Source organism: Streptomyces sp. NBC_00647 (genome assembly GCF_045207245.1).
Lineage (GTDB): Bacteria > Actinomycetota > Actinomycetes > Streptomycetales > Streptomycetaceae > Streptomyces.
Genome location: NZ_CP109040.1, coordinates 6,130,836 through 6,360,310, shown reverse-complemented (window position 1 = coordinate 6,360,310; position 229,475 = coordinate 6,130,836). Strand labels below are relative to the sequence as shown.

209 protein-coding genes, 1 pseudogene and 1 riboswitch (2 of these 211 cut by a window edge) are annotated in these 229,475 nt (G+C 71.0%); of the genes and pseudogenes, 66 read left to right on the top strand and 144 right to left on the bottom strand.

What is annotated here, in order from left to right:
* From OG788_RS28040 to OG788_RS27985, 12 genes are all read right to left on the bottom strand, one after another.
* On the bottom strand, window positions 1-461 hold the beginning of the coding sequence (locus OG788_RS28040) for a thymidine phosphorylase (protein WP_351550873.1). Its footprint begins 823 nt before the window's first position; 461 of the gene's 1,284 nt are visible here — the first part of the coding sequence; the start codon lies at window positions 459-461; its stop codon lies off the left edge, out of view.
* 67 nt (window positions 462-528) lie between these two features.
* Window positions 529-939, bottom strand: coding sequence for a cytidine deaminase (locus OG788_RS28035; RefSeq protein WP_406374224.1), 411 nt, complete (start codon window positions 937-939; stop codon window positions 529-531).
* Complete coding sequence (locus OG788_RS28030; protein WP_351550867.1) at window positions 936-2,201, bottom strand: ABC transporter permease; 1,266 nt, start codon at window positions 2,199-2,201, stop codon at window positions 936-938. Before OG788_RS28030 ends, OG788_RS28035 begins: the two co-directional genes overlap by 4 nt.
* Window positions 2,198-3,322 (bottom strand): ABC transporter permease, encoded by a 1,125-nt coding sequence (locus tag OG788_RS28025; protein ID WP_351550864.1) that lies wholly within the window; start codon window positions 3,320-3,322, stop codon window positions 2,198-2,200. The genes OG788_RS28030 and OG788_RS28025 overlap by 4 nt, the downstream gene beginning before the upstream one ends.
* Window positions 3,322-5,013, bottom strand: a complete 1,692-nt coding sequence (locus OG788_RS28020) for an ABC transporter ATP-binding protein (RefSeq protein WP_406376869.1) — start codon at window positions 5,011-5,013, stop codon at window positions 3,322-3,324. Before OG788_RS28020 ends, OG788_RS28025 begins: the two co-directional genes overlap by 1 nt.
* A 243-nt stretch (window positions 5,014-5,256) precedes the next feature.
* Window positions 5,257-6,309 carry a BMP family ABC transporter substrate-binding protein gene (locus OG788_RS28015; RefSeq protein ID WP_351550859.1) on the bottom strand — a complete coding sequence of 351 codons (1,053 nt, stop codon included), beginning with the start codon at window positions 6,307-6,309 and terminating at the stop codon, window positions 5,257-5,259.
* 323 nt (window positions 6,310-6,632) lie between these two features.
* A complete protein-coding gene (locus OG788_RS28010) occupies window positions 6,633-7,691 on the bottom strand; it encodes a BMP family ABC transporter substrate-binding protein (protein ID WP_351551279.1) in 1,059 nt (352 codons plus the stop codon).
* Between the two features lie 330 nt (window positions 7,692-8,021).
* Window positions 8,022-9,242 (bottom strand): amidohydrolase, encoded by a 1,221-nt coding sequence (locus OG788_RS28005; RefSeq protein ID WP_406376868.1) that lies wholly within the window; start codon window positions 9,240-9,242, stop codon window positions 8,022-8,024.
* A 415-nt stretch (window positions 9,243-9,657) separates the two neighbouring features.
* Complete coding sequence (locus OG788_RS28000) at window positions 9,658-10,740, bottom strand: hypothetical protein (protein ID WP_406374221.1); 1,083 nt, start codon at window positions 10,738-10,740, stop codon at window positions 9,658-9,660.
* 38 nt (window positions 10,741-10,778) lie between these two features.
* Window positions 10,779-11,714, bottom strand: coding sequence for an N-acetylneuraminate synthase family protein (locus OG788_RS27995; RefSeq protein ID WP_266762012.1), 936 nt, complete (start codon window positions 11,712-11,714; stop codon window positions 10,779-10,781).
* Between the two features lie 13 nt (window positions 11,715-11,727).
* Complete coding sequence (locus OG788_RS27990; RefSeq protein ID WP_406374219.1) at window positions 11,728-13,035, bottom strand: cytidylyltransferase domain-containing protein; 1,308 nt, start codon at window positions 13,033-13,035, stop codon at window positions 11,728-11,730.
* A 76-nt stretch (window positions 13,036-13,111) separates the two neighbouring features.
* Window positions 13,112-14,449 carry a DUF6716 putative glycosyltransferase gene (locus OG788_RS27985; RefSeq protein WP_406374217.1) on the bottom strand — a complete coding sequence of 446 codons (1,338 nt, stop codon included), beginning with the start codon at window positions 14,447-14,449 and terminating at the stop codon, window positions 13,112-13,114.
* A 198-nt stretch (window positions 14,450-14,647) separates the two neighbouring features.
* Between OG788_RS27985 and OG788_RS27980 the strand changes: the two genes are divergently transcribed.
* The 4 genes from OG788_RS27980 (at window position 14,648) to OG788_RS27965 (ending at window position 20,058) form a co-directional block, all read left to right on the top strand.
* The gene (locus OG788_RS27980; RefSeq protein ID WP_406374215.1) at window positions 14,648-15,628 is read left to right on the top strand and encodes a glycosyltransferase family 2 protein; all 981 of its coding nucleotides are present in this window, start codon (window positions 14,648-14,650) and stop codon (window positions 15,626-15,628) included.
* Window positions 15,625-16,959, top strand: a complete 1,335-nt coding sequence (locus tag OG788_RS27975) for an alpha-2,8-polysialyltransferase family protein (protein WP_406374213.1) — start codon at window positions 15,625-15,627, stop codon at window positions 16,957-16,959. The genes OG788_RS27980 and OG788_RS27975 overlap by 4 nt, the downstream gene beginning before the upstream one ends.
* A gap of 558 nt (window positions 16,960-17,517) precedes the next feature.
* On the top strand, window positions 17,518-18,696 hold the full coding sequence (locus OG788_RS27970) for an acyltransferase family protein (protein ID WP_406374211.1): 1,179 nt from the start codon (window positions 17,518-17,520) through the stop codon (window positions 18,694-18,696).
* 405 nt (window positions 18,697-19,101) lie between these two features.
* Window positions 19,102-20,058: a class I SAM-dependent methyltransferase gene (locus OG788_RS27965; RefSeq protein WP_406374209.1), complete on the top strand. Its 957-nt coding sequence runs from the start codon at window positions 19,102-19,104 to the stop codon at window positions 20,056-20,058.
* A gap of 27 nt (window positions 20,059-20,085) precedes the next feature.
* Here the strand turns inward: OG788_RS27965 and OG788_RS27960 are convergent, their stop codons facing one another.
* Window positions 20,086-20,745 (bottom strand): TetR/AcrR family transcriptional regulator C-terminal domain-containing protein, encoded by a 660-nt coding sequence (locus tag OG788_RS27960; RefSeq protein WP_406374208.1) that lies wholly within the window; start codon window positions 20,743-20,745, stop codon window positions 20,086-20,088.
* A 38-nt stretch (window positions 20,746-20,783) separates the two neighbouring features.
* Between OG788_RS27960 and OG788_RS27955 the strand changes: the two genes are divergently transcribed.
* Window positions 20,784-22,289, top strand: a complete 1,506-nt coding sequence (locus OG788_RS27955) for an FAD-dependent oxidoreductase (protein ID WP_406374206.1) — start codon at window positions 20,784-20,786, stop codon at window positions 22,287-22,289.
* 21 nt (window positions 22,290-22,310) lie between these two features.
* Here the strand turns inward: OG788_RS27955 and leuE are convergent, their stop codons facing one another.
* The 3 genes from leuE to OG788_RS27940 all read right to left on the bottom strand — a co-directional run bounded on the left by leuE (window position 22,311) and on the right by OG788_RS27940 (window position 25,264).
* Entirely contained in the window at window positions 22,311-22,961 is a 651-nt protein-coding gene (leuE, locus tag OG788_RS27950; protein WP_406374205.1) for a leucine efflux protein LeuE, read from the bottom strand.
* A gap of 51 nt (window positions 22,962-23,012) precedes the next feature.
* Window positions 23,013-23,591, bottom strand: coding sequence for a Uma2 family endonuclease (locus OG788_RS27945; RefSeq protein WP_406374203.1), 579 nt, complete (start codon window positions 23,589-23,591; stop codon window positions 23,013-23,015).
* Window positions 23,592-23,683: 92 nt separating this feature from the next.
* Window positions 23,684-25,264, bottom strand: coding sequence for a methylmalonyl-CoA mutase (locus OG788_RS27940; protein WP_406374202.1), 1,581 nt, complete (start codon window positions 25,262-25,264; stop codon window positions 23,684-23,686).
* 249 nt (window positions 25,265-25,513) lie between these two features.
* Between OG788_RS27940 and OG788_RS27935 the strand changes: the two genes are divergently transcribed.
* Entirely contained in the window at window positions 25,514-26,392 is an 879-nt protein-coding gene (locus tag OG788_RS27935) for a L,D-transpeptidase family protein (RefSeq protein ID WP_406374200.1), read from the top strand.
* Window positions 26,393-26,989: 597 nt separating this feature from the next.
* Here OG788_RS27935 and OG788_RS27930 read toward each other — a convergent pair.
* The 9 genes from OG788_RS27930 to OG788_RS27890 form a co-directional block, all read right to left on the bottom strand.
* The gene (locus tag OG788_RS27930) at window positions 26,990-28,096 is read right to left on the bottom strand and encodes a hypothetical protein (RefSeq protein WP_406374198.1); all 1,107 of its coding nucleotides are present in this window, start codon (window positions 28,094-28,096) and stop codon (window positions 26,990-26,992) included.
* The gene (locus OG788_RS27925; protein ID WP_356465206.1) at window positions 28,096-28,758 is read right to left on the bottom strand and encodes an RNA polymerase sigma factor; all 663 of its coding nucleotides are present in this window, start codon (window positions 28,756-28,758) and stop codon (window positions 28,096-28,098) included. Before OG788_RS27925 ends, OG788_RS27930 begins: the two co-directional genes overlap by 1 nt.
* Before the next feature lie 592 nt (window positions 28,759-29,350).
* A complete protein-coding gene (locus OG788_RS27920) occupies window positions 29,351-30,124 on the bottom strand; it encodes a hypothetical protein (protein ID WP_406374197.1) in 774 nt (257 codons plus the stop codon).
* A 219-nt stretch (window positions 30,125-30,343) separates the two neighbouring features.
* Window positions 30,344-30,961, bottom strand: a complete 618-nt coding sequence (locus tag OG788_RS27915; protein ID WP_406374195.1) for an RNA polymerase sigma factor — start codon at window positions 30,959-30,961, stop codon at window positions 30,344-30,346.
* 418 nt (window positions 30,962-31,379) lie between these two features.
* Entirely contained in the window at window positions 31,380-31,760 is a 381-nt protein-coding gene (locus OG788_RS27910; protein ID WP_266761988.1) for a hypothetical protein, read from the bottom strand.
* 168 nt (window positions 31,761-31,928) lie between these two features.
* Window positions 31,929-32,501, bottom strand: coding sequence for a hypothetical protein (locus OG788_RS27905; protein WP_351551333.1), 573 nt, complete (start codon window positions 32,499-32,501; stop codon window positions 31,929-31,931).
* 86 nt (window positions 32,502-32,587) lie between these two features.
* Entirely contained in the window at window positions 32,588-33,091 is a 504-nt protein-coding gene (locus tag OG788_RS27900; RefSeq protein ID WP_351551336.1) for a hypothetical protein, read from the bottom strand.
* Between the two features lie 95 nt (window positions 33,092-33,186).
* Window positions 33,187-33,951, bottom strand: coding sequence for a DUF4328 domain-containing protein (locus OG788_RS27895; protein WP_406374194.1), 765 nt, complete (start codon window positions 33,949-33,951; stop codon window positions 33,187-33,189).
* 154 nt (window positions 33,952-34,105) lie between these two features.
* On the bottom strand, window positions 34,106-35,761 hold the full coding sequence (locus OG788_RS27890) for a family 20 glycosylhydrolase (protein ID WP_406374192.1): 1,656 nt from the start codon (window positions 35,759-35,761) through the stop codon (window positions 34,106-34,108).
* A 393-nt stretch (window positions 35,762-36,154) separates the two neighbouring features.
* Here OG788_RS27890 and OG788_RS27885 point away from each other — a divergent pair, with 393 nt between their 5' ends.
* From OG788_RS27885 to OG788_RS27860, 6 genes are all read left to right on the top strand, one after another.
* Entirely contained in the window at window positions 36,155-36,727 is a 573-nt protein-coding gene (locus OG788_RS27885; protein WP_406376867.1) for a 2-oxo-4-hydroxy-4-carboxy-5-ureidoimidazoline decarboxylase, read from the top strand.
* A gap of 167 nt (window positions 36,728-36,894) precedes the next feature.
* Window positions 36,895-37,275: a succinate dehydrogenase, cytochrome b556 subunit gene (gene sdhC, locus OG788_RS27880; protein ID WP_351551342.1), complete on the top strand. Its 381-nt coding sequence runs from the start codon at window positions 36,895-36,897 to the stop codon at window positions 37,273-37,275.
* Between the two features lie 5 nt (window positions 37,276-37,280).
* Complete coding sequence (locus OG788_RS27875; RefSeq protein WP_351551345.1) at window positions 37,281-37,772, top strand: succinate dehydrogenase hydrophobic membrane anchor subunit; 492 nt, start codon at window positions 37,281-37,283, stop codon at window positions 37,770-37,772.
* Window positions 37,773-37,795: 23 nt separating this feature from the next.
* Window positions 37,796-39,550 (top strand): succinate dehydrogenase flavoprotein subunit, encoded by a 1,755-nt coding sequence (gene sdhA, locus OG788_RS27870; protein WP_406374189.1) that lies wholly within the window; start codon window positions 37,796-37,798, stop codon window positions 39,548-39,550.
* Window positions 39,550-40,329, top strand: coding sequence for a succinate dehydrogenase iron-sulfur subunit (locus tag OG788_RS27865; RefSeq protein ID WP_406374188.1), 780 nt, complete (start codon window positions 39,550-39,552; stop codon window positions 40,327-40,329). The genes sdhA and OG788_RS27865 overlap by 1 nt, the downstream gene beginning before the upstream one ends.
* A 563-nt stretch (window positions 40,330-40,892) precedes the next feature.
* Window positions 40,893-41,915: a hypothetical protein gene (locus OG788_RS27860; RefSeq protein ID WP_406374187.1), complete on the top strand. Its 1,023-nt coding sequence runs from the start codon at window positions 40,893-40,895 to the stop codon at window positions 41,913-41,915.
* A 7-nt stretch (window positions 41,916-41,922) separates the two neighbouring features.
* On the opposite strand, the gene OG788_RS27855 is transcribed toward OG788_RS27860, so the two are convergent.
* From OG788_RS27855 to OG788_RS27845, 3 genes are all read right to left on the bottom strand, one after another.
* Window positions 41,923-42,630 (bottom strand): hypothetical protein, encoded by a 708-nt coding sequence (locus tag OG788_RS27855; protein WP_406374185.1) that lies wholly within the window; start codon window positions 42,628-42,630, stop codon window positions 41,923-41,925.
* 118 nt (window positions 42,631-42,748) lie between these two features.
* On the bottom strand, window positions 42,749-45,208 hold the full coding sequence (locus tag OG788_RS27850; protein WP_406374183.1) for a DUF4132 domain-containing protein: 2,460 nt from the start codon (window positions 45,206-45,208) through the stop codon (window positions 42,749-42,751).
* A 2-nt stretch (window positions 45,209-45,210) separates the two neighbouring features.
* Entirely contained in the window at window positions 45,211-45,603 is a 393-nt protein-coding gene (locus tag OG788_RS27845; RefSeq protein ID WP_406374182.1) for a hypothetical protein, read from the bottom strand.
* A gap of 197 nt (window positions 45,604-45,800) precedes the next feature.
* Between OG788_RS27845 and OG788_RS27840 the strand changes: the two genes are divergently transcribed.
* The 4 genes from OG788_RS27840 to OG788_RS27825 all read left to right on the top strand — a co-directional run bounded on the left by OG788_RS27840 (window position 45,801) and on the right by OG788_RS27825 (window position 48,107).
* Window positions 45,801-46,217, top strand: a complete 417-nt coding sequence (locus tag OG788_RS27840) for a VOC family protein (RefSeq protein ID WP_351551371.1) — start codon at window positions 45,801-45,803, stop codon at window positions 46,215-46,217.
* A 148-nt stretch (window positions 46,218-46,365) separates the two neighbouring features.
* Window positions 46,366-46,773, top strand: a complete 408-nt coding sequence (locus tag OG788_RS27835; protein WP_406374180.1) for a hypothetical protein — start codon at window positions 46,366-46,368, stop codon at window positions 46,771-46,773.
* Window positions 46,774-46,778: 5 nt separating this feature from the next.
* Entirely contained in the window at window positions 46,779-47,294 is a 516-nt protein-coding gene (locus OG788_RS27830; protein ID WP_406374179.1) for a thiol-disulfide oxidoreductase DCC family protein, read from the top strand.
* A gap of 162 nt (window positions 47,295-47,456) precedes the next feature.
* On the top strand, window positions 47,457-48,107 hold the full coding sequence (locus OG788_RS27825; RefSeq protein WP_406376866.1) for a TetR/AcrR family transcriptional regulator: 651 nt from the start codon (window positions 47,457-47,459) through the stop codon (window positions 48,105-48,107).
* A 74-nt stretch (window positions 48,108-48,181) separates the two neighbouring features.
* Here OG788_RS27825 and OG788_RS27820 read toward each other — a convergent pair whose 3' ends face one another.
* On the bottom strand, window positions 48,182-50,596 hold the full coding sequence (locus OG788_RS27820; protein WP_406376865.1) for an MMPL family transporter: 2,415 nt from the start codon (window positions 50,594-50,596) through the stop codon (window positions 48,182-48,184).
* Between the two features lie 163 nt (window positions 50,597-50,759).
* On the opposite strand from OG788_RS27820, the gene OG788_RS27815 reads away from it, so the two are divergent.
* From OG788_RS27815 to OG788_RS27805, 3 genes are all read left to right on the top strand, one after another.
* Window positions 50,760-51,449, top strand: coding sequence for a response regulator transcription factor (locus OG788_RS27815; protein WP_406374175.1), 690 nt, complete (start codon window positions 50,760-50,762; stop codon window positions 51,447-51,449).
* Window positions 51,446-52,900: an ATP-binding protein gene (locus OG788_RS27810; protein WP_406374174.1), complete on the top strand. Its 1,455-nt coding sequence runs from the start codon at window positions 51,446-51,448 to the stop codon at window positions 52,898-52,900. Before OG788_RS27815 ends, OG788_RS27810 begins: the two co-directional genes overlap by 4 nt.
* 406 nt (window positions 52,901-53,306) lie before the next feature.
* Window positions 53,307-55,490 carry a sulfatase-like hydrolase/transferase gene (locus tag OG788_RS27805; RefSeq protein ID WP_406374173.1) on the top strand — a complete coding sequence of 728 codons (2,184 nt, stop codon included), beginning with the start codon at window positions 53,307-53,309 and terminating at the stop codon, window positions 55,488-55,490.
* A gap of 118 nt (window positions 55,491-55,608) precedes the next feature.
* Here the strand turns inward: OG788_RS27805 and OG788_RS27800 are convergent, their stop codons facing one another.
* Window positions 55,609-57,093 (bottom strand): metallophosphoesterase, encoded by a 1,485-nt coding sequence (locus OG788_RS27800; protein ID WP_406374171.1) that lies wholly within the window; start codon window positions 57,091-57,093, stop codon window positions 55,609-55,611.
* Between the two features lie 16 nt (window positions 57,094-57,109).
* Window positions 57,110-57,352, bottom strand: coding sequence for an SCO4848 family membrane protein (locus OG788_RS27795; protein ID WP_266761959.1), 243 nt, complete (start codon window positions 57,350-57,352; stop codon window positions 57,110-57,112).
* Between the two features lie 112 nt (window positions 57,353-57,464).
* Between OG788_RS27795 and OG788_RS27790 the strand changes: the two genes are divergently transcribed.
* Window positions 57,465-58,754, top strand: a complete 1,290-nt coding sequence (locus tag OG788_RS27790) for a D-alanyl-D-alanine carboxypeptidase family protein (RefSeq protein ID WP_406374169.1) — start codon at window positions 57,465-57,467, stop codon at window positions 58,752-58,754.
* On the opposite strand, the gene OG788_RS27785 is transcribed toward OG788_RS27790, so the two are convergent.
* From OG788_RS27785 to OG788_RS27770, 4 genes are all read right to left on the bottom strand, one after another.
* Window positions 58,708-59,784: a YihY/virulence factor BrkB family protein gene (locus OG788_RS27785; RefSeq protein WP_406374167.1), complete on the bottom strand. Its 1,077-nt coding sequence runs from the start codon at window positions 59,782-59,784 to the stop codon at window positions 58,708-58,710. The genes OG788_RS27790 and OG788_RS27785 overlap by 47 nt on opposite strands.
* On the bottom strand, window positions 59,772-60,263 hold the full coding sequence (locus tag OG788_RS27780) for a GtrA family protein (protein ID WP_406376864.1): 492 nt from the start codon (window positions 60,261-60,263) through the stop codon (window positions 59,772-59,774). Before OG788_RS27780 ends, OG788_RS27785 begins: the two co-directional genes overlap by 13 nt.
* Window positions 60,264-60,379: 116 nt before the next feature.
* Window positions 60,380-61,324 carry a decaprenyl-phosphate phosphoribosyltransferase gene (locus OG788_RS27775; RefSeq protein WP_406374165.1) on the bottom strand — a complete coding sequence of 315 codons (945 nt, stop codon included), beginning with the start codon at window positions 61,322-61,324 and terminating at the stop codon, window positions 60,380-60,382.
* Window positions 61,317-61,847, bottom strand: a complete 531-nt coding sequence (locus tag OG788_RS27770; protein ID WP_406376863.1) for a phosphatase PAP2 family protein — start codon at window positions 61,845-61,847, stop codon at window positions 61,317-61,319. Before OG788_RS27770 ends, OG788_RS27775 begins: the two co-directional genes overlap by 8 nt.
* Between OG788_RS27770 and OG788_RS27765 the strand changes: the two genes are divergently transcribed.
* The 3 genes from OG788_RS27765 to OG788_RS27755 all read left to right on the top strand — a co-directional run bounded on the left by OG788_RS27765 (window position 61,776) and on the right by OG788_RS27755 (window position 64,331).
* Window positions 61,776-62,051, top strand: coding sequence for a hypothetical protein (locus OG788_RS27765; protein WP_406377039.1), 276 nt, complete (start codon window positions 61,776-61,778; stop codon window positions 62,049-62,051). The two genes, OG788_RS27770 and OG788_RS27765, sit on opposite strands and share 72 nt — an antisense overlap.
* 124 nt (window positions 62,052-62,175) lie before the next feature.
* Window positions 62,176-63,525, top strand: coding sequence for an FAD-binding protein (locus OG788_RS27760; protein WP_406374163.1), 1,350 nt, complete (start codon window positions 62,176-62,178; stop codon window positions 63,523-63,525).
* Between the two features lie 50 nt (window positions 63,526-63,575).
* Window positions 63,576-64,331, top strand: coding sequence for a decaprenylphospho-beta-D-erythro-pentofuranosid-2-ulose 2-reductase (locus tag OG788_RS27755; RefSeq protein WP_351553032.1), 756 nt, complete (start codon window positions 63,576-63,578; stop codon window positions 64,329-64,331).
* Between the two features lie 75 nt (window positions 64,332-64,406).
* Here OG788_RS27755 and OG788_RS27750 read toward each other — a convergent pair whose 3' ends face one another.
* Together OG788_RS27750 and trpS are read right to left on the bottom strand one after the other, a co-directional pair.
* On the bottom strand, window positions 64,407-64,988 hold the full coding sequence (locus tag OG788_RS27750; RefSeq protein WP_351553029.1) for a 2'-5' RNA ligase family protein: 582 nt from the start codon (window positions 64,986-64,988) through the stop codon (window positions 64,407-64,409).
* 229 nt (window positions 64,989-65,217) lie between these two features.
* Complete coding sequence (gene trpS, locus OG788_RS27745; RefSeq protein WP_351553026.1) at window positions 65,218-66,231, bottom strand: tryptophan--tRNA ligase; 1,014 nt, start codon at window positions 66,229-66,231, stop codon at window positions 65,218-65,220.
* Window positions 66,232-66,376: 145 nt separating this feature from the next.
* Here trpS and OG788_RS27740 point away from each other — a divergent pair, with 145 nt between their 5' ends.
* The 4 genes from OG788_RS27740 to OG788_RS27725 all read left to right on the top strand — a co-directional run bounded on the left by OG788_RS27740 (window position 66,377) and on the right by OG788_RS27725 (window position 69,418).
* Entirely contained in the window at window positions 66,377-66,946 is a 570-nt protein-coding gene (locus OG788_RS27740; protein WP_351553073.1) for an RNA polymerase sigma factor, read from the top strand.
* Window positions 66,939-67,850, top strand: a complete 912-nt coding sequence (locus OG788_RS27735) for a hypothetical protein (RefSeq protein ID WP_406374160.1) — start codon at window positions 66,939-66,941, stop codon at window positions 67,848-67,850. Before OG788_RS27740 ends, OG788_RS27735 begins: the two co-directional genes overlap by 8 nt.
* 139 nt (window positions 67,851-67,989) lie before the next feature.
* Window positions 67,990-68,682, top strand: a complete 693-nt coding sequence (locus OG788_RS27730) for a hypothetical protein (RefSeq protein ID WP_406374158.1) — start codon at window positions 67,990-67,992, stop codon at window positions 68,680-68,682.
* Window positions 68,683-68,764: 82 nt separating this feature from the next.
* Window positions 68,765-69,418 (top strand): hypothetical protein, encoded by a 654-nt coding sequence (locus OG788_RS27725; RefSeq protein WP_406374156.1) that lies wholly within the window; start codon window positions 68,765-68,767, stop codon window positions 69,416-69,418.
* Between the two features lie 92 nt (window positions 69,419-69,510).
* Here OG788_RS27725 and OG788_RS27720 read toward each other — a convergent pair whose 3' ends face one another.
* Window positions 69,511-70,956 (bottom strand): glycine hydroxymethyltransferase, encoded by a 1,446-nt coding sequence (locus OG788_RS27720; RefSeq protein WP_406374154.1) that lies wholly within the window; start codon window positions 70,954-70,956, stop codon window positions 69,511-69,513.
* A 403-nt stretch (window positions 70,957-71,359) separates the two neighbouring features.
* Here OG788_RS27720 and rocD point away from each other — a divergent pair, with 403 nt between their 5' ends.
* Window positions 71,360-72,574: an ornithine--oxo-acid transaminase gene (gene rocD / locus OG788_RS27715; protein WP_406376862.1), complete on the top strand. Its 1,215-nt coding sequence runs from the start codon at window positions 71,360-71,362 to the stop codon at window positions 72,572-72,574.
* Between the two features lie 28 nt (window positions 72,575-72,602).
* Here the strand turns inward: rocD and OG788_RS27710 are convergent, their stop codons facing one another.
* The gene (locus tag OG788_RS27710; RefSeq protein WP_351553011.1) at window positions 72,603-73,787 is read right to left on the bottom strand and encodes a glutathionylspermidine synthase family protein; all 1,185 of its coding nucleotides are present in this window, start codon (window positions 73,785-73,787) and stop codon (window positions 72,603-72,605) included.
* Window positions 73,788-73,951: 164 nt separating this feature from the next.
* Complete coding sequence (locus OG788_RS27705; protein ID WP_406374152.1) at window positions 73,952-74,284, bottom strand: hypothetical protein; 333 nt, start codon at window positions 74,282-74,284, stop codon at window positions 73,952-73,954.
* A gap of 131 nt (window positions 74,285-74,415) precedes the next feature.
* Between OG788_RS27705 and OG788_RS27700 the strand changes: the two genes are divergently transcribed.
* Window positions 74,416-75,294, top strand: coding sequence for a hypothetical protein (locus tag OG788_RS27700; protein ID WP_351553067.1), 879 nt, complete (start codon window positions 74,416-74,418; stop codon window positions 75,292-75,294).
* A 261-nt stretch (window positions 75,295-75,555) separates the two neighbouring features.
* Here OG788_RS27700 and OG788_RS27695 read toward each other — a convergent pair whose 3' ends face one another.
* The gene (locus OG788_RS27695) at window positions 75,556-76,947 is read right to left on the bottom strand and encodes a PLP-dependent aminotransferase family protein (RefSeq protein WP_406374150.1); all 1,392 of its coding nucleotides are present in this window, start codon (window positions 76,945-76,947) and stop codon (window positions 75,556-75,558) included.
* Window positions 76,948-77,009: 62 nt separating this feature from the next.
* Between OG788_RS27695 and OG788_RS27690 the strand changes: the two genes are divergently transcribed.
* A complete protein-coding gene (locus OG788_RS27690) occupies window positions 77,010-77,552 on the top strand; it encodes a carboxymuconolactone decarboxylase family protein (protein ID WP_406376860.1) in 543 nt (180 codons plus the stop codon).
* A gap of 34 nt (window positions 77,553-77,586) precedes the next feature.
* A complete protein-coding gene (locus OG788_RS27685; protein ID WP_406374148.1) occupies window positions 77,587-78,300 on the top strand; it encodes an isocitrate lyase/phosphoenolpyruvate mutase family protein in 714 nt (237 codons plus the stop codon).
* A gap of 100 nt (window positions 78,301-78,400) precedes the next feature.
* On the opposite strand, the gene OG788_RS27680 is transcribed toward OG788_RS27685, so the two are convergent.
* From OG788_RS27680 to OG788_RS27660, 5 genes are all read right to left on the bottom strand, one after another.
* The gene (locus tag OG788_RS27680; protein WP_406374146.1) at window positions 78,401-79,363 is read right to left on the bottom strand and encodes an ABC transporter substrate-binding protein; all 963 of its coding nucleotides are present in this window, start codon (window positions 79,361-79,363) and stop codon (window positions 78,401-78,403) included.
* Between the two features lies 1 nt (window position 79,364).
* The gene (locus tag OG788_RS27675) at window positions 79,365-81,305 is read right to left on the bottom strand and encodes an ABC transporter permease (RefSeq protein WP_406374144.1); all 1,941 of its coding nucleotides are present in this window, start codon (window positions 81,303-81,305) and stop codon (window positions 79,365-79,367) included.
* Entirely contained in the window at window positions 81,305-82,477 is a 1,173-nt protein-coding gene (locus OG788_RS27670) for a glycine betaine/L-proline ABC transporter ATP-binding protein (RefSeq protein ID WP_406376859.1), read from the bottom strand. The genes OG788_RS27675 and OG788_RS27670 overlap by 1 nt, the downstream gene beginning before the upstream one ends.
* Window positions 82,478-82,617: 140 nt before the next feature.
* Complete coding sequence (locus OG788_RS27665) at window positions 82,618-84,147, bottom strand: GMC family oxidoreductase (protein ID WP_406374142.1); 1,530 nt, start codon at window positions 84,145-84,147, stop codon at window positions 82,618-82,620.
* 196 nt (window positions 84,148-84,343) lie between these two features.
* Complete coding sequence (locus OG788_RS27660; protein ID WP_406374140.1) at window positions 84,344-85,855, bottom strand: aldehyde dehydrogenase family protein; 1,512 nt, start codon at window positions 85,853-85,855, stop codon at window positions 84,344-84,346.
* A 212-nt stretch (window positions 85,856-86,067) separates the two neighbouring features.
* On the opposite strand from OG788_RS27660, the gene OG788_RS27655 reads away from it, so the two are divergent.
* On the top strand, window positions 86,068-86,985 hold the full coding sequence (locus OG788_RS27655; protein WP_406374138.1) for a GNAT family N-acetyltransferase: 918 nt from the start codon (window positions 86,068-86,070) through the stop codon (window positions 86,983-86,985).
* Here the strand turns inward: OG788_RS27655 and OG788_RS27650 are convergent.
* The 5 genes from OG788_RS27650 to OG788_RS27630 form a co-directional block, all read right to left on the bottom strand.
* Entirely contained in the window at window positions 86,982-87,995 is a 1,014-nt protein-coding gene (locus OG788_RS27650; RefSeq protein ID WP_406374136.1) for a hypothetical protein, read from the bottom strand. The genes OG788_RS27655 and OG788_RS27650 overlap by 4 nt on opposite strands.
* Window positions 87,996-88,290: 295 nt before the next feature.
* The gene (locus OG788_RS27645; protein WP_351552980.1) at window positions 88,291-89,280 is read right to left on the bottom strand and encodes a malate dehydrogenase; all 990 of its coding nucleotides are present in this window, start codon (window positions 89,278-89,280) and stop codon (window positions 88,291-88,293) included.
* 713 nt (window positions 89,281-89,993) lie between these two features.
* Complete coding sequence (locus OG788_RS27640; protein ID WP_406374134.1) at window positions 89,994-91,250, bottom strand: XRE family transcriptional regulator; 1,257 nt, start codon at window positions 91,248-91,250, stop codon at window positions 89,994-89,996.
* 834 nt (window positions 91,251-92,084) lie between these two features.
* Complete coding sequence (locus OG788_RS27635; RefSeq protein WP_406374132.1) at window positions 92,085-92,729, bottom strand: DUF3017 domain-containing protein; 645 nt, start codon at window positions 92,727-92,729, stop codon at window positions 92,085-92,087.
* 88 nt (window positions 92,730-92,817) lie between these two features.
* Window positions 92,818-93,672: a bifunctional methylenetetrahydrofolate dehydrogenase/methenyltetrahydrofolate cyclohydrolase gene (locus OG788_RS27630; protein ID WP_168531814.1), complete on the bottom strand. Its 855-nt coding sequence runs from the start codon at window positions 93,670-93,672 to the stop codon at window positions 92,818-92,820.
* A gap of 265 nt (window positions 93,673-93,937) precedes the next feature.
* Here OG788_RS27630 and OG788_RS27625 point away from each other — a divergent pair, with 265 nt between their 5' ends.
* Entirely contained in the window at window positions 93,938-94,594 is a 657-nt protein-coding gene (locus tag OG788_RS27625) for a hypothetical protein (protein ID WP_351552682.1), read from the top strand.
* Between the two features lie 69 nt (window positions 94,595-94,663).
* On the opposite strand, the gene purH is transcribed toward OG788_RS27625, so the two are convergent.
* Both purH and purN read right to left on the bottom strand, forming a co-directional pair.
* Window positions 94,664-96,253 (bottom strand): bifunctional phosphoribosylaminoimidazolecarboxamide formyltransferase/IMP cyclohydrolase, encoded by a 1,590-nt coding sequence (gene purH / locus OG788_RS27620; protein WP_406374130.1) that lies wholly within the window; start codon window positions 96,251-96,253, stop codon window positions 94,664-94,666.
* Entirely contained in the window at window positions 96,250-96,870 is a 621-nt protein-coding gene (gene purN / locus OG788_RS27615) for a phosphoribosylglycinamide formyltransferase (RefSeq protein ID WP_406374128.1), read from the bottom strand. Before purN ends, purH begins: the two co-directional genes overlap by 4 nt.
* Before the next feature lie 472 nt (window positions 96,871-97,342).
* Here purN and OG788_RS27610 point away from each other — a divergent pair, with 472 nt between their 5' ends.
* Window positions 97,343-98,224, top strand: a complete 882-nt coding sequence (locus OG788_RS27610) for a hypothetical protein (protein ID WP_406374127.1) — start codon at window positions 97,343-97,345, stop codon at window positions 98,222-98,224.
* Between the two features lie 61 nt (window positions 98,225-98,285).
* On the opposite strand, the gene OG788_RS27605 is transcribed toward OG788_RS27610, so the two are convergent.
* Window positions 98,286-100,109 carry a DUF6350 family protein gene (locus OG788_RS27605; protein ID WP_406374125.1) on the bottom strand — a complete coding sequence of 608 codons (1,824 nt, stop codon included), beginning with the start codon at window positions 100,107-100,109 and terminating at the stop codon, window positions 98,286-98,288.
* Window positions 100,110-100,217: 108 nt separating this feature from the next.
* Between OG788_RS27605 and OG788_RS27600 the strand changes: the two genes are divergently transcribed.
* On the top strand, window positions 100,218-101,573 hold the full coding sequence (locus OG788_RS27600; protein WP_406374123.1) for a helix-turn-helix domain-containing protein: 1,356 nt from the start codon (window positions 100,218-100,220) through the stop codon (window positions 101,571-101,573).
* Window positions 101,574-101,649: 76 nt separating this feature from the next.
* Here OG788_RS27600 and sucD read toward each other — a convergent pair whose 3' ends face one another.
* The 6 genes from sucD to OG788_RS27570 form a co-directional block, all read right to left on the bottom strand.
* Window positions 101,650-102,534 carry a succinate--CoA ligase subunit alpha gene (sucD, locus tag OG788_RS27595; protein ID WP_261705930.1) on the bottom strand — a complete coding sequence of 295 codons (885 nt, stop codon included), beginning with the start codon at window positions 102,532-102,534 and terminating at the stop codon, window positions 101,650-101,652.
* 21 nt (window positions 102,535-102,555) lie between these two features.
* Complete coding sequence (gene sucC / locus OG788_RS27590; protein ID WP_328449091.1) at window positions 102,556-103,734, bottom strand: ADP-forming succinate--CoA ligase subunit beta; 1,179 nt, start codon at window positions 103,732-103,734, stop codon at window positions 102,556-102,558.
* Between the two features lie 692 nt (window positions 103,735-104,426).
* Complete coding sequence (locus OG788_RS27585; protein WP_406374121.1) at window positions 104,427-104,858, bottom strand: hypothetical protein; 432 nt, start codon at window positions 104,856-104,858, stop codon at window positions 104,427-104,429.
* A 972-nt stretch (window positions 104,859-105,830) separates the two neighbouring features.
* The gene (locus OG788_RS27580; protein ID WP_406374119.1) at window positions 105,831-106,994 is read right to left on the bottom strand and encodes a VWA domain-containing protein; all 1,164 of its coding nucleotides are present in this window, start codon (window positions 106,992-106,994) and stop codon (window positions 105,831-105,833) included.
* Window positions 106,991-109,612: a DUF5682 family protein gene (locus OG788_RS27575; RefSeq protein WP_406374117.1), complete on the bottom strand. Its 2,622-nt coding sequence runs from the start codon at window positions 109,610-109,612 to the stop codon at window positions 106,991-106,993. The genes OG788_RS27580 and OG788_RS27575 overlap by 4 nt, the downstream gene beginning before the upstream one ends.
* Window positions 109,609-110,754, bottom strand: coding sequence for an AAA family ATPase (locus tag OG788_RS27570; protein ID WP_406374116.1), 1,146 nt, complete (start codon window positions 110,752-110,754; stop codon window positions 109,609-109,611). The genes OG788_RS27575 and OG788_RS27570 overlap by 4 nt, the downstream gene beginning before the upstream one ends.
* A 133-nt stretch (window positions 110,755-110,887) precedes the next feature.
* Between OG788_RS27570 and OG788_RS27565 the strand changes: the two genes are divergently transcribed.
* Window positions 110,888-112,243, top strand: coding sequence for an SWIM zinc finger family protein (locus OG788_RS27565; protein ID WP_406374114.1), 1,356 nt, complete (start codon window positions 110,888-110,890; stop codon window positions 112,241-112,243).
* Window positions 112,244-112,322: 79 nt separating this feature from the next.
* A complete protein-coding gene (locus OG788_RS27560; protein ID WP_406374113.1) occupies window positions 112,323-113,945 on the top strand; it encodes a DUF5691 domain-containing protein in 1,623 nt (540 codons plus the stop codon).
* 821 nt (window positions 113,946-114,766) lie between these two features.
* Here the strand turns inward: OG788_RS27560 and OG788_RS27555 are convergent.
* Window positions 114,767-115,183, bottom strand: a complete 417-nt coding sequence (locus OG788_RS27555) for a cobalamin B12-binding domain-containing protein (RefSeq protein WP_266761887.1) — start codon at window positions 115,181-115,183, stop codon at window positions 114,767-114,769.
* 595 nt (window positions 115,184-115,778) lie between these two features.
* On the opposite strand from OG788_RS27555, the gene OG788_RS27550 reads away from it, so the two are divergent.
* The 3 genes from OG788_RS27550 (at window position 115,779) to OG788_RS27540 (ending at window position 118,737) form a co-directional block, all read left to right on the top strand.
* A complete protein-coding gene (locus OG788_RS27550) occupies window positions 115,779-115,934 on the top strand; it encodes a hypothetical protein (RefSeq protein WP_406374111.1) in 156 nt (51 codons plus the stop codon).
* Between the two features lie 50 nt (window positions 115,935-115,984).
* Window positions 115,985-116,848: an alpha/beta fold hydrolase gene (locus OG788_RS27545; protein WP_351552644.1), complete on the top strand. Its 864-nt coding sequence runs from the start codon at window positions 115,985-115,987 to the stop codon at window positions 116,846-116,848.
* A 95-nt stretch (window positions 116,849-116,943) separates the two neighbouring features.
* Entirely contained in the window at window positions 116,944-118,737 is a 1,794-nt protein-coding gene (locus OG788_RS27540; RefSeq protein ID WP_406374109.1) for a M23 family metallopeptidase, read from the top strand.
* 144 nt (window positions 118,738-118,881) lie between these two features.
* On the opposite strand, the gene pcrA is transcribed toward OG788_RS27540, so the two are convergent.
* Complete coding sequence (gene pcrA / locus OG788_RS27535; RefSeq protein WP_406374107.1) at window positions 118,882-121,368, bottom strand: DNA helicase PcrA; 2,487 nt, start codon at window positions 121,366-121,368, stop codon at window positions 118,882-118,884.
* Between the two features lie 447 nt (window positions 121,369-121,815).
* Window positions 121,816-121,987: riboswitch (cyclic di-AMP (ydaO/yuaA leader) on the top strand.
* 7 nt (window positions 121,988-121,994) lie between these two features.
* Between pcrA and OG788_RS27530 the strand changes: the two genes are divergently transcribed.
* Window positions 121,995-123,155, top strand: a complete 1,161-nt coding sequence (locus OG788_RS27530; protein WP_406374105.1) for an NlpC/P60 family protein — start codon at window positions 121,995-121,997, stop codon at window positions 123,153-123,155.
* Window positions 123,156-123,296: 141 nt separating this feature from the next.
* On the top strand, window positions 123,297-124,277 hold the full coding sequence (locus tag OG788_RS27525; RefSeq protein ID WP_406374103.1) for a tellurite resistance/C4-dicarboxylate transporter family protein: 981 nt from the start codon (window positions 123,297-123,299) through the stop codon (window positions 124,275-124,277).
* A 42-nt stretch (window positions 124,278-124,319) separates the two neighbouring features.
* Here OG788_RS27525 and OG788_RS27520 read toward each other — a convergent pair whose 3' ends face one another.
* Entirely contained in the window at window positions 124,320-124,673 is a 354-nt protein-coding gene (locus tag OG788_RS27520; RefSeq protein WP_356753707.1) for a hypothetical protein, read from the bottom strand.
* A gap of 458 nt (window positions 124,674-125,131) precedes the next feature.
* Here OG788_RS27520 and OG788_RS27515 point away from each other — a divergent pair, with 458 nt between their 5' ends.
* Window positions 125,132-126,205 (top strand): NlpC/P60 family protein, encoded by a 1,074-nt coding sequence (locus OG788_RS27515; RefSeq protein WP_406374101.1) that lies wholly within the window; start codon window positions 125,132-125,134, stop codon window positions 126,203-126,205.
* Window positions 126,206-126,219: 14 nt separating this feature from the next.
* Here OG788_RS27515 and OG788_RS27510 read toward each other — a convergent pair whose 3' ends face one another.
* Together OG788_RS27510 and OG788_RS27505 are read right to left on the bottom strand one after the other, a co-directional pair.
* Entirely contained in the window at window positions 126,220-126,972 is a 753-nt protein-coding gene (locus tag OG788_RS27510) for a LuxR C-terminal-related transcriptional regulator (protein ID WP_406374099.1), read from the bottom strand.
* Window positions 126,969-128,258, bottom strand: coding sequence for a PspC domain-containing protein (locus tag OG788_RS27505; RefSeq protein ID WP_351552620.1), 1,290 nt, complete (start codon window positions 128,256-128,258; stop codon window positions 126,969-126,971). Before OG788_RS27505 ends, OG788_RS27510 begins: the two co-directional genes overlap by 4 nt.
* 178 nt (window positions 128,259-128,436) lie before the next feature.
* On the opposite strand from OG788_RS27505, the gene OG788_RS27500 reads away from it, so the two are divergent.
* A complete protein-coding gene (locus OG788_RS27500; protein ID WP_406374097.1) occupies window positions 128,437-129,789 on the top strand; it encodes a PspC domain-containing protein in 1,353 nt (450 codons plus the stop codon).
* A complete protein-coding gene (locus OG788_RS27495; protein ID WP_351552614.1) occupies window positions 129,776-130,000 on the top strand; it encodes a hypothetical protein in 225 nt (74 codons plus the stop codon). Before OG788_RS27500 ends, OG788_RS27495 begins: the two co-directional genes overlap by 14 nt.
* A gap of 10 nt (window positions 130,001-130,010) precedes the next feature.
* Here the strand turns inward: OG788_RS27495 and OG788_RS27490 are convergent, their stop codons facing one another.
* Both OG788_RS27490 and OG788_RS27485 read right to left on the bottom strand, forming a co-directional pair.
* The gene (locus tag OG788_RS27490) at window positions 130,011-130,541 is read right to left on the bottom strand and encodes a DoxX family protein (RefSeq protein ID WP_351552611.1); all 531 of its coding nucleotides are present in this window, start codon (window positions 130,539-130,541) and stop codon (window positions 130,011-130,013) included.
* 464 nt (window positions 130,542-131,005) lie between these two features.
* On the bottom strand, window positions 131,006-132,286 hold the full coding sequence (locus OG788_RS27485) for a hypothetical protein (RefSeq protein ID WP_406376858.1): 1,281 nt from the start codon (window positions 132,284-132,286) through the stop codon (window positions 131,006-131,008).
* 376 nt (window positions 132,287-132,662) lie between these two features.
* Between OG788_RS27485 and OG788_RS27480 the strand changes: the two genes are divergently transcribed.
* The gene (locus tag OG788_RS27480) at window positions 132,663-133,544 is read left to right on the top strand and encodes a DUF4429 domain-containing protein (protein ID WP_406374095.1); all 882 of its coding nucleotides are present in this window, start codon (window positions 132,663-132,665) and stop codon (window positions 133,542-133,544) included.
* Window positions 133,545-133,717: 173 nt separating this feature from the next.
* On the opposite strand, the gene OG788_RS27475 is transcribed toward OG788_RS27480, so the two are convergent.
* Window positions 133,718-134,512, bottom strand: a complete 795-nt coding sequence (locus OG788_RS27475; protein WP_356755780.1) for a class II aldolase/adducin family protein — start codon at window positions 134,510-134,512, stop codon at window positions 133,718-133,720.
* Window positions 134,513-134,668: 156 nt separating this feature from the next.
* Here OG788_RS27475 and OG788_RS27470 point away from each other — a divergent pair, with 156 nt between their 5' ends.
* Entirely contained in the window at window positions 134,669-135,139 is a 471-nt protein-coding gene (locus OG788_RS27470; protein WP_356755778.1) for a pyridoxamine 5'-phosphate oxidase family protein, read from the top strand.
* A gap of 42 nt (window positions 135,140-135,181) precedes the next feature.
* Here OG788_RS27470 and guaA read toward each other — a convergent pair whose 3' ends face one another.
* Complete coding sequence (guaA, locus tag OG788_RS27465) at window positions 135,182-136,762, bottom strand: glutamine-hydrolyzing GMP synthase (RefSeq protein ID WP_351537734.1); 1,581 nt, start codon at window positions 136,760-136,762, stop codon at window positions 135,182-135,184.
* A 329-nt stretch (window positions 136,763-137,091) separates the two neighbouring features.
* On the opposite strand from guaA, the gene OG788_RS27460 reads away from it, so the two are divergent.
* Entirely contained in the window at window positions 137,092-137,376 is a 285-nt protein-coding gene (locus tag OG788_RS27460; protein ID WP_351537737.1) for a chorismate mutase, read from the top strand.
* 737 nt (window positions 137,377-138,113) lie between these two features.
* On the opposite strand, the gene OG788_RS27455 is transcribed toward OG788_RS27460, so the two are convergent.
* Window positions 138,114-139,313, bottom strand: a complete 1,200-nt coding sequence (locus OG788_RS27455; protein ID WP_406374092.1) for a hypothetical protein — start codon at window positions 139,311-139,313, stop codon at window positions 138,114-138,116.
* Window positions 139,314-139,544: 231 nt separating this feature from the next.
* Between OG788_RS27455 and OG788_RS27450 the strand changes: the two genes are divergently transcribed.
* The gene (locus tag OG788_RS27450) at window positions 139,545-140,513 is read left to right on the top strand and encodes an LAETG motif-containing sortase-dependent surface protein (RefSeq protein ID WP_406374091.1); all 969 of its coding nucleotides are present in this window, start codon (window positions 139,545-139,547) and stop codon (window positions 140,511-140,513) included.
* A 110-nt stretch (window positions 140,514-140,623) separates the two neighbouring features.
* Here the strand turns inward: OG788_RS27450 and OG788_RS27445 are convergent, their stop codons facing one another.
* The 4 genes from OG788_RS27445 to OG788_RS27430 all read right to left on the bottom strand — a co-directional run bounded on the left by OG788_RS27445 (window position 140,624) and on the right by OG788_RS27430 (window position 147,894).
* Window positions 140,624-142,432: a GMC oxidoreductase gene (locus OG788_RS27445; RefSeq protein ID WP_406374089.1), complete on the bottom strand. Its 1,809-nt coding sequence runs from the start codon at window positions 142,430-142,432 to the stop codon at window positions 140,624-140,626.
* Window positions 142,433-142,502: 70 nt separating this feature from the next.
* Entirely contained in the window at window positions 142,503-144,179 is a 1,677-nt protein-coding gene (locus tag OG788_RS27440) for a succinic semialdehyde dehydrogenase (protein WP_406374087.1), read from the bottom strand.
* Window positions 144,180-144,410: 231 nt separating this feature from the next.
* Window positions 144,411-146,138 carry a serine/threonine-protein kinase gene (locus OG788_RS27435; protein WP_406374086.1) on the bottom strand — a complete coding sequence of 576 codons (1,728 nt, stop codon included), beginning with the start codon at window positions 146,136-146,138 and terminating at the stop codon, window positions 144,411-144,413.
* Between the two features lie 115 nt (window positions 146,139-146,253).
* On the bottom strand, window positions 146,254-147,894 hold the full coding sequence (locus OG788_RS27430; protein WP_406374084.1) for a serine/threonine-protein kinase: 1,641 nt from the start codon (window positions 147,892-147,894) through the stop codon (window positions 146,254-146,256).
* A 298-nt stretch (window positions 147,895-148,192) separates the two neighbouring features.
* On the opposite strand from OG788_RS27430, the gene OG788_RS27425 reads away from it, so the two are divergent.
* Window positions 148,193-148,606, top strand: a complete 414-nt coding sequence (locus OG788_RS27425; protein ID WP_406374083.1) for a hypothetical protein — start codon at window positions 148,193-148,195, stop codon at window positions 148,604-148,606.
* 86 nt (window positions 148,607-148,692) lie between these two features.
* Here the strand turns inward: OG788_RS27425 and OG788_RS27420 are convergent, their stop codons facing one another.
* The 3 genes from OG788_RS27420 to OG788_RS27410 all read right to left on the bottom strand — a co-directional run bounded on the left by OG788_RS27420 (window position 148,693) and on the right by OG788_RS27410 (window position 155,901).
* Window positions 148,693-150,297, bottom strand: coding sequence for a serine/threonine-protein kinase (locus OG788_RS27420; protein WP_406376857.1), 1,605 nt, complete (start codon window positions 150,295-150,297; stop codon window positions 148,693-148,695).
* A gap of 188 nt (window positions 150,298-150,485) precedes the next feature.
* Window positions 150,486-153,563, bottom strand: a complete 3,078-nt coding sequence (locus OG788_RS27415) for a protein kinase (RefSeq protein WP_406374081.1) — start codon at window positions 153,561-153,563, stop codon at window positions 150,486-150,488.
* A 169-nt stretch (window positions 153,564-153,732) separates the two neighbouring features.
* Window positions 153,733-155,901 (bottom strand): serine/threonine-protein kinase, encoded by a 2,169-nt coding sequence (locus tag OG788_RS27410; protein ID WP_406376856.1) that lies wholly within the window; start codon window positions 155,899-155,901, stop codon window positions 153,733-153,735.
* Between the two features lie 263 nt (window positions 155,902-156,164).
* Here OG788_RS27410 and OG788_RS27405 point away from each other — a divergent pair, with 263 nt between their 5' ends.
* Window positions 156,165-157,241 carry a serine hydrolase domain-containing protein gene (locus OG788_RS27405; RefSeq protein ID WP_406374080.1) on the top strand — a complete coding sequence of 359 codons (1,077 nt, stop codon included), beginning with the start codon at window positions 156,165-156,167 and terminating at the stop codon, window positions 157,239-157,241.
* Window positions 157,242-157,311: 70 nt separating this feature from the next.
* Here OG788_RS27405 and OG788_RS27400 read toward each other — a convergent pair whose 3' ends face one another.
* A complete protein-coding gene (locus tag OG788_RS27400; protein WP_351537769.1) occupies window positions 157,312-159,018 on the bottom strand; it encodes a glycerol-3-phosphate dehydrogenase/oxidase in 1,707 nt (568 codons plus the stop codon).
* Window positions 159,019-159,287: 269 nt separating this feature from the next.
* On the opposite strand from OG788_RS27400, the gene OG788_RS27395 reads away from it, so the two are divergent.
* Both OG788_RS27395 and OG788_RS27390 read left to right on the top strand, forming a co-directional pair.
* A complete protein-coding gene (locus OG788_RS27395; RefSeq protein ID WP_406374078.1) occupies window positions 159,288-160,493 on the top strand; it encodes a nucleotide sugar dehydrogenase in 1,206 nt (401 codons plus the stop codon).
* 151 nt (window positions 160,494-160,644) lie between these two features.
* Entirely contained in the window at window positions 160,645-161,211 is a 567-nt protein-coding gene (locus tag OG788_RS27390; RefSeq protein WP_406374077.1) for a hypothetical protein, read from the top strand.
* Between the two features lie 122 nt (window positions 161,212-161,333).
* Here OG788_RS27390 and OG788_RS27385 read toward each other — a convergent pair whose 3' ends face one another.
* From OG788_RS27385 to OG788_RS27370, 4 genes are all read right to left on the bottom strand, one after another.
* Window positions 161,334-162,458 (bottom strand): GuaB3 family IMP dehydrogenase-related protein, encoded by a 1,125-nt coding sequence (locus tag OG788_RS27385; protein ID WP_351537778.1) that lies wholly within the window; start codon window positions 162,456-162,458, stop codon window positions 161,334-161,336.
* Window positions 162,459-162,593: 135 nt separating this feature from the next.
* A complete protein-coding gene (gene guaB / locus OG788_RS27380) occupies window positions 162,594-164,102 on the bottom strand; it encodes an IMP dehydrogenase (protein WP_266761831.1) in 1,509 nt (502 codons plus the stop codon).
* Window positions 164,103-164,583: 481 nt separating this feature from the next.
* The gene (locus OG788_RS27375) at window positions 164,584-165,159 is read right to left on the bottom strand and encodes a sigma-70 family RNA polymerase sigma factor (protein WP_315903658.1); all 576 of its coding nucleotides are present in this window, start codon (window positions 165,157-165,159) and stop codon (window positions 164,584-164,586) included.
* 268 nt (window positions 165,160-165,427) lie between these two features.
* Complete coding sequence (locus tag OG788_RS27370) at window positions 165,428-166,039, bottom strand: response regulator transcription factor (RefSeq protein ID WP_003948568.1); 612 nt, start codon at window positions 166,037-166,039, stop codon at window positions 165,428-165,430.
* 389 nt (window positions 166,040-166,428) lie between these two features.
* On the opposite strand from OG788_RS27370, the gene OG788_RS27365 reads away from it, so the two are divergent.
* Complete coding sequence (locus OG788_RS27365; protein ID WP_351537783.1) at window positions 166,429-166,758, top strand: WhiB family transcriptional regulator; 330 nt, start codon at window positions 166,429-166,431, stop codon at window positions 166,756-166,758.
* 234 nt (window positions 166,759-166,992) lie between these two features.
* Here the strand turns inward: OG788_RS27365 and OG788_RS27360 are convergent, their stop codons facing one another.
* On the bottom strand, window positions 166,993-167,889 hold the full coding sequence (locus tag OG788_RS27360) for a LysR family transcriptional regulator (RefSeq protein ID WP_385697273.1): 897 nt from the start codon (window positions 167,887-167,889) through the stop codon (window positions 166,993-166,995).
* Between the two features lie 79 nt (window positions 167,890-167,968).
* Here OG788_RS27360 and OG788_RS27355 point away from each other — a divergent pair, with 79 nt between their 5' ends.
* The 3 genes from OG788_RS27355 to OG788_RS27345 all read left to right on the top strand — a co-directional run bounded on the left by OG788_RS27355 (window position 167,969) and on the right by OG788_RS27345 (window position 170,354).
* The gene (locus OG788_RS27355) at window positions 167,969-168,637 is read left to right on the top strand and encodes an MOSC domain-containing protein (RefSeq protein WP_406374074.1); all 669 of its coding nucleotides are present in this window, start codon (window positions 167,969-167,971) and stop codon (window positions 168,635-168,637) included.
* A 108-nt stretch (window positions 168,638-168,745) separates the two neighbouring features.
* Window positions 168,746-169,519, top strand: coding sequence for an SDR family NAD(P)-dependent oxidoreductase (locus OG788_RS27350; RefSeq protein WP_406374072.1), 774 nt, complete (start codon window positions 168,746-168,748; stop codon window positions 169,517-169,519).
* A gap of 127 nt (window positions 169,520-169,646) precedes the next feature.
* Complete coding sequence (locus OG788_RS27345) at window positions 169,647-170,354, top strand: ester cyclase (protein WP_406374071.1); 708 nt, start codon at window positions 169,647-169,649, stop codon at window positions 170,352-170,354.
* A 136-nt stretch (window positions 170,355-170,490) separates the two neighbouring features.
* Here OG788_RS27345 and groL read toward each other — a convergent pair whose 3' ends face one another.
* The 4 genes from groL to OG788_RS27325 all read right to left on the bottom strand — a co-directional run bounded on the left by groL (window position 170,491) and on the right by OG788_RS27325 (window position 174,520).
* Window positions 170,491-172,116, bottom strand: a complete 1,626-nt coding sequence (gene groL, locus OG788_RS27340) for a chaperonin GroEL (protein ID WP_351537794.1) — start codon at window positions 172,114-172,116, stop codon at window positions 170,491-170,493.
* 155 nt (window positions 172,117-172,271) lie between these two features.
* The gene (groES, locus tag OG788_RS27335) at window positions 172,272-172,580 is read right to left on the bottom strand and encodes a co-chaperone GroES (RefSeq protein ID WP_266761820.1); all 309 of its coding nucleotides are present in this window, start codon (window positions 172,578-172,580) and stop codon (window positions 172,272-172,274) included.
* Window positions 172,581-172,805: 225 nt separating this feature from the next.
* Window positions 172,806-173,558, bottom strand: a complete 753-nt coding sequence (locus tag OG788_RS27330) for a polysaccharide deacetylase family protein (RefSeq protein ID WP_406374069.1) — start codon at window positions 173,556-173,558, stop codon at window positions 172,806-172,808.
* Window positions 173,555-174,520 (bottom strand): polysaccharide deacetylase family protein, encoded by a 966-nt coding sequence (locus OG788_RS27325; RefSeq protein WP_406374067.1) that lies wholly within the window; start codon window positions 174,518-174,520, stop codon window positions 173,555-173,557. The genes OG788_RS27330 and OG788_RS27325 overlap by 4 nt, the downstream gene beginning before the upstream one ends.
* A gap of 91 nt (window positions 174,521-174,611) precedes the next feature.
* Here OG788_RS27325 and OG788_RS27320 point away from each other — a divergent pair, with 91 nt between their 5' ends.
* Window positions 174,612-175,805, top strand: a complete 1,194-nt coding sequence (locus tag OG788_RS27320; protein WP_351537806.1) for a THUMP-like domain-containing protein — start codon at window positions 174,612-174,614, stop codon at window positions 175,803-175,805.
* Here the strand turns inward: OG788_RS27320 and OG788_RS27315 are convergent.
* The 8 genes and pseudogenes from OG788_RS27315 to OG788_RS27280 form a co-directional block, all read right to left on the bottom strand.
* Complete coding sequence (locus OG788_RS27315) at window positions 175,783-177,825, bottom strand: cell wall-binding repeat-containing protein (protein WP_406374065.1); 2,043 nt, start codon at window positions 177,823-177,825, stop codon at window positions 175,783-175,785. The genes OG788_RS27320 and OG788_RS27315 overlap by 23 nt on opposite strands.
* A 175-nt stretch (window positions 177,826-178,000) precedes the next feature.
* Window positions 178,001-179,278, bottom strand: coding sequence for an RNA polymerase sigma factor (locus tag OG788_RS27310; protein ID WP_406374063.1), 1,278 nt, complete (start codon window positions 179,276-179,278; stop codon window positions 178,001-178,003).
* A 63-nt stretch (window positions 179,279-179,341) separates the two neighbouring features.
* On the bottom strand, window positions 179,342-179,698 hold the full coding sequence (locus tag OG788_RS27305; RefSeq protein ID WP_351537814.1) for a YciI family protein: 357 nt from the start codon (window positions 179,696-179,698) through the stop codon (window positions 179,342-179,344).
* Between the two features lie 162 nt (window positions 179,699-179,860).
* A pseudogene (locus tag OG788_RS27300) lies at window positions 179,861-180,438 on the bottom strand (Uma2 family endonuclease).
* A 58-nt stretch (window positions 180,439-180,496) separates the two neighbouring features.
* Window positions 180,497-180,973, bottom strand: coding sequence for a hypothetical protein (locus OG788_RS27295; RefSeq protein WP_406374061.1), 477 nt, complete (start codon window positions 180,971-180,973; stop codon window positions 180,497-180,499).
* A 695-nt stretch (window positions 180,974-181,668) separates the two neighbouring features.
* Window positions 181,669-182,736 (bottom strand): LCP family protein, encoded by a 1,068-nt coding sequence (locus tag OG788_RS27290; protein WP_406374059.1) that lies wholly within the window; start codon window positions 182,734-182,736, stop codon window positions 181,669-181,671.
* 116 nt (window positions 182,737-182,852) lie between these two features.
* A complete protein-coding gene (locus tag OG788_RS27285; RefSeq protein WP_406374057.1) occupies window positions 182,853-184,235 on the bottom strand; it encodes an endo-1,4-beta-xylanase in 1,383 nt (460 codons plus the stop codon).
* A 175-nt stretch (window positions 184,236-184,410) separates the two neighbouring features.
* A complete protein-coding gene (locus tag OG788_RS27280) occupies window positions 184,411-185,439 on the bottom strand; it encodes a LacI family DNA-binding transcriptional regulator (RefSeq protein WP_356468868.1) in 1,029 nt (342 codons plus the stop codon).
* Between the two features lie 138 nt (window positions 185,440-185,577).
* On the opposite strand from OG788_RS27280, the gene OG788_RS27275 reads away from it, so the two are divergent.
* Genes OG788_RS27275 through OG788_RS27260 form a run of 4 tightly spaced genes read left to right on the top strand, consistent with a single transcriptional unit; the run spans window position 185,578 to window position 191,069 of the window.
* Window positions 185,578-186,885, top strand: a complete 1,308-nt coding sequence (locus OG788_RS27275) for an extracellular solute-binding protein (protein ID WP_351537832.1) — start codon at window positions 185,578-185,580, stop codon at window positions 186,883-186,885.
* A gap of 2 nt (window positions 186,886-186,887) precedes the next feature.
* Window positions 186,888-187,796 carry a sugar ABC transporter permease gene (locus OG788_RS27270; protein WP_351537919.1) on the top strand — a complete coding sequence of 303 codons (909 nt, stop codon included), beginning with the start codon at window positions 186,888-186,890 and terminating at the stop codon, window positions 187,794-187,796.
* A gap of 4 nt (window positions 187,797-187,800) precedes the next feature.
* Window positions 187,801-188,700, top strand: a complete 900-nt coding sequence (locus tag OG788_RS27265; protein WP_406374055.1) for a carbohydrate ABC transporter permease — start codon at window positions 187,801-187,803, stop codon at window positions 188,698-188,700.
* 50 nt (window positions 188,701-188,750) lie between these two features.
* Complete coding sequence (locus OG788_RS27260; RefSeq protein ID WP_406374053.1) at window positions 188,751-191,069, top strand: glycoside hydrolase family 3 N-terminal domain-containing protein; 2,319 nt, start codon at window positions 188,751-188,753, stop codon at window positions 191,067-191,069.
* Between the two features lie 143 nt (window positions 191,070-191,212).
* Here the strand turns inward: OG788_RS27260 and OG788_RS27255 are convergent, their stop codons facing one another.
* Genes OG788_RS27255 through tsaB form a run of 4 tightly spaced genes read right to left on the bottom strand, consistent with a single transcriptional unit; the run spans window position 191,213 to window position 193,707 of the window.
* The gene (locus tag OG788_RS27255; RefSeq protein ID WP_351537841.1) at window positions 191,213-191,470 is read right to left on the bottom strand and encodes a hypothetical protein; all 258 of its coding nucleotides are present in this window, start codon (window positions 191,468-191,470) and stop codon (window positions 191,213-191,215) included.
* Window positions 191,467-192,570 carry a tRNA (adenosine(37)-N6)-threonylcarbamoyltransferase complex transferase subunit TsaD gene (gene tsaD, locus OG788_RS27250; protein WP_406374051.1) on the bottom strand — a complete coding sequence of 368 codons (1,104 nt, stop codon included), beginning with the start codon at window positions 192,568-192,570 and terminating at the stop codon, window positions 191,467-191,469. Before tsaD ends, OG788_RS27255 begins: the two co-directional genes overlap by 4 nt.
* Entirely contained in the window at window positions 192,563-193,036 is a 474-nt protein-coding gene (rimI, locus tag OG788_RS27245; RefSeq protein WP_351537922.1) for a ribosomal protein S18-alanine N-acetyltransferase, read from the bottom strand. The genes tsaD and rimI overlap by 8 nt, the downstream gene beginning before the upstream one ends.
* A gap of 17 nt (window positions 193,037-193,053) precedes the next feature.
* Window positions 193,054-193,707: a tRNA (adenosine(37)-N6)-threonylcarbamoyltransferase complex dimerization subunit type 1 TsaB gene (tsaB, locus tag OG788_RS27240; RefSeq protein ID WP_351537846.1), complete on the bottom strand. Its 654-nt coding sequence runs from the start codon at window positions 193,705-193,707 to the stop codon at window positions 193,054-193,056.
* A gap of 110 nt (window positions 193,708-193,817) precedes the next feature.
* Here tsaB and OG788_RS27235 point away from each other — a divergent pair, with 110 nt between their 5' ends.
* Window positions 193,818-194,372 (top strand): hypothetical protein, encoded by a 555-nt coding sequence (locus tag OG788_RS27235; protein WP_406374049.1) that lies wholly within the window; start codon window positions 193,818-193,820, stop codon window positions 194,370-194,372.
* A gap of 20 nt (window positions 194,373-194,392) precedes the next feature.
* Here the strand turns inward: OG788_RS27235 and OG788_RS27230 are convergent, their stop codons facing one another.
* The 9 genes from OG788_RS27230 to glmS all read right to left on the bottom strand — a co-directional run bounded on the left by OG788_RS27230 (window position 194,393) and on the right by glmS (window position 203,740).
* Window positions 194,393-194,581 (bottom strand): hypothetical protein, encoded by a 189-nt coding sequence (locus OG788_RS27230; protein WP_406374047.1) that lies wholly within the window; start codon window positions 194,579-194,581, stop codon window positions 194,393-194,395.
* Window positions 194,582-194,747: 166 nt separating this feature from the next.
* The gene (tsaE, locus tag OG788_RS27225) at window positions 194,748-195,272 is read right to left on the bottom strand and encodes a tRNA (adenosine(37)-N6)-threonylcarbamoyltransferase complex ATPase subunit type 1 TsaE (protein ID WP_406376855.1); all 525 of its coding nucleotides are present in this window, start codon (window positions 195,270-195,272) and stop codon (window positions 194,748-194,750) included.
* 88 nt (window positions 195,273-195,360) lie between these two features.
* A complete protein-coding gene (locus OG788_RS27220; protein ID WP_406374046.1) occupies window positions 195,361-196,581 on the bottom strand; it encodes an alpha/beta fold hydrolase in 1,221 nt (406 codons plus the stop codon).
* A 127-nt stretch (window positions 196,582-196,708) separates the two neighbouring features.
* Window positions 196,709-197,881, bottom strand: a complete 1,173-nt coding sequence (gene alr, locus OG788_RS27215) for an alanine racemase (RefSeq protein ID WP_406374045.1) — start codon at window positions 197,879-197,881, stop codon at window positions 196,709-196,711.
* A gap of 136 nt (window positions 197,882-198,017) precedes the next feature.
* Window positions 198,018-198,914 carry a L,D-transpeptidase family protein gene (locus OG788_RS27210; protein ID WP_406374043.1) on the bottom strand — a complete coding sequence of 299 codons (897 nt, stop codon included), beginning with the start codon at window positions 198,912-198,914 and terminating at the stop codon, window positions 198,018-198,020.
* 305 nt (window positions 198,915-199,219) lie between these two features.
* A complete protein-coding gene (locus OG788_RS27205) occupies window positions 199,220-200,650 on the bottom strand; it encodes an NAD(P)H-hydrate dehydratase (RefSeq protein WP_406374041.1) in 1,431 nt (476 codons plus the stop codon).
* Between the two features lie 132 nt (window positions 200,651-200,782).
* Window positions 200,783-201,154: a holo-ACP synthase gene (locus tag OG788_RS27200; RefSeq protein WP_351537869.1), complete on the bottom strand. Its 372-nt coding sequence runs from the start codon at window positions 201,152-201,154 to the stop codon at window positions 200,783-200,785.
* Window positions 201,155-201,283: 129 nt separating this feature from the next.
* Window positions 201,284-201,793, bottom strand: a complete 510-nt coding sequence (locus OG788_RS27195; protein WP_406374039.1) for a hypothetical protein — start codon at window positions 201,791-201,793, stop codon at window positions 201,284-201,286.
* A 99-nt stretch (window positions 201,794-201,892) separates the two neighbouring features.
* A complete protein-coding gene (gene glmS, locus OG788_RS27190) occupies window positions 201,893-203,740 on the bottom strand; it encodes a glutamine--fructose-6-phosphate transaminase (isomerizing) (RefSeq protein WP_406374038.1) in 1,848 nt (615 codons plus the stop codon).
* Window positions 203,741-203,908: 168 nt separating this feature from the next.
* On the opposite strand from glmS, the gene coaA reads away from it, so the two are divergent.
* Both coaA and OG788_RS27180 read left to right on the top strand, forming a co-directional pair.
* Window positions 203,909-204,898, top strand: coding sequence for a type I pantothenate kinase (gene coaA, locus OG788_RS27185; RefSeq protein WP_266761778.1), 990 nt, complete (start codon window positions 203,909-203,911; stop codon window positions 204,896-204,898).
* Between the two features lie 94 nt (window positions 204,899-204,992).
* Window positions 204,993-205,946, top strand: coding sequence for a DUF389 domain-containing protein (locus OG788_RS27180; RefSeq protein ID WP_406374036.1), 954 nt, complete (start codon window positions 204,993-204,995; stop codon window positions 205,944-205,946).
* 88 nt (window positions 205,947-206,034) lie between these two features.
* Here OG788_RS27180 and glmM read toward each other — a convergent pair whose 3' ends face one another.
* The 3 genes from glmM to rplM all read right to left on the bottom strand — a co-directional run bounded on the left by glmM (window position 206,035) and on the right by rplM (window position 208,596).
* Window positions 206,035-207,393: a phosphoglucosamine mutase gene (gene glmM / locus OG788_RS27175; protein ID WP_351537885.1), complete on the bottom strand. Its 1,359-nt coding sequence runs from the start codon at window positions 207,391-207,393 to the stop codon at window positions 206,035-206,037.
* A 195-nt stretch (window positions 207,394-207,588) separates the two neighbouring features.
* Complete coding sequence (rpsI, locus tag OG788_RS27170) at window positions 207,589-208,110, bottom strand: 30S ribosomal protein S9 (RefSeq protein WP_037626952.1); 522 nt, start codon at window positions 208,108-208,110, stop codon at window positions 207,589-207,591.
* A gap of 42 nt (window positions 208,111-208,152) precedes the next feature.
* Window positions 208,153-208,596, bottom strand: coding sequence for a 50S ribosomal protein L13 (gene rplM, locus OG788_RS27165; protein WP_168529673.1), 444 nt, complete (start codon window positions 208,594-208,596; stop codon window positions 208,153-208,155).
* Between the two features lie 813 nt (window positions 208,597-209,409).
* Here rplM and OG788_RS27160 point away from each other — a divergent pair.
* Window positions 209,410-210,297: a hypothetical protein gene (locus OG788_RS27160; RefSeq protein ID WP_406374034.1), complete on the top strand. Its 888-nt coding sequence runs from the start codon at window positions 209,410-209,412 to the stop codon at window positions 210,295-210,297.
* 181 nt (window positions 210,298-210,478) lie between these two features.
* On the opposite strand, the gene truA is transcribed toward OG788_RS27160, so the two are convergent.
* The 33 genes from truA to OG788_RS26995 all read right to left on the bottom strand — a co-directional run.
* On the bottom strand, window positions 210,479-211,345 hold the full coding sequence (gene truA / locus OG788_RS27155) for a tRNA pseudouridine(38-40) synthase TruA (protein ID WP_356755686.1): 867 nt from the start codon (window positions 211,343-211,345) through the stop codon (window positions 210,479-210,481).
* 92 nt (window positions 211,346-211,437) lie between these two features.
* Window positions 211,438-211,935 carry a 50S ribosomal protein L17 gene (gene rplQ / locus OG788_RS27150; RefSeq protein ID WP_356755684.1) on the bottom strand — a complete coding sequence of 166 codons (498 nt, stop codon included), beginning with the start codon at window positions 211,933-211,935 and terminating at the stop codon, window positions 211,438-211,440.
* A gap of 125 nt (window positions 211,936-212,060) precedes the next feature.
* Window positions 212,061-213,083: a DNA-directed RNA polymerase subunit alpha gene (locus OG788_RS27145; protein ID WP_053661878.1), complete on the bottom strand. Its 1,023-nt coding sequence runs from the start codon at window positions 213,081-213,083 to the stop codon at window positions 212,061-212,063.
* Window positions 213,084-213,261: 178 nt separating this feature from the next.
* Window positions 213,262-213,666: a 30S ribosomal protein S11 gene (gene rpsK / locus OG788_RS27140; RefSeq protein WP_003956432.1), complete on the bottom strand. Its 405-nt coding sequence runs from the start codon at window positions 213,664-213,666 to the stop codon at window positions 213,262-213,264.
* A gap of 69 nt (window positions 213,667-213,735) precedes the next feature.
* Window positions 213,736-214,116 carry a 30S ribosomal protein S13 gene (gene rpsM, locus OG788_RS27135; protein ID WP_081218901.1) on the bottom strand — a complete coding sequence of 127 codons (381 nt, stop codon included), beginning with the start codon at window positions 214,114-214,116 and terminating at the stop codon, window positions 213,736-213,738.
* A gap of 218 nt (window positions 214,117-214,334) precedes the next feature.
* Window positions 214,335-214,448 carry a 50S ribosomal protein L36 gene (rpmJ, locus tag OG788_RS27130; RefSeq protein ID WP_003998809.1) on the bottom strand — a complete coding sequence of 38 codons (114 nt, stop codon included), beginning with the start codon at window positions 214,446-214,448 and terminating at the stop codon, window positions 214,335-214,337.
* Between the two features lie 68 nt (window positions 214,449-214,516).
* Complete coding sequence (infA, locus tag OG788_RS27125; RefSeq protein WP_003948620.1) at window positions 214,517-214,738, bottom strand: translation initiation factor IF-1; 222 nt, start codon at window positions 214,736-214,738, stop codon at window positions 214,517-214,519.
* A 346-nt stretch (window positions 214,739-215,084) separates the two neighbouring features.
* A complete protein-coding gene (gene map / locus OG788_RS27120; RefSeq protein ID WP_406374031.1) occupies window positions 215,085-215,924 on the bottom strand; it encodes a type I methionyl aminopeptidase in 840 nt (279 codons plus the stop codon).
* A gap of 195 nt (window positions 215,925-216,119) precedes the next feature.
* Window positions 216,120-216,776 carry an adenylate kinase gene (locus OG788_RS27115; protein ID WP_326786057.1) on the bottom strand — a complete coding sequence of 219 codons (657 nt, stop codon included), beginning with the start codon at window positions 216,774-216,776 and terminating at the stop codon, window positions 216,120-216,122.
* The gene (secY, locus tag OG788_RS27110; protein WP_356755680.1) at window positions 216,776-218,089 is read right to left on the bottom strand and encodes a preprotein translocase subunit SecY; all 1,314 of its coding nucleotides are present in this window, start codon (window positions 218,087-218,089) and stop codon (window positions 216,776-216,778) included. Before secY ends, OG788_RS27115 begins: the two co-directional genes overlap by 1 nt.
* Before the next feature lie 245 nt (window positions 218,090-218,334).
* Window positions 218,335-218,790: a 50S ribosomal protein L15 gene (gene rplO / locus OG788_RS27105; RefSeq protein WP_189190330.1), complete on the bottom strand. Its 456-nt coding sequence runs from the start codon at window positions 218,788-218,790 to the stop codon at window positions 218,335-218,337.
* A gap of 2 nt (window positions 218,791-218,792) precedes the next feature.
* A complete protein-coding gene (gene rpmD, locus OG788_RS27100) occupies window positions 218,793-218,975 on the bottom strand; it encodes a 50S ribosomal protein L30 (protein ID WP_055553514.1) in 183 nt (60 codons plus the stop codon).
* On the bottom strand, window positions 218,975-219,580 hold the full coding sequence (gene rpsE / locus OG788_RS27095; protein WP_037694140.1) for a 30S ribosomal protein S5: 606 nt from the start codon (window positions 219,578-219,580) through the stop codon (window positions 218,975-218,977). Before rpsE ends, rpmD begins: the two co-directional genes overlap by 1 nt.
* A 41-nt stretch (window positions 219,581-219,621) precedes the next feature.
* Window positions 219,622-220,005 carry a 50S ribosomal protein L18 gene (gene rplR / locus OG788_RS27090; protein WP_010986354.1) on the bottom strand — a complete coding sequence of 128 codons (384 nt, stop codon included), beginning with the start codon at window positions 220,003-220,005 and terminating at the stop codon, window positions 219,622-219,624.
* Between the two features lie 3 nt (window positions 220,006-220,008).
* Window positions 220,009-220,548, bottom strand: a complete 540-nt coding sequence (gene rplF / locus OG788_RS27085) for a 50S ribosomal protein L6 (RefSeq protein WP_266761757.1) — start codon at window positions 220,546-220,548, stop codon at window positions 220,009-220,011.
* A gap of 24 nt (window positions 220,549-220,572) precedes the next feature.
* The gene (gene rpsH, locus OG788_RS27080; RefSeq protein WP_010986352.1) at window positions 220,573-220,971 is read right to left on the bottom strand and encodes a 30S ribosomal protein S8; all 399 of its coding nucleotides are present in this window, start codon (window positions 220,969-220,971) and stop codon (window positions 220,573-220,575) included.
* Between the two features lie 210 nt (window positions 220,972-221,181).
* Window positions 221,182-221,367: a type Z 30S ribosomal protein S14 gene (locus OG788_RS27075; RefSeq protein WP_003948630.1), complete on the bottom strand. Its 186-nt coding sequence runs from the start codon at window positions 221,365-221,367 to the stop codon at window positions 221,182-221,184.
* A 5-nt stretch (window positions 221,368-221,372) separates the two neighbouring features.
* On the bottom strand, window positions 221,373-221,930 hold the full coding sequence (gene rplE, locus OG788_RS27070) for a 50S ribosomal protein L5 (protein WP_153289112.1): 558 nt from the start codon (window positions 221,928-221,930) through the stop codon (window positions 221,373-221,375).
* Window positions 221,930-222,253 (bottom strand): 50S ribosomal protein L24, encoded by a 324-nt coding sequence (rplX, locus tag OG788_RS27065; protein WP_007494760.1) that lies wholly within the window; start codon window positions 222,251-222,253, stop codon window positions 221,930-221,932. Before rplX ends, rplE begins: the two co-directional genes overlap by 1 nt.
* Before the next feature lie 2 nt (window positions 222,254-222,255).
* The gene (rplN, locus tag OG788_RS27060; protein ID WP_003998823.1) at window positions 222,256-222,624 is read right to left on the bottom strand and encodes a 50S ribosomal protein L14; all 369 of its coding nucleotides are present in this window, start codon (window positions 222,622-222,624) and stop codon (window positions 222,256-222,258) included.
* Between the two features lie 100 nt (window positions 222,625-222,724).
* On the bottom strand, window positions 222,725-223,009 hold the full coding sequence (rpsQ, locus tag OG788_RS27055) for a 30S ribosomal protein S17 (protein ID WP_266761752.1): 285 nt from the start codon (window positions 223,007-223,009) through the stop codon (window positions 222,725-222,727).
* A complete protein-coding gene (gene rpmC, locus OG788_RS27050) occupies window positions 223,009-223,233 on the bottom strand; it encodes a 50S ribosomal protein L29 (protein WP_003998824.1) in 225 nt (74 codons plus the stop codon). Before rpmC ends, rpsQ begins: the two co-directional genes overlap by 1 nt.
* Window positions 223,233-223,652 (bottom strand): 50S ribosomal protein L16, encoded by a 420-nt coding sequence (rplP, locus tag OG788_RS27045; RefSeq protein WP_099500627.1) that lies wholly within the window; start codon window positions 223,650-223,652, stop codon window positions 223,233-223,235. Before rplP ends, rpmC begins: the two co-directional genes overlap by 1 nt.
* A 5-nt stretch (window positions 223,653-223,657) precedes the next feature.
* Complete coding sequence (rpsC, locus tag OG788_RS27040) at window positions 223,658-224,488, bottom strand: 30S ribosomal protein S3 (protein ID WP_266761750.1); 831 nt, start codon at window positions 224,486-224,488, stop codon at window positions 223,658-223,660.
* Window positions 224,488-224,835 carry a 50S ribosomal protein L22 gene (gene rplV / locus OG788_RS27035; protein WP_003974262.1) on the bottom strand — a complete coding sequence of 116 codons (348 nt, stop codon included), beginning with the start codon at window positions 224,833-224,835 and terminating at the stop codon, window positions 224,488-224,490. Before rplV ends, rpsC begins: the two co-directional genes overlap by 1 nt.
* 42 nt (window positions 224,836-224,877) lie before the next feature.
* Window positions 224,878-225,159: a 30S ribosomal protein S19 gene (gene rpsS / locus OG788_RS27030; protein ID WP_024755409.1), complete on the bottom strand. Its 282-nt coding sequence runs from the start codon at window positions 225,157-225,159 to the stop codon at window positions 224,878-224,880.
* A 12-nt stretch (window positions 225,160-225,171) separates the two neighbouring features.
* Entirely contained in the window at window positions 225,172-226,008 is an 837-nt protein-coding gene (gene rplB / locus OG788_RS27025) for a 50S ribosomal protein L2 (protein WP_153289116.1), read from the bottom strand.
* Between the two features lie 39 nt (window positions 226,009-226,047).
* Entirely contained in the window at window positions 226,048-226,464 is a 417-nt protein-coding gene (rplW, locus tag OG788_RS27020) for a 50S ribosomal protein L23 (protein WP_037626998.1), read from the bottom strand.
* Window positions 226,464-227,120, bottom strand: a complete 657-nt coding sequence (rplD, locus tag OG788_RS27015; RefSeq protein WP_037627000.1) for a 50S ribosomal protein L4 — start codon at window positions 227,118-227,120, stop codon at window positions 226,464-226,466. Before rplD ends, rplW begins: the two co-directional genes overlap by 1 nt.
* 4 nt (window positions 227,121-227,124) lie before the next feature.
* Window positions 227,125-227,769 carry a 50S ribosomal protein L3 gene (gene rplC / locus OG788_RS27010; protein WP_261705325.1) on the bottom strand — a complete coding sequence of 215 codons (645 nt, stop codon included), beginning with the start codon at window positions 227,767-227,769 and terminating at the stop codon, window positions 227,125-227,127.
* Window positions 227,770-227,786: 17 nt separating this feature from the next.
* On the bottom strand, window positions 227,787-228,095 hold the full coding sequence (rpsJ, locus tag OG788_RS27005) for a 30S ribosomal protein S10 (protein WP_003948644.1): 309 nt from the start codon (window positions 228,093-228,095) through the stop codon (window positions 227,787-227,789).
* A 501-nt stretch (window positions 228,096-228,596) separates the two neighbouring features.
* A complete protein-coding gene (locus OG788_RS27000; protein ID WP_406374029.1) occupies window positions 228,597-229,316 on the bottom strand; it encodes a hypothetical protein in 720 nt (239 codons plus the stop codon).
* 54 nt (window positions 229,317-229,370) lie between these two features.
* Window positions 229,371-229,475 carry the final stretch of a hypothetical protein gene (locus OG788_RS26995; RefSeq protein WP_356755675.1) on the bottom strand. Its footprint extends 195 nt past the window's final position, so the window shows 105 of its 300 coding nt (coding positions 196-300); its start codon lies off the right edge, out of view; the stop codon is at window positions 229,371-229,373.

Below are 229,475 nucleotides of genomic sequence, written 5' to 3'. Positions count from 1 at the left end.
GCGCAGATGACCGCGCCCGTGGTGTCGAGGACGTGCAGCATCTCCTCGTTGGACAGCAGCGCGCGCCAGCCGGGGATCGACTCCAGCTTGTCCAGGGTGCCGCCGGTGTGGCCGAGGCCGCGCCCGGACAGCTGCGGCACCGCGGCACCACACGCGGCGACCAGCGGGGCCAGCGGGAGGGTGATCTTGTCGCCGACGCCGCCCGTGGAGTGCTTGTCCGCGGTCGGGCGGGACAGGGACGAGAACTCCATGCGCTCGCCCGAGGCGATCATCGCGGCCGTCCAGCGGGCGATCTCACGGCGGTTCATGCCGTTGAGCAGGATCGCCATGTTGAGGGCGGCCATCTGGTAGTCGGCGACCTCGCCACGGGTGTACGCGTCGATGACCCAGTCGATCTGCGGATCGCTGAGTTCGGCGCGGTCCCGCTTGGTGCGGATGACGGAGACGGCGTCCATGGCCATGGCGTTCCTTCCGAAAAGATGAGCGGCCCCTCCCTGGGATCAGTCGATCAGGAGGGGCCGCGGGGCATTACTTGGTGAGATGACCGGGGCCGAAGGCCTGCGGGAGCATCTCGGAGAGCGGCACGATTCCGGCCGGGGTCTCCAGGAGCAGTTCGGGCCCGCCGAACTCGAAGAGCAGCTGCCGGCAGCGACCGCACGGGACGAGGATCTCGCCCCGCCCGTCGACGCAGGTGAAGTGCGTCAGCCGGCCGCCGCCGGTGGTGTGCAGCTCGGCGACCAGACCGCACTCGGCGCACAGGCCGAGGCCGTAGGAGGCGTTCTCGACATTGCAGCCGGAGATGATGCGGCCGTCGTCGACGCGGGCGGCGGCGCCGACCGGGTAGCCCGAGTAGGGGGCGTACGCGCGGGACATCGCCGTACAGGCCACCTCCCGCAGCTCTTCCCAGTCGACGCCCGCGGGCTCCGCGCCGGATGTCACTTGCCCTGTCCCTTCCGGTACGGCAGACCGTCCGCCTTCGGCATGCGCAGGCGCTGTGCCGAGAGCGAGAGGACGAGCAGGGTGATGACGTACGGCGTGGCGGAGACGATCTGGCTGGGCACCTCGTCGGTCATGGCGTACCAGAGGAACACGAGGACGCCGATGACCAGGGTGATGACGGCGGACACGTACTTCTTCTTGACCACGAGCCAGATCGCGCCGATGGCGAGCAGGATGGCGCCGAGCAGCAGCAGGGCGTGGACGTTCTCCGAGCCGCCGCGCAGGTTGAGGCTGTCGGTGTAGCCGAACAGGACCGCGCCGAGGGCGAGCCCGCCGGGCATCCAGTTGCCGAAGATCATCGCGGCGAGACCGATGTAGCCGCGGCCGGCGGTCTGGCCCTCCAGGTAGAAGGGGTTGGCGACGATGGAGAGGAAGACACCGCCGAGACCGGCCAGACCACCGGAGATGATCACGGCGATGTACTTGTACTTGTAGACGTTCACGCCGAGCGACTCGGCCGCGATCGGGTTCTCGCCGCAGGACCGCAGGCGCAGACCGAACGAGGTGCGCCACAGGATCCACCAGGTGGCGGGGATCAGCGCGATGGCGATCAGGGTCAGCCAGGAGACGTCGGTGACCAGGCCGCCGAGCAGACCCGCGATGTCCGAGACGAAGAACCAGCCCTTGGAGTTCAGGGTGGTGAGCCAGTCGGAGAGCCCTGGCACGGTGAACTGGCCGAGCGACTCGACCGGCGGGGACTGCTTGGCCGAGCCGCCCGGGACGCCCTCGAAGGCGAGCGGGGAGAGATAGCGGGTGGCACCGAGCGCCAGGATGTTGATGGCCACACCGGAGACGATGTGGTTGACGTTGAAGGTGACCGTCATGACCGCGTGCAGCAGACCGCCGACGGCGCCGCCGATGACGCCGATCAGGATGCCGGTCCACGGGCCCCACTGGTAACCGGCCCAGGCGCCGAACCAGGTGCCGAGGATCATCATGCCTTCGAGGCCGATGTTGACGACGCCCGAGCGCTCGGCCCACAGACCACCCAGACCGGCGAGGCCGATCGGGACGGCCAGTTCCAGCGCGGTGGACATCTGGCTGACGTTGGTGATGCCGTCGGCGCCGGTGATCATGCGGACGATCGAGGTCAGCGCCAGGCCGCCCGCGATCACCAGCAGGAGGACGGGAAGCGACATCCGGCGGCTGCGGGGAGCCGGGGGCTGCAGCGTGGGCTGGTTGACGTCGGTTGCGGTGGTCATCGGCCAGCCACCTCCTTCTTGGTGTTGTCGGTGGCGCCGAGGACGTGGCCCGCGGCGAGTTCCGCGCCGACGCGGCGCTGCTGGCGGCGCAGACCCCACTCGCGGACGGCCTCGTACGAGACGACGACCGCGATCACGATCAGGCCCTGCATGATGACCGCGATCTCCTTGTCGTACCCGTGGAAGTCGAGCTCGGGCGAGGCCTTGTCCAGCCAGGCCCACAGCAGGGCCGCGAAGGCGATGCCCACGGGGCTGTTGCGGCCGAGCAGGGCGATACCGATACCGAGGAAGCCGATGCCGGTCGGGAAGTTCAGGCTGTAGGTGTGGGTGTCGCCGAGCAGGATCGGCAGACCCGCGAGACCGGCGATGCCACCGGAGAGCAGCATCGCGGTGAGCACCATGCGCTTGGGGTCGACACCGCTGGCCGAGGCGGCGGACTCGGAGGCGCCGGAGGCGCGCAGGTCGAAGCCGAAGCGGGTGCGGTTGAGGACGATCCAGTAACCGATGCCGAGGACCACCGCGAGGATGACCAGACCGTAGATCTCGCCCGAATCGCCCATGTCGAAGCCGGGAACCCAGCCGGACTTGTGCATCTCGCCGGTGGTGTTGTTGTTGCCGAGCTTGACGCCGAAGACGTCGGGCAGCCACAGGTAGGAGATGACGGAGACCGCGATCGCGTTGAGCATGATCGTCGCGACGACCTCGCTGACCCCGCGGGTGACCTTGAGGACACCGGCGATACCGGCCCAGAGGGCGCCGGTGCAGATGGCGGTCACCATGAGCAGCGGGACCTGGAGCGCGGCCGGCAGCGCGACGTGCGCGCCGACGATCGCGGCCATCATGGCGGCGAGCTGGTACTGGCCGTCCACACCGATGTTGAACAGGTTCATCCGGAAGCCGATGGCCACCGCCAGCGCCGCGATGTAGTACAGCGAGGCCTGGTTGATGATCAGGACCTGGATGTCGGAGTACGTCGCCTGCTGGAACATCAGCGTGTACGGCTCGAACGGGTTCTGGCCCGAGGCGAGCAGCACGACCGAGGTCAGCGCCACGGCGACGACGAGCGCGATGACCGGTCCGGCCACCCCGAGGAGCAGGCGCTCCTTGTCGAACTTCTTCATCAGCGGGCCTCGTCTTCCGGGGCGTCTGCCGGGTTCTCGGCGGGCTCTTCGAGCTCGGCCTGTTCGGCGAGCTCCTCGTTCTCCAGGTGTCCGGAGGCGGCGCCGGTCATGGCCGAGCCGAGTTCCTCCGGGGTGATGGTGGCCGGGTCCGCGTCCGCGACCAGCTTGCCGTTGTAGATCACCCGGAGCGTGTCGGACAGGCCGATCAGCTCGTCCAGGTCCGCGGAGATCAGCAGGACGGCGAGTCCTTCGCGGCGCGCCGCCCGGATCTGGTCCCAGATCTGCGCCTGCGCGCCGACGTCCACACCACGGGTGGGGTGGGCGGCGATCAGGAACTTCGGCTTGTGGCTCATCTCGCGGCCGACGATCAGCTTCTGCTGGTTGCCGCCGGACAGGGAGGCCGCGGTGACGTCGATGCCGGGGGTGCGCACGTCGTACTCCTCGACGATGCGGCGGGTGTCCTGCTGGGCGCCCTTGATGTCGATCCAGATGCCCTTGGCGTTGGGCGTCTCGGTGACATGGCCGAGGATGCGGTTCTCCCAGAGGGGGGCTTCCAGGAGGAGGCCGTGGCGGTGCCGGTCCTCGGGGATGTAGCCGATGCCGCCCTCGCGGCGCTTGCGCGTGGACAGGCCGGTGATGTCCTCGCCCGCGAAGCGGATGACACCGGAGTCGGCGCCCTTGAGGCCGATCAGCGCGTCGATGAGTTCGGTCTGGCCGTTGCCCTCGACACCGGCGATACCCATCACCTCACCGGCGTGGATGGTGAAGGAGACATGGTCGAGCACGAGCCGGACGGCACCGCGCGCCACCTCGTCCATGAGCAGGCTCGCCGAGCTCTTGCCCATCGACACCGAGCCCTTGGCGAAGACCGTCAGGTCCTCGACCTCGATCACGGCCCGGTCGGTGACCGTCGATTCGGACGTCTCCGGCGTCGGCAGTTCGCTGCCGACCATCAGCTCGGCGAGCTGGCGCGGGGTCGTCTCGGACGGAACGGCGGTACCGACCGTCGTGCCGCGCCGGATGACCGTGATGTCGTCGGCGACCGAGAGGACCTCGCCCAGCTTGTGCGAGATGAAGATGACCGACAGGCCCTCGGCCTTGAGTTCGCGCAGGTTGTCGAAGAGCGAGTCGACCTCCTGCGGCACGAGGACGGCGGTGGGCTCGTCCAGGATCAGGATGCGGGCGCCGCGGTAGAGGACCTTGAGGATCTCCACGCGCTGCCGGTCGGCGACGCCGAGCTCCTCGACCAGGACGTCGGGACGGACCCCGAGGCCGTAGCGCTCGGAGAGCTCCACGATCTTGCGCCGGGCCTTCGCGCCGATGCCGTACAGCTTCTCGCTGCCCAGGACGACGTTCTCCAGGACGGTGAGGTTGTCGGCCAGCATGAAGTGCTGGTGGACCATGCCGATGCCGCGGGCGATGGCGTCGGCGGGGGACGAGAAGGTGGCCTGCTCGCCGTCGACGGCGATGGTGCCCTCGTCCGGCTTCTGCATGCCGTAGAGGATCTTCATCAGCGTCGACTTGCCGGCGCCGTTCTCGCCGACGAGGGCGTGCACGGTGCCCTTGCGGACGCTGAGGTGGATGTCGTGGTTGGCCACGACGCCAGGGAATCGCTTCGTGATCCCGGCGAGTTCGACAGCGGTCGCCTGACCGTTGACCGCGCCGGCCGGAGGGCTGCTGGACGCGTTGATGGCGCACTCTCCTGAGGGAAAGGGGGTCGTCTACGCGCGTAGCGCCCCTACGGCAACGAAAGGGGCCACGCGCCGCGAGAACGGGATACGGGGAGCCAGACTCCTCGTATCCCGTTGAGCGGACGTAACCCCGCGGTTACCAAGCGACTCCGGGGCAGAACAGGCACCCCTCCGTGCCGGACGGCACAGAGACGTACCCGAACTTCCCCGGGACCGCATTGGCTGCTCCTGAGGTACTGCTCGTCAGCTGGTCTTGACCTTGATCGCACCGCTGATGATCTTCTCCTGGGCGGCCTTGACGGCGTCCTGGATCGCGGTGTTGTTCTTGAACTCCGGGTTGGAGTCGGCCAGGCCGACCTCACCGGACTTCAGATCGCCCCGAACGATACCGGTCGCGGGCTTGCCGTCCTCGACCGACTTCGCCAGGTTGTAGACCGCCTTGGCGACATCCTTGGTGGCGGAGGTCAGGATCGAGTCCTTGTACTTCGCCAGCGCCTCCTGCTGGTACTGGTCGGAGTCGACACCGATGGCCAGCACGTTCTTGGCGGCGGCGGCCTCGATGACACCCTGACCGGACAGACCGGCCGCGGCGTAGACGACGTCGGCCTTCTTCTCGATCTGGCCCTCGGCGGCCGTCTTGCCCTTGTCGGGGCTGGAGAAGCCACCCTCCTGGGCGGTCTGCGTCAGGTACTGCGAAAGGACCTTGACGCCGGGCTTGGTGTCCTTGACGCCCTGCTCGAAGCCCGCCTCGAACTTGTGGATCAGCGGAACGTCCACGCCGCCCACGAAGCCGACGACGTTGCTCTTGGTGGCCTTGGCGGCGGTGACGCCGGCGAGGTAGGAGGCCTCCTGCTCGGAGAAGACCAGGTCCGCGACGTTCTTCGCCTCGACGGTGGAGTCGTCGACGATGCCGAAGGTGGTCTTCGGGAACTTCGCCGCAGCGGCCTTGACGGCCGGGCCGTAGGCGTAACCGATGCCGATGACCGGGTTGAAGCCCTGCTTGGCCAGCGAGACCAGGCGCTGCTCCTTGTCCGCGTCCGTCTCACCGTCGGTGGGCTCGACGTCGGCGGTGTCGTACTTGAACTCGCCCTTGGCCTTCTTCAGGCCCTCGAACGCCGCGTCGTTGAACGACTGGTCGCCCTTGCCGCCGACGTCGTACGCGATGGCGAGGCCCTTGTCACCCTTCGCGTCCGACGAGGACGAGCTGGAGGTCGAGGTGCCGCCGCAGGCGGACAGAGCGAGGGCGAGAGAGGCGGTCGCAGTGCCTGCGAGCGCGATGCGGGTAACCCGGCGCATGTGTTGTTGCTCCTGTCGTACAGCGCCTGACGGTTCAGCTTCGGCGCTGGCTTCGCCGCAGATTAACGCGCGTAGACCAACTAGAAAACCCCTTCTGTCCACCTTGTTATCCGGCTGTGCCCGACGCCACTCGCCGTCGGGCCCGGCAGGTGCCGATCGCAAAGGAACCGTGGCGGTGGGTGACCCCGGAAACGGACAGCGGAACGGGCGGGCACCTGGGGCGCCCGCCCGTTCCGCTGTACTTCGACCGTGTTCGTCCGATCGCCCGGTCGACGGGGGTGGCGGCGGATCGGCCCGCCGCGGTCACCCGCCGCTCACGGCGACTACTCGGTCTTGACCTTGATGGTGCCGTCGGTGATGCCCGCCTTGGCCTTGGCCACGGCGTCGGTCAGACCGGCGATCTCCGCCATCTTCGGGTTGCTGTCGGCGAGGCCGACACCGTCCACCTTGAGGTCGAAGGTCTGCGTGCCGGTCAGCGGCTTGCCGTCGTGGACCGACTTGGACAGCGTGTAGACGGCACCGCCGACGTCCTTGAGCGCGGAGGTCAGGATGTGGTCCTTGTACGCCGCCAGCGCTTCCTGCTTGTACTGGTCGGAGTCGACGCCGATCGCCCAGACGTTCGCCTTGGCGGCGGCCTCGATGACACCCTGGCCGGACAGACCGGCCGCGGCGTAGAGGACGTCGGCGCCCTTCTCGATCTGGCCCTCGGCGGCGGCCTTGCCCTTGTCGGGGCTGGAGAAGCCACCCTCCGCCGCGGTCTGGGTCAGGTACTGCGAGAGGACCTTCACGCTGGGCTTGGTGTCCTTGACGCCCTGCGTGTAGCCGGCCTCGAACTTGTGGATCAGCGGAACGTCCACACCGCCGATGAAGCCGACGGTGTTGCTCTTGGTGGCCTTGGCGGCCGCGACACCGGCGAGGTACGAGGACTCCTGCTCGGCGAAGACCAGGGAGGCCACGTTCTTGCCCGGCACGACCGAGTCCACGATGCCGAAGCTGGTCTTCGGGAACTTCGCGGCGGCCTTCTCCAGCGCGGGACCGTAGGCGAACCCGATGCCGATGACCGGGTTGTAGCCCTGCTTGGCCAGCGACTCCAGACGCTGCTGCTTGTCAGCGTCCGTCTCGTTGTCGGTGGGCTCGATGTCGGCCGTCTTGTAGCCGAACTCCTTCTGCGCCTTCTCCAGGCCGGAGAACGCCGCGTCGTTGAAGGACTGGTCGCCCTTGCCGCCGACGTCGTACGCGATGGCGAGGCCCTTGGCTCCGCTGCTGTCGCTGCTGTTGCTGCTGCTGCCGCTGTCGTTGCTGGTGCCGCCGCAGGCCGTGGCGGCGAGTGCGAGCGACGCGACCCCCACCGCGACGCGGGTCAGGCTGGCTATCCGACGCATCTGAAGTTCCCCATTCTCCAAAGCCCCGCAGTGGGTGCTGAGTTCGGCGCACATTAACGCGCGTAGACCGTCCAGGGAACGGGATTCCGCCTGGCCGTTATCCATTCGTGCCGATGGCCGGTTACGTCCTTGTGAACCATGGGACCGAAAGGTGCGTTCGGGGATGCAGCACCCACCACGACCATCACACGCTGTGTCCGACCGGTGGAGCTCGCGTGACGGAGCGGGTGGTTCCTGCTCCACGGAGTGACTGTTGACGAATGACTCGGCACCACGCTACTGCGAGGCATCAGGGGACGCGACCTGAGTCACCGGCCGCGCCCCGAGCCGTCAGTCCCGCTCGTCCAGGAGGGCCGCCGCGGTGAACATCTCGACGCCGACCGTGATCGCGTACTCGTCCGCGTCGAAGTCGCCCCGGTGCAGGTCACGGATGGTGCGGTCACCCGGCGGGCGTACGCCCAGGCGGGCCATCGCGCCGGGCACGTGCTCCAGGTACCAGGAGAAGTCCTCGCCGCCGAGGCTCTGCTCGGTGTCCTCGATGGAGTGCGCGCCGCGCCGGGCGGTCATCGCGTCGCGGAGCAGCTCGGTGACGGCCCCGTCGTTGACGACCGGCGGGACGCCCCGGATGTAGTTGATCTCGGACTTGGCGCGGTAGAGGTTGGCGATCTCGTCGATCGCCGCGTGGACCAGGTCGGGCGCGGCCCGCCAGGCGTCGAGGTCCAGGCAGCGGATGGTCCCGGACAGCTCGGCGTGCTGCGGGATCACATTGCAGGCATGCCCCGACTCGATGCGTCCCCAGGTCACCGCGAGCCCGCTGCGGGCGTCCACGCGCCGGGCGACGAGCGCCGGCACGTCGGTCACCACCCGCGCGGCGGCGGTGACGAGGTCGGTGGTCAGATGGGGGCGCGCGGTGTGGCCGCCCGCGCCGTCGAGTGATACTTCCAGCCGGTCGCACGCCGAGGTGATGGCGCCGTGCCGCAGTCCGATGCGCCCCGCGTCGACCCTCGGGTCGCAGTGCACGCCCACGATCCGCCCGACGCCTTCGAGGACACCGGACTCGATCGCGTCCGGTGCGCCGCCGGGCAGCACCTCCTCCGCGGGCTGGAAGATCAGCCGCACGCGCCGGGGCAGCAGCCCCTGGGCGTGCAGGTCCGCGAGGACGAGACCGGCGCCGAGGACGACCGCCGTGTGGATGTCGTGTCCGCAGGCGTGGGCCCGGTCGGGCACGGTCGAGCGGTACGCGCAGTCGCTCTTCGTGTCCGGGATGGGCAGCGCGTCGATGTCGGCGCGCAGGGCCAGCACGGGGCGTACGTCGTCCGGGTCTCCGATGTCACAGATGAGGCCGGTTCCGATGGAGAGGACGCGCGGCTCCAGGCCCGCCCGCTCCAGGCGCGCCTTGATCGCCGCGGTGGTGCGGAACTCCTGATTGCCGAGCTCCGGGTGCATGTGCAAGTCGCGACGGAACGCCACGAGTTCGGCGCGCAGTGCCTCGGGCAGCGCGCCGGGGAGCAGCGGCTCCCCGGGGAGATCGGCCTCGGACTCTCGGGACATCAGTTGGTTCACCCTTTGAAGGGTAGGACGATCGGGCGGCCAACTGACCCACGATCAACAAAAGTTCAGCCCGTTAGGGGAAGAAAATCTGGCCGCGTGGCGCATGACCGGCTTCGAGGATGGGTAAACTCGCCCGGCTCTTCGGGCGTTTGGATCTTGAACAGGCCTGGGTGACCGGCTGCGATCCCACTCGGCCGGGGTTCGCCCGCCGATGTGCACAGGACAACGCCCGACGAACCCGGGCCCATTCCCGTACGTGGTCTCCACGGTCTCACAACACCGCGACCGGGTTCCGGAACTGTCACCGTCGCGCCACGAGATCGTCACGTTCCGTGACCCGCGGGAGCCGGGCGAGGAACCCGAAGGGCCCGGCACTGCGTGGCGGGCCCTTCGCGACGGGGATGTGCGGCCGGTTCTAGACGGCGGAGACCGCCGAGAGGCGGTGGACGTCCCGGGCCGTCCCCGTGACCCCGGACAGGAAGCCCTGGGCCCGCGGCGAGGCGTTCTCCGTCAGCCAGCTGGGGTCGATGTCGCAGACGGCGACGCGCACATCGGTGCCGACCAGGGCCAGCGGCAGCGTGTGCACGACCGTGGACGGGAAGCTCAGGACCGTCCGGCCTATGGGGCCGCGCCGGGCGATCAGTTCGAGCGGCAGGTCGGGGCGGACGATCTCCAGGCCCGTCTCGACGGCCAGCCGGTGCAGCTTGTCGACGCTCTCGCGGCGGTGCGCGAAGTAGCGGGTCGCGCCGTGCGTCCTGGCGAGCGCGCGGACCGCCTCCAGATAGCGGTCCGGGTCGACCACGCCCGTCTCGACGAGCGAGGTGCCGACCAGGTCGGCGCCCTTGGTGATGCGGGGCGGGCCGAACCGGGCCCGGGTCCAGGAGAAGTCGTTGGCGGTGATCAGGACGCCGTCCGGTGCCGATTCGATCGGCATCGAGGAGAAGACCTCGACCTTGCGGCGGTCGGAGGGCGTCAGCCGGCGGCGGGCCGAGGCGGACACGGGAGCGAAGAGCACGTCCCGCGGCCCGGGGCGGCCACCGCGCCGGTGCCAGCGCACCAGGCGCTCACCGCGGGCGAGCTGGGCGACGAACTCCATCGTCGCCGTGCCGTCGTCGACCACGACCAGGTCCTGTGCCCGGGTGATGGTCAGCAACAGCTGCACATAGCGGGAGAACGGGTCCCCCATGACGATCCGCCGGGCCCGGCGCAGCAGCGGAGCCAGTCCCCCGATGGTGTGGAAGGGGGCCGTGGTGCCACCGCGCGCCTCCTCCCAGCGGACCGTGTGCCCCTCGTCGCGGGCGAGCTCCGCCATCCGGCGCAGCTGACCGCGGGTCATCGGGTCGTTGGGCGAGAGGACGACGAGGGTGAGCTCCGCGCCGGGTGCCGCGGCGGCACCGTGGGCGTGTGTGTGCGCCCACTCCAGCACGTTCAGGAGCTGTACCGGACTCTCGACGAAGGCGAGAGTGTGGGAGCCGGCGGAACCGGCGCGGGGGCTCATCGACGTACGACCGTCCCGTCGTAAGGAATTCAGGGTGTTCAGACCGAGACGGGTTCGCCCGCGGCCGCGGCGATCTCGGCCTCGGCGACGACGCCTGTGACGCGGCGCAGCTTCTTCATCGGGCCGAGCTCGGACTCGTAGACCTTCTTGACACCGTCGCCGAGGGAGGCCTCGATGGTGCGGATGTCACGGACGAGGCGGGTCAGGCCCTGCGGCTCGACGGAGGCGGCCTGGTCGGAGCCCCACATCGCGCGGTCCAGGGTGATGTGACGCTCGACGAAGGCGGCGCCGAGAGCGACCGCGGCGAGCGTGGTCTGCAGGCCCGTCTCGTGGCCGGAGTAGCCGATCGGAACGTTCGGGTACTCGGCCTGGAGGGTGTTGATGACGCGGAGGTTGAGCTCCTCGGCCTGCGCCGGGTAGGTCGACGTGGCGTGGCACATCAGGATGTTGTCGCTGCCGAGGACCTCGACCGCGTGGCGGATCTGCTTCGGGGTGGACATGCCGGTGGAGAGGATGACCGTGCGGCCGGTGCCGCGCAGGGCGCGCAGCAGCTCGTCGTCGGTCAGGGAGGCGGAGGCGACCTTGTGGGCCGGGACGTCGAACTTCTCCAGGAAGGCGACGGCCTCGGTGTCCCACGGGGAGGCGAACCAGTCGATGTTCTTGCTCTTGGCGTACTCGTCGATCTGGCGGTACTCGTCCTCACCGAACTCCACGCGGTGGCGGTAGTCGATGTAGGTCATGCGGCCCCAGGGGGTGTCCCGCTCGATGTCCCACTGGTCGCGCGGGGTGCAGATCTCCGGGGTGCGCTTCTGGAACTTGACGGCGTCGCAGCCGGCCTCGGCGGCGGCGTCGATCAGCTTGAAGGCGTTCTCGAGCTCACCGTTGTGGTTGATGCCGATCTCGCCGACGACGTACACGGGGTGGCCCGGGCCGGCGGTCTTGGAACCGAAGGTGCGCAGACGGGAGTTGCTCATGGTGAGACGTTCCTTACTTGTCGAGGGAGTCGAGAGAAGGGCCGAGGATCCAGCTGGCGATCTCTCGGATCGCGCCGTCGCCGCCGGGGACGGTGGTGACCGCGCGTGCGGCGCCGCGCACGACGTCGTGGGCGCTCGCGACCGCCACCGGCCAGCCCACGAGGGCGAAGCACGGGAGGTCGTTGACGTCGTTGCCGACGTAGAGCACGCGCTCAGGCGCGATGCCCTGCTCCTCGCACCACTGCTTCAGTGCGAGGTCTTTCCGGTCGATGCCGTGCAGGACCGGAATCTTGAGCTTCCGGGCCCGGGCGGCGACGACCGGGTTCTGTTCCGTGGACAGGATCAGCATCGTCAGCCCGCTCTTGCGCAGGGCCGCGATACCGAGGCCGTCCCCGCGGTGCACGGAGACGAACTCCCGTCCGTCGGAGTCGATCAGCACCCTGTCGTCGGTCTGGGTGCCGTCGAAGTCGAGGACGACCGCGTCGATGTCGGCGGCGGTCGGGAGCGAGCCCGGCCTGTTCGCGTCGAAGAGCGGCGCGAGGGCCCGGGCGCGGGCGAGGTCGTGCGGGTCGTCGATCTCCAGCACGCGGGCCGGGTCGGTGCGTACGAGTTCGGTGCGGCCGAAGAACCGGTGCTTCGCCACGCGGAAGCCGTTCGCCTCCATGGCGTAGACGGCACCCGTCTCCAGGAGGTCCTGGGGACGGTCCTGGCGGCGCGGGCGGAAGGACTTGTCGTGGTTGATGCCGTAGCCGCCGCTGGTGACGGTGTCCGCGAGCAGGGTGTCGGAGCCGCCGTCGACGGCCGCGCGCTCGGTCTCGACGGCGACCGCGGCCGTGGCCTCGTCGTCGCCGTCGCGCCACACGAAGCCGTGGAAGGGGGCCACGGTCAGCGCCGTGTCCGCGCCGTTCGCGACGATCGCGCCGACGACGCCGTCCACGTCCTCGCGGGTGATGAACGGGCTGGTGCACTGGACCAGCAGCACCACGTCGACCGGGGAGCCGTGCAGCGCCTCGTGGGTGTCCATGGCGTGCAGGACGGCGGCCTCGGAGGTGGCGGTGTCCCCGGCGATGGCGGCGGGTCGCAGGACGACCTCGGCGCCGGCCTGGCGGGCGGCCGCCGCGATGGCCTGGTCGTCGGTGGAGACGACGACGTCCGTCACGAGGCGGGTGGCGCGGCACTCCCGCACCGCGCGGGCCACCAGCGGCACGCCGCCGACCGGGAGGAGGTTCTTCGCGGGCACGCCCTTGGAGCCGCCGCGTGCGGGGATCACCGCGAGCACGCGGCGCACCGGCGCGGCTCGGCCCGCTTCTGAGTTGGTCATGCGCTGTGCTCCTTGACGAGGGAGGCGAGAGAGGCGTGGGGGGCGGGGCGGTGGGCGATGCCCGCTGTCGGGGCGCTCACAGCTCGCCCATCCGCCGGATCACCGGTGCCACGCGCTGGACGCCGTGGCGGTAGGCGCCGCGGGCGGCCCGGCGCACGATCTGCCGTACGGGGCTGGGTTCCCGGTCCGCCGCGGGGGCTCCGGGCAGCGGGCTGCCGTCCGGGCCGAGGTGGTGGCGGGCGAGGATGCCGGGCAGATAGCCGGGCGCGGTGACGGGCGTGTAGTAGGGAGCGAGGGGCGCAAGCCCGTCCGCCGCCAGCAGCTCGTTGATGCGCGCCCGGGCGGTGTCGAAGGCGGTCTCGTACGATCCGTCGGCGGCGACGCCCTGCCGGGCCACCCAGGCCGCGTCGGGCGCCGGCCGGTGCCCCGCGTCGAGCTGGTCCCAGGAGGCGAGGCAGCCGGAGCCCACGAAGTGGTGGTTGCCGAGCGCCTCGCGCACCCCGAGGTCGCTGAGGACGACGGTGGGGACCCGCCGGTGCAGGGACTCCAGGGCGGCGGTGGAGCTGATCGTGACCAGCAGGTCGGTGCGGTCGAGGACCTCGCCCATGTGCCCGTACACGAGGCGGAAGTTGGCCGGCGGGTCCGCTTTCTGCACCAGCTTCTGGTAGGGCAACTCCTCGATGTGCGTGGTGTGTTCGCCCGGCTTGGAGCGCAGCTTGAGCAGGACCTCGCGGTCCGGGTGCAGCCGTGCGTGCCGGATCAGCCGGTCCAGCAGGTACGTACGGTCCTTGCGGCTCTCCGGTACGGAGGGCTGGGCGGCGAAGACGACCGTGTAGGGCCTGCCCGCTTGCTTCGTGGACGGGTCGTTCTCCGTGTACGTGGCCCCGCCGAGGAAGGGCAGCGCGACCTCGGTCACCGACCCGGCGTCGGCGCCGACCCCTTCGTACACGGCCCGGAAACGGTCCGCGTCCTGGCGGGAGTTGGCGAGGACGAGATCCGCGCCGTGCCGCAGGAGCAGCCCGTCCGCGAGCTTCTCGTAGACGACGCCGACGTAGCCGGTGACGACCAGGGGCCGCTTCGTCCGCCCGTCCCAGGCGCGGGCCAGGCCGTGCAGCACCGCTTGGACGGCACCGCCGACCAGGGCGAGGACGACCACGTCGTAGGCGCAGTCCTCCTTGCCCAGCTCGCGCAGGAACTCGACGGCGGTGACCTCGCGGAGCGAGTCCGCGCGGACGCCGACCTCTTCGAGCTGGCGGGCGGTCGGGGTGGCCCGGCCACGCAGGAGGAATCCGTCGAGGCGGAGGTCCGAGTCGGCCGGGGAGACGCGGTTCGCGGTGAGCGAGCCCCATTTCCACCTGGTGTCGGAATCCGCGAGGACGGCCACTCGCAGGGACTTCGTGGTACTTGCTGGCACGTCCTAGACGCTAGGAAGCCTTTTCGAGGTGCGGCCCAACCTGAATACAACAAACGGTTAACAGCGCGTCGACGAATGGCGAATCAGTCAGGGATCGGTCGAGAAAACGGCTTGGTTCACGGTTCCGCCACGCGTCGTTCACCTGGCATCTCACCAACGGTAAAGACGAATGCCGGGCCGCCCCCTAACGTCACAGGGGTGGTCAAGCTCTCCGTCATCGTGCCGTTCTACAACGTGCAGCAATATGCGCCCGACACCCTGAAGAGCCTGCGTGCGAACGCACGGCAGGACTTCGAATTCATTCTCGTCGACGACTGCTCGCGCGACGAGACACCGGACATCCTCGCGCGCGCGGAGCGCGAGCTCCCGGGTGCGGTGTATGTCAGACACGAGAAGAACGGAGGACTGGCCACCGCACGCAACACCGGGATCGACACGGCGCGTGGCGAGTACCTCACGTTTCTCGACGGGGACGACTGGCTCGCCCCCGGATATTACGAACAACTCCTCTCCTCCATCGAGGACCTGGGCTGCGACTTCGTCCGTACGGACCATGTCCAGTGCACCGCGCGGGCGCGCTCCGTCCACCGTGTTCCGCACGGCCGCCGCGGAGTCGTCCTCGATCCCCGCGACGCCATTCTGCCCTCCGACCGGTCCACCTCCGTCGACTACGCCTACGCCTGGGCGGGCATCTACCACCGCCGGCTGGTCGACCGCGGACTGCTCCACTTCACCGACGGACTGCGCACGGCCGAGGACCGGCCGTGGATCTGGAAGCTCCACCGAGAGGCCGAATCCTTCGCCACGGTGGGACTTCTCGGCGTGTTCTACCGGCGTGGCGTCGCCTCTTCCCTCACTCAGATCGGGGACGTGCGCCAACTCGATTTCATTCGCGCGTTCGACCAGGTCGTCGCGGAAACCGCCGAGGACCGGGACGCGGAAAAACTCCTGCCCAAAGCCGTGCGCACCTATTGCGCGATTATTTCCCATCACCTGGGATCCATCGAAAGGTTCGAGCCAGCGGTGGCACGGAAACTGAAGTCCATGAGTGCCGTCGCACTGCGCCGCATGCCACAGGGCGTGCTCGACGAGGCACTCGACTCGATGGACGTCCAGCGCGCCACCCGGCTGCGCCGGCTGCGCCGACGGCCCGCGCCCGCCGCGGGGGTGGCCGCGTGACCACCCAGATCTTCATGGCGTCCACGCTGTACGGCACGGCCACGCTCGCCGCGGCCCTCGACACCGACAGCTTCGGACCGGCCGACCGGCGCATCCTGCTCGTCTCCAACAACGCGGCGACGCCCGAGACGACGCCCGGCGTGGACGAGATGCCCGGCTTCGAGCAGCTGCGCGGCCGCTTCGACGACGTCATCTCGTGGAACGAGACCATCTCCCCCTTCCACCCGGGCGGCTGGGCCCCGCGGCCGGACGACGTACCCCTGTGGGAGCGGCATCTGCGGCTCGCCTGGAACCTCGGCGACGACGACATCGAACTGGCCGTCGAGTCCATCCAGGTCAACCCGGCGCTCGGCATCTCCCAGATCTTCATGGGCGCACCCGTCACCGTGTACGCCGACGGCCTGATGAGCTACGGCCCCACCCGTAACAAGATCGACCCGCTGGTCGGCACCCGCGTGACCCGGCTGCTCCATCTGGACCTGGTCCCCGGCCTCGAGCCGCTGCTGCTCACCGAGTTCGACGTCGAACCGGAGATCGTGCCCACCGACGCGTTCGTGAAGGTGCTCGCCCAGCTCGTGGACACCGGCGACGCCCTGCCGGCCATCGACGAACCGGCACTGCTGCTCGGCCAGTACCTCTCCGCGCTCGGCATCCTCACCGCCGAGGAGGAAGAGGACCTCCACGTACGGATGCTGAAGGGCGTGATCACCCTCGGCCACACCCGTGTGGTGTTCAAGCCGCACCCGACCGCACCCGCCCGCTGGTCGCGCGTCCTGGAACGGGAGGCCGAGAAGCTGGGCGCGGACCTCACCGTGCTCGACACCCCGGTCCTCGCCGAGGTGCTCTACCAGCGGATGCGTCCCGCGCTGGTCGTCGGCTGCTTCTCCACGGCGCTGCTCACGGCGTCCGCGCTGTACGGCCTGCCGGTCGCGCGCGTCGGCACCGGCTCGCTGCTGGACCGTCTGACCCCGTACGAGAACAGCAACCGCGTCCCGGTGACCATCGTCGACGCGCTGCTGCCCGACCTGTCGGACCGCGCGGCGGTCACCGGACAGGGCCCCGGCATGGAGGTGGCGGCCCTGACGAAGCTCCTGAAGGCCGTGGGCTTCGCGATGCAGCCGAAGATCTACCCGGACCTGCGCCCGGCGGCCGAGAACTACCTGACGAACCATCTGTCCGAGCACACCTGGCGCTACTTCAAGCGCAAGCGCCTCACCTCACTGGCCCTGCCCGGAGCGGTCCCGGCCCAACTCGCCTTCATCCCGCGCAACGCGACCGTTCGGCGGGTCGCCCGGAGGGCGCGCTCCCTGAAGCGGGCCGTGGGGCGCTGAGCCGAGCACACTCACCGCAGCGGCGCGCCGCCGGCCGCGAGGCGGGCTGGAGCAGCCCTGGCAGCGGGCCCGCGAGCCTGCGGGCGATGGCGACTTGACGGGCGGGAGCGTCCGGAGAGGCGACCACGAGCCGCAGAGGCCGGACCGCTGAGACGGTGGCGACCGGGACGGGTGCGCGGGGCCGATCGGATGCGTCCCGGCCCCGCTTCCCGCGCTGTCGCGGCGCCCCGCTCCCGGGGACGCCGGGCGGCCCGACGGCGCAGATCGACTTGGCAGGCGCTCCGCGTACGCCCTTCGATCGCGCCCCCGTACCCCCCTTCGCGCGCCCTGTGCGCGCCGCGAGCGCCCCTGTGCCCCCCCTTCTCGTGCGACACCCGTTCGGCCGCACTTCGGGACCGAGGGCGATTTGTGACGATTCGGAAGAGTCCTCAACGTGGGGGCATCACGAAGATGAACTCCCGTGGGCGATACGACGAACCGGCCTCGCCAGGACGCAAGCATCCCCGACTATCGGACTAACGTGCTGTGGGCCAGCTGAGTCCCATTGAGGGGAACCCTGTGATCGACACGCCCGAGGAGGCCCGCGGGACGTCAACCGGCACCGTGGTCCGTACCGTCCTGCCTCCTGCCGAGACCTCTCCCGCGCCCAAGCCCGTGGCACGCCGGGAGAACCGGCTGCGCGCTCTGGACGGGCTGCGGCTGGTCGCGGCCCTGATGGTGGCGGGTTATCACTACGGCGGCCGGGACGGCGAAGTGGTGCGGGCCTGGGGCAGCTCTCCGAAGCATCAGTTCCCCACTCTGCACCAGCTGTTCGCCTACGGCTGCCTGGGCGTGCAGGTCTTCTTCGTGATCAGCGGCTTCGTCATCTGCATGAGCGGCTGGGGCCGTCCGCTGCGCTCCTTCTTCGCCTCCCGCGCCTCCCGCCTGCTGCCCGCGTACTGGGCGGCGATCATCATCGTGACGGCGGTGTTCGCCCTGCCCGCCGTCGCGTACAAGGCGGTCTCGCCGAGCGACGCGCTGCTCAACCTCACCATGCTCCAGCAGCCGCTGGGCGTCGACCGGGTGCTGGGCGTGTGCTGGACCCTGTGGGCGGAGGTCCGCTTCTACGCCCTCTTCGCGCTGTGCATCGTGCTGCCGGGGGCGAACCGGCGGCGCGTCATCCTGTTCTGCGCGGGCTGGACCCTGGCCGCTGCCATCGCGCAGGGCGTGAACGAGCCGCTCCTGAACATGGTCCTGATGCCGGAGTACGCCCCGTACTTCATCGGCGGCGTCGGCCTCTACCTCGTCCACCGAGACCGGCGTGACGCCTACGCCTGGGGCATCGTCGGAGTGAGCTGGCTGATCGGCCAGCACTACGCGGTCCAGCGCCTGTGGCACGCCCCGAACCCGGAGTTCTTCTCCGACCGCTCGGCCCTCGGCATCATGCTCGTCGTCACCTTCGGCTATGTCGCCGTGGCCGCCATCGCGCTGGGCTGGCTGAACTGGGCGAACTGGCGCTGGCTGACGGTCGCGGGCGCGCTGACGTACCCGTTCTACCTGGTCCACGAACACCTCGGCTGGGTCGCCGTCAAGGCCTACCACCAGACCCTGCACATCCCCTCGTACGGCACGCTCCCGGCCACGGTCGCCACCATGCTGCTCCTGGCCTGGCTGCTCAACCGATACGTGGAGAACCTGCTCACTCCGAAGCTGCGCAGGGCACTGGCGAAGCCACGCCCGCAGCCGACCCTCCGGTAGCCGCCCCCCCCTGTGCCCGTCGTCGTCGCCGGCCCCGACTGAACACCGCCGGCCACCGTCCGAACGCTCCCGCCCCCGGTCGCCCGTGACCGGGGGCGGCCGTCGTCCGGCAGGCAGGCAGGCAGGCAGGCAGCGGAGAGGAGGGGGCGGCGGAACCGGACGTGCGGCGAAACCGGAAGAGGGACCGCCCGCCGGTTCGGTGCGGGATCGGCGGCCTTCGGGAGGGGGACGACTTGCTCCCGCGGCGGGCTCCGCTCAACCTGAATTTGTCCCGCAGTTCATCTCGGGCCGCGTTCGCTCATCGCGCTTCGGGGCAGCCGCCGAACAGTTGATGACCGAACCACAGACGCCCCACAGGATGGGGGCGTCTGTTCGCCCGTCCGCGCAAGGGAGCCCTCTCTCCTCATGACTGCCGCACAGGACACGATCCGATCACCCCGTCGACTCGACGACGTCCCCGGGTGGTTCCCCGTTCTCGATCAGACACTGTTCACCTGGCACCTGGAACGACAGCGATCCGCCGGCCTGAGGGGCGACCTCGTCGAGGTCGGCGTGTACATGGGCAAGAGCGCGATCCTCCTCGGGCACCATCGGCAGCCCGGTGAGCGGTACACCGTGTGCGACCTCTTCGAGGGCGACGCGCCCGACGGTGCCAACCGCGCGGAGTCGACGAAGTCGTACAGCGCGCTCACCCAGCGGGCCTTCGAGGAGAACTACCTCTCCTTCCACGACGAGTTGCCCCGCGTCCTCGCGGGGCCCAGCTCGCGGGTGCGGGAAGAGGTCGAGCCGGGCACCTGCCGGTTCGTCCACATCGACGCCTCGCACCTGTACGAGCACGTCCACGGGGACATCGGCGCCGCCCACGACCTCCTCATGCCCGACGGCATCGTCGTCCTGGACGACTTCCGCTCGGAGCACACTCCCGGCGTCTCCGTGGCCGCGTGGGAGGCCGTCCTCAACCGGGGGCTGCGCCCCATCTGCCTGAGCACCCAGAAGCTGTACGGGACCTGGGGCGACGCCTCGGCCGTCCAGAAGGAGCTGCTGAGCATGGTGCGCGGGCGGGAGGACTGCCACCTGAGCGTCCAGGAAGCGGCGGGGCACCCGATCGTCCGGCTCAAGAGCAAGGGCATGCAGGCTCCGCCGTTCCCGTTCTCCCGGCACCACACCGGGGACGCCGACATCGACGTCGAGCGCGACGGGCCGGACGCCGTGACTCCGTCGGCAGCTCCCCCTCCGGCCCCGTGGCGACGGCGCGGCCGGCGGATCGCCGCCGACCTGCTGCCGCCGGTGCTCACGCGCGCGGTACGCAACGCCCGCGCCTCCCGGCGCGCGACGGCGCAGCTGCCGGGCGGGCCCCGGTGACAGCGACTCAGCCGAGGCCGTAACGCGTCAGCCGATGCCGTAACACGCCTCGATGCCCGCGACGACCAGGTGCAGGCCCTCCTCGAAGTGCCGTTCGTAGTCCTCGAAGATCTCCGCGCCCGCCGCGGCCGACAGGGGGAAGTCGGCCATGCGGCGGGCGCGTTCGTCCAGGTCGTAACCCTCGCGCCGCTCGCCCGGAAGGGGCTGGACGCCCTGCTCCTCGGTGACGAAGCCGATCGTGTAGACGTACGTGGTGGACGTCGCGCGGACCGCCTGGGTGAGGGTGAATCCCGACTCGGTGAAGAGCCGCAGCGTCCGCTCCATCTCGACCGCGTGCAGGGTGCCGGTGAAGCGTGAACCGCTGAAGACCTTCGCGCCGTCGCGGTAGCTCAGCAGGGCGGCGCGCAGTCCGCGGTTGGCGGCGACCAGCCGCTCCCGCCAGCCGGTGCCCGGCGCCGCCCCGGCGTCCTCGACCATCCGGCGGTACATCTCCGTGGCCATCTCGTCGAGCAGTTCCTGCTTGTTCTTGAAATGCCAGTAGAGCGCGGGCGCCTGGACGTTCAGCTCCTTGGCGATGGCCCGCAGGGTGAGGCCGTCGAGGCCCGTCTCATTGAGGAGCCGCAGGGCTGTCTCGACGACCTGCTTCTTGTCCAGCTTGGGGGATCGCTGGGGTCTCTGGGTAACCACGCTTGACAGTTTAACGCCGTTAAGGGCATGCTCGGGGCATGGAACTTAACAGCGTTAAGGAGATGACCGTGAACGCGAACGTGGACGTGGACGTACTCGTCGTCGGCGCGGGCCCGACCGGCCTCGCCCTCGGCGCCGATCTCGCCCGGCGCGGGGTGGACGCCCTCGTGGTGGAGCGGGCCGACGCGCTGTTCCCCGGCTCACGCGGCAAGGGCATCCAGCCGCGCACGATGGAGGTCTTCGACGACCTCGGCGTCCTCGACGCGATCCGCGCGGCGGGCGGCGACTATCCGGTCGGGATGATCTGGCAGGACGGCGAGCGGATGGGCGAGCACCAGATGTTCGACCCGGCCGAGCCGACGGACCACTCGCCGTACAACGCCCCGTGGATGGTGCCGCAGTGGCGTACGCAGGAGATCCTCTTCGCGCGGCTGGAGGAGCTCGGGGGCAAGGTCGCCTTCGGCCGCGAGGTCGTCGCGGTCACCCAGGACGGGGACGGGAAGGGGAACAGGGACGGGAACGGGGACGAGGACAGGGACGGAAACGGGGTGACCGTGGAGTTCGCCTCCGGCGCACCGGTCCGCGCGCGGTACGTCGTCGCCGCCGACGGTGGCCGCTCCGCGGTGCGGCGCGCGCTCGGGATCGGCATGACCGGAGAGACCGTCGATCCGGACTCGATGCTGGTGGCGGACGTACGGATCAGCGGGCTGGACCGTGACAACTGGCACGTCTTCCCGCCACGCGAGGACACCGGCGGCTTCCTGGCGATCTGCCCGCTGGCCGGTACGGAGGACTTCCAGGTCGTGGCGCAGTTCCCGGAGGGCACGGACGTCGACCTGTCCCTCGACGGCATCCGCGGGACCGTCGCCGCGCGCTCCCACCTCTCGCCCGAGGCCGTGACCGAGGTGCGCTGGGCCTCGGACTTCCGGCCGCGCGCGGCGCTGGCGGACCGCTTCCGCGCCGGGCGGGTCTTCCTCGCCGGGGACGCGGCGCACATCCACTCCCCGGCCGGCGGCCAGGGGCTCAACACCAGCGTCCAGGACGCCTACAACCTGGGCTGGAAGCTCGGCGCGGTACTGCGCGGCGAGGCTCCCGAGTCCCTGCTCGACACCTACGAGGAGGAACGGCTCCCCGTCGCCGCCGACATGCTCGGCCTGTCCACCCGCGTCCACCGCGGCGAGGCCCGCCGCGGCGGGGCGACCCGCCAGCTCGGACTCGGCTACCGCGACTCCTCGCTCGCCGTGGAGACCCGTACGGACCTGCCGGACGGGTCCCTGCGCGCGGGCGACCGCGCCCCCGACGGAACCGTGGAGGGCGTACGCCTCTTCGACGCGTTCCGGGGACCGCACTGGACGCTGGTCACGGTCGGCGCGGACGCGGAAGCACCGGTGCTCCCCGGCGTCCGCACGGTGCGGATCGGGTCGTACGAGAGGTACGGAACCGGGGTCTTCCTCGTCCGCCCCGACGGCTATGTGGGATGGGCGGGCACCGGCACGCGGGATCTGCCGGAGTACGCGAGCCGGGCGGGTCTGACCGTCGGCTGACCCGGATCCGCCCCGGAGGCCTCAGGCGCTGGCGAGCGTGAGCTTGACCGCGAAGCCGAGGAAGAGGGCGCCGGCGGCGGTCGTGGCGCCCGCGGAAAGGCGCTTGCGCCGGCGGAAGGCCGCGGCCAGCCGCGTACCGCTGAAGATCAGCGCGGTCAGATAGAGGAAGCTCGCGAGCTGGGCGAAGGCACCGAGCACGACGAAGGAGAGGGCCGGGTAGGCATACCCGGGGTCGACGAACTGCACGAAGAAGGCGACGAAGAACAGGATCGCCTTCGGGTTGAACAGGCTGATCACCAGCGCCCGTCGGAAGGGCCGCTCCCCGGCCTCCGCCTCGGTCTCCGCGCTCCGCACGGCCGGCTCCCGCCGGGCCCGCCACATCGCCCACGCGGCCCGCAGCATCCCGACCGCCAGCCACGTCAGATATCCGGCACCGGCGTACTTCACGATGCTGAACAGCACCGCGTTCGCCTGGAGCAGCGACGCCACACCGGCCGCCGACAGTGTCATCAGCACGGTGTCCCCGCACCACACACCCGCGGCGGCGGTATATCCCGTACGGACGCCCTTGCGGGCGGCGACGGACAGCACGTACAGCGAGTTCGGCCCCGGCAACAGGACAATCAGGACAAGACCCGCGAGATAGGTGGGGAGATCGATGACACCAAGCATGAGAGCGAGTGTCGCACGCGGCTACGACAGCGGGCAGAGGCGTCTCGCGGGTCAGTCACCGTCGAGCAGGGTGTCCACGGAGAGGTCGAGCACGACACCGACCGACTCGGGCACGGGGACGTTCCGGCCGCGCTTGTAGCGCTCGGGGGACGGGTACTTGCCCTCGACCGGGTCCCGGTACAGCAGGACCTCGTCGTGCTTGCGGTCGGCCACGACGTAGACCGGGATGCCGGCCTCGGCGTAGCACTCGACCTTGGGACCGAGGCCGTCGGACCAGTTCGACGAGGTCACCTCGGCGACCAGGCGGAAGACGTTCGGGGCGTAGCAGTTCTTCTGGACGAGGGCGTCCCGGAAGTCCTCGTCGACGATGGAGAAGTCGGGGATCGCGTAGTCGTCGGGCAACGTGGGCAGCCAGAGGCCGACGCCCTGGACGTATTCATGCCCCGCCTCGACGATCCCGGCTCGATCGAAGGCCCTGCCCAGTTTCGTCAACGACAGCGCATGCGAGCCGTCGGGCGGTGGTGTCACAGTGAGCCTCCCCTGCAGAATCTCCACGCGGTGCCCAGGCAGTGCACGGGAGAGCAGGTCGGCGGCTTCGCTCAACGTCAGCTCGTGTTGCAGTACGGCCACGGCATCCTCCTTTTCAGGGGTCACTCTTCGTGAGCGTAACCGGGGGCGCGCGGCTTCCGCTTCCGTTCACCCGGACGGAGGAATCGCCCAGGTCAGAAGGCATCCGCCGGCACATACGTGCCCCAGATCTCGCGGAGGGCGTTGCAGACCTCGCCGACCGTCGCGCGGGCGCGCAGGGCGTCCTTCATCGGGTGGAGGACGTTGTCCGTGCCCTCGGCGGCCTTCTTCAGGGCGGCGAGGGCGGCGTCGACGGCGGGCTGATCGCGCTCGGCGCGGAGCCGGGCGAGGCGTTCGGCCTGCCGGGCCTCGATGGCCGGGTCGACGCGGAGCGGCTCGTAGGGCTCCTCCGCGTCCAGCTGGAAGCGGTTGACGCCGACGACGACGCGCTCGCCGGAGTCGGTCTCCTGGGCGACGCGGTAGGCGGAGCGCTCGATCTCGCCCTTCTGGAAGCCGTGCTCGATGGCTCCGACCGCGCCGCCCAGGTCCTCGACCCGTGTCATGAGACCGACGGCGGCCGCCTCGACGTCGTCGGTCATCCTCTCGATGACGTACGAGCCCGCGAACGGGTCGACCGTCGCCGTCACGTCCGTCTCGTAGGCCAGCACCTGCTGGGTGCGCAGGGCCAGCCGCGCGGACTTGTCGGTGGGCAGCGCGATGGCCTCGTCGAAGGAGTTGGTGTGCAGCGACTGCGTGCCGCCGAGGACGGCGCCGAGGCCCTGGACCGCGACGCGGACGAGGTTCACCTCCGGCTGCTGCGCCGTCAGCTGGACTCCCGCCGTCTGGGTGTGGAACCGCAGCATCAGCGACTTGGGGTCCTTCGCGCCGAACTCGTCCCGCATCACCCGGGCCCAGATCCGGCGCGCGGCACGGAACTTGGCGACCTCCTCCAGGATCGTCGTACGGGCGACGAAGAAGAAGGAGAGGCGGGGAGCGAAGTCGTCGACGTCCATGCCGGCCGCGACCGCCGTACGGACGTACTCGATGCCGTCGGCGAGCGTGAACGCGATCTCCTGCGCGGGCGAGGCCCCCGCCTCGGCCATGTGATACCCCGAGATCGAGATCGTGTTCCACTTCGGGATCTCGGTCCGGCAGTACTTGAAGATGTCCGCGATCAGCCGCAGCGACGGCTTGGGCGGGAAGATGTACGTCCCGCGCGCGATGTACTCCTTGAGCACGTCGTTCTGGACTGTGCCCGTCAACCGGTCCGCCGGGACGCCCTGTTCCTCGGCGACGAGCTGGTACATCAGCAGCAGCAGCGCGGCGGGCGCGTTGATCGTCATCGAGGTGGAGACCTTGTCCAGCGGGATCCCGCCGAACAGGACGCGCATGTCGTCGACCGAGTCGATCGCCACGCCGACCTTGCCGACCTCGCCGTGCGCGAGGGGGGCGTCCGAGTCGTGGCCCATCTGGGTGGGCAGGTCGAAAGCGACCGACAGGCCCATCGTGCCGTTCGCGATCAGCTGCTTGTAGCGGGCGTTGGACTCGGTGGCCGTGCCGAAACCGGCGTACTGCCGCATCGTCCAGGGTCGTCCCGTGTACATCGACGGGTAGACACCGCGGGTGTAGGGGTACGCGCCCGGCGCGCCCAGCTTCTCGGCCGGGTCCCAGCCGTCCAGAGCCTCGGGGCCGTAGACCGGTTCGATGGGCAGTCCGGACTCGGATTCGCGCGTCATTGCTGTGCCTCCTGTGAAGCTGCCCGATGACAGGAACCGACCTGGGCGGACTGTAGCGGCCGAGGTGCACCCGGTGGAGGGACCCGCGCCGGGACCTTGCACAGGGACCTGTTCACGGGCCCGTTTCATGGTTCCCTTCCACCATGCCGCCTGGTTCGCAACCGGTCACCCGCGGGGAGCATCTCAGGTGACACGACGGCGGGACGGGGAGCCGATGTGCACGACAGGACGGGTGGAACAGGGGTCCGGATGCGTACGAGTGGCATGAAGAGATCGCTGGCCGCGCTCGCGGCGCTCGCCGCGGTGAGCGGCTGCACGGCGCAGGCCGTGGACGCGCAGGGAAAGACGGCGCCGCCGGTACGGATCGACGGTTCGCTCGGCCCGGCCCCCACCACGACCGGAAAGGACGACAAACCGGCCGCTCCCTCGAAGGGCAAGGACGACGGGCCCGCCGCCACCCCGACGGGGAAGGCCGACACGCCGGCTCCCGTCCCCGCCAAGGTCCTCTGGTCCCGCGGCGACCGGGGCGACGACGTTCGCAAGGCGCAGGCCCGGCTGCACCAGGTCGCCTGGCTGATCACCCCGCCGACGGGGACGTACGACGCCCGGACGGTCGCGGCCGTGAAGGGGTTCCAGGGCAAGCGGGGACTGCCGCGCACCGGTGAACTGGACGCCGTCACCTGGCAGCGGCTGCGGAGGATGACGCACGAACCGGCCGCCTGGGAGCTGTACCCGTACGGCGGGCAGCCGGCCGCGAAGCCCGACCCGCGCTGTCTGACGGGCCGGGTCCTGTGCGTCAGCAAGACGAGTCGCACGCTGCGTTGGATGATCGACGGGAAGACGGTCTCGGAGATGGACGTGCGGTTCGGCTCGCAGTACACGCCGACCCGCGAAGGTGTGTTCAGCGTCTACTTCAAGTCGCGCCACCATGTGTCGACGATCTACGACACGTCGATGCCGTACGCGATGTTCTTCAGCGGCGGCCAAGCGGTCCACTACTCCCCGGACTTCGCGGCCCGCGGCTACTACGGCGCGTCGCACGGCTGCGTCAACGTGCGGGACGAGGGGAAGGTCTCGGCACTGTTCGCGCAGGTCCGGACGGGCGACAAGGTCGTCGTCTACTGGTGACGGACCCCTGCGCGGAGGCGGGGCGGGGAAGAGTGGGGCGCGGGCGGGACCGGGGGAACGTGTCCCACCCGCGCCAGTTGCACAGAGCCGTGGGTACGGGGGGAACCCCGGCTCCGTGCGACGGCCGATGACCAGTCGGCTCACCCCTTACTGCGTCACCGGTGCCGAAAACGTCACACCCGGACCGAAGAAAGTTGAAAGAAGTACGAAACCGCTGGTCAGCGGGGTGCCCCGGGGTTCTCCGGCCGAGGGGTCACAGGACTGAGCCCCCCTGGGGCGCGGTCGGCCGGAGCACGTGAGCACACCGTGCGCGAGGGCGACCGTCACGAGAGCGCGCTGGTCGGAGAGCTGACGGCACGACAACACGCGAGTCGAGGGGCCGACGGCACACCGCTCGGGGAACGACCGCACGACGGCGGGGGAACGGGCGGCACACCGGAGCGTGCCGGAGAGCTGACGGCGCGACACGCGGCGAACGAACGTACGGCGGTGCGGCGGCCGCGGAGCCGTCGCACGACGGCAGGGCGGCGCGAGGGCAGGGACGGCGACGGCGACGGCGACGGCGACGGCGCGATCAGCGCCTGGACGAACGGCGGTTCACGAGAGGGCGCCGTCGAGCGGGCTCGGCGTCGGACTCTGCGAACTCGGCGTCGAGGCCGACGCGGAGCTCATCGGCCTGACCGGGAGGAGCGGTGTCAGCCTCGGGTTCAGGGAGGAGGGGAGGGTGATGCCGCCGTCGCTCCGGGGGTCGTTGCCGCGCGGCCCTATGTGGTGGCCGTCGCCGTCACCACCGCCCTGATCCCCTTGGTCGCCCTGGCCGGAGTCCTCTCCGCCCGACCCCGTCTCGCCACCGTCACCTTCTCCGCCGTCCCGGCCGTCGTCCGAGCCGCCCAGTTGGCGGCCGAGAACGCCCGAGCAGTACAGCCTCACCCGGGCGCCGCCGCCCGCCACATGCTCCAGGGCGCGCCGGCGGTCCGCGTCGAGGTCCTTGCCGTCGAGGACGTCACGGCAGTAGGCGCGGGTACGGGCCCACCACTCGCGGGTGCGGTCGGAGCTCCCGGTGGAGTCGGGACCCGGCCGGTCGGTCGTCTCGTCGGCGCCGGGTACGGCGGTCGAGGAGGAGCCGTCGGACGGGTCGCCGGAGGGACCGTCGGGCGTCGGCACCACGGTTCCCGTGCCGCCGGTGATCCCGGGCGAGGGCGAGGGCGAGTCCAGCGGCCGGTCAGGGGTCCGTACCGCCGAGACCGATGCTGCGGGGCCCGGGTGCTCACGGGTGAACGGCGTCGGCAGCACTCCGGTTCCGGCCGCGACGGCCACCCCGCCGACCATCCCGACGGCGAGGACCGCGGCGAGCCCGAATCGGGTGGGGCGCCCCCAGCGCGTCCGGCGTCCGTGCGCGGCGGGGCGCCCAAGACGTACGAGACCGGCGTCAGCGGCATGCGCACCGGGGCGCGCGCGACGGTGGCCGACCTGCGCCGCGGCTCCGTCCCCGCCTGCGCGCGCCTTGCGGAACGCGGCCAACGCGGCTGCCTCGCCCGGGAGTTCATCGCTGCTCAGCCGGGGTTCGGCGGCCAGCGCGCCGAGGGCCTCGGCGAGTCGGTCCACCTGGTCGCGGGTACCGGCGTCGACGGCTTCCAGCGGCTCTCCCCGCAGCAGACGCTCCGAGGCATCGCGGTCCAGCCACCTGTACTGCTCGTCGGCCATCACATGTCCTTCTGCGTCCGCGAACGCGTATGCGTCACACCGGCGGACGTCACCGCGCGGGTGCGCGAACCTCGTTGCGGGGGTACGGCGTCGAGTGCGCCGGCGGATTCCGGATCGGCGCCGAGCAGCTCCGCGAGCCGTTTCAGGCCGCGGTGCGCCGCCGTGCGGACGGCTCCGGGGCGCTTGCCGAGGGTCTCGGCGGCGGTCTTGGCGTCGAGGCCGACGACGACGCGCAGCACGACGGCCTCGGCCTGGTCCTGCGGGAGCTGGGCGATGAGGGAGAGGGTGCTGTCGGTCGCCAGCGCCTCGATCGCCTCGGTCGCGGTGTCGGACTCGGCGGCCTGGCCGGTCAGCTCGGTCTCGTCGCCGCCGATCGCGGGGCGGCGTCCACGCATGCGTATGTGGTCCAGGGCGCGGTTGCGGGCGATCCTCGCCGCCCAGCCGCGGAACCGGTCCGCGTCCCCGCTGAACCGCTCCAGGTCACGGGCGATCTGGAGCCAGGACTCGGACGTGACGTCCTCCGCGTCCGGCTCACCCACCAGCGTCCGCACGTACCCGAGCAGGCGTGGGTGCACCGCTCGGTACACAGTCCGGAACGCGGTCTCGTCCCCGGCCTGTGCAGCAAGTACCGCGGCGGTCAGCTCCGCGTCGTCCCCCAGCACCCCCGCGCCCCTCTTTGCGCCTCAACCGGCACCGCTCGCGCGGACCGGGTTCTCGCCGTTGTCGTTCCTCGATGGACGGTCGTGGTCTCAGGTCCACGTGGCACTGGTCTCAGGTCCCACGTGGTCGCGGTCCCCGGACCCACACAGTCGTGGTCCCGGATCCCTCGTGGTTGCCGTCGTCCGTTCTCCGCACCCGGCGCGAAAGGAACGTTACGGCCTGAAACAGCTCCCCGTCCATGTTCGTACAACACGCAACTACATGGTGACGGAGAGAGGTGTGACACAAAACGCAGTCACGGCGCTGTAGAGAATACGGGTCGCCGCGCGGCCCGTGCCGCGCGACGGTCGGGGCCTCTCCTGTGGGGGGTGGCGGCCCCGGCCGTTGCCATCGGCAGGGACGGACGCCGTCGTCGTCCGCAGGACGCGCGCCGTCGTGATCGGCGCTGATGCCCGCCGCCGGACCGGCGATGACACGCACCGCGCGCCCACCGGACTCCCGGACTCCCGCCCGACAACGGGCTCGCCCACTTCCCGGTCACGCTCTTTGCGCCGCCAGGACCGGTGGACGCCGCGCCCGCCGGCCCCGGCCCGTCTACCGTCCGCCCTTGGCCTTCGTCGGCTTCGGCGTGGCCACCGAGGCTCCCGGAGCCGGCGTCCCGCCCGTGGTCCCGCCGTTCCCGCCGTTCCCGTCGTTCGCGTCGTTCCCGGTCCGCTGCGCGTCCTTGGTCCCGGTGTCCTCGGCCAACCGCTCGGCGCAGTACGCCTCGACCTTGTCCTCGCCGCCCGCGGCCGTGACGAGCCGCTGCCAGGCCGTCGCGTTCAGGGCGTTGCCCCGGCCGCGGACCGACGCGTACGCACGGCATTGGGCCTCGGTGTCCTGGGCCTGCGGCGGACGGCCCGCGAGGCCGGGCGCCACGGAGCCGCCCGGGGTGGGGACACCGGAAGCCCCCGGACCGGCGGACGGCGCGGCCGCGGCGGGACGGTCCTGGACGCCGTTCGACGGCCGGTCCCCGGCCCGGTCCCGGTCGTCGTCGGCGTGCGAGGACGATCCGATCGCCGCGACGGCGACTCCGCCGAGGGTCAGACCGGCCAGCATCACGGCGAACGTGACCCGCACCGAACGACTCGGCCGCCACCGTTCCCTGGGGCGCCAGTCGTCCCGCCGCCGGGTGCGCGCGCCGTGCTCGCCGCCGTCCCGCGCGGCCCGGAACGCGGCCACGGCATGCGCCTCCGCCTCGGCGCCGGCCACCCGGCCGCGTAGCGCCGCGGCGAGGCGCGTCTCCAGCGGTGCCTGTTCGCTCCCGGGGTTCACCGGATGCGCGACCCGACGGTCGGGGGTCCCGCCGTCACCATGCCGTTCACCCATGTCCGGTTCCATCTCCGCCTGCCGCTCCGCCCGACAACTCCTCGCCGTACGACGACCTACCGCCGAACGACGACGTCCCGCCCTTCGGCACCCCGGCTCCGCCCGGCAACAGCCCGCCGAAAAAGGGCTGTTCGGTGTCCGGCCGTCCCCTGTCACCCAACGTCCGTACGCCGTACGACGGTTCCGTTCCGGGCGAGGACGGCCTGCCGGAGGTCGCGCTCATCCCGACTCCCCCAGCGTCCGGGGCTTCTCATCCGTCACACCCGTGACGCCGAGCTGGCGCGCGAGCCTCTTCAGGCCCCGGTGGGCGGAGGTGCGCACCGCACCGGGACGTTTGCCGAGCACACGCGCCGCAGCCGGTCCGTCGAGGCCGACGACCACCCGCAGGAGCACGGCCTCGGCCTGGTCGCGCGGCAGTCCCGCGACCAGTTCCAGGGCGTACTCCGTGGACAGGCTCTCCAACGCCTCGTCGTGCGTACTGTGCCTGCCGGGCAGGTCCAGCACGTCCTGCTCGAGGGTGGTTCCCCGGGGCCGTACCTTCAGCCGGCGCAGATGGTCCAGCGCCCGGTGCCGGGCGATGGTCGCGGTCCAGCCGCGGAACCCGGCGCCGTCGCCACGGAACCGTCCCAGATCCCGGGCGATCTCCAGCCAGGCGTCGGAGGCCACGTCCTCCGCGTCGTCGCCGACGATCCCGCGCAGATAGCCGAGCAGCCCGGGCTGCACGATCCGGTACGCGACCGCGAAGGCGGCCTCGTCCCCGTCCTGCGCCCGCGCCACGGCCCCGCCCAGTTCCGCGTCGTACGGCTGCACGCGGCGTGGTTCCCCTCCCTGGCCCAACACTGTCCTCGTTCGCACCGAGTTCGCCCGAATATGTCCTGCCGACGCGGTCGGCCGCGTCGACACCCCCATGGTCATCAGCGTCGGGCCCCAAGGAAATGTCACAGTGCGTCAGAGGACCCACCCGGCTCAGGCGGATCACTGACCCCGGGCGGCGGGTGGGCACGGGGCCGTAACCCCCTTGCCCGCGCCCCTGGTTCACCTCACTCGACGTCGAACCGGGGCTTCCCGGCAGCCCCGTGCGCGGCCCAGCCGGCGAAGCCGGGCTCGGTGGTGGTGTTCCCGAACTCGGCGCCGAACGCGGGCCCCGACGATCAGGGAACAGGCGGGTGCAGCCGCCTCGGACAACGGCCCGGGGCGCGCACGGCGCCCGTGCGGGCCAGGCGTCGCGGGGCGGGCGAGGCTTCACGGCCACGCCCTAACGCGTGGCCTCCCGGCACAGGAGCCGCAGGGAGCCGTCGCCCGCGTAGCAGCGGCGGGCCTCCTCGATCGGGTCCCAGAGCCGCCCGTCGGGCGTGCGCAGCCAGTGTTCGCCGCCGGTCTCCCACCACTCGGCGCCGGTCTGACGGGCGACGACCTCTCCGGCGTACGCCCCGAATCCGCGCAGCACGCTCTCGACGGCGGCGTACGGCGCGCCGTCGCGGCGTATCTCCTCGATCATGCGGTCGACCCGCCACAGACTCTGCCCCGAGTAGTCGAGGCGCAGCCGGGCGCCCTCGCGCATGGTCGCGACCGTGTCGGCCGCCCAGCGAACGGGCTTCGTCGCAGCTGAGGGCCTGGTTGCTTGAGTTGCGTTCACACTCGGTAGAGCGTGAAGGCGGCCGGATTCGTCACCCACTCGGACGAGGGTTCGCGACACCGGCCCAGGACCGCCATCTCCGCCCCAGGACCGTCACACGAACCCCGCAGGAACCAGGTTTGGGCGCGCCGGGGCCGCACCCCGCCTCCGGCGCACCCACGTCCCGGTCTACGCCCGTCCGCGCGCCCTGCGCGACACCACCGCCCGCAGCACACGTCGCCCCTCCGTCGACGCGTCCAGCGCGAGCCGCAGTCCGCCCGTGCCGTGTTCCGCGAGCAGTTCCAGGATGGCGACCTGACGGCGCAGCTCGGCGGCCACGAGCGGGGACATGCCCTCCGTACGCCCCTCGCGGCGGGCCGTCACGCAGGCCTCGGCGTCGTCGGCGTGGTCGAGGAACCGGTGCACCTGAAGCGCCGCCACCGAGCAGGCGTCCGCCCAGGCACGGAGTTCGTCCCCGGAGGGCTCCGCGGGGACGGCGTCGAGCATGCGGCGGGCGAGTACGGCGGCCTGGTCCTCGTCGGTCACGGCCGGCTCGGGGTCCTCCGCGTCCAGCTTGGCGCGCGCCTGCTCCAGACGCGTTCCCCACTCGGCCCAGGTGTCCGCCTCCGCGAGGCTCGCCCACAGGGGCCGCAGGACATCGTCGTCTCCGCCCAGCAGCGGTACGCACCGATCCAAACAAGCCAGACCGCTCGCCGCCAGACCTCGCTCGTCCGCCTGAGCGATCAGTTCCACCAGACTCATCACGACTCCCTCGAAATGCCTCGACAGGGCGCCCTTGCCTCACGGAGCCCGCACTTCCCCTTACTGCGTGCAACGGTCCAGGAGTGTCACAGTGGGACCACCCCGAGCCGGTCGAGGAACTGGAAGAACAGGTTTTCGGCCAACGGATCGGGCTCGGCTCCCAGCACGTCGAGGAGCGGCCCGACCGCCACGGAGCGCCCCGCCTCGGCGGCCCAGGCGACCGCGCGCTCGGCCGCGTCGGCCGGCTCCAGGAAGTAGTCGTCGACGCCCAGTCCGTCCTCGGCGCCCTCGAGGTAACCGGCCATCACGGCCCGTGCGAGACAGGTGGTCCACGCGCCGCCCGACGGCGCCGCCGCCTCGACGGCCACACAGGCGCTGTCCATGACGTATCCGAAGAGGGCGGGCGCGCCGGTCTCCCGGGCGAGCGCGTTCATGTTCCCGATCCCGCCGTCGCCGCTCGCGTACTCCCACACCTGCCAGCCGCCGGGCGCCGTGGTCCGCGCCACCAGGCCCGGCGCCCCGGCCAGCGCGATCGTCTCCGCGAGCGGTGCCTCGCTTCTGCCCACGACGTAGTAGCCCCAGTAGCCCATACCGGTTCCCCCCGGGTGTGTCGGTTCGGCGGCTGGGGCCGAATACACCACAGGGGTGCGGGGGTTGGCCAGCGAAACGGACGAATCGGCGCGCGTCAGGCGCCGTGCGCGCCCGGGCCCTCGTGCGCCTTCAGGTCCTGCATGCGGGTCAGCTTCAGCACGACGAGGATCGCGAAGCCGGCGGCCACGATGTCGAAGAGGTCGGCGAAGATGACCTGGCCGACGGCGTCCTGGATCTCCTGGGCGGTCTCGGCCTTGCGGTACGCGGTGAAGCCGGCCCGGTCGGCGATCAGGCCGATGATCCAGAAGGTCCACCAGGTGTTGACGAGCCCGTGTCCGCTCCGGGCGCCGGCGGCGCCGCTCGCGTCCCAGATGTCCAGCATGATCCGGCGGGGGAACCACAGGTTCACCACCGGGACGAACCAGCCCCAGCCCGCCCAGTTTCGGGACTTGGTGTGCCCGAACGGGTTGAAGACCTCGGCGTTGACGCGGACCCGCAGGAACCAGATCAGATAGACGACGACGGCCGCCACGAGCGTCGCCGTCTGCGCGTACCCGGCGGCGGCGTAGAGCGAGTCCGCGTGACCGGCCCGCCGCTGAACGGCGTCACCGACCTCGCCGTCCGCGAGGGCGCCCGTCACCTCGAACATCGTGTTGTCCGCCCAGAGCGCGAAGAGGTCGGCGGCGATCACCAGGCCGAGCAGCGCGGCGGTGGCCTTTCCGAGGGCGACCGGCGAGCGCAGCCAGGCAGCGCCGTGCGGCGACGCGAGCGGCGGCAGTGGCGCCTTGAGGTGGGGCGCGACGGGCCCCTGCGGCATGGGCTGCGGCGGGACGGGTCCCTGCGGTGGCGGCATGGTCATGAAAACCCCCCAGACGCGCCGTCACCGAGGTGACGACACGGGAAACCGAGCGCACCCCTCTTCAGGGGTCACGCCCGGCATACGAACAAGTATCCGGAAGATACGGTTCGGCGCGCCGCCGCGTCCAGCCCGTTCCCGACGCGCCGGCCCCGGCTCAGCCGAGCCGGTTCGCGAGCGTCCTGAACTCCGTCCAGGACAGGGCCGGCTTGCGCGGATCCCACAGCTTCTGGGTCAGGGCGCGCAGCGGCATGCGGATGCCGGCCGCGACCTGGTCCTGGGTCTGCGAGCCCGCGAGGTCGCACCAGACGGCGAAGGACGCGCCGAGGATCTGGGGGTCGTACTTCACGGGGACCGGTGTCGTGCCGCGCAGGACGAGGGGGGTCCACTGCTCGTAGATGCGCTGACCGGTCGGGTAGACGAAGGTCTGGGGCTCGCCGAGGACGTAGTAGAGGAACTCGTCGTTGTAGTTGATGACCTTGCGGCCCGTGCTCAGGTACGCGACCGGCGGCCGGGCCCCGATCTCCTTGCCGGTCCAGTACGCCACCTGGAGATCGCTGTTCGCCTGGACCGTGCCCCCGCTGAAGATGCCGTCGTTCCAGACCCGCGCCGTCCGGTCGTGCCCGTGGATCACCTTGGCGCGGTCGTTCAGCCAGCCGGTCGCGAGGTCGGCGACGCTCGCGCCCGCCCCGTACGTGTTCCGGGCCGCGGTGGCCAGCTGCGGGAAGGACGCCGCCGGGTTCGCCACCGTCAGGGCCTGGTACTCGTCGCCGCCGAGGTGCCAGTAGGCGCCGGGGAAGAGGTCCGCGTACTCGTCGAGCAGCTCGTCGACGATGTTCGCCGCGGCCGGCTTGGAGATGTCGACGGCGCCGCGCGTGGGGACCCCCGACACATTGCGCAGCTGGAGGTCGGGGTGCGCCGCGATGACCGCGCCGAGGTGTCCCGGCGAGTCGATCTCGGGCACGACGGTGATGTGCCGGCTCGCCGCGAGGGCGAGGATCCTGCGCACCTCCGCCTTCGTCAGATGCTGCTGCGACACGATCTCGGGGTGCGTGTCGGACTGGATGCGGAAACCCTGGTCGTCGGAGAAGTGCAGGCCGAGCTGGTTGTACTTCAGGTCCCCGAGCTCGCGCACCCGGTCCTCGATCCAGGCCGCCGTGAAGTGCTTGCGCGCGATGTCCAGCATGAACCCGCGGATCGGCTTCGCGGGCCGGTCGCGTACGACGCCCTCCGGCGCCGTACCGCCGCCGTGCACCTCTTGTTTGAGGGTGCGTGTGCCGTAGAAGACACCGGTCTCGGCGGGCCCGGTGATGGTGGCCCGGCCGTTCTTGACGGTGAGGGTGTACGACTCCGGGCCCGCGCTTCCCTTGTCGAGGCCCAGCGCGACATCGCCGGCCTTGGCGGCCGTCTTCCCCGCGTACTTCAGCTTGAGCTCACCGGCGAGCAGCTTGCCCTCGTCGGCGAGGCCGTCGTTGTTCACGACCACCCGGGCACCGGCGGCCGGCCGCCAGCCGGGGCCGCGGGCCGCGGTGTGCTCCCGTACGGCGGGGATGGTCGAAGGGGCCCGGGAGAGGGCGTAGCTCCGGCTCGGTGAGGGACTGGCGGCGGGCGACACGCCGGCGGTCACGGCCTTCGACCGGTCACCGGCAGGCACCCGCGCCCCGGCCGGCTGCCCGTCGCCGCCGGGCCAGACCGCCACGGCCACCGCGACGACGCCGGCGACCGCCAGACCGCCCGCGGCGAGCCCGGCCCGGCCGGGCCGCCCGGTCTGCCATGTGCGCCGCCGCGGCGCCCGCCGCCTGCCACCACTCACTCCGCAACCCTCATTTCGCCGCGCTCATCCCGCCACACTCATGACGCCGCGCTCATGGCGCCACACTCATCCGCCGCGCTCAAGGCGCCGCACTCATGTCGCCAACCGGGGGTCCGTTCCCCCATCCAGGTGTACTCCTCCATCGCGAAGTCCACCTCTCCACCCCTCCGCACCACCGCGAACTCTGCCCCGACCGTCACCGCGACCGTCCACCGCACGCTCCGAAACTCTCCCGTGCGGGTGAAATCCGGGCATCCGTCGGACAGCTCTCGACCCACCTCGATAGCGTGAGCGGCACACCTTTCACTTCTCCCCCTGCCGAAACACACGTACCGCGCGCACGTCACGCTCACGAGACGTCGCGCGTTTCCATCCCACCGCCGAGGACCCACGCTGACGTCGCACCGTCTCCCACGCCTCCCCGGCCAGGTCGCCCTCCCCGAGCAGAAGAGCGCTGCGCCGTCCCCGGCCCGCCTCGACGGATTCAACTCCGCACCCGTCGATGTGGTCACCCGCTCCCTGCTCACCTGCTGCCGCAGCCTGCGCTGGGCCCATCGCCTGGCCGACCACCGCCCCTACCCAGACCTCGGCTCCCTGCTGGCCGCGGCCGACGAGGCGGCGTACGACCTGACCTCGGCCGACGTGGCCGAAGCCCTGGCCGGCGAGTCGCTCACGCCACTCCCGGACGGCGCGTACTCCGCCGCCCACACCGCGCTGAGCGCCGCGCACGCCGCGTACGAGAGTCGATTCGGGCATGTGTTCGTCATCTGTCTGGACGGATTCGCCGCCGGCGAAGCCCTCGACCAGGTGCTCGCCGGCATACGGTCGCGGCTGACGCACGACCCCGAGGAAGAACGGGTCATCACCGCCGACGAACTGCGCAGACTGGCGCGCGGCCGGCTGGCCCGACTCGTTCGCCAGTTCGCCGACGAACCGCGACCCGCCGACATCAGGCGCCCGCAATAGCCCGAACGTGCCTGATTGATTGCCAGTTTGATCACATTGATAGGGCCGCTGTAAGCGTTCCGACAACACGTCGCTACGATGGCCGGGGCCGGTGGACCGTACCCGGCCGGGCCCGTCCGACAGAGAAGCCGGCGCGGCCCCAATCCCCGCTCCCGGAGGGTTCTTCCGTGCCGGCTGGAACGCTGTACCGCGGCCGGGAAGGAATGTGGTCCTGGGTGGCTCATCGAGTCACCGGCGTCCTCATCTTCTTCTTCCTGTTCGTACACGTCCTGGACACCGCTCTCGTCCGTGTCTCCCCTGAGCAATACGACAAGGTCGTGTCCACGTACAAGACGCCGATCGTCGCGCTGCTGGAATACGGCCTCGTCGCCGCCATCCTCTTCCACGCGCTCAACGGCCTGCGTGTCATCGCCGTCGATTTCTGGTCCAAGGGCCCGCGCTACCAGAAGCAGATGCTCTGGTCCGTCGTCGGTATCTGGGTCGTGCTGATGGCCGGGGCCCTGTACCCCGTCCTCGGTCACGCATTCCGCGAAGTGTTCGGGAGCTGACGCAGATGTCCACTACTGACACCGCCGCTTCCGGCATCGGCCCCGTCGAGGGCGCCGGAAAGTTCTCGGCGTACAGCGTCGACAACCCGGCCCCGTTCATCGAGGCCCCCCGCAAGCGCACCAAGAAGACCCCGAAGTCCACCCGTGGCAACTTCGAGATGTACGGCTGGCTCTTCATGCGCCTGTCCGGCATCGTCCTGGTCGTCCTGGTCATCGGCCACCTGCTCATCCAGCTCGTCCTCGACGGCGGCGTGTCCAAGATCGGCTTCGCCTTCGTGGCCGGCCGGTGGGCGAACCCGTGGTGGCAGGTCTGGGACCTCGCGATGCTGTGGCTCGCCATGCTGCACGGCGCCAACGGCCTGCGTACCGTCATCAACGACTACGCGGAGCGCGCGGGCACGCGCCTCTGGCTGAAGGGCCTGCTGTACACCGCCACGGTGTTCACGATTCTGCTGGGCACGCTGGTGATCTTCACCTTCGACCCGAACATCCGCTAGGCACGGGGCTGAGGCAACCACTCATGAAGATCCACAAGTACGACACCGTCATCGTCGGCGCCGGCGGCGCCGGCATGCGCGCCGCCATCGAGGCGACGAAGCGCAGCCGCACCGCCGTGCTGACGAAGCTCTACCCCACCCGTTCCCACACGGGCGCCGCGCAGGGCGGCATGGCCGCCGCACTCGCCAACGTGGAAGAGGACAACTGGGAGTGGCACACCTTCGACACGGTCAAGGGCGGTGACTACCTGGTCGACCAGGACGCCGCCGAGATCCTGGCGAAGGAGGCCATCGACTCGGTCCTCGACCTGGAGAAGATGGGCCTGCCGTTCAACCGGACGCCCGACGGGACGATCGACCAGCGACGCTTCGGCGGTCACTCCCGCAACCACGGCGAGGCCCCGGTCCGCCGGTCCTGCTACGCCGCGGACCGCACCGGTCACATGATCCTCCAGACGCTGTACCAGAACTGCGTCAAGGAGGGCGTGGAGTTCTTCAACGAGTTCTACGTCCTGGACCAGCTCATCACCGAGGTCGACGGGGTCAAGCACTCGGCGGGCGTCGTCGCCTACGAGCTCGCGACCGGCGAGATCCACGTCTTCCAGGCGAAGGCCGTGATCTACGCGTCCGGCGGCACCGGCAAGTTCTTCAAGGTGACCTCCAACGCGCACACCCTGACGGGTGACGGCCAGGCGGCGGTCTACCGTCGCGGGCTGCCGCTGGAGGACATGGAGTTCTTCCAGTTCCACCCGACCGGCATCTGGCGCATGGGCATCCTGCTGACGGAGGGCGCCCGCGGTGAGGGCGGCATCCTCCGCAACAAGGACGGCGAGCGCTTCATGGAGAAGTACGCGCCGGTCATGAAGGACCTCGCGTCCCGTGACGTCGTGTCCCGCTCCATCTACACGGAGATCCGCGAGGGCCGCGGCTGCGGTCCCGAGGGCGACCACGTCTACCTCGACCTCACGCACCTCCCGCCGGAGCAGCTGGACGCCAAGCTGCCCGACATCACGGAGTTCGCGCGCACCTACCTCGGCATCGAGCCCTACACGGACCCGATCCCGATCCAGCCCACCGCGCACTACGCCATGGGCGGCATCCCGACGAACGTCCAGGGTGAGGTCCTCTCGGACAACACCACGGTCGTTCCGGGCCTGTACGCCGCCGGCGAGGTCGCCTGTGTGTCGGTGCACGGCGCCAACCGTCTCGGCACCAACTCGCTGCTCGACATCAACGTCTTCGGACGCCGGGCCGGCATCGCGGCCGCGGAGTACTCGGCGAAGGCCGGTTACGTCGAGCTTCCCGAGGAGCCGGCCTCCCAGGTCGTCGCCCAGGTCGAGCGCCTGCGCAACTCCACGGGCACCGAGCGGGTCGCCGCGATCCGCCTGGAGCTGCAGGAGTGCATGGACGCCAACGTGATGGTGTTCCGCACCGAGCAGACGATCAAGACGGCGGTCGAGAAGATCGCGGAGCTGCGTGAGCGCTACCTGAACGTCTCGATCCAGGACAAGGGCCGGCGGTTCAACACGGACCTCCTCGAGGCCATCGAGCTGGGGAACCTGCTCGACCTGGCCGAGGTCATGGCCGTCTCCGCGCTCGCCCGCAAGGAGTCCCGCGGCGGTCACTACCGCGAGGACTACCCGAACCGCGACGACGTCAACTTCATGCGCCACACCATGGCGTACCGCGAGGTCGGCGACGACGGCGCCGAGTCGATCCGTCTCGACTACAAGCCGGTCGTCCAGACCCGCTACCAGCCGATGGAGCGTAAGTACTGATGGCTACTCCCACCCTGGACAAGGCGGACGCGGCCGGCACACCCGAGCCCGGTTTCGCCGACTCCCCGTACATCACCGCCACATTCCGCATCCGCCGGTTCAACCCGGAGATCTCGGCCGAGGCGGTCTGGGAAGACTTCCAGCTGGAGATCGACCCCAAGGAGCGTGTCCTCGACGCGCTGCACAAGATCAAGTGGGACCAGGACGGCACGCTCACGTTCCGCCGCTCCTGCGCGCACGGCATCTGCGGCTCGGACGCCATGCGGATCAACGGCAAGAACCGTCTCGCATGCAAGACGCTGATCAAGGACCTCAACCCTGAGAAGCCGATCACGGTCGAGGCGATCAAGGGTCTGACGGTCCTGAAGGACCTCGTGGTCGACATGGACCCGTTCTTCCAGGCGTACCGCGACGTGATGCCCTTCCTCATCACGAAGGACACCAACGAGCCGACGCGCGAGCGTCTGCAGTCGGCCGAGGACCGCGAGCGGTTCGACGACACGACGAAGTGCATCCTGTGCGCGGCGTGCACGTCGTCCTGCCCGGTGTTCTGGAACGACGGCCAGTACTTCGGCCCGGCGGCCATCGTGAACGCCCACCGCTTCATCTTCGACTCGCGTGACGAGGCGGGCGAGCAGCGCCTGGAGATCCTGAACGACAAGGACGGCGTGTGGCGCTGCCGCACGACGTTCAACTGCACGGACGCCTGCCCCCGAGGCATCGAGGTCACGAAGGCGATCCAGGAAGTCAAGAGGGCGCTGATCACTCGGCGGTTCTGACCCCGTTCCAGTACATCAGCGATGGCCCCGTTCCCCGGTGGGAGCGGGGTCATTGCCGTGTACATGCTGTGCAGCGGGGGAGGTTGGCGGCATACTCGACCCACACGTGCGGCTTGGGGGGGCGCGATGAGTGGGCTGAGGGGGCGGCTTGTCGTTCTCAGCCGCATCCTGGTGGCGCATCCGACCGGCAGACGAAGAACCGACAGCACCGCCAAGGGTGTGCCCGACCCCGAACAGGGCAGTGGCGAATGGGTCTTTCTTTGTCTGGTCGACCCGTGCCAGGAAGACCTCGCACGACGTGCGCGGCTGCAACCCGCACCACGGCCATGTCCCCGGCACGGGAAACTCCACCCGGTGTACCTGCCCGGTCCGCCCGCTCCTCTCGAGCCGGAGCCCGTCTCCGCCGGGCTCTATATCTACGTCTGCAGGGACCGCGGCTGCCTGCGACGGCCTCGGCGGTCGCGCGTACTCCTCCCGAGGGAGCCGGGATGCGACAGCCCCAGGCACTCGGGTGGCTCCGTGAAGACCGTACTTGCCGTGAAGCCGAAGCAGCAGGGGGCGTAATGCTCGGTGGACTCGCCCAGGCGGGGACGAAAGCGCTCGGCGGCGACCGCTTCAGCCTCCTGAGCGTGCTACCGGGCGCCATCGTCGTCACGACGGTCAGCGTTCTCGTGGGAGCACACGCCTACGACCCCGGTAGGGAGATGGACCTGGGGGATGCCCTCCCCGCCGACCACAAACTCGTCACGCTCGGGTTCGCGGCGGTGGGGATCTTCCTGGGCGGGGTGCTGCTGCGGCCGTTCGAAATGGCCCTGATCCAGCTCTTGGAGGGCTACTGGCCTGAGGGTTCCCTGCGCGGGCGGGTCCGCCCACTCGCCGTGGAACGGCACCGGCGCCTCCGCGACCGGGCGGCGGCCCTCGAAGAAACCAGGGCCGTCCTCCCGCCGGAACCCTCGTCCCTCACCCAACTTGCCCGCTTCCACCGGGCGTTGGCCCGAGAAGGCCGAATCGTGGAACGGGCCCGGCGCAGAGGTGCCAAATACTCCCGGGACAACAGCGAGCTCATGCCCACAGCCCTCGGCAACACCCTCAAGAGCATGGAGGAGCGGACCGGGCGCCGTCACGGCATCGACGTGCTGAGCGCCTACCGCCGTATCTACCCCTCCGTGGCACCGGAGTTCCGTCAGGCCGTCGAGGAACAGCTCGACCTCATCTCCGTCACCTCGTCGCTGTGCCTGGCGTTCGGAGCCGTATCGCTCGCGGCCTCGCCACTGATCCTGCGCTTGAGCTGGTGGACTCTCGTGGTGCCCGCCGCCATGATGGCTTCGGCGCTCGCCTACCGGGGTGCGCAGAAGGCGGCCCAGGATCACGAGGAGCTGCTCAAGGCGGTGTTCGACGTGCACCGTTTCGATCTGGCCGCCGCCCTCCACTACGAGTTGCGGACGACCGCGGCCGAGGAGCGGGAGCTGAACAGCCGCATCACGGCCTTCCTGATCGGCAACGAGCCCCTCGCCGATCACGACAGCCTCAAAGACGAGCCTCTCACGCACCCGGAAAACACACCGCCCCGGCCGACACCCCCCTGACGGACCGTCACGCCGGATCCAGCAGGACCGCTCCGCCGGCACCGACCAGGCTGATTTCCACACGTCGGTCGAGCGCCGAGGAGGTCCGCATCTCGTACGCGGGAAGGTTGGCGAACACGGGAACCCGTTCGGCCAACGACGTGCCGAACGTGTGGATGTGCCCGGCCAGAACCACCGCGCACTCCGGCCCCAGCACGAACTCGACCCGGCCGAACAGCACCGTCACGTCCGCGTACAGCACACAGAGCTCCCCGGCGTCGGAGTCCTGCGGGAACACCGCCTCCGAAAGGTCCACACGCAGCGTCCCGAAGACCGATCGAGCCACGATTCGCCGTACGTTGGCCTCTGTCGGCAACAGCTTCGCGTCCGCCGGGATGAACAGACTCCCATAGCGTCGAACCGGGATCAGGACCTCGTCGGCGGTCACGGTCGAGCGGCTCAGCGCGATCAGCGCACCAAGCACGATCACCGCGAGAGGCACCACCCTGCCCTGCCACATGCTGCCGAACCGGTCCTGCCCCGCGAGGGCCCACCCGCCGCCGGCCAGAAGCAGGACGAAGGGGCCCAGCGCGGTGCCCTTGGGAAGGGCAGTACGGACGATGAGCCACACCGCGAAAGCCATCAGCAGGTACGGCGCGGCCACCAACGTCAGCCGCGCCCCGGATCGCACGGCCTCGGGCCCTCCGAGCAGCCATGCCGTGCCGACCACCACCATCAGCAAACCAAAGGCTGTTCGTACGCGGCCCACCGGCTCCCCTCCCCACCATCAGCCCGCAGCGTACTGAAGCTTCATGAAGGGTCAGTCGGTGGGCAGCCCACGAAGCGCTTGCAGGTCACAACTGACTGAGGATCGCGGGATCCGTGATCCGCAGATCGTCCGCCAGCAGCATCGCCTTGCTGAGGATCACCGCCAGCATCCGGTCCCCCTCGAAGGGGAGATAGCCGGTCTGGGGGCTTCCCGTGCCGGACTTCGGGACGATGCACAGGTACTGGTCGTTCGGGCTCATCAGGATGTTGCCCGAGCCCAGGTGGATCCGGTACGTGTGGCGTTCGCCCTTCACGTGCAGGAAGCGGCCCTCCAGTGAGCAGCGGTCGGCTATCGCCAGGCGGGGGATCAGACGGTCGAGGAGGGTGCGACGGGTCTGTGCGGTCTCGGTCAGTTCGCCGAAGCCGTACGAGGTCCAGTAGTCCTGGAAGCGACCGCCGGGGCCGCCGTCCTGCCAGGCCGGGTCGTTGCCGACACTGGCGACTCCGACGAACAGGTCGACGTCGCGCAGGACTTCGGAGAGGACGAGGGGCGGGATCGCGGTGAGGGGCAGGGGGTCCACCGGGTCCTCGCCGTCGCGCAGTCGCATGCGGTACTCACCGCCGTAGCAGTGCGCCGAGTTCTCGGGGGCGTCCAGCGGATAGAAGCGCACCTGGTCGGTGCGCAGCCGCAGATAGCTGCCGGACTCGGTGGTGTCGTCGCCGTACTCGCCGTCGCCCTCGATCCAGTACTCGGCGCGCAGGCCCCACCGGGGCAGTTCCCGGGTGGCCGGGGGCGCCTCGTCGTCGACGCAGAGGCGCAGCTTGTTGCGCCAACCCCTGATGGCGGCGAGGGAGTTGAACTGGTGCTGGCGCACGAAGTGTGCGGCGAAGCGGTTCGAGTACGTGCCCGTCGCGCGCTCGGCGTCGGTGAGGAGGTACACCTCGCGGTGGGCCTGCTTGAAGGGCTGGGTGATCTCGTGCCGCTCCAGCCAGTCCCGCCAGGCGACGACCTCGGCGGGCTCACGCTCGACGGGGTGCCAGAGGGCGACCTCCTCGCCTCCCTTCACCGGGTCGTCGGTGAGGGTGGACAGCTCGCCGTTCGCGAACCCCACCGGTGTGCCGTCGACGGTCCACAGGAGCCGGCGGGCGAGGGTGCCGACGAGCGGGTGGTCGAGGCAGCGCTCGCGCCAGGTGTCGTACGCCCAGGTGCGCCGGGCGAGGAACTGCCGGTCCAGGCGCTCGGCCTGCGCCGACAGCATCCTGTCGATGTCCTTGACCGCGGCTTTCAGATTCTTGAGCTCCTCGGCATGGTCGCGGCGCACGGCGGCGGGCACGCTCTTGACGGCCTTGCCGGTCGCGTTGCGCCAGCTCAGCACGGCGCGTGACCCCTGGACCTCGACGAGGGCGGTCACCTCTCCGAGGTCGTGACGGGCTCGCCCCACCTCGCCGAGTCCGTACGCCGGGACGGCCAGTTCCTCGATCTCCTCCCGGCTCAGCCCGAGGGCGGTGGCCCGCGCCTGAAGCGCGCCGTCGAGGAGCTTCGCCGTGTTCTTGTACGTCACCCGGGTGGCGAGTCTGGCCAGTTCGGCGAGGGCGGACTCGCCGCCGAGTCGGGACAGCGCGAACACGGCGGCGTTGGCGACCTTGGGGTTGCGCGGGCCGAGTCCCGCGACCTTCTTCAGGGAGGTCTCGACGAGCGCGCCGAGGGCCCGGGCGGTGGCGGGGTGGGGCGGCAGGAGGGAGACCAGCCAGGCCAGGCCGCGCAGGGCGTTGGCGTTGTAGGGGTCGTAGACGGTGTTGACGTCCGCCCCGTACCCCGGTCCCTCCAGCGGGAGGGTCCGGGGGCGGCCGACGAGGGCGAGCCAGGACACCGCGGCGGCGCGGACGCTGTCGTCGCCGAGGGGTCCGACAAGGGTGCGGGCCCGCTTGTCCCACCTGGCGGAGGGCTTGGAGGCCGTGGCGGCCGTCAGGTGGGCCAGCAGGGCCTGCCAGTCGGGGGCGGAGCCGTCCTGCATGGCCTGCTCGGCCCATTCCTCACCGACGTTGAGGACGGGTTCCGTGACCTTCTTCATCAACTCCACGACGTACTCGGGGTGGTAGGCGTCCACGCCCGCGCGGCGGAACGCCGCGACGACGGCGGGAGCCAACGGACGGCCGGCCGCCAGCTCGGCCTCGGCCAGTACGTCCATCCGCGCCCCGTACCCGTAGCCGTACTGCCGGCCGAGGCCGTCGAGGTACTGCCGCCGCTCGGCGGCGAGCGGGTCCTCGGGAAGACCGCGGGAGACGACACCGAGCAGGGTCAGCACGTTGAGCCGGGCGACCGATGCGCTGCCGACCGAGTGATAGCGCTCCACCAGAGCGCCGGCCAGCCTCGTCCGCTGCTCGGCGGACAGCGTCCCCAGCGCGTCGAGAACCTCGTCCCAACCCCCGCCCCAGTGGTTTCTGTTGGCCACGGCGATCTTGAGGAGCTCGGTGGCGAGCTCTCCCATGGTGCCCTCGGCCACCCGATCACGGATCCGCTGCCCCCACCGCCCGGTGCCGCCCATCGTCATCCCCCGACCAGCGGGACGAGCTTGAGGAAGGTGACCTCGGTGCCCAGGGCCGGCTCGATCTCCTCGTCGAGGCCGGTCACCTGGCGCTCCCCGACGAGCACCAGAAAGCCGTTCCCCGCGAAGGCCTTGAGCGCCAGCTCGCTCTGCGCCTCGGGGTCTATCCGGCGGGGCGTGCGCAGCGCGTAGCCGTTCAGCACCCGCTCGGTGTCCTCCGGCTGCACGAGTCCCTGGAACACCCCCGGCGTCCGCGCGTTGTACTCGGCGACCTCTTGGAAGACCCGGCGCCGGATCAGCTCGCGCAACGCGAGCCGCTCCTCGGCGATCTCGATCCCCCAGCCCGCGCCCCGGTCCCCACTGGTCGTCTCGTCGACGAACATCACCATTCCCATGCCCACGACAGTACGAGCCACCACTGACAACAGGTCATCGAGCTCCGTCCCCTCGCACCCGACGTGCCGGGCACCGAGCCCGCGCCGGTCCGGCGCGGGCTCGGTGCCCGGGCTCGACTCCCCTCAACGGGTGATCACATGTTCGGCCCGCGGTCGGGCCCGCCCCACCCGTCCCCGGCAGTCCCTAATCTGATGGCATGTCAGATGACGTGTCATACGAGCTTCTCGGACTCGACAACGTGCTGCTGCCCGTCGGGAACCTCGGCGAGGCCGTGGGCTTCTACGAGCGTGCGGGGTTCCCGCCGGCCTTCCGCCTCGACGAGGCCGGCATCGCGGTGCTGAAGGTCGGCAAGGAGACGCCGGGCGTGCTGCTGCGACTGGACGACGAGCTGAGCCACCGGCCGCCGCCGTGGGCGTCGCCACGGCTGTGGCTGGAGGTGGCGGACGCCCGGGCCGCGGCCCGCTCGCTGGCCGCCGCCGGCATCACGCCCCTCGACGAGCCGTTCTCCGGCGCCACCGGCTGGACCGTCGAGATCGCCGACCCCTGGGGCAACGTCATCGGCCTGACGGACTACTCCAAGCGCCCCGAACTGGCCCGCAGGGCCCAGCGGTAGCCCCGGCGGCCCCCACGCGCCCGCCTCTGGACGGCATGCGGCGCGAGCGCCGGGGGCTCCCTCGCGAGATCCGACTTGAACATGTTCAAAAGGAGGTCTACATTCATCCCAGACAGCGTTTTGAACGCGTTCAAGAAGGGGTGGGGACATGGACCTCACGGTCGTCGCGTACGTCATCTATCTGCTGGTCAGCATCGCGCTGACGGTCTGGGTGGCACGCACGCTGAGCCACAACGGGCGGATCTTCCTGGCGGACGTACTGCACGGGAACGAGAAGCTCGCCGACGCGGTGAACCATCTGCTGGTGGTGGGCTTCTACCTCGTCAACCTGGGCTTCGTCGCGCTCTATCTGCACCAGAGCGACGAGATCTCCAACGCCCGCGAGATCTTCGAAGCCCTGTCGACCAAGCTGGGCGTCGTCCTGCTGGTGCTCGGGGTCATGCACCTGGGGAACGTGTACGTGCTCAACAAGATCCGGCGGCGGGGTGTCATGGAGCGGGAGCAGATGCCGCCGGTGCAGCCGACGGACTGGATCGCCCCCGTGGCCGGGGCGTGAGACCGATGGCCGGCATCTCAGCCACCCGGGACCGGGGCGCCGCGCGCGTCCCGGTCCTCGGGCTCACCGTCCTCTACGACGCGCGCTGCTCGCTGTGCGCCTTCCTGAAGCACTGGCTCGCCCGGCAGGCGCAGCTCGTCCCGCTCCGGTTCGTCCCCGTGGGTTCCGAAGAGGCCCGGCGGCGCTTCCCGCGCCTCGATCACCGCGCCACCCAGAGCGAGATCACCGTGGTGGGGGACGGCGGACAGGTGTACCAGGGAGCCGCCGCCTGGGTCGTCACCCTGTGGGCGCTGCGCGAGTACCGGGCGCTGGCCCATCGGCTCAGCACCCCCACGGGTGCCAGGCTGGCGAGGGGCGCGGCCCTCGCCGCCGCCAAGTGGCGCGAGGCCCAGGCGTCCGAACGATGGGGCGGTGGCGCTTACCACTGGGGCGACGGGTGGAGCTACGACCCGACCGCCGGGTGGACGTTCGTACCCCCCGCCTGCGACAGCGGCGAATGTTCCACCGCTCCCACTCGTTAGGCTCGTCCCGTGCCAGCACCGACAGACAGCCCCGGCCCCATCGGGTCCTCCGAGTCCTCCCGTGCCTCCGAGCCCTCCGCGCCTTCCGTCCCGGCGGACAAGGAGGCGGCGAAGAGCCCCGCCAAGAGCGAGCAGACCCGGGCCCTGATCCTGGAGACGGCGATGCGCCTCTTCCAGGAGCGGGGGTACGACAAGACGACAATGCGGGCCATCGCCAAGGAGGCCGGGGTCTCCGTCGGGAACGCGTACTACTACTTCGCCGGCAAGGAGCACCTGATCCAGGGCTTCTACGACCGGATCGCCGGCGAGCACCAGGAGGCGGTCCGCGAGGTGCTGGACCGCGAGACTGACCTGGAGGCCCGGCTGGGCGGCGTCCTGAAGGCGTGGCTGGACATCGCCACGCCGTACCACGAGTTCGCGGTGCAGTTCTTCAAGAACGCCGCCGACCCGGACAGTCCGCTCAGCCCCTTCTCCCCCGAGTCGGAGCACGCGCGTATGGAGGCCATCAGCGTCCACCGGGAGGTGCTGGCCGGGGCGAAGACCAAGGTGCCGGAAGAACTGCGCGACGTGCTGCCCGAGTTGATGTGGCTCTCCCAGATGGGGCTCGTCCTGTACTGGGTCTTCGACCGTACGGAGGGCCGCGAGCGCAGCTACCGGCTCGCCGAGCGCGGCGCGCGCCTCACCGCGCGCGGCGTCTCCCTCTCCCGGTTCCGTCTCCTGCGGCCCCTCGTCCACGAAGTGCACGAACTGTTCACGGACTTCCTGCCCGGGATGACGAAGGCACTGCCCGACCCGGCCAAGAAGAAGGGGTGAGGGGTGCCCGCCGGGCGAACACCCCTTGCCCGGCGGGCACCCCTCACCCCGGACGGTTCTCGCGTCCGGCGGCCTCAGTTGACCGCGTCGGCGTCCACCTCGCCCTCCGCCAGCTCCACGTCGTGCACCAGCGGTTCGTCCGTGACGACCACGTGCCGGGCCCGCGCCCCGTACGAACGGGCCGTCGCCGACAGCAGATACGTCCCCGGAGCCGGCACCGAGACGATGTACGAACCGTCGGCCAGCGAGGTCACACGGTCCAGTTGACGGCCGCCCTTGGACAGCAGCGTGAGGACGGCTCCGTCGACGGGCACACCCTCCGCGTCGCGGACAAGGCCGTGGACGACCGACGCGCCGCCCTCGACGGGAGCGGCGTCCTCGGACGGCTCCTCGGCCGGCTCCACCGCGAGATGCGGCAGCCGCTTCTCCAGGCCCGCCGGCAGCCACCAGTTGGAGTCGCCCAGCAGGTGCATCGCGGCCGGCACCAGGGCCGTGCGGAGGATGAACGCGTCCAGGGCCACCGCGGCCGCGAGGCCGACGCCCGCCATCGCCGCTCCCGAGTCGCCGCTCAGGACGAACGCGAGGAAGACGCACACCATGATCAGGGCGGCGGAGTTGATGACCCGGCCGGTCTCGGCCAGACCGACCCGCACCGCGCGCGCGTTGTCCTTCGTGTGCACCCATTCCTCGTGCATGCGGCTCACCAGGAACACCTGGTAGTCCATGGAGAGGCCGAACAGGAGCGACAGCATGATGACGGGCAGGAAGGCGTTGATCGGGCCCTCCTTGCCCAGGCCGAGCAGCTCCAGGCCCCAGCCCCACTGGAAGACCGCGACGAGGACGCCGAAGGACGCGGCGGCGGCGATCAGGTTCATCAGCGCGGCCGTCAGCGGGACCACCAGGGAGCGGAACGCGATCAGCAGGAGCAGGAAGCCGAGCCCGATGATCGTGGCGACGAAGTACGGCAGCCGGTCACCGGTGATCGTGGCGAAGTCCTTCGACACGGCGGTGACGCCACCGACGTGGGCCTGAGCCCCCGCGTCCGGGATCACCCGGTCCCGCAGCGTGTCGATCAGCCGGTCGGTCTCCTCCGACTGCGGTGACGTCTTCGGCACCACCTGGATCACCGTCACGCCGTGCGCGGGCGGCAGCGCGGCGGCCTGGGCAACTCCGGCGGTGCCGCCGATGCTCTTCACCAGGGCGTCCGTGTCGCCGCCGGTCACGACCACCTGCAAGGGGCCGTTGAAACCGGGCCCGAAGCCCTCGGCGAGCAGGTCGTACGCCTGCCGGGTCGTCGTGGTGGCGTCGTCGTTGCCCTGGTCGGTGGCGCCGAGGCGCAGCGACAGGACCGGGATCGCGAGGATCGCCATCACGGCCAGCGCGACGGCGGCGATCGTACGGGGGCGGCGCTGCACACTCATCGACCAGCGTGCCGCGGCACCGCTCGCCCGCTCCGGTTCGGGCCCCCGCGCCGCCAGTTTGCGCCGCTGGCGACGGCTGAGCACCCGGGTGCCGAGAAGGCCGAGGAGCGCCGGCAGCAGGGTGGTGGCCGCGAGCACGCTGAACACGACGGTGAGGGAGGTGCCGATGACCACGCCGTCCAGGAAGCGGAGGTTCGTCACGAGCATGCCCGCGAGCGCGATGCACACCGTGCCACCGGCGAACAGCACCGCGCGGCCCGAGGTGTTGAGGGCGACGACGGCCGACTCCTCGGGCGCCATGCCGCGCAGGATGCCGCGCCGGTGACGGGTGACGATGAACAACGCGTAGTCGATGCCGACGCCCAGGCCGATCAGGGTGGCCAGCAGCGGGGCCAGGTCCGGGATGTCCGTGGCGTGGCTGAGCAGCTGCGTGGAGAACAGTCCCGTACCCACGCCGAAGATCGCGATGCCGATCGGCAGCAGCATGGCGAAGAGCGAACCGAAGGCGAGGAAGAGGACGACGGCCGCCGCCAGGATGCCGACCATCTCGGCGAGCCCGGTGGGCGGTTCCTGGACACGCTGGATCGCCTGGCCGCCCAACTCGACCTGGAGTCCGCCGCGTTCTGCGTCCCGCGCGAGATCGACGACGTCCTGCACCAGCTCCTTGGGTATGGCGTTCGCCTGTTCCGTGAAGGTGATCTGCGCGTACGCGATCGTGCCGTCATGGCTGATCTGCGCGGCGCCTCCCTTTCCCTCGTACGGCCCCGCGACCTGGCCCACGCCCTTCATGCCGGCGATCTCGTCCAGCACGGGCTGGATCCGGGAACGCACGGACGCGTCCCTGACCGTGCCCTCGTCGACCTTCCAGACCACCGTGTCGGTGTCCCCCGCGCTGTTCGGGAAGGCCTTCTCCATCTGGTCGTACGCGCGCTTGGAGTCCGTGTTCGGGAGGGAGAAGACGTTCGCGTAGTCCGTGCCCGCGGTGGTCGCCGCGAAGCCCAGACCGAACAGTGCGCCCACCCACAGCAACAGGACCACCAGCCGGTGCCGATAGCACCACCGTGCCAATACCGCCACGTTCAACGCTCCTTAGTCGGTCGGTCGGTCCCCCAGGTCCTGGCAACAGGATTGGCGGCGGCGCGCGTGCGGGGACACGACCCGCCCATGACTCTCAAGGAACTCCAAGGCGCGAACCGCCCCGACCGTCGGCTGCCCCGCCGATACTGGGGGCATGACCGCTCACGAGGGAGCCACCGTCCTCGTCGTCGAGGACGAGCCGAGCATCGCGGACGTCCTGACCATCGCGCTGCGCTACCACCGCTTCGAGGTGATGGCGGCGGGCACCGTCCGTGAGGCACTCGCGCTCGCCGAGCGCACCCGTCCCGACGCGGCGCTTCTCGACGTGATGCTCCCGGACGGCGACGGCCGGGCTCTCGGTCGCGAACTGCGCCTGCGACAGCCCGAGTTGGCGGTCGTCTTCCTGACCGCGCGGGACGCGCCCGCCGAGATCGTCGGCGCGCTCGGCTTCGGCGACGACTACATCACCAAGCCGTTCAACATCGACGAGGTCATAGCCCGGATCACCGCCGTCCTGCGCCGCACGCGGCCCGACGACGTCCTGCCGCAGCGCCCGCCCCTGCGCTACGGCGATCTGGAGCTGGACGAGACGACGTACAGCGTCCACCGCGCGGGCACCACGGTCGAGCTCACCCCCACCGAGTACGCCCTGCTGCGCTTCCTCGTCCGCAACGGCGGGCGGATCGTGCCCAAGGAGCAACTCCTGCGCCACGTATGGCAGTACGAGCACTCGGCCGAATCGACCGTGGTGGAGACGTACATCAGCTATCTGCGGCGCAAGCTCGACCCGCTGGGGCCACCGGTGATCCAGACCCGCCGGGGCGTCGGGTACGGCCTCGCATGAGTCTGCTCCTCCGGCCCGGGGTCCGCTTCCCGCGCTTCAAGCACGGTGTCCACTCGCTGCGCGGCCAGCTGACCCTGGCGAACGTGGGGCTGCTGGCCCTGGGCATCGTGGTGGCGACCGCCGTGAGCCTGATGGGGATGCGGCACTATCTGCTCGACCAGGTGGACGCGCAGCTCGCCAAGACCCGGGAGTCGCTGGGTGTTTCGCAGCTCACCATGAGCCAGATCGACTCGCTGAGCGCCCTCGCGTTCGTGCGGGACCGGATCGGGCCCGCGGTGGACGAGTCACCGAAGCCGGACTCGCTCTTCGTGGCCGTCGACCGGCGGGGCGAGGCGATCGAGGTGGCCGGCTTCGAACCCACCGCCACACAGCGCGCGTTCGCGGCCGCCGTCGACGACCCGGGCGCGCTCGCCCGCGACAGCGAGCCGCGCGACATCACCGTGCGCGGCGCCGACTACCGGGCGACCGGGGGACGGCTCGCCGACGGGACGTACGTCCTGTTCGCCGCCTCGACCGACGGACTTCACAAGGGCATCGCGAAGGCGCTCAAGCTCGATCTGACCGTGGGAACCGGGCTGTTGGCCCTGCTCGCGTGCCTCACGATGTTCAGCGTGCGCCGCCGGATGCGGCCGCTGGAGGCCATGGTGGAGACCTCGTCGGCGATCGCCGAAGGCGATCTGACCCGGCGCGTGCCCTCCAGCCATCATCCGACCCAGGAGGTCGAACAGCTGCGGCTCGCGCTCAACTCCATGCTGCACCAGGTCGAGTCGGCCTACCGGACGCGTGAACACAGCGCGGCTCAGCTGCGCCGGTTCGTCGGGGACGCCTCGCACGAGCTGCGCACCCCGCTGGCGGCGATACGCGGCTACCTCCAGCTGTACGAGAAGGGGATGCTGACCGATCCCGTCGAGCGCAGGCGGGCCTGGGACCGGATGAACGGGGAGGCCGACCGCATGGGCCGGCTCGTCGACGAGCTGCTCACCCTGGCCCGCCTCGACCAGCGGCCCGAACTGCGCTTCAGGAACGTCGACCTGAGCCGGCTCGTGCGGGACGCGGCCGCGGACCTGCGCGCCCAGCAGCCGGGCCGCCCGGTGACCGTGGGCGCCGACGGCACGCTGCTCGTGCAGGCCGACGAGTCGGGGCTGCGGCAGGTGCTGGGCAATCTCGTGGGCAACGTACGCACCCACACGCCCGACGACGTGCCGGTGCGGCTCGTTCTGGAGCGCGCGGACGGTGCCGTACGGCTGTGTGTCGCGGACAAGGGTCCCGGGCTCCCGGAAGAGGACGCGGCGCGCATCTTCGACCGCTTCTTCCGGGCGGGCGGCTGCGCGGGCAGCGGTCTCGGCATGGCGATCGTGCAGGGCGTGGTGCGGGCGCACGGCGGCACGGTCGCGGTACGGACGGCACCCGGCGAGGGCCTGGCGGTGACGGTGACGCTGCCGGTGCGGTGACGCGGGGGACGCGGGTGGGGTGCCGGCGGCGGACGCCGGTGGCGTGACGGCGGGGGACGCCGGTGCGGTGACGCGGGGGACGCCGGTGGCGTGCCGGCGGCGGACGCCCGTGCGGTGACGCGGGGGACGCCGGTGCCGTGAGGCAGGGGACGCCCGTGGGGTGACAGTGGTGCTCAGGGCCGGTGACGCCGCCGAGCCTGCCGTGCGGGCCGGGGCGGCCGCGTTCGCACCGCTGTGACCTGCTGGAACGGACTTTGTGACCTGCTGGTACGGACTTGGGGAGAAGCTGACCGAGCCGGTTGAACACGGGCCGCTGCGGCGCCGTACACCACGACGAGGGCGGAATCGGTCTCATCCGGTCGGACCGCCACGCCACCACCGCGCTTCGCACGGAAGGACCGCCGGGTTGTCGTTCAACACGAGCTCTCGACAGCTGCCGAACACGGACGGGGCACCACCGCGCGACGAGCCGGCACCGGAGCCGCTCGCGGACGGCGACGCGGCCCCGGCGGAGGGCGCCGCCGCCTCGGGCGAGGGGGAGGCGGCGGCCGACCCCGAGATACCCGCGTCCCACGCCACGACCCCGGCCGCACCGACCGACGGAACCCCCTCGCTCCCGGCCGAGGCCGCCCCGGCCGGAACCTCACCGGAAACAGCCCCCACCGAACCGAAGCCCCCTTCCGGGACCGGTGCCGACACCACTCCTGCCGATGCCGAGGACCCGGCCGGGGCTCCCGCCGAGGCCTCCGCCGAAGCGGCCCCGGCCGAGAGCAGGTCCGAGACCGAGGAGCCCGTCGAGGTCGGCGCGGAGGCGGAGGATGTCCCGGCCGGAGCCGAAGGCCGCGCGGAGAAGGGCACCGGCTCCCCGGACGCGGCCGTCGAAGGCGGGGACGGGGGCGGGGGCGGAGAGGAGCCTCCGTCAGGAGCGACGCGCGGGCGATGGCGCGGATGGCGGGGCCGGCATCCCGCGGCCGCCCGCACCCTGGCGTCGGTCACGACCGTCCTCGCCGCCGCGCTCGTCCTGTTCGCGCTGCTCATGCCCAGCCAGTCGGACCGGTTCCGGCCCGCCGAGTTCCTGCGTCTCCCGGTGGAGGCGATCTTCGGCGCCGCCCTGCTGATCGTCCTGCCCCGCAGGCCGCGCACGGCCGTGGCGGCACTCTCCGGGCTCGGCCTGGGCGTCCTGACCGTCCTGAACGTCCTAGACGTCGGCTTCCACGAGTACCTCGGGCGGGGCTTCAACGTCGTCCTCGACTGGTCGCTCCTCGGCGATGCCCAGGGCTACCTCCAGGACACGTTCGGCAAGGGCGGCGCGCTCGGCATCGCGGTCCTGGCGGTGGCGCTCGTGATCGCCGTACTGGCCCTCATGACGGCGTCGGTCGTCCGGCTGGGCAACCTGGTGGCCCGGAACTCCGGGACGGCGACGCGCACGACGCTCGTGCTGGCCGTCGCCTGGGTCGTCTGCGCGTCGCTGGGCGTGCAGTTCACCGGGGTGCCCATCGCCGCCGAGCACACCGCGCTGGTCGTCCAGGACCGGGCGAAGCGCGTACGCAACACGCTGCGGGACGAGGCGGAGTTCGGCAGGATCGCGAAGAAGGACACCTTCGCGAACACGCCGCCCAGCCAGTTGCTCACCGATCTGCGCGGCAAGGACATGATGATCACGTTCATCGAGAGCTACGGCCGCAGCGCCATCGAGGATCCGGTCATCGCACCGGGCGTCGACGCGACGCTCACCTCGGAGAACGAGAAGCTGACCCGGGCCGGCTTCGCGGCGAGGAGCGGCTGGCTCACCTCGGCGACGTACGGCGGCAGCAGCTGGCTCGGCCACTCGACGTTCCTGTCGGGCCTGTGGGTCAGCAACCAGCAGCGCTATCGCACGGTGACCGCGGGCGATCATCTGACCCTGCCCGGCGCTTTCAAGAAGACGGGCGACTGGGACACCGTGGGCATCATGCCGGGCGTCCAGAAGGCCTGGCCCGAGCAGAAGTTCTACGGCATCGACAAGCTCTACGACTCCCGCGATCTCGGTTACCAGGGACCGAAGTTCAGCTGGTCGACCATGCCCGACCAGTACGCCCTGGCCGCCTTCGAGCGCCTGGAGCACGGCAGGAAGCACGACAAGCCGCTGATGTCGACGATCATCCTGACCTCCAGCCACCAGCCCTGGGCGCCGATCCCCAGGACGGTGCCCCAGGACCAGGTCGGTGACGGCTCGGTCTACGACGCCATCGAGAAGGCGGGCAAGAGGCCCGGGGACATCATCACCAGCTCGCAGAAGTCGAAGGAGGAGTACGGCAAGTCGATCCAGTACTCGGTGACCAGCCTCATCGACTACCTGGTGCGGTACGGCGACAAGGACACCGTGCTGATCTTCCTCGGCGACCACCAGCCGATGGCCCGGGTCAGCGGCGACCACGCCAGCCGTGACGTGCCGGTCTCGATCGTCGCCAAGGACCCGAAGGTGCTCGACCGGATCGCCGACTGGGGCTGGACGGACGGCCTCCGGCCCGAGCACGACGCCCCGGTGTGGAAGATGAGCGCGTTCCGCGACCGCTTCCTGACGGCGTACGGGTCCACACCCCACCCGTAGGGCACCACCGGCTCGCCCGTGGGCGGCGGTCACGGCGCGAGCCGTGACCGCCGCCCACGGACCCGCCCCCCTCGAACCGGCCCGGACGGTCACCGCCGGCCCGTTGCGCGACGGGCTCTCAGGCCTCTCGCGAGGCCAGCTCCACGACCGTGATGTCCGAGGGCGCGCCGACCCGGGTCGGCGGCCCCCAGGCCCCCGCACCCCGGGAGACGTACAACTGCGTGTCGCCGTAGCGCTCCAGGCCCGCGACCGTCGGATTGGCGGCGGCCGCGATGAGGTTCCCCGGCCACAGCTGCCCGCCATGCGTGTGTCCGGACAACTGGAGGTCGACCCCGTGCCGCACCGCATCATGGATCTGCACCGGCTGATGGGCGAGCAGCACACAGGCCCGCGTCGTGTCCCGGTCCCCGAGCGCCTTGCCGAAGTCGGGCCCCTGCCCCTCGCTCTCGCCCTGTACGTCGTTCACGCCGGCGAGGTCGAATCCGGCCAGTTCGGTCCGCACGTTCTCCAGGGGGTGGATCCCCAGCTCCCGCACCTCCCGGACCCACTGCTCGGCTCCGGAGAAGTACTCGTGGTTCCCGGTGACGAAGTAGGCCCCGTGCCGGGCCCGCAGCCCGGCGAGAGGGGCGGCCGCCGGTCCGAGATCCTTCACGCTGCCGTCGACGAGGTCACCGACGACGGCGATCAGATCGGGCTGCGTGGAGTTGATGGTGTCGACGACCTTCTGGGCGAACCCGCGCCCGAGCACCGGCCCCAGGTGGATGTCGCTCACGACGGCGATCCGGAAGCCGTGGGCGGACCGGGGCAGTTTGGCGAGCGGCACGGTGACCCGCTTCACCGACGGCCCGCGCAGTACTCCGTACGTCCCGTATCCCACGGTCCCCACCGCGACGGCCGCGGCGGCACCACCCACGACACGGGAGACGAACAGGCGACGCGACGGCAGGCGGACCGCCCCGGTCGTCTCGGCCGGCTCTGTCGGCTCCGTGGGACCGGCCGGCTCCGTGGGACCGGCCGATTCCGCCGGCTCCCCCGAGCCCACATGCCCGACGGGTCCCGGCTGTTCTGCGGGTTCCGCCGGTTCCGGCCGTTGCGGCTGTTCCACCGGCCGCGTCGAGGACGCCGTGCCGGAGAGGCCGGTCGTCGCGGTCCGTGCCCCGGCCCGGCCGTCGCCTCTCCCCGTCGCCGCCGCGCCGGACCGGGCACGTACGCTCTCGCGCGGACCCGCCTCCCCGACCGCGGCGGGGGACGCCGCTCCGTCGGTCTCCTGCCGTCCGCCTGCCCGGCGTTCCCCGAGCCTGCGCAGAACCGGCCGGACGAACTCCCCCGCCAGCAGCGCCAGCACGAGGTAGAGCAGCAGCGCCATCCACAGGAACCCGGGCCAGGCCAGCGTCCGCTGGAGCCAGAACGGAGCCCCGGCGCGCTCGCTCGCGACGGCGCCGAACATCAGCAGCGGCCCGGCGGCGAAGACCACCGCCCCCACCCGGCGGAGCGCTCCGGGACCGGCCGTGGTGTCCCGCACCAGCCGTCTCCAGGCGTACCAGTGCGACCCACCGAGCACGGCCAGGACGGCCACACCCACCAGCACGAACACGATGACCATGACGCCGTATCCCCCGTTATGACGTCTGGCGCAAAGCGCGTACGCCGCGCAACCCGATGACCCCGACGACCGTCCCCAAGACAAAGGAAACGACGGCGAGCGTCAGATGCACCCAGAAGTACGCCGTCGGATCGCCCGCGTCGTCGAACGCGAGCCCGCTGCCGTCCTTGTACAGGTTCTTTACGAAAGTGACCCAAATGACCCAACTCCACACCCCGAAGGCGAGCAGGAACCAGGACACGGGGCGGCTGAGCTTCATGCGTTCAGTATCGCCGTCACCGACCGTGACCCGGCGCCGGGGTGGAGGGGGCGAGGAGGCTTCCCCGAGCGGTGATGGGACTTCCCGTCGCGAGCCCTGTACTTTCTCGACCGTGCCTGCCTCGAAAAAGACCGCCAAGCGATCCTTGTTGGTCACTTCCGCCACGTTGTTGGCCCTCTCGCTCACGGCGCCCGCGTTCGCCGACACCGCGGACGAAACGAGCCCGGCGAAGAGCCCGACGGCCTCGCCGTCGGCCACTCCCCCGGCGAACATGTCGACCGTCGGCGGTGAGCAGCTCGGCCGGCCGGGGAACCAGGTGAACCTCGGCAGCGGCGTCCCCGTCCTGCCCAAGGACATCACCGCCCGCTCCTGGATCGTCGCCGACGCGGAGTCGGGCGACGTCCTGGCCGCTCACAACGCGCACTGGCGGCTGCCCCCGGCGAGCACCCTGAAGATGCTCTTCGCCGACACGGTGCTGCCCAAGTTCCCGAAGACCACCCCGCACAAGGTGGCCTCCTCCGACCTGGCGGGCATCGGCTCGGGCTCCAGCATGGTGGGCATAAAGGAGAACGAGACGTACACCGTCCACGACCTGTGGCTCGGTGTGTTCCTGCGCTCCGGCAACGACGCCGTGCACGTGCTGTCCGCGATGAACGGCGGCGTCGACGAGACGGTCAAGGACATGCAGGCGCACGCCGAGGACCTCCAGGCCCTCGACACGAACGTGGTGAGCCCGGACGGCTACGACGCCGGGCGTCAGGTGTCGTCGGCGTACGACCTGACGCTGTTCGCCCGTTCGGGGCTCCAGAAGAAGGACTTCCGGGAGTACTGCTCGACGGTGCGGGCGAAGTTCCCCGGCGCGACGGCCAAGAACAAGAAGGGCAAGACCACCCGGGAGTCCTTCGAGATCCAGAACACCAACCGGCTGCTGACCGGCGACAGCGACGTCACCACGTACCAGGGCATCGCCGGCGTGAAGAACGGCAACACCACCAACGCGGGCGCCACCTTCACGGGTGTCGCCGAGCGCGACGGCAAAGTGCTGCTCGTCACGGTCATGAACCCGGAGAAGGACGAGCACAACGAGGTCTACAAGGAAGCCGCGCGGCTCCTCGACTGGGGATTCAAGGCCTCGGGCACGGTCCAGCCGGTGGGCGAGCTGGTCCCGCCCAAGGGCGTCGACACCACCGCTCAGCCAGGTGCGAAGGCCTCGGACGGAGCGAGCTCCGAGAGCGCCTCCACCAAGCCGGTGGCCGCCGCCACCGCCACGAAGGAGGGCGGTTCGAGCGGGATCGGCGTCGCGCTCGGGCTCGCGGGCGGCTTCCTCGTCCTTCTCGCGGCGGGCGTCTTCCTGGTCAACCGCCGCTGGCCGCTGCCGGACCTGATGCGCCGCCGCCGCTGATCCCCCGGGGCTCCGGAGCCCTCGCGTTCTTCGGAGCCCCCGAGGCCCTCCGGCCCTCCGCGCCGGACGGTTCGCCCCCGTCCGCCGGTTCGCCCCGGTCCGCCACGTCGTCCGGGTCCGCCGCTCCTAGCGCCGCCTCCGTCCGCACCCCCGCGTCGGCCTCCTCCTCGGTCCGCGCCGGCTCCTCGCTCCCCGTCGCCGTCCAGGCGGCGCAGTACAGGAGCAGTTTCGAGGTGAAGTTGATCCACAGGAGCAGCGCGATCGGCACCCCGAAGGCGCCGTACATGCTCTTCGACGCCACGCCCCGCATATAGCCGCTGAGCAGCAGCTTGAGCAGTTCGAACCCGGCGGCGCCGATCAGTGCCCCGACGATCAGCCGACGGCGGGGCGGCTCCACACCGGGGAGCAGGGTCAGGACGTACAGCAGGACGAGGAAGTCGGCGAGCACGGCCACCGCGAAGGCGACGGCCTGCAGCAGCACGCTCCCCCAGCCGTTCTCGTCGATGCCGAGGTGCCGCGCCGACCAGCCCACCGCGGTGGACGCGAGTGTCGAGACGACGATGGTGAGGAGCACGGCGCCGCCCAGTCCGACGAGTACGCCGCCGTCCTTGAGCTTGCGCAGGAGAGGGTTCTCCTCGCTGTCGGGCAGCTCCCAGACCGCGCGCAGGCACTCCCGCATCGAGCCCACCCAGCCGATGCCGGTGACCAGCAGCAGGGCGCCCGCGATGAGCCCGATCGTGCCGGCGTTCTGCACGAGGCTGTTGATGTCCAGCTGGTCGGAGATGCCCGGCACCTGCTCGGCGAGCTTGTCCTGGAGGTCCTTCTGCTGCTGGCTGCTCAGCGTGGCGGCGCCGATCGCCGCGGCCACGGTCAGCAGCGGGAAAAGCGCCACGAAGCTGATGAAGGTCATCGCGGCGGCGAGCCGCGTCCACTTCACCCGGTCCAGCCGCTCGTACGACCGCCACGCGTGCGTGGCCATCAGGCGCACGACCAGGGGCCCCACGCCGGGAATCTTTTTCAGCCAGTCCATGATCCGACTCTGCCCTCGCCTCGGAAAACCAAAGACCGGGTACCCCAAAAACGCAGGACAGTGGCGAGCGCCATGCCGATTCCCGCGCCCGAGACGGTGTCCGCGCGCTGCGAGGTGAACCCGAGTCCGTAGTGGCTGACCGCGAGGCACAGCAGTTGCACGAGGGCGCCCGCGATGTTCACCGCGAAGAAGATCGCGTACTGGCGCGGGCCACGGGCCGCCGCGTGCCGGTAGGTGCCGAGCGCGTTCCCGGCGTACGCGACCGAGCAACCCGCCAGGAAGGACAGCGCCTTGGCGGTCAGCGGGTCCAGACCCACCGGGCCTCGCAGCCAGACGAAGAGACCCAGGTCGGCGGCGTAGGCGAGGACTCCGACCGAGGCGAACCCGAGGAGTTCGCGCAGGAACGGCTTCCGCGGTCCGATCGCCCCGGGGGCCGCCGCCTGCTCCCTGACGGCGGTCCCCGGGGCGGCCGGCGCCATGTCGGGGGTCCCCGGGGCGATCGGCTCCGAAGCGGTGGCCCGCGGGCCGGCCGGCTCCGCGACTGCCGCCCCGCGGACGACAGGGAGCCCGGAGCCGGGCCGGTCCTCGGTGACGCTCACCAGTTCGCCACCGCGAGTCCGTACATCGCCAGCCACACCAGTCCGATGAGGGCGAGCGCACGGTCGCGCAGGACCACGTCCTCCGGCTCGCCCGCCGTACCCCGGTCCGCGAAGACGGCGTAGCGCAGGACGGCCAGGATGAAGGCGACCATCGACAGCTGGCGCCACGGCAGCACTCCGGCGCTCGGTACTCCGCCCTCCTCCAGGGCCCACAGGCAGTAGCCGAGGACGGAGACTCCGGCGGCCAGCTGCCAGACGAAGCGCAGGTAGCCGGTCGTGTACTCGGTGAGCAGCGCGCGGGTGGCACCCGCCTTCCCCGCCATCTGCACGGCTTCGGAGTACCGCTTGGCCGAGACCATGAAGAGCGCCCCGAAGCCGGTGGTGATCAGGAACCAGCGCGAGAGCGGGATGCCGAGTGCCAGTCCGCCGATCATCGCCCGCATCAGGAACCCGGTCGTGACGACGACGAGGTCCACGACGAGCACATGCTTCAGGCTGACGCAGTAGGCCAGCTGCATGCCGATGTACGCGGTCAACAGCGCGCAGACGGCGGGCGAGCAGAACCAGGCGGCTACGGCGACGGCGAGGACCGCGAGGGTGCCCCCGACGGCGTACGCGACCGGGACGGGGACCTGGCCAGCGGCGACCGGGCGGTGGCGCTTCACCGGGTGGGCCCGGTCGGCGACGGCGTCCCGGGCGTCGTTGATCAGGTACACCGAGGCGGCGCAGGCCGTGAACAGGGAGAAGACGAGCGCCAGTTGGCCGAGAGCGTGCCGGGAGAAGAGCTGGCCCGCCGCGGCCGGGGCGGCCACGACGAGCACGTTCTTCACCCACTGCCGGGGACGCGCGGTCCTGACGAGGCCCCGGACGACGCCGGTCAGGCTCCTCGGCGGCGGGGCGGCGGCCGGGATGCGCTCCAGGAGCGCCGTGCGCTCAGCCATGGCCGGCCCCGATCCAACGGGCGCCCAGTCCGGCCGCCGCGGCGCCCAGGGCCGCGCCGGCGACGACATCAGTGGGGTAGTGGACGCCGACGACGAGCCGCGAGACGCACATCGCGGCGGCGAGCGGCGGAACGACGTACGCGCCGAGCGCGCCGTAGGCGACCGCCGCGGCGGTCGCGGACGTGGCGTGCGAGCTGGGGAAGGAGTGCCGCCCGGCCGTGCGCACCAGCGGCGTGACGTGCGGGGGACGCGGGCGGCGCACGATCCGTTTCACGCCCATGCTCGCGAGGTGCGCGGTGGCGGTGAGCGCCGTCGCACGCAACCACGCGCCGCGTCGCTCCCGGTCGACGGCCGCCCCCGCGAGCCCCGCGGCGAGCCAGAGAGCTCCGTGCTCCCCGCTCCAGGACAGGGCGCGCGCGACGGCCGCGACGCGTGGGTCCCCGCCGTACGCGTGGAACGCGGACAGCAGCCGACGGTCCACGTCATCGAGTCCGCGGTCCATGTCATCGAGTCGGCGGTCCATGTCATCGAGTCGGCGGTCCATGTCGCCGGGCTGCCGGTCCATGTCGTCGCGATCGTCATGGTCGTCGAGCCGCCGATCCATGCCGCCATGGTGGTCACGTTCGTCTGGCCGTCGGTCCATGTCACCGCGGTGGCCATGGTCGTCAAGCCGCCGATCCACGTCGTCACGGTCGTCAAGGTCGTCCATGTGGTCCCACTCTTCTAGGGAGCGGTCACAGAACTACGGCAATCTAGGACGACATCCCATTAATCACCCATTTCGGTGAGGACCCGTGAGGGCCGGTTAGATTGCCCCGTTGTGCACCCTTACCGACGCTACGGTCACGGTCATGCCTGCCGACACCGTCTCCGTCACGGGTTGGGGCCGCACCGCCCCGACCGCCGCCCGTCTGGTCCGCCCACGCACCTACGAGGAGGCGGCGTCCGCCGTCCGGGAGTGCGGGGCACGCGGAGGGATCGCCCGCGGGCTCGGGCGGGCGTACGGCGACGCCGCGCAGAACGCGGGCGGGGCGGTGCTCGACATGACGGGCCTGGACCGGATCCACGCCATCGACGCGGGCGGCGGCACGGTCCTGTGCGACGCGGGGGTGTCCCTGCACCGGCTCATGGAAGTCCTGCTCCCCCTCGGCTGGTTCGTGCCCGTGACGCCGGGGACCCGCTATGTGACCGTGGGCGGCGCGATCGGCGCGGACATCCACGGCAAGAACCACCATGTGTCGGGCTCCTTCGCCCGGCACGTCCTCTCCTTCGAGCTGCTGACCGCGGACGGCGAGATCCGGACGGTCGGGCGCGGCACCCCCCTCTTCGACGCCACGGCGGGGGGCATGGGCCTGACCGGCGTGATCCTCACGGCGACCGTCCGCCTCCAGCCGGTGGAGACCGCCCTGATGTCCGTCGACACCGAACGCGCGGTGGATCTGGACGACCTGATGGCGCGCCTCACCGCCACCGACCACCGGTACCGCTACTCGGTCGCCTGGATCGATCTGCTCGCGCGCGGGGCGCGGATGGGGCGCTCGGTGCTGACCCGCGGCGATCACGCGCCGCTGGACTCGCTGCCCCCACGCGCGCGCAGACACCCGCTGGCGTTCCGCCCCTCGCAACTGCCGGCCGCCCCCGCCTTCGTACCGGAAGGGCTCCTCGGACGGACGACGGTGGGCCTCTTCAACGAGCTCTGGTACCGGAAGGCGCCCCGCGCGCGGACCGGTGAGCTCCAGCGGATCCCGGCGTTCTTCCATCCCCTCGACGGGGTGCCCCACTGGAACCGCGTCTACGGGCGCGGCGGCTTCGTCCAGTACCAGTTCGTCGTCGGACACGGACGGGAGGAGACCCTGCGCCGGATCGTGCGGCGCATCTCCGAACGCCGCTGCCCCTCCTTCCTCGCCGTCCTGAAGCGCTTCGGAGAGGGCGATCCGGGCTGGCTGTCCTTCCCCGTGCCCGGCTGGACCCTCGCCCTGGACATCCCGGCGAACCTGCCCGGCCTGGGCGCCTTCCTCGACGAGCTGGACGAGGAGGTGGCGGGTGCCGGAGGGCGCGTGTACCTCGCCAAGGACGCGCGGCTGCGGCCCGAGCTGCTGGCCGTGATGTATCCGCGGCTCGGCGCGTTCCGGGCCCTGCGGCAGGAGTTGGACCCCCGAGGAGTCTTCACCTCCGACCTGTCCCGCCGCCTGGGCCTGTAGCCCGGCGTTCCCGGCCGCCCGTCTTCGTTCCCCCGTCTCAAGGAGCTGTCATGAAGGACGCTTTCGGTACCCCCCAGTCCCTGCTGATCCTCGGCGGCACGTCGGAGATCGCGCTGGCCACCGCGCGCCGGCTCATCACCCGGCGCACCCGCACGGTGTGGCTCGCCGGACGGCCGACGCCCGCCCTGGAGGAGGCCGCCGAGCAGCTGCGCCGACTCGGCGCGGACGCCCGTACCGTCGCCTTCGACGCCCTCGATCCCGAGTCCCACGAGGCCGTGCTCGGCAAGGTCTTCACCGAGGGCGACATCGACATGGTGCTGATGGCCTTCGGGGTGCTCGGCGACCAAGCGGTGGACGAGAAGGAGCCGGTCGCGGCGGTGCGGGTCGCGCAGACCAACTACACGGGCGCGGTGTCGTCCGGCCTGGTGTGCGCGCGGGCGCTGCAGGCGCAGGGGCACGGCTCCCTGGTGGTGCTGTCCTCGGTCGCCGGCGAACGCGCCCGCCGCTCGAACTTCATCTACGGCTCCAGCAAGGCGGGCCTGGACGCCTTCGCGCAGGGTCTGGGCGACGCCCTGTACGGCACGGGCGTGCATGTCATGGTCGTACGCCCCGGGTTCGTCCGTACGCGGATGACGGCCCATCTGGCGGAGGTGCCGCTGTCGACCACTCCGGAGGCGGTGGCCGCGGCGATCGAGCTGGGGCTGAGGCGGCGTTCCGAGACGGTGTGGGTGCCGGGGGCGCTGCGGATGGTCATGTCGGCGCTGCGGCACGCGCCGCGAGCGGTGTTCCGGCGGCTCCCGATCTGAGTCCCGCGGACAGGCGTGAGCACGGAGGCGGGGCCGGGGCGTACGGGTCCGGTCCGGGGCGTACGGCCGGTCGTCCTAGAGGGCCGGGAGTGTGGTGTCCCGCTCGGGGGCGCATGCCTGCGGGGGTACGACGGCGCCGCCGAAGACGAACTCGCGGAGCTTGCGCCACACGCCGTCGGCGCCCTGCTCGTAGAGGGCGAATCCGGTGCAGGGCCACTGGGCCTCGTATCCGGAGAGCGCCTCGAAGGCGCGGTCCATCGCCTCGTCCTCGATGCCGTGCGCCACGGTGACGTGCGGGTGGTACGGGAACTGCAGCTCGCGGGCGACGGGTCCCGAGGCGTCCCGGACCTGCTTCTGCAGCCAGGTGCAGGCCTCCGCGCCGTCGGCCACCCGTACGTACACGACGGGCGACAGGGGGCGGAAGGTGCCCGTGCCGGCCAGCCGCATCGGGAAGGGGCGCCCGGCGGCCGCGACCTCGACGAGGTGCGCCTCGATCGCGGGCAGCGCCGTGTCGTCCACCTCGGTCGGCGGCAGCAGGGTGACGTGCGTGGGGATGCCGGAAGCCGCGGGGTCACCGAAGCCCGCGCGCCGCTCCTGGAGCAGGCTGCCGTGAGGCTCCGGGACCGCGATCGACACGCCGATCGTTACGGTCCCCACGTCGTCTCCTGTCGTTGTTCGATGGTCCGGGCTGTGCGGTGGTACTGCGCGGGCAGGGGCCGTTGTTCGGCCTGCCCGGCTATCGACTGTACGGCGGTATCGCCCACAATCGGCGGCCGTACGAGTGTCGCGCTCGTCTCGTACAGACTGCCGAGGAGGCTGTGGTAGGGGGCCGTACCGGCACCGCGGGGCGGCCGGACGGCCGCGGATACGGTGACGGTCCCGGCCGTCAGTGCTTGGCGGGCAGGAATCCGACCTTGTCGTAGGCCTGGGAGAGCGTCTCCGCGGCGACGGCACGGGCCTTCTCGGCGCCCTTGGCCAGGATCGCGTCGAGGGTCTCCGGGTCGTCCAGATACTGCTGGGTGCGCTCCCGGAACGGCGTCACGAAGTCGGTCATGACCTCGGCGAGGTCCGTTTTCAGCGCACCGTAGCCCTTGCCGGTGTACTTCTGTTCCAGTTCCCCGATTCCGGTCCCGGTGAGGGTCGAGTAGATGGTCAGCAGATTGCTGATACCCGGTTTCCCCTGCGTGTCATACCTGATGACCGTGTCCGTGTCGGTGACCGCGCTCTTGACCTTCTTGGCGGTCGCCTTCGGCTCGTCCAGCAGATTGATGAGCCCCTTCGGCGTCGAGGCCGACTTGCTCATCTTGATCGACGGGTCCTGGAGATCGAAGATCTTCGCCGTCTCCTTGAGGATGTACGGCTTGGGGATCGTGAACGTCTCGCCGAAGCGGCCGTTGAAACGCTCGGCCAGGTCCCGCGTGAGCTCGATGTGCTGACGCTGGTCCTCACCGACCGGGACCTCGTTGGCCTGGTACAGCAGGATGTCCGCGACCTGGAGGATCGGGTACGTGAAGAGGCCGACGCTCGCGCGGTCGGCGCCCTGCTTGGCCGACTTGTCCTTGAACTGGGTCATGCGGGAGGCCTCGCCGAATCCGGTGAGGCAGTTCATGATCCAGGCGAGCTGCGCGTGCTCGGGGACATGGCTCTGGACGAAGAGCGTGCACCGCTCCGGGTCGAGACCGGCGGCGAGCAGCTGCGCGGCGGCGAGCCGGGTGTTGGCACGCAGGTCCGCGGGGTCCTGCGGAATCGTGATCGCGTGCAGGTCGACGACCATGTAGAACGCGTCGTGGGACTCCTGGAGGGCCACCCACTGGCGGACGGCGCCGAGGTAGTTGCCGAGGTGGAACGAGCCTGCCGTGGGCTGGATTCCGGAGAGCACGCGAGGACTGTCAGAGGCCATGCTCACCATTCTCTCAGGTACGGGGGCCCGCTCCGGAACTGGCCGGAAACAGATGCGCCGCGGGTGGGAACCGATGGGCCGCGGGCGGTGTAGCAAGAGTGTGAGGACGCGGGAGGGGGGCCGCATCGTCGTCGACGAGGCCGTGGTGATCGCACGTGTACGCGCCGGGGAGCCGGAGGCGTACGCGGAGCTGGTCCGTGCCCACACGGGCATCGCGATCAGGGCGGCCAGGGCGCTCGGAGCGGGCGCGGACGCGGAGGACGTGGTGCAGCAGGCCTTCATCAAGGCGTACTGCTCGCTGGAGCGCTTCCGGGACGGCTCGGCGTTCAAGCCCTGGTTGTTGTCGATCGTCGCCAATGAGACCAGGAACACAGTGCGGACGGCGGTGCGTCAGCGGACGCTGGCCGGCCGGGAGGCGGCGCTCGCGGAGGCCGCGCCGCCGATACCGGAATCGGCGGACCCGGCGGTCGCGGCGCTGGAGTCGGAGCGGCGCTCCGCGCTGCTGGCGGCTCTGGAGCAGCTGAGCGAGGACCACCGCCTCGTCGTCACCTACCGCTATCTCCTGGAGATGGACGAACCGGAGACGGCCCAGGCCCTGGGCTGGCCGCGCGGCACGGTGAAGTCCCGGCTCAACCGCGCCCTGCGCAAGCTGGGCCGGCTGCTGCCCGCCTTCGAACCTCGGGAGCCTCGGGAAGGGGGTGACGAGCATGAGTGAGTCGTACGACGACGGAGGCGCCGGCGGCGCGGAGTCCGGCCGCGAGCGGGCCCGGCGAGCCCGTGCGGACGTCTCCCGGCTGCCGGACGAGCTGCGGGCGCTCGGGCGGTCGCTGGACGGCCCGGGGGCCGACGGCGACGAGTCGATGGTCGAGCGGGTGCTGGAGGACATTCTCGCGATGGGGGTTCCGTCCACGCCTTCCGGACGGCGGGAGGGGATCCCGCTCCCGGAGCACGGGACTCAGGGGCCCCGCGCGCGGCTGCTCGCGGTGCGCCGCTGGGCGCGGGCCCGCCGGCGGGCGCTCACCGCGGGCCTGTGCGGAGTGCTGGCGGTTCTCGTGCTCACGCCACCGGTGCGGGCGGCGGTCGTCGACTGGTTCGGCTTCGGCGGGGTCGAGGTGCGCTACGACCCGTCGGCGGTGCCCTCGGCCGGGGCACGGGTGCCGGGCTGCCCCGGGCCCTCACTGACCCTGGCGCAGGCCGGACGGCGGGCCGGGTTCGAGCCTCTCGTGCCCGACGCCCTCGGCGCGCCGGACTCGGTGACCGTGACGCCCGAGCCGGGAGGACGGCTGCTGATGAGCCTGTGCTGGCGCGAGCACGGGCACCAGGTCCGGATCGACGCGTATCCGGCGCGGCTGGACATCGGCTTCACCAAGACGGTCCGGGAGCCGCCGGAGTGGCTGCGCCTGCACGAAGACGAGGAGTTCGGCGATCCGGCGCTGTGGTTCCCGAGGCCGCATCTCCTGAGCTTCTGGCTCGTCGACGCGGACGGCGACCGCTTCACCCGCTCCGAGCGGACCGCCGGGCCCACGCTCCTGTGGATGCACGAAGGCGAGGTGACGCTCCGGCTGGAGGGGGTGTCCTCGAGGACCCGGGCACTGGAGATCGCCAGGTCGCTGAAGTAGCCGGGTTCGCCGTCGCCGGGCACGGCTCGGAATTCGCGGGCGTCGGATGGGAACCCCGGCCGGTCGGGCGGTGTACCAGAAGTGACAGACGACGTGCGGGCGGACCGCACGTCGATCGGCCGGCCGGTTCGGGGGTTCCATGCGCAGACTTCGTGAACTGCTCACTGCTACAGGGGTGTTGGTATCGGCTCTGGCGGTCGTGATGCTGGCGGCACCGTCCGCCCTGGCCGGCGGACCGACGAGTGTGCTGTTGGTCTCGCCGGAGAGCGCGGAGAGCGCCGCGCTGTACCACTCGGACGAGGAGTACGGCGAGTTGATGCGGCTTCTGGGCGGGGCGGACTCGGACAGCCGCGAGGTGGAGCTGCCGGGGCTCGGCGCGGCCGACGGACACCAGCTCAACGTGACGTGGATGGCCCATGACGTGTCGCCCTGGCGGGTGGACCGCGTCTATCCGCATGCTTCGTGGAGCAAGGACGTCTGGATCCACACCACGACCGACGTGACGACCATGGAAGGCTACTGGCACAAGGCCCGGCAGCCGGCCGAGGTGCGGACGCTGCTCAAGAAGCTGGGAATCCTGGGCAGGCCGAGGGCGCAGGGCGCCGGAGGAATCCGCCCCGGTCCCCGGCAGACACCTGAGGGCACGAATGCCGGTCCGTCTCCCACGCCCACGTCCACGTCCACCGCTCGGTCCCGCACGAGGACCGCCGCCGCGACCGGCGACGGCACCGACTGGTGGTGGGCGATACCCGGGGCGGCGGCCGGGGCCGTGCTGGCCCGGATACGACGGCCTCACAAGGGGGAGCCTCGACAGGAGCTGCGGGACGTGTAGGTGCCGGCCGGATCGAGGGGGACATATGAGGTGCCGGGTCGGACGGATCAGGAACGGGGTGCGGGTCCTGTTACTCGTGTCCATGGCGTTGGCCACGCTCGGCGCAGCACGGGCCCCTGCGTCGGCGGGCGCCCGGGGGCTCGGGAAGGGCGACAGCCCGGACATGGCCCTGGTGATCGCCGGTGACACGGGCCGGACGACCACGCTGCACGCCGAGGAGCGGGACTTCGGACGGCTGTGGCGGCTGCTGTCGCCCCGGTACACGGGGACCGAGAGGGTGCCCGAAGCGTGGACACTCGGCCGATTTCCGGAGGTGCGGGTGACCGTGATCTGGGGGCTGACCGGTGTCGGGGGCTGGCCGCAGACCAGTCGGGCGCCCGGCGGCGACGTCGCCGTCGAGCGCCAGGACCAGGTGTTCCTCGCGCCGGACGGTACGCCGTGGGTGCGTTCGGATCCCTCGCCCGACGTGGTGGACGACGACATCCGCTGGCATCGGGCGCCGAGCTCGGTGTTCGGGCAATTGGCGGAGGAGGGGAGGCTGTTCGGTTCCCGGCCCACGGTGGTGGCCGCCGTGGCGGAGCCGGATGCGGTGGAGCGGGCACGGTGGGTGCTGCCCGGACTCGCGGTGGGTCTGGCTCTCGGCGGCGGCGTTCCGTGGTTCGTACGCCGCGCGGCGGCCCGGCGTGAGGACGCGGAGCCGCCGCGGGAGCCACGACAGGAGCTGATCGACTTGTAGGGACCGGACGGCGCAATAGCTCGGGCCGGTCGGACCGGGGCCGGTCCGGCCTCGGTCCGGGCCCCCGGATCGGTCAGCCCCGGTCCGGAGGGTCAGCCGAGGTCGATCTCCGGGTAGAGCGGGAAGCCGGTGAGCAGGTCGGTGGCCCGGTGGGAGATCTCGTCGGAGATCTTCGCGTCCAGGACGTGCTGGGCCTTGGAGGGGGCGCCCTTGGCGGTGGTGCCGGCCTCGGTCGCGGTGAGGACGCGGTCGATCAGACCGGCGATCTCGTCCATCTCGGTCAGGCCGAGGCCACGGGTGGTCAGCGCGGGGGTGCCGATGCGGATGCCGGAGGTGTACCACGCGCCGTTGGGGTCGGCCGGGATGGCGTTGCGGTTGGTGACGATGCCCGAGTCGAGCAGGGCTGACTCGGCCTGGCGGCCGGTCAGACCGTAGGAGGAGGCGACGTCGATGAGGTTGAGGTGGTTGTCGGTACCGCCGGTGACCAGGGTGGCGCCGCGGCGCATCAGGCCCTCGGCGAGGGCGCGGGAGTTGTCGACGACGGCCTGGGCGTAGTCGCGGAACTCGGGGCGGCGGGCCTCGGCGAGCGCGACGGCCTTGGCGGCCATGACGTGGGGAAGGGGCCCACCGAGCACCATCGGGCAGCCGCGGTCGACCTGCTCGGCGAGGGTCTCGTCGCACAGGACCATGCCGCCGCGCGGGCCGCGGAGCGACTTGTGCGTGGTGGTGGTGACGATCTGGGCGTGCGGGACCGGGTCGAAGTCGCCGGTGAGGACCTTGCCCGCGACCAGGCCGGCGAAGTGGGCCATGTCGACCATGAGGGTGGCACCGACCTCGTCGGCGATCTCCCGCATGATGCGGAAGTTCACCAGACGGGGGTAGGCGGAGTAACCGGCGACGATGATCAGCGGCTTGAACTCGCGGGCGGAGATGCGCAGGGCCTCGTAGTCGATGAGGCCGGTGGCGGGGTCGGTGCCGTAGGAGCGCTGGTCGAACATCTTTCCTGAGATGTTCGGGCGGAAGCCGTGGGTGAGGTGGCCGCCCGCGTCCAGGGACATGCCGAGCATGCGCTGGTTGCCGAAGGCCTGGCGCAGTTCGGCCCAGTCGGCCTCGGAGAGGTCGTTGACGTTGCGGACGCCGGCCTTGGCGAGTGCCGGGGCCTCGACGCGGGCGGCGAGAACGGCCCAGAAGGCGACGAGGTTGGCGTCGATCCCGGAGTGCGGCTGGGCGTAGGCGTGCTCGGCGCCGAACAGTTCGCGGGCGTGCTCCGAGGCGAGGGCCTCGACGGTGTCCACGTTGCGGCAGCCGGCGTAGAAGCGGCGGCCGATGGTGCCCTCGGCGTACTTGTCGCTGAACCAGTTGCCCATGGCCAGGAGGGTGGCCGGGGAGGCGTAGTTCTCGGAGGCGATCAGTTTGAGCATGTCGCGCTGGTCGGCGATTTCCTGGCCGATGGCGTCGGCGACGCGGGGCTCCACGGCCCGGATCACGTCGAGGGCGCTGCGGAAGGCGGTGGACTCGGTGGAAAGGGGCTCTGGCATGACGGCCTCCGGACGTGGCGTTCAGCGTTCACGGGTCGGCCCAGGCGCACGGCACTCGGTTGCCACGACTCCTCGCCCGGACACTCCGGGTCCCTCAGGACGGACTGTTTCTCCGTTCCGAGGTCCGGGGTCGCCCCCGGGAAGTCACAGCGTGGGTGCCGCTCCCCGATGGTCGGTCCCATCCCAGCGCGCCAGTCACGGCCCCGCCGGTCAGCCTACCGGGCGCGCCGGATCACCGGGGTCCCCGGTCCACCATGCGAGCGACGATAGGAAAGGGCCACAAGCCCGTCCCCGAGCGGGCGTCACGTGCCCGCGCCCGGGGAGAACGCGCCGTGCGGCGTGCCGGGGAAGACCGCGCCACTCCCCGCGCCGCTCGTCAGAGAACGGAGATCCCGTGACCGCCATGGATGCCAAGGAGACGACGGAGGCACTCATCGCCTCGGCCGACGCGCACAGCGCGCACAACTACCACCCGCTGCCGGTCGTCGTGGCGACGGCGGACGGGGCCTGGATGACGGATGTCGAGGGGCGCCGCTTCCTCGACATGCTGGCCGGATACTCGGCACTGAATTTCGGCCATGGCAACCGGCGGCTGATCGAGGCGGCGAAGGCCCAGATGGATCGGGTGACGTTGACGTCGCGGGCGTTCCATCACGACCGGTTCGCGGACTTCTGCCGGGAGCTGGCGTCGCTGTGCGGCATGGAGATGGTGCTGCCGATGAACACCGGCGCGGAGGCGGTGGAGACGGCGGTGAAGACGGCCCGCAAGTGGGGGTACCGGGTCAAGGGCGTCCCCGCGGAGATGGCGAAGATCGTGGTCGCGGGCAACAACTTCCACGGGCGCACGACGACGGTGATCAGCTTCTCGACGGACCCGGAGGCGCGGGCGGACTTCGGCCCGTACACACCGGGATTCGAGATCGTGCCGTACGGGGACCTGACGGCGCTGCGGGCGGCGGTCACGGAGAACACGGTGGCCGTACTGCTCGAACCGATCCAGGGGGAGGCGGGCGTGCTCGTGCCGCCGGCCGGTTATCTGCCGGCCGTGCGGGAGCTGACGCTGGAGCGCGATGTGCTGTTCGTCGCGGACGAGATCCAGTCGGGGCTGGGGCGGACCGGACGGACGTTCGCGTGCGAGCACGAGGGTGTGGTGCCGGACATGTACGTCCTCGGGAAGGCGCTCGGCGGCGGGGTGGTGCCCGTGTCGGCGGTGGTGTCGAGCGCGGAGGTGCTCGGGGTGTTCCGGCCAGGGGAGCACGGATCGACGTTCGGGGGGAATCCGCTGGCCTGCGCGGTGGCGCTGGAGGTGATCGCGATGCTGAGGTCGGGCGAGTACCAGCGGCGGGCCACCGAGCTGGGTGAGCATCTGCACCATGAGCTGGGCGTGTTGAAGGGCTCGGGTCATGTCACCGCGGTGCGCGGGCGCGGCCTGTGGGCGGGTATCGACATCGCCCCGGAGCGCGGCACGGGCCGGGAGATCTCGGAGAAGCTGATGGACCGGGGTGTCCTCGTCAAGGACACCCACGGCGTCACCGTCCGGATCGCCCCGCCCCTGGTCATCTCCAAGGAGGACCTGGACTGGGGACTCGCCCAGCTGCGGGCCGTGCTGGGGGCGTAGGGACGGGGCCCGTCGCACGGGCCGGGGGCTAGAGGATCACGTGGGGCAGGAAGCGGGCGTACTCGTCCGTGATCGGGCCGGACGACTCCCGGATGCCGAGGCCCGCCGACTCGTCCTCGACGACCCAGGCGCCGAGGACGACACGGTTGCCGTCGAAGGACGGGAGCGGTGCCAGCTCCTGGTAGCAGCAGGCCTCTTCGCGTACGACGGGGGCGGCGCCGGGTTCGTGGATCGTCACACCGGCGCCCTCGCGGCCCAGGAGGGGCTTGGCGACGTACCCGTTCGTCCGGGCCAGCTCGCGGGGGCCGTCGAGGTAGGCGGGGAGGAGGTTCGGGTGGTCCGGGTAGAGCTCCCAGAGGATGGCGAGGAGGGCCTTGTTGGAGAGGAGCATCTTCCAGGCGGGCTCGATCCACAGGGTCGTGCCGGTGCCTCCGCCGTTGTCGAGGGTGTCCAGGACGTGGCCGGCGAAGTCGTCGGAGGTGAGCCACTCCCAGGGGTAGAGCTTGAAGCAGCTGCGGATGAAGCCGAGCCGGTTGTCGACGAAGCGCCCGGAGAGGGGGTCCCAGCCGATCTCCTCCATGGAGATCCAGTCCGTGTCGAGGCCGGCCTGTTCCGCGGTCTCCTTCAGGTAGGCGACCGTCATCAGGTCCTCGCCGAGCTCGTCGGCGGCGGAGTGCGCGAAGTAGAGGGGGCTGCCCGGCGGAAGGAGGGCACCCTGCTTCTTCCAGGCGGCGACGAGGCGTTCGTGCAGGGAGTTCCACTGGTCGGCGCCGGGGAAGCGGTCCTCCATCCAGAACCACTGCGGGCTCGCGGCCTCGACCAGCGAGGTCGGCGTGTCGGCGTTGTACTCGAGGAGTTTCGCCGGGCCCGTGCCGTCGTAGCGCAGGTCGAAACGGCCGTAGACGGACGGGAGTTCGGCGCGCCGGTGCCAGGCCTCGGCGACCGCCGCCGCGACCCGCGGATCGTCGATGCCGAGGTCGGCGAAGCGTCCTCGCTCGACGATGTGGCCGGCCGCCGCGAGGCACATGCCGTGCAGTTCCTCGACGACCTCCTCCAGCGCCTCCACCTCGGCAAGGGAGAAGGCGTAGTAGGCGCTCTCGTCCCAGTAGGGGCGCAGGGAGTCGTCGGGGTGGCGGGTCAGCGGGTAGACGAGTCCCTGCTCCTCGACGGTCTGCTGCCAGCCGGGGCGGGGGGCGATGGTGCGGCGTTCCATGGGTGCGTCGGTTCTCTGTTCGGCGGGTGGGGCGGGCGTGTCGTGCGTGGTTCAACGGGGAACACCTGGCGCCGTGTCGCTTCTCGCACACGGCGGACGTGCCGCGTACACGGCGGGTGTGCCGCGGGCGGGCCCCGTGGGGCGGGGGGCGACACGCCCGCCGGTCAGCCGCCGGAGCCGCCCTTGCCGCCGCCGAAGCCGCCGCGGTGGACGCCGCCGCCCGAACCGCCGGAGCCACTGGACTTGGTGAAGGAGCCGCTGTCGATCCAGCCGCTCTTCTTGTTGCCGCCGTAGTACCAGGCGCCGTGGGACGAGGTGTTGGTGGACTTGCAGTTCTCGTCGGCGACGACCTTGTAGCCCTTGCCGAGGTTGTAGCTGTCGCGGTCGACGCAGCGCTTGTCGGGGTCGGAGGAACAGGCGGTGAGCGCGGCCGCGAGGAGGCCCATACCGCCCAGGACGACCGTGCCCGAGCGCAGTTGGCGTCGTACGTCTGCCATGTCGGTTCCCCCGTTTGTTCTGTGCAGATCATGTTTTGGTTGAAGAGGAACAGATTAGAGATCGCGTACGGCGCGTCAGCGACGACCCCCCGAGAAGCACCGTCCCCTACAGTCACTTCGTGCTCTTTGGAATGATCTGCGCCCTCGGCGCCTCGGTCTGCTTCGGTACGGCGACGGTTCTGCAGGCGATGGCCGCACGGGCGGCGGGCGAAGACGGGACGGGCGGCGGGGCCGGCGGCGCGGCGGCACTGCTGCTGCGGGCGCTGCGGCAGTGGCGCTATCTGGCGGGACTGGGCCTCGACGGCGTCGGGTTCCTGCTGCAGATCATCGCGCTGCGGTCGCTTCCGATCTACGCCGTCGGCGCGGCCCTCGCCGCGAGCCTGGCCGTGACCGCGGTGGTGGCCTCGCGGCTGCTGCATGTGCGGCTGAGCCGGGTCGAGTGGGGCGCGGTGGCGGTGGTGTGCGCCGGGCTCGCGATGCTCGGACTGGCGTCCGGGACGGAGGGGGACCGAACGGGGTCCCTGACGTTGAAGTACGCGGTGCTGGGGACGTCCGTGGCCGTCCTGGTGCTGGGGCTCCTCGGCGGGCGGCTGCCCGACCGGGGGCGGGCGCTCGCGCTGGGACTCGGGGCCGGGTTCGGCTTCGGCGTGGTCGAGGTGGCCGTGCGGCTGATCGAGGACCTCGATCCGGGAACGCTGCTGGCCAATCCGGCGACGTACGCGCTGCTGATCGGTGGCGGGGCGGCGTTCCTGCTGCTCACCACGGCCCTGCAACGGGGTTCGGTGACGACGGCCACCGCCGGGCTGGTCATCGGGGAGACCATCGGGCCCGCGCTGGTGGGGGTGGTGTGGCTGGGCGACCGTACCCGCGAGGGGCTGACCTGGCTGGCGGTTCTCGGTTTCGCGGTGGCCGTGGCGGGGGCCTTGGCCCTGGCGCGGTTCGGCGAGGCGCCGGAGACGTCGGCGGAGGCGTCGGCAGAGCCGGACACGGAGGAAGCGCGGGAGGTGTGAGACGGCCGCGCGGGTGCGCTTCCGGTGGCGAGAGCGACCGGAGCGCATCCCGGGATCAGGAGTCCCGGAGGGGCGGATCGTGCTCGCCGAAAACGCTGCGACGCTACGCCCGGGCCGTCCGTCTCGCCGAGGACTCGGCGGGACTGAAGCCCGGCCGTCCTCCTCACCGAGGACTCGGCGGGACTGAAGCCCGGCCCTCCGCCTCACCGAGGACTCCGCGGGACAGGACACAGGACCCCGCGTCGAGATCGGGTCCCCGTTTCAGGGAAGCGCGCGGCACAGCGCGTCCAGTGCGCCGGACCACGCGTGGTCCGGCGGTGTGCCGTAGCCGACGACGAGGGCGTCCTGGGGCGGGGCGGAGGCGTCCGGGTGGCGGTGGCGGGAGAGGCCGTGGACCGCGAGTCCCTGCCAGACGGCGGCCTGGACGACCGACTGCTCGGTGCCGGGCGGAAGTCTCAGCACGGCGTGCAGCCCCGCCGCGATACCGGTGGCGTGCACGGCGGGGGCACGGACGGCGAGCGCGGCGACGAGTGCGTCCCGGCGGCGCCGGTAGCGCAGCCGGGCGGCGCGCACATGGCGGTCGTAGGCGCCCGAGGTGATGAACTCCGCCAGGGTGAGCTGGTCCAGCGCGCCGGTGGACCAACCGCCCTCCCCCTTCAACGAGACGACCTCGTCCGCGAGGGACGGCGGCAGGACCAGCCAGCCCAGGCGCAGCGCGGGCGCCAGGGACTTGCTCGCGGTGCCCAGATAGACCACGTGCTCGGGGTCCAGGCCCTGCAACGCGCCGACGGGCTGACGGTCGTAGCGGAACTCGCCGTCGTAGTCGTCCTCCAGGACGAGCCCCCCGGTGCGGCGGGCCCAGCCGACGACGGCGGCCCTGCGGTCCGGATGCAGCGGCACGCCCATCGGGAACTGGTGGGCGGGCGTGAGCAGAACGGCTCGTACGCCCGTCAAGCGACTTGTGTCGGTGCCGAGTTCGTCGAACGGCAGGGGGGTCGTGCGCAGGCCCGATCGGTGCAGGAGGTTCCAGTGCACGTCCAGGCCGTACGACTCCACGGCGATGGAACGCAGACCCCGCTGCCGCAGGACCGCGCCGAGCAGCGTCAGGCCGTCCGAGAAGCCGGAGCAGATCACGATGTGGTCCGGGTCGGCGCGTACGCCCCGGGCGCGGGAGAGATAACCCGCGAGGGCGGTGCGCAGTTCGGGGCGGCCGCGTGGATCGCCGTAGCCGAGGGCGTCGTGCGGTGCGGCGGTCAGGGCGCGGCGGGCCGCCTTGAGCCAGGCGGTGCGCGGGAAGGACGCGAGGTCGGGGTGGCCGGGGACGAGGTCGTAGGCCGGACCGCCCTGTTCGCGGCGGCGTGGGGCGGCCTCCCGCGCCGGTCGTACGACGGTCCGCTCGGCGACCCGGGTGCCCGAGCCCTGGCGCGCGGTGAGCCAGCCCTCGGCGACGAGGTCGGCGTAGGCGTCGGCGACCGTGTTGCGGGCGATGCCCAGGTCGGTGGCGAGCGAGCGTGAGGACGGCAGCCGGGTTCCGGGGGCCAGCCGGCCGCTGCGAACCGCCTCGCGCAGTGCCTCCGTCAGCCCCTTGCGGACGCCGGGTCCGGTCGGCTCGACATGAAGGTCGACGCCCAGAGTGGCCCATGTTTTCGCCATGGAAATGGACCATACTCCTGGGCTACTCCCCTCGTAGGGTCGATCTCATGACGACGCAGGACATGACCACGCAGAACACCACGACGACCGACACGACCGCGACCGGCGCGACCGAAGCCGGGACCGCGCGGTACGCGCCCGAGCACGCCCCGCGGCTGGAGTGGGCCAAGCTCGCCCCCGACGTCTACAAGGCGATGGTCAGGCTCGACGCGGCGGCCCGGCGCGGGGTGGACCCCGTGCTCCTGGAGCTCGTGAAGATCCGTGCCTCGCAGCTCAACCACTGCGCGTTCTGCCTCGACATGCACACCAAGGACGCGCTCGCGGCGGGTGAGAGCGTGGAGCGGATCGTGCAGCTCGGCGCCTGGGAGGAGTCGCGGCACTTCTACACGGAGAAGGAGATCGCGGCGATCGAGCTGACCGAGGCCGTCACCGTGCTCACGGAAGGGTTCGTGCCGGACGACGTGTACGAGCGCGCGGCCCGGCAATTCGAGGAGACCGACCTCGCCCAGCTGATCGCCGCGATCACCGTGATCAACGCCTGGAACCGGTTCGGCGTGACCTGCCGCATGGTGCCCGGCCACTACCAGGCGGGCCAGTACAAGTGACGGCCCGGCGCGTCCCGGAGGGGAGTACGCGGTGGTGAGCAAGGCCGAGACGTTCCGGGCGCTGCACCACGGGCGCGTGCCGGGTGATCCGCTGGTGCTGCCCGGGCCCTGGGACGCCGCGAGCGCCCGGGTGCTCGTGGACGCCGGATTCCCCGCGCTCGCCACCCCGAGTGCCGGGGTCGCCGCCTCGCTCGGGTACGCGGACGGGGAGACGCCGGCCGACGAGATGTTCGCCGCCGTCGCGCGGATCGTCCGGGCGGTCGACGTACCGGTGTCGGCGGATGTCGAGGACGGCTACGGGCTGACGCCGGGCGAGCTGGTGGAACGGTTGCTGGAGGCGGGCGCCGTCGGATGCAACCTCGAGGACTCCGCGGGCGGGGTCCTCAAGGACGCGGCCCGGCACGCCGACCGGCTGGCCGAGGTGCGGAGCGCGGCGGCGGACCTGCTCTTCGTCAACGCCCGTGTCGACGTCTTCGTGCACGGGGACGGAGACCCCGATCAGGTCATCGAGCGGGCCGCGCTCTACGTCGCCGCGGGGGCGGACTGCGTGTATCCGATCGGGGCACCGACCGACGTGCTCCCGCTGCTGCGGTCCGGCATCCGCGGGCCGGTGAACGTGTTCGCCGGGCTCGACGGGATGCCGGCCGCCGAATTGGGTGAACTCGGGGCCACGCGGGTCACGTTCGGACCCGGGCTGCAGCGCCGGGCGGCCGAGGCGCTGGGGGACATCGCGGCGAAGCTGAGGTAGGCCGCGGGGCGGGTGCCGCTGTTGCCGGCACCCGCCCCGCCGCCCCGTACGTCGGCCAGGACGGCCAGGACGGCTACGACGGCTACGACGGCTACGACGGCTACGACGGCAGCCACGCCCGCCAGGTCGACGCGTGGCGGTCGACCCACTTCTTCGCCGCCTCCTGAGCCGTCAGCCTGTCGTTGGCGATCATCAAGGAGACCTCGTTCTGGTCCTCGGTGGTCCACTTGAAGTTCTTCAGGAAGGCGGCCGCCCTGCCGCCGGTCTTCGCGAAGTCGGCGTTGAGGTACTTCTGCAGCGGAGTGTGCGGGTAGGCGCAGGCGACCTTCGCCGCGTCGGCGTCACAGCCCTCCTTGTAGGCGGGCAGCTTCACCTCGGTCATGGGGACCTTCTCGAAGAGCCACTGCGGGGAGTACCAGTACGTGAGGAAGGGCTTCTTCTCCTTCGCGAACTGCTTCATCTGCGTGATCTGCGCGGCTTCCGAACCGGCGAACACCACCTGGTAGTCGAGCTTCAGGTTGTTCACCAGGGCCTTGTCGTTGGTGACGTACGACGGGGAGCCGTCGAGGAGCTGGCCCTTGCCGCCGCTCTCGGGCGTACGCATCCGGTCGGCGTACTTGTCGAGGTTCTTCCAGTCCGTGACGTCGGGGTGCTGCTCGGCGAAGTACGTCGGGACGTACCAGCCGATGTGCCCGGTCACTCCCAGGTCGCCGCCGGGCGCGATCGTCTTCTTGTCGTCGACGTAGCGCTTCTCCTGGTCGGGATGGCCCCAGTCCTCCAGGATCGCGTCGACGCGGCCCTGGCTGAGCGCGTCCCAGGCGGGCACCTCGTCGACCTGGACGGTGTCGACGCGGTAGCCCAGCTCGTGTTCGAGCAGGTACTGCGCGACGCCCACGTTGGCCTGGGCGCCGACCCAGGACTGCACGGACAGGGTCACGGTCTTCGCGCCCTGGGCGTTCGCGAAGGGCGAGGCCTGCTTGGTCATGTCGGCGGCGCCGCAGCCGGTGAGCAGCAGCAGGGCCGATGTACCGGCCACGGCCGCGGATGTCGTACGGAGTCGCATGTCAGGCTCCCTTCCTCACGCGGCGTTCGGTCGGCTGGGTCACCCGGTCGAGCATCAGGCCGAGGCAGACGATCGCGGCGCCCGCCACCAGACCGGTGGCCAGGTCGCCCTGGGCGAGGCCGAACACCACGTCGTAGCCGAGCGCGCCACCGCCGACCAGGCCGCCGATGATGACGACGGCGAGGACCAGAACGACTCCCTGGTTGACGGCGAGTTGCAGCGCCGGGCGGGCCAGCGGCAGCTGGACCTGGCGCAGTTGCTGCGCGGGGGTCGCGCCGAGGGAGCGGGCGGCCTCCATGGCCGCCGGGTCGACGGCGCGCAGGCCCTGGGTGGTGATGCGGACGACGGCGGGCAGCGCGTACACCACGGCGGCGGCGACGGCGGGTGCGCGGCCGACGCCGAACAGTGCGACCACCGGGATGAGGTACACGAACTGCGGCATGGTCTGGAACACGTCGAGAACGGGCCTGAGCAGTCGCTCGAACCGCTCGCTGCGCGCGGCCGCGATCCCGACGGCGAAACCGAGCACCAGGGTCACGGCGACCGCCGCGAGCACCTGGGAGAGCGTGTCGAGGGACGGCTTCCACACGCCCAGCACGCCGATCGTGGCCATCGCGAGAACGGCGGTGAGCGCGGTGCGCCAGGTGCCGATCAGCCAGGCCAGGGCGGCGACGATCAGCAGTACCGACCACCAGGGCAGCCACTGCAGGCCGCCCCGGACGGGGTCCAGGACCCAGGTGGTGAAGTGGCCCGCCCAGTCGGCGGTGCCGCCGATGTAGGGGACGCCCGAGTACAGGTGGTCGGTCATCCAGTCGACGGCGTTGTTCACCGGTCCGGCGATGTCGACGGCCCACGCGTCGGGCCAGTCCAGCCGGCCGACGAGACGTCCGGCGACCGCGACAGCCACCGCGGCGGCCGCCCCGTACAGCCAGGGGGTGCTCGTACGGGCCTCGCCGAGGCGTTCGCCCGCCGCGCCAGTGACGCGGTCGAGGACGACGGCGAGGAGCACGATCGGGATGCCCGCGGAGAGGGCGGCGCCCACGTCGACGGAGGCGAGGGCCTGGTACACGCGGTCGCCGAGACCGCCGGCGCCGATGACGGAGGCGATGACGGCCATGGACAGCGCCATCATGATCGTCTGGTTGAGGCCGAGGAGGAGTTCCTTGCGGGCCAGCGGGAGGCGGGCGGTGAGCAGGCGCTGGCGGGCCGTGGCGCCGAGGGAGGCGACCGCCTCCATCACGCCTTCGTCCGCGTCACGCAGCCCGAGCGCGGTGAGGCGGGCCATCGGCGGGGCGGCGTAGACGACGGTGGCGAGCACGGCCGCCGGGACGCCGATGCCGAAGACCAGCACGACCGGCAGCAGGTACGCGAAGGCCGGGAGCACCTGCATGGTGTCGAGGACGGGGCGCAACGCGCGGTGGGTGCGGTCGGAGAGCCCGGCGGCGAGGCCGAGCAGGGCGCCGAGGACGACGGAGGCGAGAACGGCGACCACCATGACCGCGAGGGTCTGCATGGTGGGCACCCACATGCCGAGCAGTCCGCAGGCGAGGAACGCGGCGCCGGTGCCGAGGGCGAGACGCACGCCTGCCGCGCGCCAGGCCACGAGGGCGGCCACGGCGGTCACTCCGGCCCAGCCTGCCGCGAGCAGCAGCAGATAGACGCCGCGCACGGAGAGGACGACGGCGTTGCTGACGTAGCCGAAGAAGTACAGGAACAGCGGATGGCTGTCGCGGTTGTCGATGATCCAGTCGCTGGCTCTGCCGAGCGGTTCGGTCAGATCGACGGTGAGGGCGTGCGGCCAACTGCCGCTGGACCAGCGGGCGTCGGCGAGCGGCACGAGCACCGCGGCGACGACGGCGAGCAGCAGGAGCTTGCCGACGGCGGGGTGCCGGAGGCGGGCGGGCAGGACGGCACGGGGAACGGATGCGGTGACTGCGGCCATCACACCGCCTCCTTCCGCTGGTCCGCCCCGGCGCGTGGGTCCGCGCCGCCCCGTGCGTCCGAGCCGGTCCGTGCGTCCGAGCCGGTCCGTACGTCCTGGCCGGCGGTCAGGTCCGATCCGGCGACGACGGCGAGCAGCCGCTCGTGGTCGACGACGCCGAGACAGTGGCCGTCCCGGACCACGCAGGCGGCCCGCCCGCTGCCGGAGACGGTCTTGATGGCGTCGGCGACCACGGTGTCGGGGGCGAGCGCGCCGGGGTGGCCCGGTCCTCCGCAGTCCCCGGCCCGCATGGCCGTGCGCACGGTCATGACCTGCTCACGGGGCACGTCGCGGACGAACTCGCGGACGTAGTCGTCGGCCGGGGAGCCGACGATCTCCTCGGGGGTGCCGAGCTGGACGATCCGGCCGTCGCGCATCAGGGCGATACGGTCACCGAGGCGCAGTGCCTCGGTCAGGTCGTGGGTGATGAAGACCATCGTGCGGCCCTCCTCGCGGTGCAGCCGCACGACCTCCTCCTGCATGTCGCGCCGGATCATCGGGTCGAGCGCGCTGAACGGCTCGTCGAAGAGCAGGACCTCGGGGTCGACGGCGAGCGCGCGGGCCAGCCCGACCCGCTGCTGCTGACCGCCGGACAGCTGTCCGGGCCTGCGCTGCTCCATGCCCTCCAGGCCGACCTTGGCGACGACCTCGGCGGCCTTCGCCCGGCGTTCCTCACGCGAGACGCCCTGGATCTCCAGGCCGTAGGCGACGTTGTCGAGCACCGAGCGGTGCGGCAGCAGACCGAAGTGCTGGAAGACCATGGCGGCGCGGTGGCGGCGCAGTTCGCGCAGCCGGACCTTGTCCATCGCGATGACGTCCTCGCCGTCGATCGCGAGCCGGCCCGAGGTGGGCTCGATCAGCCGGGTGAGACAGCGCACCAGCGTGGACTTGCCGGAGCCGGACAGGCCCATGACGACGAAGACCTCGCCCTTGCGCACGTCGAAGCTGACGTCGCGGACGGCGGCGGTGCAGCCGGTGGCGGCACGGAGTTCGGCGGCGTCGAGCCCGGCGAGTTCCGGGTCGCCGGGGACCCGGTCGGCCTTCGGACCGAAGACCTTCCACAGGTTGCGCACGGAGAAGACAGGCTCGGTCTCCATGCCGGACTCGGTTCCGCTGCCGGACTCGGTCTCCATGCCTGACTCTTTTCCGTTGCCGGGCGCCATGGTTGTCGTACCGGCGGCAGTACGGGCGCCGGTCACCGTGCCGTCGGGCGTGGCGGCCGTCGTGCCGTCGGGCGTGGCGGAGGTGTCGTTCCCGTCGGTGGTCGTACTCATCACGCACCACCCCCGATCAGGTCAGCGGCCCTCTCGCCGACCATGAGCACCCCGATCATGGGGTTCACGGCGGGCATGGTCGGGAAGACGGAGGCGTCGGCGATCCGGATGCCGTCGAGGCCGCGGACGCGCAGTTCGGGGTCCACCACAGCGAGTTCGTCCGAGAGCCCGCCCATCCGGCAGGTGCCCGCCGGGTGGTACACGGTGTGCGCGACCTGCCGTGCGTACGCGCTGAGTTCCTCGTCGTCCGTGATGCCGGGGCCGGGGCACACCTCGCGCTTGAGCCAGCCGGCGAGCGGCTCGGCCTGGGCTATCTCGCGGGCGATCTTGATGCCGTCGACGAGGGTACGGCCGTCGTAGTCGTCCTCGTCCGTGAAGTACCGGAAGTCGAGGGCGGGTTTGACGGCCGGGTCGGAGCTGGTCAGGTAGAGCCGGCCGCGGCTGCGGGGCTTGGGGATGTTGGGCGTCATCGAGACGCCGTGCGCGGGGCGTTCGTAGCCGAGGCGCTCCGGGTTGTCCGTGAAGGGGATCTGGTAGAAGTGGAACATCAGGTCGGGGCCCTGGTGTTCGGGGTCGCGGCGTACGAACAGACCCGCGTCGGAGTCCATCGCGGAGTTCTCCGGGATCGGCCCGTTCGTCTCCCAGACGATCACCGACTCGGGGTGGTCGAGCAGGTTCTCGCCGACGCCCGGCAGATCGTGCACGACGGGGATGTCCAGCTCCTCCAGGTCACCGGCGGGTCCGATGCCGGAGTGCAGCAGAAGGCGCGGCGAGTCGACGGCGCCCGCGCAGAGCAGGACCTCGTTCTTCGCGCTCACGAGGACCTCGTCGCCGTCCTTCGTGCGGACGTGCACACCCGTGACCCGGGTCCCGTCGAGTTCCAGCTTGTACGCCCAGGTCTCCAGCAGGAGCGTCAGGTTGGGGCGCTCGTCCATCACCGGGTGCAGGTACGCCACCGAGGCGCTCGACCGCTTGTTGTTCTCCGGGTGGTACGCGAGGTCGAAGAAGCCGACGCCCTCGGTGAACGGCTGCCGGTTGAAGCCCTCGACGCGCGGCACGTCGAGCGCGGACCGCGCGGCGTCCACGAAGTCGCGGGCGATGGCGTTCCGGTCCTTCTCGTCGACCGGGACGATGTTGTTGAGGAGCCGTGCGTAGTACGCCTCCATCGGCACCGCGCCCCAGCCCTTGGCACCGGCCGCCTCCCACTCGTCCCAGTCGGACGGCAGCGGCTTGAACGCGATCAGCGTGTTGTGCGACGAGCAGCCGCCGAGCACCCGGGCGCGGCTGTGCCGGATGTGCGAGTTGCCGCGCGGCTGCTCGGTGGTCGGGTAGTCGTAGTCGAGTTCCCCGCCGAGCAGGCCCATCCAGCGGCGCAGGGTGAGGACGTCGTCGCGGCCGACGTCGCTGGGCCCGCCCTCGATGACGGCGACCGTGACGTCGGGGTTCTCGGTGAGGCGGGACGCGATCACGGAGCCCGCCGTGCCGCCGCCGATGACGACGTAGTCGTACGTGTTCTCGTGCTGGGACATGAAGTGGTACTCCAAGGTGCCTTGTGCGGTGAGGGGTTGGAGGAAGGGCGATGCAGGGACGGGGGACGGAGAGGAGTGCGGTGTACGGCCCGCGCCGGGCGGCGGCTCGGGTCGTCACCCCGTGCGGGGCGGCCGACCGGCTTCCGGCGTAAGGCCGTTGACCCGCGGGCCGACCGGCGGGACCGGCCGGCCGGTCTCAGCCGGCGAACCAGCGCACGGGCTTCGGCGCGAGGTTCTGGTAGACGTGCTTGGTCTCGCGGTACTCGGCGAGTCCGGCCGGGCCGAGTTCGCGTCCGACGCCGCTCCTGCCGAAGCCGCCCCACTCCGCCTGTGGGAGGTAGGGGTGGAAGTCGTTGATCCAGACGGTGCCGTGGCGCAGCCGGCCGGCGACGCGGCGGGCGCGGCCGGCGTCGGCGGTCCAGACGGCGCCCGCGAGGCCGTACTCGGTGTCGTTGGCGAGGGCGACGGCCTCGTCCTCGGTGGAGAAGGTCTCCACGGTCAGGACGGGTCCGAAGACCTCCTCGCGGACGACACGCATGCCGCGGTGGCACTGGTCGAGGACGGTCGGCTCGTAGAAGTAGCCGGTGGCGGGCCGGGTGGCGGACGGCTCGGGCCGCTTGCCGCCGGCACGCAGCACGGCGCCCTCGGCCAGCGCGGAGGCGACATACGCCTCGGTCTTGTCGCGCTGCTGTTCGGAGACGAGCGGGCCGCACTCGACGCCGTCCTCGGTGCCGCGGCCGAGCCTGATCGCGCTTGCCCTGCGGGCGAGTTCGGCGACGAAGCGCTCGCGCACGGACTCCTCGACGATGAGCCGTGAACCGGCCGAGCACACCTGGCCGCTGTGGATGAAGGCGGCGTTGAGGGCCTGGTCGACGGCGGTGTCGAAGCCTTCCTCGGTGGCGCAGGCGTCAGCGAAGACGACGTTGGGGTTCTTGCCGCCGAGTTCGAGCGCGACCTTCTTGACCGTGTCGGCGGCGGCGCGCGCCACCTTCGTACCGCTGGTGAGTCCGCCGGTGAAGGACACGAGGTCGACGTCGGGGTGTTCGGCGAGGCGGGCGCCGACGGTGTGGCCGGGGCCCGTGACGAGGCCCGCGACACCGGCGGGCAGCCCGGCCTCGGCCAGCAGACCGAGCAGCGCGACGGTGGTCAGCGGGGTGATCTCGCTCGGCTTGACCACGAAGGTGTTGCCGGCGGCGAGGGCCGGAGCGATCTTCCAACTGGCCTGCAGGAGCGGATAGTTCCAGGGCGTGATCAGCGCGCACACGCCGACGGGTTCGTGCACGACGACGCTGTGGACGTCGGAGGACCCGGCGTCCACCACGCGCCCGCCGCCCTCCCCCACCACGAGGTCGGCGAAGTAGCGGAAGGCGTCGGCGACGCAGTCGATGTCGACGCGCCCCTCTTCCAGGGTCTTGCCCGCGTCCCGGCTCTCCAGCAGGCCGAGTTCCTCGCGGTCGCGGACGAGGAGGTCGGCGACGCGGCGCAGCAGGGCGGCGCGGTCGGCGACGGGGGTGTGCGGCCAGGGGCCCTCGTCGAAGGCGCGGCGGGCGGCCGCGACGGCGAGGTCCGTGTCCTTCTCGTCACCCTCCGCGACCACGGCGAACGGCTCGGCATCGGCGGGGTCGAGGATCTCGCGCGTCGCGCCGGAGAGCGCCGCGCGCCACTCGCCGCCCACGTGGATGGTCTGTTCTGCCTGGTGTCCAGCCATGATCGGTGTTGCCTTCCGTTCCTGTTCGATGTCCCTGTGTCACGCGTGTGTCACTCCCGGGAGCCGTGAGCACCTGCCCCCCGACCCCGGTTGCATGCACAATCCGTCACCAAAAGTGCGCCGGGTCACTGACAAATCACCCGCAACACGACCAGACCGGTCGATGGACACCGATGGACAGTCGTGTTTCCTTTGACTAAAGTCAAAGGAATATGAAGCCAGTGTCAGCGGACCAGGTGACGGCGCTGCGGCGGTTCAACCGCTACTTCACCCGGCGCATCGGCGTTCTCGACGACCACTACCTCGGCCAGGACCGCCCCCTGGGCGAGGCCCGGCTGCTGTTCGAGATCGGTGGCGCGGGAGCCTCCCTGCGGGAACTCCGGGCCCGACTCGGCCTGGACGCCGGGTACTTGAGCCGGATGGTGCGGGCCCTGGAGAGGCAGGACCTCGTCCGGGTGAGCGTTCATCCCGGCGACAGCAGACTGCGCGTCGCGGAGCTCACGGCCGCCGGCCAGGTGGAGGTCAAGGAGCAGAACCGACGGGCCAACGGGCTGGCCGAGGGCCTGCTCGGCGGCCTCGCCGCTCCCCAGCGCGCGGAACTGACCGCGGCCCTCGACACGGCCCACCGTCTGCTCCGGCTCGCCGCCATCAGCGTCGAGACCGTCGACGGCGCCTCCCCCGACGCCCGCGCCTGTCTCGCCGCGTACGCGGCCGACATCGACGAACGCTTCCCCGAGGGCTTCGACCCGGGCACCCTCGTCCGGCCCGCCGACGTGTCGGGCGACGCGGGCGCCTTCCTCGTCGCCTACGAGGAGGGCCGCCCCGTGGGCTGCGGCGCGCTGCGTCGGCTCGCCCCCCGGGCGGGCGAGATCCGTCATGTCTGGGTGCACCCCGGGGCCCGCCGGCTCGGCCTCGGACGCCGCATCCTCGACGGCCTCGAACAACGGGCCGCCGAGCGGGACTTCACCGTCGTACGGCTGGACACGCACGCCGTGCTCACCGAGGCCCGGGCGATGTACCGGGCGTGCGGATACATGGAGATCCCGCGGTACGACGACAACGTCTACGCGGCGCACTGGTTCGAGAAGCGGCTGCCCCGCGCCGGGGCGAGGAAGCCGCCCGGACGCTAGGGGCTCGTGCAGTCGAACCCGGTCGGGCAGAAGGAGTTCACGGCCGTCGTGAGCTGCTCGGTCAGGTCCGTGCCCGTCGGACCGCTCGCGATGACGGCGTACGGCGTGCCGTCGGCGGCCTGGAAGCGGTGGTCGACGGTCTGGGTGGCTCCGTACTGCCTGCTGTCGTAGCGGTAGCTGAACTCCGTCCAGTCGGCGCCGGTCCGCCGGTCGAGGTACTGGTACCCCTTGAACCCCTCCGCGATCTCCTGCGCCTGGGCGGAGGACTCCGTCACGGAGATCTCCTTGACCTCGAACACCATGAGCCGACGGTCGCCGCCGGGGGCCGTGTAGGTGACGACGGGTGCCAGCTTGCCCTGCGTCTCGTCACGCGCCCAGCCGTCCGGCACGTCCACGGTGTAGCCGAGCGGATCCGTCGCCCGGCTGTACCCGGGCGACGGCTCGGGGGCGGTGGTCTCGGCCGGGTCGGCGTAGGCGCCCTCGCTGCCGGAGGTGTTCAGGGTGTCCGGAGTCCCCCCGGGCTGCGACGCGGTGACGGTCACCGCGGGACCGGTCGGGCCGGCGTCCGGGTGCCCCGCCGGGTCGTCCCTGGTCAGCGCCCACAGCCCGCCGCCGACACCCCCCGCCAGAACGGCCACGGCCACGATCACCAGAAGCAGCCGCCGCGAGTCACCGGCCCGCTGCGGCCCGCCGCCGCCGGGCATCGCGCCGCCCCCGGGCCACGGCTGGGACTGCGGGGCCGACTGCGGGTGCGACCAGGACTGGGACTGCTGCTGCGGCCATGGATGCTGGGGCGGCTGCTGCGGCGTCGGCTGCGGCGGGAGGGGAGCCGCGAGCGGATAGTGATCGGGCCGCGGCGAACCCGCCTGCGTGGCAGCCGCCCACCACTGCTGCTCCCCGTCCGGCGGCGCCCCGCCGGCACCGTCACCGTCCTGGACTCCGCCGCCCTCGGGCCGCCCCGTACCGTCGTCCACCCATTGCCGACGGTCCGCGTCCCATCTCTGCGCCATCCCGTCACCCCCCGCTCCCCGTCGGCCGCACCCGGCGGCACCGATCTCGACGCTCTCGCCGCCGAACCTCTGCCGCGCCCTTGCCCCCCGGCGGACCGTACGTAACGACGATAGTGAGGATTCCGCCCGCCGCACCCCTCTTTATGAGGACAAAGCACACACGTTCGATACGTACTTTCCGTACGCCTCACCCACCCCGCCGGACCCGGAACACGGCGATGCCCGGGTGGTGATCACCACCCGGGCATCGCGCGTACCGCGACGGACCCGACTCAGCCGAGCCGAACCTGTCGGATCAGATCAGGCCGAGACCGCGAACCGCCTCGCGCTCCTCCTCGAGCTCCTTCACGGAGGCGTCGATGCGGGTGCGCGAGAACTCGTTGATGTCCAGGCCCTGGACGATCTCGTACCGGCCGTCCTTCGTGGTGACGGGGAAGGAGGAGATGAGACCCTCCGGCACGCCGTACGAACCGTCGGACGGGATACCCATGGAGGTCCAGTCGCCGTCCGCCGTGCCGTTGACCCACGTGTACACGTGGTCGATGGCGGCGTTGGCGGCCGAGGCGGCCGAGGACGCGCCACGGGCCTCGATGATCGCGGCACCGCGCTTGGCGACGGTCGGGATGAAGTCCTCGGCCAGCCACTTCTCGTCGTTGACGACCTCGGCGGCGTTCTTGCCGGCGACCGACGCGTGGAAGATGTCGGGGTACTGGGTGGCCGAGTGGTTGCCCCAGATGGTCAGACGCTTGATGTCGGCGACCGTGGTGCCCGTCTTCTTCGCGAGCTGGGTCAGCGCGCGGTTGTGGTCCAGACGGGTCATCGCGGTGAAGCGCTCGGCGGGTACGTCCGGCGCGGCGGCCTGGGCGATCAGCGCGTTGGTGTTCGCCGGGTTGCCGACGACCAGGATCTTGACGTCGTCCGCGGCGTTGTCGTTGATGGCCTTGCCCTGCGGCTTGAAGATGCCGCCGTTGGCCGACAGGAGGTCGCCGCGCTCCATGCCCTTGGTACGGGGGCGGGCGCCGACGAGCAGGCCGACGTTGGTGCCGTCGAAGGCGACGTTCGGGTCGTCCGTGATGTCGATGCCCTGGAGGAGCGGGAAGGCGCAGTCGTCGAGCTCCATGGCGGTGCCCTCGGCGGCCTTCAGCGCCGGCGTGATCTCCAGGAGGCGCAGCTTGACCGGCACGTCCGCGCCGAGCAACTGGCCGGAGGCGATGCGGAAGAGCAGGGCGTAACCGATCTGGCCGGCAGCGCCGGTGACGGTGACGTTCACGGGAGTGCGGGTCATGGCGTTCTCCGTATGACAGCTGGCGGTGGGGCGTCCCTGCCCCGGGTGCAGGATCGTCCCCTGCAACCACCGCAATGATCGATCAAAGGTTCCGATGATCGATCTCTCGGCGTCAAGAGAGATCCGCCGTCAGGCTATCGCGCATCCGGGACCCCGGACGTCCGGGTCCGTGTGGCCCACCCCACAGATCCCCCAAGTAGGCGGCCGCCGGGCCCGGGAGAGGGTGAGCTCGACGACCGCCAAAGGGGGTACCAGGGCCACGGGAAGGGATCTCCCCCCTCCCCGAGCACACCGGATCCCGTGGGGGTAGGGCTCGCCTGCCCCCTCCTCGCGAACTCAATCCCCCCGACCCGAGGATTTTTCCGCCCGGGCCAACAACCTTCTCTCGCCCCCTCCGCCCCTACCCGACCCACCTTGGGGCCCCGCCCCAGCCCCCGCTCCTCAAACGCCGGAGGGGCCGAATCATCACCACGTACGACCCGCACCCGTCCACGCACGGGAGGGGCCGTGCCGGTACATCCCTGATGTCCGTCGCTTACGCCCGGATCGAGCAGCGGCTCCGTCCAGAACTCACGTCTGATCCAACGGCGACGGACCGGGATGTACCGGCACGGCCCCGACCCACCCACCGGACCCACACCGGAAACCACAGAGGCACCCGCACCCGGAACGCCGGTTCCGGAACCAGAACCGGAACCGGAACCGGCGTTGCGCTACTTCGTGCAGCCCTTCTGACCGGACTTCAGCGTCGCGCAAGCCGTCGCGTCCCCCGCGTCCTTCACCGCGACCATCGGCGTGTACGCGTCCGCGTCCGCGTCCACCAGACCCGTCTGCTTCGCCGCCGCCCCCGACGACACCTCGACCCGGTCACCCGCGGCCGCCTGCGTGACACGGGCCCAGGCAGCCCCGCAGGTCTTGCTGTACCGCACCTCCACCAGCGCCGTCCCCACCGTCACGCTGTTGGTGGTCTTGGCGAGTTCACCGCCGCAGCCCATGTTCTCGGGGTCCTTACCGGTGCACGAGGCCCCGCTGCACTTCACCCCGGGCGGCAGATCGGGCTGAACACTGGCGGACGCGGCGGGCGTCTTCGGCGTGCCGCCCGCGTCCTTCTCGTCCCCGCCCTGCGTGAGGTAGACGGCGGCCGCGACCACGACCAGCGCACCCACGACCCCGGCGAGGAACATCGTCAGCCGCCGCCTGCGCCGCGCACTGTCCGCCCCCGAACCGGCACCGGCACCGACGGGCCGCGCGTCCTGCGGCGGCGGCCCCCCGGCCGCACGAGCCGGCCCCACCGGCGCCACCGGACCGAACTGCCCGCCTCGGTCGGCCGGCGACCCGACAGCCCCCCAGCTGACGCCGGCACGCCCTGCCCCACCGGCCGAGGAGCCGGAGGCCCCACCGGAACCGGACGACGACGCCCCGGACGACCCTCCGGACGAAGAAACCCCGGACGACGAGCCGCCGTACGACGGCTCACCCCCGTCCCGCCCGGACGGCTGCACCGGCACCGAAGGCACCGCCGGGGGAACCGTCGGCGCCTTCGGTGCCGCGACACCGGGCGCGGCGGTCGCGCTGCCGCTCCTGCGGGCCGACTGCTGCGGCCCGCCGCTCCCCTTCGCCGAAGACGGCCCGAACTCACCCAGCGCGGCGCGCGCCTGGGATATCCGTATCGCCTCCATCGTCATGTCGTGGCGCATCTCCGAACGGCTCCAGGCACGCTCGGCCAGCTCCCACATGGTCGTCAGATGCACGGGACTGGTCCCGGTCACCTCGGCCAGCGCGACGATCGCGCCCTTGGGCGCGAGCAGCCGGCCGTTCAGGTACCGCTCCCAGGATGTCTTGCTGTAGCCCGTGCGGTCGGCCACCGCGGCGATGCTCAGCCCGCTCCGGTCGACGAGCCGTCGCAGCTGACTGGCGAACTCCCTGACCTGCGGATCGAGTTCATCCGGCAAGGCCTTCCAACGAGGCATTCTTTCCCCCCTCTTCCCCCCGTACGTGCACAACTGTCTTCCCCGCGCATGGCTCCCCGAGCTCTCGGCAACGCGCGGAGACGGGGGCATCCCCCGTCTCCGCCGAGTCCCCGTTCTGGCTACCCACAGGGATGCGCTCGGTCCGGATCTCAGTTCCCGGGATGGGGGCGCACGGGAGCATTCGAGCCGGGGCATGCACCGTTGCACGCCCGCCGGGTCACGGTCCAGTGTTCCACCGGCATCGTGTACGACCGGTCGAACCCCCGCTCTTCGCACGGGACGTCCCGTACCGTCCCGATTGGCCACGTTAGCCCGACTGTCGTGACAGATCGGTGTACATCCCTGAACTTGTCAAGACATCGACACAACGAGAACACAGATGCACCCCCAGGCGCCCCAGAAACGGTCAGCGCCCTCGCACGAGACCCGCGGGCCGGAACGGGGGCCCGACGGCCGGAACGGCCGCTCCGGGGACCAGAGTCGGGCGGTTCCTGCCGGACGGCGCGCAGACCGTACCGGAATGGTCACTTCCGTGCCACAGCGGTCCGCCGGCTGTTGAACCGGCCCGTTCCCGTGCACAAGGGTTGACCCCGGGCGGAACACTCGCCCGATCGCGGCCCGTCCTTGACTCGGGGGAGAGGACGGGCCGCCGTCACGCCAGGACCCGGGACGGAGCCTGCGCGCCGACCGCCGGGACGGGACGCAGGCGGCGGGCGGCGGCACACGAAGAGACCGGCACACCGAGAGACAGAACGGCCCGCCCCCTCCCGAAGGAGAGGACGGGCCGCCGGTACGCCCGGACAGGCGGGCGCGGACGCGCGAGCCGGTCCGCGGTCAGCGCACCGTGAAGTGCAACGTGTCGTCGAGGAACGGGATCTCGAGCCACGGTCGGGGCTGGGCCATCATCGCGAGCAGGACGATGGCCGCGCCCAGGACGCCGTACGTGAGCATGTCCGTGAAGCGGGAGCGGACCGCGAGCATCCCCACGCTGGGCAGCATCCAGCGCATCACGGCGCCCGCGAGCAGCGCGGCGCCGATCAGGATCGTGCCGACCCGGAACACGTCGAGCGCGGTGAGCAGCAGGCCGAGCGCGACGGCCGACAGCACGGTGAGGATGGGCCACTGGCGCGCGGGCGCCGGGGCGTCCCCGGACGCCGCCCGGCCGCCGCCCTCGGGCCGTGCCGTGTCCCGGGTGAACAGCGGGAAGCGCCGCGTGGTGCGCCGTGGCTTCCCCTCGGCGTCGGGCGCGCTGATGGCGTCCCGCACGGTCTCCTCGGCCGGTTCCTCGGTCCCGGCCGGTTCCTCGGCCCCGTCCCGCTTGCCGGCCACGGCTTCGGCTTCCGCTTCGACTGCCACTTCGGCTTCGGCTTCCGCTTCGGAGACGGAGACGGCCCCGGACGACGACTCGACGTCGGTCCCGGCCTCGGCCTGGGTCCGCGCGGCCGCCTCGCCGCGCGCCCCGGTGACGGCATCACGCACAGCGCCCTCCGCATCCCGTACGGCCGAATCGGTACCGGCGGTCCGCGCGCCGCGCGCCGCGCCGTCCCCGGTCTGATGGGTGGTGCCGTCAGCCGACACTGCGCTCAGCCGCTTCCACCACGTTGACGAGCAGCTGGGCGCGGGTCATCGGGCCGACACCGCCCGGGTTCGGGGAGATCCAGGCGGCGACCTCGGCGACGTCCGGGTGGACGTCTCCGACGATCTTGCCCTCGGCGCTGCGCGAGACACCGACGTCGAGGACGGCGGCACCCGGCTTCACGTCCTCCGCCCGGACGAGATGCGCGGACCCCGCGGCGGCGACGATGATGTCGGCGCGCTTGAGGTGCGCGGAGAGGTCACGGGTACCGGTGTGGCACTGGGTCACCGTGGCGTTCTCGCTGCGCCGCGTCAGCAGCAGCGGCATCGGGCGTCCGATGGTCACACCGCGGCCGACGACCACGACCTCGGCGCCCTTGATCTCCACGCCGTAGCGGCGCAGGAGGGTGAGGACACCGTTCGGGGTGCAGGGCAGCGGGGCGGGCTCGTTGAGGACGAGACGCCCGAGGTTCATCGGGTGCAGGCCGTCCGCGTCCTTGTCCGGGTCCATGAGTTCCAGGATGCGGTTCTCGTCGATGCCCTTGGGGAGCGGCAGCTGGACGATGTAGCCGGTGCAGGCGGGGTCCTCGTTCAGCTCGCGGACCACCGCCTCGATCTCTTCCTGCGTGGCGGTCGCGGGCAGTTCGCGCTGGATGGAGGCGATACCCACCTGGGCGCAGTCGCGGTGCTTGCCCGCGACGTACTTCTGGCTTCCGGGGTCGTCCCCCACCAGGACCGTCCCGAGGCCGGGCGTGACGCCCTTCTCCTTCAGGGCCGCCACGCGGACGGTCAGGTCGGACTTGATCGCGGCTGCGGTGGCCTTGCCATCGAGAATCTGGGCGGTCATGGCCCCCATCCTCCCGGATGACCCGGTCCCGGTTCCAATCCGGGGCCGCGACGGCCGCCGAGCGCCCGATTCGCCCGTATCCCGCCATGATCACCGATGTTGCACTTGCACAACACATAGGGAATGCCGCTGGACAAGTAAGAGTCCGCTAAAGAACGATGAGCACACAGTGTGTCGCGGGCAGTGCCGGGGGGACGGACCGCTCTGTAGAAATTCCTCCGAACCGTGCCACGCGTCGTCCCCAGGCAACGGAGGAAAACCCGCCATGAGTTTCGGCGACCCGAACAACCCTTACGGGCAGCCGCCCCAGCAGCCCCCCGCCCCTCCGCAGGCCCCGCCCGGCTACGGCTATCCGCAGGCGCCTCCCGGCGTGCCCCCGCAGGGCTACGGCTACCCGCAGCAGCCGGCGTATCCCGGCTACCCGGGCGGCAACCCGATGTTCCCGCAGACGATGCCGGGTCTGCTGACCACGGCGCGCGTCTTCCTGTTCATCATCTCCGCGGTGCAGATCCTGGCGGCGCTCGGCTGGTTCTACCTCGCCGCCATCGCCAACGACGTCTCGGACGCGGCGGACCGCTACAGCACGTCGTCGTCGGACGACCCGTTCGGCGCGTTCAGTGACGGTGCCGACATCGCGTCGGGCGTCATCGTGGTGATCGCCCTGATCGCGGCGGGCCTGGCGGCCCTGTCGATCACCCTGGGCGTGAAGTTCAGCAAGGGAGGTCAGGGCGTCCGCATCACCACCGTCGTCTACGGTGCGCTGGGCGGGATCGTCGGCCTGATCATGCTCTTCGTGGGCCTGGACTCCGGCATGGCCTCCGCCGTCATCTTCCCGTTGATCTGGGTCGCCTTCGCGGCTGTCATCACGGCGGCTCCGGTGGTGTCGAGCGGCACCGCCTGGTTCGCCCGCCCGCGCTACTGACGGTTCGCACCGAGGGCCGTGTCCCACCCCGCTACCAGGGGGGACACGGCCCTCGCGTTTCCTGCCGGATCAGTGGAAGAAGTGCCGTGTCCCGGTGAAGTACATCGTGACACCGGCCTTCTTCGCGGCCTCCACGACCAGCTCGTCGCGGACCGAGCCGCCGGGCTGGACCACGGCCTTGACGCCCGCGTCGGCGAGGATCTCCAGGCCGTCGGGGAACGGGAAGAACGCGTCCGAGGCGGCGTATGAACCGCGGGCGCGCTCGGCGCCGGCCCGCTCGACCGCGAGCTTCGCGGAGTCGACGCGGTTGACCTGGCCCATGCCGACGCCGACGGAGGCGCCGTCCTTGGCGAGCAGGATCGCGTTGGACTTCACCGCGCGGCAGGCGCGCCAGGCGAAGGCCAGCTCGTCGAGCTCGCCCTCGCTCAGGGCGTCACCGGTCGCCAGCGTCCAGCTCGCCGGGTTGTCGCCGGCGGCCTGGAGCCGGTCGGTGACCTGGAGCAGCGCGCCGCCGTCGACGGGCTTGATCTCGACGGGGGCGGCCGGGGCCTGGTGGGCCCGCAGCACGCGGATGTTCTTCTTCTTCGTGAGGGCCTCGAGGGCGCCGTCCTCGTACTCGGGCGCGACGATGACCTCGGTGAAGATCTCCGCGACCTGCTCGGCCATCTCCTTGGTGACCGGCCGGTTGACCGCGATCACACCGCCGAACGCGGACAGCGGGTCGCAGGCGTGCGCCTTGCGGTGCGCCTCGGCGACGCTCGACGCGACCGCGATCCCGCACGGGTTGGCGTGCTTGATGATCGCGACGCAGGGGTCCTCGTGGTCGTACGCGGCACGGCGCGCGGCATCCGTGTCCGTGTAGTTGTTGTACGACATCTCCTTGCCGTGCAGCTGCTCGGCCTCGGCGAGACCGCCGGTGCCGGAGGTGTAGAGCGCGGCCGGCTGGTGCGGGTTCTCGCCGTAGCGCAGCGTGTGCGCGCGCTCCCAGGTGGCGCCGAGGAAGTCGGGAAACTGCGAGTCGTCGACCGGGGCGTACGAGGAGGCGAACCAGGAGGCGACGGCGACGTCGTACGCGGCCGTGTGCTGGAAGGCCTCGGCGGCGAGCCGCTTGCGGGTGCGCAGGTCGAAGCCGCCGCTCCGGACGGCGTTGAGGACGTCGTCGTAGCGGCCGGGGCTGGTGACGACGGCGACGGAGGGGTGGTTCTTGGCCGCCGCGCGCACCATCGACGGACCGCCGATGTCGATCTGCTCGACGCACTCGTCGGGGGTCGCCCCGGACGCCACCGTCTCCTTGAACGGGTAGAGGTTGACGACGACGAGGTCGAAGGGCTCGACGCCGAGCTCGGCGAGCTGCTGCCGGTGGCTCTCCAGGCGCAGATCGGCGAGGATCCCGGCGTGGACCTTGGGGTGCAGGGTCTTGACGCGGCCGTCCAGGCACTCGGGGAAGCCGGTCAGCTCCTCCACCTTGGTGACGGGCACACCGGCCGCGGCGATCTTCGCGGCGGTGGACCCGGTGGAGACGAGCTCGACACCGGCCGCGTGCAGGCCGCGGGCCAGCTCCTCGAGACCGGTCTTGTCGTACACGCTGACGAGCGCGCGCCGGATGACCCGCTTGGTGCCCTCGGTGCTCTCGGCCGTGACTGTGCTGTCGGCGGTCACTGGATAACTACCTTTCGTCCCTCAATGCGATAGCCGTTGCGGGCGAGCCGCCCCACGACATCGACGAGCAGCCTTCGCTCGACTTCCTTGATGCGCTCGTGCAGAGCGCTCTCGTCGTCCTCGTTGCGGACCTCGACCACGCCCTGGGCGATGATCGGTCCGGTGTCGACGCCGTCGTCGACGAAGTGGACGGTGCAGCCGGTGACCCGGGCTCCGTACGCGAGCGCGTCGCGGACGCCGTGGGCGCCGGGAAAACTGGGGAGCAGCGCGGGATGGGTGTTGACGAACCGTCCGCCGAACCGGGCGAGGAATTCCTTGCCCACGATCTTCATGAACCCGGCGGACACGACGAGATCGGGCTCGTACGCGGCGGTCGCCTCGGCGAGCGCGAGATCCCACTCGTCCCGGCTGCCGTGGTCCTTGACCTTGCACACGAAGGTCGGGAGCCCGGCACGCGCGGCCCGCGCGAGCCCCTCGATGCCGTCCCGGTCGGCGCCGACGGCCACGATCTCGGCACCGTAGGCCGCTGAGCCCGCCTCCGCGATGGCGTCGAGCAGAGCCTGCAGATTCGTACCTGATCCGGAGACCAGCACGACGAGGCGCTTGGCCTTGGCCACGACGGGGCCCTTTCTCGGGGGAGCACTTGTACGGTCGTACGAATGCTTCGCGCCCCGGGATACGGGGAAGTCTACGAAGCGGCCGACCGGCAGCAACGATACCGGCACACCGGGCGGCCCCCACGGGACGGGGGCGAGGCCGGAAGGTAGCGTCTGGGGAGGATCCACCCGGAACACCGTCCGGCGCGGGGGAACGCCCTGCGCACCCGGGACGTTGACCTGGGACGGGAACGAACGGCCGGGGCACGGGCCCCGGCACCACCTGCGGCACGGCCACGGAGACATCCGGAGCGCGTGTCCGGGGGTACGAAGCTCGGGGCGCGAGTCCGGAGTGCGAAGCTCGGGGCGTCAGTCCGGGGCGGACCGACCCGAGGCGTCAGCCGGGGAGGACCGGCTCGGGGCGCGCGTCGCGAGCGCGAAGCTGTGTGGACACGCCGCCCGCCAGAACCACCAAGGGGAAGACGCTCACCTGATGCCGGACCGCAGTCTCCGACTCCCTCCGCTCCTGCTGCGCGAGCGGCGCCCTTCGTCCACCCCGCCGAGGTCGGGCGGGGACGGCTCCACAGCCGGGCCCGGCTCCGCGGACGGGAACGGCGGCTCGGCAGGTGGGAGCGGCGGCGGCCCCTCGGGCGAGCGCGGACCCGACGCGCCCGACACTCCCCCGTCCGGACCGTCCGCTCCCCCGAACACCGACGACAATCCGTTCGCGCCGCCGCCGGAGGGGACACCCGACCGGCCGTGGCAGCCGCGCGGACACGGACAGGGGAACGGCCAGGACTCGGGCGAGGACGGCGAGGGCGGACAGTCCGGCCCCCGGTACACCCCCTGGGGCAGCCAGTGGAGCGACCGGCAGCCCGGCCCCTCCGACGGTGGCGGTTTCGGCGACCGGCCGGGTGCGCCGAAGGGTGAGGGCGGTCCCGAGGGGCCCGGGGGCGGACCCGGTGCGGGCATGCGCTGGGACCCCACGGACCCCGCTCAGCGCCGCGCCCGTTTCGCGCTGCTCTCCGGCATGTGGGCGTTCTTCTTCGCCCTCTTCAGCTGGCCGTACGTGGCGCTGCTGCTCGGCGCGCTCGCTCTGTACTGGGGCATCAGCGCGCTCCGCGCCAAGGCGCGCACGCCGGACCCGGACGCTCCGGCGCCCGATCCGAACGCCCGCCCCCAGAGAACCGCCGCGGTGAGCGGCATCGTCACCGCGTCGCTGGCCATCGTGATGGTCGCCGCGACCTTCACCGCCCAGCTCGTCTACAGCGACTACTACTCCTGCACGAACGACGCCCTCACGCACGCCGCGAAGCAGTCCTGCGACGACCTACTGCCGTCGGAGCTGCGCGACTGGCTGGGCACCGGCAAGTGACGCCGCGCCTCCTGCCGGGAACCACCACCCGGCAGGAGGCCTCCGCATCTCCGGACCGCCCTCAGCGCGAGTCCTCCGCTCCTCCGGACCACCCTCGGTCCGGGTGTGCCGGATCGTCCGGGCTCTCCGGGTCCCCTGAGCCCTCCGGGTTCTCCGAGTCCTCGAGGTTTTCCGCACCCTCCGGGTCGGCCGGGTCGGCCGGCAGGGCGGCCCCTTTCAGTGCCTCCCAGCGGTTCTCCCTCGACGCCTCCTCGTGCCAGGCGGCCGCCGCGGCCTCCCCCGGCAGAGGGTCGTACGGGTCGTAGGGGTCGTACGGTTCGAAGTCCTCTAGGACGGACTCCAGCACCGCGGGGTCGACCCGAGTCGCAGCCGCCGCCCGGGCAGGGGGCGCCGGCATCGACGGCGACGTCGGCCTGGGCAGCGGCGCCGGCGCCGGCGGCGCGGGAGTGTCCCCCGTCCGGCGCGGCATCCAGGCGGGCATCCGCAGCCGGCGCTTCCACCCGGATCCGCGCGCGCCCCGGCGGGCAACCGCGCGCTTCGGCACCCTGTGTCCCCGGCCCCGCCACTCCCCCACGCCCACCGCGACGGGAATGCCGACGATCGCCGTCCACAGCGCCGCGGCGGGCCCCACCTGCCACCACACGGGTCCGAAGTGGGTCAGGGCGGCGACCCCCAGCGGTCCTCCCGCCAGCCCGGCGAGCACGCCGAGGGCGATACCGCACCCTGCGGCGGCGAGTGAGACGACGGCCACCGTCCGCCCGGGCGACCACGGCTCCTCCCGGCCCGCCGGCCCCCGCACGGCCCCCGCCTTCACCGCGAACCACGCCACCGTCAGCCCGGCGGCCACCGGCACCAGCGCGCCCGCCCAGTTCGGCGGCGCCCCGGACCCCGCCCCCGGCACCGCCGCGAGCAGCGGGAACGCCGGGAGCAGATCGGTCGGCGCGCGCGTTCCCGCAGCGGCCGCGGACAACGGACCCACGACATGACCGGCGCTCAGGACGACACCCGGCCCGAGCCCGTACGCCGCTCCCCACACCGCCGCGTTCGGCACCAGGACCAGACACAGCAGCAGAACCGCGAACCGCCCCGACCACCCGCCGGTGAGCTGAACGAACGAGGCGCGGGCCGTGTCCCCGTGCCAGACCAGCGACGCCGCCACGAGCAGGGCCCCGCCTCCGACGAGGACCGCGACCCCGGCGGCGGCGGCGCGCGCCGCACCCCCGAGCACCCGGTCGTCGGCGGCGGCGAGCCGGCGTACGGCGGACACCGGGCGCACTCCGGCGAGCGGGAGGGCGTCCACGGCCCGCGTCCCCCAGAGCGGCACCGGTCCCCACGGACGCCCGTACGCCGTCCAGACCCCCGCTCCCGCGGCGATCGCGGCGAGGAGTGGCAGGCAGATCACGGCCCAGGCCCAGGAGGGACGCAACGCTCCGCCCGAGGCGTACAGCGCGGCGGCCCAGGCGACGGACAGATAGCCGGCCGTGACGCCGGCCCACGCGGTACGCGGCGACGCCCCCGAGGTGACATCGGCCGCCTCCCGCGCCGCCCGGTGCAGCAGCCACACCGGGAGCACGAGCAGCAGGAGCGGCGTCACCCCCACCGGCATCGGCAGACCGGACAGCGTGTCGGTACGGATCAACTCCACGCCGTGCGCGAGCAGCCAGAGCGCGGCGGCGACATGCAACGCCCCGTCCGGCCCGCTGTCCGGGTACGGCGAACTGATCCACAGCACCATGACGAGGACGGCGAACGAGCCGAGTCCGAGCCCCGCGGCGAGGGCGCCGCCAAGGAAGCCGGCCGCCAACCCTGGTGATCGGTCGCGCATCCGGGTGAGCAGGGGGGACAACGAGAGCCTGCGGTCGGTGATTTGGGTCACGGCCGCCATGCTCCCAACGACACGCTCTTTCTCGTCGTAACAGGCGAACCTTGGATGTGTCGCTCAATATGCAGTTATGTACTTTTTCGTACGAAGGGGCGACCTGTGGGACCCGACATGACACAGAGCCCCGCCACCCCGCTGCCGGCGCCCAAGGAGCGCCGCCGTCTGCGCGAGGACCGGTCCCTGACCCAGACCGAGATGGCCGCCCGGCTCGGTGTCAGCCGGGCGACGGTGCGCTCGTGGGAGACCGGCCGCACGACGCCGCGCGGCCGCAAGCGGGAAGCGTACGTCAGGCTGCTCACCGCCGATTCGGCCCACTCCCCCGCCGAGGTGAACGCCCGTCAGGAGGAGACCTCGCCCGAACTGGTGGGAGCGGGGGCGACGGCGACACCGGCGCACGAGGCCCGCTCCACAGACGGCGAGACCCGGTCCGCCGACAGCGAGACCCGGTCCGCCGACAGCGGGGAGCGGGCCGGAGACAGCGGGGAGCGGGCCGGCGGGGGCGACGAACGGGCCGGCGGAAGCGGGAAGCGTTCTGCCCAGGAAAGGAAGCGTCCCGAAGGGAGAGGCGGGTCCGCCACGGACAGGGAACGGGTCGCGGCGGCGAGGGAGCGGCTTGCCGAGAGCAGGGAGCGGCCTGCCGCGGACGAGGGCTCCACTCTCCCGGAGCCGTCACTGACGCCCGCTCAGGCCTTCGACGCGCTGTACGCGTTCTGCGCCCCCGCCCTCGTACGGCAGACCTATCTGCTGACCGGGCGGCGCGAGCTGGCCCGCGAGTCCGTGGAACGCGCGTTCCAACTCGCCTGGCACCGCTGGCCCGAGGTGGCCGTGGACCGGGACCCGGCCGGATGGGTGCGTGCGACGGCCTACGAGTACGCGCTCTCCCCCTGGCATCGGCTGCGTCCGCGCTACCGGCACCCGGAGGCGCCGCCCGCCGGCGCCGCCGACCGCGCGCTGCTCGACGTACTCCTCGATCTGCCGCCCGTGTACCGGCGCACCCTGCTGCTCTACGACGGTGTCGGGCTCGGGCTGCCGGAGACCGCGGCCGAGACGGAGGCGAGCACGCCCGCGGCGGCCAATCGGGTGCTGCACGCGCGCGAGGCCGTCGCCGCCCGGCTGCCGGAGCTGGCCGTGCCGGAGGAGCTGCACTGGCGGCTCGCCGAGCTCGCGAGCTCGGAGCGGCTGCGCGCGGCGAAGCCCCGCACGGTCCGCTGGTACAGCGAGCGCCGCGCCCAGCAGTGGACCCGGGCGGCCATCGCCTTCACGGTCGCGCTCGTCGGGGTGACCGCCCTGACGATGCGCACGGCCCCGGACCACTACGAGGCCCCCCTCGCCCCGCCGGAGACCATCCACGGCCTGCCGCCCCGGGCCGCCCCCGGACCGCTCTCCGCGGCGGAGCTGAAGCTCCGGGCCAAGCTGAAGGCCGAGACGGTGAGGGGCCCCGAGCGGATGGTCCCGGAGGTCCGCTGAGATCCGCACGCCTGAACGCCGGTGGGCCCGCACCCTCAAGGGGTGCGGGCCCACCGGCGTTCAGGCGAGTGGCAGCTCAGCCCGCGAGGATCTCGCGCGCGAGCTTCGCCGTCTCGGTCGGCGTCTTGCCCACCTTGACGCCCGCGGCCTCGAGGGCCTCCTTCTTCGCGGCGGCCGTGCCGGAGGAGCCGGAGACGATGGCGCCGGCGTGGCCCATGGTCTTGCCCTCGGGCGCGGTGAAGCCGGCGACGTAGCCGACGACCGGCTTCGTCACGTTCTTCGCGATGAAGTCCGCCGCACGCTCCTCGGCGTCGCCGCCGATCTCGCCGATCATGACGATCAGGTCGGTGTCGGGGTCGGCCTCGAACGCGGCGAGCGCGTCGATGTGCGTCGTACCGATGACCGGGTCGCCACCGATGCCGACGGCGGACGAGAAGCCGATGTCACGGAGCTCGTACATCATCTGGTACGTCAGCGTGCCGGACTTCGAGACCAGGCCGATGCGGCCCGGCTTCGTGATGTCGCCCGGGATGATGCCGGCGTTGGACTGGCCCGGGGTGATGAGACCGGGGCAGTTCGGGCCGATGATGCGGGTCTTGTTGCCCTTCGACTTCGCGTACGCCCAGAAGGCGGCGGAGTCGTGGACGGCGATGCCCTCGGTGATGACGACCGCGAGGGGGATCTCCGCGTCGATCGCCTCGACGACGGCCGCCTTGGCGAAGGCCGGCGGCACGAAGAGGACGGACACGTTGGCGCCGGTCTTCTCCATGGCCTCGGCGACCGTGCCGAAGACGGGGATCTCGTTGCCGTCGATGTCGACGGACGTGCCCGCCTTGCGCGGGTTCACGCCACCGACGATGTTCGTCCCGTCCGCGAGCATGAGCTTGGTGTGCTTCATACCCGTGGCACCGGTCATGCCCTGGACGATGACCTTGCTGTCCTTGTTGAGGAAGATAGCCATGGCTGTTTAGTCCCTCGTCCCTTACTTCGCAGCCGCGAGCTCGGCGGCCTTGTCGGCCGCGCCGTCCATGGTGTCCACGCGCTGGACCAGCGGGTGGTTGGCGTCCGACAGGATCTGGCGACCCAGCTCGGCGTTGTTGCCGTCGAGACGCACGACCAGCGGCTTGGTGACTTCCTCGCCCTTGTCGGCGAGGAGCTGGAGCGCCTGGACGATGCCGTTGGCGACCTCGTCACAGGCGGTGATGCCGCCGAAGACGTTGACGAAGACGGACTTGACGTCCGGGTCGCCGAGGATGATCTCCAGGCCGTTCGCCATGACCGCGGCGGAGGCGCCGCCGCCGATGTCGAGGAAGTTGGCGGGCTTGACGCCACCGTGGTTCTCACCGGCGTACGCGACGACGTCGAGGGTGCTCATGACGAGACCCGCGCCGTTGCCGATGATGCCGACCTCACCGTCGAGCTTGACGTAGTTGAGGTTCTTGGCCTTGGCGGCGGCCTCGAGCGGGTTGGCCGACTCCTTGTCCTCGAGCGCGGCGTGGTCCGGCTGACGGAACTCGGCGTTCTCGTCCAGCGACACCTTGCCGTCGAGGGCGATGACCTTGCCGGAGGCGACCTTGGCGAGCGGGTTCACCTCGACGAGGAGGGCGTCCTCCTTGATGAAGGTGTCCCACAGCGTCACCAGGATCTCGGCGACCTGCTCGGCCACCTCGGCCGGGAACTTCGCCTGGGCGACGATCTCGCGGGCCTTCTCGATCGACACGCCTTCGTTGGCGTCGACCGGCACCTTCGCGAGGGCGTCGGGGTTCTCCTCCGCGACGACCTCGATCTCCACGCCGCCCTGAACGGACGCCATGGCGAGGAAGGTGCGGTTCGTGCGGTCGAGGAGGTACGAGACGTAGTACTCCTCGACGATCTCGGGCGCGGTCTCGGCGATCATCACCTTGTGGACCGTGTGGCCCTTGATGTCCATGCCGAGGATGTCCGTCGCGCGGGCGACGGCCTCGTCCGGGGTGGCGGCGAGCTTGACGCCGCCGGCCTTGCCGCGGCCACCGACCTTCACCTGGGCCTTGACGACGGACTTGCCGCCAAGACGCTCGGTCGCCTCGCGGGCTGCCTCAGGCGTGTCAATGACTTCACCGGCCAGCACCGGTACACCGTGCTTGGCGAAGAGGTCCCTCGCCTGGTACTCGAACAGGTCCACGCGCGTCCGTCCCTATCAGTGATCTCGCGGTTCGTTGGATGCGTGGGCGTGCCGCGAAGGGCAACGTGACGTCCGCTGTCACAAGGGTGGCGCACACGATGTCCGAGCGCGCGGCATGTCCGTCTCGCAGGTTATCGCCGCTGGACGCGGGTCCCTAAATCGCAGGTCACACCTCAGCGGTGATACCTGTCACAGATCGTGCCCGGACGGGGCCTCACCAGGCCGGGGTTTGCCTGGTGAGGCCCCTCGAACGGCCCCGAAGGGCCCAGGGCGGGTGGTCCCCACCCCAATGGGGACCACCCGGCCCTCCCGCAGGGGTCCGGCCGGACGGATCCGACGGCTTTCGGCCGTTCGGGCCATGACCCTGCGGAAGTCGATCATCTGCGGCACCCCGTTCCCCCGCCGGGCGTGTCGCACGACGGCGCGTGACACGCCCGTCCCCGCGTGACATCCGATGTCCTGCGCGCCGCGCACGCCGTACGTCGATGACAGACGGTGCATTCGGTACGAGGTGTACGGGCCGTACGCGCCGAACGAACCGGGCGGTGCACGTGCTGTGCGGAGCGGGGGCGTGCTCGGTGTGCTCGGCGCCCGGGTGCGCCCGACGCTCTCCACCGGAGCCGTGCCCCGACAGCGCGCCGGGCCGGCCGGAAAAGGGAGACCTCGCCGGGCCGGGCAGCGGGGAGCCCGCCCTAGCCGGGGAAAACGGGAATGGCCCGGTGCCGGTCCCGGGTCCCGGCCGGGGTCACCTCCGCCGAAGCGCCGGGCGCGAGCCGGAGCGGCACCGGGTGGTTCGGAGCGACGGCCTGCGCGTCGCCGTGCCTCGGCGCGGCGCTGTCGACGGCGGACTGCCCGCCCAGCACGCCGCTCGGATCACCGGGAGGCGCCTGCCGGGCCGGGGCCCGCCCCACCTGTCCGACGTCCTGGACGCGGCGCTCCACAACAACCGCGCCGCCCGCCCCGAAGCTGCCCGGTCGGTACGCGGGGACGGTGTAGGCGGGAGTGTCCGACCGCCGCCCCGTCCTGCCCCCGCCCTTCGTGGCGCTCGGCCGCTCGGCGACGCCCCTCACCGACTGCCGCGCACCCGGGACGGACGAGGGCCGCGCACCCGTGCCGGGAAGCACGCACGGAATCGCGCGGTCGGGTCGGCCCGACGGAAGGAGAAGCCCCGGCGGAGCGGGCAGCCCCGGCACGGACGGCATCGCGCCCTGCGACCTCGACAACCCCCTGCTCACCGCCTCGACCAGGTCCCCGACCGGCCGTACGGCAGCGCCGGTAACCGGCCGAACAAGTCCGCCGGCCGGCCGCGCGACGTCCCCCAGGACGCGGCCCACGCCATCGGTGACCCCGTCGCCGACACGCGGGACCCGAGCGGAGAGCCTGCCGAGAGGGCCGGGCTCGGCGTGAGCGCGGGGGACGGCGTGCGTGACCGGTGCGACGGGAGCAACAAGTGCGGTGGGCTCATTCTGGGCGGCCGGGGCGCCCCGCTGAACCTGCGTGGCCTGCGTAGCCCGACCGGCGTGTGCGACCCGGTCAGATCCGCTGGGGGGCTCGGCCCGTACGGCCGGCTCCGCGCGTGGGGCGGGCTCGGGGTCCGATTCGAGGTGGCCCACGACGGAAGCGGTGGCGCTCTCGGCGTGCCTGGTGGGCGAAGCCGGCTTCAGCAGCCGGTCCACCGAAGTCCGGGCCGCCGAAGTCCGGGCCGCTTCGAGGACCCGGACGGAAGACGGGTGCGTCGCCCCGTCGGCCGCCTGCGCCGGCCCTCCGCACACGAACCCGAGTGCGCAGAACCCGCCCACCAGCAGGACCACCCGCAGCGCACGCCGCCCGGCCGTGCCGCGCGCCAAGCGCGGAACAGAACCCGACGACGCGGATTGCTGGGTCAAGACGGGGAGGGTCCTCCCGTACGAAGGGACGCGAGGGCACACAAGGGAACGGAAGGAACGCGAACGCCTCGGAAATGCCCGGGTCGGCACGGGCCGCCAAGGAATCGCAAGGCAGGGCCCGTTGGCCGCGTCGATCCTCGCACGGGACCGACGAGGGTGCGCAAGTCCCCTGTTACCGATGGATATCCATGTCCCGGTTCCTGCCCCTTCTCAGCTGTTGTCCGGTATCGGAAGCGGCCGCTTCTCGATCGCCGCCGCCATGACCTCGGGAAACAGATCCGGCGTACAGGCGAACGCCGGTGCGTCGAGCGCCGCGAGCGCCGCCGCGTGCTCGCGGTCGTACGCGGGCGCCCCCTCGTCGGACAGCGCGAGCAGCGTCACGAACTGCACCCCCGACGCCTTCATCGCCGCGACCCGCTTCAGCATCTCGTCGCGGATCCCGCCTTCGTAGAGGTCGCTGATGAGGACGACGACCGTGTCGGCGGGCTTGGTGATCTGCGACTGGCAGTACGCGAGTGCCCTGTTGATGTCCGTGCCGCCGCCGAGCTGGGTGCCGAAGAGGACGTCGACCGGGTCGTCGAGCTGGTCGGTGAGGTCGACGACGGCCGTGTCGAAGACCACGAGCCGGGTGGCGATGGACCGCATGGACGCGAGCACGGCACCGAACACGGAGGCGTAGACGACCGACGCGGCCATCGACCCCGACTGGTCGATGCAGAGGATGACCTCCTTCTTCACGGACTGCGAGGCACGCCCGTAACCGATCAGCCGCTCGGGCACGATCGTGCGGTACTCGGGCAGGTAGTGCTTCAGGTTGGCCGCGATCGTGCGGTTCCAGTCGATGTCGTGGTGGCGGGGTCTGCTGATCCGGGCACTGCGGTCGAGGGCGCCGGTGAGCGTGGCCCGGGTGCGGGTGGCGAGCCGCTTCTCCAAGTCCTGGACGACCTTGCGCACGACGGCCCGCGCGGTCTCCTTCGTCGTCTCCGGCATGGCTTTGTTGAGGGAGAGGAGGGTGCCCACCAGGTGCACGTCGGCCTCCACCGCCTCCAGCATCTCGGGTTCCAGGAGCAGGGCGGAGAGCCCGAGCCGGTCGATGGCGTCGCGCTGCATCACCTGCACCACGGACGAGGGGAAGTAGGTCCGGATGTCGCCGAGCCAGCGCGCGACCGACGGCGCCGAAGCGCCGAGCCCCGCCGAACGGTCCCGCCCCGACTGTCCCTTGCTCCCTTTCCCGTACAACGCGCCCAGCGCCCCGTCCATGGCGGCGTCCTGCCCGGTGAGCACGCACCCGGTGCCGTCCGCCTCGTCGCCGCCGAGCACCAGCCGCCATCGCCGCAGCCGCTCGCCGTCGGCGCCCACCGCTGCCTCGGTCATGGAGCCACCCTCACAAGGTCGTTGTCGTGATGAGTCCGGTCGGCACCGTCGCCGCCGTCACCTCCGCTGTCACCTCTGCCGTCTCCGCCGTCGGCCCGGCCGTCCACGCCGTCGGCGGCCTCGCCCGGCTCGCCGAGCCCCAGCAGCAGGCTCAGCATCGGCAGCACGGCCTCCGCGCGCTCGGTGTCGAGGTCGGCGGCGAACCCGGGTATTCCGGAGCCGGTGGCCTCGGCGCTCGTCCGTACTCCCGGGCCGCGCCGCACCAGTTCGCCCAGCGTCCTGCGCACCCCCGTCTCGTAGGCCGAGAAGGTCCGGCGCAGCAGCGGCAGCACATCGGTGAACGCCTCCGTCGGCACCCCGGTCAGCCACGCGTCCACCAGCCCGAGCAGCCGCTCGTCGTGCACGAGCAGCATGCCGCCCCCGGAGCCGCCCCCGACGAATCCCTCGATCCACGCGGCCGCGTCGGCGGGCTCCGTCCCCGGCGACAGCACGAGGCCCATGAGCCGCGCCGCCTCCTCCTGCGCCAACTCCCCTTCGTCGAGGAGAAGTCGAACCGCCCGCCCTCTGACCACCCCCGGGACGGTGTCCCGCGCGGCGAGCACCCGCAGCACGGAGTGCCAGCGCCCGCGGATGCCACCGGCCGAAGCGGTACCACCGGCCGAAGCGGTACCACCGGCAGGAGCGGTGCCACCGTCCGGAGCGGGCTCGGCCAGCAGCCCCACCGCTCCGTGCACGGCGTCGATGTGGCGGCGCATCTCCTCGGCGGCGTCGCCGTCCAGGGCGGCGCAGGCCGGGGGGAGGCCGACGAAGACACGCTCGGCCAGCCCGGCCGCGACATCCGCGAGGGCGTGGGTGTCCGTGCCGCGCACGTCGCCGTAGCGCAGGGAGCGGACGAGCGCGGGCAGGGCCTGCGCGAGGTGGCCCACGTCCGCGTCGAGGGCGGCCCGGTCGGCGAGCACCCGCATCACCACGGGGAGCGCGTCCGGGAGTTCGGCGAGGAGGCAGCGCTCGGCGAGCGCCGTGACGTCGGCCAGCGAAGGCGCGCCGACGGCGTCCGCCTCGGCCTTGGCCGTCGCGGCGGCCAAAACCGTCGTGCCCCACACGCCGGCCTCGGCGACCCGCACCGACAACTCCGGCTCCCAGCGCAGCCGCCAGGTCTCTCTGAAGGTGCCCGTGCTGCCGCGGGACGTCGTGGGCTCGCCCCAGGCGACACCCAGGAGCCGCAGCCGGTGCAGCAAAGTGCTGCGCCCCGCGTCGGTCTCCTTGCGCAGGTCGAGCTCCACCTCCCTTTCCAGTGCCTCGGGTTTGAGCCGCAGCCGCCGCTGCGACCGCGCGAGATCCCGCTGCAACGGCACCGCCGGGGCGGACTCCGGCACCTCGCCCAGCACATCCCCGACCACGAGCCGGTCGCGGACCAGCGCCAGGGGGACGTCCGAGCCCTCGCACATCACGGCCCGGACGGCGTCCGTGGTCTCGGTCAGCCCGGGCAGCGGGCGGCCTCGCATCGCGGCGAGTGTGTCGGCCAACCGCACGGCCTCGATGACGTGGGCGGACGACACCCCCCGGTCCTCGTCGCGCAGCAGCCGGGCCACCTTGGTCATCCACCGTACGACCGGGCGGTCGGGGGCGCTGAACAGATGTCCGTACCAGCCCGGCGAGTCGATACCCGCCCCGTACCCGCTGACCCGGGAGAGCCGACGGTGTGTCCAGGGCACCCACGTCAGGTCGACCTTGGCCTTCGGCAGGCCCTTGAGCAGGGCCCGGTCGGCGCCGACCGTGGTCCTCCGCCGCAGCGCGGGCACGTGCCAGGCACCGCACACCACGGCCACGTCGTCCCCGAACTCCCGCTGCGCCGCCCGGATCTGGAGCCGCATGTACGCCTCCCGCACCAGGTCCCGGTCGTGGCCCCCGACCCCGTACGCCTCCCGCAGCGCCTGCATGGCCTCCTCCAGCACGGTGAACGGCACGAACGGATCGCCCGCGGTCCCGGCCCGGTGTTCGACGACGTCCTCCCACCAGCGCTCCGGGTCGTCGTAACCCGCTGTCTCGGCGAGCACCGCGAGGGGGTCGATCCGCACGGACGCGTCGAGGGGCCGGTCCGTGGCGCCGCCCTCGTCCGGCCGGCCGGGATCCGCCGCCGGGCCGAGCACGTCGGGGTTCCCGGCCGCCACGGGGTCGGCGGGGTGGGCGGGAGGCGCGCTCCCCGGCTCGTCCCGGTCCGGGTCCGCCCCGTCCCTCCCCCAGGCCAGGGTGTGGGCCGCCGGGAGGTCGATGAAACGGGCCGGCACTCCGTGCTCCAGAGCCCACCTGATCGCGACCCACTCCGGCGAGAACTCGGCGAGCGGCCAGAAGGCCGAGTTGCCGGGCTCGTCCACGACATGGGCGAGGAGCGCCACCGGGGGCCGCATGTCCTTCTCGGCGGCCAGTGGGACGAGTGCGTCCGCCTCGGGCGGCCCCTCGATCAGGACGACCCGCGGAGCCGCCGCCTCCAGCGCGGCCATCACGGCCCGCGCCGACCCCGGCCCGTGATGGCGCACACCGAGCAGCAGCGGCCCGGCACCCCGGGCGGTCACCCCGCCCTGCGGCGCGGGCGGCTCGGTGTCCCGTACTCCGCTCATGCGCTCACCTCGCGGCAGGCCCGGTAGAAGTCCTTCCATCCGTCCCGCTCGCGGACGACCGCTTCCAGGTACTCCTGCCAGATGACGCGGTCGGCCGCCGGGTCGCGGACGACGGCACCGAGGATGCCCGCGGCGACATCGCTCGCCCGCAGGACGCCGTCGCCGAAATGGGCTGCCAGAGCCAGGCCGTTGGTGACGACGGAGATCGCCTCGGCCGTGGACAGCGTGCCGCTGGGCGACTTCAGTTTCGTCCGTCCGTCGGCCGTGATCCCGTCGCGCAGCTCCCGGAAGACGGTGACGACGCGGCGGATCTCGTCGATGCCCTCGGGCACGGCGGGCAGGTCGAGGGAGCGGCCGATCTGGTCGACCCGGCGCGAGACGATGTCGACCTCGGCGTCGGCGCTCTCCGGCAGCGGCAGGACGACCGTGTTGAAGCGGCGGCGCAGCGCGCTCGACAGTTCGTTGACCCCGCGGTCGCGGTCGTTGGCCGTGGCGATCACGTTGAAGCCGCGGACGGCCTGCACTTCCTGGCCCAACTCCGGGATCGGCAAGGTCTTTTCGGAGAGGATCGTGATCAGGCTGTCCTGTACGTCCGCGGGCACGCGGGTCAGTTCCTCGACGCGGGCCGTCATGCCCTCGGCCATGGCCCGCATGACGGGACTCGGCACGAGCGCGTCCCGGCTGGGCCCGTGCGCGAGCAACTGCGCGTAGTTCCAGCCGTACCGGATGGCCTCCTCCGGCGTACCGGCCGTGCCCTGCACGAGCAGCGTCGAGTCACCGCTGACCGCGGCGGCCAGATGCTCGGACACCCAGGTCTTCGCGGTGCCGGGCACGCCGAGCAGGAGCAGCGCCCGGTCGGTGGCGAGGGTGGTGACGGCGACCTCGACGATGCGGCGCGGCCCCACGTACTTGGGGGTGATGACGGTGCCGTCCGGCAGTGTGCCGCCCAGCAGATAGGTGGCCACGGCCCAGGGTGACAGGAGCCAGCGTGCGGGGCGGGGCCGGTCGTCCTGCGCGGCGAGCGCGGCGAGTTCGGCGGCGAAGGCGTGCTCGGCGTGCGGCCGCAGCGCCTCGCTCTGCCGGCTCGCCTCCCTGTCTCCCGCGGGTGTGTGAACGGACGTCGGTTCAACGGACACGGACATGGCTCGGTCCCCCTCCAGCTCGGCCGGCTCGGATCTGGTTCCACCGTGCACCACGCCACTGACAATCCACTCCGACCTGCGCAAACGCGGCCGTGAGGATCGATTGTCAGTGGGGGGACCTACCTTCGATGGCATGACACAGCAGGCGGTGCGCTGGACGGCGGATCAGGTGCTGGCACTGGCGCCTGACGCCGCGTCACGCAAGGCGGGGAGCAAGCTCGGCGCGGCCGGTCCGTGGTCGGAGGCGGGCAATTCCGAGGAGGGGACGGTATGGGGTCTGTGCAGGGGAAGCGGCAGCAAGCCGTATCAGACGGCCATCGACATCGCGGACTCGACGGGTCCCGCCTACACGTGCAGTTGTCCGAGCCGGAAGTTCCCCTGCAAGCACGCGCTGGGGCTGCTGCTGCTCTGGGCGGGCGCGGACGGCGCGGTGCCGTCCGGGCAGGAGCCGGACTGGGCCGCGCAGTGGATCGAGGGAAGACGCAAGCGCGCGGAGGACAAGAAGACGGCGGGCGGGGGATCTGGAGCGTCCTCGCCGGGTGATCCCGAGGCGGCGCGGCGCAGGGCGGAGCGCCGGGCCGAGCGGATCACCGCGGGGGCGGCCGAGTTGGAGCAGCGGCTGGCGGACCTGCTGCGCGGCGGTCTGGCCTCCGCAGAGCGGGAGGGGTACGGGCTGTGGGAGGAGACCGCGGCCCGGATGGTCGACGCGCAGGCACCCGGTCTGGCGGCGCGCGTGCGGGAGTTGGGCGCGATCCCGTCGTCGGGACCGGGCTGGCCGGTGCGTCTGCTGGAGGAGTGCGCGCTGCTCCACCTCCTCGACCAGGGCTGGCTGCGGCGCGAGCGGCTGCCGGACGACCTTGCCGCGACGGTCCGTTCCCGCGTCGGGCTGTCCGGCTCGGCGGACGGCCCGCCGGTGCGCGACCGCTGGCTGGTCCTCTCGCAGTACGACACCGCGGACGCACGGCTCACGACCCGCAGGATCTGGCTGTATGGCGCGGAGTCCGGCCGCACGGCGCTGCTCCTCTCCTACGGCGCGGCCGGCCGGGCTCCTGAGCAGGCGCTTCCAGTGGGACTGGCCTTCGAGGCGGAGGTGTCCGCGTACCCCGGCGCCGGGCAGTTGCGGGCGGCGCTGGGCGAGCGGTTCACTCCTCCGGCGCCCACGGCGATACGGCCGGCGGGCCTGACCACGTCCGAGGCGGCCGCCTGTTACGGGGAGGCCCTGCGCGCCGACCCCTGGCTGGACTCCTACCCGGTCACCCTGGGCCGGGTCGTCCCGATCCCGGACGGCGATTCATGGCAACTCGCTGATGCGGACGGAGAGTTGGCTCTCCCGCTCACCCTTTCTTCACGGTCCCGTCCCGATCTGTGGCGACTGGTCGCACTGTCCGGCGGTGCCCCGGTCACGGTCTTCGGCGAGTGCGGCCACCGCGGCTTCACTCCGCTGACGGCATGGCCGCAGGGCGAGGGCGAGGCGGTCCCGTTGTGCTGACCGCCGTCACCACGTCCGGCACCCCGGCCCCCGCCGTCGGCCGGCCGCCGCTGATGCCCTCCGTTCGGAAAGGACGCTCATGAACACGACCTCGGCTTCGGCGGGCACGCCCGTCGGCGGCTCCTGGGAGGAGCTCGTCACCGTGGCGCTGCTCGGGACCGAGCGACGTACACCTCCGGGGCGGCACCCAGGGCAGCAGGCTCCGGCGGCGCTGCTGGACGCGGCGGCCGTGGAGACCGTGCGACGGCGGGCCGGAGTGCGGCCCGCGCGGGCGGCGGCCCGTCCGGAGCCCGCGGCGCCGGACCCCCGGAGCCCGCTGCCGCCCGCCGCGGCCCGCAGACTGGCGACGCTGCTGGCGGACCGCCCCGGCACGGGTGGCGGTGGCCGCAGGGGGTCGGCGCCCGACCTGATGGAGCTGCTGCCCCAGTGGCTGACCCTGGCGAACGCGCGGGGATTCGCGGCGCCCCCGGGGGTTCTCCCGGCACTCCTCGACGCGGCCCGGGGGCGCACGGACCTGCGTCCCGCGGCGCTGGAGTTCGCCGGGCCGCGGGCCCTGTGGCTGGCCCGGCTGAACCCGGAGTGGCGGTTCGCGCTGCGCTCCTCGCCCGGCGGCGGCGCGAGGCTGCCGGAGCCGGACGAGGCCGACCGCGTACAACAGCTGTGGCAGGAGGGACTGTTCGCCGAGCGGGTCGCCCTGCTGTCGTCGGTCCGGGCCAAGGATGCTTCCGCCGCACGCGAGTTGCTCGTCACGACCTGGGCGACGGAGCGGGCCGAGGACCGGCTGATGTTCCTCGACTCGCTGCGGTCCGGGCTGTGCGCCGAGGACGAACCGTTCCTCGAACGGGCCCTGGCCGACCGCAGCCGCAATGTACGGGCGACGGCGGCCGAGTTGCTGTCCGCGCTGCCGGGTTCGGCGCTCGCCGCGCGGATGGCGGACAGGGCAGGTTCGTGCGTGGCCGTCGACCGTACGCGAGGCACGCCCGTGATCGTGGTCGAGGCACCCCACGAGTGCGACGCGGGGATGGAGCGGGACGGGGTGGTGCCGAAACCCCCGGTCGGCCGGGGCGAACGGTCCTGGTGGCTGGGCCAGTTGGTCGAGGCGGCGCCGCTCGGGACCTGGCGGGAGCGGTTCGGCGGGCGGTCACCGGAAGAGACCGTGGCCCTGCCCGTGGCGGACGACTGGCAGGGGGAGCTGCATGCGGCGTGGTGCCGGGCGGCGGTGCGGCAGCGTGATCCCGGGTGGTCGAGGGCGCTCCTCGGGGCACCCTCCGCGCCCGAGGCCGGGGGGCCTGGCGCGGTGTCCCTGGCCGAGCGGTCCAAGCTGCTCGCCACCCTGGGCGCGGAGGAGCGGGCCGAGTGGGTGGCGGGGTTCATCGGTACGCATGGACTGTCCGAGGCGTTCCAGCTGCTCGGGGTGTGCGCGGTGCCCTGGTCGGGGAGCCTCGGGCGGGCGGTCGTCGACGCGCTCGACATCGCGCGGGACGCGGGGAGTTTCCCCTGGAGCTTCAGCGGGGTGATGGGGCTGGCCGAGCGCTGCCTCGACCCTGCGGAGGCGGGTCGGCTCGACGCCCTCACCTCCGTGCCCGACGAGTCGGAACACGCGGTACCGGGAGCCGGCGGCTACTGGGCCGAGGCGTTCCAGCGACTCGTGACGACGTTGCGACTGAGGGCGGCGATGGCCGCCGAGCTGTCGCCGCCGTGAGGTTCCCGGCCGCCGGCTGCACCCCCCACGACGCGACTCGGCCGACGTGGCGCCTCAGCCGACCCGCCCCGTGGGGACGGGCCCGGCGCCTCAGCTCACCCACCCCAGGGGGACGGGCCGGCGTCGGCGCCTCGGCCGGGCACCCGCAGCTCACCCAGCACGCCGGCACGGCGGGACGGGCGCGGCTCGCGTTCGCGGTCCGGACGCTGCCACCATCGGCTCACCGCGGTCCCAGGTCTGCCTTCCAGCCCATGCCCGTCGCCCGGCGCTCCGGCCTACTCGTGCCTCAGCCCAGCGCACCTCAGCCCGTGGTGCCGCGCACGACCCGGCACCACGGCACGACCCGGCACCATGGACGGCCCGGCGCCTCGGCACGACCCCGGCACCATGGACGGCCCGGCGCCTCGGCTCACCCGGCACCGCGGGACGGCGGCACCGCGGGACGGCGGCACGGCGGGACGGCGGCACCGCGGGACGGCGGGACGGCGGGACGGCGGGACGGCGGGACGGCGGGACGGCGGCACCCCGGGACGGCGGGACGGCGGGACGGCGGCACCCCGGGACGGCGGCACCCCGGCACGGCGGCACCGCGGGACGGCGGCACCGCGGGACGGCGGGACGGCGGCACCGCGGCACCGCGGCACGGCGGCACCCCGGGACAGCCGGACGGCGGGACGGGCCCGGTCCGCCCGGCACCCGCAGACGGCCCGGCACTGCGATGCGCCCGGCACCCCACCATCCGTTCACCCGGACCAGCCGGTCGGCGGCGGTGGGGACACCCGGCGGTCACGCCGACGGGACGGTCACGCCGACGGGGGCGGTTACGCTCCGGCCGGCTGCCGGACGTTCGCTCGTACCCAGTCCACGATCGACGTGGTCGTCGCGCCCGGGGTGAAGATCTCCGCGACGCCCTTCTCCTTGAGGGGAGCGATGTCCGCCTCGGGGATGATGCCGCCGCCGAAGACCTTGATGTCCTCGGCCTCGCGCTCCTTGAGGAGAGCGATGACGGCCGCGAAGAGCGTGTTGTGGGCACCGGAGAGGATGGACAGGCCGATCGCGTCGGCGTCCTCCTGGATCGCGGTGTCGACGATCTGCTCGGGGGTCTGATGGAGCCCGGTGTAGATGACCTCCATACCGGCGTCGCGCAGCGCCCGCGCGATCACCTTGGCCCCGCGATCGTGGCCGTCGAGCCCCGGCTTGGCCACCACCACGCGGATCGGACCGGCTGCCACACCCATCACTGCCTCCATGAACCGACTACATCAACCTGTACCGACGAGGACTGCCGACACATGCCTACGACTACCGACTGACGACCACCGTCGGCTACCACCGACCGGTGAAGACCGGCGGCGACTACCGAGCGGCACTTGTCGACCACCCACTGTTATCTGCGGGCATCTGTCGACCGCCAACTACTGGCCATCGACACATATCGCACATTTTTTCCGCTCGCCGCACCGGACGGCCCCGGATCACCGGATGAGCCAAGCGGCACAGGCGCCCCGAGCCCTGTCGGCCCGGGTAAGTGAACGAACGTTATCGCCAGCATCCCGTAACCGGCAGTTTCGCGGTGGAGACCGAGGGGGAAATCACACACTGGGACAAGTTCGCCGCGCACGGTTCCGTATCGCGGCACTGGCGCCGCAAGGAATGTGCGGCGTACGGGCCAGGCCGGAGCCGGCGCAAGAAGAGCCGCGATCAGGTGGCCGCAGCACCGCGTCGTCAGCGGGACAGCGTGGTGACGGGGCACATCGGCGACGGCACGACAGCGGGGAGCAACGCCGGAAAGAGGACCGCGGGACGACGAGGACGACTCCACGCCACGACACGATGCCGGCGCACCCAGCCCGGCGGACGGTCGCGGAGCCGGGGTCGGCGTCGTATCCCACACCCCTCGGCGGGGCACTCCACAGCGTCATCGGCGTCTCGGGCGCCGCGGACGCGCCGTCGGCCACCGCCGTCACCGACCTCACGGCTTTCCACTAGGGCACACGGGGGACGGAGCGGTCCTGCCGCGTGCCGACAGGAGGTCGGCCATGAAGGTCACCGGGGCCGCGTCGCCCTTTCTCCCCCTCTGTCAGCGCCTGTTTCCGACGAAGCTCGCAGGGCTCTCGGTGGCCCTCCTGAAGGCAACAGCCCTGGAGATCGCGATTCTCGCCGGGCACCTCCTCCTCTATCCCTCAGGCATCACCCAGGAACGCCGCACCGCACCCCCGCTCCCCTCACCCGACGCCGCCGCCAAGCTGCCCACCGAGGAAAAGCCCCCGGTCGTCCTGCTGCACGGCTTCATCGACAATCGCTCCGTCTTCCTCCTGCTGCGCCGCAATCTCGCCCAGCACGGCAGGCAGCACATCGAGTCCCTCAACTACTCGCCGCTGACGTGCGACATCCGCACCGCGGCGGAGCTGCTGGGCCGGCACATCGAGGAGATCTGCGAGCGCACGGGCCATGAGCGGGTGGACATCGTCGGGCACAGCCTCGGCGGACTGATCGCTCGTTATTACGTGCAGTGCCTCGGTGGTGACACCCACGTCCGCACCCTCGTCACGCTCGGCACCCCGCACTCGGGCACCCGCGTCGCCCCCGTGATGAACGCGCACCCGATCGTCCGCCAGATGCGCCCCGGTTCCGCGGTGATCGAGGAACTGACCGGGCCGGCCCCGGGTTGCCGCACGCAGTTCGTCAGCTTCTGGAGCGATCTCGACCACTTGATGGACCCGCTGGAGACGGCCTGCGTCGAGCATCCCGACCTGCTCGCACAGAACGTCCGTGTCAGCGGAGTCGGCCATCTCGCGCTGCCCGTGCATCCGGCCGTCGCGACGGGGATTCGGCAGGCGCTCGACCTCGAGGAGCCGGGAGCCCGCACCACCGCCCGGACCGGTGGCCTCACGGTGGCCTGACGGCCGCCCGAAGGCCTTCCCAGGGCACCCACACTTCGAACGCTTATCGAACGCCAGGCCAAGGCCTTGCCCACCCTCCCCCGAAACACGGCCGAATGCCCGTTTCCTGCGAGAGGGAAACCTGCCGAAGATTGTCGCGCCCGCATACCGCCGGGTACAGTCGCCGCACTGCTCTGCCAGCCCCTGTTGTCGAGGCGAAAGAGAAGTTGGTGAACGACCGTCACCCGTCGGGGATCGTGACTCCCCCGGCCCCGGCTTCCGATGCCGCCTCGGCGCTCTACGCGCCGTATGGCGCGCAAGAAGCCCAGTACGGCGACTTCACCGCGTACGGCGACTACTCCGCCACGGCCTTCGACTCCGGCGTGAACGCGGCCGCCACCGGCGCCTACGCCACCACGAACTTCGACACCGATCCACTCTTCGGCAACATGCCGGGCGGGGACGGCGGCAGCGGTTCGTACGACGCCACGCAGTGGAACTCCGGCGCCCAACAGACGCTGAACTACGACCCGTACGCGGCACAGCATCAAGCCGCCTACGACACCGGCGCCTACGAGACGACGGCCTGGGCGGCCGGCTATCAGCAGCTCGCCGACATCCCCGCGCAGCACCCGGGCCCCGACGCCTCGGGCCAGTGGGACGCGAACGTCTGGATCCAGCCCGGGCAGTCGCCCGAGGGGACCCAGCAGTGGATCGCGCCGACGCAGGAGACGGGCGCGTACGACGCCACCCAGTGGAACAACGCCGGGGGCCAGGACGCGTACCAGGCGTACGAGCACCCGCAGCCCGAGTCGTACGAACAGCATCACCCGCAGCACGAGTACGAACAGCAGCACCCGCAGCACGAGTCGTACGAGCAGCACGCGGAGCCCGAGTCGTACAACCACGAGCTCACGCAGCTCGACATGACGTACGAGCAGCAGTCCGACGCGGGCGCTCCGGTTCCCTTCGATCAGCAGGCGACCTCCACCTTCGATCAGGCCGCCCATGATCAACTCGCCTCCGACGAGGACGAGTTCGACGACGCGGCGGACTCCGTCGACCCGGACGACTCCTACGAGGCGTACGACCCGTACGACGAGGGGCGCGAGACGCCGCTGCTCGACGACATGGAAGAGATCACCCCGCGCCCCGCGTCGCGGACAGCTTCCCGTTCCCGGCGCCGCAGCCCCGCGAAACGTTCCGCTCTCCTGACTGTCGCGGTGCCGTCCGCCTGCGTGATGGGGGTCGCGGGAATCGCGGCCGCCTCCGTCGGCGGGATGGGCGGGGACGACACGAAGGACACGACGGCCAGCGCCCCCGACGCGACCTCGGTGAAGCCGTCGGCCGCCAACAACAAACTGGACACCCAGCTCCAGAGTCTCTCCGCGGGCGCGGACGACTTCGCCGACCGGGCGAGCCGCACGCAGGAACGTATCGACCTCAAGGCCCAGCAGGCGACGGAGAAGAAGAAGGCGGCGGAGGCGGCGGCCCGCAAGGAGCGGCTGCGTCCGAAGTTCGCTCTTCCGGTCGCACAGCAGGGCCTCAGCGCCTACTTCGGCCAGGCCGGCGTCAACTGGATGTCCGTGCACACGGGCATCGACTTCCCCGTCTCCTACGGGACGCCGGTGATGTCCGCGACCGACGGCACCGTCCGGACGCAGTGGAACAGCGCCTACGGCAACATGATGATCGTGACCGCGATGGACGGCACCGAGACGTGGTACTGCCACCTCTCCACGTACAAAGTCCCCTCCGGCACCACCGTGAAGGCCGGTGACCAGATCGCCTTCTCCGGGAACTCCGGCAACTCGACCGGCCCGCACCTGCACTTCGAGGTCCGTCCGGCCGGCGGTTCGGCGATCGACCCGCTGCCCTGGCTGCGCAGCCACGGACTGGACCCCACGTAGCGCGTGACGCGCGACGCGTGGCGGCGACTGTCGCGACGAGAGAGCCGACGGCCGACTCCGGGACCCCCGGGCCGTCTTCGGACGGCCGAGGGTCCCCGCGATCCGGGCCTGTGATGGACCCGGTGCTGCGACCGGTCCCGTGACCTACAACTTCTCCACCGGCGCGTAGCGCAGGAGCAGCCGCTTCGGCTTGGGCTCTCCGAAGTCGACCGTCGCCTCCGCGTTCGCGCCCGTCCCCTTCACTCCGACGACCGTGCCGAGGCCGAACTGGTCGTGCGTGACCCGGTCGCCGACGGCCAGCGAGACCACCGGCTTCTCGGAGACACCGCGGCGTGTGGCGAACCCGGAGGCACCCGAGGCCGCGGACCGCGAGCGCGACGAGGACAGGGACGCGGCGACACCGGAGACCGGGCCGGCCGACACGGGCGCCATCGCTCCCGTGCGCTTCCAGTCCAGATGGGTCGCCGGGATCTCCTCCAGGAAGCGGGAGGGCGGGTTGTACGAGGGCTGCCCCCAGGCACTGCGCATCGACGACCGGGTGAGGTAGAGCCGCTCCCGCGCGCGGGTGATGCCGACGTACGCCAGGCGCCGCTCCTCCTCCAGCTCCTTGACCTGTCCGAGGGCGCGCATGTGCGGGAAGACGCCGTCCTCCATGCCGGTCAGGAAAACCACGGGGAATTCGAGGCCCTTGGCGGTGTGCAGGGTCATCAGGGTGATGACGCCGTTGCCGTCCTCCTCGTCCGGGATCTGGTCGGAGTCGGCGACGAGCGCGACCCGCTCCAGGAACGCGGAGAGCCCGCCGGTGGTCTCGCCCTCACCGGTCTCCTGCTCGAACTCCAGGGCCACGGAGGCGAGTTCCTGGAGGTTCTCGATCCGGGTCTCGTCCTGCGGGTCGGTCGAGGCCTGCAACTCGGCGAGATAGCCGGTGCGTTCGAGGACCGCCTCCAGGATGGTGGCCGGGCCCGCGCCGGACTCGACGATGGTGCGCAGGTCCTCCATGAGCGTGTTGAACCGCTTGACCGCGTTGGTGGAGCGCGCGGCCATGCCGTAGGCCTCGTCGACGCGGCGCAGCGCCTGCGGGAAGCTGATCTTCTCGCGCTGCGACAGCGCGTCGATCATCGCCTCGGCACGGTCGCCGATACCGCGCTTGGGCACGTTCAGGATGCGGCGCATCGGGACGGAGTCCTCGGGGTTGGACAGCACCCTGAGGTACGCAAGGACGTCCCGGACCTCCTTGCGCTCGTAGAAGCGGACGCCGCCGACGACCTTGTAGGGCAGGCCGACGCGGATGAAGATCTCCTCGAAGACACGGGACTGCGCGTTCGTGCGGTAGAAGACCGCGACGTCGCCGGCCTTGGCCTCGCCCGCGTCGGTGAGACGGTCTATCTCGTCGGCGACGAACTGGGCCTCGTCGTGCTCGGTGTCCGCGACGTAACCCGTGATGTTCGAGCCCGCGCCCGCGTTGGTCCACAGGTTCTTGGGGCGGCGGGACTCGTTGCGCTCGATGACCGCGTTGGCGGCGGTCAGGATCGTCTGGGTGGAGCGGTAGTTCTGCTCGAGGAGGATCGTCGTCGCGTTCGGGTAGTCCTCCTCGAACTGGAGGATGTTGCGGATGGTCGCGCCGCGGAAGGCGTAGATCGACTGGTCGGCGTCACCCACGACGCAGAGCTCGGCGGGCGCCAGGTCGAACTCGCTGGGCGGCACGTCCACGGGGTGCTCGGAGGTGCCGACGAGCTCCCGCACGAGTGCGTACTGCGCGTGGTTCGTGTCCTGGTACTCGTCGACCAGGACGTGCCGGAAGCGGCGGCGGTAGTGCTCGGCGACGTCCGGGAAGGCGCGCAGCAGATTGACCGTGGTCATGATCAGGTCGTCGAAGTCGAGCGCGTTGGCCTCGCGCAGCCGCGACTGGTACATCGCGTACGCCTGGGCGAGGGTCTTCTCGAAACCGTCGGTGGCCTGGGCGGCGAAGTCCTCTTCGTCGATCAGCTCGTTCTTCAGGTTCGAGATCTTGGCGCTGAACGACTTCGGCGGGAAACGCTTGGGGTCGAGGTCGAGATCACGGCAGACGAGTGCCATCAGACGCTTGGAGTCGGCGGCGTCGTAGATCGAGAACGACGAGGTGAATCCGAGCTGCTTGCTCTCGCGGCGCAGGATGCGGACGCAGGCGCTGTGGAAGGTCATCACCCACATCGCGTTGGCGCGCGGGCCCACGAGCGCCTCGACGCGTTCCTTCATCTCGCCCGCGGCCTTGTTCGTGAAGGTGATCGCGAGGATCTGGCCGGGGTGGACGTTGCGCTCGCCGAGCAGATGGGCGATCCGGTGGGTGAGCACACGGGTCTTGCCGGAGCCGGCGCCTGCCACGATGAGCAGCGGGGAGCCGGAGTGGACCACGGCCGCGCGCTGGTTCTCGTTCAGTCCGTCCAGCAGGGCCGCCGGGTCCACGACGGGCCTGGGCGCGCCGTCGCGGTAGTACGCGTCCCGGCTCGGCGGCGCGTCGAACTTCCCGCCGAACAGATCGTCCGGAACCGACTCCGGTCCGTGATCGTCCTCGGGCGGCGGCGGGTGCTCGTCCTCGTGGGCCGCGGAGGGCTTGAGGTCCGCCAGGAAGCTGTCATCAAAGAGGCTGCTCATCGCTCTCCGAGTCTAGGCCGCCCCACTGACAGCCCGCCGCCACCCCGGGAACTCGACCGGAAGTCGTGACGCGGTGCCGGGGCGGACGTGCTCGCGGTCATGGCGCCCGGGAGCCCGTGACCGCGCATGACCGGCCGATCACCCCAGGTGAGGGACCGGCGGGGGCGGAGTCGGCATCCGCCCGGTCTCCGAAAGCGCGACGCCGCGGCGACGGTGAGTGCTCCCGAGGGAGTGCTCCCTCGGGAGCACTCCCCCCATGACGTGCGCAGGCGGCCAATGCGCCCACATGTGAACGGATCGCCGCGAATACGTCGCTGACGGCGGGACACATGGTCAAGGTCACGAAAATGTATCGGGCATATCGCACATCAACCTTCACACGGGCCACACCCGTTGGCTAGCGTGCGGAAAGGCCACTCGACCGCAACCGGCGAACGTCGCCGGGCCGAGCGGCCTCCGCCGAGTTCGGCACGCCCACGAGGCCGCCGGAGCCGGGGACCCACCGACCTTGGGGTGAATCGGTCCAACCGCCTTGTGGGGCACGGACCGTAGGGCAACCTTCCGGAACCACCCGCCCGAACCCGACAGCTAACTCGGTAGGCGGATGACGGAAGGAGTCGCCTCTCTTGGCGTCGCACCGCAAATGGCGTCCTTCGGGTACGCGTATCGCAGGCATACGGACCCCGGCCCTCGCGACGGCCGCCCTCACCTCCGTGGCCCTGCTCTCCCAGACGGCGAACGCCGCCCCCTCGGCGAACCCCAGGCCCAGCCTCGAAGAAGTCGAGAAGAAGGTCAACGACCTCTACCACCAGGCCGAGACGGCCACCGAGAAGTACAACGCGACCCGGGAGAAGACCGCCAAGCAGAAGGAGCGCGTCGACACCCTGCTCGACGACGTCGCCGAGCGCACCGAGAAGCTCAACACCGCGCGCGAGGAGCTGGGTTCGTTCGCCGCCGCGCAGTACCGCACCGGGGCCTCGACGCCCGGCACCGCGACCCTGCTGCTCGCGGACGACCCGCAGGACTACTTCGACCAGACCCAGCTGATGAGCCGTCTGACGACCCGCCAGAAGGCGTCCGTCGACGACTACGTCGCGGAGCAGGCCGCCACCACCAAGAAGCGCGCGGAGGCCACCGAGAGCCTCCAGTCGCTGACGGCCTCGCAGAAGGCGCTCAAGACCTCCAAGGCCACGGTGCAGCGCAAGCTCACCGAGGCGCGCGGCCTGCTCTCGACGCTGAACGCCGAGGAAAAGGCGCGGCTGGCGGCGATCGAGAAGAAGAAGCAGGAGCAGGCGGCGGCCAAGGCGGCGGAGCTGGCACGGCAGCAGGCCGCCGCCGAGAAGGCCGCCCAGCAGCAGTCGTCGGGCACCACGACCGGCTCGACGACCGGCTCGACGACCGGCTCGACGGCCACCGACTCCTCGTACGCGACGAAGGCGGCCAAGGCGCTCACCTTCGCCCGCACGCAGATCGGCAAGCCGTACGTCTGGGGCGCCACCGGCCCGGACTCCTACGACTGCTCGGGCCTGACCCAGGCCGCGTGGAAGGCCGCCGGTGTCAGCCTGCCGCGCGTCACCTACGACCAGGTGAACGCCGGCACGACGGTCTCCCTCGCCGATGCCCAGCCCGGTGACCTGGTCTTCTTCTACGACGACATCAGTCACGTGGGCCTCTACATCGGCAACGGCATGATGATCCACGCGCCGAAGCCGGGGGCGTACGTCCGCGAGGAGTCGATCTACTACGACGGCACCTCGGCGATCCACAGCGTGGTGCGCCCGGCGTAGACCGGAGCAAGAGCGAGGCCTCCCGCGGGGCACGCGCGCGTGAAAGCCGAGAGGCCCCACGCGCGCGTGCCCCGCGTTTTCGTGCCCCGCACGCGCGTGCCCCCACCGGGAACGGGCCCGTGGATCCCTAGCATCGAGCGCATGCCAGATACACCGGACATGCCGGACACTCCCTCGTTCCGCGCCTGGTGGGCGGAGCGGCCGCCCGCCGCCGGCGCCGCCGTCATGGCGACCGGCATCATCTCGGTCGGGCTGCAACTGACGGGCTACGAGACCCTCTCCCGGATCATGCTGGTCCTCGCGTCCCTCGCCTGGCTCGGGCTCGCCGCGGACTTCGCCGCCCGGCTGGTACGCGACCGGGAGCGATGGACGCGGCAGGCCGGCACACCGGCCGGGCTCACCGCCGTCGCGGCGACCACCTTGCTCGGCACCCGGTTCTCCGCACTGGGGTGGCAGGGACTCGCCGAGGCCCTGCTCGCACTGTCGGGCGCGCTCTGGCCGGTGCTGCTCCTGGCGGTCGTACGGCACTGGCGGCGTCGTATGGCGGGAGGCGTGTTCCTCGCCTGTGTGGCCACACAGGGACTCTCGGTCCTCGGCTCGACGATCGCCACGGCCGTGGGCGCGGACTGGCTCGCGCATGCCGCGCTGGTGCTGTTCTGGCTGGGGATCGTGCTCTACGGGGTGTCGTTCGCGCACTTCGACCTGTGGGAGGTGAAGCGGGGCGCCGGGGACCACTGGGTGGCGGGCGGCGCACTCGGGATCTCGGCGCTGGCCGGGGCGAGACTCGTCGCCGCGCACCATGGGAGCCCGTACCTGTGGAACGACGACGACCAGGGCGTCCTGCGCGCCACGACCGGCGCGCTGCTCGCGCTCGACCTCACCTGCTACTGCGTGCTTCTCGTCACGGAGGCGGTGTGGCCGCGCCCGCGGTACGACGCATTGCGCTGGTCGACCGTCTTCCCGATGGGAATGACGGCGGTGTCGACCCTCTCGGTCGCGGCCGCCCTCGATGTGTTCTGGCTGAAGGGACCGGGCCAGGTGCTGCTGTGGTTCGCGGTGGCGGCGTGGCTCGTGGTCGCCGCGGGCGCCGCCCTCGCCGTCAGGTCCGCGGTGCGGGGGTGAGGGGGCCGGTCAGGGCCGCGGCGCCCGGGCCGAAGGGGCTGATCAGGTCCACAGGACGGCGATGAAGATGTTCGCGACGGTCAGCAGCCCCACGAGGCCGAAGAGGCCCTTGTCCACCTTCTCGTCGTCCCGCTTCACGTAGACGAGCCCGAGGATCACGATCAGCAGCGCCAGCTTCACACCGATCTTGACGTTGTTGACCGTGCTGCCGTCGGCCTGGTTCAGCCCGACCAGGGCGACGCCGGTGACCAGCATGGTCAGGGCGCCGTGCAGCATCGCGGGGACGAAGCGGGCGGTGCCCCGGCCCATCGCCTTCATCTGGGTCAGGAAGCCGCCGAGGAGCGCGGCGATGCCGATGATGTGCAGGCCGACGAAGAGATGGATGAGTACGTCCATGGGGCCGGAGCCTAATCGCACACCTTGACGCCTCTTCCCACCGGGCCACCCCTCCGTCCCGCCCCCCCGTCCCGCCCCTTCGCTCCCCTCCCTCTAGTCACCGGGCCATCCCGTGTCATCCATAACACCGGAGCCACTCCGGTTGTCCGGGATTCGTCGCATCGGTCATCACCCTGCGTGAAGGCGGCGACGGCAAGCCAGGATCTCGGTCACATAAGGTCACCAGGCGATCCAGTAGGGACAGTTCCGTACATGGCGTTACCAACGCCACACTTTCAGGTTTAACGTCCTCCCCCAGGTGACCGGCTCCCCACCGCCGCCCGGGCCAGGGGCGGCAGTCGGACACCACCGCCGAGAAGGTCCGGCGGCGGCCCCGCTCCCCCTGTGTGAGCCGCCGCCGGACGTGTCACCGCTTGACCGCCTTCGCAGGACGGTCGTACGGAAGGATGTGGGCCCTCGTGGCAGCGCACCGCAAGACCAAGCAGCGCTCGATCGGCGGAAACACGGCCCGCACAGCAGTCACCATCGCCCTCGCGGGCGCGGCGACGGCGACCGGCTTCGACGGGATCGGGCATGCCGACCCCCAGCTGTCCCCGACGCAGGTGAAGGCCAAGGTCGACAAGTTGTACGAGGAGGCGGAGGCCGCCACCGAGAAGTACAACGGCGCCAAGGAGAAGGCCGACAAGGCGGAGACGCACCTGGACACGCTCCGCGACGAGGCGGCGCGCAGGCAGGACCGGCTCAACTCGGCGCGGGACGCGCTGGGTTCGATGGCGGCCGCGCAATACCGCAGCGGCGGACTCGACCCGGCGGTGCAACTCGCGCTCTCCGACGACCCCGACCAGTACCTGGAAGGGGCCGCGCTCGCCGAGCGGGTCGGCACCCGGCAGTCGGCGGCCGTCGCCGGGGTACGCAAACAGCTGCGGGAGATCGAGCGGTTGCGCGGTGCCGCGCAGGTCGAGCTGACCTCGCTCACGTCACGGCAGAAAGAGCTGAAGCAGCAGAAGAAGACGATCAACGGGAAGCTCGACGCGGCACGCCGGCTGCTCTCGCGGCTCACCCCCGAGCAGCGCACCCAGTACGCGGAGCGGGGTGCCGCGGGCGAGCAGCAGCACGTCTCGCGCTCGTCGGCCCGCGGACCGGTCCAGGCGGCACCGTCCGGCGCCACCGCCGCGGCGCCCAGCTCCCGGGCGGCGGCGGCCGTCTCCTACGCCTACGCCAAGCTCGGCAGCCCCTACGTCTGGGGTGCCACCGGGCCCGACGCCTTCGACTGCTCCGGACTCGCCCAGGCCGCGTACCGTTCCGCGGGCCTCTCGCTGCCCCGGACCACCTATGCCCAGATCAACGCCGGCCAGCGGGTCTCCCGGTCCGAACTCCGCCCCGGCGACCTGGTGTTCTTCTACGCCGGGATCACCCACGTGGGCATCTACGTCGGCAACGGGCAGATGATCCACGCACCGAATCCGTCGGCACCGGTGCGGGTGGCCCCGATCGACGAGATGCCCTTCGCGGGTGCCACCCGGGTGGTGTGACTCCCCCGCGTCGCTCAGACCAGCCGTCGCGCCGTCGCCCAGCGCGTCAGCTCGTGCCGGTTCGACAGCTGGAGCTTCCGCAGCACCGCCGAGACATGCGACTCGACCGTCTTGACGGAGATGAACAGCTGCTTGGCGATCTCCTTGTACGCGTACCCCCGGGCGATGAGGCGCAGGACCTCGCGCTCGCGCTGGGTGAGACGGTCCATGTCCTCGTCGACCGGCGGGGCGTCGGTGGAGGCGAAGGCGTCGAGGACGAATCCGGCGAGACGCGGCGAGAAGACCGCGTCGCCGTCCTGGACGCGGAAGACGGAGTCCACCAGATCCACGCCGGTGATCGTCTTGGTGACGTACCCGCGGGCGCCGCCGCGGATCACGCCGATCACGTCCTCCGCGGCGTCCGAAACGGACAGCGCGAGGAAACGGACCGGCCGCTCGGCGTCGGCCATCAACGGGGCGCAGCGGCGCAGCACTTCGACGCCGCCGCCACCGGGGAGGTGGACGTCGAGGAGGACGACCTCGGGGCGGGTGGCCGTGATGACCGTGACCGCCTGATCGACGTCCGCGGCCTCGCCGACCACCTCGACGCCGGTCCGCTCGGTCTGCCCGATCTCGGCCTGGACCCCCGTACGGAACATGCGGTGGTCGTCGACGAGCACCACGCGCACCCGGCGCCCGCCCTCGGCGCCGGCCGGTCCGGCCGCGGGGGCCCCGGGGGTCTCTCCGGCCGAACCGCCGGACTCCACAGGCTCGTTCGCGTCGCTCATGACGTCTTCTCCGCCCTTTCCATCTCCAGCTCGACCTCCGTGCCGCCGTCCGGCACCGCGCGCAGTCGCGCCGTGCCGCCGTTGCGCTCCATGCGGCCGATGATCGATTCTCTGACGCCCATGCGGTCGGCGGGTATCGCGTCGAGGTCGAAGCCGGGGCCGCGGTCACGGACGGACACGAAGACCGTCCTGCCCTCGACTTCGGCGTAGACCTGTACGGCGCCGCCCTCGCCACCGTACTTGGCCGCGTTCACCATTGCTTCCCGCGCGGCCTGCATCTGCGCGGTCAGCCGGTCGTCGAGCGGGCAGTCGCCGACGACGACGACCTCGATGGGAACGCCGTGCTTGTCCTCGACCTCGGCGGCATGACGGCGGACCGCCTCCGCGAGGGTGTCGGGCTCCTCGTCCTCGTCCTTGCCGCTGCCCTCCGGCTTGTACAGCCAGGCTCGCAGATCGCGCTCCTGGGCGCGGGCCAGCCGCCGCACCTCGTTGGCGTTCTCCGCGTTGCGCTGGATCAGGGTCAGGGTGTGCAGCACCGAGTCGTGGACGTGGGCGGCGACTTCGGCCCGCTCCTGCGCCCGGATGCGCATCAGGCGCTCCTCGGAGAGGTCCTGGGTCATGCGGACCAGATAGGGGCCGGCGAGGAGCGCGATACCGACGAGGACCGCGAGCGCCGCCTGGAGCACCGAGCCGAGGTGGGCCGCGGAGCCCTGGAGGACGAATATCCCGGAGACGCCGGCGGTGACGAGCAGGACGCCCGCCGCGGACCGCAGCAGCGTGAGCGTACGGCGACGGCGGCCGACCTCCACCCATCGGGCCCGGCGCGCGTTGTCCGCCTGGCGCCAGACCAGGGCGACACCGGCGCCGACGAGGACGGTCGGCCACAGATACGCCTTGGTCCCGCCGCCGAGGTTCACATTGCCGACGAAGACCATGGCCACGACGACCATGAGGAGCAGGGCGACGATCTGCCCCTTGTCCGGCTTGCGGGCCACGAGTCTGCGCCGGCCGTCGGGCGAGGTCTCGGTGGTGAACGCCGGCGTACGGCCGGAACCGACGCCGCCGACGCCGAGCGGCACGAAGAACCAGAACGCGGCGTACAGCAGGGCGCCCAGCCCGTCCGCCATGAACAGTCCGACGAACATCAGCCGCACCCAGACCACGGGCAGCCCGAGATGCCCGGCGAGCCCTCGCGCCACGCCCCCGAGCCAGCGTCCGTCGCTGCTGCGGTAGAGCTTGCGCGGGGGCCGCGGGTCGTCGACGGGCATGGCTGCGGCTTCCGGCATGGCACCGATCGTCACACGCCCGGCGGACCAGAGCATCAGGGTCGGCCCCCGATACTCCCCTGATCTTCGGGAAACCGGCGCTCGAACGGTCCCCGCCCGCCCCCTCGGGGCGGATATCAGGGTTCGGCCAGGGTCATCCCGACTGCCGCGGCGCCGTCCCGCCCGTCACCATGGACGCATGACAGATCAGCAGCACGCGGCGGCGGAGCCGGACTCCGGCTCCGCTCCAGGTGACGAGCCGCGCGCTCACGGGGAGGCGGGCGCCGCCTCCGAGGTGCCGCGCAGGTTCCGGCGCGACCGTCGGCAGAAGATGCTGGGCGGGGTGTGCGCCGGGCTCGGCCGGCAGTGCGACATGGACCCGGTGATCTTCCGGATCGTGCTCGCGGTGCTCGCCGCAACCGGCGGCACCGGCCTCATCTTCTACGGGTTCGCCTGGCTCTTCGTCCCGTACGACGAGGACGAGGAGAACGAGGTCCGCAAGCTGCTCACCGGCCGCGTCGACGGCCAGGCCCTGGCCGCCGTGCTCTTCGCGCTGGTCGGCTGCGGAGTGTTCCTGTCCATGCTCAACAACGGCGGCGTGCTGACGTTCGCCGTCGTCCTGTCCCTGCTGCTGGCCGGCGCGGGGTACTGGTCGCAGCACCGCAGTGCCACCGACCCGGACCCGCTCTCCGCCCAGGCCGTCGCCGACGCCCCGCCGGAGGCGCAGGCCCCGCCCGTCCCCGCCTCCTACCCGTCCTGGTGGCGCGACCCGATAGTGAAGGACGGTTCGCACGTCGGCGGCACCGGCTATCTGTGGGGCCCCCAGGAGGCCCAGGACCGGGATGTCGCTGCCGCGCTCAACATCGCGCGCGGCACCTCCCGCCCCGGCGTGCGCGCTGAGCGGGAGCCCAAGCAGCGCGGCCCCCGTCGCATCGGCGGCCGGGTCTTCCTGCTCGCCCTCCTCGCGGGTGGCCTCGGCACCGGCCTGACCTGGAACGACCCGAAGCTCGGCACCAGCCTTCAGGCCGGACTGGCCGCCGCTCTCATCGTGTTCGGCCTGGGCATCGCCCTCAGCGCCTTCCTCGGGCGCACGGGCGCGGGAACCATCTTCCTGGCCGTGATCACGGCAGGCCTCCTCGCCGCGTCCGCGGCCCTGCCGAAGGACATCAGCACCCAATGGGTGCGGAAGAACTGGACTCCGGCGACCGTGGCCGACGTAAGGCCGAGCTACGACCTGGGCACGGGCGTGGGCACCCTCGACCTCAGCCGCCTCGACCTCGCCAAGGGTCAGACGGTGACGACCGACGCCGAGGTGGGCGCGGGCCGCCTGAAGGTGATCGTCCCCAAGGACGTGACCGTGCGGCTCAGCATCGACGTGGGCGTCGGGGACATCCAGTTGCCGGGCGACAACGAGAAGGACGTGGACGTGGAACCGGGCAAGCACAAGCAGGTGACCCTGCCTCCGGCGACGGGCGGCAAGAACGGCGGCACCCTCGACCTCGATCTCCAGGTCGGCGTGGGCCAGGCGGAGGTGGCCCGTGCCACGTCATGAGTTCCAGCCCGGAAAGCTGGTGGCGGGCCTCTTCCTCACCGCCGGGGGCATCGCCTACGCCGGGGACGCGGCCGGCTGGTGGCAGACCGAGTGGTTCGCGATCATCCCCGTGGTCGTCATCGGCCTCTGCCTGGCGGGCGCCGTCGCGACCGTGACCCACGCCGTACGCAGACGCCGCGCGGACCCGGGTCCGCGCGGCGTGAGTTCCTAGGAGTGCTCTTCTAGCGGTAGGCCCCGGCGCGTTGCCTGCGCCGGGCTCGCAAGGCCGAGTCCACGGAGAAGACCGAGGCGCCCGCCAGGACGAGGGGGGTCCAGGCCATCAGATAGGCGAGGTCGTTGCCGTAGTAGTACGGGTCGGAGGCCCAGCTCACGGTCAGCCACAGACTGAGCGAGATCAGCGCGCCGCCGAGTGCGGCGAGGCGGCCCAGCAGTCCGATCAGGGTGCCGATGCCGACGGCCAGCTCGCCGAAGGCGATGGCGTAACCGAAGCCGACGGGGCTCTTCAGGGACAGGTCGACCAGGGCCGGGATCGCGGAGGAGTCACGCACCGTGCGCATCATGTCGCCGATCGAGCCGGAGCCGGAGGCCTTCATGAAGGCGCTGTCGGTGAGTTTGTCGAGGCCGGCGTAGATGAAGGTGACACCCAGGAAGACTCGCAGAGGCAACAGGGCGTAACGGGTCGCCGTCTCCCGCCAGTCCCGCCTCTCGTCGAGATACTGGGCGTGAGTATCCGTCCGCATACCGTGAGTCATCGCTCTCCGCCGCCTCTCACCCGCGTGCCGTTGACCCCACAACAGACCATACGTACGAACCCGGCCCCCCGCTCAGAGCCGGAACCTTTTTTCCTGGCCCCACCTCCCCGATCACCCCGGGACTGTCCCCCGGCACGGGGACCTGCCGCCCACCTTCTTTCGCCCCCTCCGCCCCTACCCGACCCACCCTGGGGCTCCGCCCCAGCCCCCGCTCCTCAAACGCCGGAGGGGCCGAATCATCACCACGTACGACCCGCACCCGTCCACGCACGGGAGGGGCCGTGCCGGTACATCCCTGATGTCCGTCGCTTACGCCCGGATCGAGCAGCGGCTCCGTTCAGAACTCACGTCTGATCCAACGGCGACGGACTGGGATGTACCGGCACGGCCCCGACCCACCCACCGGACCCGCACCGGAAACCACAGAGGCACCCGCACCCGGAACGCCGGCGCAAGCGCCCCGCTCAGTCGGTCACATCGATCTCGTACCGGTTCGTCTCGACCCCCGCCGCGGTGACCACCTGCACCTCCACCCGCCCGGGTTCCACATCCACCGGCACCGGCACCGTCAGCACCGCGTCCGTGGGATTGCTGAACCCCCCGGACACCGGCACCAACGGCACATGCACGTGCACGGGCCCGATCCGCACGACCATCCGCGACAACCGGTCCGCGCTCTGCGCCCCCGGCGGCACGAACCCGGCCCCCCGGATCTCGATGTCGTCCCCGGTGCGAATGGGTGCGTCCAGATCGCCCGCCTCACGGGCACGGACCACGGACAGGACCACCGGCCGCCCGCCCTCGGAGTACTTCCCCGCGAGGTAGGTCGCGGCCGACACCAGCACCAGCAGCGCCAGCCCCCACGGAAGGTCCGGCAGCTGCGACGGCCGCCGGGCCAGCCGCACCACCGCGAAGACCAGAGCGACCCCGCTGATCACCACGTACTGGATGTCGGCGAAGCTCCCCCGCCCGGCGTCATCGGTCAGCAGGTCGGCCGCGCGCGGCCGGCCCGCGCGCACCTTCTGCAGCCGCTGCCCGAGCACCCGCAGCCCGACCACCCTCCGCACCAGCACCGCGACCCCGCACACCACGGCGACGACGGTCACGACACCGGCGCCCCGGGCGAGTTCGAGCCCGGCGATGAGTTCGTCCCGGCGTCCGTGCGCGGAGGCCGCCGCCAGTTGCCCCACCAGCACGAGCAGCGCGTACACGACGGCCAGCACCCAACCGGCGGCGACCGCACGGGAGGTGGAGAGCCGGTTGTCCTCGCCGATGACCGGCGCGAGGGCCCCGCCGCGCGCCCGGTGCAGCCACGCCGCTCCCGTCAGGAGTCCGGCCAGGACGACCGCGGCGACCAGCCCGGCCGTCCGCGCCGCGGTCCAGCCGGCCCCGATCGCGGTGAGCGCCTGCACGAGGAGCAGGACGACGACGGCACCCCAGACGGTGAACGCCGTGTACCGCCACAGCCGCCCCAGCCACGCCTCGCCCTCGATACGGCCGCGTTCGGCGACGAGGTCCGCGGACTGGGTGAGTTCGTCGGAGACCCACTGCCGGGACGCGGAGGCGGAGTGCGCGACGGCGGCGGGCAGTCCCTGCCCCGATGCCAACGCGTCACGTTTGGCGAGGAACGCGGCGACAGCCCGCCGGTGCCCCGTACGCGCCCCGTGCGGGCAGTCTCCGCACGTGCAGCCACCCTCGTGCGCACCCGACCCGCAACCCGACCTGCCACCTGACCCGCCACCCAGGCCTCCGCCGGGCCCGCCACCCGGACCACCGCTCCGCCCGCCGCCCGGTCCGCCGCCCGGTCCGGTGCCCGACCCGGCACCCGACCCGGCACCGTGCCCCGCACCGTGTCTCGCCTCCTGCACCGCCACGCCAACTGCCGCCTTCCCGCCCCAGAAAACTCCGTACGGCCGAACCGTCCGTACGCCCGACCGTCACACCGGCCGAAGCACCCGCCCGCCCCACCCCCCGAGGGTGCGAAGCACGTACACCCGCCTGACAACTGCCCCGTGATGACAGCGAATTGTGCCGTACGAAGCATGGTGCGCACGCGTCAGGTCGGGTCAGCTCGGGTGAAACGCGGTCACCCCGTGTTGACCCGGCTGCGAGAATTTCTCCATGGCCGAGATCATCCAGCGCGACGGGACCTGGGCCTTCGACGGCAGCACGGTCAGGATCACGCCGGGACTGCATCGCAGCGTGCCGCTGCTCCGGCAGACGTACGGCGAGATCTCCGTTCCCCTGGAGGCGGTGTCGGGCGTCGTCTACGCACCCGAACGCAAGCGCGGCCGCCTGCGCCTACGGCTGCGCGAGGGCGCCGACCCGCTGCTTCAGGCGACCGGGGGCCGGCTGCCCGACACGGCGGACCCCTACAGCCTGACGGTCGACATCGACCGCTCCGGGGTGGCCGAGTACGTCGCCGAGGAGATCCGCCGCGCGCTGCTCCTGGACCAGATCCCCAAGGAACCGGCGAAGACGTATCTGCTCGCGGGACCGCCCGTCCCGGTGTCCGTCCGTTCCAGCGACGGCACGGTCTCCTTCGACGGGACGCAGGTGCGCATCGACTGGGCGGACACCTCGGACCGGGTCAAGCGGGCGACGGGCCCGCGGATCATCGCCCTCGGCGATCTCCTTCAGGTCGAATGGCTGCCCAACTCCGGTCACCAGGACGGCTTCCTGCGTTTCGTGACGCACGAGGCGGTCTTCTCCAAACTGCCGCCCGAGAAGGACCCGTACGCCCTCGACCTGTGGGGCAGCACCCGCCGCGACCTGCTCACGGCGCTGGTCGCCACCGCGGTCACGGCACGGCTGCCGCATCCCTCCACGCGCACCGGTGAGTACGCGGACGGTCCCCGGCCGGCCCCGGTGGTGCCGCGGCAGTCCGACCATCACGACGTACTGCTGCGCCGCCTGCGGGAGTTGGGACAGCTGCACCGTGACGGCGTCCTGACGGACGAGGAGTTCACCAGGACGAAGGCGGCCGTCCTGCGGGGCTTCTAGCGCCGCACCGGGCACCGTGCACCCACTCCGGCAGCACCGTCCGCACCCCCGCTGTCCCGCGCCCTGATCCGTGATCCCGAATCCGTGATCCGTGATCCGTGATCCGTGATCCGTGATCCGTGATCCGTGATCCGTGATCCGTGATCCGTGATCCGTGATCCGAACGGCAGCCCCTAGCTGAGCAGATCGGGTTCGCTGCGGCTGATGTCCTGCCACAGCGGCTGGTAGTTGATCCACGCCACCAGGTCACCCCCGAGCTGTTCCCGGGTGGCGACCGCCTGCTTGTGGTCGATGAGGAGGGGCCGGCCCGCGGCCTTCGCGGTGAGCTGGACCTGGCTCGACCGTTCCATGGACAGGAACCACCAGGCCGCCGCGTCCACCGAGTCCCCGACGGTCAGCAGCCCGTGGTTGCGCAGCACCAGCGCCTTGCGGCTGCCCAGCGCGGACGCGATCCTGCGGCCCTCCTCCGCGTCGACGGCGACCCCGGTATAGGTGTCGTACAGAGCGTGATCCTCGTAGAACGCGCAGCTCTCCTGGGTGATCGGGTCGAGCAGATCACCGAGGGCGGCGAGGGCGCGGCCGTGCACGGAGTGGCAGTGGGCGACGGCGACGACGTCGGGGCGGGCGGCGTGGACCTGGGAGTGCACGGTGAACGCCGCCTGGTTCACGTGGTAGCGGCCCTGGATCACCTGCCCGTCCTGGTTGGCCATGACCAGGTCGCTCACGGTGACGTGCTTGAACGGCATGCCGAACGGATTGACCCAGAAGCAGTCGCTGTACTCCGGGTCGCGCGCCGTGATGTGTCCGGAGACACCGTCCTCGAAGCCGAGCCGTCCGAACAGCCGGAGGGCGCCGGCCAGCCGCTCCTTGCGGTGCTGCCGCTCGTCGTCCATCGATTCGTGCATCGGCGGCATGGCGAACCGCAGCTGGTCGGTGGGGCGGGGCAGGGGCGGATTGGGCCCGTGCATATGTCCTCCAGCACTGGCGTGTTCGGTACGGAGCGGAAGTTACCCGGGGTCAGCGCAGGAGAACAGGGGTGTTCCGTGAGAGAAAAAAGAGGAACAAAGAGGGACACCGATAAAACCCGACAGGAGATGTCGGGTATACGCGTCAGACTCGGGGCCATGAACTGGGAAGCTCTCTCCACGGCCGAACCGGACCTCGCCGAGACCGTCGAACAGCGCTTCGGCGTCTTCACCCATCACGTCCTCGCGACCCTCCGCAAGGACGGCTCGCCCCGCACCTCCGGCATCGAGGCGCGCTTCCTGAACGGCGAGCTGTGGCTCGGCATGATGCCGGACTCCCTCAAGGTGCTCGACCTGCGCCGCGACCCGCGCTTCGCGCTCCAGGCGAACCCGGGGGCCGGCACGGACATGGGCGGTGGCGACGTACGGATCAGCGGGCGGGCGGTGGAGGTCGGCGACGACGTCCCGGCGAAGGCCGCGTACGTGAAAGAGGTGGAACCGCCGGAGCCGTTCCACCTCTTCCGCACCGAGCTGACGGAGGTCACGCGGACCTATGTCGAGGACGACACGTATCTGGTCGTCCAGGTCTGGAAGCCCGGCGCGCCGGTGCGCACGCTCAAGCGGACCTGAGGGGAAGGGTCACTCCCCCCGGGGGACTCCCCCGGGAAGGGATTACTCCCACTCGATGGTGCCCGGGGGCTTGCTCGTGACGTCGAGCACGACGCGGTTGACGTCCGCGACCTCGTTCGTGATGCGCGTCGAGATCTTCGCCAGGACGTCGTACGGCAGCCGCGACCAGTCGGCCGTCATGGCGTCCTCGCTGGACACCGGACGGAGCACGATCGGGTGGCCGTACGTCCGGCCGTCGCCCTGCACGCCCACGCTGCGGACGTCCGCGAGCAGGACCACCGGGCACTGCCAGATGTCCCGGTCGAGACCGGCTGCGGTGAGCTCCTCGCGGGCGATGGCGTCGGCCTCGCGCAGAAGGTCCAGACGCTCCTTGGTGACCTCGCCGACGATCCGGATGCCGAGCCCGGGGCCGGGGAACGGCTGGCGCTGGACGATCTCGTCCGGCAGGCCGAGCTCCTGGCCGACCATCCGGACCTCGTCCTTGAACAGCTTGCGAAGCGGCTCGACGAGCTGGAACTCCAGGTCCTCGGGGAGGCCGCCCACATTGTGGTGGGACTTGATGTTGGCGGTGCCGGTGCCGCCACCGGACTCGACCACGTCCGGGTAGAGCGTGCCCTGGACCAGGAACGCGACGTCCTCGCCCTCGGCGGCCTCGGCGATGATGTCCGCCTGGGCCTGCTCGAAGACGCGGATGAACTCGCGCCCGATGATCTTCCGCTTCTCCTCGGGGTCCGAGACACCCTTGAGCGCGGTGAGGAAGCGCTCCTCGGCGTCCACGACCTTGAGCTGCACGCCGGTCGCGGCGACGAAGTCCTTCTCGACCTGCTCGGTCTCGCCCTGGCGCATCAGACCGTGGTCGACGTACACACAGGTGAGCTGGGCTCCGATGGCCTTCTGCACGAGGGCCGCGGCGACCGCCGAGTCCACTCCGCCGGACAGACCGCAGATCGCGCGCTTGGTGCCGACCTGCTCGCGGATGAGGGCGACCTGCTCGTCGATGACGTTGCCGGTCGTCCAGGACGGGGTGAGACCCGCGCCGCGGTACAGGAAGTGTTCCAGGACCTGCTGGCCGTGCGTGGAGTGCATGACCTCGGGGTGGTACTGGACGCCGTAGAGCTTCTTCTCGTCGTTCTCGAAGGCGGCGACCGGGACGACGTCCGTGGAGGCCGTGACCGTGAAGCCCTCGGGGGCGGCGGAGCAGGCGTCGCCGTGCGACATCCACACCGGCTGCTCGTCGGGGGTGCCCTCGAAGAGGGTGGAGCCGGACTTCGAGACGTGCAGCGGTGTACGGCCGTACTCGCGGGCACCGGTGTTGTCGACCGTGCCGCCGAGGGTGGTCGCCATCAGCTGGAAGCCGTAGCACATGCCGAAGACGGGGACGCCCGCCTCGAAGAGCTCGCGGTCCAGGCGCGGGGCGCCTTCCGCGTACACCGACGAGGGCCCGCCGGAGAGGATGATCGCGGCCGGGTTCTTGGCGAGCATCTCCTGGACCGGCATGGTGCTCGGCACGATCTCGCTGTAGACCCGGGCCTCACGGACACGACGGGCGATGAGCTGGGCGTACTGCGCACCGAAGTCGACGACCAGGACGGTGTCGGGGGCGGCGGGGGACGCTTCTGGCACGGTCTGCCTTCCGGCGGTGAGCAAAAGGGTGTGTACGGCCGATTCTACCGGGGGCCGCGGGGGGCCCGGCGCCCACGGGGTTGCGGACGCCGGGTCTCACCATCCGAACCGTCTTGGCCGGCGCCGCCGCGGGCGTGCATACTGCCGTCATGCTCACGCACACGACCTTCCTGTTTACCTATGGCAACCGGCCCACCGGCTGCCATGGTCGTGCTGCTTGAGCAACTGACAAGCGACTTCCCAGGCGCCCCGGGCCGACAAGGCCCGGGGCGTCTGCCGTTTCCGGGCCGAGCCGCTCCGGGGCACCCCTTCCACCGAGGAGCCCCACCATGGCCGACGTACTCGACAAGACCGGCGCCCGCACCGACGAGGCCGCCGATGTGATCACCGGTGCCCGCGAGCGCATCGACGCCCTGGACGACCGGATCATCGGTCTCGTGCAGGAACGGATGGCCGTCTCGGCCGTGATCCAGGAGGCCCGGATCACCTCCGGCGGCCGACGGGTCAACCTGTCCCGCGAGATGGAGATCCTCGGCCACTACCGGGACGCGCTCGGCAAGCCGGGCACCTCGCTGGCCATGACCCTCCTCGAACTGTGCCGCGGCCGCGTCTGAGACCCGTGATCCGGGTAGGCCGAGAGACCACGGCCTCCGGGACGCGCGGCCCGGTACCCGGCGTACGCACGTACGCATTCCCTCTCACCCGTACGGCGCGTGACCGGGGTGCCGCGGACTTCGTTTCTCCTGATGTCCGTGTCAGCCAGGGGCGGGCCCGAAAGAACCACGCGTGGCTCCGCTGGAGCGATGAGACGTACGGATCGTGCCGTGCGTCGTGGGACCTCGCTCCAGGTGCTGTGACCGGACGGCAGGGGACAGCAGCTCGGTCACTCAAGAGAACGGTCGGCTCCGGGGACGCCCGGGGCCGTCCGGCGGAAACTGTTCAGCGGTGTCGCGACGGTTGCGGAGGCCGTCGCCCATTCAGCACGATGCGAGAACAGCGCACACCGCAGGTCCACCCTGTGCGGTCCAGCCCTCGGGACAGTCCCAAGTCCCGTGCTGGACAGCCTCGTCGACAAGCATCGGACAACTCCATCCGTGTCGCGGAGCCACACCCCCGCGACACGGCCCGCCAAAGGTCGGCACCACGCGCGCGCCCCTCGTGCGCCGCGGCGCACGACCGGCGGCCACCCTCTTGGCCAACGGCGCACCCCCCGGCGCCGCCTCCAGGCATCGGCGCCGCCCTGACGTCGGTGCTGACGAGCGAAGGGCCCCGCGGACATCCGTCCCGTGGGGCCCTTCGCCGTGCCGGGGCGCGGACGCCGGGGTCCCTGGACGCCGCGGCGCGGACGCGGTCAGGTGCGGGACACCGTGCCGCAGTCGGACGTATCGGAGTGCTGGATGTCACGGCTGCGGTCGTACGGGTCGACGGTCGGGCCCGTCGGCGGCGCGCTGCCGGCGGTGGCCGACCCGAACTGCGGGTGCAGGAAGCCGTCGTAGACGTCGCAGGCGGAGTTGCCGATGTCCTCGGCGAAATGGGCGATGGTCACTCTGCCCGGCGTGACATGGAACTTCCTCGGATCCAGGAGCGTGATCTCGAGGACGCGGCGCACGATGGTGCGGGTCACCACGGTCGACTTCCCGCCGGCCGGGGACACCGGGTAGACGAAGGTGTAGTCGGCGTGGATGGCGACCGACGCGTCCTTGCCCTCCTTGAAGGTCATCCGGCCGCGGGTCTTGACCACGTCCCCGACCAGGCTTGCCCCGTCGGGGTCGAACCGGCTGAAGAGCGCCAGGGGGTTGTGTTCCCTGTCCGGCGCGCGCAGCCGGCGGTTCACGTCGTGGATCATCCCGGGCTGTCTGGGGTCGAGGACGGCGATCGCCGTCCCGGGACGCGCGCCGCGCAGGGTCGCCCGGTCGAGGTTCGCCCCCACGAGCAGGTTCTTCGTCTGCCGCAGGCCGGTGGCCACCTGGTCCTTGGTCAGGGCCCCCACCGCAGTGGCCTTCGGGACGACGATGCCGGCCGCGCCGTCGGCCCAGCGCTCGGCGGGCGACCCGGCGAACGGCCTTTCCCGGGTGGGCGATCCGCTGTTCGTGCCGGAGGGCGGCGCGGTCGGGGCCGCGGTCTCGGCGGGCAGCGGGGTGCGGTCGGCGGACGCGTCGGCGGAGGTGCCGAAGGGATCGCCGGGCAGCAGGGAGGGCTTCATCGCCACGACCACCACGGCGAGGGCGAGCGGTACCCCGATGATCGCCCACAGCCGGCGGCGGCGGGCCGCGCGCCCGTCCGTCTCGCGCCACGTGGGGCCCGTCCGCCAGCCCTCGGGCCGGGCGGTCCGCTGTGTGTTCTTCCGGGCGTTCCGGCGGGAGGAGCGCTCGGTCTCCCGCGCGTCCTGCTGACGCAGCCGTTCCGTCACCATGCGCGCCCGTGCGGACGGCTCCTTGGGGGCCGAGTCGCGGATGTCGCGTTCGCTGTCGCGTGCGAAGCGTTCCCACACGTCGTCAGGGACCGTCGGCTCCCCGGTTCCCTCGGGCTGCTTGTCAGACACGAAGGACATTTCTAAGCGGTTCGAACGGACGTACACAAGACGGATCCGGGTGTGACTCAGCCCACATAAGAATTACGTGAGTTGAAGGACAACCTTTCTCAGCTTTCGCCGGTCACACCTGCAGAACCAACGGCCACACCCGCGCCCCACACGCGGAGGCCTCACCCATAAAAGCCATATGCGCGCCGCGAGTTCACGGCGCTCCGGACTTCCGAGGTCTTCATGAAGCTTCGCCGTGCCATGGCCACTGCGGCTGCGACGGCTGTCATAGCCCCGCTCGCGTTGCTGTCGGTCGCGCCGGCCGCGTTCGCGGAGGAGAACCCCACCCCGAGCGCGAGCGTGTCCGAGTCTTCCTCCTCCGAGTCGGCTTCGCCGAGCTCGTCCGAGGCCGCTCCCGAGCCGTCCGACTCCGCGTCGGCCAGCTCCTCCGCATCGTCGTCCACCAGCGCGTCCGCCCCGGCCCCGAGCGACTCCGCGTCGGCGTCGGCCCCGGCGCCGAGCTCCTCCGAGCCGGAGGAGTCGGAGTCCCCGGACCCCGAGCCCTCCGAGTGCGAGGACTCCAAGGTCCAGGTCTCCATCAACGGCCTGCCCGGCAAGATCGCGGCGGGCAGTGGCTGGCACAAGTTCTCCCTGGACGTGCTGAACAACTCCGACTCCACCCTGACGGACCTCGGCTTCTTCGCCGGCGCGTCCTCCGACAAGGCGGGCGAGGACCTCTTCCGGAGCAAGAAGGTCCAGCTCCAGGCGTACAACCCGGCCGACAAGACCTGGGAGAACGTCGACGAGGAGGGTTACGCGGTCGGCTTCGTCGGCTACACCGACGAGCTCAAGCCCGACTACGAGGTCGACGTCCCGCTGCGCATCAACGTGAAGTCCAGCGCCCCGGTCGGCTCCGGCTTCTCGCTGGGCGCCAGCATCTACGGCGACGCCGACGCGGAGTGCACCGGCTTCGGCGAGGTCGCGTACAAGTTCCAGATCGTCGCGGCCGGCACGGACACCGACGGCACCAAGCCGCAGGAAGGCGGCAAGGTCCCGGTCTCGGACAAGCCCGCCGACAAGAGCAACACGCCGGAGGTCGACGGCAGCCTCGCCGAGACGGGCTCCAGCTCCGCTCTGCCGATGATCGGCCTCGCCGGCGGTATCGCCGTGGTCGCCGGTGCCGGCGCGCTGGTCGTCGTCCGTCGCCGCAAGTCCGGTGCCACCGCGTAACACGGCCGCACACGACTGACGCGGGCATCAGCCCCGTACGAAGAGAAGGACCTGCGCTCGGAGGGGGGTGCAGGTCCTTCTTCGCGTCCGGGGCCGGAACTCGTGCGGGGCTACGACTTCGGCGGCACCGTCGGCATGCCCAGGAACGGCAGCCTCAGCGCGCCGAAGGCGTCCGCGGGGACGGCGGGCCGGCTCGGCTCCACCGCCTTGAGGCGCTCGTACGCGGCTCCCTGCGCCGGACGCGGATCGGCCTCGCCCTTGTTGGGCCAGAACGACATGGCACGCTCGGCCTGCGCGGTGATGGTGAGCGACGGGTTGACGCCCAGGTTCGCGGAGACGGCGGCGCCGTCGACGACGGAGATACCCGGGTGGCCGTAGAGGCGGTGGTAGGGGTCGATGACGCCCTCGTCCGCCCCGGCACCGATCGGGCAGCCGCCGAGGAAGTGCGCGGTGAGCGGGGTGCCCATCAGCTCGCCGACATTGCTGCCCGCGAAGCCGTTGATCTCCTCGGCGAGGACGGAGGCGGCCTGCGAAGCGGCCTTGATCTGCTTGGGGTTGGGCGCCCCGTGCCCCTGGCGCGCCGTCAACAGTCCCTTGCCGGCACCCTTCGGCTTCAGATACGTCGTCAGGGAGTTGTCGAGCGACTGCATGACCAGCCCGATGATGGTGCGTTCGGACCAGCGGCGGTTGGAGAGCGAACGGAGCACCAGCACCGGATGCCTTGCCGCGTTGACGAGCCACCCGGCGACCCTCGACGAGCCTTCCGCATAGGGGACTTGGAGGATGGACATGCCGCCCATCGCGTTGGAGCCCTTGCCGTAGCGGACGGGTTCGATGTGGGTGTTCTCGTCCGGGTGGATCGAGGAGGTGATCGCGACGCCCTGGGTGAAGTCGGCCTTGGGTGTCCCGTGCGCCTTCCGGTAGCGCCGGTTGTCGGTCTGCGCGCCCACCAGGGCCTCGGAGTTGGTCCGGGTCAGCTCGCCCAGCTTCTTCGACAGGTACGGCAGGTGGCCGCCCGCCTTCATGCGGTGCAGCAGCGTCTGGGTGCCGTAGGTGCCGGCCGCGAGGACGACCCGGTGCGCCGTGAAGGTCCGGCCCTTGCCCTTGCGCCGCTCGTCCGTCGGGAGGGTCTGCACGGCGTAGCCGCCCCGCGAGTCGTCCGTGACGGACACGACGGTCGTCATGGGATGGACGACGGCGCCCGCCTTCTCGGCGAGGTAGAGGTAGTTCTCGTTGAGGGTGTTCTTGGCGCCGTGGCGGCAGCCGGTCATGCACTCGCCGCACTCGGTGCAGGCCTTGCGCGCGGGGCCGACCCCGCCGAAGTACGGGTCGGCGGTCTCCGCGCCGGGCTCGGCCCGGGCCCGGCCGTCCGCGTCCTGGCCGTCACCGAAGAAGACACCCACGGGCGCCATGTGGAAGGTGTCACCGACCCCCATCCTCTCCGCGGCGGCCTTGAGGTGCACGTCCGACGGGGTCATGGTCGGGTTGAGCCGCACGCCCAGCATGCGCCGGGCCTGGTCGTAGTACGGCTTCAACTCCCCTTCCCAGTCGGTGATGTCCTTCCACTGCGGGTCCTCGAAGAACGGCTTCGGCGGCACGTAGAGGGTGTTGGCGTAGTTCAGGGAACCACCGCCGACGCCCGCTCCCGCGAGCACCATCACATTGCCCAGCAGATGGATGCGCTGGATGCCGTACATCCCGAGCCTCGGGGCCCAGAGGTAGTTCTTGATGTCCCAGGAGTTCTTGGGGAGCGCGTCGCGGGTGAAGCGCCGGCCCGCTTCGAGGACACCTACGCGGTATCCCTTCTCCGTCAGCCGCAGCGCGGTGACGGAGCCGCCGAAACCGGAGCCGACGACGATGACGTCGTAGTCGTACGTTTCCTCGTCCGGCTGTTCCTGGACAGAGCTCTCCTGTGACACGTGCCGCTCTCCTCATTGAGAACCGTTGCGAACCGTGGTTCGTTGTCGAAGACCCGCGCGGGGCCGGTGCCTAGCGCAGCCGGAACGCCTTCATGACCTTGAGGCTCCGGCTCATGAACGCCGCGTACTTCTCGTCGTCCATACCGAGGGACGGCGCCATCGGCAGCAGCCTCTGATGGGCGACGGTCTGCGCCTCGGTGTACTTGAGGATGCCCTCGGAGCCGTGCCGGCGGCCGAGGCCGGAGTCCTTCATGCCGCCCATCGGCGACTGGACGCTGCCGTACGCGGGTGCGTACCCCTCGTTGACGTTGACCGTCCCGGTCCGCAGCCGGGCCGCGACCGCGCGACCGCGCCGCCCGTCCTTCGTCCAGACGGACGAATTGAGGCCGTACTGCGTGGCGTTGGCGAGCTCGACGACCTCGTCCTCGGTCGTGAACCGGTAGAGGGAGACGACGGGACCGAAGGTCTCCTCGGCGCAGACGGCCATCGGGGCCTCCACTCCGTCGAGGATGGTGGGCTCGAAGAAGTACGGGCCGATGTCGGGCCGGGCGACACCGCCGGCGAGGACCTTGGCCCCCTTGGCGACGGCTTCCTCGACGTGCCGTGTCACCGTCTCCAGCTGACGTTCCCCGACCAGCGACCCCATGTCCGCCCCGTACGCGAGGGACGTGCCGAGCCGCATGGCCCTGGTGCGGGCCGCGAACCGCTCCGCGAACGCGTCGGCGATCGACTCGTGGACGTACAACCGCTCTATGGAGATACAGAGTTGACCGGCGGAGGAGAAGCAGGCGCGGACGGCGCCCGCGGCGGCCTTGTCGATGTCGGCGTCCTCGAGGACCACCATGGCGTTCTTGCCGCCGAGTTCGAGGGAGACGCCGACGAGACGGGCGGCGGCGCCCTGGGCGACCTCCCGGCCGGTCCGGGTCGATCCGGTGAAGGAGACGTAGTCGGCGTGCTTGACGACCTCGGGTCCGACGACGGGCCCGTCCCCGAGGACGACCTGGAAGACCTCGGCGGGCAGCCCGGCCTCGATGAGCAGGTCACGCGCCCACAGGGCGGTGAGGCAGGTCTCGGTGTCGGGCTTCATGACGACGGCGTTGCCCGCGACGAAGGCCGGCAGCGCGTCGCCCACCGACAGTTCCAGCGGGTAGTTCCAGGGCGCGATCTGCCCGACGACACCGCGCGGGTGGCGCAGCTCGGTGACCTTGGTGAGGGTGGGGACCGCGCCGGTGTGCCCCTTGGGGCGCAGGTACGCGGGCGCCTTGCGGCCGTAGTGCCGCGCGGCGACCACGACGGCCTGGACCTCTTCATGGGCGTGCAGCCGGGCCTTGCCGGTCTCCAGCTGGATCAGGTCCAGCACCTCGGCCTGCCGGGCGAGCACGAGGTCGTGGAAACGGAGCAGGACGGCGGCGCGCCGGCGCACGGGGGTGGCGCCCCAGGCGACCTGGGCCGCGCGGGCCCGCTCGAACGCCTTCTCGACGTCCTCCGGGGTGGACTCGGGTACGTCTGCCAGCTTCTCGCCGGTGAACGGCGTGTGGTTGGCGGTCCGCCCGGACCCGGCCACGCCCTTGGTGAGCTGCGCGACGAGCTCGGGGGTGACGACATCGGCGGCGGTACGGACGCCGGCCGGGGCGGGGGCGAGCGGGTTGGTGCCGAGGGCACCGGGGACGCCTGATGCGTCGGTACCGGTCGTCTCGTCGGCGCCGGTCTTTTCCGTGGCCTGCTCCGCGGCCTGCGAGTCCGTCATGAGCCGCAGAGTATGCCTGCTCGCTCCCTTTGGGTACCCGTCGGTAATAGCCTTTCACCGAGTACTCACACACCGCCAGTGATCACTGGCAGCAAACGCGCTGATCAGGGCGTTGTCGATCCGGCGATCACCGAGGGATCGTTTTCCCGGTCACAGTCCGGTCACCGGGGACGAGACCGCGGCCACGGCCACCGCGACCAGGGGCAGCCCGCGCGGCACCGCCGCGGTCGATCACGGCTTGTCGATGTCCAGGTTCGCGATCGCCGCCTCGGCGACCTCACGGCCCCGTGCCGTGAAGTCACCGTCGCCCGGGTAGCTGATCGTGAGCTTGTACATGTCGCCCGCCTTCGACTTGTAGTAGAAGAGCCGGAGTTCGCGGGGGCGGGGGTTCTGGCTGTCGGTGGTCCTGTACCTCACCGTGTTCTCGGCGGACTCCCTGCCCTGATACGTCGCCTTGGCGTCCGGAGTCGTCTTCGGGCCCTCGGGCATGCTCAGGGGGTACGAGCCGCTCGCCTTGAACTCGCCGTCGTCCGCGTACATCTCGGCCCGCGCGGAGTCCTTGATCTCCTTGTTGGCGTCCTCGGACTTCTTGTCGAGGGTCAGCTCGATCCAGATGCTCCCGCTCCAGTCGGTGTACGTGACCCAGTGCTTCTTGTCCGACGTCCGGTCCGGCGTCGTCTCCTGGTAGCCGACGGGCACCGCCAGCGTCGCGGCGACGTCCTTCACCGGCTTCTTCCGCCAGCCGTCCGGCAGCGGACCGGCGAACGGGTCCGCGATCACCAGGCACACCGCCACCGCGGCCGCGACGACCGCCGCTCCGAGGCCGATCAGGGTCTTGCGACCGACCCGGACGCCCCTGCCGCCGGACTCTCCGGGGCCGTCCGGGCCCTCGATCCGCACGACCTGGGTGGGCGCCGGGGCCGGCGGCCGCGCGACCTCCTCCAGGAGGCGCCGCACCTCGGCCGCCGCGGGGCGGTGGGACGGCTCCTTGCTGAGGAGCCCGTTGATCGCCTCCGCGAGCGGGCCGCCCACCGAACCGGGGGCGGCCGGCGTGGAGTTGAGGACCGACTGGAGCGTGGCGGGCGTGTTGCTGCGGCGGAAGGGGGAGACACCCTCGGTCGCGGTGTAGAGCACGACACCGAGGGACCAGAGGTCGGAGGCGGGACCGGGGCGCTGGCCCAGCACTCTTTCCGGGGCGATGTATTCGGGCGAGCCGACGAAACCGCCGGTGTCCGTCAGGCTGGTCTCGCCCTCGATCTGGGCGATTCCGAAGTCGGTGAGCACGACGCGGTCGTGCCGGCCGAGGAGCACGTTGTCGGGCTTGACGTCACGATGCAGGACGCCCGCCGCGTGCGCGGCCTCCAGGGCACCGAGGACCTCCAGACCGACGCGCGCGGCCTCGCGGGCGCCGAGCGTGCCTTCCTGGAGGGCGTCGCCGAGCGAGCGGCCCCGCACCAGCTCCATGACGATCCAGGGCTGTCCGTCCACGACGGCCACGTCGTGCACACTCACCACCGCTGGGTGGTCGAGCCGCGCCGCCGCGCGCGCCTCGCGCCGCATCCGCTCGTACGCGTTGGCACGTTCACGCTCGGGAAGGTGGTCGGGAACGCGCGGCTCCTTGACGGCGACCTCGCGGTCCACGGTCTCGTCCTTGGCCCGCCACACCGTGCCCATGCCGCCGTGCCCGAGCTTGGAGAGCAGGCGGTAGCGCCCGCCGATGAGGCGCCCGGTCCCCGGTTCCGGCGCGGGCTGCGGCGCGGGCTGCGGCGCGGGCTGCGGCGCGGGAGCCTGCGGCTGGTCCGGGACGACACGGGTGGGCGTGGCATACGGATTGCCCGGGTACGGGACGGCGGCGGCCGGGGCCCCCGCCGGTACTCCGGGCACCGCGGCCCTCGGCGGTTGCAGACCGAAACTCGTCGGCTCGTCGCCCCCGTGAGGGACTCCCCCGTTGTCGCTCATGCGTCCATCTCTATCGCGGCAGGCCGGTCGCCATCCAGTCCCGCCGCCCGCCGGTCACAGACCCGTGACGCGCGCCATCCCTTATTTCCCCTTTATGAGGGTACGAAGGCGTCCACTAGGAGGGTACGAAGGTGTCCACCGCGACGTCGAAGTACTCCTTCGCCTCCGTCCCCCGCCCGACCGGCGCCGAGACCCACACGTCGTACATCCGGCCGCCCTGCTCCCAGCACAGGTCGTAGGTGTGCCGTGCGCCCTCCGCCTTGGTGAAGCCGTCCCAGGTGAACTCCCAGAGGGCGGCCGGGTGTCCGTCGTGCGTGGTCCGGGCGACCGTGCCGTCGCGGTACCCGGGGTTGCTGGCGGGCCCCTCGGCGTCCGCCCGGCGCATCACGCCGAGCGGCCCGCCGGTCTCGGGATCGGCCTGCTTGACACCGAGGCGGAAGGTCTGCCCCGGTGACATGTAGAAGACCCGCTCCCCTTCGGGGTCCCGGGTGAAACCGTCGGGCACGGCGAGCGAGAAGCCGTCCGGGTCCGACGCGATGCGGTATCCCGAGGGCGCCGTGCGGGCCGCGGTGGCGGTCGGCGACTGCCGCCGGGTCACCGTGACGGTGGGCGCGGCGCTCGTGGGCGGGGCCGAGTGCGTGCCGGACACCGAGGACGACGTACTCGGCGTCCGTGACGTGCCCGGCGCACTGGACGAGGACGGCCTGCCGTCCCCACCGCCGTTCATCAGCAGCATGGCCGCCGACACCGCCGCGCCGGCCATCGCCGCGACCAGCGCGGCGGCGACGAGGAGACTCCGTGCGGACTGCTTGGGCGGGCCGTCCGCCGCGGTACCGGAAGCGGGCGGCTGCGGCCTGGCCCCCGGTCTGTGCAGAGGTACGTCCCGCCGCGTGGGCGTGTACGGGACCGACAGCCGCGGCGTGCGGCCGGTGTCGCGGTAGGCGCGCAGCATCCGCTCCGCCTCCGCCGCGTCGAGCCGCCGCTCGGGATCACGCTCCAACAGCCCTCGTACGACGGGCAGCAGCGGCGCGGCCTGGGCCGGCGGACGGATCTCGTCGACGACGACCGCGTGCAGGATGCCGCCGAGCGAGTCGCGGCGGAAGGGCGACGCTCCGCTCAGCACCGTGCACAGCAGCGCGCCGAGCGACCACAGATCGGACTCGGGGCCCGTCCGCGCCCCGGCCATCCGTTCGGGCGCCGTGTACTCGGGCGAGCCGACGAACGCGCCGGTCTCGGTGAGCGTCGTCGCGCCCGCGACCTGGGCGATCCCGAAGTCGGTGAGCACAACACGGTCGGTGCCGGCCTCGACGAGGACGTTGGCGGGCTTGAGGTCGCGGTGCAGGACACCGGCGTCGTGCGCGCGGCGCAGCGCCCCGAGCAGATCGATGCCGATACGTGCGGCCTCGCGGGCGTCGACCGGGCCACGCGCCGAGATCCGCTCGGCGAGCGAGCCGCCGTCGATCAACTCCATGACGATGTAGGGGCGTTCGTCGTCCACGACGACGTCGTGGACGACGATGATGTGCGGGTGGTGGAGCTGGGCGACGGCCCGCGCCTCGCGCAGGGTGCGGTCACGCTGCAGACGGGTCTCCTCGACGGAGAGCGAGTCGTCGAGAGCCAGTTCCTTCACGGCGACCTGGCGGCCGAGCAGTTGGTCGGTGGCACGCCAGACGACCCCCATGCCGCCCCGGCCGATTCTCGCCTCCAGCCGGTAACGGCCCGCGATCACGCGGACGTTCTCCCCCTCGGTCCCCATGGGCCCCATCATGCCGCACCGGACGAACGCCTTCCGTGGCGGCGACCGGCCAAGTATGCCGCCGCCCGGGACAGCCGGTGGCGCGCGACCGCTCCTGGGAGCCGGCGAGTTCGGCCAGTTCGCCTGCGTGCGCGACCAGGGTCGGCCGGACGGCCAGGGGCGATCATTTTCGGCCACCGCCTGTTGGGAAAAAGCTACAAGGCAGGGGAAATCGCCAAGAGATAGGCGCCATGCAGGACAAAGCGGGCGGCCGGAATCATGCTGTCATGTGAATCATGGAAGCCTTACCTTTTTCCGCATGGGAAATACGTTGAAGCGCCTTTCCGTCACGAGCGTCGCGGCGGTGGCCATATTCGCCACGACCACGGTGACCAATGCCAGCGCGGCGAGTGGCGGAGCCGCGTGCTCGGTGACCGGCGCCTCGGGGAGTCTCACGTTCACCAACTGGACAGCCCACCATGTGGACATCAGCGGTTGGGTCAAGGACACCGCTGCCGATGGCCACCATGTGGCCATTCGACTCGTTTCCATAGACGGCGGCACTGGATGGGTAACGGAGTGGGCCTGGCATTCCGAATACGACGGAAACGGATCGACCACCTCCTTCAGCACGTACGCGTCGCCCTCCGGCGATGATCTCGACTACATCGGCGCGCAGGTGGCTGTCATTGAAGGGAGCACGATCGTCCGCTCGTGCACGGACTACGCCTGAGCCCCCGACCGCCTGAGCCGCGGCCGGAGCAGGCGGATGCGCGGCCGTCTCCGGCAACGCCCGCGCCTGCCCGGCACGCGGACGGATCAACGCTCCTGGAAGCCCCGCAGGATCCAGTCGAACCGTTTTCTGGTGGTGGCCCAGTCGTCGGCCGGCGAGGACGCGTAGATGGCGTACTCGGTGCCGTCACTGGCCATGTACCCGACGTCGATCGCACGGTAAGGCCCCGGGAAGTAGTGCGGCGGGTCCTTGGCCAGCGCGTTCCACGTGTACTGCCAGCGGGCACCCGGCAGGTCGCGGAACAGCTCCTCCTTGAGGCTCAGCTGCTTGTAGTCCAGCAGGTGCCGTGAGATCCGCTGGTCCAGGTTGTTCATGTGCTCGTACGAGGTCCGGAAGTCCGGCGCGGTGTCGACGGCGACCCGCACGAGGTGCTTGCCCTTGTCGGGCGAGTAGTCGACCTGCCGGAGTCCGTCCTGGTCGATGGAGACGGACCGCTTCCACCCCTTGGGCAGGGAGATGCTGAAGCCCACCGGGTCGTCGTGCTGCTCCCAACCGGCGGGAACCGCCCCCTGACCGCCGCCGTCGCTCGGCGTGGCACTGGCGCTCGGAGTCGACGACGCGGAGGCGGAGCCGCCGGGGCTGCCCGTGCCGAACTGCTGCAGCGCGACCGCGACACCCCCGCCGACGATCGCCGCGAGGGCGACGACCAGGCCGAACGTACGCAGGCGGTGCCGCTTCGGCGGCGCGGGCACGATCGCCACCGGCTGATACGGCGTGGCAGCGGCCGTCTGCGCGCGGGTACCGGTGCGGGTCCCCGTCTCCGTGCCGTACCCCGCCTGGCCCGTCGGCGCGTACGACTGCGTCGCCGCACTCGACAGTCGTCCCGCGGCCGCCTCGGTAAGCATCTGCTCCGCCTGCGCCGCGCTGGGCCGCTCGGCCGGATCCTTGCGCAGCAGCGCGGCGAGGACGGGCCCCAGCGCACCCGCGTTGACCGGTTCGGCGGGTTCCTCCTCGACGACGGCCTGCATGGTGCCGATGGGCGAGGTGCGGCGGAACGGCGACCTGCCCTCCACCGCCGTGTACAGCGTGGCGCCGAGCGCCCACAGGTCGGACGCCGGGCCCGGGTCGTGGCCGCGCACCCGCTCCGGGGCGAGGTAGTCGACCGAGCCCACGACCTCTCCGGTGCGGGTGATGGTGGTGTCGCCCTCGATCTGGGCGATGCCGAAGTCGGTGAGCAGCACCCGGCGGTCGCGGCCGAGCAGGACGTTGCCGGGCTTGATGTCGCGGTGCAGCACGCCCGCCGCGTGCGCGGCGCGCAGGGCCCGCAGGACCCACAGACCGATCCGTGCCGCCTCGGCCGGTTCGAGGCGCCCCTGCTCCTTGACCTCGTCGGCCAGCGAGTTGCCCTCGACCAGCTCCATGACGATCCACGGCCGGTTGTCGTGCTCCAGCACGTCGTGGATGGTGACGACGGCCGAGTGGTTGATCCGGGCCGCGGCCCGCGCCTCGGCGTGGGTGCGGGCGAGCATCCGGGCGACGTCGCTCTCGGCGACGTACAGCGCGGCGGTCAGCTCCTTGACCGCGACCGCGCGGTGCAGCACCTCATCATGGGCGCGCCAAACCCGGCCCATGCCACCGCTGCCGATGGAGTCGACAAGTCGGTAGCGGCCCGCGAGGAGCAGGCCCTGCATCTGATTCACGTTTCCCCGCAATGGTCTTGACAGGGTCAGACTAAGGAGCGGTCACCCACCAGGGAACAAGCGGGGTCGTACGGAGACCGCACTGTGACGGTTCTCCCTTCCCTGTACGGGAGGGAACCGTTCGGCGTTCAGACGTCCTCGCCTGCACAAACGCGGCGTCCGGTGTGCAAAAGGGTTGTTCAGCGGGTGACTTGGTAGGTCGACGACGCCTGCTCGTAGAGCCGTGTCACCTCGTCGCGCTCGGCATCCGGGCCGCGCACCTGGACCACGTGGTAGTGCCCGCCGACGAGGATCGCGAGGTTGCGCACATAGAGCGAACGCCCCGCGGAGTCCTGCCAGGTGAACTGGCCCTCGGCCATCACCTTGCCGCCCACGTCGATCCGCCGCATCCCGCTGGAGGTGGCCCAGGTCGAGTCACGGAAGGGCTGCAACTCCTTCTCGTTCTCCCGCTGGTAGGTCATCGGGTCGCTGCCGTAGGTGGCCGTACTGTCCCGCCCGGGCACGACGATGAGCTCGAAGTCACCCTGGGAGTAGACGATCTGGCCGCTGCCGTTCTTCGGCGAACGGTCCCAGCCGCTCGCCACGGCGACCCGGAATCCCTCGGGGTCCTTGCGGAGCGTGAAGCCCTGGGCGACATCGGGGTCGGCGCTGGTGTGCGAGGAGGTCGAACTCGACTTCCCCGAGGGGCTTTTGTCCGGCCCCGGTGAGGTCTGGTCGGGTCGTGGCTCGCTGCTCGCCTTCGCGTCGCCGCCGGTGTCGGGGGTGGGTCCGGCCTGTCCGGCGGCGCCGGTCCGCTGCTCGCCCGTGCCGCTCCGGTCCGACTTGGGCATGAAGACCATGGCGTACGCGACCGCCGCGGCCAGCAGGAGCAGGATCAGCAGGAGCAGATTCCGGCCCAGCCGGCGGGGCCGCGCCGAACTCTCCTTCCTGGCGCGCTTGTGGCGGGCGTGCGGACTGGTCGCGGGCAGCCCGGCGCGACGCCTGCGGACGAGCTCGCCCCGGCGCCGTACGATCGGCAGCCGGCTCGGGTCGGCGGGCGGCACGGGCACGACGTGCGCCCCGGCCTCGGGCTCGGGCGCGGACCGCACCAGGGAACGCAGCCAGCCACGCAGCTCCTCGAAGTCGAGCCGCTCGGTGGGGTCCTGGCGCAGCAGCGACTCGACGACGGGCCGCAGCGGTCCGCACTCCTCGGCGAAGGCGGGCGGCTCCGCGCACACCAGCTGCACCAGTTCGGCGGTGTTCTCCTCCGGATACGGCGCGTGCCCCTGTACGGCGCGGAAGAGCAGCGCGCCCAGGGCCCACAGGTCGGTGGCCGGTCCGATCGGAGCCGCGAGCTGCCAGTTCTCGTGCACCGGCCCGGCCTGTTCCGGCGCCCAGCGCTCGGTCACCGGTCCGACCACGGCCATCCGTGCCTGCCGGGCCCGCTCCGCCGCGAGCGCGGTGGCGGGACCTCGCCGCGGCGACGCCCCGACGACCAGCTCGCCCCAACCGCCGCTGCGGCCTTCGGGGTTGTACGGGGCGGGGGCGGGACCCTGCCCGATACCGGGAACCCGGGTGTGGTCGGGGGCCGGGGAGGCGCCGGGTCCGCGGGCGTGCCCGGACTCGGTGAAACCGCCCGGAAGTCCGGGTGCCTGGGTGTACCCGGAAGCCTGGAAGCCGCCGGTGAACCGGCCGTTGTCCGGGCCCCGGCCGGTGTCGGGAGACCCACCTGGGGCCGGGACGCCGGTACGACCGCCGTGCCCGGCGACGAAGGGCTGCTGTCCGGGCCCGGACGCGGGGCGCTCGTACCCGGTGGCCCCCATGGCCGGCGTGCCGCCCGCTCCCGGGGGGAGGGTGGGGTGCCCTTGGCCGTTGTCCCCTCCGACGGGTCCGGCAGGGCGTGGCTGAGCCCCGTGCCAGGTGGCGCCCACTCCGTACGGGTCGGCTATCTGGCCCGGAGGGGCGGTGCGGGGGCGCTGCTGCCCGCCTTGACCGGGCAGCAGCGCCTGCCCGTGCGCCCGGTCCTGCGGGGAGTGTTCGGAGACGCCGTACGGACTGTCCTGGTCGGCCTGTCCGTTCTGCTCGCCGGGTGCCGCGGGCCGGGGTGCCGGAAGCACGAGCGGGTCGCCCCGCTGTTCCCCCTGGACGCGGGCCGCGGCGCGCGCTCCCGCGCGGTACGCGGCGATGGCCCCGGCGCGCGCGGCGCGGACGTCGCTCTCGGCGCCCCCCGCTCCCCCGCCCGCGTCCGATCCGCCATCCGCGTCCGATCCGCCGCCCGGCACGGCCCGCCCCGCCGGACCTGCCGCTTCGAGAGCACGCGGGCCCCTGCCCGCCGTACCCGCCGCGGGCGTCCCCGGAACCGGTGTTCCCTGCTCCGCCCGGGCCTCGATCGCCGCCCGGCGGGCCTCTTCGGCATCGGCACCGGACGTGGCCGCCACGGCGACACCGCGCGCGGTACCGCCTCCGAATCCGATGCCGCCGGCGGGACCGCGCCCGCCCGTGCCGCCCGGCCCACCGGCGCCGGCACCACGAGGGGCACCCGCGTCCGGCCCGGCCGGACCAGCGTTCCCGGTCCGCCCGGAGCCTCCGCCGAAGCCGGGCCGCGCGAGGCCGCCCTCGGCGGCCCCAGGACCCTGCCCGGGTTCACTCGTGAGGTCGTCCTCCCGCACCGGCACCGGGTCGTACCCGCACAGGGCTTCCTCGGCGGCACCGGCCGCCAGTCCGGTCAGCAGTACGCGGCCGTCGTCGCAGACGAGCACCGTGCGCACGGTGATGTTCCGGTGGACCCACCCGTGCGCGTGCAGGACTCGCAGCGCGGTCAGGACGTCGGCGGCGACCTCGGCGGCGCGGTAGGGGCTGAGCGGCTTGTCGGCGAGCAGCGCCGCCAGCGGCCGCGCGGGCACCAGCTCGCTCACGATCCAGAGCGACCCGCCCTCGGCGAACACGTCGAAGACCTGGTCGAGGCGGGGATGGTCGGGGATCTGCGCGGCGGCCTGGGCGGCCTCGATCGCGCGGAGCACCGCTGGTTCGGTGGGCCGGCGCGTGGTCCGCGCGGAGGCCCGCCGCACCCCGCCGTCCCGGGCCACGAACCCTTCGGGCAGCCCGTCCGCGTCGAGCATCTCGGCCTCGACGACCTCCGGCAACGGCACCTGCCGTACCAGGACTTCCTGCCCGCTGTAGGTGTCGAAGGCCCGGCTCTCGGCGAGTTCGTACTCGTCGGACGGCGGCAGGGGCAGGCGGTAACGGTCGGCGAGTACCCGTCCCGCATAGTCGTCCACGATGCCTCCCCCAGCCGACCGGTTGGTCAATTCCGTTCGCCTTGCGTTCCGTTGTGGCTTCGTACGGTCCGCAACCACTCACGATACGTGCCCGAGGCAACCCGCAGAGCGGTGATGCGAGATCTGGGGCTCCCTGCCGTGGCGGAACGTCACCTCGGCGAGCGGTACGTCACGACTTCGGCTGGAACGTCTCGGTCAGCGTCTTCCACGTGTTCTTGCGCAGAGCGCTGTCCCACGCGGACGCCTTCGCCGTGTACATCAGCGCGTACCCCTGATGCGCGTTCACGACGAAGCCGCGGTCGATCGACCGGTACTTGGTGCCACCGTCGACATAGGTGAACTCCCAGTCGGCCGTGTTCCAGTCGCGGTAGTCCACCTTTTCTATGCGCACCCTCGAGTACTGGGAGCGGTTCATGTAACGCTCCTGGTTCTTCCAGTCCGCGACCGGGTCGTCCTTGGGCGTCGTCGTCCAGCCGACGAGGAGCTTCTGCCCGTCGGGCCCCGTGAACCGGGCTCCCGCGGCGTCCTGGGACTGGTACTTCCATCCCTTGGGCAGCCCTATCGAGAAGCCCTGGCCGCTCTTGTACGTCCTCGCGGCGCCGGAACCCGATCCCGACTCCTTGCCGCCACTCGAACCGTCCGACGTGTTCGCACTCGCGCTCGCGTCCGAGGAGGCGTTCGCGCTCCCGTCCGCATCCGAGCCGGAGCCCGACTTGTCACCGCTGTCGGTACCGGTGTCGGTGCCGTCGTCGTCGTCCTTCTTGGTGTCGTCGCCGTTCCCGCTCCCGGACGTCGCTCCGCTGGAGGCGGTCGTCTTGCCGGCGCCGGTCTTGCTGTCCTTGGAGCCGTCGTCGTCCCCGCCACCGAGAGTGAGGGCCAGAACGGTGCCGAGCACGGCCAGCGCCAGGGCCACCGCGATGATCACCAGCGTGCGGCGCGGCACGACATCCGTCAGCGACGCCTTCGGCGCCGGCCGCGGTGGCCGCTCGGGGGCCACCGGCCACCCGGAACCCGAGGCGTTCCGCGCACCGGAGGCACCCGCAGATCCGGCACCCCCGGCCGAACTGGAGTTCACCGACGCACCGTCACGGCCCTCCGGCTTCCGCGGAGCGGGCGGCACGGACGAACCCACCGAGGCGGACGGCACGGAGGTGCCGCCGACCGTACCGGCAGCCCCACCGGACCCGGCACCCGTGCGCGGGGAGGCCGCCCCGGCGTCCCCGTCCGCCCGGGAGGCGTCCGAGCCGCCGGCCGTCTTCGCACGGGCCGTCGCCGCCGCGGTGGCCGCCGCCGTGGCGGCACCGGCCGCCGTCGCGGCCTTGCGCACCGAGCGCAGCGCCCCGCGCAGCCGCTCCGCCGGCTCCTCGCCCTTCCTGGCACCCGAACCGCGACCGCCCGCGCCCCGCCGGCCCGAATCTTCCGGCACCGGTGGCATGGCCACGACCTTCGTCGCGTCCGGCGGCTCCGGCAGCGACTGCTCGGGGGCGGGCGCGCGCAGCACTTCGTTGAGCATCGCGCGGGCGCCCGCGTCGTCGAGCCGCTGCTCGGGGTCCTTGGCGAGCAGGCCGTAGATCACGTTCTCCAGCGGGCCCGCGTTCTTCGGCTGTTCCACCGGCTCGGTCATCACGGCCGTGAGCGTCGCGATCGCCGAGCCCTTGTCGTACGGCGGCACACCTTCCACCGACGCGTACAGCAGACCGCCGAGCGACCACAGGTCGGCCGCGGGGCCGGGCTTGTGGCCGCGCGCCCGCTCCGGCGAGATGTAGGAGGGCGCGCCGACGAGCATGCCGGTCGAGGTGATGGACGGGTCGCCCTCCACCTGCGCGATGCCGAAGTCGGTGAGCACGACCCGGCCGTCGTCGGACATCAGCACGTTCGACGGCTTCACGTCCCGGTGCAGGATGCCCTCGCGGTGCGCCGAGCGCAGCACGTCGAGGATGGCCAGGCCCACCTCGGCGGCGCGCTTCGGCGTGAGCAGGCCGTCCTCGCGGATGGCCTCGGCGAGCGACTTGCCCTCGACGAGCTCCATCACGATCCACGGCCGGTTGTCCTCGTCGACCACGTCGAAGACCGTCACCGCGCCGCTGTTGCGGATCCGCGCGATCGCCTTGGCCTCACGCAGCGTGCGCGTGATCAGCCGGCGCTTCTCCTCCTCGTCGATGGCCGACGGGAACCGCAGCTCCTTCACGGCGACCGTGCGGCCCAGGGTCTCGTCCTGCGCGCGCCACACCGTGCCCATGCCGCCGCGGCCGAGAACATCCCCCAGCCGGTACCGCCCGGCGAGGAGACGTTCGCTCTTGTCCTGACGGGATGCTCCCGCCCGCTCCGCCTCCGACATGCGTCCCCTCATGCAACCCGCCCTGACAGAGCCTTCATTGTCCCTCACCCGACAAGTGCCCAACGCCCTGGGGGCCCCTGGAACCGCAACAGCTCAGCCAATGAGACGCCGGGCCCCGGCCGACACCTCACCAACCGGCGCACACCGCGCAGACCGACCACCCGGCGGCCGGAGTCGCGCACACCGGCACCGTCCGCCCCCCTGCCCTACTCCTGGCACAGAAACGTGTCCCATGATGGGCCGCGACGAGGAAGGACCCGCCGATGCCGCAGCCCCGGACACCTCGGACACTCCTGGCCATACCCGTGTCCCTGGCGCTTCTCGGCATGGCCCAAACCGGCCTGCCGGGGCGGACCCCGACCTCCTCCCAAGGCCCCGTCACCGCTGCCTCGGACACCGCGCTCACCTCCCTCGTGACCCGTGGCGGCGCTCCTGCCGCCGCTCTGCTGGCCGACGAGGAGTCGGGTCCCCGCTTCACCGATGCCGGAAACGGAATGTCACGTTCCGATCATTTCCGGGCCGGCAGCATCACCAAGACCTTCATCGCGACGGTCGTCCTGCAACTCGCCGCCGAACACCGGCTGTCCCTGTCCGACTCCGTCGACGACCACCTGCCCGGTCTGGTGCGCGGTGCGGGCAACGACGGCCGCCGCATCACGCTGCGTGCCCTGCTCCGCCACACCAGCGGCCTCCACGACTTCACCTCGGTCACCCGGGGCGCCGTCCCCGTGACCCCGCTTCAGGCCGTACGCATCGCGCTCACCCACCCCCCGGCCCACCGGGGCCGCTTCGCCTACTCGAACACCAACTACGTGTTGCTCGGGATGATCGTCGAGCAGGTCACCGGTGACTCGTACGCCACCGAGACCGAGCGCCGCGTCATCACTCCCCTCGGTCTGACCGGCACCTCGTTCCCCGGTGCCAGCGCTTCCCTTCCCGCACCGCACGGCCGCGCGTACGCCGCCGACGGCTCCGACGTCACCGAGCTCGACCCGCGCGTGGCCGGCGCGGCGGGTGAGCTGGTGAGCACGCTGGCCGATCTGAACCGCTTCTACGCGGCCCTGCTCCGCGGCGAGCTGCTGCCCTCGCACTGGCTGCGCGAGATGCTCGACACCCGCGCCGCACACGGCTCGTACGGCATGGGGCTGTTCCCGGTGGAGCTGCCGTGCGGGACCACGGTGTGGGGCCACAACGGCCGTATCTCCGGCAGCTACGTGCGCAGCGCGGCCACCGTCGACGGACGCCGTGTCCTCACCTTCCGGGTGAACACGGACGGGGTCACGGACCCGACGCTCGAACCGGCCCTGCTCGCCGCCGAGTTCTGTCCCCGCCCCCCGTAGAACGGCCGGGCCGCGAGCGAAGATCCCAGCTCACCGCACCCGTTCGAGTGAGATGAGCGGGAACCTGCGGTCAGAACGACACGATGTCCGGCGCGCCCAGCCGCGCCGCGTCCGCCGTCAGATCGTCCGGCTGACGCTGGGACTCCCGCTCCGCCTCGACCCGCTTCTCGTAGTGCTCCACCTCGCGCTCGATCTGGTCCTTGTCCCAGCCGAGGACCGGCGCCATCAGCTCGGCGGCCTCACGGGCGCTGCGGGTGCCCCGGTCGAAGGTCTCGATGGAGATGCGGGTGCGCCGGGTCAGGACGTCGTCCAGGTGACGGGCGCCCTCGTGCGAGGCGGCGTAGACGATCTCGGCCCGGAGATAGTCCTCGGCGGCCGGCAGCGGCTCGCCGAGCGACGGGTCCTCCACGATGAGGTCGAGGAGTTCCTCCGCGAGCGACCCGTACCGGTTCAACAGGTGTTCCACACGCACCACATGGAGTCCGGTGCGGGCCGCGATCCGCGCTCGCGCGTTCCACAGCGCGTGATATCCCTCGGCACCGACCAGCGGGGTCTCCTCGGTGACGCATTCGGCGACCCGCTGGTCGAGGCCGTGCACCGCCTCGTCCACCGCGTCCTTGGCCATCACGCGGTAGGTCGTGTACTTGCCGCCGGCCACGACCACGAGTCCCGGCACCGGGTGGGCCACGGTGTGCTCGCGCGACAGCTTGCTGGTGGCGTCCGACTCTCCGGCCAGGAGCGGCCGCAGCCCCGCGTACACCCCCTGGACGTCGTCGCGGGAGAGCGGCACGGAGAGCACCGAGTTCACGTGCTCCAGCAGATAGTCGATGTCCGCGCTGGAGGCCGCCGGGTGGGCCTTGTCGAGGTCCCAGTCGGTGTCGGTCGTGCCGATGATCCAGTGGCGGCCCCACGGGATCACGAAGAGCACGGACTTCTCGGTGCGCAGGATCAGACCCGTGGTGGAGTTGATCCGGTCCTTCGGCACGACCAGATGGATGCCCTTGGACGCCCGCACGTGGAACTGGCCGCGCTCCCCGACCATCGCCTGGGTGTCGTCGGTCCACACACCCGTGGCGTTGACGACCTGCTTGGCACGGACCTCGTACTCGCCGCCGCCCTCGACGTCGCGCACCTTGGCACCGACCACCCGCTCGCCCTCGCGCAAAAAGCCGGTGACGCGCGCGCGGTTGGCGACCTTCGCGCCGTACGCGGCGGCCGTGCGCACCAGCGTCGCCACATAGCGGGCGTCGTCCATCTGCGCGTCGTAGTACTGCAGGGCGCCGATCAGCGCGTCCTTCTTCAAGGCCGGTGCGACGCGCAGGGCGTGGCGGCGGCTCAGATGACGGTGGGTGGGCAGTCCGCGTCCGTGGCCGCGGGCCATCGACATGGCGTCGTACAGCGCGACGCCGGAGCCGGCGTACAGCCGCTCCCAGCCCTTGTGCTGGAGGGGGTAGAGGAACGGGACGGGCTTCACCAGATGCGGTGCCAGCCGTTCGAGCAGCAGGCCGCGCTCCTTCAGGGCCTCACGGACGAGCGCGAAGTCGAGCATCTCCAGATACCGCAGACCGCCGTGGATCAGCTTGCTGGATCTGCTCGACGTGCCAGATGCCCAGTCACGCGCCTCGACCAGGCCGGTGGACAGACCGCGTGTCACGGCGTCCAGCGCGGTGCCCGCGCCGACCACGCCCGCTCCCACGACCAGCACGTCCAGCTCGCCCTCGGCCATTCCCGCAAGTGACTCGGCGCGCTCCGCCGGCCCCAGTGTCGCTGTCCTCACCGCTGCCTCCCGCTGTTGTCGCGCTGGCCGCACCTGTCCGGCGACGCCCGGCTCACATCCCCCTGCCCAAAGTCTGACCGTCTTGCCCCTCATCGGCCACCGTCCGTCCGCAGCCTGTGGACAACTCTCGGCGACGCGCAGGGAATCTTGATCGATCAATCCCGTAAATCGGTCATATTTACTCCTAGTCTGACATTGCTCTCGCCCATCCTGTCCACAGGGCTTGCGCACCTGTCCCGCATCGGTTACTGGGAAGGACGGCCCACTCCATGCCCGCAGACCTCGCCGTCATCGGACTCGGTCATCTCGGCCTGCCCCTGGCCCAGGCCGCCGTCGCCGCCGGCATCTCCACCCTCGGCTACAAAACAGGGCCGGAGGGCGGCTCCCTCACCCCCGCAGAACTGCGCCGGATGCTCTCGGGGGGCTTCCGGCCGGCCACCAACCCGGCCGAGCTGGGCCGCGTACGCACCGCCGTCATCTGCGCCCCGACCCCGCGGGGCGCGGACGGCACCCTGGACCTCGGCCAGGTGGAAGCGGCCGCCCGCACACTGGCCGCCCAGCTGCGCCCGCACACCACCGTGATCCTGGAATCGGCGGTACATCCCGGCACCACCGAAGAATTCCTCCGTCCGCTCCTCGAAGCGGGCTCCGGACTGCGCGCGGGGCGCGATTTCCACCTCGCCTATTCGCCCAGCCGGGTCGATCCCGGCAACCGAGACTTCACCCCCGCGAACACACCGAAGGTCATCGGCGGCCTCACCCCGGCGTGCACCGAGTCGGCCGCCGCCTTCTACGGGCGGCTCACCGACAAGGTCGTACGCGCGCGCGGGCCCCGCGAGGCGGAGACCGTGCAGGTCCTGGAGACCAACTTCCGGCACGTCAACATCGCGCTCGTCAACGAGATGGCCGTGCTCTGCGACGACCTGGGCGTGGACCTGTGGGACGTCATCCGCTGCGCGGAGACCAAGCCGTTCGGCTTCCAGGCGTTCCGGCCCGGACCGGGAATGGGCGGGCACGGGATCGCCCAGGACCTCGGCACATCGGGGCGCCCGCTCCGGATGGTCGAACTCGCCCAGCAGGTCAACAACCACATGCCCCAGTACGTCATCCAGCGCGCCGCCACGCTGCTCAACGAGCACGGGAAGTCCGCCCGTGCCGCGCGCGTGCTCCTCCTCGGCGTCACCTACAAGGCGGACATCGCCGATCAACAGGGCGCTCCCGCCCACGAGATCGCCGTACGCCTGATGGAACTCGGCGCGTCCGTCAGCTATCACGACCCGCACGTCCCGGCCTGGAGCGTCCTCGGGCGGCCCGTGCCGCGCGCGGACTCCCTCTACGAGGCCGCGGCCCACGCCGACCTGACGATCCTGCTCCAGCAGCACCGCACGTACGACCTACAAGGACTGTCCGTGAAGGCCCAACTCCTCCTGGACACAAGGGGAGCGACCCCGACCGGCGCGGCCCACCGGCTCTGACCCCTGAAATCCCCTCACGGGTTGTCACTCCCGACTGCTAATGTGCGGCAGCTCTCGCACACACGTGCGCCCACGTCCCGGGCGCCCGCAGGTGTGTGCCCGCATCCCACGCGCACACCACAGCTGCGCCCACATCCCTGGGGGGAACCACATGAGTCAGTCGACGCCGCCGTCCGGTCCACCGGTCGACAACAACCCGTACGCGGGCGCGCCCACCGATCAGCCGCCCGTCCCGCAGCAGGGTGTCCCGCAGGGCGCGCCCCAGCCGGGCTTCCCCGTCGCCCCCTTCGCCCCGGCCGCCCCGGCCGCCCCGGTGCGCAACAACTTCGCGCTCGGTCTCGTCGCCGCCCTCGGCGCCGGCGTGGTCTCCGCGGTCCTGTACGGCCTCGTCATCGGCCTCACCAAGCACGAGATCGGTTACGCCGCCGTCGGCGTCGGCTTCCTCGTCGGCATCGCAGCGGGCCGCGTCGGCGGTCGCAGCCAGACCCTGCCGGTGGCCGCCGTGCTCCTGTCCGTCGGCGCGATCTACCTCGGCCAGCTGATCGGCGAGGCCATGATCATCGCCAAGCAGTACAGCGTCGGCTTCAGCGAGGTCTTCTTCGACCACCTCGACGTGGTCCAGGAAGCTTGGAAGGCCGAGGCCGACCCGCTGACCTTCGTCTTCTTCGCGGTCGCGGCGTACGTGGCCTTCCAGAGCACCCGCAAGGCCGGTCTCTGACGGTGCCCTCGCGGGCGTCTCACGGACGACCTCATGGGTGAAGGGCCCGTCCACCACTCGGTGGACGGGCCCTTCACACGTACAGACGTACAGGCCGTACGGGAGACGTACAGGCGTACGGACTAGCGCTTGTGCTGCGAGTCCGCGACCGTCACCTCGACGCGCTGGAACTCCTTGAGCTCGCTGTAGCCGGTGGTGGCCATGGCACGGCGGAGGGCGCCGAAGATGTTCATCGAGCCGTCGGGGATGTGCGACGGGCCGGTGAGGATCTCCTCGATGGTGCCGACGGTGCCGAGGTCGACCTTCTTGCCGCGCGGCAGCTCCTCGTTCACCGCCTCCATGCCCCAGTGGTGGCCACGGCCGGGCGCGTCGGTGGCGCGCGCGAGCGGGGAGCCCATCATCACGGAGTCGGCGCCGCAGGCGATCGCCTTGGGGAGGTCGCCGGACCAGCCGACACCGCCGTCGGCGATGACGTGCACGTACCGGCCGCCGGACTCGTCCATGTAGTCACGGCGGGCCGCGGCGACGTCCGCGACCGCGGTGGCCATCGGGACCTGGATGCCCAGCACATTGCGCGTGGTGTGCGCGGCGCCGCCGCCGAAACCGACGAGGACACCGGCCGCGCCGGTGCGCATCAGGTGCAGCGCCGCGGTGTACGTGGCGCAGCCGCCGACGATCACCGGGACGTCGAGCTCGTAGATGAACTGCTTCAGGTTCAGCGGCTCGGCGGCACCGGAGACGTGCTCGGCCGAGACCGTCGTGCCGCGGATGACGAAGATGTCCACGCCCGCGTCGACGACGGCCTTGGAGAACTGCGCCGTGCGCTGCGGGGACAGGGCGGCGGCGGTGACGACGCCTGCGTCGCGCACCTCCTTGATGCGCTGCCCGATCAGCTCCTCCTTGATGGGAGCCGCGTAGATCTCCTGGAGCCGGCGGGTCGCGGTCTCCGAGTCCAGCCCGGCGATCTCGTCCAGCAGCGGCTGCGGGTCGTCGTACCGCGTCCAGAGGCCTTCCAGGTTCAGGACGCCCAGGCCGCCCAGCTCACCGATACGGATCGCGGTGGCCGGGGAGACGACCGAGTCCATCGGGGCGGCCAGGAAGGGCAGCTCGAAGCGGTAGGCATCGATCTGCCAGGCGATCGAGACCTCCTTCGGGTCCCGCGTACGGCGGCTCGGGACGACGGCGATGTCGTCGAAGGCGTACGCCCGGCGGCCGCGCTTGCCGCGCCCGATCTCGATCTCAGTCACGTTGTGGCCTTTCCGTCTTCGCTTCTGCGCTCCCAGTATCCCCGACGCCTACGGCAAGGGCGGCCCCGGAACCTCCGGGACCGCCCTTGCCGGGGGCTCCACGCACGCGTGGAGCCCGTTCGCGTGTACGGGTGACTACTTGTTGCGGCTGTAGTTCGGCGCCTCGACCGTCATCTGGATGTCGTGCGGGTGGCTCTCCTTGAGACCCGCCGAGGTGATCCGGACGAACCGGCCGCGGTCCTGGAGCTCGGGCACGGTGCGGCCGCCGACGTAGAACATCGACTGACGCAGACCGCCGACCAGCTGGTGGACGACCGCGGAGAGCGGGCCGCGATAGGGCACCTGGCCCTCGATGCCCTCGGGGACGAGCTTCTCGTCGGAGGCGACACCCTCCTGGAAGTAGCGGTCCTTGGAGAAGGAGCGCTGCTCTCCACGGGACTGCATGGCGCCCAGGGAGCCCATGCCGCGGTACGACTTGAACTGCTTGCCGTTGATGAACATCAGCTCACCCGGGGACTCCTCGCAGCCGGCGAGCAGCGAGCCGAGCATCACGGTGTCGGCGCCCGCGACCAGGGCCTTGGCGATGTCGCCGGAGTACTGGAGGCCACCGTCGCCGATGACCGGGACACCGGCCGCCTTGGCGGCGAGCGACGCTTCGTAGATGGCCGTGACCTGCGGTACGCCGATGCCGGCGACCACGCGGGTCGTACAGATGGAGCCCGGGCCCACGCCGACCTTGATGCCGTCGACGCCCGCGTCGATGAGCGCCTGCGCGCCGTCACGGGTGGCGATGTTGCCGCCGATGACGTCCACGCCGGAGGAGTTCGACTTGATCTTGGCGACCATGTCGCCGACCAGGCGGGAGTGGCCGTGCGCGGTGTCGACGACGATGAAGTCGACGCCCGCCTCGATCAGGGCCTGGGCACGCTCGAACGCGTCGCCCGCGACACCGACGGCCGCGCCGACCAGCAGACGGCCCTCGCCGTCCTTGGCGGCGTTCGGGTACTTCTCCGCCTTGACGAAGTCCTTGACGGTGATGAGGCCCTTGAGCACGCCCGCGTCGTCGACCAGCGGAAGCTTCTCGATCTTGTGGCGGCGCAGCAGCTGCATCGCGTCGTTGCCCGAGATGCCGACCTTGCCGGTGACCAGCGGCATCGGCGTCATGACCTCGCGCACCTGGCGCGAGCGGTCGGTCTCGAACGCCATGTCACGGTTGGTGACGATGCCGAGCAGCTTGCCGCCGCCGTCGGTGACCGGCACACCGGAGATGCGGAACTTGGCGCAGATCGCGTCGGCCTCGCCGAGCGTGGCGTCCGGGTGCACGGTGATCGGGTCGGTCACCATGCCGGACTCGGAGCGCTTCACCAGGTCGACCTGGTTGGCCTGGTCCTCGATGGACAGGTTGCGGTGCAGAACACCGACGCCACCCTGGCGGGCCATCGCGATCGCCATGCGCGACTCGGTGACCTTGTCCATGGCGGCGGACAGCAGCGGGATGTTGACCCGGACGTTCTTCGAGATGTGCGAGGCGGTGTCGATCTGGTCGGGCGCCATGTCCGACGAGCCCGGCAGCAGCAGCACGTCGTCGTAGGTCAGCCCGAGTGTCGCGAATTTGGCGGGCACTCCGTCGACGTTGGCAGTCATGACACCTTCCCCAAATGGCCTTGATCGGTGCGGATGTCCATGCTAACGGGAAGCATGGCTCTCTCATTCCACGGTTGCGGGTGGGCTTCGGCTTCGTATGTTCGTACGGGATGGATGTCGTCACCGTTCAGACCCGTGCCCGGAGCGGGCGTCGGGGCCACGCCGGGGCCACCGCGCCCGGTCCTGTCTCGCCGGACGGCCCCCGCCTCCGTGGTGGAGGGGAACCCGCCGTGCGCCCTGGCCGGGACCAGCGGCAACGTCATCGGGGTTCCCGCCCTTCCCCGCCGTTCGCGGGGAAAATTCGCGGGAAAAAGGGACCCGCCGTGATGGAAAGCGAGCCCGCGCCACCCGGCTGGGCGACGGCGGGCACCACGGGAGAAGACCGTCGACACCACCGGAGGACACCGTTGCGGACGGGCCCCGATCGGTACGGCGGGGACACCGCGCACCGGCCGCGCGTCACCACGACCGGCCGAAATCCCTACTGCTCCGCCAGCGCCCGCAGCCGGCTCAGCGCCCGGTGCTGGGCCACCCGGACGGCGCCCGGTGACATTCCCAACATCTGGCCCGTCTCCTCGGCCGTGAGGCCCACCGCGATGCGCAGAAGAAGCAGCTCGCGCTGATTCTCGGGGAGATTGGCCATGAGTTTCTTGGCCCATTCGGCGTCACTGCTGAGCAGCGCGCGCTCCTCCGGGCCGAGAGAGTCGTCGGGCCGCTCCGGCATCTCGTCGGAGGGAACGGCCGTGGACCCCGGATGACGCATCGCGGCGCGCTGGAGGTCGGCGACCTTGTGCGCGGCGATCGCGAAGACGAACGCCTCGAAGGGGCGCCCGGTGTCTTTGTAGCGCGGCAGCGCGAGGAGCACCGCGACGCAGACTTCCTGCGCCAGGTCCTCCACGAAGTGCCGCGCGTCGCCCGGAAGCCGGGACAGACGGGCACGGCAGTAACGCAGCGCGAGCGGATGTACGTGGGCGAGCAGGTCGTGTGTGGCCTGCTCGTCGCCGTCGACCGCGCGATGGACGAGCGCACCGATCCCCGTCGTCTCGTCTTCACGCATCGGTCCATGGTGCCTTGGCGTCGTCCTGTCCGTGGCACCGCGTCCATAGTTGTGCACCGAAGCGTTATGAGCAGGTGCGCCGGAACTCATCTCCTGCGCCCTCCCCTTCCGCTCGACCGACTTGTCCCCAAGGAACTCCACACCTCAAGGATGCGGCATCCGCCGGGAAACGGGGATCGGACACCGAAGAGGCTCTCTCCGAGGGCCCGGCCCCACCCGCCGTCCGGCGGGCAGGGACTACTTCCGTCATACCCTCGAGGCGGCTCACCTAGCGGACCAGGCCCCACCGGAATCCGAGCGCGACCGCGTGCGCCCGGTCCGAGGCGCCGAGCTTCTTGAAGAGCCGCCGGGCGTGGGTCTTGACCGTGTCCTCCGAGAGGAACAGCTCACGGCCGATCTCCGCGTTCGAGCGGCCGTGGCTCATGCCCTCGAGCACTTGGATCTCACGCGCGGTGAGCGTGGGCGCCGCGCCCATCTCCGCCGAGCGCAGTCTGCGCGGCGCGAGTCGCCACGTGGGGTCGGCGAGCGCCTGGGTCACGGTGGCGCGCAGCTCCGCCCGTGAGGCGTCCTTGTGCAGATAGCCGCGGGCGCCGGCGGCGACGGCGAGTGCCACACCGTCCAGGTCCTCGGCGACGGTGAGCATGATGATGCGCGCACCGGGGTCGGCGGACAGCAGCCGCCTGACCGTCTCGACGCCGCCCAAACCGGGCATGCGTACGTCCATCAGAATCAAATCCGAACGGTCGGCACCCCAGCGGCGGAGGACTTCCTCGCCGTTGGCCGCCGTCGTCACACGCTCGACACCGGGCACGGTCGCGACCGCACGGCGGAGCGCCTCTCGGGCAAGCGGGGAGTCGTCGCAGACGAGGACGGATGTCATGGCCGTCCTCCGCAGCTGATGCGCGTCACCTTGAGCCTCCAGGCTGTTACGAATCGTCACCTGTGCGGTCGACACTCGCCGGCGGATCTGACCGCCGGCCCGAGCGCTTGTTCCTTCAACCGCCTCAGCCATCTCAACGATGGTCACTCGAAAGAGTTACGGGGCAGTCGGCCGTCATCGGCACTGTACGTGAGGGTGCGGACACGGTGCAGACATGCGCGCCGACCCTCAACGTTTCATCACAACCCATGCCCCATTTAGCCTGTTTTCTTCCCATTTGCTGGTGTCTGAGGCTAGATTCGCAATGAGTCATATTTTCATCTCCTTAGATCGTAGATGTACGGTCGGTGGGCACAGAGCAGCCCAGAACGGCAACAAGGGGACACGCAATGGCAGATTTCTCCCGCCTTCCCGGTCCGAACGCGGACCTCTGGGACTGGCAGCTCCTCGCGGCCTGCCGCGGGGTCGACAGCTCGCTCTTCTTCCACCCGGAGGGCGAGCGTGGTGCGGCACGGAGCGCTCGTGAGAACTCGGCCAAAGAGGTCTGCATGAGATGCCCGGTGCGCGCGGAGTGCGCGGCACACGCGTTGGCGGTGCGCGAACCGTACGGCGTGTGGGGCGGACTGACCGAGGACGAGCGCGAAGAGCTCATGGGACGGGCACGCAACCGACTGGTCTCGGCATCGACCACCGGAAGCAGTCCCGCTTCGAACACCTGAAGGAACGTTTCTGCTCTGACGGCGCGTGCCGGGTGGACGCGTACACGGCACAGAGGGACCGCGTGCCGGGCGGACGCGTTCCGGGCGGACGCGTACCCGGCGGAGACGGACACGGCAGGGACGGACACGGCAGGGAGAGATACGTCGGGCACGTACGCGTGCCCCCGCTTCACGACGCGACGGGAGCCGTGCGTCCGCGGTAGCCGGTAGCCGGTGGCCCCCGGAGAGAGGCCGCTAGCGGGCCGCCGCCCGCGCCAGCCGGTCCAGCGTCGCGGCCACCGCGGGCACCGCGGCGAGATCCGGGAGGGTGAGGGCGACGATCTCGCGGCGCACCGCGGGCTCCACCGTCACGGTGCGCGCCCCCTTCGGGCGTACGGACTCGATCGCGAGCTCCGGAAGGACGGCGACGCCGAGGCCCGCGCCCACCAGTCCGACCACGGCCGGATAGTCGTCGGTGGCGAAGTCGATGCGGGGCTCGAAGCCGGCACCGCGGCAGACCTCGACGAGCTGGCCACGGCAGCGCGGACAGCCCGCGATCCACGGCTCCCCGGCGAACTCGCCGATCGCCACGGACTCCGACCGCGCGAGCCGGTGCCCCTCGGGCACCAGGCCGACGAGGCGGTCCATCAGCAGCGGCCGTACGACGAGGTCGTCCCACTCCTCGACGCCCGGCGCCCCCTCGTAGCGGAACGCGAGCGCGATGTCGCAGTCGCCGGCCCGGAGCTTCTCGACGGACTCGGGCGGTTCGGCCTCCTCCAGGGACACACGGGTGCCCGGGTGAGCGGCGCGCAGCGCGGCGAGAGCCGTGGGGACAAGGGTGGAGCTGCCGCTGGGAAACGACACCAGCCGGACCCGGCCCGCGCGCAGACCGGCGATCGCGGCGACCTCCTCCTCGGCGGCGGTGAGACCGGCCAGGATGCTCGCCGCGTGCTTGACCAGGGCCTCGCCCGCCTGGGTGAGGCGCATCTCGCGGCCCGTCCGGACGAGCAGGGGGGTGCCCACGGACGACTCCAGGGCCTTCATCTGCTGGCTGACGGCGGGCTGGGTGCAGCCCAGCTCGCGGCCCGCCGCCGAGAAGGATCCGGTGGTGGCGACGGCGCGCAGGACACGGAGATGACGGGCCTCGATCACCTTTTGAGCATAAGCGAATCTTGGATGCAGCGGGAAATATCGCATCGACGCTTTGGGCTGTATCGCCTAGCTTGGTGCCATGAAGCTTCTGTCGCTCAACGTCGGCCGGGCGCGGGCCGTCGAGTACACGGACCAGCCGGAGGGCGTGACCGGCATCGACAAGCGGCCGGTCGACGGGCCGCTGCGGGTGACGGCACCGGGCCTCAGAGGGGTCGGCGGGAGCGGGCTCGCCGGGGACGCGATCTGTCACCTGCGCCATCACGGCGGTGACGACCAGGCCGTGTACGCGGTCGCGCGCGAGGACCTCGACGACTGGGAGCGCGAGCTCGGCCGGACCCTGCCGAACGGCGTGTTCGGCGAGAACCTCACGACGTGGGGGCTCGACGTGTCCGGCGCGCTGATCGGCGAACGCTGGCGGATCGGTTCCGAGGTCGTCCTGGAGGTCACCTCCGGGCGGATCCCCTGCCGCACCTTCCAGGGGCACCTCGGTGAGAAGGGCTGGGTGAAGCGGTTCACGCGGCGGGGCGCGCCCGGCGCGTATCTGCGGGTGATCGAGCCCGGCGAGATCCGCTCCGGGGACCCGATCGAGATCGCGCACCGGCCCGGCCACGACGTCACCGTCGCCATCCAGTTCCGCGCCTCGACGACCGAACGGGAGCTGCTGCCAAGGCTGTTGGCGGCGGGCGACGCACTGCACCCGGAGAGCCGGGCGGCGGCGCGGGAGTACGTGGCGAAGTACGGCGGTTAGGGGCCGCCCCGGCCCCGGCCGAGCGGGGTGCGGAGAACTCGTGGAACCCGGTCGGACGTTGGGCGGCACCGGCCACCGGGCGGCCGGGCCGGTCACTAATCTTGCGCCATGACAACGGCTCTGATTACGGGATCGACCGCGGGAATCGGTGCCGCCTTCGCACGGCGGCTGGCGGCGGACGGGCACAACCTCGTGCTGGTGGCGCGGGACACGAAGCGGCTGCGGGAGCAGGCGACCGAGCTGCACGACCGGCACGGCATCGAGGCGGAGGTGCTCACGGCGGACCTGGCGACGGACGAGGGCATCGAAGCGGTGGCCGCCCGCCTGTCCGACCGCAGGAACCCGGTCGACCTGCTGGTCAACAACGCCGGCTTCGGCAACAAGGGCCGCTATCTGGACGTTTCGATGGCGGACGAGCTGAAGATGCTCAAGGTGCACTGCGAGGCGGTGCTCCGGCTGACGTCGGCGGCGACCGAGGCGATGCGCGAGCGCGGCCGGGGCGGCGTCGTCAACGTCGCGTCGGTGGCCGCGTTCGTGCCGCGGGGCACGTACGGGGCGTCGAAGGCGTGGGTCGTGCAGTTCACGCAGGGCGCGGCGAAGGATCTCGCGGGCAGCGGCGTGCGGTTGATGGCGCTGGCTCCCGGCTTCGTGCGCACCGAGTTCCACGAGCGGGCCGGCATGGGCACGGACAACATCCCGAACTGGATGTGGCTCGACGCCGACAAGCTGGTCGCGGCGGCACTCGCCGATCTGGCGCGCGGCCGGACCCTGTCCATTCCGGACCCGCGTTACAAGGCGCTGATGGGCGTGGTGAAGGTGACGCCACGGGCGCTGCTGGGCGGGATCACGTCGAGGACCGGGCGGAAGTACGGCCCCCAGTAAGGGCGATCACGCAGGTCGCGCGGTTCGCGCGGCAGGCGCTCGCACGTCTCGTGCGGTGGGTGGTGTCGCCCCTCCGGTGGGAGGATTGAGGGTGAATCAACCGGACCAGGGGGCCGGAGGCGGCGCCATGACATTCGTACAGTTGATTGACTGTAGAACCAGTCGGTTCGACGAGATGAACCGGCTGATGGACACCTGGGTCGAGAAGACCAAGGGGAAACGGACCGCGACGCACAGCGTCATCGGCAAGGACCGTGCCGACGCGAGCCACTTCGTGGAGATCGTCGAGTTCCCGTCGTACGAAGACGCGATGCGGAACTCGAAGCTTCCGGAGACCGACACGATCTTCCAGGAGATGGTGGCGCTCTGCGACGGGATGCCGACGTTCACGGACCTGGACGTGGTGCGCGACGAGCAGCTCTACGCGACGAACGTCCGCATGTACTTCGACATGCTGGCGGGCCCGGGTGAGCTGGGGCCGCTCAACGGGCTGATGGCGGAGAGCTATCACGACCACGATCCCGCCAACGAGCAGGACACCATCGGGCTCGACGCGGTGCGGCGCGAGATCGAGATGTGGCGCGGCGGCTTCGACTTCGCGTTCACCGTCGAGGACCAGATCACGGAGGGGGACCGCGTCTGCACGCGGTGGACCTGGAACGGCACGCACACGGGCGACTTCATGGGGATGCCGGCGTCCGGGAAGCAGGCCTCCATGACCGGCACGACCATCTTCCGGTGCGGGGAGGACGGAAAGATCGTCGAGGGCTGGTGGCAGTACGACCGGCTGGGCCTGATGGCCGGGCTCGGTGCGCTGGACGCGCTGGAGGGCTGACCGCTCCGCGCGCGCCGGACGGACAGTCCCTGGGCAACAGCCTCGGAAACGAGGGAGGTCCCCGTTCCTGATGGAACGGGGACCTCTTCACGGCGTCACGCCTCGGTGGGCGCGGCCGTCCTCATGACGTCGTGCGTCAGTGGGAGTGCCCGTGGCCGCCGTGACCGGCGTCGCCCTCGTCCTCGGCCGGCTTCTCGACGACCAGGGTCTCGGTCGTGAGGAGCAGGGAGGCGATGGAGGCGGCGTTCTCCAGGGCGGAGCGGGTGACCTTGACCGGGTCGATGACGCCGGCCTTGACCAGGTCGCCGTACTCGCCGGTGGCGGCGTTGAAGCCCTGGCCCTTGTCGAGCTCGGCGACCTTGGAGGTGATGACGTAACCCTCCAGGCCGGAGTTCTCGGCGATCCAGCGCAGGGGCTCGACGGCGGCGCGGCGGACGACCGCGACACCCGTGGCCTCGTCGCCGGTCTTGCCGAGGTTGCCCTCGAGGACCTTGACGGCGTGGACCAGCGCGGAGCCACCACCGGAGACGATGCCCTCCTCGACCGCGGCGCGGGTCGCGGAGATGGCGTCCTCCAGACGGTGCTTCTTCTCCTTGAGCTCCACCTCGGTGGCGGCGCCGACCTTGATCACGCACACGCCGCCGGCCAGCTTCGCGAGGCGCTCCTGGAGCTTCTCGCGGTCCCAGTCGGAGTCCGTGTTCTCGATCTCGGCCTTGATCTGGTTGACGCGGCCGACGACCTCGTCGGAGCTGCCGCCACCGTCGACGATCGTGGTGTCGTCCTTGGTGACGGTCACGCGGCGGGCGCTGCCGAGCACGTCCAGGCCGACCTGGTCGAGCTTGAGGCCGACCTCCTCGGCGATGACCTGACCACCGGTGAGGGTGGCGATGTCGCCGAGCATGGCCTTGCGACGGTCACCGAAGCCGGGGGCCTTCACGGCGACGGCGTTGAACGTGCCGCGGATCTTGTTCACGACCAGGGTCGACAGGGCCTCGCCCTCGACGTCCTCGGCGATGATCAGCAGCGGCTTGGAGGCGTTCGACTGGATGACCTTCTCCAGCAGCGGCAGCAGGTCCTGGATGGAGCTGATCTTGCCCTGGTGGATGAGGATGTACGGGTCGTCGAGGACGGCCTCCATACGCTCCTGGTCGGACACCATGTACGGGGACAGGTAGCCCTTGTCGAAGGCCATGCCCTCGGTGAAGTCCAGCTCCAGACCGAAGGTGTTGGACTCCTCGACGGTGATGACACCGTCCTTGCCGACCTTGTCCATCGCCTCGGCGATGAGCTCGCCGACCTGCGGGTCCTGGGCGGACAGACCGGCGACGGCCGCGATGTCGGACTTCTCGTCGATCGGGCGCGCGGTGGCGAGGAGCTCGTCGGAGACCGCCTTGACGGCCGCGTCGATGCCCTTCTTCAGCAGCGCCGGGGAGGCTCCCGCGGCGACGTTCTTCAGGCCCTCGCGCACGAGCGCCTGGGCGAGCACGGTGGCGGTGGTCGTACCGTCACCCGCGATGTCGTTGGTCTTGGTCGCCACCTCCTTCACCAGCTGCGCACCGAGGTTCTCGAACGGGTCCTCGACCTCGACCTCACGGGCGATGGTCACGCCGTCGTTGGTGATGGTGGGGGCGCCGAACTTCTTGTCGATGACGACGTTGCGGCCCTTGGGGCCGATCGTCACCTTCACCGTGTCGGCAAGCTTGTTGACGCCGCGCTCGAGGGCGCGACGGGCGTCCTCGTCGAACTTCAGGATCTTCGCCATGGGAGCGGTTCAGCCCTCTCGGAAAACTTGGGAGAAACGAACGGCGCCCCCAGCGCCCGGTTCATCAAAGGTAGCGGGGGCCAGGGGCGCAGTTCACTGCAATGCTTGGTGCGGGGTTGTCCGGGGGAAGCCCCCGGACGCCCTTACCGGGTGAATTACTTCTCGATGATCGCGAGCACGTCGCGAGCCGAGAGGACGAGGTACTCCTCGCCGTTGTACTTCACCTCGGTGCCGCCGTACTTGCTGTAGAGCACGATGTCGCCGACGGCGACGTCGAGCTCGACACGCTTGCCGTCCTCGATGCGACCCGGGCCCACGGCCAGGACGACGCCCTCCTGGGGCTTCTCCTTGGCGGTGTCCGGGATGACCAGGCCAGAGGCCGTGGTCTGCTCGGCGTCGAGCGGCTGGACCACAATGCGGTCCTCGAGCGGCTTGATGGCAACCTTGGAGCTGGTGGTCGTCACGATCCGACCTCCCCCTTCGGAGATCTCACGGGGTTAACTGTCTGAGGTGGCGACCAGGTGGATCCGTCGTCGCGGGTGCCGGATCTTCCTGTCGCTATTGGCACTCTCCAGGGGGGAGTGCCAGACCTGAGACTATGACTGCGATTAGCACTCGGTCAAGCGGAGTGCCAAAGGCGTCGGCGTGGCGTGGCCCGGAAGGTGCCGGAGCGTGGCGAACGGGCGCCCCTAGAGGTAGTTCTCCAGCCGGGCCGGCGTGAAGCCCTCCGCCTGGATGCGCCGGAGCAGCCGGACCGTGGCGTCCGTGAGATCGGGTTCGCCGAAGCCGCAGAGGATGTCGCCCGGCCTGAGCCGGTGGGCGTCGGCGGCGCGGCCGAGGACGATCGCGGCGACCCCGCAGTCGGCGGCGGCGCGCAGGGTGGTGCTGTCGTATCTGCCGTAGGGGGGCCGCAGCAGCCGGGGCCTGATGCCGAAGCGCTGCCGGAGCTTGTCCTGCTGTCCGCAGATCTCGGCGCGCTGGCCGGCATAGGGCAGGCCGCGCAGGGAGGCGTGGTCGAGGGTGTGGTTCTGGACGCTCGCGCCGACCGCGCGCAGCCGGGCGAAGTGCCCGTACCCCGGCCCGATGACACGGTCCGTGAGGAACACGCTGACCGGGAGCCGCAGTTCGCGGACCATGTCGACGAACCGGGGATCGCGCTCCACCCCGTCGTCGTACGTCAGGAAGACCACCTTGTCGCGGGTGCGCACATGGTCCACGACGGGCGGCAGTCCCGGACCCGCGGTGCGTGCGGTGGTCCGGGCGGGCGCCTTCGGTGGCGCGGCGAGCGGGCTGGCCAGGCCCCAGCGGCGGTACGCCGTCTCCTGCGGACGCACCCGCTGGGCCGCCTTCTTGCCCAGCCGCTCGATGGGGTCGACGGACTGCGCGCAGCCACCGAGCAACACCGCCGCGAGCAGTACGGCGATCACCGCCCGCACCCTCACAGGTAGTCCTCGAGGCGCGCGACCGCGTACCCCTTGCCGGTGACCGTCTTCAGGAAGCGGCGGACCATGTCGGGCATGGTGCCCTTCCAGTCCTCGCGGCCCCGGAAGTGGGTGAGGACGATGTCGCCGGGGTGCAGGTCCTGGTCGTCGTCGCGGTACTCCCAGTGGTCGACGAAGACTTCCTCGTTCCAGATGGGCGCGTACTCGACGCCGCAGGACTTGGCGGCGCGCAAGGTGTCCTGGTCGTAGTTGCCGTACGGCGGGCGGAAGAGGACCGGGCGCTTGCCGAACTGCTTCTTCATCACGTCCTGCATGCCGCAGATCTCGCGCTTCTGCCGCGCGTAGGACAGCGCGGGCAGATAGGGGTGGTGCAGCGTGTGGTTGTTGAGGGTGATGCCTCGGTCGCGCATCTTCCGGAAGTACCCGTAGTCGTCCTTGACCAGGTAGTCGCTGAGGAAGGCGGTGTACGGGATCTTCAGGTCGCTCATCATCCGCAGGAACGCGGGGTCCTTCTCCTCGCCGTCGTCGATGGTGAGGAAGACGACCTTGTCCTTGGTGGGGACGGTCGTGAAGACCGGCGGCAGCCCCAGCTCCTCCTGGCCGTCGACCTCGAACCCCTTGCGGGCCTCGATGGCCGGCTTCCTGGCGGGCGGCGCCGGGGGTGTCAGCGGCACCTCGGCGAGTCCCCAGCGCTTGGCGGCGGCGACCCGCCGGGCCTGCGCCAGCCGGAGCCGGGAGGCGTACGCGTCGAGGGCGCGGGCCGGGGGCGCCTGGAGCCGGACCTGCCGACCGTGGGCCGGCTTGGCGGCGTCGGCGTCGGCGTCGGAACCGGGGGCGGAGCCGGAGCCGGAGCCGGTCTCGGCACAGCCGGAGACGAGGAGGGCGAGGGCGAGCACGCCGACTCCCCAGCGCGCACCGGCCCCGTTTGTGCCGTTTTTATCATTTTGTCGCACGGGTCGCATGGAGCCGGATCCTCCCAGGTCACCGCCCTCCCCCAGGCCCCGACACCGCCGCCGGAAGCACACCGTCCACCGACTGGCCCACAATGGCCGGGTGAACGACGTCTCCTTCGCCTCCCTCCTCACCGCCGAGGGCCGCGCCCTGCTCGACGAGGTCCGCGCCACCGAACCGGCACAGGAGCTGGCCGTCGCCACCCGACTGCGCCGCGAGCACCCCGCCGAACTGGTCTCGGCGGCCCTCGGACAGGCCCGGCTGCGGCAGCGGGCGGCGGCGAAGTTCGGGGCCGAGGACGCCGGACGGATGTTCTTCACCCCGAACGGGGTCGAGCAGTCCACCCGGACGAGCGTGGCGGTCCACCGCGCCCAGCGGCTGCGCGCCCTGGGAGTCCGGTCCGTCGCCGATCTCTGCTGCGGCATCGGCGGCGACGCGATCGCGCTGGCCCGCGCCGGAATCCGCGTCCTCGCCGTCGACCGTGATCCGCTGACGGCCGCCGCCGCCCGCGCGAACGCCGACGCGCTGGGGCTCACGGACCTGATCGAGGTGCGCGAGACGGACGTCACCGAGGTGGACACCTCTTCGTACGACGCGGTCTTCGTGGACCCGGGGCGCCGGGGCGGCCGAGGCCGGATCTTCGACCCAGAGTCCTACTCGCCACCGCTGTCCTGGGCCGTCGGGGCGGCCCTGCGGGCTCCGGTCGCCGCGCTGAAGATCGCCCCCGGCATCCCGCACGAGGCGATCCCCGCCGAGGCGGAGGCCGAGTGGATCTCGGACGGCGGCGACGTGAAGGAGGCGGTCCTGTGGTTCGGCACGGAGCCGGGCCTGGTACGCGCCACCCTGCTGCCGGGCCCGCGCGAGCTGCGCGGACGCGGGCTGCCCGATCCGGCGGTACGGGCGGTCGGACGCTATCTGTACGAGCCGGACGGCGCCGTCATCCGCGCGCACCTCGTCGCCGAGGTGGCCGAGGACCTGGACGGCGGGCTGGTCGACGAGACGATCGCCTACGTCACGGCCGACGAGCTGCGCCCGACGCCGTACGCGTCCGCGTACGAGATCACCGACCGACTCCCCTTCAACGTCAAGAAGTTGAAGGCGCTGCTCCGGGAGCGGGAGGTCGGCGTCCTGACCGTGAAGAAGCGCGGATCGGCCGTCGAGCCGGAGGAGCTGCGGCGCAAGGTGAAGCCGCAGGGCCCCCGCTCCGCGACGGTGTTCCTGACCCGGGTGGCGGGCGCCCCGACCATGCTGGTGGGGGCACCCGCGACACCGTCTACTGGTGGTGGACCGTCTTGAGGGGTGCCAGGTTCGGCTCGGCGCCGACCGGGCCCGACCTCACGACCGTCGCGGCCTGACCGCCGTTCGTGCGGAGCGTGAAGGTGCTCTGCCGCGAACTCGTGGGCTCCAGGCCGTTGTAGTACGGGTGGTACACGAACTGGCTGCTGCTCGCGCTGATCGAGGCGCCCGCGGTGTCCAGCGCGCCCGACGCGATCGACCCGCTGCCGCCGAAGCCGACCACGAACTGCGTGCTCGCGGACTCGCGCAGCAGATAGCTCTTGGCCTCGCTCGACAGAGTGTCGCGCGAGGTCCACAGGACGGGTCCGAAGACGTTCATCGCCGCACCGGCCGACACGCCGCCACGCCAGGTGTTCGTGTAGGCGAGGGCGGCCTGGCTCGGCGCGCTCCACCAGAACTTGGCGACGGCCGCGGAGGTGCCCTCGTTGGTGCTCGCCGTGATCGGGTAGTACGTGTACGTCGACGGCCACTTGGAGAAGGAGGTGTGCGTCAGCGCGTACTTCGCCGAGGCACCCACCGTGATGATCATGGTGCTCTTCGGGCTCAGGCTGTTGAGGTACGCCTTCACCGAATCGGTCAGCTTGTTGCCGTCGTTGAGGACGACGCTGCCCGCGCTGCTCGTGCCGTCCGCCCCGGCCGCGGCGGCCGCCGCGAGCGCCGAGTGGTAGTCGGTGCCGGTGGCCAGGAACACGTACTTCGGCGCGCTGGTCACGGACTTCGCCACCGCGACCGAGGTCGAGTACCGGGACGTTCCCGCCAGCCGCTTCGGCGTGAAGCCGAGCGCGGTCACCTGCGAGGAGACCGCGCTGCTGAGGATGGACGTGCCGCCGATGAGGTAGACGTTCGCGCCCGGCTTCAGCACCCGCTTCAGCTCGGCCTTCGTCGCGGAGGACAGCCCGCTCTTCGGGGTCATCAGCACCGGACCGTGCTTCTTGCCGGCGAGTGCGGGTGCGGTGAGCGAGTACGCCTCGGAGTCCTGGTTGATCAGCACCGCGGCCTTGGCGTCCATCAGGCCCGGCACGCTCCCGCCGACCGTGTTCCAGGTCCAGCGCGAGGAGGCCGTGCCGGTGGCGTAGGTGTCGGCGCCCCAGACCCGGCCGGTGCCGTTCTTGCGCAGCGGCTGCCAGCTGGGGTTGGGGCCGAAGTTGCCCTCCGGATGATCCGCGACCTTGGTGAGCTCACCGGTGGCCAGGTCCGCGTACTCGGTGGTGTGCACGTCGGAGCTGTCGCCGGAGGTGTGGGCGTCGAAGATGATCCGCTTGCCGGTGGGCGACCAGGACGGGTTCGCGTAACCGCGGGAGTCGCTGGTGATCTGCCGGACATCCGTGCCGTCCGCGTTCGCCGTGAAGAGCTGCGACAGTCCGCCGTCGACGTTCCGGACGAACGCCAGCTTGGTGCCGTCCGGTGAGTAGGCGGGCTGCTCGGCGTCGGTCAGCACCCGCTTGACCGTGTTCGCCGTCGACTCGTAGACCCAGACGCCGTCGTTGTCGTAGCAGCCGTAGTTCTTGCGCCGCTCGAACGCCACCAGACCGGTCGGGCTCACGGTCGGGTCGTTGTCACAGACGGTGGACGGTTCCTGGGTCGCCGTCAGCAGCGGGCGGGGCGCCCACGAGCCGTCGGAAGGGCCGTAGGCGAGCTGGCCACCGGTCGAGAAGACGACGTAACGCCCGCCCCACCAGAAGGTCAGGTCCTCGTACGAGGCGCTGGACCGCACCCCTTCCGCCCAGGGCAGGGTGATCTTCGAGGCGCCGCTCGGCCTGATGCTCGAGATCTGGCTCCAGGCGGTGATGAGCCGGCTGCCGTCCGGCGCCCAGGCGGCGTCCCACCCGGCCTGATTGGGAACCTCGGTGGCCTTGCCCGTGGCGGGATCGATCAGGAGCGGGCCGTCCACGAGGATCTTGCCCTCGGTGCCCGGCCAGGGCCCGGCATCGTCGGCGACGGCACCCGGAGCCGTCGCCAAGGTGGCCGCGGCGAATGCCGCCGCGGTCGCGAGCGCCGTACCACCGCGGCGCTTGAACATGCTCAAAGTGACCCCCCATGGATCAGAAACGTCGAATTGCCGCTCACTCGCCGGGCCGACGCCCCTCCCCCAGAGGCTCACAGCCGCGTCATGGCAGCCGGGTCACTGTAGTTCCTGGAGGGACCAGGGGGAACAGAGTTACGAGAGGGCTCCGCACGGGCCGCCGTGCGGCGGGTCAGTCGCACTCCCGCGCCCGTGCCTCCAGCAGTTCGCGCTCCCGTTCGTTGCGCGCCAGCGAGGCCGCCCGCTCGAACTCCGCCCGCGCCAGAGCCGTACGTCCGAGCCGGGCGAGCAGATCACCGCGCACGCTCGGCAACAAGTGATAGTCGCGCAGGGCGGGTTCGCCGGCGAGGGCGTCGACGATCTCCAGGGCGGGGCCGGGCCCGTCGGCCATCGAGACGGCCACGGCGCGGTTCAGCTCGACGACCGGGGAGGGCGTGCGGGCCGCCAGCAGGCCGTACAGGGTGGCGATCCGCTGCCAGTCCGTGTCCTCGTACGTGTAGGCCTGCGCGTGGCAGGCGGCGATGGCGGCCTGGAGCGCGTACGGCCCCGGGCTGCCGGTGGCGACGGCGCTGGAGCGGCCCAGCGCGGTGAAGCCCCGGCGGATCAGCATGCGGTTCCAGCGGCGGCGGTTCTGGTCCTTGAGGAGGACGGGTTCGCCGGCGGGCCCGGTGCGCGCGGCCGCCCGGGACTCCTGGAGCTCCAGCAGGGCGGCGAGCGCGTGCACCTCGGGTTCCTTGGGCATCAGCTCGGCGAGCACCCGGGCCAGCCGGAGCGCGTCCTCGCACAGCGCCGGACGGAGCAGGTCGTCGCCCGCCGTGGCCGCGTACCCCTCGTTGAAGACGAGGTAGATGACCTCCAGTACGGACCCGAGCCGGACTTCGCGTTCGGGGCCGTACGGGACCTCGAAGGCGACCCCCTTGGCCGCCAGCGTCCGCTTGGCCCGCACGATGCGCTGGGCGACCGTGGCCTCCGGGACGAGGAAGGCGCGGGCGATCTCGGGCGTGGTCAGACCGCCGAGGAGCCGCAGGGTGAGCGCGATGCGGGCCTCGGCGGACAGGACGGGATGGCAGGCGGTGAAGACCAGGCGGAGCAGGTCGTCGTCGATGTCGTCCGGATCGGCGGGTTCGTCGAGGTGGTGCGGTGCCGACAGCGAGAGGTCCCGTCCGACCTCCTCCAGCTTGCGCGCGTAGCGCTCCCGGCGGCGTACGAGGTCGATCGCCCGGTGCTTGGCCGTGGCCATGAGCCAGGCGCCCGGGTTGTCCGGCACTCCGTCCCGCGGCCACTGCTCCAGCGCCGCGACCAGGGCGTCCTGGGCGAGTTCCTCGGCGATGCCGACGTCACGGACGATCCGGGCGACGCCCGCGATGATGCGGGGGGACTCGATGCGGAAGATGGTCTCGACGGCCGTGTCGACGCCGCCGGCGGGCGCTGGGGTGGGCTGCTGTTCCACAGCACACCATCAGACACCCGCGGCGGCGTCAGGCCAAGGAGACCGCTCAGGCCGAGGAGCCGCTCAGCCCCCGGCGATCTCCCGCACCTCGCAGGTGACCGTCCAGAACTCCTCGTGCACCTTCAGGAACCGCTTGGTCCACTCCACGGCCTCGGCCATGTCCTTGCACTGCATGATCGCGTAGCCGCCGACGACCTCCTTGGACTCGGTGAAGGGACCGTCGGTGACGGACAGCTGCCCACCCGACCAGTGGACGCGCTTGCCCTGCGCGGTGGGCGTCAGGCCATCGGTCTCGAGCATGACGCCCGCCTTGGTGATCTCCTCGATGAGCTCGCCCATCCGCTGCATCAGCTCGGGGCTGGGCCCCTCGGCGGGCGCGGTGCTCTCGTCGATCTGGACCAGCGAAAGATAGCGGGGCATGGTGACTCCTCGTGTCTGTGGTGCCTCGGAGGCGGGGCTTCCCCCTGCCTCTCACCCGTGCGTCGAACGGGAGACACCTGCTTCGACACCGTCCCCGGATTTCTTTGGATCCTTTCTCCGGGCAGGCCCGGATGGATCAATCGGAGGAACCGGGGATTCGGGTCAGTCGGCGAAGTCCTTGAGTTTCTGCGTGTCCAGCGTGAACCCGACCGGATCCGGCAGCTCGACCACCGCTCCGAACGCCCGGGTGGTGAGAGAGCGGTAGACGCCACCCTCGGGATCGCAGTGCACGGTCACGCTGGCCGTGTCCCGGTCGACGAGGAGGTAGACGGGGATTCCGGCGGCCGCGTATCCGTCGGGCTTCTCGATCCGGTCACGCCGGTCGGCGTCCCGGTCGTGCGAGGTGACCTCGACGACCATCAGGACACCCGAGGGCTCGGACCACTCGCCCTTCCGGCGAAGTACTCCTCGGGCGCCAGCGCTCCGGCCGGCCGGGCGCGCCCCTTGCGATACGCCTGGACCTGGAGGCCTTGTTCCGGGAAGAGGAAAAGTTCGGGGCGGTACTGCATGCACCGCTTGAGGAGCCAGGCGACGATCTGAGCGTGATTGCCGTCCGGCATGGGCTTGACCCCGATCTTTCCGTTCAGGAATTCCAGCCGCGCCGACTCGGGCGCGTGACGAGCGAGCTCCTCGAACTCCTCGACGAGCATCTGGGGCCGGTCGGACGTGCTGGGGGTCATGGCGTCGCCTCCTCCCGTCCATCCTGCCCCGGTCAGGGCGGACCGTGCTGCAAGGTCGTCATGTGCCTGCTCCTTTCTCGGCCTTCTCCGTGCGGGTCCCGGTACGCAGAGCGGCGCGCAGCCGTCCGGCATGGGCGCGCACCTCGTCGGCCGCGAGGGCGGGCCGCCCGCCCCGGCACACCCCGCACAACCCGCCCCGCAGCGCGTGACCGTCCCCGCCCGGCTCCCCGCACGCCGTGCACACCACCTCGTAGCGGGGTGCCGGTGGCTGCGGCTCGGGCCGCGGGGGCAGCTTGGCGAGGAGCCGGGCGCGTACGAAGGCGTACGCGTGGGCCACGCGCTCAGGGAGCCCCGCCGTCAGCGCCTGGACGAGCTGCGGCTCGCCCGCGCCCCGCGCGAACCACTCGGCGGCCTCCCCCTCCAGTGCCGCGCACTCCCCCGCCGACAGCGTCAGCCGGGCGTCGATCCGACCGAGCCGGGCCAGCGCGCTGTACGCCGTCGAGCGCGCCGCCGCTGCCACGGGACGCTCGGTCACGGGCGTCTCCCCGGCAAGAAGGGCGTTCCACCAGGTGTCGTCGTGCGCGGTGCGCGAGAAGAAGGTGTGCCAGACCCAGCGGGGCAGCCGTCCACGGTGACGGGGCGGCGCACCCTGCGCAAATGGCCTGCCGCGGAAAGGTTGTTGAGGGCCGTGGAGAGGGCGCACTGGCCGTACGGGACGTGCTTGGCGAGGGTCTTGATCGAGAGGTCGGACTCGTCGGCGAGCCGGTCGATGTACGTCGCGATCGATGCCTCGCGGGTGGGCAGATGTGCGAAGCCCCGACCCGTCCGTGGGGTTTGGTCGGGCGCCGACCGTTTTCCGTAACCCGGATTGGCCAGGGGATGGGCGGAGGGGCGCAGGGCAGCACTAGGCTGGGTGACAGCCATGGATCGACTCTCTTTCGATCTACGTGGTCAGACCCCCGCGCGGTGCGCCAACACCCACGGGGGTCGAAGTTTTCCCGGCGCACGCTACACGCCTGCCACGCTCCGCCGCGACCCGATCACGAAAAGTCATATCCCCTGGCCCGGACGGCACTTCGGCCGTCGGCAAGGGAGGGAGGGCGGGTTGGACCTCCCGCCCATTCCATGCAAAAGAGGCTCGAATCCCGAGCCCCGAAGCTCAAGTCCCGCGGACCGGCTCCGACAGAATCACCCGAGTCGTGGCGTCACGTGAGCGAAGCCCGGGGATCGCTACTTGAGCGAGGCCCACAGGTCGCTCGCCTCCGGTTCGTTCGCGATCACCCTGTTGCGGTCCGACGGAGCCGTCACCACCGGCATCATCACCGTCGTGACCTCGTCGGACGAGAGGGACTTCAGGCTCTGGCCGAGTTTCATCAGCTCGCCGAGGGAGTCCAGCCCGGTGTCCGTCGTCAGGCTGCCGGTGACCGCGTTCGCGACGCTGTAGAGCATGGCCGGGTCGGTGAGCAGACCGGCCGACGAGACCTGCCCCAACAGGGCCTTCACGAGCTTCTGTTGGAGGCCTATGCGGCCCAGGTCGCTGCCGTCTCCTATGCCGTGCCGGGTGCGGGCGAGCGCCAGCGCCTTCGTGCCGTCGAGGTGATGCTCGCCCGCGGTGAGATGCAAGTGGCTCTGGTCGTCGTCGATGTCCTCGTCCGTGGTGACCGTGACACCGCCGAGCGCGTCCACGAGGGCCGCGAAGCCGGAGAAGTCGATCTCGATGTAGTGGTCCATGCGGACATCGGTCAGGGACTCGACCGTCTTCACCGCGCAGACCGGGCCGCCGATCGAATAGGCGCTGTTGAACATCGCGTTGTACGCCACCGCCGTCGTCCCGCCGGAGGAGGTGGGGCAGGCCGGCCGGGTCACCAGGGTGTCCCGGGGGATGCTCACCACGGTCGCCCGGGTGCGCCCCTCGTCGATGTGCACGACCATCGCCGTGTCGGAACGGGCGCCGGAGCTGTCGCCGCCGCCGAGCTTCGCGTTCGCCTTGCCGCTGCGCGAGTCGGAGCCGAGGACCAGGATGTTGAGGGCGCCACTGGGAAGCGGGGAGGCGGAGGCAGAGGCGGACGCCGGGGACGAGGGCGTCGCCACCGCCTTCGCCGGGCGGTCGTCGCCGAGCGCGCTGTTGATGTCGACACTCTTGATGTTCTGGTTCAGATGCCAGTAGGCCCAGCCCGCCGTGCCGACGCCCAGCACCAGCAGTCCCGCCAGGGTGAGGCCGGCGGCCTTCAGTACCCGCGACCGCCGGCCCACCGGCCCGACCCCGACCCCGTCCCCTATGTCCTCGTGTCCCGTCACGAGGAGGAACGTAAGTCCGAATTATTAGGGGACTGTTAGGGAAAGAGGCGCGAAACGATTTTCTTCGGAAACTCTCACGCTTCTCAGAACAGCCTCACACCGGCCGCCGTACAACCTCAGCCCAGCGTCACCGTGGGCACCGGATTGCTCCCGCTCCAGGAGGCGTTGAACCCGAAGGTCACGGAGCCCCCGTCGGGCACGGTCCCGTTGTAGGAGGCGTTGGCGCAGCTCACCGCCGTGCCGGTCTGGGTGCAGGTCGCGTTCCAGGCCTGGGTGATCCGCTGGCCCGCGCCGTACGTCCAGTTCACCTTCCAGGACGCCAGCGCGGCCCCGGAGCACGCGACGCGCACCTGCCCAGTGAAGCCGGTGTTCCACTGGCTCTGGACGCTGTAGGTCGCCGTGCACGCGCCCGTGGGCGGCGGTGTCGAGGTGCCGCCGAGCGAGGTCGCGATCGCGTAGTACGCCGGTTTCGGCGCGTAGCTCTCGTCGTACGGTGTCGCCGCGCCGTAGCCCGAGAAGACGTCCGGGATCCAGGAGTCGGAGTCGGTGAAGCCCCAGACGGTCACGCCGTAGCAGCGGGTCACGGCGACACAGGCGTCGAACACGGCCTTGTAGTCGGCGGCCTGCTGCGCCAGTTTCGTGCTGTCGGACGGGAGTTGCATCCGGATGTCCAGCTCCGTGATCGCGACATCGACGCCGAGGTCGGCGAAGCGCTGGATGTTCTGCTGGAGGGTGCCGGGCACCTGGCCGAGGATGAGATGGGCCTGGAGGCCGACGCCGTCGATCGGGACGCCGCGCTCCTTGAGGGATTTGACCAGGTTGTAGAGGGCGGTGCTCTTCGCGTTGACGCCCTCGACGTTGTAGTCGTTGATGTAGAGCTTGGCGCTCGGATCGGCGGCGTGCGCCCAGGTCAGCGCCTGGGCTATGTAGTCCGCGCCGAGGCCGTTGTACCAGAGCGTCGAGCGGTAGGTGCCGTCCTCGTTGAAGGGTTCGTTGACCACGTCCCAGGCGGCCAGCTTGCCTTTGTAGCGGGTGACTTCGGTGGTGATGTGGTCCTGGAGCAGGCCGTTCAGCTCGGCGGTCGTCCAGGTGCCGTTCGTGAGCCAGCTCGGGTTCTGGCTGTGCCAGACCAGGGTGTGACCGCGCACCTGCTGGTTGCGGGCCTGCGCGAAGGCGACGATCCGGTCGGCCTCGGCCCAGTCGAAGCTGCCCCGGGTGGGCTCGACGGTGCCCCACTTCATGGCGTTGCCCGGGGTCAGCGAGTTGAACTGCGCCCCGGCGATGTCGCCGTACGTCCCGGTCAGTTTGGAGCCGGTGACGGCCGTGCCGATGACCTTGACCTTGGCGGCGGCGAGATCGCGCAGCGGGGTGTCCGCGGCGTGCGCCGTCGTGCCGGCAGCGAGCAGTGCGCCCACGGTCATGGCGCCGGTGAACAGGGCGGCGATGCGGCGTCGTAAGGAAGTGGTTCCGAGGGTTCTGGAGGTTCTGGAGGTTCTCATGGCGGGTGCCTCCGAATGTTTCGGTCGTACAACCGATTGACTTCGGAGGAGTGTGGAGCGGGATGCCCCACGCGTCAACACCGTCCCCGCGCCAACTTCGGCCCCGTAGCGGCACCCGGGCCCCGCAGCTCACTCCGGACCGCTCAAGCCCCCCGCCGCACCCGCTCACGCCCGCTCACGCCGGAGGCGCCCCCGTGCTGCTGCGTACGACCAGGCTCGTCGCCAGCTCGATCCGCGTCCCGGCCGACGGCCTTTCCTGGCGGCCCAGGTCGAGCACCAGCTTCGCCGCCGCCTCGGCCATCTCCGTCAGCGGCTGTCGTACGGTCGTCAGGGGCGGGCCCACCCAGCGCGCCACCGGCAGATCGTCGAAGCCGACGACGCTCAGGTCCTCGGGGATGCGCAGCCCCAGCTCACGGGCCGCCTCGTAGAGTCCGAGCGCCTGGAGGTCGTTGCCGGCGAAGACGGCCGTGGGCCGGTCGGGGCGGCGCAGCAGTTCGAGGCCGATGCGGTAGCCGGCCTCGTGGTGGAAGTCTCCGGCGGCGATCAACGAGGGGTCGACAGGCAGCCCGGCCGTCTCCAGTGCCGCACGGTAGCCGTCGACCCGCGCCCGGCTGCACATCATCCGTGACGGCCCGCTGATGGCGCCGATCCGGGTGTGGCCGAGCTCGACGAGGTGGCGGGTGGCGGCGAGGCCGCCCTGCCAGTTGGTGGCGCCGATGGAGGGCACGTCGACGCCCGGGTCGCCCGCCGGGTCCATCACCACGAACGGGATGGATCGGCTGGTCAGCAGGGCGCGCTGGGAGTCGTCGAGGCCCGAGAGGACGAGGACCACGCCGTGCGGGCGGCGGGCGGCGACCTGGTCGGCCCAGGTCCGGCCGGGGGTGAGCCGCCCGGCGGACTCGGAGAGCACCACGCTGAGGCCGGCCTCCCGGGCGACGTTCTCCACGCCCCGGATGACCTCCATCGCCCAGGCGCTCTCCAGTTCGTGGAAGACCAGGTCGATCAGCGGCGAGCGGGAAGCCTCGGCCCGGCGGCGTCGGTAGCCGTACGCGTGCAGCAGCTCCTCGACGCGGGAGCGGGTCGCGGGGGCGACGTCGGCGCGGCCGTTGAGGACCTTCGAAACAGTCGGAGCCGACACACCGGCTTCCCGGGCGATCTCGGCCAGCGTCGCCGTCTGAGGTTCTGCGGACTTCCCAGGCTTCATGCCGGCGATCGTATATCTGCACGACCCCTTGACGGACCCATCGGATCGTCTTACGTTCCCGGAACATTCGAAATATGACTCGAAACATTCGCGGGGGCTCATCGGCGAGCCTCCGCGCTTACCGAGAGGTGCCGTCCTATGGAGTCCTACAGCAGACGTTGGTTCCTCGGCGCGGGCACGGCAGCCCTGGCTTCCGTCGGCGGGCTCACCGCCTGCGGCTCCGGCGGCGGCTCGGGCTCCGACGGGACGCTCACCGCGTTCGTCTACGGTGACGACGCGGCGAAGATCCAGGTCAAGTCCGTGAACCGGTTCAACGCGTCGGCCGCCGCGAAGAAGGCCAAGGGCACGATCAAGCTGCAGAAGGTGCCCGCCACCGACTACCCGGCCAAGCTGCGTACGGCGATGGGCTCGCCCAACGCCCCCGACGTGTTCTTCAACTGGGGCGGCGGCTCCATCAAGGCCTACCGCGAGGCCGGCCAGCTCGTCGACCTGACCGACGTCATCACGTCCGACTCCGTGCTCAAGAGCGGCTTCCTGCCCTCGGTGCTGGCGTCGGGCGGACTGGACGGCAAGAACTACGGCGTGCCGATGCGTGGCATGCAGCCCGTGATCCTCTTCTACAACAAGACGGTCTTCGAGGAGAACAAGCTCCAGCCGCCCACCACCTGGGACCAGTTGCTGGACATCAACACCAAGCTGAAGAAGGCGGGCATCACGCCGTTCGCCCTGGGCGGAGCGGACATCTGGCCCGAGCTGATGTGGCTGGAGTACCTGGTCGACCGGATCGGCGGTCCCCAGGTCTTCGAAAAGATCAAGAACGGTGACGCCACCGCCTGGGGCGACCCGGCCGTCCTCAAAGCCGCCCAGACGGTCAAGGAACTGATCGACGACGGCGCCTTCGGCAAGGGCTACAGCTCGGTGGGTTACGGCAACGGCGGCGCTCCCGCGGTCTTCGCCAAGGGCAAGGCCGCGATGCACCTGATGGGTTCGTGGGAGTACTCCACGCAGCTCGGCAAGTTCCCCGACTTCGCCAAGAAGAATCTGGGCTGGTGCGCCTTCCCGGAGATCGAGGGCGGCGCCGGCGACATCCGCAACGTGGTCGGCAACCCGACCAACTACTGGTCGGTGAACGCCCGTACCTCCAACAAGGACGCGGCGATCGCCTTCCTGCGGGACTCCGCCTCCCTGGCGTACACGAAGGAACTCATAGCCAACGGCGACGTCCCGGCCACCTCGAACGCGGCGACCCTCCTGGACGCCTCGCCGAACCCGGAGTTCGCCAAGTTCCAGTACCAGATGGTGCAGCAGGCCCCGGCGTTCACGCTGAGCTGGGACCAGGCGGTCGACCCGGACGTGTCGACCCCGATGCTCACCGAGGTCAACAAGCTGTTCGTGGGCAAGTCCTCGCCGACGCAGTTCGTGTCGGCGCTCAAGGAGCTGAAGTGAGCGTGACGCACGTCAAGGGCGGCCCGCGGAACGACGCGGGCCGCCCCCGCTCCGGCCGACGCAACAGGGCCGGCCGCCCGAGCGCGGCGCTGGCCCTCCCCGGCGTCCTGTTCTTCGCGTTCTTCGCCCTCGCCCCGATGGTCCTGGCCTTCTACCTGTCGTTCACCAGGTGGAACGGCCTGGGCGATCCGGAGCCGGCCGGTCTGACCAACTGGCGCAAGCTGCTGAGCGACGACCGGCTGACCCAGTCCCTGACGGTCACCGTCGGGCTGACCGTGGTGAGCTGGGCGTTCCAGACGGTGATCTCGCTGCTGCTGGGCGTGTGGGCGGCGGGCAGGCAGCGCAACCGCGCGGTGCTGTCGGCGATCTTCTTCGTGCCGTTCCTGCTGTCGTCGACGGCGATCTCGCTGCTGTTCTACGCACTGCTGGACCCGAACTTCGGCATCATCCACAAGGACACCCTGGGCACGACCAGCGGTGCGTTCCTCGCGATCGTGTTCGTCGGCGGATGGCAGTTCATCCCCTTCCACACCCTGATCTACCAGGGCGGAGCACGGCAGATCCCCGAGGTGCTCTACCAGGCGGCGGCGATCGACGGGGCCGGACGCCTGCGGCAGTTCTTCTCGATCACGCTGCCACAGCTGCGCAACACGGCGACGACGTCCGGCGTGCTGATGGTCGTCGGTTCGCTGACGTACTTCGAGACGGTCCTGATCCTCACCCAGGGCGGTCCCGGCACCGACACGGCGATCCTGCCGTACCTGATGTACCAGGCGGGCTTCAAGAGCTACGACTTCGGCTACGCGAGCGCCGTCGCCTCCTTCCTGGTGATCGCGGCGACCGCGTTGTCCCTGCTGATGGTGAAGCTGTCCGGCTTCGGCGCGATGCGCAGCACCCGGGAAGGGATGTGACGACATGTCACACGACACATTGCCGCGTCCTGTGAAGGCGGACTCCACCCCGACGGGCGAGCGGCCCGCGCGCCGCCGCAGGCACTGGGCCAGGCGCGCCAACCCGCTCGCCGGCGCCGGCACGCTGATCTGGCTGGCCGTCGTGATCATCCCGATCTACGCGATGTTCTCGGCCTCGCTCACCCACCAGGACGAGGCGCTGGGCCACAACGCCCTGAAGCCGCCGTCCCATCCGACCCTGGACAACTACAACACCGTCCTGCACAACGGCTTCGGCCACCTGCTGTGGAACACGGTGCTGGCGGCGGCCGGAGTCGTCCTGATCGTCCTGGTGCTGTGCGTCCCGCTGTCCTACGTGGCCGTGCGCACCCGCAGCGTCTGGTCGGGGGCCGCGTTCCGGCTGTTCCTGCTGGGCGTGGCGATCCCGGCGCAGGCCGTCGTGGTGCCCCTCTACCTGATGATCGCCAAGCTGAACCTCTACGACAGCCTGCTCGCGATCGTGCTGCCGACGGCCGCGTTCGCCATGCCGGTGTCGGTGCTGATCCTCACCGGCACGCTGCGGGACATCTCCGAGGAGATGTACGAGGCGATGGCGCTGGACGGCGCCTCCACCACCCGGATGCTGTTCCAGCTCGTCATCCCGATGTCCAAGGGCGGCATCAGCACCGTCGTCATCTACGCGGCGCTGCAAGCCTGGAACGGCTTCCTCTTCCCGCTGATCTTCACCCAGTCCGACGGACCACGGGTGCTGACCCTCGGCCTGTTCAACTACGTGAGCGAGTTCGGCGTGAACATTCCCGCGATCCTCGCCTCGGTCGTCCTCTCCGGTGTCCCGATCTTCATCGTGTACCTGGTGGCCCGGCGCGCGCTGGTCGGCGGCCTCATGGGTGTGGGCGGCAAGTGAACGTGTACGACCAGGGGCGCTCGAACCCCCCTTTCCCCGACAGGAGTTCCATGACCACCGCTCCCTGGCGCGATCCCGCCCTGCCCGCCGCGACCCGCGTCGACGACCTGCTCTCCCGGATGACCCTGGAGGAGAAGACCGCCCAGCTGTACGGCGTGTGGGTGGGCGCCGACACGGACGGCGGCGGAGTCGCCCCGCTCCAGAGCGAGATGTCCTCCGACTACGACTGGGACGAGCTGATCACCCGCGGTCTCGGCCAGCTCACCCGCTCGTTCGGCACCGCCCCCGTGGACCCGGCGCTGGGCGCGCAGGCCCTTGCCCGCGCCCAGCGCCGGATCATCGAGGCGAGCCGCTTCGGCATACCCGCGGTCGCCCACGAGGAGTGCCTGGCGGGCTTCACGGCATGGCAGGCGACGGCGTACCCGGTCCCGCTGTCCTGGGGCGCCACCTTCGACCCGGAGCTGGTGGAGGAGCTGGGCCGGCACATCGGCGACGACCTGCGCTCGGTCGGCGTCCACCAGGGCCTCGCCCCGGTCCTGGACGTGGTCCGCGACCTGCGCTGGGGCCGGGTGGAGGAGACGATCGGCGAGGACCCGTACCTGGTCGGCACCGTCGCCACCGCCTATGTGCGGGGCCTGGAGTCGGCCGGGATCGTGGCCACGCTCAAGCACTTCGCCGGATACGCGGCCTCGGCCGGGGCCCGGAACCTGGCGCCGGTGCGCGCGGGGGTGCGCGAGCTCTCCGACATCACGCTGCCGCCGTTCGAGATGGCGCTGCGCGAGGGCGGCGCCCGTTCGGTGATGGCCGCCTACAACGACACGGACGGCGTCCCGGCGTCGGCCGACCCGCAGCTGCTGACCGAGCTGCTGCGCGACGAGTGGGGCTTCACCGGCACGGTGGTCTCGGACTACTTCGGCATCGGCTTCCTCCAGACGCTGCACCGGGTGGCCGGCACCGAGGCCGAGGCGGCGCACAAGGCGCTGGAGGCCGGCATCGATGTCGAGCTGCCCACGCTGAAGTGCTACGGCGAGCCGCTGGTGGCCGCCGTCCGCGCGGGCACCGTCCCCGAGTCGCTGATCGACCGGGCGGCCGGCCGGGTGCTGCTCCAGAAGTGCGAACTCGGTCTGCTGGACGAGGACTGGCAGCCGGAGACCGGCCGCCCCGTCGACCTGGACTCCGCGGGCAACCGGGCGCTCGCCCGCAAGCTCGCCGAGGAGTCGGTGGTCCTGCTGGACAACGCGGACGGCGTGCTGCCGCTGGCCCCGGACACCAGGATCGCGGTGGTCGGTCCGCGCGCGGCGGACCCCCTGGCGATGCTCGGCTGCTACTCGTTCCCCTCGCACGTGCTCACGCACCACCCCGAGGTGCCGGCCGGCGTGGACATACCGACCGTGCTCGACTCGCTGCGCGCCGAACTGCCGGACGCCAAGGTGACGTTCGCGCAGGGCTGCGGGGTCTCGGAACCGGACCGGTCCGGCTTCGACGAGGCGGTGGCACGGGCCGCCGAGGCAGACGTGTGCGTGGCGGTGCTCGGTGACCGGGCCGGGCTGTTCGGCCAGGGCACCTCCGGCGAGGGCTGCGACGTGGCCGACCTCGGCCTGCCGGGCGTGCAGGGCGAGTTGCTGGACGCGCTGGTCGCCACCGGGGTCCCGGTGGTCCTGGTGCTCCTCACCGGTCGCCCCTACGCGCTGGGCCGCTGGCAGAACCGTCTCGGCGGCGTGGTCCAGGCGTTCTTCCCGGGCGAGGAGGGCGGCCCCGCGGTGGCGGGCGTGCTCTCCGGCCGGGTCTGCCCTTCGGGCAAGCTGCCGGTGAGCGTGCCGCGCGACCCGGGCGGCCAGCCGTGGACGTACCTCCAGCCGCCGCTGGGCCTCGCGGGCGAGGTCAGCAACCTGGACCCGACGCCGCTGTACCCGTTCGGCCACGGCCGCTCGTACACGTCGTTCGACTGGGAGCCTGCCGAGGTTCCCGAGACCGGGACCGGCACCGAGATCGGCACCGCCGGCTCGTACGACGTGTCGGTGACCGTCCGCAACACCGGTGAGCGCGCGGGCGCCGAGGTCGTCCAGCTGTACCTGCACGACCCGGTGGCCTCGGTGACCCGCCCGGACGTACGGCTGATCGGCTACCGGCGCCTGGACCTGGCACCGGGTGAGGCCCGCCGGGTGACCTTCCGCTTCCACGCGGACCTCTCCGCGTTCACCGACCGCACCGGCACCCGGATCGTCGAACCGGGCGCCCTGGAACTGCGGCTCGCCGCCTCCAGCGCGGACGTACGCCACACGGCCCGGCTGAACCTGACAGGTCCGGTACGGCAGTTGGGCACGGACCGGCGCATGCGCTGCGAGACCGAGGTCGCGCGGGTGTCCTGACCCGAGGGACGGTCCGTTCCGGGTTCCGGTCGCCGGGTCAGGCCTGCGTGACCGGAACCCGGAGACCCGGCCTGCGTGACCGGGTCTCCGGGATGCGAACCGCCGCCCACCCGCCCGGAGACACGCCGGCCGAGGGGCGGCGGTCAGTGCGCGTGTACCGACTCGAAGCGCCACCTGTGCACCGCCCGAGTCACCAACTCACCGTCGGGCTCCGGAAGTTCGGGAAGCTCGGCGTCGTACGCGGCGTCCCACCAGGTGATGACGAGCACCCGGTCCTGGGGCGCCCTCAGGATCTCCCGCCGCACCGGCTCCCCACCGATCTCCTGCCCCCGCACCCAGGCGAGCAGTTCCTCGCCCCGGCCTGTGACGGCCCGGGCCTCCCACATCAGCGCGACGGTCACGAGTACAGGTTCTCCTTGGCGACCTCGTGCACGTGATCGTGCGTATGCGCCTGCCCGCGCCCCGGCACGTGCGGGTCCGTCACCGGCAGCGACGAGTCCGCCGACAGATCCCAGTCGGAGGCGGCCCGGTTCCGGGCGACCATCTCGGCGCCCAGTGCGGCGACCATCGCGCCGTTGTCCGTGCAGAGCTTCGGACGCGGCACCCTGAGCCGGATCCCGGCCGCCTCGCAGCGCTCCTGGGCGAGCACCCGCAGCCGCGAGTTCGCGGCCACGCCGCCGCCGATCATGAGGTGGTCGACGCCCTCGTCCTTGCAGGCGCGGACGGCCTTGCGGGTGAGCACGTCCACCACGGCCTCCTGGAAGGACGCGGCCACATCACGCACGGGCACGTCCTCCCCGGCCGCCCGCTTGGCCTCGATCCAGCGGGCCACGGAGGTCTTCAGACCGGAGAAGGAGAAGTCGTAGGCCGGATCGCGCGGCCCGGTGAGCCCGCGCGGGAACGCGATGGCCTTCGGGTCGCCCTCCTTCGCGTACCGGTCGATGACCGGGCCGCCCGGGAAGCCGAGGTTCAGCACGCGCGCGATCTTGTCGAAGGCCTCGCCCGCCGCGTCGTCGATGGTCGCGCCCATCGGCCGTACGTCGGAGGTGATGTCGGTGGACAGCAGCAGCGAGGAGTGGCCGCCGGACACCAGCAGGGCCATCGTCGGCTCCGGCAGCGCGCCGTGCTCCAGCTGGTCCACACAGATGTGGGAGGCGAGGTGGTTGACGCCGTACAGCGGCTTGCCCAGCGCGTACGCGTACGCCTTCGCGGCCGAGACCCCGACGAGCAGCGCCCCGGCGAGCCCCGGCCCGGCGGTGACGGCGATGCCGTCCAGGTCCCTGGCCGTCACCCCCGCCTCCTTCAGCGCCCGGTCGATGGTCGGCACCATCGCCTCCAGGTGCGCCCGGGAGGCGACCTCGGGCACGACCCCGCCGAAGCGCGCGTGCTCGTCGACGCTCGACGCGATCGCGTCCGCGAGCAGGGTGTGCCCGCGGACGATGCCGACACCGGTCTCGTCGCAGGAGGTCTCGATGCCGAGGACGAGAGGTTCGTCAGCCATGGGTCTCTGTTCCTTGTACGGAGGCGGAGGGGTCGTGCAGGCGCATCACGAGGGCGTCCACGTTCCCCGGCTGGTAGTAGCCGCGCCGGAAGCCGATGGGCTCGAAGCCGAAGCGCTCGTACAGCTTCTGCGCGCGGACGTTGTCCACGCGGCATTCGAGCATCACCTCGGCGCAGTCGAAGGCGCTCGCGGCCCGCAGCAGTTCGGTGAGCAGCCGGCCGCCGAGGCCGGTGCCCCACTGGTCCCGCCGCACCGCGATGGTCTGTACGTCGCCCAGGTCTCCCGAGGCGGCGAGGCCGGCGTAGCCGACGAGCAGGTCCCCGTCGCAGGCGACCAGATAGCGCCGGGTCGCCTGCGGTCCGCGGGAGTGGGCGAGCTCGGACCAGAACATGCCCCGGGACCAGGCGTCCACGGGGAACAGTTCCTTCTCCAGCTCCAGGACGGGATCGATGTCCCACCAGCGCATCTCGCGCAGCACGGCGGTCACTTGGGGGTGACCACCTTGTAGTTCTTGGGCACCTGGGCGTCCGGGCGGCGCAGGTACAGCGGCCTGGGCGGCTCGAGTTCCTCGCCGGCGGCCAGCTTCTCCGCGGCCAGGGAGGCGAGCGCGGCGGCCGAGACGTTCTCGGGAGCGCGGGCGTCCGGGAAGGTGTCGGGGTACAGGAGCGCGCCCGCGCCGACGGCGGGCAGCGCGGTGACCGCTGCGTCGATCTCGGCGGGGCGGTCCACGGCGGGCTCCGACAGCCGGGTGCGGCGGTCGGCGTACCGCGCCCAGTAGACCTCCTTGCGCCGGGCGTCCGTGGCGACGACGAACGGCCCCTCGATGTCGGCCGCGTACGCGAGCCCGTCGAGGGTGCAGACGCCGTGCACGGGCACGCCTAGGGCGAGTCCGAAGGTGTCGGCGGTCATGAGGCCGACGCGCAGCCCCGTGTACGGGCCGGGGCCGACGCCCACGACGATGCCGGTGACGGCGTCCAGCTTGAGGCCTGCCTCGGTGAGCACCCGGTCGACGGCCGGCAGCAGCAGCTCTCCGTGCCGGCGCGCGTCCACCTGGCTCGACGAGGCGATGACGGACGTGCCGTCGTGCAGGGCGACGGTCACGGCGGGAGTGGCGGTATCCAGAGCGAGCAAGAGCACGCAAACAGCCTACGGCGCCGGAGCCTGGCGCAAGGCCGCCCGGGACTCCCGTCCCTCGGCTGCTACCGTCACAGCAAGGACGTACGAAGGTCGAGAGGTGGGCACACAAGGTGGCTAGGAGCAGCTCGGGATTCGTGGCCGGGCTCACCGTGGCGGCGATCGCCGCAGTCGGCTTCCTCGCCTTCCAGGCGTCCGCGAACGTTCCGGACACCCTGGGCAAGCCGAGCGCGAGCGTGTCGGCCAAGTCGTCCGCCCCGAAGGCCCCCCGGGACAAGAAGAACCCCACCGCGCTGCCGTCCCCGTCCGGCACCGGCGCGCGGGTCGTGTACTCGGTCGGCGACGACCGGGTGTGGCTGGTCGGGGCGGGCAACAAGGTGAAGCGCACCTTCAAGGTGACCCCGGGCACGGTCGACCCGGCCGCGGGCACCTACGCCGTCACGACGCGTGCGGGAGCGGTCACCGGGTCCGACGGAACACAGATCGAGCACGTCGTGCGGTTCACGCTGGTCAACGGCGTCGCGATCGGCTTCAGCGCCGCGGTGAGCGGCTCCACGGAAGCCCCGGACCCCGAGAAGAAGCTCGGCGGCATCCGGGCGTCACGCGCCGACGGCGACGCGATGTGGGCGTTCGCGACCGTGGGCGCGAAGGTCGTCGTCGTCAAGTAGCGACGCCTGCCGCACCGGCGTCAGGCGGCCTTGCGGGGCCGTTCGGCGACACCTGGCTCGGCCAGCGGTTCGCGGGGCGGCCTGGACACCGCCTCCGCCGCGGCACAGGCCGCCAGCAGATCCCGCATCGACACCCCGGCCGTCGCGCGCGGCGCCGCCGGCACGTCAGGTTCTGAAGCCGGCACTGCAGCCGACTCTGAAGCCGACATGGACGCCTCCTCGGGCTTCGGGGGCAGGCGCAGTTAGGTAGACCTAACTACGTACTGATGTCCATGTGACCACGGCCGGGACGCCGAACGCAATATCTTGCCGACGTCCTGTCGGAACGTTGGCCGAATGTACGAGCGAAAGACGCCCGCCGCGCGAAGACCCCGGTCAGGCCGCGAGCACGGTCAGATCCGCCGCGGCCCAGCGGCGCCCGAGTCCCGTGACCGTCACGTGCCGCACCTCGTCGGTGGCGTCCCCGACGGCCCGGTGGATGACGAGGTGCAGACGGTCCTCGGTCAGCTCCTCGACCTTGCCCTCGCCCCACTCGACGACGATCACGGAGTCGGAGAGCGAGACGTCGAGGTCGAGGTCCTCCATCTCGTCGAGCCCGCCGCCCAGGCGGTACGCGTCGACGTGCACGAGGGGCGGTCCGCCGCCGAGGGAGGGGTGCACGCGGGCGATGACGAAGGTCGGCGAGGTGACCGCGCCACGGACGCCGAGCCCCACGCCGAGTCCGCGGGTCAGCGTCGTCTTGCCCGCGCCCAGCTCCCCGTTCAGCATCACGAGGTCGCCCGCGCGCAGGAGTTTGGCGAGGCGCAAGCCTAGCTCTCTCATCTGCTCGGGCGAGTTGACGGTGAGCCGTACAGCGACGCCGTTCGGAGCCGAGGCGCGCGATGTCGAGATGTCTTCCATCGTCACTCACTTAGCGTAGTACACTTGCCACATCCCGTGAGGGATCGGTTCGGGCTGGACCGCAGCCGAAGGCTGGAAGCCACCTCCGTCAGGAGGAGGCGGAGTCACAGCCACCCACGGTAGCCGTGGTTGGTATCGCCCCGGTGCGGGCGAGCAGATCAGCGAGGCGGTCGGTGACGACCATCGGGTGCTCCAGCATCACCAGGTGCCCCGCGTCCGGTACCAGTACCAACTCTGCGCCCGGCAACGCGTCGGCGATCGCCTCGCTGTGCTCGCTCGGCGTCACCAGGTCCCTGACCCCGGCGAGGACGAGGACCGGCATCTCGGTGAAACGGGCGAGTGCGGCGGTCTTGTCGTGTTCGGTGAACGCCGGGTAGAACTCGGCGACCACGTCGATCGGCGTGCTCTCGATCATCCGCTCGGCGAACCGCTCGACGGCCGGGTCGACGTCACGGCTGGCGAACGAGTACCGCTTGATGACCCCGGCGAACAGATCGGCCGTGGCGCGCCGTCCCCGCTCCACCAGGGCGGCCTGCTGGCCGAGCGCCTTCAGGACGCCGGGGAGCACGCGCCGTACGGCGTTGACGCCGGCGACGGGCAGCCCGAAGTTGACCTCGCCGAGCCGCCCCGACGACGTACCGACCAGGGCGACGGCGACGACCCGGTCGCGGATCAGCTCGGGGAAGTGGTCGGCGAGCGCCATCACGGTCATGCCGCCCATGGAGTGCCCGACGAGCACGATCGGGCCCTCGGGCACCGCCGCCTCGATGACGGCCAGCAGGTCCCGGCCGAGCTGGTCGATGGTGACCGGCGTCCGGTCCTCCAGCTGGGCGACACCCCGCCCGGACCGCCCGTGGCTGCGCTGGTCCCAGTGCACCGTGCGCACCACACCGCGCAGCGCGGCGCGCTGGAAGTGCCAGGAGTCCTGGTTGAGGCAGTAGCCGTGGCTGAAGACGACGGTCACGGGGGCGGGCGCCTTGCGGCCGAAGAGCCTGCGCCGACGCGGGGCGAGCGAGGCTTCGGGCTCGGCCTCGTCGACCTCGTAGTACAGCTCGGTGCCGTCGTCGGCGTACGCCTTGCCCGGCGTCCCGCGCAGCGAGCCGTACGGGCCGGCCGAGTCGAGGGCGAGGCGCGCCTTCTTGCGCATGCCGCGGCCGACCGTGAGCCGCTCGATCGCGACTCCGGCCGCGGCGCCCGCCGCGACCACGCCTATCGCGGCGCCGGCCACTCCGGCCTTGCGCCAGTTCCCGGCGGAGGCGGCGGCCACCGAGGCCGCACTCACGACGACCTCCGCGCTGCTCTCGCTCACGTCCCGCTCCTCTTCGCTCCGGCTGTCGGTTCTCGGCTGGGCGCGCTCCGGTCCGGCTCCCGCCCGCCGTGTTCCGCCCGCCGCACTCCGCTCGCCGGGCCCCGCGCACCTGTTCGGCTAAGGGGTGTTACCCGCCTTGTTCCTCTTTCACATTCACGTAGACGCGTGGAACGCGGGTTCCGATGCGCGTGACGATTTCGTAGGCGATCGTGCCCGCCGCGCGCGCCCAGTCCTCGGCGGTCGGCTCGCCGCCGTCGCCGGGCCCGAACAGGACCGCCGGAGCGCCGGGCTCCGGCTCGTCACCGCCGAGGTCCACCACGAACTGGTCCATGGCGACCCGGCCCGCGACCGTACGCCACTTGCCGCCGACCAGGACGGGACCGGTGCCGGAGGCGTGCCGCGGGATGCCGTCCGCGTAGCCGACGGGGACCAGGCCGAGCGTGGTGTCGCCGGGGGTGACGTAGTGATGGCCGTAGCTCACGCCGTGGCCCGCCGGAACGTGCTTCACCAGCGCGAGCGAGGCGCTCAGCGTCATCACCGGGCGCAGTCCGAGGTCGGCCGGGGTGCCGAGCTCCGGGCTCGGCGAGATCCCGTAGACCGCGATCCCGGTCCGTACGAGGTCGAAGTGGCTCTCGGGGAGGGTCAGCGTCGCGGGCGAGTTGGCGATGTGCCGCACCTCGGGGCGGACGCCCTGCTCCTCGGCGTACGCCACCATCTCGCGGAACAGCTCCAGCTGGGCCTGGATCGAAGGGTGCCCCGGCTCGTCGGCGCAGGCGAAGTGCGACCAGAGTCCGGTGACGTTGATCAGTCCGCGCGCCTCGGCGGCCAGTGCCCCGGTGACGAGCTCCGGCCAGTCGGCGGGCTGGCAGCCGCCGCGCCCGAGACCGGTGTCGGCCTTGAGCTGCACGCGGGCGGGCGCGCCGACGGCCTCGGCGGCCGCCACGACCTCCCGCAGCGCCCACATCCCGCTGACCGACACGTCCACATCGGCCTCGATGGCCTCCGCCCAGGGGCCGCCCGGGGTCCAGAGCCAGCACATGATGCGCCCCGGCAGGCCGGCCGCCCTCAGCGCGAGCGCCTCCTCCGGGGTGGCCGTGCCGAGCCAGGTGGCGCCCGCCTCGCGCGCCGCGCGGGCGCACGGGACCGCGCCGTGGCCGTACGCGTCGGACTTGACCACGGCCATCACGGCCGCCGTCGGCGCGTGGGCACGCAGGGTCCGCACGTTGGCTCGCAGGGCGGCCAGATCGATCTCGGCGCGGGCGCGCAGGGGCGCCGTCCGCGGGTGTGCTGTCTCTGTCATCGCGCCCCAGTCTCTCAGAGGGGGACGACAGCCTTCCGGCACCGGTCCCCGGGACGGCCCCGGGGACGGACCGAGGGCAGGCGCGGGATGGCCCGGGGGCTGACCCGGGGGCTGACCAGGGGACGGTTCCACCGCCCTAGCTGCCGGACCTTCGGCCCCACACGTAGACGCGGTCGCCCTTCCTGAGCACGCTCCAGAGCGCGCGGGCGTCGGCGAGCCGCAGATTCACGCAGCCCATCGAACCGCCGGTCGTGCGGATGCTGCCGCGGATGGCGTGGAAGGCCTGGCCGCGACTGAAGAACTGGGCGTACGGCATGGGGGTGTTGTAGAGCGTCGACCAGTGGTTCCGGTGCTTCCAGTAGATCGTGAACCAGCCGGTCCTGGTGCGGTGTCCGGCCCCGCCGCTGCGCATCGGCACCGGCCCGTACAGGATCCTGCCGCGCTGCTGCACCCAGGTGAGCCGACGGGTGAGGTCGACGCAGGCGACCCGGTAGGAGCGGGCCGGGCAACCGCGGCCTGCGTTCGCCTCGCTCCGGGCGGAGAGCAGCCGCATGCGGGCCCAGGTCAGCGGTCCGGCGAACCCACCGGCCGGCCGGATGCCCTGCTCCACCTGGAAGGCGCGGATGGCCCGGCAGTCGGCCGCCGACTGCTTCCCGTCCACCGTCAGCCTCAGCCATCGCTCGACCTGCCGCTGGTACGGACCCGTCCGCCCGCCGCAGGCCACCGCCGGGCCGGCGGCCCCGTCGCCGAACGGCACGGACGCGAGCGGCGCGCCAGCGCTCGCGGAAGTGCCCTGCGGTTCCCGCGCTTCCTCCCCCGCGGCGAGCGTGTCCACGGCCGGGGGCACCGGGTCCAGAGTCTCGCCCCGCCACGGCGGATACGGCCCCTTCACCGCTCGGAGCACCGACTCGCCGGCGGGCCCGGAGGCGGGCAGGGGCGGCGTGGGCGCGGCCGTCGCCGTCCCCACGGGCACGGCCGCCACCACCGCCAGCAGCACCGCGATCCCCCGACACACCCTTCGTCTGATCATCATGCGATCAGCCATACGCAACGGCGTGGTGCCCCCGAGTGAGCCGCGCGGAAAGGGTCGCCCGATGTGGGCAACGCGTCCGGGGGCCGTCAGACCAGGCAGACCTCCGTCGGTGGGCTCCGCCACCGATGGGCGCCACCGTCCACCGGCCCCGGGCGCGGGTAGAACCGGGTAGGAGCCCGGTCCCGGCGGCCAGGTACGGGGCCGGTTCCAGGGCCAGGTAGGGGCCAGGTTCCAGGACCGGGTAGGCATGGCCAGGTAGGGGGCCGGTTCCAGGGGCAGGGGCGTGAACGAGGGGCCGCCCGGCGTCAGTCGCGTACGTCGCGCCACGCCTCCGGGATCGCGGCGGCCACGTCATGTGCCCCGGCGGGCGCGCCGTCCGCCGCGAAGCGCCCCGCGAGCCCGTGGAGATACGCGGCGACGCTCCCCGCGTCGATCGCGCGGAGCCCCGCCGCCAGCAGCGACCCCGCCAGCCCCGACAGCACGTCCCCGCTCCCCGCGGTGGCCAGCCACGCCGTCCCCGTGGCGTTCACCCGCACCGCCCCGCCCGTGGGGTCGGCGACCAGGGTCGTCGCCCCCTTGAGCAGGACGGTCGCCCCGTACAGCCCCGCGAGCTCCCGCGCGGAAGCGAGCCGCGCCGTCTCCACCGCCTCCCGCGGGACCCCGAGCAGCGCGGCGGCCTCCCCGGCGTGCGGGGTCATCAGCGTCGGCGCGGTGCGGGCCCGCACCGCCTCCCGCCCGGCGAGCCGCAACCCGTCCGCGTCCACCAGCACCGGCACGTCCGCGTCCAGCACCTCCGCGACGGCCGAGGCGTCGTCCCCGGCCCCGGGGCCCACCACCCAGGCCTGCACCCGGCCCGCCTTCGACGGCCCCTTGTCGGACACCAGCGTCTCGGGAAAGCGCGCGATGACGGCGTCCGCGGCGGGCCCGACGTACCGCACGGCCCCGGCCCCGCCCCGCAGCGCCCCGGACACGGCGAGCACCGCGGCTCCGGGGTAGCGGGCGGACCCGGCGGCGATCCCGACGACACCGCGCCGGTACTTGTCGCTCTCCGCCCCCGGCAGGGGCAGCAGGGCCGCGACATCGGCGTGCTGGAGAGCTTCCAGATCGGCCGGCTCCGGCAGATCGAGCCCGATGTCGACGAGGCGTACGGAACCGGCGTACCCACGCGCCGGATCGATGAGCAGTCCCGGCTTGTGGGTGCCGAAGGTGACGGTCAGATCGGCGCGGACCGCGGCGCCGAGCACCTCTCCGGTGTCCGCCTCGACACCGCTCGGAAGATCGACGGCGACGACGGCGGCACGGGACGCGTGCGCGAGTTCGGCGAGCCGTGCGGCGTCCGGCCGCAGACCGCCCTTGCCGCCGATCCCGACGATGCCGTCGACGACGAGATCGGCCCGCCGCACGAGCGGTTCGGCGGCGTCGGGCGAGGCCGAGGTGCCGCCGGCGCGGAGCAGCGCCGCCAGTCCCCCCGGGTGCGTCCGTCCGGGGGCGAGCAGCACCGCGGTGACGCCGGCGCCGCGCCGGGCGAGGCGCGCCCCCGCGTACAGGGCGTCGCCCCCGTTGTCCCCGCTGCCCACCAGCAGCACCACCCGGCGGCCGTACACCCGGCCGAGCAGGTCCGCGCAGGCGGCGGCCAGCCCGGCGGCCGCCCGCTGCATCAACGCCCCCTCGGGAAGCCGTGCCATCAGCTCCCGCTCGGCGGCCCTTACGGTCTCCACGCTGTACGCAGTACGCATGGAGCCGAGTCTCCCGCACCGGCGCACACGGTGCGCCCCGTCCAGGTCGGCTCCTCCGGCCGCCGTACCGCCCCCGCCGGGGTCGGCCCTCCCGGCCGCCGGACCCCCTCCGGGCGGAAGCGGACGCTCCGGCTAGCCCTCCGCCACCACCACCGCCGAGGCCACCCCGGCGTCATGACTGAGCGACACATGCCAGGACCGCACGCCCAGTTCGGCGGCCCGGGCCGCCACCGTGCCCTTCACGCGCAGGCGCGGCTGTCCGCTGTCCTCGACGAACACCTCGGCGTCCGTCCAGTACAGCCCCGCCGGGGCGCCCAGCGCCTTGGCGAGCGCCTCCTTCGCCGCGAACCGCGCCGCGAGCGAGGCGATGCCCCGCCGGTCACCGCTGGGCAGCAGCAACTCACGCTCCACGAAGAGGCGTTCGGCCAGCCCCGGCGTCCGCTCCAGCGACGCCCGGAACCGGTCGATCTCGGCCACGTCGATACCGACCCCGATGATGCTCATGTCCGCACCCTACGGCGGTCCGGACACCCGACGTGCCCAGGTGGCGGGCGACGCACACCGCGCGCGTCTGCCCCGGCCGCCCGACGCGCCGACGGCGATCCACCTGGCCGGACGGTGCCGACGACCCCTTCAGAGAACGTCCCGCAGATCCACCACCGACCGGTCCTCCGTCAGGTGGGCGCGGGAGCGGCCCTCGGCGAACATGTCCCGCAGATGCATTCCGGGGAAGTCCAGGACATCGCGTCGGCCGGCCAGCGCGATCCGGACCCGCAGCCGGCTGTCTCCGTCGAGGACCAGCACGTCGCACCAGTCCGGCTCCGGCGCCTCCAGGCCGATCAGAGTGATGCCGTCCTCGGCCATCCGGTCGACCCAGGCGGCCAGATCGTCCAGCAGCCACGCCATGTTCATCCAGGACGGCGCGCCGGCGGCGGGCTGCCAGTCGTACGTACGGCGCGCCTCGCGTCCGGTGCCGGGCGGCTCGCCTTCGGCATACACGGGCGGCTCCGACGGACCGCCGGTCTCGGTGAACGCGAGGGAGCGGGACCGCAGCGTGAGCGCGGTGACGCGGAAACGGTCGCACCCGAGGTCGAAGGCGACTTCCGAGGCGTGACCGAGAAATTCACTGTCCGGATCGACCATGCATCCCCCTTCCCGGGGATATCCACCATGGACATCCCCCCTTCCCCGGGAGAATGGAGAGCCGCCCCCCGACCGGCCGGCCGGCGGGGCGGGCCCGTCTCACTCCACCGTCACCGATTTCGCCAGGTTCCGGGGCTGGTCCACCTCGTTCCCCCGGGCGGTGGCCAGCTCGCAGGCGAAGACCTGCAGCGGGACCGTCGCCACCAGCGGCTGCAGCAGCGTCGGCGTGGCCGGGATGCGGATCAGGTGGTCGGCGTAGGGGACGACCGCCTCGTCGCCCTCCTCCGCGATCACGATCGTACGGGCGCCCCGGGCCCTGATCTCCTGGATGTTGGAGACGATCTTGTCGTAGAGGACGGACCGGCCCCGAGGCGACGGCACGATCACCACCACCGGCAGATCCTCCTCGATCAGCGCGATCGGGCCGTGCTTCAGCTCGCCCGCGGCGAAGCCCTCGGCGTGCATGTACGCCAGCTCCTTGAGCTTCAACGCGCCTTCGAGGGCGACCGGATAGCCCACGTGGCGGCCGAGGAACAGCACCGTGTCCTTGTCGGCGAGGGAGCGCGCGAGCTCCCGTACGGGCTCCATCGTCTCCAGGACCCGCTCGACCTCGCGGGAGATGCGGGACAGCTCCCGGATCACGGCCTGGATCTCGTCGCCCCACTTGGTGCCGCGTACCTGGCCCAGGTACAGCGCCACGAGGTAGCAGGCCACCAGCTGGGTCAGGAAGGCCTTGGTGGAGGCGACGGCGACCTCGGGGCCGGCGTGCGTGTACAGCACGGCGTCCGACTCGCGCGGGATCGTCGAGCCGTTGGTGTTGCAGATCGCGAGCACCTTGGCGCCCTGCTCACGGGCGTGCCGCAGCGCCATCAGCGTGTCCATGGTCTCGCCGGACTGCGAGATCGCGATGACGAGCGTACGGCGGTCAAGGATCGGGTCCCGGTAGCGGAACTCGCTGGCCAGCTCCACCTCGCACGGGATGCGCGTCCAGTGCTCGATGGCGTACTTGGCGATCAGTCCGGCGTGGAAGGCGGTCCCGCAGGCGATGATGACGACCTTGTCGATCTCGCGCAGCACCTGGACCGGGATACGCACCTCGTCGAGCGTCAGCGAACCGGCCGTGTCGATCCGCCCCAGCAGGGTGTCGGCGACCGCCTTGGGCTGCTCGGCGATCTCCTTGAGCATGAAGTAGTCGTAGCCGCCCTTCTCCGCCGCCGACGCGTCCCAGTCGACGTGGTACGAGCGGACCTCGGCGGGGCTGCCGTCGAAGCCGGTGACGGTCACGCCGTCCCGGCGCAGCTCGACCACCTGGTCCTGCCCCAGTTCGATCGCCGACCGGGTGTGGGCGATGAACGCCGCGACGTCCGAGGCGAGGAAGGCCTCGCCCTCTCCGACACCGACCACCAGCGGCGAGTTCCGGCGCGCCCCCACGACCACGTCCGGATCGTCGGCGTCCACCGCGACCAGCGTGAACGCTCCCTCCAGACGACGGCACACCAGCCGCATCGCCTCCGCCAGGTCCGCGCACGAGGAGAACTCCTCGGCGAGCAGATGGGCGACCACCTCGGTGTCCGTCTCGGAGGCCAGGTCGTGGCCCCGCTCGGCCAGTTCGGCGCGGAGCAGCGCGAAGTTCTCGATGATGCCGTTGTGGACGACGGCGACCCGGCCCGCGTTGTCGAGGTGCGGATGGGCGTTGGCGTCGGTGGGTCCCCCGTGGGTGGCCCAGCGGGTGTGCCCGATCCCCGTCGTTCCGGCCGGCAGCGGCCGGCCGCCCAGCTCCTTCTCCAGGTTGACCAGTTTCCCGGCCCTCTTCGCGACGGCGAGACCCCCGTCCGCCAGGACGGCGACACCCGCCGAGTCGTATCCCCGGTACTCGAGCCGCTTCAGTCCGGCCATCACCACGTCGAGCGCCGACTGCGACCCCACATAACCCACGATTCCGCACATGGCGGCAGCGTACGGTCCCCCGCCCGCCCGAATCAGGCTCACCGTGCCCGATATCGGAAATTCTGGCGCCCTTGGCGACGGCCTCCGGGCTCCCTGGACCCGTCCGGGGAGCACCCGGCGTGACGGACCCCACCCTCCATCCCGTCCATACTCCCGTAACAATGGACTGTGATCTCTCCGGTCTCCTCGTTGCCGCGGAGCGCCCACCGGTCCAAGCCGGAGGCGACTCCCTACGTCGACCTCACCCGTGCCGAGTGGAGCGCGCTGCGCGAAAAGACGCCGCTCCCGCTGAACGCCGAGGAGGTCGAGAAGCTGCGCGGTCTGGGCGATGTCATCGACCTCGACGAGGTGCGGGACATCTATCTGCCGCTGTCCAGACTGCTGAATCTGTACGTCGGCGCCACGGACGGACTCCGAGGCGCTCTGAACACCTTCCTCGGTGAGAAGGGCTCGCAGTCCGGCACACCGTTCGTCATAGGCGTCGCGGGTTCCGTGGCCGTCGGCAAGTCCACCGTCGCCCGACTGCTCCAGGCGCTGCTCTCCCGCTGGCCCGAGCACCCCCGGGTCGAGCTGGTCACCACGGACGGCTTCCTGCTCCCCACCAAGGAGCTCGAGGCGCGCGGGCTGATGTCCCGCAAGGGCTTCCCCGAGTCGTACGACCGCCGGGCCCTGACCCGGTTCGTCGCCGACATCAAGGCGGGCAAGGGCGAGGTGACGGCCCCCGTCTACTCGCATCTGATCTACGACATCGTGCCCGGCGACCGGCTCACGGTCCGCCGCCCCGACATCCTCATCGTCGAAGGCCTGAACGTGCTGCAGCCGGCCCTGCCCGGCAAGGACGGCCGCACCCGCGTCGGCCTCGCGGACTACTTCGACTTCAGCGTGTACGTCGACGCCCGCCCCGAGGACATCGAGCGCTGGTACCTGAACCGCTTCCGCAAGCTCCGCGCGACCGCCTTCCAGAAGCCCGACTCGTACTTCCGCAAGTACACCCAGGTCTCGGAGGAGGAAGCCCTCGACTACGCCCGCACGACCTGGCGCACCATCAACAAGCCCAACCTGCTGGAGAACGTGGCCCCCACCCGGGGCCGGGCGACCCTCGTCGTGCGCAAGGGCCCGGACCACAAGGTGCAGCGCCTGAGCCTGCGCAAGCTGTAGTCCCCACACAGGCGTCCTCCATGGCGGTCCCTCACGCCCGCCCGGGCCGGAACCGCCGTACGGCCGCCCCGTCCATACGACTACTCTGCGCCCCATGCTGCACCTGCGACTGATCACTCCCGCCGACCGGACCGACGACGTGGTACGCCTGATCGAGAAGACGGTCGGCACCACGCACCTCGTCGTGATCCCGGGTGCCGCCCGCAATCCGGCGGGCGATGTCGTGATGTGCGACGTCGCGCGCGAGGCGGGCGACGAACTCATCGGCGCCCTACGGGAGTCGGGGCTCGACCGGACCGGTTCGATCGCCGTCGAGACCATCGACCTGTCACTGTCGAAGCGGGCCGACGAGGCGGAGGAGGAGGCGCCCGGCGAGGGCGCGGACGCGGTGCTGTGGGAGCAGTTGAGGGACGCGACGCACGAGGAGTCGACGCTCAACGTCACCTATCTCGCGTTCCTCACCGTGGCCACGATGCTGGCGGCCTGCGGTGTGATGCTCGACAACGCGATCCTGATCGTCGGCGCGATGGCCGTGGGGCCGGAGTTCGGGCCGCTGGCCGGCATCTGCACCGCGCTGGTGCAGCGCGCCCCGCAGCTGGTGTGGCGGTCGCTGTGGGCGCTGCTCGCCGGTTTCGCGGCGGCGATGGTCATCACCGCGGGCTTCAGCTGGCTGATGGACGTCTTCGGGCTGTTCGAGAAGTCCATGGTCGAGGCGGACCGGCCGAACACGGCGTTCATCTGGAAGCCGGACTGGATGTCGTTCGTGGTGGCGTTCCTCGCCGGGATCGCCGGGACGCTGTCCCTCACGTCCGCCAAGTCGGGCGCCCTGATCGGCGTCGCGATCTCGGTGACCACGGTCCCGGCCGCCGCGAACGCCGCCGTGGCCCTCAGCTACACGGACTACGCCCAGACCTGGGGATCCACCAAGCAGCTGCTGTTCAACCTGCTCGGCATCGTGGTCGCCGGCACGCTCACGCTGCTCGCCCAGAAGTGGTTCTGGGCGATGCAGCGCAAGCGCCAGGTCGCCCGGCCGGAACCCGCCCGGTAACAGGCGGCCCGGCGAGGTCACCCGCCGAAGACAGCCGTGAGGCCCGGCACCCCAGGGGTGCCGGGCCTCACGGATTCAGGCGGAGAGACTAGCCGAGCGCCGACTTCACGGCGTCGGCCAGCCGCGCGGCCACCGACCGGGCGTGGTCGATGTCGGCGGCCTCGACCATCACGCGGACGAGCGGCTCGGTGCCGGAGGGGCGCAGCAGCACCCGTCCGGTGGTGCCGAGTTCACGCTCGGCGTCGGCCACCGCGGTGGCCAGTTCGGCGGAGGTCTTCACTCGCGACCGGTCGACGTCGGGCACGTTGATGAGGACCTGCGGCAGCCGCTCCATGACCGAGGCGAGGTCCCGGAGCGTACGGCCGCTCTGGGCGACGCGGGCGGCGAGGAGCAGGCCGGTCAGCGTGCCGTCGCCGGTGGTGGCGTGGTCGAGGATGATGACGTGTCCGGACTGCTCGCCGCCGAGGGCGTAGCCGTGCCGCTTCATCTCCTCCAGGACGTAGCGGTCGCCGACCGCCGTCTGGACGAGGGCGAGGCCCTCGCGCTCCATGGCGAGCTTGAAGCCCAGGTTGGACATGACCGTCGCGACAACGGTGCCGGAGCGCAGTGCGGAACGCTCTCGCATCGCCAGCGCGAGGACGGCCAGGATCTGGTCGCCGTCGATCTCGTCGCCCGTGTGGTCCACCGCGAGGCAGCGGTCGGCGTCGCCGTCGTGCGCGATGCCGAGGTCGGCGCCGTGCTCGACGACGGCGGCCTTGAGGAGCTCCAGGTGGGTGGAGCCGCAGCCGTCGTTGATGTTGAGCCCGTCGGGCGCCGCGCCGATCGTGATGATCTCGGCGCCGGCCCGCGTGAAGGCCTCGGGCGAGACACGGGCGGCCGCGCCGTGCGCCTCGTCGAGGACGACCTTCAGACCGTCGAGGCGGTTCGGGAGGACCCCGATGAGGTGGGCGACGTACTGGTCGAAGCCCTGGTCGTAGGAGTTCACCCGGCCGACGCCGGCGCCGGTCGGACGTTCCCAGGGAGCGCCGGTGCGGTGCTCCTCGTAGACGCCCTCGATCCGGTCCTCCAGCTCGTCGGCGAGCTTGTGCCCGCCGCGGGCGAAGAACTTGATGCCGTTGTCCGGCATGGCGTTGTGGCTGGCCGAGAGCATCACACCGAGGTCGGCGCCCAGCACTCCGGTGAGGTGGGCCACCGCCGGGGTGGGCAGCACACCGACGCGCAGGACGTCCACGCCGGCACTGGCGAGGCCGGCGACCACGGCGGCCTCCAGGAACTCCCCGGACGCGCGCGGATCCCGCCCGACCACGGCCACGGGCCGGTGGCCTTCGAACGTGCCCGCCTCGGCGAGTACGTGTGCCGCTGCCACGGAGAGCCCGAGCGCGAGCTCGGCCGTCAGATCCGCGTTGGCGACACCGCGCACGCCGTCCGTGCCGAAGAGTCGTCCCACTTGTCCTCCTGAGAAAGCTTCAGAGTACGGAAGTCCCCCGAGAATACGGAGGTCATCCGATCACATGAGCCTTTGAGCACCTTGTGCCGTTATACGCCCAACCACTGTGATAAACGAACGCCCCGGCGGCACTGTGGCGTGCCGCCGGGGCGTTCGGAGCTACGCGTACTGACGCGCAGAAGCAAGCAGCGAAGATTAACGCTTGCTGTACTGCGGAGCCTTACGGGCCTTCTTGAGACCGGCCTTCTTGCGCTCGACCGCACGGTCGTCGCGCTTGAGGAAGCCGGCCTTCTTGAGGGCGCCGCGGTTGTTGTCCACGTCGGCCTCGTTCAGCGCACGGGCGACGCCGAGGCGCAGGGCACCGGCCTGACCCGAGACGCCGCCACCCGAGATGCGGGCGATGACGTCGTAGCGGTTGTCGAGCTCGAGCACCTTGAAGGGCTCGTTGACTTCCTGCTGGTGCACCTTGTTGGGGAAGTAGTCCTCAAGGGTGCGACCGTTGATCTTCCACTTGCCGGTGCCCGGGACGATCCGGACGCGGGCGATGGCGTTCTTGCGACGGCCCAGGCCGGCGGCCGGCTGCGGGTCGCCGAAGCGGCCGGCGAGGGACTCCGAGGTGTACTCGCCCTCGACGGGGACCTCGGACTCGGTGGTGTAGTTCTCGATGTCGACGAGCTCAGTCTCTTCGACCGGCTGCTCAACGGTGGTCTCGGCCACGATTCTCCTCAGATTCTTTTTCGTCTTAGGGGGTGGCCGGAACTACTGCGCGACCTGGGTGATCTCGAACGGGACCGGCTGCTGCGCAGCGTGCGGGTGGTTCTCGCCCGCGTAGACCTTCAGCTTCGAGAGCACCTGACGGCCCAGGGTGTTCTTGGGAACCATGCCCTTGATGGCCTTCTCGACAGCCTTCTCGGGGTTCTTCGCCAGCAGCTCGTCGTAACGGACGGAGCGCAGACCACCCGGGTAACCGGAGTGGCGGTACGCCAGCTTCTGGGTCTTCTTGTTGCCGGAGAGGTGCACCTTGTCGGCGTTGATGATGATGACGAAGTCACCAGCGTCGACGTGGGGCGCGTAGATCGGCTTGTGCTTGCCGCGCAGAATGTTCGCAGCAGTGGTCGCCAGACGGCCCAGGACGACATCCTGGGCGTCGATGACGTACCACTGGCGAGTGATGTCGCCGGGCTTGGGGCTGTACGTACGCACGGTCGTAGCCTTCGCTTCTTCAGTGAGTGGGTCCTGACATGGCCACCACGGACGATCACGACAGCCCTGACCGCACTGCGGTGACGCATACCGCGTGCTGGTCGCTGGTCATCAGCCCCGGTGGACCGGTGTAAGGGCCCCTCACGTGAGAATGAGCAAGCCAATACACATAACGAACTGCAAGCTTACCCGCGGTGCCCCGCAAGGGTCAAAACGCGAGTGCTCACACCCTCGCCGCCCGTCGTCCCTGTCGCGGAGCGACAAAGTGGTCGGGGCCGACGAGCGGCAGATGACGGGGGTGCCGAAGCGCCACCGATGCAGTCAATACAGACAGGGTAAAGCAGTCCCGGAGGGAACGTCGGCTCACCGGCGCCAGCCAGGGCCGGTCGGCGCCGGGCACCCGCGGCACCGGAGCCGGCCGGGACCAGGGCCCGCGGGGCCGCCGAACCGGGGTACGGCGGCGTCCGTGTGACGAACCCCGCAGGATCCGGCATCAGCAGCACCGCCCCGCCGGACGCCACGGCCGGCAGCAGAGCGAGCCGCCGTCCGGCCGGGTGCGAGCCACCGTCCGGCCAGGTGCGCGCGGCCCGGACGACGATCGCGTTGTCGGTCCCGCCTCCGAGGTGCCGCGCGCGACCCCTGTGACATGCGCGCACAGCACCGCACAGGACGCCTCCCACACGCGCCAGGAGGCCCGACGTACCAACCACCCGGAGATGTCACTTTTGCCCCTGCGCCTTCAGATCACGCTAGGGGCTCAAGTGACCGGCGGAGCGGAACGGCACCCCCCAACGCCCGTCTAAGATGCGGCGCATGAGTTATGGGCAGGGTGGGCAGGGGCAGCCCCCGTGGGATCCCTGGAAGCCGGGTTCTCAGCAGGAGCCCCAGTGGGGCAGTCAGCGATCCAGCGGGAATCCCGACTGGGCCGCACTGGCGGAGGCTTCCGAAACGCGCAACAAGCGCCGCAAGGTGCTGTTCATCGTGGGCGGAGCACTGGCCACCGTCGCGGTCGGCGCGGCCGTCGCCATGGCCGTCGTCAACGCTAACGGGAACAACCAGGCCTCGAACCAGCCGTCCAATCTGCCCGCCACCGCGGACATCCCGAGCTCCACGGCGCCGGCACCGTCCTTCGAGCCGACCTCGGCTCCGCCGCCGCTGGATCCGAAGCAGTTCATAGCCAGCGCGCAGAAGGACACGGCACCGCTGAGTCCGGACATCCTCTTCCCCGGGACGCAGCTCACCATGGGCGACCGCGTCTACCGCAAGGGGCCGACGGCCGACACGAAGAACTGCGCCTCGGCCGCGAAGGGCACCCTCCCGGCGGTCCTGAAGAAGGACGGCTGCACCCGCTTCCTCCGGGTCACCTACTCCAAGGACGGCGTGGCGGTGACGGTCGGCGTCGCGGTGTTCGACACCGAGGCCAAGGCGTCCAAGGCCAAGGCCGACGCGGACAAGCGCAGCATCATCGCGTCACTCGCCGGCAACGGCCTCAAGTCGTTCTGCGACTCGGCCGTCTGCCGTTCGACGACCAACTCCTACGGGCGTTACGCCTACTTCACCCTCGCCGGCTTCACCGGCGGCAAGGACGTGACGACGAAGGACACCCAGGTGTTCACGACCGGCGACGACCTCGCCGAGTTCGCGTTCCGCCAGATCCGCCGCCGGGGCGAGGCCCAGGCGTCGGCCGCGGCCAACCAGTAGCGGCACCGGGCGGCGGCCCGGAACACCGGCCGCCGCCCCGCACAGCCCGCGCCCCGCACCGCCCGCGCCCCGGACGCGCACGATCCTCAGCGCGTCCCGGACGCGCACCATCCTCCGCGTACCGGCAAGCCGCTGCCGGAGCACGACAGTTGCAGCAGCACCCCGGCCGCGGGGACCGCCGCTAGCAGGTCTCGCATCCGGCCGCACCCGGCAACGTCCGCCGGTTCCGCGCCTCCTTGTTCCGCGCGGCGAGCAACTCGTCCGCGGGGTAACCGACTTCCTCGAGCGTCAGGCCGTGCGGCCGTACGACATGGACGGCCGAATCCCGTACGCCGGCGGCGAGCACCTTCCCCGGCCAGTCGGGGCCGCGGTGCCCGTCCCCCACGAACAGCAGGGCCCCGATCAGCGACCGCACCATGTTGTGGCAGAAGGCGTCGGCCCGCACGGTGGCGGTGATGACGCCGTCCTCACCCCGCACGAGGCTCAGTTGCTGGAGCGTGCGGATGGTCGTCGCGCCCTCGCGCTTCTTGCAGTACGCGGCGAAGTCGTGCTCCCCCAGCAGCCGTTCGGCCGCCTGGTTCATGGCGTCGACGTCCAACGGCCAGTCGTGCCACAGGACATGACTGCGCAGCAGCGGGTCGACGCCGCCCGGTTCGTCGGTGACGCGATAGGCGTAGCGCCGCCAGATCGCCGAGAACCGCGCGTTGAACCCGGCCGGCGCCTCGGTGAGGGACCACACCCGCACGTCCTTCGCGAGGCGCCCGGCGAGCCGCTTCAGCAGCTTCTCCCGATGCTCCTCCCACAGCTCCTCGGGGAGGTCGACGTGTGCCACCTGCCCGCGCGCGTGCACCCCGGCGTCGGTCCGCCCGGCCACGGTCAGCTCGTACGTCGTGTCCTTCGTCCGCGTCACCGTCCGGAGCGCGTCCTCGATCTCCCCCTGAACGGTCCTGCGCCCCCCGGCCTGCTTGGCCCACCCGGAGAACTCGCTCCCGTCGTACGACAGGTCCAACCGCACCCGTACGAACCCGGGCTCCGCTTCGTCACTCACACCTAGATCCTCTCAAGCCCGGGTTCCTCCCCGGCAACGCGAAAGCGGGCCCGCCCCCGAAGGGACGGACCCGCTCACAGCGAGGCAGTGCCTCAGGCGTCCTTCGACTCCTCGGCGGGAGCCTCGACGGCGTCCTCGACCTTGGTGTCCTCGACCTTGGCCGGAGCCTCGGTCTCCTTGGCGGCACGCTTCGTGGCAGCCTCGGCCTCACCGGTGGCCTGCTGGGCCACGGTCAGGGCCTCCACCAGCTCGATGACAGCCATGGGCGCGTTGTCGCCACGGCGGTTACCGATCTTGGTGATACGGGTGTAGCCACCCGGGCGGTTCTCGTAGCGCGGGCCGATCTCGGTGAAGAGCGTGTGCACGATGCTCTTGTCCGTGATCACCGAGAGCACCTGACGGCGGTTGTGAAGGTCACCCTTCTTCGCCTTGGTGACCAGACGCTCCGCGTAGGGACGCAGGCGACGGGCCTTGGCCTCGGTGGTGGTGATGCGGCCGTGCTCGAAGAGCGACTTCGCGAGGTTCGCGAGGAGCAGCTTCTCGTGCGCGGCGCTGCCGCCCAGACGGGCACCCTTGGCGGGCTTCGGCATGGTTTCTCCTAGGTGTCTGCCCCGGCCGTATCAGGTACCGAGGTCAGTGTCCGAGCGGGCGATTGCCCGTCGAAGATCCGGGGTCCCGAAGGACCCCGGAGGACGGAAGGCGTCCCAGTACTGGCTCAGTACTGCTCGGTCTCCACGAAACCCGCGTCCGCGTCGTCGTCGGCGCCGAAGGCGTCGGCGGCGGCGGTCGGGTCGAATCCGGGCGGGCTGTCCTTGAGGGCCAGGCCCATGCCGGCCAGCTTCGCCTTGACCTCGTCGATGGACTTCGCACCGAAGTTGCGGATGTCCAGGAGGTCGGCCTCGGAGCGGGCGACGAGCTCACCCACGGAGTGGATGCCCTCACGCTTGAGGCAGTTGTACGAGCGGACCGTGAGCTCCAGCTCCTCGATCGGCAGCGCGAGATCAGCGGCGAGGGCGGCGTCCGTGGGGGACGGGCCCATGTCGATGCCCTCGGCGTCGATGTTGAGCTCGCGGGCCAGACCGAACAGCTCGACCAGGGTCTTACCGGCCGACGCCATGGCGTCACGGGGACGCATGGCCTGCTTGGTCTCGACGTCGACGATCAGCTTGTCGAAGTCGGTGCGCTGCTCGACACGGGTCGCCTCGACCTTGTACGTGACCTTCAGCACCGGCGAGTAGATCGAGTCGACCGGGATGCGCCCGATCTCCTGACCGACCTGCTTGTTCTGGACGGCGGAGACGTAGCCGCGACCGCGCTCGACGGTCAGCTCCATCTCCAGCTTGCCCTTGCCGTTGAGCGTGGCGAGGACGAGGTCGGGGTTGTGGACCTCGACACCGGCCGGGGGCGCGATGTCGGCGGCGGTGACCAGACCCGGGCCCTGCTTGCGCAGGTACATCACGACCGGCTCGTCGTGCTCCGAGGAGACGACCAGCTGCTTGATGTTGAGGATCAGGTCGGTGACGTCCTCCTTGACGCCCGGCACGGTGGTGAACTCGTGCAGGACACCGTCGACGCGGATGCTGGTGACAGCAGCGCCGGGGATCGACGAGAGGAGGGTGCGGCGCAGGGAGTTGCCGAGGGTGTAGCCGAAGCCCGGCTCCAGCGGCTCGATCACGAACCGGGAGCGGAATTCGTCGACGACCTCTTCGGTCAACGAGGGACGCTGAGCGATCAGCATGTGTGGATCAATCCTTTTTTTCGTGGACGCCCGCTATTTGACGCCCGACGGAACCGCGCCTCGCGAGAGGCCGGGTACAGCAAGGGTACGGGCGATACGGCCCTTTTACGGAGCCGTACCGCCCGGAATCCTCAAACCGACACAAGGCCGTCGAGGACGACGACCGAGCGGCCGTGCGTCAGACGCGGCGGCGCTTCGGCGGACGGCAGCCGTTGTGCGGGGTGGGGGTGACGTCCTGGATGGAGCCGACCTCGAGGCCAGTGGCCTGGAGGGAGCGGATCGCGGTCTCGCGACCGGAGCCCGGGCCCTTCACGAAGACATCGACCTTGCGCATGCCGTGCTCCTGCGCGCGACGGGCGGCCGACTCGGCGGCCATCTGCGCGGCGAAGGGGGTGGACTTGCGCGAGCCCTTGAAGCCGACGTGGCCGGCGGAGGCCCAGGAGATCACGTTGCCCGAGGGGTCCGTGATCGAGACGATCGTGTTGTTGAACGTGCTCTTGATGTGAGCGTGCCCGTGAGCGACGTTCTTCTTTTCCTTGCGGCGCACCTTCTTGGCAGCGCCCTGACGACCCTTGGGGGGCATCTATTTCTCCTACGGGGAGGTGGTCGGTCCTACAGCGAAGACCGCTGATGAAGCGTTGTCCGCTGAGGACTACTTCTTGCCCGGCTTCTTCTTACCGGCGATGGCGCGACGCGGGCCCTTGCGGGTACGAGCGTTCGTGCTGGTGCGCTGACCGTGCACGGGCAGGCCACGACGGTGGCGGATGCCCTGGTAGCAGCCGATCTCGATCTTGCGGCGAATGTCGCCCTGGATCTCGCGACGGAGGTCACCCTCGGTCTTGATGTTGGCGTCCACGTACTCGCGGATCTTGACCAGCTCCTCCTCGGAGAGGTCACGAACGCGCGTGTTGGGGTTCACGCCAGTCTCGGCCAGCGTCAGCTGGGAAAGCGTCCGGCCGATGCCGAACACGTAGGTGAGGGCGACCTCCACACGCTTTTCGCGCGGGATGTCAACACCGGAAACGCGTGCCATTCAATGGCTCCAGTTGTCGTTCGGAGGTCTTCCGCAGAACCGGATCCCGCCCGCCGTCGTCCTCTGATCCAAGGGATCGAGCATTCGGTACGAACCGGGTCCCCGGCCTCCGACCGGGGGTGTCAGGCCTGATGAGACTCAGCCCTGGATCCTGCGTATGAACATGTACTGCTTGCGTCGCGCGAAGTATCTGCGGGTGCAGAAGGTGCGGTCGTGCGTCAGCCCTGGCGCTGCTTGTGGCGCGGGTTTTCGCAGATGACCATGACCCGACCGTGACGGCGGATCACCCTGCACTTGTCGCAGATCTTCTTGACGCTCGGCTTGACCTTCATTAGGTGAGGTTCTCCGGGTCAGTGCCACCCCCCGTGTCCCGGGACCGGGACACGGAGCAAGGCAAGATCTACTTGTAGCGGTAGACGATCCGGCCGCGCGTCAGGTCGTACGGAGACAACTCCACCACGACCCGGTCGTCAGGGAGGATGCGGATGTAGTGCATGCGCATCTTGCCGCTGATGTGCGCCAGGACCTGGTGGCCGTTCTGGAGCTCCACCTTGAACATCGCGTTCGGAAGAGACTCAACGACAGTGCCCTCGATCTCGATGGCACCTTGCTTCTTGGCCACGCTCTGCCCTTCGAATCGACTACCTTGATCGACTTCGTGCGAGCGCATGCAGACATGCGGGTGCACGAGAGCCGACGAGTCAGTCTACGTCAGGGCTCCCGGAAAGACGAATTCGTCTCTGGCCACCTCCGCCATTCATGACGATGCCCCACCCGTCGACGCGGTATGCGCGAGGGGCAGGGCTGACCGGTCGTACGGTCGGCGGAGTGACGGGAGGGGAAGAAGCGAGAAAAGAATTCGAACGCAAGATCGATCTTAAGAGATCTTGCGGAAGCCCTCCGCGGGTGACGCTTCGACCCGCGAGGGCATCGGGCCGCGCTCGGCCCGTCCGGACGACGTCGGTGCTTCAGCCCGCGAGGGGATCGGGCGCCGCCGTGACGCCGTGCTCGGCGAGCTTCGCCCTGCCGCAGTCGGGCGCCGTGAGAACCAGCGGCCCTTCCTCGGTCAGGGCCACGGAGTGCTCCCAGTGCGAGGACCAGGTCCCGTCCGTGGTGATCACGGTCCAGTCGTCCTCGAGCGTCTCGGTCCGCGGTGTGCCGAGCGACACCATCGGCTCGATCGCGAGGCAGAACCCGGGGACCAGCTTCGGCCCCTTCCCCCGCTTCCGCTCGACGTAGTTCAGCAGGTGCGGGTCCATGTGCATCTCGGTGCCGATGCCGTGGCCGCCGAAGTCCTCGATGATCCCGTACTTGCCGCCGCCCGGCTTCGGCTGGCGGCGGATGTAGGTCTCGATGGCCCGCGAGACGTCCACCAGCCGGTTGCCCTGCTTCATGGCCGCGATACCCGCCCACATCGACTCCTCGGTCACCCGGGAGAGCTCGATCAGCTCAGGAGCGTGGCCGGAGCCCACGAACGCGGTGTAGGCGGCGTCGCCGTGCCAGCCGTCCACGATCGCGCCGGCGTCGATGGAGATGATGTCGCCGTCCTTCAGGACGGTCTTGTCGTCCGGGATGCCGTGGACGACGACCTCGTTGGCCGAGGTGCAGATCGTCGCGGGGAAACCGCCGTACCCGAGGAAGTTCGACTTGGCGCCGTGCTCGGCGAGCACCTTGCGCGCGACCTCGTCCAGATCCCGGGTCGTCGCACCGGGTACGGCGACTTCCCGCGTGGCCGCATGAATGGCCGCGACGACCAGCCCGGCCTCACGCATCTTGGCGATCTGCTCGGGGCTCTTGATCTGCACCATGGTGGCTGCGGCCTTTCTGGACCGGAACGACGGACTACTCCAACGATACGGGGGACTGGTCCCACCCCGCCCGGGGTCCTGGACCCCTTGCCTCGCACGTCGGCCGCGGCACCCGGAGAGGGTGCCGCGGCCGATGCGACGTACTGCTTCACGCTCCCCCGCGACACGCGTGCGTCACGGGACGGACCGCAGGGACTAGGCGTCCTCGCGGGCCAGAGCCCCCATCGCGCGCGCCGTGACCTCTTCGACCTTGCCGAGCGCCGGGATCGTGACGACCAGGCTCTGGGACCGGTAATAGTCGATGATCGGCTCGGTCTGCGTGTGGTAGACCTCCAGCCGCGTACGGACGGTCTCCTCGGAGTCGTCGTCACGCTGGTACAGCTCGCCGCCGCAGACGTCACAGACGCCTTCCTGCTTCGGCGCCTTGTACGACACGTGGAAGACGTGCGCCGAGTCGTTGCGGCAGATGCGACGGCCCGCGATACGGCGGACCACCTCGTCCTCGGGGACCTCCAGGTCCAGCACCGCGTCCAGCTTCATGCCCTCGGTGCTCAGCATCTCGTCGAGCGCCTCGGCCTGCGAGACGTTGCGCGGGAAGCCGTCGAGCAGGAAGCCGTTCTCCGCGTCGGGCTGCTCCATGCGGTCCTTGGCCATGGCGATGGTGACCTCGTCCGGTACCAGTTCGCCCTTGTCCATGTAGGACTTCGCCAGCTTGCCGAGCTCCGTCTGCTGAGAGATGTTGGCGCGGAACAGGTCGCCCGTTGAGATGTGCGGGATCGCCAGATTCTTGGCGAGGAACGCGGCCTGCGTTCCCTTCCCGGCACCGGGCGGCCCGACGAGGACGATTCGCATCAGCGGAGGAACCCTTCGTAATTGCGCTGCTGAAGCTGGCTCTCGATCTGCTTCACCGTCTCGAGGCCGACACCCACGATGATGAGGATGCTGGTACCACCGAACGGGAAGTTCTGGTTTGCGTTGAAACCAACCAACGCCACTGTCGGCACGAGGGCGATCACTCCGAGATACAGCGAACCCGGCCAGGTGATCCGGTTGAGTACGTAGCTGAGGTACTCAGCGGTCGGCCGGCCAGCCCGGATGCCCGGGATGAAGCCACCATACTTCTTCATGTTGTCGGCGACTTCCTCGGGGTTGAACGAGATCGCCACGTAGAAGAACGCGAAGAAAACGATCAGAAGGAAGTACATGGTGATGTAAATCGGGTGGTCACCCTTGGTCAGGTTGTTCGTGACCCACGTCTTCCACCCGGAATCGCTCTTCGAGAACTGGGCGATCAGGCTCGGAATGTAGAGCAGCGACGAGGCGAAGATGACAGGGATCACACCTGCCTGGTTGACCTTCAGCGGAATGTAGGTCGAGGTGCCACCGTAGGAACGGCGGCCGATCATGCGCTTCGCGTACTGAACCGGAATCCGGCGCTGCGCCTGCTCGACGAAGACCACCAGGCCGACCATGCACAGACCCACGGCGATCACCGTGCCGAACTCGATCCAGCCACCGGCCAGCTTGCCCTGGATCTTGACGGTCCACAGGGCGCTCGGGAAGGTCGCGGCGATCGAGATGAACATGAGGATCGACATGCCGTTGCCGATGCCGCGGTCGGTGATGAGCTCACCGAGCCACATGACGACACAGGTACCGGCGGTCATCGTGACGACCATCGTGATCGTGGTGAAGATCGACTGGTCCGGGACGATCTGGTTGGCCACGGGGCAGCCCGAGAACAGGGCGCCGCTGCGGGCGGTGGCCACCAGGCCGGTGCCCTGCAGGATGGCGAGCGCGACCGTCAGATAACGGGTGTACTGCGTGATCTTCGCCGTACCGGCCGAGCCCTCCTTCTTGAGGGCTTCCAGTCGCGGGATCACCACGGTGAGCAGCTGGAGAATGATGCTCGCCGTGATGTAGGGCATGATGCCGAGCGCGAAGATCGTGATCTGCAGCAGCGCGCCGCCACTGAACATGTTGATCAGGCTGAACAGCCCGCGGTTCGTGTCGGCCATGTCCATGCACGACTGGACATTCTTGTAGTCCACGCCGGGGATCGGAACGTGGGTACCGACCCGGTAGACCACGATGATGCCGAGCGTGAAGAGGAGCTTCTTGCGCAGGTCGGGCGTCTTGAACGCCCGGGCGAACGCGGTGAGCACGGTGCCTCCTGCGACCCCCGCGCTACTGCGTCAGAGGGTGACGGTCTTGAGGTTCGACGGATGACTGACAGCTAACCAACAGTCAAAGCCCGTCCGGAGTTCCCTTGAGGCACGCCGGACGAAAATCAACAGTGCAGGCCACCTTACCGGCGACACTGCCCCCCTAGGAACGACCAACCGGGGATGCCCCTTTTGTGGGGCATCCCCGGTCGGGATCGCTCAGGTCATCGAGACGCCTACTGAAATCAGACGAGCTCGGTGACGGTACCGCCGGCGGCGGTGATCTTCTCCTTGGCGGAGCCGGAGACGGCGTCGACCGTCACCTGCAGCGCCACGGAGATCTCGCCCTGGCCGAGGACCTTGACGAGGCTGTTCTTGCGAACGGCACCCTTGGCGACGAGACCCTCGACGGTGACCTCGCCACCCTCCGGGTACAGCGCGCCCAGCTTGTCGAGGTTCACGACCTGGAACTCGGTCTTGAACGGGTTACGGAAGCCCTTCAGCTTCGGAAGACGCATGTGGAGGGGCATCTGGCCACCCTCGAAGCGCTCCGGAACCTGGTAGCGGGCCTTCGTGCCCTTGGTACCACGACCAGCCGTCTTACCCTTCGACGCCTCACCACGACCAACACGGGTCTTGGCGGTCTTGGCGCCCGGGGCGGGACGGAGGTTGTGGATCTTGAGCGGGTTGTTTTCCGCCATGATCAGTCGACCTCCTCGACCGTCACGAGGTGGCGGACGGTGTGAACCATTCCGCGGAACTCGGGGCGGTCCTCCTTGACGACCTGCGTGTTGATGCCCTTGAGACCAAGGGAGCGCAGGGTGTCACGGTGGTTCTGCTTGCTGCCGATGTACGACTTCGTCTGCGTGACCTTGAGGCGAGCCATTACGCACCCGCCCCGGCACGTGCACGAAGGAGAGCCGCGGGGGCGACGTCCTCGAGGGGCAGACCACGGCGAGCCGCGATCTCCTCGGGACGCTGCAGGCCCTTGAGGGCCGCCACGGTCGCGTGCACGATGTTGATCGCGTTGGACGAGCCGAGCGACTTCGACAGGATGTCGTGAACGCCGGCGCACTCGAGCACTGCACGCACCGGGCCACCGGCGATAACGCCGGTACCGGGGGAAGCAGGCTTGAGCAGGACGACGCCCGCGGCCTTCTCGCCCGTGATCGGGTGCGGGATGGTGCCCTGGATACGGGGGACCTTGAAGAAGTGCTTCTTGGCCTCTTCAACACCCTTGGCGATCGCGGCCGGCACCTCCTTGGCCTTGCCGTAACCGACACCGACGGTGCCGTCACCATCGCCCACCACGACCAGCGCGGTGAAGCTGAAGCGACGACCACCCTTCACAACCTTGGCGACGCGGTTGATCGCGACAACGCGCTCAACGTACGCGGTCTTCTCGGCAGCAGCTGCGCCGCCGTCACGGCCCTTCCGGTCCCGCCGCTCGCCGCCACCGGCACCGCCACCGCGGCGCTGGGGTCCAGCCATTGGAATTACCTCTCTCTGTTTCCGCTAGCTACGGAACCGACTCAGAACTTGAGTCCGGCTTCGCGGGCGGCGTCCGCCAGGGCGGCAATGCGCCCGGCGTACTGGTTTCCACCACGGTCGAATACGACAGCCTCGACACCGGCGGCCTTGGCGCGCTCGGCGACAAGGGCGCCGACCGACTTGGCCTGAGCCGACTTGTCGCTCTCGCCGCCGCGGATCGTCGTGTCCAGGGTCGACGCCGACGCGAGGGTGTGACCCTTAACGTCGTCGATGACCTGGGCCACGATGTGGCGGTTGGAGCGCGTCACGACCAGGCGCGGACGCTCAGCCGTACCCGAGATGTGCTTACGGATCCGGATGTGACGACGCTTGATGGCAGCACGCTTGTAAGCGTCGCCCTTAGCAATCTTGACACCGTATGCCATGGCTTACTTACCCGCCTTTCCGACCTTGCGGCGGATGACTTCGCCTTCGTACTTGACGCCCTTGGCCTTGTACGGGTCGGGCTTGCGCAGCTTGCGGATGTTGGCCGCAACCTCGCCGACCTTCTGCTTGTCGATGCCCTCGACCGAGAAACGGGTGGGGGCTTCCACCTTGAAGGTGATGCCCTCGGGGGCCTCGACGGTGATCGAGTGGCTGTAGCCGAGCGAGAACTCCAGGTTGGAGCCCTTCGCCAGGACGCGGTAACCGACACCGCTGATCTCGAGCTTCTTCACGTAACCCTCGGTCACGCCGGTGATCATGTTCGCCACCAGCGTGCGGGACAGGCCGTGGAGGGCCTTGTTCTGACGCTCGTCGTTCGGGCGGGTGACGTTCAGAACGCCGTCCTCGCCCTTAGCGATCTCGATCGGCGCCGCAATGGTGTGAGAGAGGGTGCCCTTGGGACCCTTCACCGCAACCGTACGGCCGTCGATGGTGACGTCCACGCCGGCGGGAACCGTGATGGGGAGCTTGCCAATACGCGACATAGCTGTTTCCTCCGTTCCCTTCCGTTACCAGACGTAGGCGAGAACTTCTCCGCCTACGCCCTTCTTGCCGGCCTGCTTGTCGGTGAGGAGCCCGTGCGACGTGGAGATGATCGCCACGCCGAGGCCGCCCAGCACCTTGGGCAGGTTGGTGGACTTCGCGTAAACCCGGAGACCGGGCTTGGAGATCCGCTTGATGCCCGCGATGGAGCGCTCACGGTTCGGGCCGAACTTCAGCTCGAGAACGAGGTTCTTGCCGACCTCGGCGTCCTCGACCTTCCAGCCCGTGATGAAGCCCTCCTGCTGGAGGATCTCCGCGATGTGCGACTTGATCTTGCTGTGCGGCATCCCCACGGTGTCGTGGTACGCCGAGTTCGCGTTACGCAGACGCGTAAGCATGTCCGCGATCGGATCAGTCATGGTCATGAATTGGCCTTCGGCCTCTCTCGCCGGGGTTTCCTGTATGCGCCATCCCTCTCCCCACTCATGGGCGGGACGGGTGCGGTGCGGGGACCTACGGCGTAGTAAGTCGTACGGGCGTCAGGCGCCCAACCCTCCTAGCCTAAGGCATGGAGAGGTGGGCACCTGACAGAGCCCTTTGCTTACCGAGAGTCCTGGATCCCTGAATTACAGGGACTACCAGGAGCTCTTGGTCACGCCCGGCAGCTCGCCACGGTGAGCCATCTCACGAAGGCAGACGCGGCACAGGCCGAACTTGCGGTACACGGAGTGCGGACGACCGCAGCGCTGGCAGCGCGTGTAGCCACGCACACCGAACTTGGGCTTACGAGCAGCCTTGGCAATCAGAGCCTTCTTCGCCATCTCGCTTACGCCTCCTTGAAGGGGAAGCCGAGGTGACGGAGAAGGGCGCGGCCCTCAGCGTCGTTGGTCGCCGTGGTCACCACGGTGATGTCCATACCCCGGGTGCGGTCGATCTTGTCCTGGTCGATCTCGTGGAACATGACCTGCTCCGTGAGACCGAAGGTGTAGTTGCCACGGCCGTCGAACTGCTTGGGGGACAGACCACGGAAGTCGCGGATGCGCGGAAGCGCGAGCGACAGGGTGCGGTCCAGGAACTCCCACATGCGGTCGCCACGGAGCGTGACGTGGGCGCCGATCGGCTGACCTTCACGCAGCTTGAACTGCGCGATGGACTTGCGGGCCTTGGTGATGGCCGGCTTCTGACCGGTGATGGTGGTCAGGTCACGGACGGCACCGTCCATGAGCTTCGAGTCACGGGCGGCGTCGCCGACACCCATGTTGACCACAATCTTGACGAGACCCGGGGTCTGCATGACGTTCTCGTACGAGAACTCTTCCTGCAGCTTGCCCGCGATCTCCTCGCGGTACTTCGTCTTGAGACGCGGAGTGGTGGTGGTAGCCATCAGATGTCCTCACCCGTCCGCTTGGCAACGCGGATCTTGTTGCCCTCGTCGTCGAAGCGGTAACCGACGCGCGTGACGACCTTGTTGCCGTCCTTCTCAACGACCAGCTGGACGTTGGAGACGTGGACGGGCGCCTCGGTCGTGACGATGCCACCGGCCTGCGAACCCTTGGCGGTCGGGCCGGCCTTCGTGTGCTTCTTGACCCGGTTGACACCCTCGACCAGGACGCGCTCGTCGCGCGGGTAAGCGGCAATGACCTTGCCCTGCTTGCCCTTGTCCTTACCGGTGATGACCTGAACCAGGTCGCCCTTCTTGATCTTCATGCTTACAGCACCTCCGGCGCGAGCGAGATGATCTTCATGAACTTCTTCTCGCGCAGCTCACGGCCGACAGGGCCGAAGATACGGGTGCCACGAGGGTCGCCGTCGTTCTTCAGAATGACGGCGGCGTTCTCGTCGAAGCGGATGTACGAGCCGTCCGGACGGCGGCGCTCCTTGACGGTGCGAACGATGACAGCCTTGACGACGTCACCCTTCTTCACGTTGCCGCCGGGGATCGCGTCCTTGACGGTGGCGACGATGACGTCACCGATGCCCGCGTAGCGGCGACCGGAGCCACCGAGCACACGGATGCAAAGGATTTCCTTCGCACCAGTGTTGTCGGCGACACGCAGTCGCGACTCCTGCTGGATCACGTCTATCTCCTGATTGTCTGCCGGTTCCCGGGGCGGGACCGTCTAGGACGGTCCCGCCCCGAGCCTGGCGGAACGAACCTGAGGGATACCCCTCAGGTAATTACTTGGCCTTCTCGAGGATCTCGACGATGCGCCAGCGCTTCGTCGAGGACAGCGGCCGGGTCTCCATCAGGAGGACGCGGTCGCCGACGCCGGCGGCGTTCTGCTCGTCGTGGGCCTTGAGCTTGTTCGTACGGCGGATGACCTTGCCGTACAGCGCGTGCTTCACGCGGTCCTCGACAGCGACGACGACGGTCTTGTCCATCTTGTCGCTGACGACCAGACCCTCGCGGGTCTTGCGGAAACCGCGGTCGGTCTTCTGCTCAGTCACGTTGCTCTCGCTCATCAGGCGCTCTCCACCGTCTCGATGCCCAGCTCGCGCTCACGCATCAGGGTGTAGATCCGCGCGATGTCCTTGCGGACGGCCTTGAGCCGACCGTGGTTCTCGAGCTGACCGGTCGCCGCCTGGAAACGGAGGTTGAACAGCTCTTCCTTGGCTTCGCGGAGCTTCGCGAGAAGCTCCTCGTCACCCAGTTCGCGCAGCTCGGACGCCTTGGTACCGGCCGACATCACGCTTCACCTGCCTCGCGCTTGACGATCCGGCACTTCATCGGCAGCTTGTGGGCTGCGCGAGTGAGGGCCTCACGGGCGATCTTCTCGTTGGGGTAGGACAGTTCGAACATGACCCGGCCCGGGTGCACGTTCGCGACCCACCACTCGGGGGAACCCTTACCGGAACCCATGCGGGTCTCGGCGGGCTTCTTCGTGAGCGGGCGGTCCGGGTAGATGTTGATCCAGACCTTGCCGCCACGCTTGATGTGGCGGGTCATCGCGATACGCGCGGCCTCGATCTGGCGGTTCGTCACGTACGCCGGCGTGAGGGCCTGAATGCCGTACTCGCCGAACGAAACCTGCGTACCGCCCTTGGCCTGACCACGGCGCTTCGGGTGGTGCTGCTTGCGGTGCTTGACCCTGCGGGGGATCAGCATGTCGGTCAGGCCTCCGTTCCGGTGCTCTCAGCCGGAGCGGCAGCCGGAGCCTCGGCCTTGGGGGCCTCGGCAGCGGGAGCCTGCTGCGGCTTACGACCGCGACCGCCACGCTCGCCACCACGGCCACCACGGCCGGCCGGGCGGTCGTTGCCGCCACGGGCCGGGCGGTTGCCGGCACGGGCAGCGGCGTTCTCGGCGCGAACCTCGGCGATGTTCTTGACGTCGCCCTTGTAGATCCAGACCTTCACGCCGATACGGCCGAAGGTCGTCTTGGCCTCGAAGAAGCCGTAGTCCACGTTCGCGCGGAGCGTGTGCAGGGGCACACGGCCCTCGCGGTAGAACTCCGAGCGGGACATCTCGGCGCCGCCGAGACGGCCACCACACTGGATCTTGATGCCCTTGGCGCCGGCCTTCATCGTGCCCTGCATGCTCTTACGCATGGCGCGACGGAAGGAGACGCGGGAGGACAGCTGCTCGGCAACGGCCTGAGCAACCAGCTGAGCGTCGGTCTCGGGGCTCTTGACCTCGAGGATGTTCAGCTGGACCTGCTTGCCCGTGAGCTTCTCGAGGTCACCGCGGATGCGGTCGGCCTCGGCGCCACGGCGGCCGATGACGATGCCGGGACGCGCGGTGTGGATGTCCACCCGCACGCGGTCACGGGTGCGCTCGATCTCAACCTTCGAGATGCCGGCGCGCTCCATGCCGGACGTCATCATCCGACGGATGGCGACGTCTTCCTTGACGTAGTCCTTGTACAGCTTGTCGGCGTACCAGCGGGACTTGAAGTCCGTGGTGATGCCGAGCCGGAACCCATGCGGGTTAACCTTCTGGCCCATTACCGGGTTCCTTCCTTGCTGCTGACGACCACGGTGATGTGGCTGGTCCGCTTGCGGATCCGGTAGGCACGGCCCTGGGCGCGCGGACGGAACCGCTTCAGGGTCGGACCCTCGTCGACGTACGCCTCGGAGATGAAGAGGCTGTCGGCGTCGGTGTGGTCGTAGTTGTGCGCGGCGTTGGCAATGGCGCTGTCAAGCACCTTGCCGACCGGCACGCTCGCGGCCTGCGGGGCGAAACGCAGGACCGCCTGAGCCTCCGTGGCATCCATGCCACGGATAAGGTCCACCACTCGGCGGGCCTTCATGGGCGTAACGCGGATGTACCGCGCCTGGGCCCTGGCTTCCATGGTTGTCCTTCCAGTGTCTGTCATGGTCGATTCCACCCCGCGTTAGCGGCGCTTCGACTTCCGGTCGTCCTTGACGTGACCCCGGAAGGTGCGCGTCGGCGAGAACTCGCCGAGCTTGTGGCCGACCATCGACTCGGTGACAAACACCGGGATGTGGGTCTTGCCGTTGTGCACCGCGATCGTGTGGCCGAGCATGGCCGGGATGATCATCGAGCGACGGGACCAGGTCTTGATGACGTTCTTGGTACCGGCTTCGTTCTGTACGTCCACCTTCTTTACAAGGTGTCCGTCGACGAAGGGTCCCTTCTTGAGACTGCGCGGCATCTAAACCCGCTCCTAGCGCTTCTTGTTCGTCTTGCGGCGGCGGACGATGTACTTGTTCGAAGCCTTCTTCGGCGAACGAGTACGACCCTCCTTCTGACCCCACGGGGAGACCGGGTGGCGACCACCGGAGGTCTTGCCCTCACCACCACCGTGCGGGTGGTCAACCGGGTTCATCGCCACACCGCGGACGGACGGGCGAACGCCCAGCCAGCGCTTACGGCCGGCCTTACCCCAGTTGATGTTGCTCTGCTCGGCGTTGCCGACCTCGCCGACCGTGGCGCGGCAGCGCTGGTCGACCAGACGGATCTCGCCGGAGGGCATGCGGAGGTGGGCCATGGTGCCCTCCTTCGCGAGCAGCTGCACCGAGGCACCGGCGGAGCGGGCGAACTTGGCGCCGCCACCGGGACGGATCTCGATCGCGTGGATCGTGGTACCGACCGGGATGTTGCGGAGCGCCAGGTTGTTGCCCGGCTTGATGTCGGCCCCAGGACCGTTCTCGACGCGGTCACCCTGCGACAGGTTGCGGGGGGCGAGGATGTAGCGCTTCTCGCCGTCCGCGTAGTGCAGCAGCGCGATGCGCGCGGTGCGGTTGGGGTCGTACTCGATGTGCGCGACCTTCGCCGGCACGCCGTCCTTGTCGTGACGACGGAAGTCGATCACTCGGTAGGCGCGCTTGTGTCCGCCACCCTGGTGGCGAACGGTCACACGACCGGAATTGTTACGGCCGCCCTTGCTGTGCAGGGGGCGAACCAGCGACTTCTCCGGCGTGGACCGCGTGACCTCGACGAAGTCGGCGACGCTGGAGCCACGACGGCCCGGCGTAGTCGGCTTGTACTTGCGGATTCCCATTTCTCAGTCCTCGTCCGATATTCGGACCAGGGCACTCCGTTAGGAGGCCTGGCCGAAGATGTCGATACGGTCGCCCTCAGCGAGGGTCACGATCGCGCGCTTGCTGTCGGCACGCTTGCCGAAGCCCGTCTTGGTGCGCTTGCGCTTGCCCTGACGGTTGATCGTGTTGACCCCGGTGACCTTGACCGAGAAGACCGCCTGGACGGCCTGCTTGATCTGGGTCTTGTTGGCCCGCGGGTCCACGACGAAGGTGTACTTGCCCTCGTCGAGCAGCGCGTAGCTCTTCTCCGAGACGACCGGCTTGAGGAGGACGTCACGGGGATCCGTGAAGCTCTTGCTCAGCGGGGTCTCGACGGTGTTCTTGCCTTCGGCCTCGTGGCGCTTCGCCTTGGCGACGCGCGCGGCCTTGGCGGCCTTGGCGGCCTTCGAGGCAATGCTCGGGTGACGCGTAGCCATCAGGCTTCGCTCCCTTCGGTGTCAGCGGCCTGGGGGCCAGACACGAAGGACTCGAAAGCGGCCTGGGTGAAGACCACGTCGTCCGAGACGAGAACGTCGTACGTGTTCAGCTGGCCCGGCTCCAGGATGTGGACCTGGGGCAGGTTGCGCGCGGAAAGCAGCGCGGCCTCGTCCGAGCGCTCGATGACCAGGAGCACGTTCTTGCGCTCGCTGACCTTGCCGAGGAAGCTCTTCGCGGCCTTGGTGGAGGGGGTCTCGCCCTCGATCACGCCGGTGATGACGTGGATGCGAGCGTTGCGGGCCCGGTCGGTGAGGGCGTGGCGCAGGGCCGCGGCCTTCATCTTCTTCGGGGTCCGCTGCGAGTAGTCACGCGGCGTGGGGCCGTGAACGACACCACCGCCGGCGAACTGCGGCGCGCGGGTCGAACCCTGACGGGCGCGGCCGGTGCCCTTCTGGCGGTAAGGCTTGCGGCCACCACCACGGACCTCGCCACGACGCTTGACCTTGTGCGTGCCCTGACGGGCCGCGGCCAGCTGCGCGACGACAACCTGGTGGAGCAGCGGAATGCTGATCTTCTCTACGTCGAAGATCTCGGCCGGGAGCTCAACAGTCCCGGCGGTGTCGCCGGAGGGCGACAGAATGTCAATGGTGCTCATGTCCTCAAGCCCCCTTGGCCGCGGTACGGACCAGGACGAGGCCGCCGTTCGGACCCGGGATGGCTCCCTTGATGAGGAGCAGGCCCTTCTCCGCGTCAACGGCGTGAACGGTCAGGTTCTGGGTGGTGACCCGCTCGTTGCCCATGCGGCCCGCCATGCGGACGCCCTTGAACACACGGCCCGGGGTGGCACAGCCACCGATGGAGCCGGGGGAGCGGTGCTTGCGCTGGACACCGTGTCCGGCGCCGAGGCCCTTGAAGTTGTGACGCTTCATGACACCGGCGAAGCCCTTGCCCTTGCTCTTGCCGGTCACGTCCACCTTGATGCCGGCCTCGAACACCTCAGCGGTGATCTCCTGGCCGAGGGTGTACTCGCTGGCGTCAGCGGTACGGATCTCGACGAGGTGGCGGCGGGGGGTGACGTCGGCCTTGGCGAAGTGACCCTTGAGGGGCTTGTTCACCTTGCGCGGGTCGATCTCGCCGAAGGCGATCTGGACCGACTCGTAGCCGTCGGAGTCATTCGTACGGACCTGGGTCACGACGTTCGGGCCGGCCTTGACGACGGTGACCGGAACAACACGGTTGTTCTCGTCCCACACCTGCGTCATGCCGAGCTTCTCGCCCAGGATTCCCTTGATCTGCTTAGCCATTCTCAGATCACCGATCCCTAGAGCTTGATCTCGATGTCGACACCGGCCGGGAGGTCGAGTCGCATCAGAGAGTCAACGGTCTTGGGCGTGGGGTCGAGGATGTCGATGAGGCGCTTGTGCGTGCGCATCTCGAAGTGCTCGCGAGAATCCTTGTACTTGTGCGGCGACTTGATGACGCAGTACACGTTCTTCTCAGTGGGCAGCGGCACCGGGCCTGCGACCGACGCACCAGTGCGGGTCACCGTTTCGACGATCTTCTTCGCCGAGGAATCGATGACCTCGTGGTCGTAGGCCTTGAGCCGGATGCGGATCTTCTGTCCCGCCATGGCTACTCAGTAGTCCTTTGTCTAGTGAAACGCTCCGGAACCCGGGGGTTCGCGTCCTGATCTCCGACCCACGCGGTCGGGTGTGTCGCGCTCCTGCCGACAGGGCTCCGTCACGGATTTCCCTACGAGGGACGCGGCTCCGCCCGAAAGCAACCGCAGGACCGGGGGTGAGAACACCCACCGGGTGCCTGGTCTGCACCCCGCTGACACTTCCCGGAAGATTCCCGTACGTCCGCCCCAGCGCTGCCTCACGACAGATTGGGCGACGAGTACTGTGGGACTCGCTTCCGGTCCTCCCGACGGGAGGCGCGCAGCATCGGCACTCGACCGAGCAACCCCGTTAGTCTGCCATACAGGACAGGGGGCTGGCCAATCGAGCCGGAGATCGTACCCCTACGGTGACGCACGTCAAACCCGGCACGACCATGATCGCGTGACCGATCCCACAGAGCCCCGCCGGCCACCCCGGCGCCACCTCTCCCCGCCCCTGTCGGCCCCGGATCACATACCGGCCGGCGCAGCACCTCGGCCGGCCTCTTCCAGCAGCTCCTCCAGGGCATGGGCATAGGCGCGGAAGCCTGCCCTGCCGTAGTCCGGTGCGCTGGAGTCGGGGCGGAGGATGCCCGGGAGGAAGGCGACCCGCCAGGACCGGAAGGTGGCGGCAGCGCTGCTTCGCCCTCCGTCGTCCGCCAGGGCGACCGCGATCCCGAGAGCCTCGACCACCCTTTCCACACCCTGTGGGACCCCGGTCCCACCTGCGATGGCAGCGGTGACCAACGCCTGAAGGAAATGGGCGAGTTGGAGATCCGCCCCCATGTGGCACATGCGGCGCACGACCGACGGGCGTTCGAGTTCCGCGAGGCGGAGCGAGATCTCCTCGATGCAGCCGGACCACAGGAGCAGGGACGGCGCGGTCACCCGATACTCGCGCAGGTATCCCAGCTCATCGGCGATGGCCATGGACGCATCGCTGAAGCCGCCGAGCACGCGGACGGCGATGAGCAGCCGGTCGATCTCGGCCTGCCGTGCACCTACCAGTCCCCCGATGGAGGCGTCCGCGACCGCCCAGGTACCACTGGCGGCCACCGAGCCGATCTCCACGATCCCGCCGAGCGTACGGAAGACCTCCCGCGCGTACACCGCCTCGGGGAGGGAGAGGACCGGTTCCTCAGGTCCGACGTCGCGCCGACCCTCGCCCGCGCCGGAACGTGGCGTCCTCACGATGGCCGCTCTCCCCGATCTGGTCGTCGTCACGTTCTTGGATCGTGTCGCCCGCTAGACGTCCGAGGCCGTCACCGTCGCCCCCTCCTTCAAGAAGGGGGCTCCTTCACCGGAGAAGAGGACTTTGGCATTGTGCGGCGGGTCGACGAAGTCCACTCG

Coding starts and splice junctions, on each gene's coding strand:
- OG788_RS28030 (WP_351550867.1), bottom strand. CDS start 2,201: ATGACCACCGCAACCGACGTCAACCAGCCCACGCTGCAGCCCCCGGCT.
- OG788_RS28025 (WP_351550864.1), bottom strand. CDS start 3,322: ATGAAGAAGTTCGACAAGGAGCGCCTGCTCCTCGGGGTGGCCGGACCG.
- OG788_RS28015 (WP_351550859.1), bottom strand. CDS start 6,309: ATGCGCCGGGTTACCCGCATCGCGCTCGCAGGCACTGCGACCGCCTCT.
- OG788_RS28010 (WP_351551279.1), bottom strand. CDS start 7,691: ATGCGTCGGATAGCCAGCCTGACCCGCGTCGCGGTGGGGGTCGCGTCG.
- OG788_RS28005 (WP_406376868.1), bottom strand. CDS start 9,242: ATGTCCCGAGAGTCCGAGGCCGATCTCCCCGGGGAGCCGCTGCTCCCC.
- OG788_RS28000 (WP_406374221.1), bottom strand. CDS start 10,740: ATGAGCCCCCGCGCCGGTTCCGCCGGCTCCCACACTCTCGCCTTCGTC.
- OG788_RS27995 (WP_266762012.1), bottom strand. CDS start 11,714: ATGAGCAACTCCCGTCTGCGCACCTTCGGTTCCAAGACCGCCGGCCCG.
- OG788_RS27990 (WP_406374219.1), bottom strand. CDS start 13,035: ATGACCAACTCAGAAGCGGGCCGAGCCGCGCCGGTGCGCCGCGTGCTC.
- OG788_RS27965 (WP_406374209.1), top strand. CDS start 19,102: ATGACTGCCGCACAGGACACGATCCGATCACCCCGTCGACTCGACGAC.
- OG788_RS27955 (WP_406374206.1), top strand. CDS start 20,784: ATGGAACTTAACAGCGTTAAGGAGATGACCGTGAACGCGAACGTGGAC.
- leuE (WP_406374205.1), bottom strand. CDS start 22,961: ATGCTTGGTGTCATCGATCTCCCCACCTATCTCGCGGGTCTTGTCCTG.
- OG788_RS27940 (WP_406374202.1), bottom strand. CDS start 25,264: ATGACGCGCGAATCCGAGTCCGGACTGCCCATCGAACCGGTCTACGGC.
- OG788_RS27935 (WP_406374200.1), top strand. CDS start 25,514: ATGCGTACGAGTGGCATGAAGAGATCGCTGGCCGCGCTCGCGGCGCTC.
- OG788_RS27930 (WP_406374198.1), bottom strand. CDS start 28,096: ATGGCCGACGAGCAGTACAGGTGGCTGGACCGCGATGCCTCGGAGCGT.
- OG788_RS27920 (WP_406374197.1), bottom strand. CDS start 30,124: ATGGGTGAACGGCATGGTGACGGCGGGACCCCCGACCGTCGGGTCGCG.
- OG788_RS27905 (WP_351551333.1), bottom strand. CDS start 32,501: ATGAGTCTGGTGGAACTGATCGCTCAGGCGGACGAGCGAGGTCTGGCG.
- OG788_RS27900 (WP_351551336.1), bottom strand. CDS start 33,091: ATGGGCTACTGGGGCTACTACGTCGTGGGCAGAAGCGAGGCACCGCTC.
- OG788_RS27895 (WP_406374194.1), bottom strand. CDS start 33,951: ATGACCATGCCGCCACCGCAGGGACCCGTCCCGCCGCAGCCCATGCCG.
- OG788_RS27875 (WP_351551345.1), top strand. CDS start 37,281: ATGTCCACTACTGACACCGCCGCTTCCGGCATCGGCCCCGTCGAGGGC.
- sdhA (WP_406374189.1), top strand. CDS start 37,796: ATGAAGATCCACAAGTACGACACCGTCATCGTCGGCGCCGGCGGCGCC.
- OG788_RS27865 (WP_406374188.1), top strand. CDS start 39,550: ATGGCTACTCCCACCCTGGACAAGGCGGACGCGGCCGGCACACCCGAG.
- OG788_RS27860 (WP_406374187.1), top strand. CDS start 40,893: ATGCTCGGTGGACTCGCCCAGGCGGGGACGAAAGCGCTCGGCGGCGAC.
- OG788_RS27855 (WP_406374185.1), bottom strand. CDS start 42,630: ATGGTGGTGGTCGGCACGGCATGGCTGCTCGGAGGGCCCGAGGCCGTG.
- OG788_RS27850 (WP_406374183.1), bottom strand. CDS start 45,208: ATGGGCGGCACCGGGCGGTGGGGGCAGCGGATCCGTGATCGGGTGGCC.
- OG788_RS27845 (WP_406374182.1), bottom strand. CDS start 45,603: ATGGGAATGGTGATGTTCGTCGACGAGACGACCAGTGGGGACCGGGGC.
- OG788_RS27840 (WP_351551371.1), top strand. CDS start 45,801: ATGTCAGATGACGTGTCATACGAGCTTCTCGGACTCGACAACGTGCTG.
- OG788_RS27835 (WP_406374180.1), top strand. CDS start 46,366: ATGGACCTCACGGTCGTCGCGTACGTCATCTATCTGCTGGTCAGCATC.
- OG788_RS27830 (WP_406374179.1), top strand. CDS start 46,779: ATGGCCGGCATCTCAGCCACCCGGGACCGGGGCGCCGCGCGCGTCCCG.
- OG788_RS27825 (WP_406376866.1), top strand. CDS start 47,457: ATGCGCCTCTTCCAGGAGCGGGGGTACGACAAGACGACAATGCGGGCC.
- OG788_RS27815 (WP_406374175.1), top strand. CDS start 50,760: ATGACCGCTCACGAGGGAGCCACCGTCCTCGTCGTCGAGGACGAGCCG.
- OG788_RS27810 (WP_406374174.1), top strand. CDS start 51,446: ATGAGTCTGCTCCTCCGGCCCGGGGTCCGCTTCCCGCGCTTCAAGCAC.
- OG788_RS27800 (WP_406374171.1), bottom strand. CDS start 57,093: ATGGTCATCGTGTTCGTGCTGGTGGGTGTGGCCGTCCTGGCCGTGCTC.
- OG788_RS27795 (WP_266761959.1), bottom strand. CDS start 57,352: ATGAAGCTCAGCCGCCCCGTGTCCTGGTTCCTGCTCGCCTTCGGGGTG.
- OG788_RS27785 (WP_406374167.1), bottom strand. CDS start 59,784: ATGGACTGGCTGAAAAAGATTCCCGGCGTGGGGCCCCTGGTCGTGCGC.
- OG788_RS27780 (WP_406376864.1), bottom strand. CDS start 60,263: ATGGCGCCGGCCGCCCCGGGGACCGCCGTCAGGGAGCAGGCGGCGGCC.
- OG788_RS27775 (WP_406374165.1), bottom strand. CDS start 61,324: ATGGCTGAGCGCACGGCGCTCCTGGAGCGCATCCCGGCCGCCGCCCCG.
- OG788_RS27770 (WP_406376863.1), bottom strand. CDS start 61,847: ATGGACCGCCGACTCGATGACATGGACCGCGGACTCGATGACGTGGAC.
- OG788_RS27760 (WP_406374163.1), top strand. CDS start 62,176: ATGCCTGCCGACACCGTCTCCGTCACGGGTTGGGGCCGCACCGCCCCG.
- OG788_RS27755 (WP_351553032.1), top strand. CDS start 63,576: ATGAAGGACGCTTTCGGTACCCCCCAGTCCCTGCTGATCCTCGGCGGC.
- trpS (WP_351553026.1), bottom strand. CDS start 66,231: ATGGCCTCTGACAGTCCTCGCGTGCTCTCCGGAATCCAGCCCACGGCA.
- OG788_RS27735 (WP_406374160.1), top strand. CDS start 66,939: ATGAGTGAGTCGTACGACGACGGAGGCGCCGGCGGCGCGGAGTCCGGC.
- OG788_RS27730 (WP_406374158.1), top strand. CDS start 67,990: ATGCGCAGACTTCGTGAACTGCTCACTGCTACAGGGGTGTTGGTATCG.
- OG788_RS27725 (WP_406374156.1), top strand. CDS start 68,765: ATGGCGTTGGCCACGCTCGGCGCAGCACGGGCCCCTGCGTCGGCGGGC.
- OG788_RS27720 (WP_406374154.1), bottom strand. CDS start 70,956: ATGCCAGAGCCCCTTTCCACCGAGTCCACCGCCTTCCGCAGCGCCCTC.
- rocD (WP_406376862.1), top strand. CDS start 71,360: ATGGATGCCAAGGAGACGACGGAGGCACTCATCGCCTCGGCCGACGCG.
- OG788_RS27710 (WP_351553011.1), bottom strand. CDS start 73,787: ATGGAACGCCGCACCATCGCCCCCCGCCCCGGCTGGCAGCAGACCGTC.
- OG788_RS27705 (WP_406374152.1), bottom strand. CDS start 74,284: ATGGCAGACGTACGACGCCAACTGCGCTCGGGCACGGTCGTCCTGGGC.
- OG788_RS27700 (WP_351553067.1), top strand. CDS start 74,416: ATGATCTGCGCCCTCGGCGCCTCGGTCTGCTTCGGTACGGCGACGGTT.
- OG788_RS27695 (WP_406374150.1), bottom strand. CDS start 76,947: ATGGCGAAAACATGGGCCACTCTGGGCGTCGACCTTCATGTCGAGCCG.
- OG788_RS27690 (WP_406376860.1), top strand. CDS start 77,010: ATGACCACGCAGAACACCACGACGACCGACACGACCGCGACCGGCGCG.
- OG788_RS27680 (WP_406374146.1), bottom strand. CDS start 79,363: ATGCGACTCCGTACGACATCCGCGGCCGTGGCCGGTACATCGGCCCTG.
- OG788_RS27675 (WP_406374144.1), bottom strand. CDS start 81,305: ATGGCCGCAGTCACCGCATCCGTTCCCCGTGCCGTCCTGCCCGCCCGC.
- OG788_RS27670 (WP_406376859.1), bottom strand. CDS start 82,477: ATGGAGACCGAGTCCGGCAGCGGAACCGAGTCCGGCATGGAGACCGAG.
- OG788_RS27665 (WP_406374142.1), bottom strand. CDS start 84,147: ATGTCCCAGCACGAGAACACGTACGACTACGTCGTCATCGGCGGCGGC.
- OG788_RS27660 (WP_406374140.1), bottom strand. CDS start 85,855: ATGGCTGGACACCAGGCAGAACAGACCATCCACGTGGGCGGCGAGTGG.
- OG788_RS27655 (WP_406374138.1), top strand. CDS start 86,068: ATGAAGCCAGTGTCAGCGGACCAGGTGACGGCGCTGCGGCGGTTCAAC.
- OG788_RS27650 (WP_406374136.1), bottom strand. CDS start 87,995: ATGGCGCAGAGATGGGACGCGGACCGTCGGCAATGGGTGGACGACGGT.
- OG788_RS27645 (WP_351552980.1), bottom strand. CDS start 89,280: ATGACCCGCACTCCCGTGAACGTCACCGTCACCGGCGCTGCCGGCCAG.
- OG788_RS27640 (WP_406374134.1), bottom strand. CDS start 91,250: ATGCCTCGTTGGAAGGCCTTGCCGGATGAACTCGATCCGCAGGTCAGG.
- OG788_RS27630 (WP_168531814.1), bottom strand. CDS start 93,672: ATGACCGCCCAGATTCTCGATGGCAAGGCCACCGCAGCCGCGATCAAG.
- OG788_RS27625 (WP_351552682.1), top strand. CDS start 93,938: ATGAGTTTCGGCGACCCGAACAACCCTTACGGGCAGCCGCCCCAGCAG.
- OG788_RS27610 (WP_406374127.1), top strand. CDS start 97,343: ATGCCGGACCGCAGTCTCCGACTCCCTCCGCTCCTGCTGCGCGAGCGG.
- OG788_RS27605 (WP_406374125.1), bottom strand. CDS start 100,109: ATGGCGGCCGTGACCCAAATCACCGACCGCAGGCTCTCGTTGTCCCCC.
- OG788_RS27600 (WP_406374123.1), top strand. CDS start 100,218: ATGACACAGAGCCCCGCCACCCCGCTGCCGGCGCCCAAGGAGCGCCGC.
- sucD (WP_261705930.1), bottom strand. CDS start 102,534: ATGGCTATCTTCCTCAACAAGGACAGCAAGGTCATCGTCCAGGGCATG.
- OG788_RS27580 (WP_406374119.1), bottom strand. CDS start 106,994: ATGACCGAGGCAGCGGTGGGCGCCGACGGCGAGCGGCTGCGGCGATGG.
- OG788_RS27575 (WP_406374117.1), bottom strand. CDS start 109,612: ATGAGCGGAGTACGGGACACCGAGCCGCCCGCGCCGCAGGGCGGGGTG.
- OG788_RS27570 (WP_406374116.1), bottom strand. CDS start 110,754: ATGTCCGTGTCCGTTGAACCGACGTCCGTTCACACACCCGCGGGAGAC.
- OG788_RS27565 (WP_406374114.1), top strand. CDS start 110,888: ATGACACAGCAGGCGGTGCGCTGGACGGCGGATCAGGTGCTGGCACTG.
- OG788_RS27560 (WP_406374113.1), top strand. CDS start 112,323: ATGAACACGACCTCGGCTTCGGCGGGCACGCCCGTCGGCGGCTCCTGG.
- OG788_RS27555 (WP_266761887.1), bottom strand. CDS start 115,183: ATGGGTGTGGCAGCCGGTCCGATCCGCGTGGTGGTGGCCAAGCCGGGG.
- OG788_RS27550 (WP_406374111.1), top strand. CDS start 115,779: ATGCCGGCGCACCCAGCCCGGCGGACGGTCGCGGAGCCGGGGTCGGCG.
- OG788_RS27545 (WP_351552644.1), top strand. CDS start 115,985: ATGAAGGTCACCGGGGCCGCGTCGCCCTTTCTCCCCCTCTGTCAGCGC.
- OG788_RS27540 (WP_406374109.1), top strand. CDS start 116,944: ATGCCCGTTTCCTGCGAGAGGGAAACCTGCCGAAGATTGTCGCGCCCG.
- pcrA (WP_406374107.1), bottom strand. CDS start 121,368: ATGAGCAGCCTCTTTGATGACAGCTTCCTGGCGGACCTCAAGCCCTCC.
- OG788_RS27525 (WP_406374103.1), top strand. CDS start 123,297: ATGCCAGATACACCGGACATGCCGGACACTCCCTCGTTCCGCGCCTGG.
- OG788_RS27520 (WP_356753707.1), bottom strand. CDS start 124,673: ATGGACGTACTCATCCATCTCTTCGTCGGCCTGCACATCATCGGCATC.
- OG788_RS27510 (WP_406374099.1), bottom strand. CDS start 126,972: ATGAGCGACGCGAACGAGCCTGTGGAGTCCGGCGGTTCGGCCGGAGAG.
- OG788_RS27505 (WP_351552620.1), bottom strand. CDS start 128,258: ATGCCGGAAGCCGCAGCCATGCCCGTCGACGACCCGCGGCCCCCGCGC.
- OG788_RS27500 (WP_406374097.1), top strand. CDS start 128,437: ATGACAGATCAGCAGCACGCGGCGGCGGAGCCGGACTCCGGCTCCGCT.
- OG788_RS27490 (WP_351552611.1), bottom strand. CDS start 130,541: ATGACTCACGGTATGCGGACGGATACTCACGCCCAGTATCTCGACGAG.
- OG788_RS27480 (WP_406374095.1), top strand. CDS start 132,663: ATGGCCGAGATCATCCAGCGCGACGGGACCTGGGCCTTCGACGGCAGC.
- OG788_RS27475 (WP_356755780.1), bottom strand. CDS start 134,512: ATGCACGGGCCCAATCCGCCCCTGCCCCGCCCCACCGACCAGCTGCGG.
- OG788_RS27470 (WP_356755778.1), top strand. CDS start 134,669: ATGAACTGGGAAGCTCTCTCCACGGCCGAACCGGACCTCGCCGAGACC.
- OG788_RS27460 (WP_351537737.1), top strand. CDS start 137,092: ATGGCCGACGTACTCGACAAGACCGGCGCCCGCACCGACGAGGCCGCC.
- OG788_RS27455 (WP_406374092.1), bottom strand. CDS start 139,313: ATGTCCTTCGTGTCTGACAAGCAGCCCGAGGGAACCGGGGAGCCGACG.
- OG788_RS27450 (WP_406374091.1), top strand. CDS start 139,545: ATGGCCACTGCGGCTGCGACGGCTGTCATAGCCCCGCTCGCGTTGCTG.
- OG788_RS27440 (WP_406374087.1), bottom strand. CDS start 144,179: ATGACGGACTCGCAGGCCGCGGAGCAGGCCACGGAAAAGACCGGCGCC.
- OG788_RS27435 (WP_406374086.1), bottom strand. CDS start 146,138: ATGAGCGACAACGGGGGAGTCCCTCACGGGGGCGACGAGCCGACGAGT.
- OG788_RS27430 (WP_406374084.1), bottom strand. CDS start 147,894: ATGGGGACCGAGGGGGAGAACGTCCGCGTGATCGCGGGCCGTTACCGG.
- OG788_RS27425 (WP_406374083.1), top strand. CDS start 148,193: ATGGGAAATACGTTGAAGCGCCTTTCCGTCACGAGCGTCGCGGCGGTG.
- OG788_RS27420 (WP_406376857.1), bottom strand. CDS start 150,297: ATGCAGGGCCTGCTCCTCGCGGGCCGCTACCGACTTGTCGACTCCATC.
- OG788_RS27410 (WP_406376856.1), bottom strand. CDS start 155,901: ATGTCGGAGGCGGAGCGGGCGGGAGCATCCCGTCAGGACAAGAGCGAA.
- OG788_RS27405 (WP_406374080.1), top strand. CDS start 156,165: ATGCCGCAGCCCCGGACACCTCGGACACTCCTGGCCATACCCGTGTCC.
- OG788_RS27395 (WP_406374078.1), top strand. CDS start 159,288: ATGCCCGCAGACCTCGCCGTCATCGGACTCGGTCATCTCGGCCTGCCC.
- OG788_RS27390 (WP_406374077.1), top strand. CDS start 160,645: ATGAGTCAGTCGACGCCGCCGTCCGGTCCACCGGTCGACAACAACCCG.
- guaB (WP_266761831.1), bottom strand. CDS start 164,102: ATGACTGCCAACGTCGACGGAGTGCCCGCCAAATTCGCGACACTCGGG.
- OG788_RS27375 (WP_315903658.1), bottom strand. CDS start 165,159: ATGCGTGAAGACGAGACGACGGGGATCGGTGCGCTCGTCCATCGCGCG.
- OG788_RS27370 (WP_003948568.1), bottom strand. CDS start 166,039: ATGACATCCGTCCTCGTCTGCGACGACTCCCCGCTTGCCCGAGAGGCG.
- OG788_RS27365 (WP_351537783.1), top strand. CDS start 166,429: ATGGCAGATTTCTCCCGCCTTCCCGGTCCGAACGCGGACCTCTGGGAC.
- OG788_RS27355 (WP_406374074.1), top strand. CDS start 167,969: ATGAAGCTTCTGTCGCTCAACGTCGGCCGGGCGCGGGCCGTCGAGTAC.
- OG788_RS27350 (WP_406374072.1), top strand. CDS start 168,746: ATGACAACGGCTCTGATTACGGGATCGACCGCGGGAATCGGTGCCGCC.
- OG788_RS27345 (WP_406374071.1), top strand. CDS start 169,647: ATGACATTCGTACAGTTGATTGACTGTAGAACCAGTCGGTTCGACGAG.
- groL (WP_351537794.1), bottom strand. CDS start 172,116: ATGGCGAAGATCCTGAAGTTCGACGAGGACGCCCGTCGCGCCCTCGAG.
- OG788_RS27325 (WP_406374067.1), bottom strand. CDS start 174,520: ATGCGACCCGTGCGACAAAATGATAAAAACGGCACAAACGGGGCCGGT.
- OG788_RS27315 (WP_406374065.1), bottom strand. CDS start 177,825: ATGTTCAAGCGCCGCGGTGGTACGGCGCTCGCGACCGCGGCGGCATTC.
- OG788_RS27305 (WP_351537814.1), bottom strand. CDS start 179,698: ATGCCCCGCTATCTTTCGCTGGTCCAGATCGACGAGAGCACCGCGCCC.
- OG788_RS27285 (WP_406374057.1), bottom strand. CDS start 184,235: ATGAGAACCTCCAGAACCTCCAGAACCCTCGGAACCACTTCCTTACGA.
- OG788_RS27280 (WP_356468868.1), bottom strand. CDS start 185,439: ATGAAGCCTGGGAAGTCCGCAGAACCTCAGACGGCGACGCTGGCCGAG.
- OG788_RS27275 (WP_351537832.1), top strand. CDS start 185,578: ATGGAGTCCTACAGCAGACGTTGGTTCCTCGGCGCGGGCACGGCAGCC.
- OG788_RS27265 (WP_406374055.1), top strand. CDS start 187,801: ATGTCACACGACACATTGCCGCGTCCTGTGAAGGCGGACTCCACCCCG.
- OG788_RS27260 (WP_406374053.1), top strand. CDS start 188,751: ATGACCACCGCTCCCTGGCGCGATCCCGCCCTGCCCGCCGCGACCCGC.
- tsaD (WP_406374051.1), bottom strand. CDS start 192,570: ATGGCTGACGAACCTCTCGTCCTCGGCATCGAGACCTCCTGCGACGAG.
- rimI (WP_351537922.1), bottom strand. CDS start 193,036: ATGCGCTGGTGGGACATCGATCCCGTCCTGGAGCTGGAGAAGGAACTG.
- OG788_RS27230 (WP_406374047.1), bottom strand. CDS start 194,581: ATGTCGGCTTCAGAGTCGGCTGCAGTGCCGGCTTCAGAACCTGACGTG.
- tsaE (WP_406376855.1), bottom strand. CDS start 195,272: ATGGAAGACATCTCGACATCGCGCGCCTCGGCTCCGAACGGCGTCGCT.
- alr (WP_406374045.1), bottom strand. CDS start 197,881: ATGACAGAGACAGCACACCCGCGGACGGCGCCCCTGCGCGCCCGCGCC.
- OG788_RS27210 (WP_406374043.1), bottom strand. CDS start 198,914: ATGATGATCAGACGAAGGGTGTGTCGGGGGATCGCGGTGCTGCTGGCG.
- OG788_RS27205 (WP_406374041.1), bottom strand. CDS start 200,650: ATGCGTACTGCGTACAGCGTGGAGACCGTAAGGGCCGCCGAGCGGGAG.
- OG788_RS27200 (WP_351537869.1), bottom strand. CDS start 201,154: ATGAGCATCATCGGGGTCGGTATCGACGTGGCCGAGATCGACCGGTTC.
- OG788_RS27195 (WP_406374039.1), bottom strand. CDS start 201,793: ATGGTCGATCCGGACAGTGAATTTCTCGGTCACGCCTCGGAAGTCGCC.
- glmS (WP_406374038.1), bottom strand. CDS start 203,740: ATGTGCGGAATCGTGGGTTATGTGGGGTCGCAGTCGGCGCTCGACGTG.
- OG788_RS27180 (WP_406374036.1), top strand. CDS start 204,993: ATGCTGCACCTGCGACTGATCACTCCCGCCGACCGGACCGACGACGTG.
- OG788_RS27160 (WP_406374034.1), top strand. CDS start 209,410: ATGAGTTATGGGCAGGGTGGGCAGGGGCAGCCCCCGTGGGATCCCTGG.
- rplQ (WP_356755684.1), bottom strand. CDS start 211,935: ATGCCGAAGCCCGCCAAGGGTGCCCGTCTGGGCGGCAGCGCCGCGCAC.
- OG788_RS27145 (WP_053661878.1), bottom strand. CDS start 213,083: ATGCTGATCGCTCAGCGTCCCTCGTTGACCGAAGAGGTCGTCGACGAA.
- rpsK (WP_003956432.1), bottom strand. CDS start 213,666: ATGCCCCCCAAGGGTCGTCAGGGCGCTGCCAAGAAGGTGCGCCGCAAG.
- rpsM (WP_081218901.1), bottom strand. CDS start 214,116: ATGGCACGCGTTTCCGGTGTTGACATCCCGCGCGAAAAGCGTGTGGAG.
- rpmJ (WP_003998809.1), bottom strand. CDS start 214,448: ATGAAGGTCAAGCCGAGCGTCAAGAAGATCTGCGACAAGTGCAGGGTG.
- map (WP_406374031.1), bottom strand. CDS start 215,924: ATGGTGCAGATCAAGAGCCCCGAGCAGATCGCCAAGATGCGTGAGGCC.
- OG788_RS27115 (WP_326786057.1), bottom strand. CDS start 216,776: ATGCGAATCGTCCTCGTCGGGCCGCCCGGTGCCGGGAAGGGAACGCAG.
- rplO (WP_189190330.1), bottom strand. CDS start 218,790: ATGGCGGAAAACAACCCGCTCAAGATCCACAACCTCCGTCCCGCCCCG.
- rpmD (WP_055553514.1), bottom strand. CDS start 218,975: ATGGCTCGCCTCAAGGTCACGCAGACGAAGTCGTACATCGGCAGCAAG.
- rpsE (WP_037694140.1), bottom strand. CDS start 219,580: ATGGCTGGACCCCAGCGCCGCGGTGGCGGTGCCGGTGGCGGCGAGCGG.
- rplR (WP_010986354.1), bottom strand. CDS start 220,005: ATGGCATACGGTGTCAAGATTGCTAAGGGCGACGCTTACAAGCGTGCT.
- rplF (WP_266761757.1), bottom strand. CDS start 220,548: ATGTCGCGTATTGGCAAGCTCCCCATCACGGTTCCCGCCGGCGTGGAC.
- rpsH (WP_010986352.1), bottom strand. CDS start 220,971: ATGACCATGACTGATCCGATCGCGGACATGCTTACGCGTCTGCGTAAC.
- OG788_RS27075 (WP_003948630.1), bottom strand. CDS start 221,367: ATGGCGAAGAAGGCTCTGATTGCCAAGGCTGCTCGTAAGCCCAAGTTC.
- rplE (WP_153289112.1), bottom strand. CDS start 221,930: ATGGCTACCACCACCACTCCGCGTCTCAAGACGAAGTACCGCGAGGAG.
- rplX (WP_007494760.1), bottom strand. CDS start 222,253: ATGAAGATCAAGAAGGGCGACCTGGTTCAGGTCATCACCGGTAAGGAC.
- rpsQ (WP_266761752.1), bottom strand. CDS start 223,009: ATGAGCGAGAGCAACGTGACTGAGCAGAAGACCGACCGCGGTTTCCGC.
- rpmC (WP_003998824.1), bottom strand. CDS start 223,233: ATGTCGGCCGGTACCAAGGCGTCCGAGCTGCGCGAACTGGGTGACGAG.
- rplP (WP_099500627.1), bottom strand. CDS start 223,652: ATGCTGATCCCCCGCAGGGTCAAGCACCGCAAGCAGCACCACCCGAAG.
- rpsC (WP_266761750.1), bottom strand. CDS start 224,488: ATGGGCCAGAAGGTTAACCCGCATGGGTTCCGGCTCGGCATCACCACG.
- rplV (WP_003974262.1), bottom strand. CDS start 224,835: ATGGAAGCCAGGGCCCAGGCGCGGTACATCCGCGTTACGCCCATGAAG.
- rpsS (WP_024755409.1), bottom strand. CDS start 225,159: ATGCCGCGCAGTCTCAAGAAGGGACCCTTCGTCGACGGACACCTTGTA.
- rplB (WP_153289116.1), bottom strand. CDS start 226,008: ATGGGAATCCGCAAGTACAAGCCGACTACGCCGGGCCGTCGTGGCTCC.
- rplW (WP_037626998.1), bottom strand. CDS start 226,464: ATGGCTACGCGTCACCCGAGCATTGCCTCGAAGGCCGCCAAGGCCGCC.
- rplD (WP_037627000.1), bottom strand. CDS start 227,120: ATGAGCACCATTGACATTCTGTCGCCCTCCGGCGACACCGCCGGGACT.
- rplC (WP_261705325.1), bottom strand. CDS start 227,769: ATGGCTAAGCAGATCAAGGGAATCCTGGGCGAGAAGCTCGGCATGACG.
- rpsJ (WP_003948644.1), bottom strand. CDS start 228,095: ATGGCGGGACAGAAGATCCGCATCCGGCTCAAGGCCTACGACCACGAG.